Origin of the sequence: Veillonella nakazawae, from assembly GCF_013393365.1 — a bacterium.
In the GTDB taxonomy this organism is placed as follows: domain Bacteria; phylum Bacillota; class Negativicutes; order Veillonellales; family Veillonellaceae; genus Veillonella; species Veillonella nakazawae.
This window is the reverse complement of record NZ_AP022321.1, coordinates 1,733,186-1,963,871: the sequence shown is the minus strand read 5'-3', so window position 1 is coordinate 1,963,871 and position 230,686 is coordinate 1,733,186. Positions and strand designations below refer to the sequence as shown.

The window sequence follows — 230,686 nt, the reverse complement described above, 5'->3', positions numbered from 1 at the left end:
ATTGTAACATGGCAGTGTTAACGGAAAAGCAAATTAAATATGGCTTTGACTACTATCATAAGGATGACGCACGGCCTAAATCTGTGGTAGAGGTCTCTGAATATGATGGTGAAGACAAGCTGATAATCAACTGCACACAGTTAGATGAGTCTTATTCTGCTAAAGATAAGAAGCGAATTTGGATGGAGTGGTGTGATTTTTTAGTTGAACATCCAGATAATTTTACAGAGCTCATGTTTTGTACAAGAATGCCACAGGAGTTATTTGATGCGGTGTGTGCCCAACAGAGACTCAAAAAATTACATATAAAATGGGGCGTTTATCCAGATATTTCAAAATTAGAGAACTTACAAGAACTAGAATACCTACATATTGGGTCCGGAAGAAGTGTATCGAGCTTAGATCCTATTTCCAGATTAGTAAATTTAGTAGCGCTGTCGATTGAAAACTTTCAACAAATTGATGATTATACGCCATTAGCTAATCTAAAACATCTTGAAAGTCTCGCCTTAGAAGGTGATTTTGCATCGCCCAAAATTCTTAAGGTTCAATCATTAGGATTTTTACGCCATATGAAACAGTTGCGTTTTTTTAGCTTTTTAACGGCAAAGGTGATAGATAAAGACTACTCTCCCATTTTAGAACTCAATAATCTAGAACATCTTACGTTAAAATCTTGTAAAGAGGTTAAGCAGTTGTATCCTCAATTCGTTAAACTACCAAAATTAAAATATGGCACAGTTTTAGAACGACCAGAATTATATGAGAAATAAGGCTTGAGATATAAGTCATGAGCTATAACTTATAATACATAAAAGGGAGTAATCATAATGGACAAAGCGCGTAAAAAGGAATTATTGAAAGGCTATAAAGCTAAAGAAAAACAGAATTTTAAAGATAGTTTACCTATGGACGAAGAATTATTTTGGAATCTCTTTGATTATGTAGACGAGAAATTAGAAACAAATGACGGTTGCGATCATAGTCTGACTTTCACAAGAGAGTTTTTAGAAAAACAAAAGGTAGATGTTGAAAGCGTACTAGACTGGATTATCAACGAAGGTGGCGGTTGTGATTGCGAGGTTCTCTACAATGTAGAGGAACGTTTTGAAGAGTACTGTTAATAGTATTTTTTATAGTTAATTCTATGTATTTGCAGGTGTTACCATAAAGGTATATAGTAAAGGCATGTGATGTAATTATTCACATGCCTATTTTCTTTATAAGGAGGACGCTATGCAACACGTTCAAACCCGCAGTACTACGTCCGCGTTAGTACTCACAGCCGTATTGATTGCCCTCGCAACACTGTTTACCATGTACACAAAAATTCCAGTACCTGGCATTCGCGGCTATTTCAATGTTGGAGATGTCGTTATTATGACGTCAGCTCTATTATTAGGTCGAAAATATGGCGCCTATATTGGTGCTATCGGCCCAGCGTTAGCTGATTTATTCCTCGGCTACGCAGTCTTTGTACCAATCACCTTCGTGGTGAAAGGCATTGAAGGCTATCTTGTCGGTACTGTCTATAACAATAAGACAACTACCTCTGCCTTGGTGGCAACCATTGTAGGTGGCATTACCATCGTAGCAGGCTACTTTATCGCCGAATACTTTGTATTCGATCCAGGCGTAGCCATTGCTAGTATTGTGACCAATACCATTCAAGCCGTTATGAGCGTTATTATTAGCATGATTTTATATGCTATCTTGCGTAAACGATTAGGATAGGATTAGTGATTCACAATTCATATACAAATTATGATATAATTTGTATATGAGGAGGTGCTTTTATGGGGCTATTACGTGAAAGTATCCGACCATCGTCGGATTTAAGAAATAAATATAATGAAATCTCTACAGTTTTGAAAACAGGGGACGAAGCTTGTATTATGACGGTAAATGGTCGTGGTGATACGGTATGTATGGGATATGAAACCTATAATAAATTGAAAGCACAGATCGAATTATTAGAGGCTATTGCATTGGCTGAGGAAGACGAACGAAAAGGTAGAATGGGTCCTATTGAGGATACTTTTATCAGCATAGAAGCGTTGTTAGCTGAGGCCGAATAGTTATGGAAGACACTGCTTATCGTATCATTATTATGGCACAGGCCGATCAGGCATTGCATCATATTGTTCTGCATGTAAAGCAATCTTTTTCCAATGAAATTGCCAAGGCTGTTTATCAAGAGATTAAGGATAGAATCCTTTTATTAGCGGATGATCCTTATATGGGCACGATTCCAAGACATACTGTTTTACGTAATAAAAACTATCGTATGTTGATCATTAATAAAAATATTATTTTGTATCGTGTCTTTGATGATGAAAAAGAAGCGCGTATATATAATATATTTAGTCAACGACAAGATTATTTACAACTTCTGCAAGGATTGTAGATGTTTAGTTGATTTGGTATGATTGGTGTTAAAGAATAGCTTGTTATTTATATTCTATTTCATTTTATAATATCCTATAAGGACGATGTAAATTGACAGCCTCTAGAATTCAGACTATACTATAAGTACAAAAGAGCCAGTTAACGTGTTCTAGGCGTTAGGCTCATCAAAGAATTACGAATTTGATAAACCTAACGTGTCTAAGTATTGCAGTACTTAGTCTTAAACGTTAGGTTTATCTTATTTTGTAACTATTTACTAGTTACTTTTTAAGAATTAACACTACGAGGGTAGCGAATAAAATCATTAATGATAATGCTTCGTATACAGTCATAATGTCACCTCCCTCGAAAAGACGGAGATGAACCTAACTCACGTTAATGGCTCTTTCGTTATTAGTATATAGCGGATTTTGAATATTGAAAAATACGAATTAATTTCGTACAACTTTTACACGAATAAAAGGGAGACTTTATCAAGAGTCTCCCTTTGTTAGTTATAAATAGACTAATATTTAGTAATAGATTTTTGTTGCGGTCGTTTCTTAATTACAGTATGTTTCGTTCTTCAAAGACCGCTTTTACCGTAAATAGTGCGTTCAGCACGCGTGGAAATCCCGCATAGGGGATGCAGTGGGTGCAGACCTCTACGATTTGCTCGGGTGCAATACCGACATTGAGTGCCGCATTGGTGTGTACTTTCAGTTGAGCCTCGCAACCGCCCAGCGTTAGCAGGGACGCGAGCGTAATTAGTTCCCGTTCCTTGAAATCCAGGTTGGGGCGCGTGTAGATGTCGCCAAATAGTTCGACCAATAAATCGGCTATGGCCGGTGAAATCTCTTGAATTGTTTTATACACCTCCTCGCCGTGCAGCCCGTCAATTTGTTTCAATGTGTTCATACCGATGTTAAAACGTGTTTCTTTCATAATTATTACCTCCGTCTAGACGTATGATATATGCTCGAGTATACTTGAGGTCAAGGTGGTGAAAGTATGAAAATCGGTGAATTTTCAAAATTGGTGGGACTGTCTATTTCTACATTGCGATATTATGAGGATCAAGGGTTCCTTCACATCGAGCGGCAGAACGGCATTCGCAATTACCATGCGGAGGATGTGGGTTTTGTGCAGTTTATTAAACGCTTGAAAGATATGGGAATGCCGCTTGCGAACATCAAGCGATATGCGGACTTGCGGTATGCCGGATCTCATACGGTCCATGAAAGAATGACATTACTAGAAGACCATTATCGGTTTATTGAGGCCGAAATTAAACGATTGGAAGGCTATAAGAATAATCTAGAAGATAAGTTAGAGTTGTATGAAACTTTTATAAAGAGAAATGAGATTGATTAGGTTTTTTATTGTAGATATTATATAGCCTTTGTATCAATATGAAGCCAATGGTCATCATATCAATATAGAGCTCGACTTCTAAGGTATGGTATAATACTTTCATTATGTAGTGAGAAAAGGAAATCTAAATGGCAAATTTACCTAACTGCCCTAAGTGCGGCGATGAGTACACATACGAAGATGGTCATATGTTTATCTGCCCTATGTGCGGCAATGAATGGACAGCGGCTGACGCGCAAGCTGCAGCTGAAGCAGGTATCATTCGCGATGCTAACGGCAACGAGCTAGCTGATGGCGATACAGTTGTTGTTGTAAAAGACCTCAAAGTAAAAGGTGCGGGCATCTTGAAACAAGGTACGCGCGTTAAAAACATTCGCCTCATTTCTGATGCGAGCGATGGCCACGATATCGATTGCAAAATCGATGGTTTCGGTGCGATGGCATTGAAATCAGAAATGGTTAAGAAAATCTAATTATGAATCAATCCCTACTGATTATGCATCAGTAGGGATTTTTTCGTGGTATAATCAACGTATATTGCGTGTATTGTGAAAGTATTTAGGCGAGAGGAAACTATGTTAAAACGTGTTGTGTTACTAGCCGTATTGGCGTCTACGATGGGAATTGTTAGTTCTTTGGCGGCTGATTTAAAGCCTACAGATAAGCGTACCTATGAATTACAGCAACAAATCTCTTATAATGTCATCATTCCTAGTGAGGCTTTCAAAACAAGTGCTGACGGTACCTTGATTGTTCCAGTGGAGATTAAGACTGATGATAAGGGTAATATTGTGGCTGTTGAAGCGGGGCCTAATAATTGGAAATTAGATCGAGAGGCTTACCCCATCTTTGAAGAGGCTGCAAAAGAGGCCGCTTGGCATACAAAACATGTGGATACTGATGAAGCATTAGTTGTGACAATTCCAGTTAGTATTGTAATCGTATCAGGTGATCATCCTCATAAAAAATAAAGGAGCACTTATGGAATCTACAAAGGATTTAGAAAAATACACTTACAATCTGCTGGCGGAGCGTGGCGTTACGCTAGAGGATATTGCAGAGCTCGTTTTATATGTTCAAAAACCATATATGCCGAATTTAAAGATTGAAGAGTGCCGTGAACATGTGGCATCCGTGCTTTCAAAACGAGAGGTACACAATGCGATTATTACGGGCATTGAGCTAGATAAATTAACGGAACAAAATAAACTGTCTCAACCATTACAAGGGATTGTAGAGAATGATGAAAGCCTGTATGGTATCGATGAAATCTTAGCCTTTTCTATCGTAAATTTATATGGTTCCATAGGGTTTACGAACTATGGCTATTTAGATAAGGTAAAGCCCGGCATCATTAAAAAGTTAGATAGCAAGGCTGGTGGCCATTGTAATACATTCCTTGATGATTTAGTGGGGGCCGTGGCGGCTGCTGCAGCGGGGAAACTTGCACATAATGAACCTCACCGGGTGCGCCATGCGTTGGCTGAGGAAAAAGCATAAATTCTTGCTATTGATGTTATTAAAAATTAAGAGTATAACTAGTAGTGAAATGAATAATTAATGTATTCTATGTAGACTATATACAGGAGGAACTATGCAAAAGGTTCTAGTTGTTATCGATATGCAAAAAGATTTCGTAGATGGTGCCCTTGGTTCAGCGCAAGCACAGATGATTGTAGATAATGTACGCAAAAAAATTGAGAACTTTGACGGGCCTATCATATTTACACGTGATACGCATGATACTAATTATCTTGAAAGCCAAGAGGGCAAGTTTTTACCTGTGACACATTGTGTGAAGAATACAGAAGGTTGGCATATTGTGTCTGGCTTAATCGAGGCAGCAGAAGGGCGTCCTATCATGAGCCCTGTATCCTTTATCGATAAGCCAAATTTCGGATCCCTTGAACTATTATCCCGTTTGGAAGGCATGAATTCGGTGAACCCTATTGAGTCTATCACGCTCGTTGGTTTATGTACCGATATATGCGTTGTTTCTAATGCGATTATACTGAAAGCAGGCTTGCCAGAAATCCCTGTTTATGTAGACTCTAGCTGCTGTGCAGGTGTTACGGAAGAATCCCATCAAGCAGCATTAACAACAATGAAAATGTGCCAATGTATCGTTGAATAATTATCTTGTTATCACTATAGTAGATTGAATTACATCGGTGTATAGTGATTAACATATACTATTGATGCATAGTAAACATATAGCATTGAGTATTAGAATTTTATATTGGTAAACGAACCCAAAGGCTATAGGTTATCCTATAGCCTTTTTCTATGGGTATTTACATTGACGATTTTCTATATAGAGTGCACAATAAATGAAGAATGATAATTCATATTAATTAAATAAAATAAAGATGCAGGTGCATCGAAACGCTTTCACTAGAACGATACGTACTGATACATATCGTTCCATGCCCTAAATTTAAGGAGGACTATTATGAAACCTTTCGAACTCGCACCATTACCGTATGCTTACGATTATCTTGAGCCTGTTATCGACGCAGAAACAATGAAATTGCATCATGATAAGCACCATCAAGCGTATGTTAATAATTTGAATGCTGCTATCGCGAAATACCCTGATCTAGCTTATGGCTGTGTAGACTGCATCCTCGGCGACATCGGGCTTATAGGACAAAAAGTGTGTGTAAAAACCCTTATAACACTAGATATTTACTAGTGTTATAAGGGTTTAATCTTTTTTTGGAGAAGTTTGAGGGTGGACAAAAAGTGTGGGTGAAAACATCAATTAACCCTTGTAATTACTGACTAAAATGAGGTTATATCTTCCTATATATAAACAAATATGGAGGAAGAGTTTATGCGACAAATAAAATGTCCTGATTGTAATGAAACATGTATTAAACACGGTGTTTTAAAATCTGGTTCTCAGCGTTGGTTTTGCAAACATTGTAAGGTGGCATTTACCGTTAAAATTAATAATTTAAGTAAAGAGTTAAGCCTATTCTTGAATTGGTTATTCAGCACCAATATTCAAGCTGATATGCCTGGTAAAGGTCGTACATTCAGGCGTAAAACCGCTAAATTTTGGTCCATATGGCCATTGCCACCAAAAGTGGAAGAAGTACATGATGTGGTATATCTTGATGGAATTTACTTAGCTAGGAATTTATGTGTTTTGATTTGTTGCAATGATACTCATGTTCTAGGATGGTATGTCTGTCGTTATGAGCATGCTAGAGCTTGGCAGTGTTTAATGGAACGGATTGCCGAACCTAAAGTTGTTGTGTCTGATGGTGCTAATGGTTTGCCTAAAGCATTACGTAAAGTTTGGCCTCATAGCAGTCACCAAAGATGCTTGTTTCACATTTTTTGTCAGGTTAGACGATATACGACAAGTAGACCTAAAACGTTAGCAGGAAAGGATCTTTATACTCTGGCTAAAGATTTATTTAATGTGAAAACAATGGATCAAGCTCTTGTATGGATTAATGAACTTTCAGCGTGGCGAATGACATATTCTGATTTTTTACGAGAAATGACGATTGATGAATTCGGGAACAAACGCTCTACACATGAGCGTTTGCTTAAAGCCGAATCATCATTATGGCGTCTGATTAGGCAACAAACTTTATTTACATTTTTGGAATGTATTGATATTACAGTACCTACAACAAATAATCGTATTGAAGGTGGAGTAAATGCTCAACTAAGAAGTATGTTACGATCTCATAGGGGCCTTTCACTTGAAAGAAGACTAAAAGCGGTCTATTGGTGGTGCTATATGCACTCACCAAGACCGCTTTCTATTTCAGATATATTAAATTGTATGCCTACAGATGAATCGATTGCTGCTATCTACAAACGGTTATCTGATTATTGCCAAATAGATCGCTCAATACCTCAATGGGGTGATGCTCCTGTTTGGAATGAGCTACATATGTCTACAGATTTTCCAACTTATTGGGATTAGTCACACACACTTTTTGTCCTATAACCCCGACATCGCTAATGTGCCAGAGGACATCCGCCAAGCGGTTATCAACAATGGTGGCGGTCACAAGAACCACACTATGTTCTGGGAAGTCATGACAAAACCAGATACGTCTAAATTGGAAGGCCCTTTGAAAGAGGCTATCGACGCTGAACTTGGTGGCTATGATGCCTTTGTTGAAAGCTTCTCCGCTGCGGCAGCTACACGCTTTGGTTCTGGCTGGGCTTGGCTTGTGGTAAATAAAGATGGCAAACTAGAAGTAACATCCTCTACGAATCAAGACAATCCTCTATTAGAAGGTAAAAAAGCCATCCTTTGCCTAGATGTTTGGGAACATGCATACTACTTGCACTACCAAAATCGTCGCCTAGACTATATCAAGGAATTCTTCCGCGTTATTAACTGGGATAAGGTTTCTGAAAACTACGAAAAAGCCTTGAAACCTCATCATCAATAAGAGGTAGTTTTTAGTATTGGTATATCTATCAAACTAGTTGATCTCAGAAACATGTAAATCTCTCAAATTTACTATCTCTCAAAATACTAAACCTTTCAAAACTAATAAATCTCTCAGAACTTTCATCTTTCTAAAAACTAGATATATATTTTAATAGATAACGGATAGTTGGTTCAAAGCGCTTTGATTGCTTAGGTGACTTTGAATACTCAGCTATCTGTTATTTTTATATGAAATTTTGATATTTTTAGAAAGAACTTTCAAAAGTATAGCCATGGATACAGATTTTCCAATCGATATCGTTTATCATAGGGGCATAGGTTATTTTAGATAAACCTTTCAAAGTATATATTGCCTTGTATACACAGTAGTACGTATAGAGGGCTACTCACATAAGTAATAAACAATATTTTTGACACGAGGGGATCAAAATGGAAAAGAAATTAGATTTGTCCAAATCCGTATATGATTTGGTAACAGAATATCCTGAAGTAGTAGATATTATGAAAGAATTAGGGTTCAGCGAAATCACTAATAAAGTGATGTTGAACTCTGTTGGTAAAATCATGACCATTCCTAAAGGGGCTAAAATGAAAGGCGTATCCATGATGGATATCGTGAGCGCATTTATGAAAGCTGGCTTTACATTGGAAGGTGAAATGCCAAACCTACATGGTGATGATGCATCTGCTAAGGGTGCTCCTGCAGGGGTAGCTGCTACTCACACAGAGGCATCTAATGCTAATGACAATGCAGAAGCTAATGCTACTAAAAATGTAGAAGCTAATGTAGAGGATACTGTTACAGATAGCGAACGTGTAGAGCAATTGAAAGGCTTCTTGAAACGTTTGGGCACAGGCGAAGAGCTTGGTTCTGTTCGTGAAGATTTTGCGAGCCAATTCAAACATGTTGAGGCTAGTGAAATCATGAAAGCCGAACAAGGTCTTATGTGCGAAGGTACACCTTTAGAAGAGGTACAACAATTATGTGACCTTCACTCTGCATTGTTCCATGGTTCCACCATTCATGAACAAATGGATGCTGAACATGCTAAAGTAGAGGCTGTTCTAGAGGCTCAAGAAAAGAGCAAGAGCGTTGTGGCTTTGGTAGAGACTGCAGGTCATCCGTTAAACCGATTAACCGAAGAAAATAAAGCGCTCGACGAGTTGATTGAGGCTATTCGTCCAAAAGTAGCAGATAAAACTGCCACTTATGATGATGTGAATACAGTGCGTCAACTATCTGTTCACTATGCTAAAAAAGGCGATTTATTATATCCAAAATTGAAAGTGGATTATGCAATCGGTGGTCCATCCATGGTTATGTGGACTGTTGATGGCGATATTCGCGACCAATTAGGTGATCTAGCAAAATCTAGCCAAAGTGTAGATGATTGGTATAGACGTTTTGATGAACTTCTTACACGTGCTCAAGAAATGATCTACAAAGAACAAAATATCTTGTTCCCAATCTGTGCAGAAAACTTTAGCAAAGAAGATTGGTATCAAATTTACAAAGATACAGCGCAGTATGAAGACATCTTTGGTGTAACACGCATTGCTTGGCCAGAAGCTGATGCCGCATTAGCTGCGCAAACTACAAAACTAAGTGGTGATAATAATGCTATCGGTTTAATTGGTGGTGCCTTAACTGTAGACCAACTAGATGCTATGCTCAATACAATGCCAATGGAAGTAACCTTCGTTGACCATGAAGATATTAACCGTTACTTTAACGATGGTGAAAAGGTGTTCAAACGTCCTACTACAGCAATTGGCCGGGACGTGTATTCCTGTCATCCGCCAAAGGTAGAACCAATTGTACGCGGTATTATCGACTCCTTCCGTAAAGGTGACCGCGATAATGTGGCAGTATGGCTTGAAAAACAAGGTCGTCCATTCTATGTAAACTACATGGCTGTACGCGATCAAAATAATAACTATATTGGTACATTAGAACTCGTACAAGATATGCAATTTGCAAAGGAACATTTTGGTAGAATTAAATAAAAACTAGTGTAATACTAGTTATGTGATACAGTGAAACTTTGATACAAAAAGGCTGCTCTAACATTGAATGATGCTAGAGCAGCCTCTTTTATTTGTACGAAATGAATTCTCTAATATGATTAATGTATTTCCTGATGAGAGGTTCCTATTAAGGGAGTACGTACTTGATAATATTATGGGTAGCAGTCTTAATATTTTCAAGGCTAGTAGCCAAGTTTAGGCGTACAAAGGTGGCGTAGTTTTCGCCTCCAAACCATTCGCCAAAGCTTGGTGCAATGCGGCATTTATTTTCGAATAAGTCGTGCATATCTTCAGCCTTAACATAGGCACCAAAATCAATCCATGCTAAATAGGTACCGTCCATAGGGCTGATGCGGATTTGTGGTAATGCTGTACAAAGCTCTCGGCACAGATATTCATAATTTTCACGTATAACAGCTAGTACATCTGTGAGCCATGCCTCCGCCTCTGGATTGGTGTAGGCAACGGTGATGGCCGCTTCGGCAATAACGTCAGAATCAGTATGGTATACAAGCCCTTTAAAGGCATTGTATTGGCTTCGTAGCTTCTCGTTAGGGATGATGACTTCTGCGTGGTGCAAGCTAGCCATATTAAATGATTTTGACAGAGATGACATGGAGAGTATGTTATCTGCGTAGGCGTCGTTAGATACGGATAATGCTGGCATAAAGGTTATCGGTCCCGTAATGAGGTCTTGATGGATTTCGTCGCTGATGATGAGCACCCCGTGACGCTCACAAATGCTAAATAGCTGATTCATCTCGTCTTCTGTCCACACATGCCCTACAGGATTGTGAGGATTGCAGTGAATAAACAAGGTAACATTGTGTTTGATGATGGCCTTTTCAAAGGCATCGTAATCTACGGAATAGCGATTATCTTCGTCGCGACTCATAGGAACGGCGATGATTTGACGCTGTGCATCACTAGCGCTTGTGTCGAATGCACCATATACAGGTGTTAGGATTGCAATGGCATCCTTTGCTTTTGTGAAAGCACCGATACACCACATGAGGCCTGTAATGACATTGGGTGCACTGGTGAGCCAGTCTTTAGAAAGTATACAGTTGTGGCGCCGCTTATACCAATCTATGACTGCTTCAAGATACTTGGGATTTGTCATGGTATAGCCTAAAGGTTGGGCTTTTACATAGGTACAAATAGCCTCTTGTATGCACTGAGGCGGCATAAAGTCCATATCGGCCACCCATAGGGGCAATAAATCGGTGCGACTAAATTTTAAGTGCTCGCCGTCCCATTTACGGGAGTACGACCCACGGCGATCGATATAGTATGTTTCAGTAAAGTCTATTGTGCTCATAGTAAACCTCTATACGTGTATGTTAATGTGGTGGAAATTAATTACTCTATCTATTATCAGTATACATGAATGGATATATATGTAAATATACCCTTAAGAATGGCTGTTACAGTATCTTCTTTTTCTATGCAATCCTTGCATGAATAGGGGCTATATTGGTATACAAAAGGTGCTATATTTGCTTGACTGTTGGGACTTTCACAATTTAGAATATACTATAGAATAGTGTGTGTCTGACCAGTGACCACACGACTATCGAATGGTTACAAAAGATAAATCTTAGCAGCATGTGGCGGCATCCCTATGTGAGAGGGCTCATCGGATTGCTCAGGTACATGCAACGCTGTATAAGTATAGTACTGGATCCTTATTAGGAGGCATGTGCCATGAGTAACGAATTAAAACCACTACATTTTGATGCGGATTATACAATGGAGGAAGCGCTCGCTGAGGCGAAACGTTGTCTGAATTGTCCAAAACCATTGTGCCGTATGGGTTGCCCTATTGAAAACGAAATCCCTCGTTTTATCCAAGCTATTGCACACGGTAACTTCGGTTTAGCTAACGATATCTTGGCAGAACGTACAAACTTGCCATCCATTTGTGGCCGCGTATGTCCACGCGAAAACCAATGCGAAGGTAACTGTATCATGAATAAGGCGAAGAAACCGCCTATCAATATCGGTAAATTGGAACGTTTTGCTGCTGATTTTGAAAGCGTCAATGAACTTCGCAAACCTAAGAAAATTAAACAAGATCTTGGTAAGGTTGCCGTTGTAGGTTCCGGTCCTGCAGGTTTGTCCGTAGCCGGCGATATCGCTAAACTTGGTTATGATGTAACTGTATTTGAAGGCCAATCTGAACCAGGTGGTGTACTTTTATTCGGTATTCCTGAATTCCGTTTGTCTAAATCCGTTGTACGTCGTGAAATCGCACGTCTTGAAGGTTTAGGCGTTAAATTCGTATGTAATACATTTATCGGTCAAGATAAAACATTGGATGAACTCTTCGCTGAAGGTTTTGACTCTATCTTTATCGGTACTGGTACCCATATTCCTCAAGAAGTGCGCATGGAAAATGATGAAGTTCATGGCGTATTCCAAGCTATGTACTTGTTGACTAACGTACAACTCGTAGAAAATGGTGAGCTTGATAAAGCTCAAATTCCTGTTAAAAAAGGCGATCGCGTAATCATCATCGGCGGTGGTAACGTAGCGATGGATGCGGCACGTACATGCGTACGTTTAGGCTGTGAATCCGTAACGGTAGCGTACCGTCGCAGCCAAGAACAAATGCCAGCATTGTTATCTGAATACGAAGAAGCACGTGCCGAAGGCGTTCAATTCCAATGGTTCGCTTCTCCAGTGGGTGTAGAAGGTAAAGACAAGGTAGAAGGCTTCAAATATGAAGTGATGGCTCTTAATGAAGATGGTGCGGGTATCCACGGTACTGGTAATTTCCAAGTTATGCCTGTAGATAAAATCATTATCGCTGCTGGTCACAAACCAAATGCACGTCTTATCGGCGAAGGTAATAACTTGAAAGTAGATGAAAAAGGCTATATCATTACATCTGAAGATCCATATGGTATGACTAATCGCGATGGCGTCTTTGCTGGCGGTGACGTTGTACATAAACCTGCTACAGTAGTACTCGCTATGCGCGAAGCTAAAAAAGCTGTTGATGGCATGGTTAAATACATGGAAATCAAAAAAGCTCAAGAAAGTGCTAATCAATAATCTTATAGAGATAATCAAAGGGGACTATACTTACTATAGCCCCCTTTTTACTACCCTCTTTTTACTATAAGGATTTGATTATTATAGTGTTTTATTATTGTTTTCAGTTTACGGTCAAAGTAGAGAGTCATGTATATATGTACTTATTATGATGTAGGTTAATCCAGTATGATATTAGAATTCAAATTTGTGTTTCCTGCATAGATAATGTATAGAAATCACGATAAATACTTATAAAACCTGAGCTTATCGAGTACAATATCTGTATTTTTAGTCTTAATTATCTCTAGATATACTAAAATTCCACGAATTGATGAAATCGGACATAACTTAATATGCAAAGAAAAAAGCCTCGATAGAACTAATTTATACCTTAGTTTTTATGGAGGCTTTTCTGTTGTCGCATTTCAACTGCTACTAGTCACGGCCTTGGGCTAGACGTATAGTAAAGGCATAACCATGTGTTGAGTGTGAAAGTAGATAGAGGTTGCTATGAATCCTATCCTATGTTGTCGTGATATACAGGTTCGACAAGAAGTTCACAAGCTAGGAGTATTAATTTTACTTTGGCGTAGACAATTGGGCATGACACAGTATCAATTAGCAGATAAATCAGGGCTAGCTCAATCTTATATAAGTGATCTTGAAAGTGGTGCTATTGATCCGCGGTGGTCCACAATTTATAGGGTTGTATCTGGATTAGGGCAAATGAGCGTACAAGATTTTCTAAATGGTCCTCAAACCATTAGAAGCCTAAGGATTCATTGATGATAATAATCTCCATGGTTTGCATGTTACGCATCTTTTTATAGTAAATAGTTAAGGCATTACATATACGATCTGGAGAGCCGCAGTCATAGCATTTTTCGTCCAAGGTAGCACACGGATTGAGAGAGCTCTTTTTGTTTTTCTTACTGTTAAGTGGGGCTGCTACATTTCGTGCTCGATAAATGGCAGATGCTAAGTCAGGCGTTATTTTATTAACTCCTAATACAAAGAATACCTCTTGAGAACCAAATAGAGAGGCCGCCACACGATTGCCTGTGCCGTCGATGTTCACCATTTCTCCTGTTTGTGAAAGGGCGTTTACCGAGGTGAGAAATACATCGCGTCCCATTGTGCGTAACGCCGTATCGCGAAAGCTTTCACCAGGTAGTGGACGCTGAATGTCTGTTATGTCCTCGTTGACCTCAGATAAAGCATCATGAACACCTATTTCTAATAAAGTGCGAGAATCGCCAATGGCTACACATTTGTTTTGAATGCGATTTTTTAGATACGCAACGGCTTCGGCGCCCGTTTCAAAATAATGAACTACGAATTTATTTCTCTCTAAGGCTTTGATTGTCTTTTCAATATTTATGGGCGTTTCGTTAGGCTGTGGATGTATAACTGCGTTGATTGTAGTTTCTGTATTCGCCATGAGTCCTCCTGAATGGGTGTTTGTGATTAGAAGCTAATGTTTCGATTAGTAGTGTTTGCTATTTACTATTGTATCGTTTTATAGGCTTAGCGTTCAATGAAAGCTATATATCTTCCTTGGTATAAGAACAAATAGAGGTGAGGTATTACAATTTATTAGATTAATTATAGGAATAAAATCCAAATTATGTATCTATACAATAAAATTTTGGAATGAAATCCAACTTTGTGGTAATATTAGTATAAAGTTGGAATGGAATCCAAGTTTTGTAGGTGATCGATATGATGACTGACAATAACAGTAATTGGGTTCCATCTATGAGCAAGTACATAGATGAGGAGGCCCTTATGAAGTTGATTCAGCGCCATGGGTATATAGAGTTTTTACGACGGAATCGTGAACGATCTATTATTAAAGTCGTTTCTGGCATACGTCGTTGCGGTAAATCGACATTGTTTCGTCTGTTTAAGGATGAGCTACTAGCAGAGGGAGTAAAACCGGAACAGATTATATCTATAAATTTTGAGGAGTTAGAATACGAACCTTTACGAGAGTATCATGCGCTGTATCAATATATATTAAATCAAATGCAGCCTAATCAAATGAACTATATTTTTCTTGATGAGATTCAACATGTCGATCAATTTCATCGTGTTGTAGATAGCCTATTTGTAAAAGAGAACACGGATATTTATATTACAGGTTCAAATGCATATTTTATGTCTTCTGATATTGCTACACTATTGACTGGTCGATATGTAGAAATTCAGATGTTACCACTGTCCTTTGCTGAATTTTACTATAGCAAATATGAAGAACAGCAGTACTCTTTGATTCCTGCCTATGAGGCGTATCTTCGTGAAAGCTCGTTCCCTTATACACAACAATTGGGTGGCGAAGATTTTGATATTCAAGAATATCTTCGGGGGCTTTTTAATACCTTGTTATTGAATGATGTAGTAGCTCGATTAAAAATTAATGATGTTACGATTTTACAAGATATTGTGCGATATATTATGGCGAATGTGGGAAGCTTGCTTTCACCAAATAAAATAGCTAAATCTCTTGTTAGTGCTGGCCGAAAGATTGATAATAAAACGGTAGAACGATATTTACAAGGGTTACAAGATAGTTTATTACTATACAAGGTGAATCGCTATGATGTACGAGGCAAAGAATTACTACGCATTAATGCGAAATATTATAGTGTTGATGTAACCTTGAGAAATTTGATTGTTGGCAATACAAGCCGCGATACAGGTCATATATTAGAAAATATTGTTTTTCTAGAACTCATACGTCGTGGATATACTGTATATGTAGGTCAACTGGCTAAGGGTGAAATTGATTTTGTCGCAGAAAAAGCTGGCATTACTGAATATTATCAGGTTAGTGAAACTGTGCTCGATCCAAATACGTTAAATCGTGAACTGGCGCCTCTAGAGGCTATCAATGATCAATATCCTAAGTTTTTGCTTACCTTAGATGAACTCAATAAAAATGCAAATTATGACGGAATTAAACAACGAAATGTTTTAGAATGGTTGTTAGAGAGCTGTTAACTTGCTATAATAATAGTATTGATATGGCATAAAGCCAATGTTAAGGAGGCAAAAATCGTGGATTTAATTCAAAAATTAAAAGACCAAGTAAAACCATTAGGTAAAAAAATCGTGTTGCCAGAATACAAAGATGAACGTGTATTGAAAGCAACTGAAATCATTTTGAAAGAAGGTTTCGTAACACCTGTATTGGTAGGTAATCCTGCTGAAATCGCTGAAGCTGCTAAAGCTGTTGGCGTATCCATCGAAGGTGCTGAAATCATCGATCCAGCTAACTACGATCGTTACCAAGAAATGGTTGATACATTCGTAGAATTGCGCGCTAAAAAAGGTATGACTCCTGAAAAAGCTGACGCAACTATGAAAGGTGACTGCTTATTCTTCGGCGCTATGCTTGTTCGTCTTGGCGCAGTAGATGGCATGGTTGCTGGTTCTGCTTGCCCAACTGCAAACGTATTGCGCGCTGCATTACAAGTTGTAGGTACTAAACCAGGCCTTAAAACAGTATCTTCTTCCATGTTCATGTTCACAAGCAAAAAAGAATATGGCGACGACGGTATGCTCGTATTCTCCGACTGCGGCGTATTGCCTAACCCAACTAGCGAACAATTGGCTGATATCGCAGAATCCACTGTAGAAAAAGCTCGCAAAGTTGTTGGCATGGCTGACCCTCGCGTGTCCATGTTATCCTTCTCCACTAAAGGTTCCGCTTCCACTCCAGAAGTAGATAAAGTAGTAGAAGCTGTTAACATCTTGAAAGAACGCAATGTTGACTTCAAATTCGACGGCGAATTACAATTGGACGCTTCTATCGTTCCTTCCGTAGCAGAAAAGAAAGCTCCTGGCTCCAACGTAGCTGGTAAAGCTAACATCTTGATCTTCCCTGATCTTCAAGCTGCTAACATTGGTTACAAATTGGTACAACGCTTCTCCGGTGCTGATGCTCTTGGCCCATTGATTCAAGGTTTGGCTAAACCAGTTCATGACCTTTCCCGTGGCTGCTCTGCTCAAGACGTTGTAGACGTTGCTGCTATCGCTGCTGTTGAAAGCATCTAATTTCAACTAAAACTTCATTTGAAACTTTTCAATGAAATAGAAAAAGCTGATTCTTCGGAATCAGCTTTTTTGTTTGTGTAAATATATATAGAAGGTGTATGATTAAGTTGAGATTATTTGATTAATATATTTAATCAATATATGTTTTTCAGTGGTATGTCCAGTATATGCTGGGGAACTGTGATTGAAGTTGTGAAAAGGAGAGGGCTATGATTTCTGTATTTGACACAAATCCTGTTGTTTTTGAAGGTTCTGATCGTACTTTAACTATTAGTTACAATGGAGTGCTTTGTAAAGATGCAAATAGACAGGTTGTAACTGACATTGATTTTGAAGATGTAAATGAGCTATATCTTACAAGATATCTAAATTCAAATAGTAACTATACGATTATGTTTAGAGATCATAATTGGAAAAATATAGAAGGCCAAGATTTAGATACGGACCGTACAGGATCTAACATTGGTCATAACATTCGTGAAACAAAAGCGATTCTTACAGCCTTTGCTCGAAATAAATTGACCGCAGATTTTCCTGCGAACTTAGATACTCTTCAATTGCCATTAGACTCTTCCTTTATGGGTAAACGAGAAATTATCATTAAAAACGGCGTTATTTCTAATGGTAAGGGAGATATTCCTATTAATGAAATCCGTCGCGTAGTATGTGCATCTAATGGCACGATTAGCAAGCTTTTAGTGTACAAGGAAGAAAAGCCTAGTTCTTTCCTTAAAAAAATCTTTGATTCTCCTGATATGAAAATCACGTTGAATGCTATTACGTTGCCATTATTGGAAGCCATTGTAACACGCAATACAGGTCATGGCATTGACTTCAGTCGTGGTAATGGCTTTGATCAAAAAGATTCCAACTATATCATCATTCGCTATCTTGACTCTGGATTCTTCCTTGAAAAGGATGGTACAGCACCTACAGAATGGCAGAAAACTGCGGCTGAAAGAACGGCTGCTTTCAAATATGATGTAAATCAACTTGTTTAAGTATAAACTCAATATATAAATAAGAGCCTCTATGGATTCCCTATTGATGAAGGAATGCCCGTAGAGGCTCTTTTATAGTTGTTTTTAGCTATAATCTTGCTATTTACTTGTACTAGTTGTTGCCTTCAAAAATAAATCCCGTCATCGACAGGGAACCTGAATTATAACTTTGGTTAAAGGCTGTTAGTTTTGTACCGCAGTAAAACGTTGACGCCCAAACTTGTGGTTGTTGATTTCATCCACTAGAATTTGTGCGAATGTATCATAAGAGATATAAGGCTTGCCTTCTTTGTTCAAGATAACATTTTCATTACCTAATATATAGTCTTTAGATTCAGGACCTTCTGCATCTAAGATTGGTGGTGGGGTAAACATTGTCCAGTCTACATTGCTGAATTTACGCAAGATATCGTCAGATTTACCATGAGTTTTGGAACGAGCTAAAAATTCTTTTGGAAACTCTGGTGTATCATTTAATTGAACTGTGTGATCTTCGTCTACATAGAGACTGCCTGCACCACCTATAGCGATGAGGCGCGTATTTGTGTTAGCTAATGCTTTTACAAGCAATAATGTCAAATCTGCTGGTAAATGATATGTATCTGGTGTGAAAGCGCTTGTAGCATTTACGACTACATCAAATTGAGTTAGTTCTTGTTTTGTTAATTGTAACGCATCTTTTACGATGGTTGGTATTCCTTCGATAGCGCCTTCACGGCGAACAACGCCTGTTACTTGATGACCTGCCTTGAGGGCTTTTTCTACTATACGATGACCTGCTTTACCATTTGCACCGATTACTAAAATATTCATGATGATTCTCCTTTTTGTGAAAGCCTCTTTTATTGAGAGCATGTTTTTTTGGTGATGGAGTAAAGTTATTTTCTAGATATAGGTTAGTAAAGTTTGCTCCGTAGTTGTTATTGTGTTCACCTGATGACCTCATTATATAGGTGTGCCATTATTTTGAATAGTAGAATCATTTTGGAGAGGTACTATCAAAAGTGATAGAATTATGATATTTACTGATTAAAAATTTTTCAAAATAATTTGTACCCTAAAAAAAGATACTGTAAAATGCTTGCAATATGATAAATTTGTGATATGATTTGAACTACATTAGAAAGACATATTTCTAATCTTGAAATGGAAATAGTAGTATAGCTATACATAGTTGAGCTTAGCAATAGAGGTTTAGCCTTGTTATAACGAGCTACTTAAGCTATATAGAGAAGGAGAATTACAATGGCAGAGCAACTCGTAAATGTTCATGATTTAGTGGGCCGTTGTCCTTTTGCAACGAGTCAAAAGTTATTAGCCGGCAAATGGTCTTTATTGATCATGCACGAATTAGCCGAAGGGCCTGTGCGTTTCCGTGAATTAGAGCGCCGCTTATACCCAATTACACAAGCAACACTTACTAGAGCATTACGCCAATTAGAGGATGATGGCCTTGTGCACCGTGAAGTATACGGCACCATTCCACCAAAGGTTGAATATAGCCTTACCGAAGTGGGGGCAGGTTTTAAGACTGTTTTAGCATCCCTTGAACACTGGGGTAACCAATATATCGACTATATGAAAGCCGCTGGCCGCATCTAAGCAATGTCAGCGGCATTTCTGCCCTTATTATGATTATAAACATGGGGCATTATATATTTGATAAGGCTTTAAAAAGGCCTTTATATATGTCATAAATAGCCATTTGTTTATGACATGTATTAAGAAAAATATGATATAATAAACAATACGAATGATATAAATTCTCAATAAAATAGAGGTATTGATAATAATGTTAAATGTTACGTTTTTAGCTCATAGTGGCTTCCTCGTAGATGATGGTAAGCGTTGCTATGTGTTTGATTATTATAAAGATCCTAATAATATAGTTTGGCAATTAGCTAAACGCGGTCGTGAGCTTTGGTTCTTTGTGAGCCACACTCATGGGGACCACTTCAATCCGTCTATTACGGAGTTTGATGGTCCTCAAACTCGTTATATTTGCCATCAAGATGTGCCATTAGAGGGCAAGGTAAAGAAATGTATTACTATGCGCCCTGGCCAAGATGCCACATTAGATGATGTAGGCATCCATATGTATGGTAGCACCGATGAAGGCGGTTCTTTCTACGTAAAGACAAATACGGCTGACATCGACTCTGATTCTATCTTCCATGCAGGTGACCTTAACTGGTGGCATTGGCTTGGTGATACGCCGGAGAATAATGCTGATGCAAAACGCATGGCATGGCGTGAGTTTAAGGAATTAGACGGCTTATCTGTAGACGTGGCGATGTTCCCGGTAGATAATCGTCTAGAAGACGCTATGGAGTGGGGCAGTATTGAGTTCTTGCGCCGTGTAGAGGTAAAAAAAGCCTTTATTCCTATGCATCTAAATGGTCCACTATGGACACCATCCGTGTATTTTAAAGCACTCTTTGGCGATGTTCCTGTATGGGAGCCTCAAAAAGATGGCGATGAATGCACATTCTAAATATACTTTCACAAGTTGTAGTATGTGAAAGTTCGTGGCCTATATGGTCACTACGTTATATGGGGAGAGTCTATATACGTAATTTAGTAAGTTAGGATCAAGTGATGATGAAAACTAAACCAGTGGCAACTACCCTATTAGTTGTCATGGCTATTATATTTTTAATTTCATATCCACAACGGCAAGATATGTTTTGGGCATTTATCATGCACGTATCTGGGGCCGCTATGATCGGTGGCTTGGCGGACTGGTATGCGGTAACGGCACTCTTTACGAAGCCTTTGGGGATTCCCTTTAAGACAGCCATCTTGCCGCGTAGCAAGGAGCGTCTTATTCAAATGGGGCGCACCATGCTCAGTGAAGAGTTGTTGCGCGTGCCGCAGATGTATTATGCCATAAAAAAAGAACGCGTTATGGTCCGTATCATCGAATACGGCATGAGCGATGTAGGGCAAGGCCAAATGCGCGATATTTTATATGGTGTAGGTAATCAGGTTTTGTCTCATATGGACATTGAGCCGATGCGTCAGGAAATCAACAAGGCTATATATAAAGGTGTTACAAATTGGAAGGCGACACCTCTCGTTATCTTATTTGGTCGCTGCATGTTAGAGCGCCAAACAGCAAGTGTTTTCTGGCTCTACTTTAACCGTACATGTCAGCGTGTCATCGCATCTAATCAAGTATATCCGTACTTGTACCGCGTTATGCTAGACATTATGAAAACCTATACGAAGGACTCTTTCTTCCGTGAATTGGCTATTGCCTTTGGCGGCGATGGGCTTTCACCAGAACGATTGGTAGAAACGGTACAGAAAAAGGCCGTTCAATTCTTGAAGGAAAATGAGTCCATTGATTCTGCGCTAGGTCGCTACGTATGGGGCCAAGCCATTCGTTTCTTCAATAATTTGGAAACTAATGCAGAGTGGCAAGCTTTTATCGAAGAGCACAAAGATCAATGGATTAAAATGGTTCTCGAAGAATGGGAAGGCAAGCTCATCGACGGCGATACTGTGGACTGGAAACGCCTCATGGATATCGTTATCGATCGCTTTAATGTGCTCGGTACGGAAATTTTGTTGAACCCAGATAAGCAAGCGCCCTTTGAACGGTTCTTCTTGCTTCGTAGCATTCCGTGGTTACAAAAATTGAACCCTCTTATCGATAAGGTGGTAGGGCAGGAACTATCTCGCTATTCACCTGAGGAAATCACCCAAATCGTACGCGGCAAGATGTACTATGACCTTCAAATGGTTCGTATTAACGGCTCACTCGTAGGGGCTGTTTTAGGTGGTATATTCTACGGTTTATACCTTTTGATAGAGGGGGTGCTCAAATGATTCAGTATTTGAAATCCCTCACCTTGCGGCAGCGCGCAAACGGTATTCTTGGTTTGACTGCTGTATTGTACTGTTTTGTTTTTATAGGTCAATTTTTCTATGGCTATGAAAGCTGGTATCAGCCGCTTTATTGGGCTGTACAGTCTGCGCTCATCGGCAGTGTAGCCGACTGGTTTGCCGTAACTGCTTTGTTCCGTAAGCCGCTCGGGTTCCCGTATCATACAGCGTTAATTCCTCGAAATAAGGATCGCCTTATCAACGGCGTTATCAAGCTCGTTGAGACAAAGATGCTTACCAAGGATCGTTGCAAGGTATTGTTAAATAATGTGGAATTTGTTCCATTGTTTGAAAAATTCTTGCTATCACCGGAAGGGCAACGGGCAGCGCGTCTCGTGATTCATCAAGGGTTGCATCTATTATGGAAATCTCAAACCAGCGAGGAATGGGCTCAATGGGGGGCAAAACGTATTCGCGGTTTACTAGAAAAACATTCCCTCGTACCTGTGTTAAAACACGTATTGCTCGATTTATGTGAACATAATCGCTATGAAAGCATGGTTGTACAGGTATTGAACGTAATTCAAGAACGTATCAACCATCCAGCTATGGTGACATGGCTTACAGCGGTTGTAGCAGAAGAGGCGCATAAGAAAAAGAGAAAAGGCTTTTGGTCCGATTTCCTCATCTCCATGTCTGAAGCGACCGATGTGGTGAACTATCATGAGTTGGCACAGGCCATAGTCCAAGAGGCTTATGCTATGCTTGAAAACTGGAAACGTCCGAATAGTCCTGAACGGACTGCATGGCTTCGCCAATGGGTAGATCCAATTCGCCATATAGAAGAAAACCGCGAGGTTTGTGATGCTCTCGATGAAGCGTGGGAACGTTGGATTCGTGAACAAGATTGGGAATCTGTCATTGAAAACCATTTATGCCCTTATGTAGAGGAACTATTGCTTGTAGGGGATGAAAATGGGGAAACACCAGCACAAGTTCTCGTGAATATTGCGCTTGAATTGTGGACTGTATATGGTCAATCCGAAGATTTGAGAAACCGTATAGAAGATACATTGCACAATATTGGCATATATGTCCTCGAACAGGGCTATGATCTCATTGAAACTATCATACGCCAAGTGCTCGGCGGCCTTAGCACAGAGAAGTTTATTTACTTCATCGAATCTAAGGTGGAGGATGACCTCAGCTGGATTCGTATTAATGGTGCCATCGTTGGTGCTGTAGCGGGTCTTGTTGTATGGACCTTCCTGGAATACGTTTATATGCCGCTATGGCAACAATTCATAGGCTAAACAATTCAAGGTTACATACTATAAACGCTACATAATACAAAAACGCTACATAATACAAAAACGCTAGCAACGAGACGATGTCTCTGTGCTAGCGTTTTGTTATATGTATGTAAGCTTTAGCTTATTCTTCAATTCTATTGTATGGTAATCGAACTGTAAATGTAGTTTTTACTTGAGGTTCACTTGTGGCTGTTACTGTGCCGTGGTGCAAGTTAATAACTTTATTTACAAAGTACAGGCCAAGGCCGATACCGTGGTTGGATTTCTTGTTCCGAGATTGCTCTGTTTGATACATTCGATCCCAAATATGCTCGAGGTTTTCTGGCTCGATACCGATGCCGTTATCTGTTACCGTGATAATCAGTTCACCACCTGCAAGCTTAGCTGAAATGTCGATAGTGGAATTCGTAAACTTGATAGCATTGTCAACTAAGTTTGTAATGGCACGACGTAAGGATACTTCATGAGCGATGATACGGATATTAGGTTGAATGGTGGATGTGATGGAAATCTTTTTTTCTGTATTTTCTGCACAGAGACGTGTATAGTCATGTACCATGTTCGTTAACATTAACGACACATCTACAGGCACTAAGTTAAGGTCATGAGCATTTTCAAGGCGTGCTACATCGAGCAATTGGCTTACGAGGTTTGTCATAAACTTGGCTTGTTCCAAGATATGTGTCAGACCTTCGCGTAAATCATCTTCAGTACGACCGTATTTTAAAGCAAACTCACTTTCCGCTTTAATAACCGCAATCGGTGTGCGCAATTCGTGGGATACGTCAGAACTAAATTGCTTCTCCCGATTGGAGGAGTCTTCAAGGCCTGAAAGCATGCGGTTAAATGTGGTAGTAAGCTCGTATATTTCATCTCGTGCTGTACGGGATGAAATATCTATACGGCGACTTAAGTCGTTATTCTTACCGATAACCTTAGCTGTTTTCGTCAAGGTTCGGACCGGCTTGAGACCTTTCTTGATGAATAGATAACCGCCTAATGATGAAATCAACAAGAATATAACATCACCTAATAATAAACTATATAAAAGGTTTTCTGTTTTTTTAGAGGCCGTTTTTACCTTTGTAACGGCGCGCAAAATACCACGATAATTTGGTTCGTTAACCGGTGTATCGTAGTAGTAGAAGGTATCATCGCCAACAGCGATTTCTCCAACCTGACCCAAGGATAGGACTGTTTGATTAGGGAAACCATCTGGTAGCGCACCTTTAATAATATAGCCGTCCTGGGTTGATACAAAGAAGAATGTGTTATCTTGGTACGGTTTAAATTTACGGATATCCGTAGCCATGATCATTGCTTGCTGCTGTAAGCGCTCGCGAACTTCTTTGTTATCGGATTCGTGCGTATATGCATAAATCCATGCGGATGCAACCATCAAAATGATAAGCAAGAAGATGGTATACCAAGACATGATTTTAAAAGTTAGGGGCAGCCGATTAAATAAATCGGTAGCTGCCCCAGACATGGTATCTAGATCTCGGTGAGGATCATTAGTTTTCTGTTTTGAGGACATACCCTACTCCACGAACTGTTTGAATGAGTTTTACATTCTCATCAGTATCGATCTTTTTACGTAAATCTTTGATGTATACATCGATAAGATTAGAGTAGCTTTCATAATCATATTCCCAAACGTGATCAAGAATTTGTTGACGGGATAATACGATGTTTTCGTTACTTGCTAAATAGTATAAGAGGTCAAATTCTTTTGCAGTCAATGTGATTGTTTCGCCGTCGCGTTTAACAGTACGTTGAGGCACATTGATAGTAAGAGGACCAACATGGATATCATTTTGTGCATGACGTGCGTTACGGCGAGCCAATGCATAAATACGAGCTGTTAACTCTTCAAGATCGAATGGTTTTACAAGGTAATCATCAGCACCGGTGTTGAGACCTGTAACTTTATCTTGTAAGGAATCTTTTGCAGTTAAAAGCAATACAGGTGTTGTATTGCCATCGTTACGCATTTGAGCAAGAGCACTAATACCATCGAGGATCGGCATCATGATATCCATAACGATAACGTCATAGCTGGATGTGTTTACATAATCAATCGCTTGTTGACCGTTGAAGCATGTATCAACCGTCATATTCTCTGCACGTAAATATTTGGCGGTAATGCCATTCAGCATTTCTTCGTCTTCTACAAGTAAAATTTTCATTCTCTGTTCTCCTTATGTATGAGTTAAAAATATAGCTCTCCAACTACATTAATATAGTCATTATATATATAAGCTTTCTTTTTGGTGAAAGCCACAACACCATATAAGGGTGACTATATATATAATATTATATAACTTATTTATCTATTATCATACCTTATACAACAGGAATGAGCAAAAGATGAATGTATATGCGAGTTTATAAGCGTCTTCTTCATGTTTTGAAAGCCAAAAGATGGGAAAAACTTGAAACTTAATGAATTCTGCTAATGAATGAAGATGAACTATATCGAAGATTGCCGTATGCGCATAGATAGACCTGATTTTACCAATTTTGGCGAGTGTGAAAGAAATCACTAAAAAAACTTGTGATAATAATTATCAGAGAAATAAATACCAATAATAGTCGTAGAAATTTAATGATTTTCGATGGTTAAAATCGAGGTAGTTTTGGTAGGAATTTAATGGATATTAATTATTATGAATGATTTCGACGTTGAATAAACACAGTATTTATAAGGCTAGTTGATGTCTTGTAAGAAATAAAAATATACAAAAATTTCGGAACCGAATTACTTTCGTAATATCCTTAACTTCTTGTATGAAATATTCATAAATCTATTTTAAATGTTCATAAGTAAACAAGAAAAATACTAAGTGAAATAAATTATCAGTTAGATTAATCAAAATTAATTATGCATAATAGGGTTTAGACATCACACCAAATGCTCTCTATAATTATATGTAAAGCTATAAGAAAAGTCGCATAAGTATGGGGCTTTTCTTGAAAGAAAAATGATTAGGTTATCAAAAATTTTTATAAGTTTTTGAAATGAGATAGTCTAACAAATTTTCTTATTAATAGGTAGTTATGAGGAGGTCATTATGGAACAGTTTGATGTTCTAGTAGTAGGTAGCGGTGGCGCTGGTCAACGCGCGGCTCTTGAAGTTGGTCGTCGCAAAGGCTTAAATGTAGCTCTTATTACTAAAATTTTCCCAACTCGCTCTGCAACAGCAATGGCGCAAGGCGGTGTAAATGCATGTTTGAATAACGTTGCAGCTGAAGATACAGTTGAAACTCATACTTTCGACACAGTAAAAGGTTCTGACTATCTTGGTGACCAAGATGCGATCGAATTCTTCTGCTCTCGTTGTCCAGAAGGCGTACTTGAAATGGACCACATGGGTGCTCCATTCTCTCGTACAGAGCAAAACAAAATTGCTCAACGTAACTTCGGTGGTCAATCTTATCCACGTACTTGCTACTCTGCGGATAAAACTGGTCACGTAATTTTGCACACTACTTATGAACAATGCTTGAAAGAAGGCGTACACTTCTTACAAGAATGGTACCTTTTAGATCTTGTTAAAGACGCAAACGGTCACGTTGGTGGCGCAGTTGTGTGGAACATGAAAGAAGGTCGCGTAGAACAAATTAAAGCAAAAGCAGTTATCTTGTCTACTGGTGGTGCAGGTCGTATTTTCTGGACTCGTACTACAAACCCATTCCTTTCCACAGGCGATGGTATGGCAGCAGCATTCCGCGCTGGTAATGCATTGAAAGATATGGAAATGATCCAATTCCATCCAACTGGTCTTGGTCGTACTGGTATCTTGATGTCTGAAGCGGTTCGTGGTGAAGGTGGTTACCTTCTTAACGCTGAAGGCGAACGTTTCATGAAAAAATATGCGCCTAATAAAATGGAATTAGCATCCCGTGACGTTGTAGCGAAAGCAATCGAAGATGAAATCGCTGCAGGTCGTGGTTTCGGTTCTGGTCTTAACGCATACGTAGTAGCTGACCTTCGTCACTTAGGTCCTGAAGTTATCATTGAAAAACTTCATGGTATCCGTGACTTGGCTATGACTTTCGAACATTGCGATCCATTAGTACAACCAGTACCTATTCGTCCTACATGTCACTATACAATGGGCGGTATCGACGTAGTTGATTACAAAACTTGTGCATGTGAATTGCCTGGTTTGTTCTCCTCCGGCGAAGCTTCTTGTATCTCCATCCACGGTGCTAACCGTTTAGGTGGTAACTCCTTGGCAGACGGCGTAGTATTCGGTAAAGTATCCGGTGCTGGCGCAGCTGACTATGCTGAAACACATGAACAACCTAACGTAGATGCAGAATTAGCTGCAGCTGCAAAAGCTTGGGAAGCTAAATTCACTGAAGTAACAACTCGTGAAGGCGGTCGTCCTGTAGTTGAAATCCGCGATGCATTGGCTGATGCAATGTGGAACAAAGTAGGTATCTTCCGTAATGAAGACGGTATTACTGAAGCATTAAAAGAAATCGATCAATTGATGGAAGATTATAAAACTTGTTATGTAGGTGACCCTGAACGTACTTACAACATGGCATTCGTTAACTATTGTGAAATCGGTTCCATGTTAACAGTAGCTAAAGCTATTGCTATGGGCGCTTTACACCGTCGTGAATCTCGTGGTGCTCATATCCGTGAAGACCATCCAAAACGTAATGATGAAAGATACTTAAAACACTCTTTGATCAAATTGGGTGCTAACGGCGAGTACGAATTGACTGAACGCGACGTAGTGTTCACTAAATACGAACCACAAGAAAGGAAGTACTAAGATGAGACAAATCACCTACCATATTCACCGTTACCAACAAGGTCGCGCGTTTGTACAGACTTTCAAATTTGACTATGAAGCTGACCGTACAATTCTTTGGGGCCTTCAAAAAATTAAAGATACTCAAGATCCAACTTTAACATTCTTGGCAGCTTGCCGTTCCGCAGTTTGCGGCGCTTGCTCCATTCGCGTAAATGGCGAAGCAATGCTTGGTTGCGAAGCTAAAATCGACGAATTAACAGAACGTTATGGTACTGATGAATTGACAATTGCACCAATCGGCAACTTCCGCGTTATCCGCGACTTAGTTGTTGACTGGGAAGCAAAAGTTGATCGTTTGAAAACAGTTGCTCCTTGGATCTTCCTTAAAGCAGAATTCAACGAAGGTGACAAAATCGTTCGCCAAACTCCAGCTGACTTCAAAAAATTCGTTGCTGGTACAGAATGTATCCTTTGTGGTTGCTGCGCATCTGAATGTAACAAATTGACTGCACGTCAAGATGACTTCTTAGAACCATATGTATTCACAAAAGCTAACCGTTTCGTATTGGATAGCCGTGATGATGCACCTATGGCTCACATTCAACCTGCATTCGACAACGGTCTTTGGAAATGCGTTCACTGCATGAACTGTATCTCCCGTTGTCCTAAACACTTAAAACCTGCTCAAGATATTTCCAACTTGCGTAAAGAAGCTACAAAAGCTGGTCTTACTAACAGCAAAGGCGTTCGCCATGCAGTTGCTTTCAAAGACGATCTCTACAAAACTGGTCGCTTGAAAGAAGTTTCTATGAGCTTGAAATCTGATGGTGTTGTTGATTCCGCTAAACAAGCATTCTATGCTTTACGTTTGTGGAAACACAGCAAAATCAATCCATTCGAACTTGTAGTACCTCAAAAACCTGTAAATGGTATTGATGGTGTTCGCAGACTTATGAAAGCAGCTGAGGAGGTAAGCAAATAATGAAATACGCATTTTTCCCAGGTTGCGTTCTTGAAAGCGCTGCCAAAGAAGACTACTTAGCAACAGTTGCTGTAGCTAAAAAATTAGGCATCGAGTTGGAAGAGCTTGACGGCTGGACTTGCTGCGGCGCGTCCCACGTTCAAGACATCGCTCCAGAAATTACACTTGCTACAAATGCTCGTAACATTGCATTGGCAGAAGAAAAAGGTTTGAACCTTTTAACTGTATGTAACACTTGTACTTTGATGCTTCGTGAAGCTAAAAACGAGCTTGATAAAAACGAAAAAGAAAAGAACGAAGTTAACAAAAAATTAGCTCAAATCGGTAAACAATACCGCGGTACAACTGATATCACTCATTTCTTATGGGTATTGATCCGCGATTACGGTTTGGATAAATTGAAAGCTAAAGTTGTTAAACCTTTAACTGGTTTACGTGTAGCTGAATACTATGGTTGCCATATTCTTCGTCCTCAAACTGAATTGGGCTTCGAAGATTATCAAATGCCTACATCCTTAGCAGATTTGATCTCTGCTATCGGTGCTACACCAATCGACTTCTCCCGTAAACTTGATTGCTGCGGTTTCCATGCTGTATACCCTGCACATGATTCCGTAATGCAAATGACTGGCTCCATCAACAAAGATGCAGCTACAGAAGGCGCAGATTGCGTAGTAACTCCTTGCCCACTTTGCCAAATGCAACTTGATATGTTCCAAAAAGAAGCAAAAGAAGTTGTTGGCGGTGGCAAAGATATGCCAATCTTGCACATGTCCCAATTAGTGGGTCTTGCTCTTGGCATTTCCCCTGAAGAAATGGGCATGCCTAAACGTCACTTAACTGATACTGCAGCAGTGACTAAATTCGTTGGTTAATTCGTTTGATTTAGACATGACCTCAGTTGGTCCTCGTATTGTCTTAAATCTAAACCTATTATCATAATTACCAGAAGAACCCCCTAGCTTAGGCTAGGGGGTTTTTCTTTTGTGGGTTAAAACCAAGGTAGGTTATTTGAGATTAACATGAAGAGTTTGCCGATAATACAGTGTTTATCTATATTGGTGAAGTGAATTCTCTTTGATATGAGATGATAATTGTAGTATAATAAATACATTAATTGTATACACTTAAATGAGTAATAGCTAATATGCTATTACTCATAAATTATTTAATATTATATATTTCGAGGAATATAACAATAGAAGGGTAAATTGTTATATTATATTTTTTTGAAATATATGCCTGAGGGACACTAGTGTTGTAGAGTGTTATACACAGGGAGGCTATAATGAATGATATGTTATTAGAATATATTGATCGCATAATCGATGAAGAGAAAGACCATCGTGTTTTTTCTGTAGAGTTTAATGATAAAACCTATTATGTAAAACAAGATATCAGTAATCACCGCTCTAGTTGGATTAAACCAGCTCCTAGAGCTTCTTTTGATTATGAGTTTTATAAAATTTCCTTCGTAAATACTCAGTTGCCTGTAGCGCCAGTGATTGCTGGTTTTAGAGAGCATTATTTCGTTACAGAAGGGTCTGGTAAAACATTAACCTATTATAGTGAATTGCCAGCGCAACATCCTGATGATGATAGCTTACAAGATATGGTCACTCATATTTTCTATAGCTTTGGTAAAACATTGGGACAACTTCATGACTATGGTTTGTCCCATGGCCGTCCTGCCATGCGAGATATCACCTATGATCCAGATACTGATAAGGTTACTTTATTAGATTGGGAAAATGGTCGTCGTTGGCCTGAATTTACACCACAAGGTTGGGATTTACTCATCTTTGTGCATAGCTATTTGCGTGAAGATAATCTACCGATTTCTTACCTATACGCTATGATGAATGGCTATAGTTCGGCTCGTACGGCGCGCGATACGGTGTTACATGTAAAAGAAATTTTACGTAAACATGAATATCTCTTTAAATTCTGTCGCTTATTAAACCCGCTACACTTTGTAGATACTGAAGCAGCTGTAAAAGCACATGACTTTATGCTAGCCTTGAAAACTGAATAGTATTTATCTATTGAGCATAGACCTTAATAATGGATTATAGTACTTTATAGATTTTCATTGCCTTTTATGGGCTTATGTAGACCTTTACGGTTGTTAGTTATATTTGTATAGCTAATGACTTGTAAGGGTCTTTTTCTGTATTTATGACAAGTTTATAGCGTGTATGCTCCTGTATTGTTTGTTAGATTTATATAAATACTGTAAGAAGTATAGATTTAAAGTTGTTGTTCTCTGACTTTCACAATGATTACCGCAATTACTCTAGAGGGGGTTGTCGAGAGGGACCCTCAGGAATATAAGAGGGTGAAAGGAGGTGATACGATGGCTAACATTAAACGCACTAAATTGGTGTTGCGTTTTAACATCGGCACCGAAGATGCGCCGAAGTACAAAGACGTAACCTATACACGTGTTGCAGAAGAAGCGTCCGACGATAATGTAAAAACCGTTGGTAATGCGCTGGCAGCCTTGTATGACCACAGCTTGTCCGACGTGGTCCGCGTCAATGAAGTATCCTTAGGACATTAATTGAATCTTATCTATTCGTTTTTTAAGTGATCCAAACACATTCTTATTGCTAGTTTTTATATCCTCCCATAGTCGTAACAGGATATAAAGATTGCAAACCCTCACATTCCCATCCTTATTGATATGAATCGTAGATAGATATATTTAATCTAAGTGTAATTTGTGTAATTACAGAATTGCAGAGTTACAGAAATCATCCTATTCTATCTAAATTCAAGAACTTGTTTATGAAACGTGAAAGGAGGCGCCCACATGGCGGAAAAACGCGTTGTATATCTTACATTTTCTACGGTCGGTGGTAAAAGCACATCAGTCACAATTAGTGCTCCTCGTGCTGGAATTACTTTACAAGATGCTAAAACAGCGGCTAATGCGCTAGTAGCTAACAAAGTAATCCTTGGTTCTGGTGATGCAGAACTTGCTGCATTTACTACGGCTCGTGAAGTAACAACTCAAACTACTGAATTGCAATAATCGTATACAGTTAAATGGTAAAAAGGCTTTCACCTGTGGTGAGGGCCTTTTTATTATGGTAAAATATAAGATATACCGAATAGGTATGGTAATGATGAAAATACTATGCCCAAAAATTTGTGCATAATGGACCCGTATGGGAATTAAAAAGGGGTAAAACAGTGGAATATATCATTTCATTTATGGAAACATATGGCTATGGAGCCATGTTTATTGCAATGGTTTTGGAAAATGCTAACATTCCTATTCCTAGTGAAATCGTCTTAGGTTTTGCAGGATATCTGATTGCTCAGGGCATATTTGATTTACATACGACTATGGTTGTAGGTACTTTAGCAGGGATTGTAGGATCTATCTTATCCTACTGGATGGGTGAGTATGGCGGACGTCCACTTCTTTTGAAATACGGTAAATACATATTCTTTAATGAACATAAATTTGAACTCGCAGAAAAGTTGTTTAATAAGTATGGTGGTGCCGCGGTGTTCTTTGGCCGTTTGTTGCCAGGTGTTCGTACATTTATTTCTTTCCCAGCAGGCATGGCTCGTTATCCTATGTGGCATTTTGTTATTTGGACTGTACTAGGCACGGTTCCTTGGACAATCCTTCTTGTTTACTTGGGTAAAGTGCTCGGTGAAAACTGGAAGGATCTTATCCAATATAATCATGAGTTCTTGATTGTTATGATTGTTGTATTCGTTATTATAGCGGCTGTATTGGGCTTTAAATACTATCGCAATCGCCGATAAGGAGGCCCTTATGAAACTTTCACGATTAACGCCAGTCGTATTTATTGTATGGCTCGTTTTTTATCTGTTTGGCAATAATATGTTGCCTGTTACGGATCCTGTGGAATCTAACTATGCGTTAACTGCTAAGGAAATGGTTCTCTCCGGAGATTGGTTGTCACCTCAAATTTACGGCACCTATTGGTACGATAAACCGATTATGATTTATTGGCTCATTGCCCTTGGATTTAAAATCTTTGGTATTGCCGATTGGGTGGTTCGTTTACCAAGTGCTATCTTTGGTGCCTTGTCAGTGGCAACCATGTATCAATCGATGCGTACTATGAGCGGTAAGTGGGCTCTAGGCTTAATTGGGGCTGCTGTACTTGGTACATCCCTCATGTTCTGGACCGTAGCTCATGGCGTTATTACGGACATGGTGCTATTGTATACGACGATCATGGTTATGATCTATTCCTATAAGGGGATGGTGGAACAGAAGCCGTATGCTATGATTGTGGCCTATATCTTTGCAGCCCTCGGGGTGCTCACAAAGGGGCCTGTAGCACTCGTTTTGCCAGGTATGATTTTACTCGTTTTTGCCGGTATCAATCGTTCTTGGTCGATGGTGAAAGCTATCTTTGATTGGCGTGGCATTCTTGCCTTTTGTGTAGTCTGCTTGCCGTGGTATGTGTATATGTACAGCGTTCATGGTCAGGATTTCATCAATGGCTTCTTAGGGCTTCACAATGTAACACGGGCCACTCAATCCGAACATCCTGAAGATAATGTGTGGTGGTATTACATCGCTATCTTCCTAGGTGCATCTATGCCATGGACCGGTGCTGTTATCTACGGTATTATTGATGGCTTTAAACAACGACATACTGGGTTTATTTATAATATGACTTGGGGTGTAGGTATTCTTTTATTCTATACCTTAATGGCTACAAAATATCCTTTATATACATTCGTCAGCTTAGTTCCATTTAGTGCTATTGGTGCTATGGGCGTTATGAAGATTATACGTAAAGGTAAATCGAGAGCTATAAAATGGGTTATTATGGGCCCTACCTTACTCCTATGGATTGCTTACGTTGCGGGCTCATTCTTCGCACCGTGGGGCTTCTATTTCTTGCTCTATGTTGTGGTGGCTGTAGCCGTACTCCTTTTATTCCACGCATGGTATACGAAAAAAGGGTATCGCCTTGTTAGTATTATTGTCCTAGGTACTATGGTTATTTCCTCCATCGTTGTTGTGGAAGGGTTAGAACCATTTGTAAAGCAGCGTAGTAATATTGAGGTAGTGCCTGTTGTAGACTCTTATGATGGTGATATCTATTACTATAACGGTTACAGTACAGCTGCTGTATACTATACAGGCCATAAGATTATTAAAATCAATGGTGATGAAAGTCGCTGGGATGATCGAGATAAAATTAAAAAACGCAGTGCCGAGTGGTCAAAGAAATATCTTATGGAACAAGTTAACGAAGAGGAATTTAACAAGATAATCGCCTCTGGTAAACCTCTAATGCTCATCGTTCCAAAAGGTGAAATCAAGCACTTCCGTCAGTCTACTATCTACCCAAATGTATCTGAGTCTAGCGAAGCTGGTACAGCGGAAGTATATATACTAAATAAAAAGACACTGTTTTAAGTGAATCTTCACATACAATCTAACAATAAGTGAAAAACATTAAAGCTGAAAATAGTAAAGCTAGTAGCAGGTAGTATCCAATGGATACTACCTGCTTTTTTGTTTAGTGATAGAGTACTTATTTATAGTATTGCTAAAGATGGAGTGCTAAATCGTTTTGTAGATATAGTAGTTTATATCCTTAGACTACTATATTTATTTGGATTTATTTGGTCTATATTGATGTATTTCGTACCTAAATAATAATACCTACAATATTACTGTGTTTTATTGACATAATTAATACATATTGATATAGTAGGGTATAAATAAGTTTAGAAGACAAGGTATTCTAGAACCAGACTTCATCTAGGTTTTAGAAAAGTGTGAAAAATGACATGTGTCAAAAACGCCCCTTGTTGTGAGGTAGAAAGAGGGGAAGTTATGAAGAAGACCTGGTATCTAATCATCGGAGTGGTTCTCTTGGTTATTGGCTGCATAGCCTATGGTTATCATGAACACTATAAACCAAAGACGGCACAAGAATTAAAGACTGTACGCGTAGCCTATTTACCAATTACCCATGCATTACCAGTATTTGCTACAAAAGAGCTGGAAACGGCAGATGGTCCTGTTCATGTAGAGCTTGTTAAATATGGGTCTTGGCCAGAGCTTATGGATGCGTTAAATACTGGTAAGGTAGATGCCGCAGCTGTTCTTGTTGAACTTGGTGTAAAGGCTCGTGAACAAGGCATTGATGTCCGTGCTGCTGCACTTGGTCATACAGAGGGTAATATTATTATCGTTAATAAGGATATTAACTCCGTTCAAGACTTAAAAGGCAAATCCTTTGCTATCCCTCATAAACAATCTACTCAAAAAGTTCTCGTGGATTGCATGCTTGAAGAAGCGGGTCTTTCTGAAAAAGATGTACAAATCGTAGAAATGAGCCCTCCAGAAATGCCATCTGCTCTATCGGTAGGTCAAATTGCTGGGTATAGTGTAGCCGAACCATTTGGCTCTCTAGCCCTTGAAATGGGAACTGGGAAGGTCTTCGAAGATCCTGACCATCTCTGGCATGATAATATTTGCTGTGCTCTTGTGTTTAATGGTCAATTCGTCGATGAACATCATGACTTGGCAAAAGCTTTCACAAAAGCCTATCTCGATGCAGGTACATATTTAGACGAGCATCCAAAGGCACAAGAGGAGATTTCCTCAAAGTACATGAAGTTTAATGACCAAGTTATTGAACGTTCCCTCAAAGTGATTGGGTTTAAAGATTTAGCCCTTACAGAGGACCGTTATAATGCGCTTGTGCATCACATGACACATATTGATTTAATCAAAAAAGTGCCGAGTTATTCAGAGTTTGTAGATACATCATTGTTACCATAGGAGGGGGACCATGAAGAAATATACATATGTGCCGGGTTCATTTATCGCAGCTTGGCTAATTTGGGAGTTAATCGTTCGCCTCGGCGGTTTTAACGAAGCGCTATTGCCAACGCCGTATAAGGTGTTGATTGGCTTTGGGGAACTCATTGGAGATGGCGTTCTATTTAAGGATATTGCAGATAGTTTAGTACGCTTCTTTATCGGCTATCTTATTTCTGTTGTAGCCGGCGTATTCTTCGGCCTTATCTTGGGTTGGTACAAGGGAATTTGGAACTACATCAATCCAATCGTTCAAGTCATTCGACCAATTTCTCCTGTGGCATGGTTGCCGTTTATCGTTCTATTCTTCGGTATCGGTCAAGCACCAGCTATCGTTATCATCTTTATCGCAGCATTCTTCCCGGTGCTATTGTCCACCGTGTCTGCTATTCAAAATATTGACCCTGTGTACATCAAGGTAGCGCGCAACTTTGGTATTAAACAGCCAGAATTGTTATTTAAAATCGTATTACCTGCCGTATTCCCTGGTATTGCATCCGGTCTTCACATCGCTCTCGGTACGGCGTGGATCTTCCTTGTAACAGGGGAAATGGTAGGCTCCCAAACAGGCCTTGGCTTCCTCATTATCGATATGAGAAATAACTTGCGTAACGATCTCTTGATGGTAGCCATTTTGACCATCGGTTTCGTTGGGCTTTTACTCGATTGGGGCGTGTCCCTCATCGAAAAATGGATTTACAAACGTTGGGGTATTGAGAAATAGGAGGTGGCCTCATGGGTTACATTTCGGTGCGCAATGCACACAAGGAATTTATGAAAGATGGGGAACCACTCCCCATTCTTGAGGATATTAATCTAGATATTGAAAAGGGCGAGTTTATTTGCCTCTTAGGCCCTTCTGGTTCCGGTAAAAGTACGCTATTAAACGCTATAGCGGGCTTTGAGCTCGTTACATCTGGTTCCATTACTATCGACGGTGAAGAGGTGAAAGCGCCTCAACTCAGATATGTAACGGTATTCCAAAACTATGGCTTGTTGCCGTGGCGTACGGTAGAAAGCAATATTGAGCTAGGTCTTGAAAGTAAAAAGGTTCCTAAAGAAGAGCGTCCCGCTATTATCGATAAATACGTTAAAATGGTAGGCCTTGACCACGCCCGCAATCGTTATCCAGCAGAACTATCTGGGGGCATGCAACAACGTGTATCCATTGCCCGTGCACTAGCAGTGGATCCAGATATTATCTTCATGGACGAACCACTAGGCGCCCTTGATGCGTTGACCCGTATCAACTTGCAAGACGAAATCTCTCGCATCTGTCGCGAAGAAGGTAAAACTGTAGTATTCGTTACGCACGATATTGAAGAAGCCGTAGTCCTTGCGGACCGCGTTGTAGTACTAGCGGCAAATCCAGGTCGTGTACAAACTATCATCCCTGTGAACATCATCGACCGAACAGACCGTACATCGCCGAACTTTGTTAATATACGTAACCACATCTTCGAACAATTCCAATTAGCAAAAGAAGACAAAATCGAGTTCTATATTTAGTTTTATATATCAGTTATATACATCTCAAAAGAAACACCCAAGAACTTTTCTGCTTGGGTGTTTTACAATGGACAAAATTCTAAAATAATGTATACTATAAGTAGCTGAAGGATTGTAAGAATTCACTGTTAGCACAAAAAAAACTCCCTCAAGAACCGCGAAATACTTGAGGGAGTTTTTTATTGCTTATGGTCGTCTAAGCTAACGGGGTTAATCACCATGAAATTTCCTATCTAACCACTTGCAAATGAGATAGCTGGTCACATTTACCACGATAGGAACTAGAAGGATTATAAGAATATCTTTCACTGTTGCACCTCCTTTCTGTACCTGTTTCCCCAGAACGGAGTGGTGACATCTTGATTGTAGTACATATAACTATATATTTCTTATGCAATTCGTGTAATTATCATGTATAGTAGATATATATCGGTAATAACATATGAAATTTAAATTGGAGGCTGTATGTCTTTATTTGAGTTAGAGAAGACCTTGTCTTTTGATGAATATATAGCGTCCTTTGATGCGGAGAGAGTAGAGAAGGTGCGCAGTTTTGTAGATTGGCTTGCTCAGTATCAAGGTAGTCTTGTCCATAATCCTTGGGGTGAGGTTGATCCTGAATTAGAGATTGTCACAAAGGGCTTTGATGCGGCACAGGTGCGCCGAGATAATTTAGTAGCTTATTTATTGCCGCGCTTAGGTCGAGCTAAGGTCTTTGTGGTGGCTGAGGCTGTAGGCTATCAAGGGGGACGTTTTACAGGGATTGCCATTACTTGTGAAAGAATGCTACTAGATAAGCATAAAACCATTCGTGCGAAGGATATCACGACTATTCAGTTGGAACGTACTAGTTCACCTACTAGTTCTTTGTTAAAAGGAACACAGCAAAAGGATGGTTTTAATGAACCTACTGACACTGTAGTATGGAGTGCCATTGTTGAAAAGGGCATCAATCCTTATGACACATTGCTATGGAATATATTCCCATTCCACCCACATAAGGATGGAAATCCATTGACTAACCGTACACCTACGGATAGAGAACAACAACTAGGTTGGGAGTATACAAAACGCTTGTTGGATCTACATATAGAATTAGGCGGTGCAGATCCTCTCGTGCTCGCAGTAGGGCAAAAGTCTGCGGATACAATGGGCAAATTTGGCTTGTCTGCCATTGGTTTGCGCCATCCCGCAAACGGTGGTGCCAATCTATATCGACAAGGATTTTCTGAGGCGGTAGATACCTATTTAAAATAATAGATGATTGAGATTATTAAAATAATAAGTGATTGAGATAATTAAAATAATAAAAGATTGAGAGTTTCGGAGAGAAGTTTATGAAACGGTATATTTCTGTCATTGAAGAGAATGGTGCGTGGCATATCGAGGGCTTTTACAAAACTATGCCAGATGATGACAAATAGAATATGATATATCTAAATAGCGTTAACATGGGGGCTACCCTCTTTTGTTAACGCTATTTTTATGTTACAATAGACATAACGTATGAAAGCGAGGCTTTCATCAAAATCGATCGGATTATATTGCAAAACTCATTAGATTGGAACGAAGAGAACGTACCCGTCGCGGCTGACATGTCTAATGATGGCAATATACTCATTTGCTATGGCAAATGGTCACAACAACACTAGGAACGGCAAAAATTGATAGCGCATTTTTGCGCCCATTTGACGAGACGCTAGTATTTTAGCGCCTTTTTCTTTGTGTGGCCTCCATAGCATAGATCAATTCAAGTGATAGGTGAGAAAAGAAACTATGTTAAATAAAATAATGAACAAAATTTTAGGAGGAACTGTGAATACAACAGATAATCAGGTTACTGCACAAGTGAAAGCAGAACCAACAGTAGCAAAAACTGCTACTCGTACAGTTGCGGCTGAAGGCGAACATAAACAAACTCGCCGCCGCACTAATACACGCCGTCCTGCTGGCGAAGGTCGTACTCGTCAACATGCAGCAGGCGAAGGTGAAGGCGCAACACGCCAACGCCGTACAAATACTCGTACAAATGCAAATGGTGGTCGTACTAATACGACACGCCGTACAAATACTCGTCGCAATGCTGAGCAAGGTGAAGGTCAAGAACGTACAGAACGTAAACCTCGCCAAACTCGTGCACCACGTGGTGAACGTAGTGAAAATACACGCAACACGAGAACTAATAATGGTCGCAATGGTCAAAACCGTAACAACAACCGTCCAAATAATCGTTCCACAAACCGCAACAATCAAGAGGCTCCTGTGGAATTAGTAGGTCGTACACCAAATGGCGCTAACAAGGGTAAATTCCAAATCATCCCGTTAGGTGGCCTTGGCGAAATCGGTAAAAATATGACCATCTTCCAATATGAAGATGAAATTATCGTTCTTGATGCGGGCCTTGCATTCCCTAGCGAAGATATGCTTGGCGTAGATATCGTTATTCCTGATATGAGCTATATCATTGAGAATAAGGACCGCGTAAAAGCAGTCGTTATCACGCATGGTCATGAGGACCATATCGGTTCCTTGGCGTACCTTATGAAGGAAATTAATTGTCCTGTATATGCTACAAATCTTGTTTGTGGTTTGATTGAAGGCAAATTCAAAGAACATAAAGTATCTCCAAAATGTCTTCGCACTATTGCGGCAGGCGATGAAGTACAAATTGGTCAAGTAAAGGTTGGTTTTATCCAAACAAATCACTCCATTCCTGACTCCTGTGCTGTGTACTTCGATACACCAATCGGTACTGTACTTCATACAGGTGACTTTAAAATCGACCAAACGCCAGTTGATGGCCGTTTGATGGATATGCACAAATTTGCTGAGCTCGGTAATAAAGGCGTATTAGCGTTGATGTCCGACTCTACAAACGTAGAAAAACCAGGTACTACAGGCTCTGAAAGCTCCGTAGGTCCTGCTATTAAACAAGCTGTAGGCGAAGCGAAAGGCCGCGTTGTTTTGGCTACATTCGCATCTAACGTATCTCGTATTCAACAAGCTATTGATGCGGCAGTTATGTTCAACCGTAAGGTTGTCGTTATGGGCCGCAGTATGGTAAATGTTACAGAAATCGCTCAAGAACGCGGTTACTTGAACATTCCACCAAATACAATCATCGACGTAGATGTAATGCACAACTACACTGATGATCAAATCATGATCTTAACAACTGGTTCTCAAGGTGAGCCAATGGCAGGCTTGTCCCGTATGGCTACTAGCAACCACCGTACGGTAGAATTGGCGCCGAATGATACTGTTATCATCTCTGCTACACCAATTCCAGGTAATGAAGGTGCTGTAGGTAGAACAATCGATAACTTGCTTCGTCTAGGTTGTCACGTTGTATACGGTAAAGATCGTGGTATCCACGTATCTGGTCATGCGAGCCAAGAAGAGCTTAAAACAATGCTTAACCTTGTTCGTCCAGAATACTTCATCCCAGTTCATGGTGAGTACCGCATGTTGCGCCGCCACGGTGAACTTGGTGTTGCTATGGGCGTAGATCCTAAGAAAGTTCTTATCGGCGACAATGGTCAAATCTTTGAGTTCGATAAAGATGGTGGCCGTAAAGCCGGTCGTGTACAAGCTGGCGCTATCTTCGTAGATGGCCTTGGTGTTGGTGATGTAGGTAACATTGTTATCCGCGACCGTCAACAATTGGCTCAAGAAGGTATGGTTATCGTTGTAATGGCGATGGACAAAGCTTCTGGTACAATCGTAGCTGGTCCAGACCTCGTATCTCGTGGCTTCGTATACGTACGCGATGCAGAAGAACTTATGATTGCGGCAGAACATCGCGTAGATCAAGTCCTTGAAGATTGTGAAGTACAACGCATTAAAGATTGGACTACTATTAAGCAAAACGTACGCGACGCGTTGGGTAAATTCTTCTACGATAAAACTCGCCGTCGTCCTATGATCTTGCCGATTATTCAAGACGTATAATCATATATATTTTTACAAGCAATTGTTATAGATTACTATAACAGTTGCTTGTTTTTTTGTGTTAGATAGTTGTAATATAAAAGTAACATAAAAGTAACATAAAAGTTTTATAAAAGCGGTATAGGTAGATTAACTAATTTATACTAATGTGTTGTGGATAATCTAGTAGGTGAGTTTATAATAAGGGGGTGAAAGTATGGCTAATCGTTTTCCGGTAAGTAGGGAGATTTTAAATTGGTTACCTAAATATAGCGGGAAGGGATATGAAGCGTTTTATACGCGCTTTCCTAAATATGATGAATGGGTTGCAGGGACTTTAAGTCCAACATTTAATCAAATAACAGACTTAGCTGCTTTTTCCAATGTACCTTTGGGGTACATGTATTTACAAGCTCCACCTAATATAGCTGAAAAAGAAATTGCTGATTTTAGAAGAGTAAATGGGGTTGAAGATAGTACTCCTTATAGTTCTGAATTGAGAGATACAATTTATGATATGCAAATTCGACAGGATTGGTTGAGTGAGTATCGTAAGTTTAATTTAGCTATGGATCAAATACCTTATATAGGGGCGTTTTCTCAAGATCTGAATGTTAAGCAATTAGTTAAAAAAGCTTATTCTTTATTAGGTATCAAAAAGGGGTGGCAAATTCGAGAGGCTGATCCTTTCGCATATATACGGAGTCGTCTTGAAGCTATTGGAATTACTGTTTTTGTTAATGGTGTTGTGGGCTCCAATAATAACCGTAAGTTGTTAGTTAGTGAGTTTAGAGGGTTTACATTACTTGACTCTTATGCACCTATTATTTTTATAAATGGCAGAGATTCGAGTAATGGGAAACTATTTACAATAATTCATGAGTTTTGTCATGTTTTATTAGGTGAAGAGGGGGTTAGCGACGGTAACTCTGAACCTTATTGCAATCGATTTGCTGCAGAGTTCCTTGTTCCAGAGTCTTTATTTCATTCTAGATGGAGTGAATCTCCACAAGCGTATGAACAAATTTCGAGATATTTTAAGGTTAGTCAGTATGTTATATATCGAGTTGCATTAACACATAGTTATATAGATCGTGAGCAATATGAAGTTTTGGTGGAAGGGTTTGAGCAACAGCTGCAAAATATGCCTGAACGTAGGACTCAAGGTGGTGGAAATTTCTATGCTACAGCTCATACTCGTTTAGGAGAGTCTTTTAGCCGTACCGTTGTTCAAGCCGCTAGGGCAGGATCTTTAGCGTATAGAGAAGCTTATGAATTATTAGGTTTACGAGGCAATACTTTTTCTAAATATGTAAATGAATATGGCTTTTAGGAGAATAAATCTATGTATGTACTTGATAGTAATACTTTTATTGATGCTAAGAACCGCTATTATGGATTTGATATAGTCCCATCATTTTGGAATAAATTAATAGAGAATAGTCCAGAAAATATTCTAACTATTAAGCCGATTGAAGATGAAATTATGGCTGGACATGATGAATTATCATCATGGTTTCAGGATAATTACACTGTTCATGCATACGCATCGGACTCTGCTGAAATTCAACAGGTTTTTGCTAGGATTTCTAATTATGTTGCAGAGAATACTCAATACAAAGACTCGGAGAAGGCTCATTTTTTATCTAAGGCCGATCCTTGGATTATTGCATACGCATATGTAAATAATTGTGTGGTTGTAACGCATGAGATATTGGCTCCTGGATCCAAAAAAGTCAAAATCCCTGATATTTGCAACTTTTTACATGTGCAATATATAAATGTATTTGAGATGCTTAGGGAGTTACATATTCAAATATAGAAAATAGGAGCCTCTTTTGAGGAGACTCCTATTTTTATTTTATATCTAATGTAAAGGGTTTATTATATACTTGCTTGAATGCAAAATTTGCAACAGATGAGGCGGGACTGCCAATTTTTACTTCTGTAGGAATATTATCATTTTGTTCTTGATTAAGATAATCCCCATTCAATGCCCAATAAGTTGTAGTCCCACCAACTTTTGTGATACCAGAGTTATTAAATAGCTTTTCAGCTAATTTTTTTCTAGATGCAGTTTCAAAATACTCGTAATCTTTAGAAGGTTTTTCATTAAGCACTTCTATAGCAGCTTCACGAATAAGGTTTTCTATACTGTTGTTCCAGTCATAATTATAATAGGTTGTAACCTCGGCAATTGTATTGTATTGATAAGCTACATAATAAGAGGTAGTTTCAATTGTATAGTATGGAGGATTATATTGAATAACCTTAGTTTGGCTTGGTTCATAATATATTGACATGTTTTGTTTTGTTGGAATAGGTGTATATAATTCTGGATGAGATTTTAAAATATTTAATGAGATTGCATTACTTGTAAATGGTAGAAATATAATAGTTAATAGTAACAATATAGCAATTTTTTTCATTTCTATCCTCCTCCTAGTAAGAATGATTTGTTTTTATTATTTTAACATAATAATTAAAGTATTTTTTTGTGATTTTTATTGAAATTGGACTGTTTGAAGTTACCTTTTTAAACTGTTATAATTAAAAGATACCAATTAATCTATCTTCTTATATAGAATGGAGATTTATGAAACAAACAAATACTAGAGCGATGGTAGAGACTGCATTTGTATCGGCCATCGTTGTTATGTTAACCATAGTAGGTTCTACGGTTCCTATCCTCAGTTTGCTAGCAACCTTGGTTGCACCTGCTGGGATTGCACTCATTGGTATCCGGTGGGGCAGCCGATATAGCTGTGCCGCATCAGCAGTGGCATTCGTTCTTGTCTCCTTGTTAGTGGGCCCATTAATGGCAATGGCTACTATCTTGGCATATTCCTTGCCAAGTATTTTCCTCGGTGAAGCTTTTAGATCAAATTGGTCCTTTGGTAAGCTCATCGTTATACCAGCCATTGCACTTACGTTAACGAGCCTTATAGGAATTTTAGTGTCTGCTGGACTTACATCTTTTGATTTATCTCAAGTTAATCATATGATTGATGTAGACCTTAAGAATGCTATTATTGAATCTGTAAAACAGCAACCTATGACACAAGAGCAAATGAACGAGTATATCAATCGTTTAGATTTGGCGTTTGACCAAGCAAAACGTATGCTCTTAGCTTACTGGTTTGCAGCCAATGTAGTCGTAACCTATATTTCAGCGAAGCTTGTATCTTATATTGGTCGTCGTACAAATAGTGTTATGCGTACGTTGCCAACAATGGATACGTGGCGAATGCCGATTTGGGGTGCTGGTACATTAGCAATAGGTATTATCCTTGCTTATGGCGGTCAGTACTTGGGCTATGCCAATGGTATTCTTTCAGATATAGGCCTGAATATTGCCTTATTTGGTGGCATGATATGTGGTCTAAATGGCATTACATGTTTGCTATCCATTATGAAGTCTTATAACTTGGCAGGCATCTTTAAGTTTGCTATTGTAGGCTTCCTGTATGTGATGAGTCCAATGGCACTCGTTATATATGGTATTTTAGATATGTTTTTAGATATGCGAGCACGTTTCCAAAAACGTAGCTTGTAATAGAAAGGAGGCCGTTATGAAATCCTTTCAACGGAAATGGGAAGGTTTAGAAGTTACCATTATTACCGTTATCGTATTATTGTTATTATTGTTGGCCTATCTAAATTGGGCCATTGCAATTCTAGCTTTAATTATCGTGGTAGCGGCGTATTTGGTTAATTATAACACCCTTCATAATCGGCGTCGTTTAGCAAGGGAACAGTTTGGGGCGATGATGAAAAACGTCACACAAGCTTCGAACTTTGCTTTACAAAACTTGCCAATGGGCATTGCTCTTGTTAATAAACAAGGTACCCTCGTATGGAATAATAGTGTCTTTGCAGACTGGGTTAAGGTAGATTGGAATAAACTTCAAAAAATGTCTGCTCTTATGCCTGGCTTCCGTATTGATAAAATCTGGGGAAAATCTGGATTTATGACGGAGCAGTACGAAGACAAGTATTTTCAAATTATTTACAAATTCATTGATCCTCGTGATACACGTCCAGAGCTTCATAGTGAAGATGAACTGGCTGACCATGCAGTGATGGCGCTTTACTTTAAGAATATTACAGACTTAGAAAAGGCGCGTATTAAAGCGGAAGAAGATCAGCCTGTGTGGGGCATGATTCAAATCGATAATCTTGAAGAATTGACAAAGGGTCTTAGTGACCGTGAGTACACTAGCGTTTGGGCAGATATTAATAACATTATTATGGATGAAATTGATAGACAAGAAGGTTTCATTCGTAACTTCCAAGATGATATGTATACCTTTGCTATTTCTCGTGGTGCGCTTCATGCGATGGAGGAAGATGGGTTTAAAATCCTTGAGAAAATCCGTAAATTGCCTTCTCCGCGCCAAGTGCCTGCCACAATTTCTATCGGGATTAGCGAGAACGTAGGCTCTGTAAAAGAGGTTTCTAGTCGTGCTCGTGCTGCTCTAGATATTGCATTAGGTCGCGGTGGTGACCAAGTGTGTATTATGGATGGTGAAAGTACCCGCTTCTTTGGAGGCAATACAGCTGGTGTTGAGAAGAATACCCGTGTTCGTGCTCGTGTTGTATCGCAAGCTTTACATGAGCTTATGCTTGATTCCGATAAAATCCTTGTGATGGGTCATAAGCGTGAAGACTATGATGCGTTAGGTGGCATTGTCGGTGTTGTAGCTATTGCGCGTACCTTGGGTAAAGAATTACGCATCGTACTTTCAAAGGAAACGAGCGCCATTGATAAAATGGTAACTGTTCTGAAAGAAGATGAGTTCTGGACAGAACATATCATCACCCCTGAAGCGGCAAAAGCTTGGGTAGACGCTAATACGCTCACTATTGTATGTGATACACATCGCCAAGAAATGGTAGCAGCTCAAGAGGCTCTTGAAATTTCTGAACGACGCATCGTTATCGATCATCACCGCCGTGCAGCGGACTTTGTAGAAAATCCATTACTTACTTATTTGGAACCTACTGCATCGTCCACATCTGAGCTTGTTACAGAGCTTGTACAATACGCAGGTGGTGGCGTAAAACTTTCAAAGGCAGAAGCTACAGGTATTTATGCTGGTATTGTGCTTGATACGAAGAACTTTGTGCAACAAACTGGGGCACGTACCTTTGAAGCGGCTGCATTCTTGCGCCGTGCAGGGGCAGATATTGAACGGGTTAAACAATTATTTATTGAAACCTTCGATTCTGTTCAATTGCGTGCTAAAATGGTATTTGAAGCCAATCGAACTGAAGGGATTGCTATCTCTGTAGCACCTGAAGGTCTGAAGGATATGATGGCATTAGCTGCACAAAGTGCGGATATGCTCATCAGTAATGAAGATATTGAAGCAGCCTTTGTACTGTATTCCTTGAATGACGGCGGTATCGGCGTTAGTGCTCGATCCAAAGGCAAGGTAAATGTACAGGTTGTAATGGAAGCCTTGGGTGGCGGTGGTCACAGAACCGTGGCTGGTGCCCAATTACAAGGTATGACGATAGAGGAAGCGAAGAAGGCTATTTTAGACCATGCTCTTGAAGCCCTTCATTCCGCAGAGAAAGAGGAGGAAGAACAATGAAAGTAGTATTGTTGGAAGACGTTAAAAAGGTTGGTAAAAAAGGCGAAATCGTTGAAGTTAGCGATGCATATGGCCGTAATGTATTAATCAAAAAAGGTCTTGGCCTTGAAGGTACAGCAACTAACGTAAATAATGCGAAACAAAAGCAAGAATCCATCGCTCACAATAAAGCTGTTGCCAATGATGAGGCTAAAATCTTGGCAGCCCAATTGACTAAGGTTGAAGTAACTGTAAAAGTTCGCATGGGCGAAGAAGGTCGTGTATTCGGTTCCGTTACTGCAAAAGATATTTCTGATGCAGCTAAAGCGCAATACAAAGTAGATATCGATAAAAAGAAAATCGAAATCAAAGAACCATTGAAAACATTAGGCGTACATGATGTACTCGTTCGTGTTCATCCTGAAATTACAAGTACTATCAAGGTTAACGTAGTAGCTGAATAATAGTGTTCACCATGCTCTTTGAGTATGGTGAATTCTTTTATCCATAGTGGTTTTATAAAGGGGATTATCATGGATGTACGCATTCCACCGCATAATTTAGATGCGGAAAAAGCCGTTTTGGGGGCTTTATTAACGAATGGATCCAACTCGGGTGCCGTTGTCGATACAGTGACGAGTATTCTAAAATCTGAAGACTTTTACCGCGATGCGCATCGTATTATTTATGATGCTATCTTAGAAATCGTGCATGCTAACAAGACGGCGGACTTTATCACTGTTGGTGAAGAGCTAGATCGTCGTAAGCGTCTCGATGCGGTAGGCGGTCTTGCATATATTACATCTTTGGCTAATGAATCGGTGTCCTACAATGTAGAGGAACATGCGAAAATCATTAGTGAGAAAGCTCAGTTGCGCCGCCTTATCGATGCAGGGAATAAAATCGTAGGCATGACGTACGCTGGCGAAGATGAGCCAACAGCTATCCTTAACAAGGCGGAACAAATGGTATTGGACGTAAGTGGTCAAACACAGTCTGAATCATCATTTGCTCCTATTGGGGAGGTTGTGTTATCTAACTTAGATAAATTAAATGCATTGCAACAGCATGATGGCGCTATTACAGGTGTTCCAACAGGCTTTAAGGATGTAGACCATGTCTTCAATGGACTGCAGAAATCTGACCTCATCCTCGTAGCCGCTCGTCCTGCGATGGGGAAAACGGCTTTCACCTTGAACATCGCTCAAAACGTAACGATGTTGTACGACAAGACGGTAGCGTTCTTCTCCCTAGAAATGGGCAAGGAACAGCTCGTTGGTCGTATTCTATCCTCCGTGGCAGGTGTGAGTTCTGAAAAATTGCGCCGTGCGAATATGGACCCTACTGACTGGGAAAAGGTTATCGCTGCAGCGGATCGCATGAGCAAGTCTAAGCTCTTTATCGATGATACGCCGGGCCTTACCGTACAAGATATGCGCTCTAAACTGCGCCGTCTTAAGGTAGAACATGGTCTCGATCTCGTTATTGTCGACTATATTCAGTTGATGCAAGGCCGCAACTCCGGTAAGGGCAGCGAGAATCGTCAACAAGAGGTGTCTGAAATCTCTCGTAACCTTAAATTGATTGCTCGTGAGTTTAACGTGCCGCTCATCGCCTTGTCTCAGTTGTCTCGTAGTGTTGAAAGCAGACCAGATAAACGGCCTGTACTGTCTGACCTTCGTGAATCTGGTTCCCTCGAACAAGATGCGGATATCGTTATCTTCTTGTACCGCGATAAATATTACGATGAAAACTCCGAAAAAGGGGACAACGCAGAAGTCCTCATTCGTAAACACCGTAATGGTTCCGTCGGTACCGTGGAACTCCAATTCATTGGGGAATTCACACAATTTAGAGACGTGGAATTCCGAGACATGGGGCCGGAACAATAATGAAAACTATCGTGGGGTGCCTATATTGATGGGGCCCGACTTTATTTCGACAACTTAGTTACAAAAAAGCACCACCTATCTCGTGGCTCCAAACGACGCGTAAGTCGCCCCTCGATAGGTGGTGCTCTTTTTGTATTACGTTAGCCCAAATAAGTCCCATCAATATATTGGCACTAGATAGTTTTCATTGTATTGTTGGAAGAACTAGGAATATACCTTACTAATCTTCGAGCCATAAACCGTGGCGAGTCCGAGGTTTTAAGTGAAGCTCTTGAATTATTTGACTCTTGTGATAACGAGAAGGATTTTTTGAGCAATAAACGACAACAATTGTGGTTAAGAAAGATTTCCATAGATCTTAGAGGTCACTTTTTTAGGCTTAAAGAGTCTAGCATGAAGTATCGTAGTGAGCAGGGATTAGTTTATTATAGAAGGCCTAAAGAAACCATATTGAATTAAGTTATACATGTACTTAAGAGTACCTACTATTAGATTTTATGTCTAATAGTAGGTACTCTTTCATTTTTATGTCCAAAATTTGCCGCCATAATAACAAACATATGTTTGAAAATACTCTGTATTTTTGTTATACTAATCATAGAAATTATTCTTCTTGTAATTCTTATAAACTTCAGGTATTTAGCGGTTTGAGGAGGTGTTTGTATGGGTTCAGCTGATACGGATCGAATGTATATGTGCATTGATTTGAAGAGTTTTTACGCGTCTGTGGAGTGTGCCGATTTGGGGCTGGATCCGTTTACGACGCCTCTGGTGGTGGCCGATGGGTCTCGTGGCAAAGGGGCTATTACATTGGCCATTTCACCGGCCTTAAAAAAGCTAGGTGTTAAGAATCGCAGTCGTCTTTTTGAGATTCCTCCGCACATTGAGTATTTGACGGTGAAGCCTCATATGAAGCGGTACATGCAGGCGTCTGCTGAGATTTACGGGACTTTGCTCAAGTATGTGGCACCTGAGGATGTACATGTATACTCTATCGACGAGTATTTTATCGATATTACGCCTTACTTACCGCTCTACAAGAAAACGCCTCGAGAGCTAGCGCAGATGCTACTTGATGCGGTGTTAGAGGCGACCAAGATTTATGCCACCGTTGGGATTGGAACAAACTTGTTCCTTGCCAAGATTGCTCTCGATATCCTGGCAAAACATGCGCCTGATTTTATAGGATATCTTGATGAAAGCCTCTTTAAAGAGAAAATTTGGTATCATCAGCCCTTGACCGACATTTGGCAGATTGGTAAGGGCATAGCCAACCGCTTACATAAATATGGAGCTTATGATTTGCATGGTATTACCATGGTTCCAGAGGCTAAGCTGTATAAGGAGTTTGGCATTAACGCCGAGCTCATCATCGATCATGCTTGGGGCCGTGAGCCGTGTACGATTGCAGATATCCATGCGTATCGTCCTATTAAGCATTCTATCTCGCATAGCCAGATTTTGTTGCGTAACTATACTTACGAAGAGGCCTACGTGCCTATGCGGGAAATGGTGGAGTCCTTGGTACTAGAGCTTTTACAAATCAAAGGGGTTACGAATCATATTCACGTTCATATCGGCTATGCAGATGAAATGGTGCGCTCTACTGGAGGTTCTAAAAAGCTTAAACAGTACACTGATTCATTGCAAGCATTAACGACGGCAGTAATTAAATTATATGAACAACATTGCCATAAAAATGAACTTATACGGCGTATAGGCGTAAGCTTTGAGGATTTAGTCAATCGCTCTGCTATACCTCAGGAGATAGATTTATTTAGCTCTCTTGCGACGGAGGAAGAGGAAAAGGAGCGGCAAGTACATGAGGCGATGTTATCTATTAAGGAGCAGTTCGGTAAAAATGCTATTTTACGTGCCTCTAGCTTGCAAGATGAAGGGACAATGCGCTTTAGAAATACCTTGGTAGGTGGCCATAATGGGGAATAAATAGTGTAATGGATACCATGGCAATTGAACGAAGAATACAATTGAAAATAGATTAGTCGCATAAGGGGAGGTATATATTAATGAAACATCGTATGTCTCGTTTACAACGGGCGAAACAATTTATGCCCTTTGCGGCATTAAAGGGATTTGAAGTACTACTGGCAGCTATGGCACGGCCTAAAGAGAATCGTGTAGAGCTATCGGAGGATCAAATAGAGGAATTAAACCGTACTATACAATCCTTGGTGGAAGGAGATTTTGTACGAGTGCTTTATTATACAGGTCATTGCTATACGGAATTAGTAGGGACTATCGAGGCGATAGGTAAACCTGCCCATAGTCTATCTATTGAGGGCGTAGCCATTGCTTTTAAAGATATAAAGGAAATTAATCTTTTTGAATAAGAATCCTTTTGAATAAGAACCTTTGAAGAGTTGATAATAATAACACTAATGTAATTGGTAAAGTAATCAAATAAAGAAACTCAGTAAAGTAAATTGTAAAGTGAAGAAAAATAGATTTGGCCTATGCTCATGTATGATGAGTATAGGCTATTTTACTATTGTTTATTATCATAGATATTTTGATAATTCTTCTTGACATACACCATATCTTCTATTAAAATAAACATATGAATGAGTATTCATATAAAAAATATCTGATGAAAAATGTTTAGGAACATATATAACAAGATATGAAACAAGATATGTCTAATAAGTATTAGAAAAATATTACCTATTAACTTACAATACAGGATAGAAGCTTTCACTATTATCAAAGGAGATATCATGGAAGAAACATTATTGCTGAAGGATTTGAACTGTGCGAACTGCGCAGCAAAAATTGAAGATCGTATCCGTAAAATGGATGTTGTAGAGACTGCAAATTTCACAATTGCTACACATCAATTAAAATTAACCGGCTCTTGGGAAGACCGTGAAGCTCTTAAACGTGATATTCAAGAGATTTGTGATGCCATCGAAGAAGGCGTAACCGTAGCTGATTATGAGCGTAAATCTAAAGCGGCTATGGATGATCATGGTCATGATCACGATCACGGTAGTGATGCTGTAACAATTGCAGTCATCGTAGCAGGCTTGTTATTCATGATTTATGAAGTTTTGTCATCCTTCGTCCCATCCATCGGCTTGCCAGAGAGTATTGAAACTCCAATTTACTATGTTGCGTATATTCTTCTTGCGTTCCCAGTATTGCGCACTGCAGGTCGTAATATCCTAAAAGGTGAAGTATTCGATGAAAACTTCTTGATGTCTATCGCTACATTGGGCGCTATTGCTATCGATGCATTACCTGAGGCCGTAGGTGTTATCTTGTTCTACCGTATTGGTGAGTTCTTCGAAGAAAAAGCAACTGATCGTAGTCGTACAGAAATCATGAACGCTGTCGATATGCGTCCTCAAGAGGTGCGGGTTGTAGATACAGACTGCGGTGGTGAAATCGTAGTTATGGCTCCTGAAAAGGTTGAAGTAGGCTGGACTATCGAAGTTCGTCCTGGCGATTTAATTCCTCTAGACGGCACAGTGCTTGAAGGTGAAACACGCGTTAATACAGCACCTGTAACAGGTGAACCTGTACCTGTTCGCGCCGTACCTGGCACTCAACTTATGTCTGGTTGCATCAATGAATCTGGTCGCATTACAATGCGTGTAGATAAGGTTCTTGAAGAATCCATGGTTACTAAAATTCTTGATGCCGTGGAAAATGCAGCATCTTCTAAACCTAAAATCGACCGTTTCATTACGCGTTTTGCTCGCGTATACACACCAATCGTTGTAGCTCTTGCATTGGCTGTAGCTATCATTCCATCCCTTATTACTGGTGAATGGCATAAATGGATCTACACAGCCTTAACATTCCTCGTTATTTCTTGCCCATGTGCATTGGTGCTTAGCGTGCCACTTGCATTCTTCTCCGGTATCGGCAATGCGTCTAAACACGGTATCTTATTAAAAGGTGGTCGCGTTATCGAGGCGTTGGCTAATGTGAAAGCAGTAGCTCTTGATAAAACTGGTACTATCACATCTGGTGAGTTCAAAGTTCACAGCGTAGAAACTGTAGGCTCTCATGTAAGTTCCAGTCAATTGTTATCCATGGCGGCAGCTATCGAAGCCGTTTCTACACATCCAATCGCAACAAGCATCGTGTCTGAAGCAAAAGATCAAGGCCTTACAGTGGAACCTTCTGATTTCGTTCAAGAGTTAGCTGGTGAAGGTATGGTGGGTATGACTGATGGTCAACAAGTACTTATTGGTAACCGTCGTCTTATGGAACGCTATAATGTTCAAGGCTATCCAACAGAGGCTGCTGAATATGGCACAGAAGTTCTTGTGGCAGAAGGTAATACATACTTAGGTCGTATCATCATCGCCGATGAAGCTCGCCCAGACTCTGCTGAAGCGATTGCTAATCTTAATGGTCAAGATATTAAAACTGTTATGCTTACAGGTGATGCTGAAGCAAGTGCAAATTACATCGCTAAAGAAACTGGCGTAAGTGCTGTATGTGCTCAGTTGTTGCCTCAAGATAAATTGTCCGTTGTACAAGATATTCGCTCTGAATATGGTCCAACTATGTTCGTAGGGGATGGCATCAACGATGCTCCAGTACTTGCTGGTGCTGATGTTGGTGGCGCGATGGGTAGCGGTGCTGATGCGGCTATCGAGGCAGCAGATGTTGTGTTCATGCGTCCATCCTTGACTGCTATTGCACATATCCTTGACTTGTCCAAAGCGACATTGCGTGTAGCATGGCAAAACGTTGTATTCGCTATTGCTGTTAAAATCCTTATCATGGCGCTTGGCCTCATGGGCTATGCATCCATGTGGTGGGCAGTATTTGGTGATACTGGCGTATCCATCCTTTGTATCTTGAACTCTGTTCGCATCTTGCGCCGCAATTAGGTGAAAGCAGAGTTTATAGCTCTGTAGAGGAACGAAATAAATTACATTCTCCTAATCTGAATGATTAGGGTTGATATAAATAACCTCTAGGTTAGTAACTGACTAACTTAGAGGTTATTTTATTGTGTGGATTAAACATTTATGATACTTTTACTATATACATCTGTACATCATAAATAGACATAAAACTGTATATGTATGTTCTAGATACACAAAACTTTCACAATTGAATTGAATAATAGCTATAAAATAGTATATAATTTATTAGATGATTACTATAAGTTCGTTGGAAGGAGGGATAGCATGATTACGGTGTATAAACACATAGAAGAAGAGTTAGTTTCCGATAGCACTGTATCAGATGCCACAAAAGGTTCTTGGGTAAATTTGGTGAACCCAGACCCCGATGAGTTATCCCTTATCAATATTTTGACGGAAATCCCAACGGACGTTTTAAAGACCGCTCTCGATATGGAAGAACGTTCTCACGTGGAGTTAGAGGATAACTACATCTTTATCGTTATCAATATTCCGGTTATCCGCGGTAACGATATGTATGATACAGTACCGCTTGGTATTTTCTTGACGCCAGACTTCTTCATTACTATCTGCTTAGAAGAGTCTGAAGTGTTGTATCCATTTATTTCTAATCAGATTTCTACGTTCTATACATACAAAAAGACGCGTTTCTTGTTCCAAATCTTGTATCGCACAGCAACTATGTTCTTGCGTTACTTGCAACAAATCAACCGCCGTACTGACGATATTGAAGTCCAATTGCGTCATACTACAAAAAATAAAGACTTCTTCCAATTGTTGGAATTACAGAAATCCATGACATACTTTACATCTGCATTGCGCACGAATGGTACTGTTATGGAACGTCTATTGCGCTTGCGTGGTCATAGCTCCTATAAACACCTCCTCAAAATATACGAAGAGGATGAGGACTTGCTAGAGGACGTTATCATCGAGAATAAACAGGCCATCGAGATGGTTGAAATGTACTCCAATATATTGATGAACATGATGAACGCCTTCACATCCATTATTTCTAACAACCTTAACTTGGTTATGAAAATGTTGGCTACTCTAACGATTGCCATGGCAGTTCCTACCATCGTATTTAGCTTGTGGGGGACAAACGTGCCATTGCCATTCCAAGATGATCCAGAGGGATTCTATGAGGTTATAGGTGTTGCATTAGTATTCTCTATTATTGCCATTATCGGTATGTGGAAAAAAGATTTATTCTAATTTATGATAATTAGTGAATACTTAATTCAATAGTAAGTAGTTGAAACATTACTTTAACAACAAATACACATGAAAAAGCTGGCTTTGAGCCAGCTTTTTTCTTGTACGATATTACGTTGTTGCTTATTATTGGGCCAATCTGATATAATAATACCGTTATGGAGAGGTGTCCGAGTGGTTTAAGGAGCTGGTCTTGAAAACCAGTGACTCCGCAAGGGGCCGTGGGTTCGAATCCCACCCTCTCCGCCACAACTTAGAAAGCCCTTTAGGTTATGATATCTACCCCCTTTACTGGATAACCAGTAAAGGGGGTATTTTAATGAGATATAGTTATGAATTTAAAAGTAAAGCAATTGAAAAGGAAATTGTTATGATAACTCTGTGATAGAAACCTTTTTTGGTAGATTGAAAACAGAAATATATTATGGTTTTGAAAAAGAATATATATTATTTAATGCTTTTGCAGTAACGATAGAAGAATACATTAATTATTACAACAACAAAAGGATCCAGAAAAAAATAAAATGGATGCCTCCTGTAAAATACAGGGAAGCATCCATGTGTTTAGGCTAGTAAATAATATGTGTCCAGGAAAATGGGTGCAGATCAATATTTTCAGACGACCTTTTTGGTGCCGTACTTAACCGTCACTACGCCTATATCTACATTCAGTAAGCTTTCCACCTGCAAAACCAATATGTCGACCGTAAGACGGGGCTGCATTACAACCTGATGCGTTATTACGAGCCAGAGGCCGGGCGGTTTGTGAATCAGGATCCTATTAAATATTTAGGAGGTACAAATTTTTATACTTATGCATTTAGTATCGTAAATTGGGTAGATTTTCTAGGATTAAATCCCTTTAGAGTGTTTTGCAAAGTTACAATAATTGTTTAACAAAGCAAATAAAAAAATAATAAATCTGATAAACGTGATCGAGAATATCAACTAGCGAAAAGGTTTTGTGATACCCCAGTACCACCTCAAGCGTCTATATGCGCAACTCTAAGTGCGCAAATTAATCATGCCAAAAGATGTATCGAGTTATAACTAATTGGGACAGAAAAATGTAACCCTGGAGACATACAATCAAAATAAATGGTTGTTAAAATAGGCTAGATGCTTTAAAAGAAAAAGCAAAATCTGAATATACTAAATAAATTCTTTATGAGGCTAAATTATGAATAATTCCTTGAAAAATCTTTTTTTTAAATATCAGGATTTCCCTAGTTTTTTGAATCATAGTCCTATAACCTCCGTACATGACTTAGGATCTATGGGAGAAGCATTATTAAATTTAGCAGTTAATTCCCAATCTAAAAAAGATGTTATTCTATTAATAGAAAATGGAGCAAATGTCAATCAACAAGGTGAATTAAATTTCACTCCTATTCAAAATGCTTGTCTTCATGGAAATCTTGATATTATTGAAATTCTTTTAAAAAATGGAGCTAAAACAAATATAAAAAATGAGTTTGGATATGATGCAAAACATTATACATCTGAAGAATATCACGATAAAAAGAAATCTAAAGAAATTAGAAACCTAATGGGATATTACAAACAATAAGTTACATATTTAATAGAAACCTGATAAAACATTAAGGCCGTCTGAAAAACGAAGAAGTTTCAGACGGCTTCGAAGAGGAAACCGGATTTGTTTGGGACGGCAGTTACCTCTTGCAGAAAGTTCAGCCGGATGGTAGATATACCTATATCTACACCGATTCCTATAGCTATAACCCTTGGAACAGGTACACAACCGGACCAACATGGTAATAAATACTCTTTAAAGAATGCACATAAGAAGGATAAATTATGTATTTAGATCAAGTAAATTATGAATTAAACAAAAAAATCAATGATTTTGTATGTAACTCAAATGATGCAACTACGCCGGAGGAAAGCATTGATATTCTGAATCAAGCATGGGAACTTTTACCCAAACCAGCCACTCAATTCGTTGAGCCTACTTCGGCAATCGCCTGTGGTATTTCAGAAAGTTATAAAAAATTAGGTGATTATCAAAAAGCCCTTGAGTGGATGTTAGTTGCACTTGAGGCACGAAAAGATGAACCTGCAGCAGGTGTGTTTATATGGACAGGAATCGTTTATTACGAATTGGGTGATATGGAAAATGCCTATAAATATTTTGACCTAACTTATAATGAGCTACGTTACACACCTTTCTCTATGGAAGACAAAAAATATTGGCAATTTTATAAGCAACGTAAAGAAGAATTAAATCCTAAGAAAAAAACCAAAAAGTAAGATTCGATATTTTCAGATGACCTTTTTGGTACCGTACTTAACCGCCGCTACGCCTACGACCCGTTCGGCATCCCAAGAGAGATGACCGACATCCACGGTAACCTCTTGTGGTTCGGCGAATACACCGCCTGGGGTCGTCTGAAAAAAGATGAGCGGGTTTACAAGAATGCGCACCAGCCGTTTAGATTGCAAAACCAATACTTTGATAAAGAAACAGGGCTGCATTACAACCTGATGAGATATTACGAGCCTGAGGCCGGACGGTTTGTGAATCAGGATCCAATTGGGTTGTGGGCTGAGGAGTTGTAATTACTTTAGCAGTCGTAGCTGATGCAGGAATATGGGTATTATTAATGGAAAAAGAATTATTATGTATTTTAAAAAAATATGAGATGCATCCTGATTTTTTTGGTGACACTATTAAAGATATAAATCAAGTAGGAGGTATGGATGATACAGTTTTACATATTGCAGCTAGAAATAATTCTTTAAATGATGCTCTTGTATTTCTTCAAAATGGAGCATTGATCGATCTTAAAGGGGACTTGGGATATACTCCCCTACATTATGCATGTATGTTTGGAAATATAGAAATGGTGAAATTACTTCTTGATAATGGTTCTGATAAAAATATACAAAATGAATTTGGAGAAAATGCCGTTAGAATTGCAATTAACTCATCCAGCGAAAATAAAGAGAAGATAGTAAAACTATTAATTAAAAATCAAATGTCAGATAAACAAAAAAATGAAAATGCTTTACATTTAAATACACTTTTACTAAGCTCGATAGAAAATCCTAGTATAGATAATGATTGTTTCATAGAATTATTTAGCTATTATTCTAATATATCCCAAGGAGAAGTAAGTGAATTATTTAATTTACTGCAATCTTTAGCCAAAGATGAAATCAATATAATTTATGATTTTTTAGAATATATTTCCACGTTTATCAAAGACTTAGGACTATGTTGTGAATTTGAAAAATTTCTTATGGAGGTAAAATATATACAAGAACGAAATTATCTAGAGGAAAAAATTAAGCCTACTTTTCCAGTTTTCAAAGTTGATAAAAATAACATCATAAGTTTTGATGATAGTGATAACTCTTATATATTTTCTATAACGCAACTATCTACTAAAACTTGGATTGAGATTACATACGATGATTTTCTCTCAATACTTGAATCACTAGAGTGGCAAGCTTTTACTAATAAGGCTTTATTATATTTTACTCCTTGCTGTTTAAAATATATTTTTTCTAATTTATCTAAATTTCATTTATATGGTTACGTTGTTGAATTTTTATATATTGCCCTAAGAAACCAAAGTACGATATTTAACACTACTCAAATCAAATTAATTATTGATTTTTTAAAATTAATCCAAAATTTTAACCAGGAAATTAGTGTTGAAACACAAAAAAAAATAACAAGTACTATCCAACTTTATTTATAACTTCCCGGCCTTCAAAGGTGCGGTGGGCGTCGGTCGGCCGGTGAATCCGATACATGGTTTGTGATTTATGGAGGATACTTTTATGTTCAAATCAAAATTATTTCCCGAGGATTTTTTTAATATATGTATTAAGCGTAAAGTAGAAATTAAAAAGTTAGATAAACTTCCTAAGCTGGATAATAACTATTTGTTATTTATTGCTAAGTATCAGGAAGTAGAAATAATACCTGATATTTCTCTTTTTAATTATGAAGAGGCTTTAAATGAAAATAGATACCTAGAGTGTAATTATCCCGAAATATCAAGGTGTTTTTGGAGTATTGGACAAGCAGGACAGGGAGATGGATGGTTTTTAAATAAAATAGATAATACCATTTTCCATTATAATCATGATGCTGGAGAGTATACCAGATCTGGCTTTACAAATTTAGGGATAGATTTCTCACAATTTATCCAGGTGGCTTTGTTATACAGAGATTTAGAGCACCTATTAGATGAAGGAGAGACACTTACGGATAATATAAAAAGTGAGTTTATATATTCAGTAAATAGTATAAGTAATAATTTGTTTGATGTTTATCCATATAAGTATTTTTAATTGGAATATTCAATAAATTTATTAAGCAAGTCGTAGCCCGCACAAAGCCTTCAGTCCTAATGTAGAGTGTATGTGGTTCGCACACCGTTTCTGTTTTTCAGACGACCTCAATCATTTTTCGAAGTCGTCTGAAATATTGGTTCTTTAACTATCTAGGCCAAAACCGCCTACAAATATGGTCAGGACGGTCGGTCGGTTTGTGAATCAGGATCCGATTGGGCTGTTGGGTGGGGATAATCTTTATGGAAGAGGATAGGATTATGTTGGATAGATTATATTTAATCAAACTGATTGATCAGTTAAGAAATTTTGAAGGTTCAGAAGAGGATGAAGCTGTATTTCTTGAAAAATTAGTAAATTTGGTCACAGATCCAAATATATCAGATTATATATATTGGACAAACATGAGCTCCGAGGAAATAGCTGATAAAGTACTTAGTTACAAACCTATTATCCTTCCTGATTTAAGAAATTCTTAGTCTACATGAAATTTTTAGTTTTAATGTAACGCATATGTGGAATACATACATGTACTATGTGTAATAAACGACCTAATAAGAAATGTTGATTATTTGACAAATTATAACTGAAAGGAGTGATGAAAATGAAAATTAAGAGTTTAGTTGAGAAAATGGGTGGAGTTCAAAGGTTTACATTTGAACCACTGATTCCTACATCTAGAAAATCAATGTCTAAATTTTTAGATATTACTAAAGAAGAATTTTCAGATTATTTGGATTATCTTGAATTATTTGGTGGAGAGACAGGATTTATAAAAGAATTTAAGTTAACACCATATAGTAATTTGCCTGAATATTGTTATCCTGATGACGATATTCCTGTGGGTGGTAATATCGAATGGAATGGTGGTGATTTAGGCTTTTTTTATGGTGAAAATATAAACTACCAAAAAAACTCCCAAATTAGTGAAAGGCTTGAAAAATACAAAAATAGAATACCAGATAATTTTCTACCAATATCAAGTAATGAATTTGGTGATTTAATTTGTCTATGTACTCAAGGAGAAAGAATTGGACAAATTTTCTATTGGGATCATGAAAATGAATGGGATGAAGAAGATTATTTTGATGAATTTGGTGTACAAATGCCTGAAGAAGTAAAATTCCAAAATATCTATTTAATTGGTAAAAATCTATATGATTGCTTTAGTAGAATGATTCCAGTTTAATAATTAAAGCAAGCCGTAGCTCGTATAAAACCTCCAGTCTCGAAGTAGGTTGTGTGCTGTGTTCAACCTCCGCTACATCTACGACGCACTGGGCAACCTGATCTACCGCCAGTTGACTAATGGCGAGAACCAATATTACCAATACGATTTAGAAAACCAGCTCGTCCGTGCTGAAATCAAAAAGTCCGCCGGCAATACCGAAATTTGGATATACGCCTACGCCCCATTCGGATGCCGCCTTTCTAAAGACCGCCACGACAAACTCGCCTGGACGAGCACTGACCCGAAACGCACCTACTTCGTTTGGGACGGCAGCTGCCTATTTCCACAACGACCAAATCGGCATACCGCCTAGAAAGGATTTAATCCATGATTAAAAATTTAAAAATTAATGACGGTAAAGCTACTGCTTTAATATCTTTATCGCCTAGTGGTAGGCAACCGCAAGATATAACCATTTTTATTGATGATGAATCAGGAGATATACAAAGAGAAAGCCAAATTCATCCAATTCTTGATAAGATAGAGAGCTTTTTTAAACAAATAAACATTGATGATTTAATAAGAGAAATCTCAATAGAGATTAATCAAGCCTGTTATGAGCAAAGTGATTATGAATCAATGGAGTCCGATAATAAAGAATTAGCAAATGACTTAAGAATTATGAATATTACAGCATATTTTGATGATTTAGTATTTATATACTATTCTAATTTGTTTCTTCCTGATATGGAAATATCTGCTCAAATAACCTATGAAGGGAAATTAGAAAATTTGGAAATATATGATAAATAGTGCCGATATTTGGTCACCTGGAGGAGCAAATATATCTAAAGAAACGATATTAAAAGGATTAGGAAAATCAGCTGTGACTGTACCTAAAGGATTTTTCTAGAAAAATTACAAAGGAAATAAGGATGAGTTATCAACTAATAAATAATTTTATAAACCTCTTACTAGATTATGGTTGGCATGTTCAAAATGCTGATAGTTCAGATTTATTCTATATTTCTGGATCTGAGATGGTTTGGAATTTGATAAATGATGATTTATATAGAACAAATACATTAGTTTTTTTTGTTATTGGAGATTTGGGCGAATTAAGCAAGAAACTTAAAGATATTATTTATGTTACTGATAATAAAGGAAATAGAATTATCTTTAAGAAAGATAATTTATCTGACCAAATTAATTTTATTAGAAACCTATAATAACAATAACAACGACCTCTATGCGGTTATGGCATCAAATTATTGTTTGACAACACCGAAGAGATATTAAAAATGCAAAACAAATTAAGAGAAGGGGTTAGGACCGGTAAATATACTTGTACTGCACCAATTTCTAAAAGTAATAGTAAGAAAGGAAAAAATGATGACTCTTTATCAAATATACTCTGCTGTTGATAATGAAGAAGCGTATGTGGACTTAAAACAGGATGATAGAAAAATTGTAGAATTTATTAATTACAATAAAGGTAATTATACAGATGAAGCAGTTTTTATAGCTCAGAGTGGATATACCTCCAAAAATATTTCTAATACAGATTTTATTCAAACAATTCCTAAGATGTTATTGTTCTCTGAAACTTTCATTAATAAATTGGCTGATAAATTAAAAAATGAATTAGATTTTTTTCCGGCTAAACTTAGAATCAAGAATGATGAATTTAAATTTTTCCTTGGAAAAATTAAATTAACTGCTGAATTGGTAAATATGGAAAAATCAAATTTTTATGAAATAGATGGAGAGAAATTTATCGATTATCCACCTATATTCTTTGAAAATATATCTGGCTTCGAGTTTTGTGCAAAAGATATAAATGATGATTTAATTTGGGCTTTTTCTGATAAATTCAAAGAATTAGTTGTTAGTAATAATTTGAAGATGGAATTTCTTCCTCTAACATGAAATACTCTGTAAGTAAGTTATAGCAAATCGTAGCCCGTACGAAACCTCCAATCCTGGCTTAGGGCATGAGCAGTACGCACATACGCGGTTTCGCCTGTCTAAACCACATCAACGAAAACGGAGAAAGTGGCCAACAAACCCACTACTTCCACTTCGATCAAATCGGCATCTCGCGTGAGATGACCGATGGCGAAGACAACCTGGTTTGGTTCGGTAACTACACCGGCCGGGATCGTCTGAAAGTAGAAACCAAGGTAACGGATGCCGCATACCAGTCCTTCCGGCTTCAAAACCAGTACGCCGACCGTGAGACGGGACTGCATTACAACTTCTTCAGGTATTACGAGCCTGAAGTGGGGCGGTTTGTGAATCAGAATCCGATTGGGTTAGCAGGAGGAGAAAATTTCTATCAATTTTCTACCAATACAAAAAGTTGGATAGATCCATTAGGATGGATTTATTGGAAGAAAAGTACTCCTAAACCTCCTGGCTGGCGTTAGCCAAAAGATGGAACATGGGTAGGAATTTCAGGACATTCTCCTTTTACCCCAAATAATCCTTCCAAATTACGGTACAAGATACTAAAGCCTATTTACGACAAAATAATCTGATTTTGCATCATTCTAGTAGGAATACGGCTCAATTGATCCCTGAATCTTTACATGATGGTATTCGACATACAGGTCCTGTCAGTGTGATGCATAATAAACAACCTAAGAAGAAATGTTGATTATTTGACAAAATTATAACTGAAAGGCGTAATGAAAATGAAAATTAAGAGTTTAGTTGAGAAAATGGGTGGAGTTGCAAGGGTCGGAGCAAAGCCTTTCGATCCTTTATCACGAAAAATAATGTCAAAATTTCTAGATGTTGATAGAAAAGAATTTTCTGATTATTTAGATTATTTGACGTGTTTTGGAGGAGAGACATATCTAAATGAAGTATTTTATAAATTAACCATGTATAACAATGGACTACCAAGCTATTGTTATCCCTCTGATTCACCAATAGAAAATGTTGTAATAAAGAAAGGGGAATTTGGTTGTTTCTATGGGGAAGGGGAATCGTATCAAACTGGCTATTCATAGAGCAATGCTATAAAAAAAATGGAAAATAGGATTCCTACGAATTTTTTACCTATTGCTGAGAATAACTGCGGAGATAGGATATGTCTTTGTATAAAAGGGGAAAAAATAGGACAAATTTTTTATTGGTACCATGAAAACGAATGGGATGAAGAAGATTATTTTGATGATTTTGGAAAAACTATGCCTGAAGAAGAAAAGATGCAAAATATGTATTTAGTCGGAGAAAATTTGTATGACTGTTTTAATCGTATGGTCTTAGAAGAAGAATAATTGTCTGAAATATTGGTTCTTTAACAACCTCATCAGCAAAAGATCAGCTAAAAAAGGCTCTGACTGATTTTGAAGGTGATTTAAATGACCCAAAAAGTAGCACTAGAAGAAAGGATATAGCTAAAAGAGGAATTGAAAAATTTAGGAAAATGTTAATGAGGTTATTATGGATATCACATCTTTCTTAAAAACAGGCAGATTTGAAGATTTGTCTGTGGGTATGTCATATAGTAGTTTTCAAAAGCGGAAACAATTCAAACATTCGTCTAAATGGTTATACGATGACGATAATATAGAAAGTGGTTTTTCTATTTTTTGGAAGGGATTAGAAATTGGTTTTAGGGATGAAGTTATTTATTTGCTATCAATAGATCCTTATTTCAAAGGTGTAACTATTGCTAAAAAATATAAAATTAATAGGAAATTAACTATTGAAAAATTTGTACAATATTTGGCTTTTGCCGATATTAAATGGAAATTTGTATCAAGGGAGGAGTGGGAACATGAGTGTGAGATAAAAACAGAAGGAGGAGTTTCTATTATTTTCACATTTGAATTAGATGGTTTAAGAATCTCTAAATTTTCGGTCTCATAAAAATAAACGTAATTAGGTCAAGCCTTCCCCACAAGGTCCCCTTTTTTCAAATACAAAAAACTCTAAAATATAAATCTTTCAAATATTTAGACGTTTTATATTGCTCATTAGTTTATGTAAAACTAACACCAAGCGTAGGTTGAGTCTAGCAAGCCGAAGCCCACACAAAACCATCAATCCCAACGTAGGGTGCGTGCGGAACGTAGGCAGTTTCTGCCTTTCAGACAATCTCGAAGATGAAACCCGCTTCGTTTGGGACGGCAAATATACCTATATCTACACCGATCCCGAAAGCTATGAACCCTTGGCGCAAGTCCACGACTGGTCAACCGAAGACGGCGAAAGCTGACAACAAACCCACTACTTCCACTGCTACCAAATCAGCATCCCGAGAGAGATGACCGATAAGGACGGCAATCTCTTATGGTACGGCTAATATACCGCATGGGGGCATCTGAAAGAGGAAACCAAGGTAACGGATAGCGCATACCAACCCTTCCGATTGTAAAACTAGTATGCCGATCGTGAGACGGGGCTGCCCTACGAACACATTTGCCATATAGTACCCCAACAGGAATAATTAACCAGATTGTTCCTAGATAATAGATATAAAAATTGAATAAAGGATATTAATTTATGGATAATTTCAAAAAAATTCTTGTGGATATACAAGATTTAATCAAATCTAGTAATGGAAACTTAATTACTTATGGAAAATCAAATTTTATTTTTAAAAAAAGATATGATGTTTCTATAAATGAGATAAATGATTTTGAGAAAAAATATAAAGTCAAATTCCCTAATATATATAGAGAATTTCTTCTAACAGTAGGATCTTGTACTTTGTTTCAAGATGAGTTACTACCTGGATTCGATTTTTTAGCTCCTAACGAACTTTATGATTGGTCACAACAAGTTTTTGAAGGAACTGATTGTAATTTATTCCCTAATATCTTAATTACAATTTCCATTCCAAGAACTGGCGAGCAAGCTGGTTTCCTTCTTACAAAAGAAAATGAAAATTTTGGTGTTTTTTTTCCCGATATTCCTCCTGAAGAGTGGGAAGAGGATACGGAATTTGAAAAATTTGAAGACTGGCTAGAAAACTTGATGAAAGAAAAACTAGAGGAAATTTAAAAAATTTGGATAACCAATTTTAAAAATATTTATCATTTAGCAAATCTAACAAAAATAACATCATGCCGTCTGAAAACACTATCCTAAACCTTTTCAGACGGCCTTTCTCGTTCTTTAACAATTCAACTTCTCACTACCGTTTACGGACGCGACGGTAAAAAGCTGCGCGGTTTCGCCTACCGAAACCATATTATGTTCGAACACAGTCAGCCCGAGGGACTGGTGTCTTGCTACGAATACGATCGTTACGACCCCTTGGCACAGGTATGCAACTGGACCAGTATGCCGACCGTGAGACGGGGCTGCATTACAACTTCTTCAGGTATTATGAGACTGATGCAGGGGAAGTGTTAATCAGAATCCGATTGGGTTGGCTGGTGGAGGATTCCATGAATGGTTCCCCGTTTCAATGGCTGATAAATTGGAAGGAGCAAAAACTAAACGTGGTGCCATCATGAGGATTAAGAATTTTGCTGAAAAGTTTACTCGTGGTGGTAAAAAATCTGTTGGGGGATGTTGAGGAATATAGATTAATACCCTATTATGTTAAAATATAATTATTATTATTTATGAACAAAGAGAGGATCTTATATGATTGATTCAACAACTAAAGATATGATTTCTGTGTGGATGGGGACATCTTTTAAAACACCTGATGAGTTTAATGAATATACAGATGGAATGGAGGACTCAGATTCTCATTGTCCAGCTTTTGCAGATTTTGGAGTTTCATTTATTGATTCCGATTATTTTGTGGCATTCCAGACAGATAATGGGGAAATTGTGCCAGTTGAAGTGTTAGCAGAAGAAGTTGGGGCACACTCCAATAAAGTTATAAAAGATATTGTGAAAGTAGCAAAAGAGAAAGGAATAAATGAAGGTAATTCTTTATATTACTATTCTAATGCAACATTTTATGAGGAAAATCCAGATAAACTTTACAATGATTTGAAGTTTATAGGAACTTTTAAAGACCCAAGAAAAAAATATCGCTAGTGATAGTGAAATATTAGTCAGGATATCCACCCGTACGGCAGATATCGAAATATAAAAGGTTATTAAACGAGCACTAAGTCAAAGTTACACGTATTTCAGAGAACTAGGAGCACTTTAAAATGAATAGACATGAATTAGAAGCCTTATATACTTTAAATAATCCTGCTACTAGCCAAGCTATAAAAATGTTACCTCCAGAGTGGCATATTTTATATCCTTCATATCTTCAATTTTTAGAACTAAGCAATGGATTATTTGGAGATGAGATAACCCTTTTGGAAGCCGAGGATATCCAACAAAGGAATATTGACTATGAAGTAAAAGAATATTTGCCGAATTTTCTTATGATTGGAGATAATGGTGGAGGGGTTGCCATTCTGATGGATAATAAAAATCAAAATATTTTTGCTGTCGGCATGGGAGTAATGAGTGAAGACTCCTTAGAAAAAATATCATCTTCTTTAGAAGACTTTCTATTAGTAAAAAAAGGAATGTTTAATTATTAGCAAGCCGTAGCCCGCACAAAATCTTCAATCCTGACGTAGGGTGTATGCGGTATGCACGCGGTTTCTGTTTTTCAGACAGTCTCACTCCGTTCTTTGAGACTGTCTGAAATATTGGTTCTTTAATAATCCGATTATTGATCAGCATCAAGGCCGTCTGAAACATTCGTCCTTTAAAAATTTCTCATTCACGCATTGGGCAACCTGATCTACCGCCAGCTGCCTAATGGTGAAAACCAATATTACTAATACGATTTAGAAAACCAACTCGTCTGCGCCGAAATCAAAAAGCCCGCGGGAAATACCGAGATCTGGAGATATGAGTTCAAGTCCCGATTGGAGAAAAGGTAAAAATAAACAGGGACTAACGTGGCATCATCATGAGGATACAAAAAGGTTGGTACTGGTTAATTATAATGACCATAGAAGAAATCATGGTCTATATCACCCACAAAGAAAAGGTGGAAGAAGTATATGGGGAGGTGGTAGACCAGGTCAACGAGGAAAATTAAACGATCGCACTGGTAAACCATTAGCTAAATGTTAATTTAATCATAGAAGGAACAAAAAATGAATTTAGATAAATTTTATAGAAGAAAAATTAGTATATCAGAAGTTATTGATTGTGCTAGATTATTCAATGATGATGATACTGATAAATTTGCCAAATTTCCATACATATATATTTCTTCTGATAAAGATGAGAGTATTCTTGATTTAGAGACGGTTTGTTATTTAGATAACGGCCCAAAAATAATGAATGGATAAGATATTTTATGTAGTGGGGATGTATTTATGGATGTTTACGATGACTTAGATGAACGGTATCAACGGTATCCAAATTTTACAAAAGATCAATTTATTGATGCTCTAAATTATTACATGGATAATGATGATTACATTGAATTTTAAAATTTATATTTAGGTATTATTTTAGATTTCCTCTCTACGATTACGGATATATTAGTGTAAGGAAACTAGGAGACTTATCTACATTACAACTTGATACGTTACTACGAACCTCAAACTTGGCAGTTTGTTTAATCAGGAATCGATTGGGTTGTTGAGTAGAGATAACCTTTTTTCAGACGTCCTCTACCAAATCGCCTGAAGTCAGGTCATGGATGAGAGATTCAAATAACTATAGGCTTGAAAAAGGTAGAAACTGTTCTCGTGGCGCACAAAATCGAAGTAGATACGATATGACTGACCCAATCGGACCAAGACAGAAATCTAATTATGGTCATGATTGACATATAAAATTTACATTTGACATTGTTTCATTTTTATTGAGGAGTTGTATGCTATGAATTTAGATGCAGTTAATCCAGAATTAGAATCAAAGATTAATGATTTAGTCTGTGAGACTTATAATAAACCTTTTTTAGAACAAGAAAAGTTATTAAAAGAAGCATTTGAGCTAATACCCAAGCCAGTAACCCAATGGGCGCATCCAACGACAATGGTTACGATTGCTTTGTTTGAGTTGTATTATAAAAATCAAAAATATGAACAGGCTAAGGAATGGCTGAGTATTGCTTTAAGTGTTGCTGACTTAGGAACCACTAATGCAGGGACGTATCTGTTAGCTGGTATTTTTTATTATGACCTTGAAAAATATGATGAAGCTTATAAATATTTTGATATTGCTTATAATGATGCTGGATATTATCCATTTAGTATTGAGGACAAAAAATATTGGCAGTTTTATAAGCAGCGTAAAGACGAATTAAATCCTAAGAAAAAAAACCAAAAGTAAGATTTGATATTTTCAGACGACCTCTACCAAATCGCCATCAATATCACCGATCCCGCCGGTTACACCACCAGCTACGGCTAAAACGCCCGATGGCTGCCCAAAACCATTACCGACACTTACAATACGACAGCTACGAACCCTTGGCGCAGGTACGCAATTGGACCAACGAAGACGGCGAAAGCCGCCAACAAACCTACTACTTCCACTGCAATCAAATCGGTATTCCACGCGAGATGACCAATAAAGACGGCAACCTCTTATGGTTCGGCAACTATACCGGCTGGGGTCGTCTGAAAGAGGAAACCAAGGTAAAGGATAGCGCATACCAGCCGTTCCGGCTTCAAAACCAGTACGCCGACCGTGAAACGGGTCTGCATTACAATTTTTTCAGGTATTATGAGCCTGATGCGGGTCGGTTTGTGAATCAGGATCCGATTGGTTTGTGGGGAAGAAGCAATTTTTATAACTATTCTCAAAATGTATAAGCTTGGGTAGATTTATATGGATTGTCGTCTGGTTGTAATGACGGAGATACAAAAGATAGTAAACTAATTAACCAAAAAGAATCGCAATGGATTTTAGATCAAATAGGCACAGATCCACATGCGTTTAAAGCTGATTATCTTGGTAAACGAGCCGTATCTCATTATGATGTTTATAAACAAAATAAAACTGGAGAACTTTTATTAAGAAGAAAAAATTCTTCTGAATTTATTAGAACAAGAATTGGTTGCGATGATGCTGAATAATTCAATTGAAGTAACATTTTATATGGAATCAAATGATTATATTAACATGAGAGAAATAGACAAAATACTTAATATTAAAAATGCTGAGTTTTATAGTAAGGGCGATTTATTTACCTCACCAAACAAAAAGGTTCAATTTATAATTCAACACTCTTACTATTCTTTTGGTATAGATAAAGAGGAAAATTCAAATGAAAAAATTAATAAAATTATACAAAAAATAGAAGACATAAAGAAAAATTTAAACTATATATTTAAAAAATATAAGCTAAATAAAGAGCTTATAATTTACAGCTGGGCCAACGATGAGGCTACTCGTGAATATAAAATCTCCTTAAAACAAATTCAATTATTATCTGAGTTAGGAATAGAGTTAAAAATCATTCATTATAATATTTAGTATAAGTGTGGATTAATTTCAAAATCTAACAAACCCCAAAAGCAGTCTGAAATTCTAAACCCTCACTTATCCATCCTTTAGTAAGCCTTCCGCCTGCAAAACCAATATGTTGATCGTGAGACGGGGCTGCATTACAACTTCTTCAGGTATTATAAGCCTGATACGGGTCAGTTTGTGAATCAGGATCCGATTGGGCTTTCAGGCGGAGACAATCGTATCTCCAGTAGGAACATCATACCCTATGAGAGCGTTACCTCTTGGTTTTAATCGAAAGCCTTATACCATATATAGGGTACTGAAACCTATTGATAATGTAGCTGCAAGTAAAATTATGCCGTTGTTCGGAGAGATTGGATTAGGGACACAGTATGAATTACCAAAATCTTTTAAATCATATAGAATCTGGGCATCTGGAAGAGGTGAAAATAGGAAAATGTTAAAAATTAATGAATTGAATTCATATCTTAAAAGTAAAGGAGTACCAGAAGATAGTTACTCAATCAATGAAGTAAATGATGAATCATTATGTATTGTTGAAGAAAATAAAAAATGGCATATATTCTATTCTGAAAGAGGATTGAGAACCGAAGAATATTGTTGCCAAGATGAACATTTGGCAATTCTATATTTTATAAATCGCTTATCAAAAATGTTAAAATTTTCTTTTGAATGAAAAAAAGCAAACTGTAGCCTGTATGAAACTGTTAATTATGGTATGGGGTATGTGCGTAACATACACGCGGCTTCTACTTTTTAAGCGACATCTAAATCTTCTTTGAAGGCGTTTGAGCTATCGATTCTTTAACAGTTTCATTACCATTAGCAATGGCATTCTATCTAGAGGTCGTTTTTCCTGATGGCTGAGAAGCTAATTGACATAGACAAATACAGGAAAGGATATATATTATGTTGAAAATAGAGAATTACCCGCTTTGAAGAACAATCCTAATATAACAAAATAGTAATAATAGCTCCTAAAACAAAGATTTCAACTGTTATATTTCAAAGGTAATTACTATGGATGATTTCGTAATTGAAAAAATTTCAAGAGGTATGTTAATTGTTTCTTTAAATGGACATGAAATTTCATTTGAAGGAGAAATGTTCTTTCCAAATAATGAGTTTCACTTTTCCCTATATGCGAAAACAGCAAAATTTACTAAGACCAACCAAATTTTAAGCAAGGAAGAGTTAGATAATATTTTAGAACATTTAAAAAAAGAATTTATTTTAAAAAATAGAGTATTAGACATAATTTTCTAAATTTAATTATCAACTGTAAAGTAGCCCAAGCAAGCCGTAGCCCACACAAAACCTTCATTCCTGACGTAGGGTACGTGCGGTACGTACGCGGTTTCGCCTATCAAAACCACATCAACGAAGACGGAGAAAACCGACAACAATCTCACTACTTCCACACCGACCAAATCGGTATCCCGCGCGAGATGACAGACAGAGATGGTAATTTGCTGTGGTTCGGCAACTATACCGGCTGGGGTCGTCTGAAAAAGGATGAGCGCGTCTATCGGAATGTACATCAACCGTTCAGATTACAGAGCCAGTACTTCAATGACCAAGTGTTGACAATGCTAGCGGTGTATATGATTAATGAAAGAATGATTTATGAATATAGAATTACATATTGAAAGAGTACAATCTATTTTAGATCAAATGGATCTACAAAAGAAATGTAAATTTGCAGCTTGGTGCTGTAATGCACTGATCATTGAGAAAAAAATAAATGAAAATATGACTAAAATAACTAATTCAAATGTGAACTACCAACTCTGTGATGCTATCATTAAAGCTGGTTGGTATGATTTCTCCCAAATAAATATTGGAATCTCTCAAAAAGCTATAGAAGATATAAATTGGGATGATGATGATCCATTAAATGATATGGTAGAAACACAAGGAACTATAGAATTATTAGCTTCGATTCGAAATATGTTACTAGGTATACAACAAAGATCATCTGATAGTTATTACTTTGCTGCATGTGCTGAAAACGTAATTAACTGGAAAGATGCTTTAGCGAATTTCCCATACTCCGAAGATGGCAAAATAGAGGACGAAAATTTAAAACGTGAATATGAAATTCAATTGTTATTTTTAGATGATTTAAGAAATAGTATAATTACCTTACAGGATATTAAGAAATATAGATAAATGGATGCAAGCTTGAGTAGCCTATTTAGAAAGATAGGAGTTAAATCAATGGAGCCTAAAGAATTAACATCTGGAATTTTACTGGAAAGTGTTTTGGAATGTACAAGTTTTGTAGTAAATGAGGTGCCAAATTTATACAGTGCAGTAATAGAGCGATTAAATCAAGATGATGAAATATTCTTCATGAATTTTGTTGAAGATGAGAATGATCAGGATGATTATTATGGATATGTCTATAATAAAACAAATGGAAAAATCTACGAATATGCGTTCCATGATGACAAATTAGTGAAAAATAGGAAGTTGTCTTTTATCGAAAAGAAAATTGGAGAGTTAACAACGAAAGATATTCTTGAATTACCTATAATAGATTTACTGTAATCTAGATCTACCTATGATTGGTCTCGTACTTTTATGTAAGCAAGTAGTAGAAAGCCTTAGCCTGTATGAGACTTCCATCCTTGACTTAGATTTGTGTGTAGAATTTGCGCGCGGTTTCCGCTATTTAGATGACCTCAAAACCTTCTTTGAGCTCATCTGAAATGTTTGCTCTTTAACAACCTCATCACTAGTCAGCATCAAGGTCGTCTGGAAACTAACTTTTAGACGACCTTTGTTGTACCGTATTCAACCGCCGCTACGCCTACGACAAAGCCGGCAACCTGATTCAAAGTGCCGACCAAAGAGGTGGCGTACTCAATTACGTCTACGACAAAGCCCGCCGTCTGACCGTCCTCACCAATCCTTCCACCAGCAAAACCAGTATGCCGACCATGAAACGGGGCTGCATTACAACTTCTTCAGGTATTACGAGCCTGATGCGGCATTGCCTAAATGGATTGCATATGGGGTGCTTGGAGCTGCTCTATTATCTAAACCAAGAATACCTTTGAAAGATATACAAACAGACCCTATAGATTGGTGGTAATAAAAATGATATCAAATGACATTCAAGAATTACTTAAAAATATTACAAAGTCTTTAATTAAAATCGAAACAAAAGAATTAGATGCTTTAATTTCTAGACAGTTAACCCATATAGATAATATTGATTTTCACAGATACGAAATATCCCATAGGAAAATTGAAAGTCTCAAATTTTCTTTCTGTTCATTTCGTGGTGCTTTCATAAGCTATAGTTCCTTTACTAATTGTAAATTTATTAATTGTTCTTTTATTACGGCAATAGTTTGCAATACAAAATTTACTAATTGTACATTTATTAATTGTGTATTCAGATCAACGCATATACAAGATCATTTAATATCTAACTGCTCTTTTCAAAACTGTCATATAGAAGATAATATATTTTCTACAAATAAAACATAATTTATGACAATGTTGAATAAGGCATTCGGGCCGCCTTTTAGGTTGATCCTCTTGGTTTAAGTAAATGCTCAAGCTAAAGGTCGTTATTTATTTGAAATATTCCCTGCTATCAGAAGTAGCCTCGCAGTCAAACCAAAATGGAACCTCATGACTAATATTGCTCAATTTAAAGTAAAACCAGAAACAACTATTATTGAAGGTAAAGCTGCACCTCATGGTTTGGGGGTGCCTGGTGGACAAACACAAAAATATATTAATGACTTAGAAAGGTCAATAAGACAATGAATCAGGAGCAATTTATAAAAAAGATCAATATAGTTTTAGTCGAAATTGATAAAATGATTAATAATTGTGATGAATATAGTTATACAAATAAACAGCAGTTGATTTCTATAAAAAATGAACTATATGACATGATTAATTATCTAAATTCAGAAAGTATTTTTCAACAAAAAAAAGGAAAAGAATTTTTATTGTCTCGGATAGTAATTGATTCTTGGCCATTTAATAATGAAGTTGGTAAACTCCTTGTAGAATTAGAAGAAGATTTCAATTCTTTGACAAGAAAAAATATAAAAATGTCTAAGTTAAAAATTTTGAATGAAACTCCTTTAGACTTTCAAGAAAAAACTTTTTTTGACGAATGGGAAGTCAGTTACCTTGATTTGATGGAAGTAAATCAAGGTTCTCCCTTAGTTGGAAGTCTATCCATTAATGGTCAAGTTATTATTAAAGAACAGGGGTTTGGAGGGCCGTTGTTGTATTTCAATAGAAAAATATATATTCCAGTTTTCATTAGACGATTTTGCGTTGTGGGATTTAGGCTTGCAATATTAAATTTAGATGATTTATCAATTGAGTATATTGGGGGAATCGAAGACTTGGTTTATCTGAAAGAGATAAAAGATAATAGAATTTATTTCTATACAGATATATATAAAAGCACAGAAAAGAAATTAACTTTATATGAACAAATATAACTCAAAGATATGCTGTAAACATCATAGTCAAAGGCCTTCCATGTTAATTAAATTTAAAGAATTTATTCAAAAGTATTGGATAAGTATAACAAAGCTCAAACAGATAGATACATGAGTAAGCAATTAACTAGAATTGGTGGTAAGGTTTTTGGAAAATACGGATCACGTAGTAAATGTGCATAGAAACTGATTGATAACAAAAACTTATAAAAGGAAAAATAGAATGAGTATTTTAAGTAATTATATAATTCAAGATTTAATCCAGAATGTATCTAAAGGAGTTACAGAGTCATTTAAATTTGTATTAGAAAGATATAATTCTAATGAAGTTTTTGCCTATACATTATATATTGATGACTATTGTTCATATCTGGGGTGGGCTGCTAACACTATTTCTCACTACGAAATAGAAAAAGTAAACTACCCAAAAGAAGATCAGCCTTTTATTAAATGGTATTACCCTCAATTTGCAATAGGACTTGGAGAGGTTCCTGAGAAAATAGATAGTATATTCAATAATGAGATTCAAAATATTCTTAATGATGCAAATACATTAATATCAGAAGATAATTTTGAGCAATATCAGGCGGAAGTATATGATTCAATTATAGAAGGATTTAAAAAAGCGATAGAAAATATAGATAAGAAAAAAACAAATAATGTCATATTTTTTGTTTCTATTGTAGATAGTGATAATTCTGAGATTATGGAAAATTATTCTGCTGAACAACTAAATTCATATGATAAATTTCTTACGTTCAAAAATAGATTTCAAAGCAAGCCGTAGCCCGTATGAAACCTCCAATCCCGACGTAATAACCCCTTTAATATCATGTAAACAACATCCGGAAAGAAATTTAAAATGACTAACTTTATATCAACAGGAAGTACTTATTGGATTCCAGATGAAGAAATTCAAATATTCGAAAAGAACGCCACTAATGGAGATAAAAACTCAGCATTCAAATTATATCAATACCATATGTTTGTATCTTTAGATCAAGATTTGGAATTTAAATGGCTAGAGATAGCGGCAAAAAATGGACATCCAATTGCCCAATCCAATTTAGCCGATTTATTTTTCACACAAGGCAATAAAGAAAAAGCCATATTTTGGGCTAAAAAGGCATATAGAAATGGTGCAAAATTACCAGACGAATTAAAAATTTTGATAAATATCAATTAATTAATAAGATTTAGGGGATTATCGTTATAAACCCAAAACTTCTGGAGGAGGATTAAGAAAAGAAGCCAAGAAATTTCTTAGAAAATTGAAAAAAGTAGGTGAGAAATGCCCTTAAATTTTTAGGAGAATTTAAATGGAAAAAAATGGATACGTTAATTTTAACTTTTTAGATAGCAAACCCAATATAAATAATATATTAGTTGGGCTAGATTTAGACTATTCAAATAAAGTGATAGCGCCAGATGGTCATGAGTTAGCATTAGTTGCTTTTATACCAATTGAAAATCTATTAACTATTGCACCTCAATTTAAAACGGATTTTCAGGATATGGAATATAAAGATAAAGCAATTTACGTTTTTTCTTATTATGATAAAGAAGATTATTTTCTTGACTACATTACTGAAATTGACGATGCTATTCAAGGATACACGAAAGTTATCATCGGAGATAAAAATCAGTTCAAGTTTAACCTAGATAAATTTTATCCAATTAATCCTATTGAGAATTTAGATGAAATGAGTTTTCTAGGAGGACAACCTGAATATTTACAGCAAGAGAGTGATGATTTTCTAGAAAAATATATTTTCATAGGTCAAATCTTAGGAATGGATCTGCCTGAAGAAGTAAATGAAATTTTTTATCTAACTGAGAACATAGGATATATTTTTATAAATCGAGATCTATCTGGTGGATTATTCTTCGTTCAAACAACTTAAACAAAACTAAAAAGGATTTAACCAGACCAAAGAAGACGGAGAAAGCAACCAATGCGAAATAGCTACTATTTCCGCCACGACTTAGAAAGCCCTTTAGGTTATCGCCTAGAGGGTTTTATATATAGCTTTAATCTCGTACTTGTGCTATATTATTCGTATAATATAAATCTTTAAAGACCAGTTGGGCCATTTGTTGCCTGTTGCTCGTTTCTTTTGATTTATTAATATACTTGGTAAGGCAATTGGAGCCCGTTCCTTGTGTAGTACTATAGAGAACCCTTTATCGTTTTGGTAACGGGTTCTTTTTTAGTTTGAAAAACTCTTTCTATTTATAGTATGATAGCTTTATATGTTATTTTTCTGTAGAAAGGAGCTCGTATGAATCGACTTAGTTTCTCACGAACTCAGATTTTAATTCTTGTCAGCGTGTGGCTAACATTTTTGATTAGCTTTGTTATGCGTTTATCTTGGGCATCCTTGATGCCTATTGTTAATGAAGCGTTGAGTTTTACTCCTCAAATGGGTACGGCCTATTTATCCGCCTTTTATATGGGCTATGCTATCATGGTTCTACCAGGTGGTATCTTAGCGGATCGCATTGGTTATCGTTACACCATTTTGGTAAGCTTACTTGCCATGGCAGTTATTACGGCATTGATGAGTACTATAGATAATTACACCTATGGATGGGTATTACGTTTCTTATTAGGTATTGTATCTGGTCCGGTACAAGCATCTTGTTTAAGTGCTATTGGGGATTACTTTGGGCCTAATCAACGTGGTGCAGCCGTGGGTATCTTCATGTCCTGCACATCCCTTGGATTGACCACTGTAAACCTTTATGCACCATATGTGGCAACTAACTATGGTTGGCAAAATGCATTCCTTTTAACAGCAGTATTACCAATCCTTGTTTTCATTCTAAGCTACTTTACGGTTCGTAAGCCAAGTGCTGAGATTTTAGCTCAACGAGAAGCAGAGGTGAGTGCTGCATCTGCTCATATAGGGGAAAAGACTTCTTTAAAGGAAAACTTGTTACATGTTTTGAAGAATCGCAATATTTGTTGTCTTGCCTTTGCAGGCTTCTTTGCTACCGGTGCTACTTGGGCCGTGGCGCAATGGTCAAACTTGTACATGGTTAAACAGCTCGGCGTTAATGCCATCTATGCAGGCCATGTAATGTCTGCCTTTGGTTTAGCCGCGCTTATTGCGAAACCGACTATCGGTATTTTGTCCGATATATTACCGATTAAGAAGAACCATTTGGTGGCGCTTGTTATGTTCTTATTTGCACCAGCATTGATCCTCTTTGCGAGCACCACAAATCCAGATATGCTCTTTATAACAGGTCCAATTCTTGGTATTGGTGCTTTCATGCATAGTGCTTTAACAAATGCTCTCGTAATTCAATCTGCAGCACCTCATTTACGCGGTACAACTGCAGGCTTTGTAAACTTGTTTAATCAGATCGGCGTTATGTTGGCACCTATGATTTTAGGTAGCATGTTAACAGCTACAGGCAGTTATCAATCTGCATTGATGACCCTTGCCATTGCACCAGTTATCGGTGCTATTGCATTGTTCTTTGTACGTCTTAAATAATGTGAAAGCATCATACAATAGGTTCCTCTGATTGTATAGAAACAAACAAAATATGAAACAAAAGAGACTGAATTAGCTCTCCTAATGAACTGCACCCCAAAAATTGGACACAATTTTTGGAGGTGCAATTCAAAATAGGGGACAGTTCAGTCTCTTTTTATACGTTACGAGTAACTATATTTTTTGATTATGGTTTTTGCGGTGCATGATAATCAGGTTGAGGTCTCCAATCACTCATAGGTGTATTTGGATCGGGCATGTCCAGATTTTGAATGTCGAGAATCCAATCACTAGGTCGAGGCCCTAGTGGAGGCGGTGCTGGAACGGGTCCATACATACCTAATTTAGAAGGAAATAGCCGTGGTTGATTAGATGTATAAGGAGATTCTAATTGATTTAGCGGTTTATAGATACCTTCTGGTGGCTGAACTCCAAATAATGGCCTACCTTCTGTTGGAGCCGGTGTACTTAATGGTTTATATGGACGAGGTGGTACGTATGGGTTCTTAGATGTATAGGTAATACGCTCTAATTCCAATGCATTATGTAAAATAAATTGACCTATTTCAGCTACAGGAGAACCCTTTGTAGCGACGTGAGCACCTGTAGATAGAACAGAACGTTGATTGTTAGCAGTTCCTATAGGTGCGCCATTTACTTGGTAGAATTTCGCCGGTGCTACATGCCAATCCATGAGGTAAATATCTTTAGATGTGTTACCACGATGGTATGTATAATTAGTTGAATAATCAGCAATAATATTCTGCTTTTTATAGAGACTAATTGTACGAGCATGAAGCGTACTATATGTAGGACCTGACTGTGCTAGACTAAGTGTACTTAAGTCGATATACACAGTCTCCGAAGGGCTATTATAAGCAACTTGGTATTGAGTAGGCTTGTTCTCTAATTCATATTGTGAAATCGCACTAGCTGATTGTAATGTTGCTAATGCTAGTATTAAAAAGGGATATAGTTTTCTCATCTTTGACCTCTCTTATGTGGAATTAGTATACCATAGTCAAACATGTAATTCTATAAAAAATGCATATAAAAATCCATAGTATGTATATTGTATATAATTGTCATTTTGTTATATGATTAATGCATAGTACAGGAGGTCTAGATATGGAAATTATCTGTTTTGGCGATAGCATCACCCGCGGTTATGATGTGCCTTATGGACAAGGTTGGGTTGAAATTTGTGATGCATCTATAGAGGGTGTACATTTTACAAATTATGGTGAAGACGGCTGCTCCGTTCAGGGCATGATTTATAACATTGAAAAATGGCTACCTACAGCTGTAGCTAATTCAACGCGTCATATCTTCTTAATGTGTGGTACTAATGATATCTTACAAGGTCGAGATAGTACATATGTGTTCAAGACCTTGGTGAAAGCTATTGAACTAGCGAGCACAAAGGGGAAGGTTATTATTGGTTTAGAAACACAAATCGATAGTGATATGGATGGACTCGACATTGTAGTGAGAGAGGTCAATGAACAACTGAAAGCCTATGCTGCAGAGCATGATTTAAAGGTTATAGACTTTTATACAACATTATACGAAGCGGATCAAATCGGCCAAATTGTCTTTGCCGGTGAAGTACATCCTAATGCACGAGGCTATCGTTTGATGGCTTATAAAGCGTTAGAAGTATTTACAAGATTATCGTAAAAAAATAAATCTAAGAATTCAATTGGTAAGATGCATAAAAAGAATTCAATTGGTAAGATGCATAAAAAAGCCCCGAATGAGATATCTCATTCGGGGCTTTGGTGATTTATATAGTCTTCATGTGTGAAGGTTTATAGACTTCACGTTATAGTTAATTCGTAACGAATTATAGTTAGAATTAGCGAGTACGTGCGTTAGATACGCGAGCGGATTGTGCAATTGCGTATGCAGTACCTTTAACTAAATCGTAAGTATCAGCAGTGTTGCCAGATACTGTTACAGCTGCTACAGTGTCGTCAGTTACTGCGAACAATGCAGTTGCGTAAGGGTGTTGTGCACCGTTTGGAACTGTTACAGCACCAGATTTAACAACGATGTAACGGTTGCCGTTGTTGAATACGTCGTAATGAGCAGCTTGTTTTACACCATCATAGCTTTCATTGTAAGCGAACAATGCAGCTACTTCACCGCCTGCTACTTGACCAGTTTGTTGCATGGAACGCAATTTAGCAGCTGCTACAGCTGTTGGTTGAGTCATGTTAACAGTGATACGCAAGGAGTTGTTGTTTACAACTGCTTCAGTGATTACGTTTGTAGAGAATACATTTGCAACGCCGTCGCCAGCACGGTTGTAGGAGCTAGCAGTTTTCACTTGGTAGCCGTTAGTGTATGCAGGCAAGTCGTAAGTGTAAGATTTGCCGTTCAACAACAAGTCGAATGCGTTTAATTGGTTAGTTTTATAACGGGAAACATATGCACTGCCGTTACCATTAGCTGTTACGGAAGTTACAGTTTCTTGGTATACAGGTTGGTAGCTAGGTGCGATAGGATCCATGATTTGAAGACCTACAGCTGTTGTTTGAGGTGCTACGAAAATTGGATCGCCCAATTCTTTAGATACAGGCATTTGTTGAGCCATGTCACCTGCTGTGTAAGGTACCGCTGGTAATGGTTTGTAACCAGGGCGTGGTGCACTTGTTACATAACCAGATTGGTACGCTGGTGTAGCTGCTTGAGGTGCAGCGTAAGTATATTGCTCAGCTGCAGCGCGTTCGTAAGCGCGTGCATTAGCATCAACAGATGCTGCGAAAGCAGAGAAAGACATAGTTGTAGCTGCGAATACTGCGAAAGCAGCTGCTAAATGTTTTTTGTTCATAATAGTTCACTCCTAAATACATGATTTTTACAAATAACACAAATACTAACATGTATTATATATGAAATTCTGTTAATTGTAAATAAAATATAAATTTTTTTCTTAATTATAAACAAATATAATCAAATGAGTCAAATTTTGTACAATTAGCTTAAATTAACCCCAGAATTAAGCACAGAATATCATATTACTATATAATAGTATTTATGTATAATGACATTATTATATCGAAAAAAATAGTTTTAGGCTATACCTAAGAACAAGAAATATATAAATAAGATGAAATTTGTGGATTATATAAATTATATAAATTGAGATGGTGAAAGTTTCACTAGGGAGGTCTCATGAGTATTAGCGTCTATTATGGACGAGCTGGATCTGGTAAGACACGTGCCGTATATGAACGGATACGTCAAGTCATGACCGATTGTCCAGGGGAACCCATAATCTTACTCGTTCCTGAGCCAGCTACATATCGGGTGGAGAGGGAACTTGCTGAATTTATGCCTGAAAAAGGCTTTACTACGGTCCGTGTCGTAGGTTTTGGTCGTTTGGGGTACCAAGTATATCAATCCATAGGCTCCAAAGGGGCCGGTCAATCAAGCTTATCTAGCTTTGGCCGGTCGATGTTGTTGCGCCTTGTTATGAAACGAAAACAAAAGGAGCTAGGTCTCTTAGAACAGGCTACAAAACGTCCTGAGTTTTCTTCTGTATTGCAACAGCTCTTCTCTGAGTTTCGCGCATTCCGAGTCGGTCCTACAGACCTAGAACGTGGAGCGGAGTCTGTAAAAAATAAAGTATTACAAAAGAAATTGCGCGAGCTTGCCATCTGTATGGCTGCCTACGAGGAGGAAATCAGTCGTCATGGAGAGCGCGACATCGATCCAATTATGGAAATCGTTGAGGCTTTGCCTCAATCTCCTCTGATGGAAAATAGCCATGTCTTTATCGATGGCTTCCATTGGTTTACACCTACACACTACGAGTTGATTTATACCTTGTTTGATTTGGCTAAGGAAGCGGTTATTACCATCGACTTGCCAATGGCTCCAAAGGCTTTAAATATTGCACGTCGAGGGGAACATCTCTTTAGCCGTCCTTTAGAGATTTACGATACTTTAGTGGCTCGTTATGGATCTAGAATTAACTGGATTGGATTTGATGGTAAACGGGGGCCTCACATCGTACAAGAATTAGAAGCGAATTACTTTACTAGCCCTAGTAAGCAAAATTCTACTGACACTACTGTTCCACTCATTCGTGGTTACAACCGAGAACGGGAAGCCGATGCGGTGGCTCGTCGTATTTTAGCCTACGTAGAGTCCTCTCCAGAGGCTCGATACCGTGATGTATGCATCATGCTTCGTGAGTCGGAAACGTACGGAGATACCTTAGAGAAGGTCTTCGGTCGTTATGGTATTCCGCATTTTATCGACCGCCAGCGGCCTATGAAAAATCATCCATTAGGCGAATTGTTGACGGCTCTCTTTGATATCGTGCGTCATAGTTACAGTCGAGACAGCATGTTCTTATTGCTTAAAACAGACTTGATGCCCCTTACCCGTGAGGCTGTAGATGAATTAGAAAACTACGTACTCGAGTTTGGTATTGACCATTATAAATGGGAACGTGAAAGCTGGCCGTATTTACGGGGCTTCCATGATGGCCAAGATGAAGAGAGTCATTCAGATGCACCGCGTAGAGCTCGTGTCAACCAAGCGAGACAAACCATTATGGATATCCTATCCCCATGGTTTGACTTTGCCGCTCATAGCGAAGGACATACGGGCGCTGAGTGGGGTGCGCAGCTGTATGGTTTGTTAGAAACCTTGCAAGTGCCACAGCGTCTCTATGAATGGGCACAAGACGCTGAAACGGTGGGGGATCAAGAGTCTAAAGCCAGCCATGAACAGATGTATAATGCTGTTATCTCTTTCATAGATGAAATCTCTATGGTCATGAAGGATGAAGTGTTGACCCTAGATGAGATGATGTTGCTCCTAGAAGAAGGCTTGAGCGATGTCAATTATTCCATGATTCCTCCGTCCTTAGATCATGTGGTAATCACTACCATCGAACGTGGTTATAGTCAATGGTGGCCTAAGGTGTTCGTCATGGGCCTCAATCAAGGCGTATTCCCACAAAGCATGGGCGATGAAGGTCTTATCAAGGATAAGGAACGCCAAGAGTTAGCCGATGCAGGTATTACCCTTGCTGAAGGTGCTTTGCCGAAGGCTTTCAACGAAAATTTCCTATTATACCTAGCCATGACGCGAGCATCCGATTCCTTGACGCTGTCCTATGCAAGCTCTGGCGAAGATGGAACCGGCCTTGAGCCATCCCTCGTGGTGAAACGACTAGAATCCCTTGGTTATGTAGATAAGGCGGTAGATATTCCCCTCTCCATTGCACCTGATACTGAGTCGGATTATGTATGGAGACCTTTACAGAGTTTGTCCCTGTTGTCTGAGCGCTGGGGCGCCCTCTTTAGTGGGCATGAGGTCAATCCATTGTGGTGGGGCCTCTATAACTGGGCTCGTGAAAGTGACACCTACCGTCCTCGTTTAGGGGAGGTGTCTCGTGGTATTCGAGATAATAATGATGTGCCGGTCATTACGAAGGATTTAGTGAATGGATTGTTCCTATCTAAAGGCTATATGTCTGGTTCTGTAACGCGTCTAGAGAGATATCAGCAATGTCCATTCAAGTTCTATGCTCAATATGGTTTAAAACTAGAACCGCGTCGTGTACGCTCCTTTGGTGCTCCTGAAATTGGTACATTCCTCCATGCTAACCTAGAGCGTTTAGGTAATTATCTATTAGATAACAATAAACAATGGCGTGACCTTAACGAAGAGGATCAACATTACTTGTGCCGTACGGTAGCGGAAGAAATTTTACAAGAAAATCAGGGCGGCGAGGAAACGAGCGATGCCTACCAAAAGGCAATCGAGCAGCGTGTACAAAGAACATTACATGTGACGGTAGATCGCCTTGTGGAGTGGTCCAAGCGCAGTGATTTTGATACGAAATACTTAGAGCAAGATTTTGGCCGTCAAGGCAGCTGGGAGCCGATTCGGGTACCCCTTGGGGAAGACCGTTATTTACGCCTCATCGGTCAAATTGACCGTATCGATGAATATACAAGGGATGGTCAAACCTATGGCATGGTTATTGACTACAAATCGGGCGGCGCACATGTGACGGCCCAAGATGTATACTATGGCCTTAAATTGCAGCTTATGACCTATCTATTGGCGTTAGAATCTGCTTACGGTAAAACGCAAGGCGAATCTATAGCTCCCGCGGCTGTGGTGTATTCCTATGTGAAGAACCCTAAAATTCCTGCCGATGCTCCTATATCTTATGAAGATGCAGTATCTTTAGCTAAGGAAAGCGACGCGTGGAGAAATAGTGGGTACTTCTCAGACGATGTTGAGTTGTTGACGCATATTGATAATAAGTTCTTATCCTATGGTCTTAAACAAGGCCCATATGTGCCAATTGCAACGACGAAAGATCAAACCATTTCTAGGAATGATTTGCGCAAGGTTAAGAATCCAGGTGAATTTGATGTGATGTGCCGCTACACCAATCATGTAATGGCTGACATCGGCCGCCATATTGGGGACGGTCAATTCCCAATTCAACCTTACCAGTTACATAAGAATAGATCTTGTACATACTGTGATTACAATACTGTATGCCGTTTTGACTCTAGTCGAAATCGATATAATTATTTGTCTAAACTGTCCGAAGCTGATGCGTTAGAACGGATGAAAGAGGCTCTAAACGACGGAAATAACAGTAGCGATAGAAATAATAGTAACGAAGGAGGTGAAAACCATGGGTGTTAAATGGACGCCAGAGCAGGAGTCTGCCATCATAGCTCCTAAGGACTCGTCCTTAGATAATCAAACCTTACTAGTAGCGGCTGCGGCCGGTTCAGGTAAAACGGCAGTTCTTGTAGAGCGTATTATTACGCGTCTTAAAGACATGGATAACCCGTTATCCGTTCAAGAGCTCATGGTTGTAACCTTTACGAAGGCGGCAGCTCAAGAGATGAGCGCTCGTATTGGTCTTGCTTTGGCGAAAGCCATGGAATCCACCGAGGATGCAGCCATGCAAGAGCGCCTTGAACGACAGCTTAATCTGTTGCCATCTGCTCATATTTCTACATTGCACTCATTCTGCCAATGGGTGATTCGGTCTTACTTTTACAAGCTCGATATTAACCCTACTGCTCGCATCGGTAACGAAGCAGAAATGGCATTGTTACAACAAGAGGTATTAGCTGATTTATTGACTAAATCTTACGAAGAAGGCCTTTATAATATCTATGAATTAGCGGATTTCTTCAGTGATGATAAATCGGATGCAGGCTTAACGGCGAAGATTATGTCTTTATATAACTACGCTATGTCTCTTGCTAATCCTGATGGATGGTTACGAAAAGCCTTAGAGCCTTATAAAGAGGCCATGACTGTAAATCCCAGTGAGACCCTATGGGGCCAATATATGTGGGATCAACATGTAGCTGTTATTGACCGTATTCGCGAGCGCTTAGAACGGATGGAACAAATCTTGCTCGATCCAGTAGGGCCTCATAAATGGCAAAATATTTATGATAACCAACTAGCCGCACTAAGCATGCTTTCAGGGGCTGAAACTTGGGACGATATGGGGGAAGCTTGTAAACATACGGATACCTTTATAAAAGACCGCTTTAATAAACTTGGAGAAGAGGTTGACCCTAGTTTACAAGCAGAGTTTAAATCTTTAGGTTCCCAAAATAAAGATGACCTTAAAGCGATGCAAGCTGCTGTATTCACAGTGCCGGAAGCTACCTTACAAGAGCAGTTCAAGGCTCAATATCCAATCATCGAAGGTTTAGTAGAGCTCACGATTGCGTTCCATAAGGCGTATCGGGATATGAAACAAGAGCAAGGTATCATGGACTTTAGTGACTTGGAGCATCTATGTTTAGCTCTTCTTGTTGAGCCGGGCACAGAGGATGATCCTCAGCCGTCTGATGTAGCGAAGGAACTGCAAGATACTTTCAAGGAAATCATGGTCGACGAATACCAAGATACGAACGGCGTACAAGAGACGATTATCAATTTGATTTCTCGCGTCGATAATCGGTTCTACGTAGGGGATGTGAAACAAGCGATTTATAGCTTCCGTATGGCGGACAGTTCTCTATTTATGGAGAAATACAATACCTACGGCGGTACTGATGCGGTAGAACGCCGTATCGACCTAGCAAAGAACTTCCGGTCTCACGAAAATATTTTGGCCGCTACGAACTTCTTGTTCTACCAAATTATGACAGAAGAGGCAGCGGAGCTCAATTATACGGAGGCGGAATCCCTTATTCCTGGCCGAATCGTTGAGGATGCACCGGAGGATTGGATTGGAGGAGACGTGGAATTGCAGCTCCTCGATGTGAGTAAGGATACCCTCAGTGCTAGTGAAAGCGATGAAGATGAAGGGGATGACCCTGAGAATAACGAGCGCGAGTTAGATTTCATTATTCAAAAGATTAAGGAGATTCACGCTACTAAGAAGAAGGTGCAAAATCCAGATGGTACCTTCCGCCAAATTGAATGGCGTGACTTTGCTATTTTGCGTAGGTCTTTGGCTGGTTGGGGAACTCGTGCCGTAGAGGCCATGCGCCAAGCAGGCATCCCTGCGGTGGTAAACGAACGGGATGGTTACTTTGAAGCCCAAGAAATTCAGCTTTTACTAGCGTTGTTATCCATCATAGATAATCCTGAACAAGACTTGCCGATGGCAGCGGTATTGCACTCGGGATTAGTTGGGCTTGATGCCAATGAACTAGGTGCGTTGCGCCTGTCTGGTGAGGGTTCTCTGTGGTCTCTCATGCCTGCTTATGCAGAAGAGGTACAAGATGAGCGCTTATTATCCTTTATTGGACATATGGAGCGTTGGCGTACCTTGTCACGTCGTCACGGTGTGACCGATTTATTGTGGGATATTTACGAATCCCAAGATTACGTAAACTATGTAGGGGCTATGCCGAATGGCCTTGTACGTCGAGCAAATGTGCTTGCCTTATATGACCGTGCTAAAGGGTATGAAGCCTCTGGATTCCGGGGGCTCTTTAGATTCTTGCGCTTTATTGAAAGCTTGCGCGACAGTAATCAAGATATGCCTCTTGCTAATGTAGTAAGTGAAGCGGACAATGTGGTACGCCTCATGACCATCCATAAGAGTAAGGGCCTTGAGTTCCCTGTTGTATTCCTATCTGGGATGCAAAAGAAATTCAACATGATGGACCTTCGGTCAGAGCTCCTCATCGATAAGAACGCAGGCCTTGGCTTAAAGGGATACTTCCCAGATATTCGAGTATCCTTCCCAACTATGCCGTGGTTCTACGTGAAAGACGTAAAAGAAGCAGCCCTCAAAGCAGAGGAACAGCGTATTCTCTATGTAGCCTTAACACGGGCACGAGATAAGCTGATTATGACAGGTCATTTTAAAGGCTTTAAGAATGCTAAAGGTAAGTTGAGTACCTTAGGTGAACTCATTAAAAATGCAGCGTCAGTAGAAGGTCAACAATTGCCGACGGATATTATCACCCAAGCTAATACGTATCTAGAATGGTTAATTATGGGCTTTACCCGTCATTTAGACGGTGGTAATCCATTGCGCGTAGCCATTGAGTACGAAGGACCGACCTATTTTGATTTACCAGATAAAAAATGTCGCATCAAGGTCGAAATCCACGATGGCTCTCTCTACGGTGACCTCGATTATAAGGCAGATATCGATGAAACTACCATCAATAAGGTACGCGAATTACAAGCTGTTAATTCCGTGGAACTGCCACAGGAAATCGAAGACCGCTTCAACTATAGTTATCCGTACAGCGACGCTACGCGGCGCACGGCTAAGATTTCCGTCAGCGAATTGAAACGACGATTCCAAGAACGGGAACTTGAAGCAGGCACTATTGATACTTTGAACGAACCGATTATAACGGTAGATACAGGGGTTAAACGAGCCATTTCAGATGCAATCTTAGGTCAAGCTATTAAGCTAGATCCAAAATCATCTGTAAATGTTGAGGCGAAGAATATCAATGCTGCTAGTTTACCAATTACGGAGGCTTCAGATGTAACTGTTTCATCCGACGAATTGGCTAATTCCGTATTCGGCCGCAAGCCGCAAGCATTACAGTCCGAAGAGGATGTGTTGACAGGGGCTCAATGGGGTACCTTGATGCATGAGGCCATGCAATGGCTTCCTCTTGCGCAGTATACTCAAGCTTCTTTAACAAAAGAGCTTGATGCACTCGTAACGAAAGGGACTTTCACAGAGGAAGAACGAAATTTATTAAGCGATACAAGTTTGTATAAATTTTTTAGTTCTGATCTTGGGAAACGTCTCATCAACGCTAAGCGTATCGAACGAGAATTGCCGTTTAGTATGCTTTTTGAAGGAAAACGCGTATACGATACCTTAGAGGACGGTGAAAATCTATTCCTCCAAGGTATTATCGATACTGCCTTTGAAGAGGACGGTGAATGGGTTCTTGTAGATTACAAGACGGACCGCGTCAAATCTGGGGAAGACCTCATCAAGCGCTATAAAATACAAATGGACCTCTATAAAGAGGCCTTGCAACGATTGACAGGGATGCCTGTGAAAGCATGTTATATCTATAGTTTCCGTTTGCATGATGCTATCATCATAGACTAGCCTTTGTAAGTCTATGCTTAACTTAGTGCTATGCATGAGAAATATGCAGGGACGTAGGTATTTCCTATAAGGTAATGAACATAAAAAAGCTCTCTATTCTTGAATAGAGAGCTTTTATGTTATAGATTGTTATATAGTTTTGTCCTGTAGATTTCTCTACAATTTATTAGATATGTGGTAGTATAGGCAAATTCAAAGCCTTTTTCTTTTTGTGTTTTGCTGGGGCAAATACTTTTAGAACCCGTGGCAATACTTCGATATCTACTGGCATGGATGGGCCTTGGTCGCCATCCATATTAGTAGGTAAATCACCGATATTAGATAATAGCTCAATATGAGCCTTTTTCACAGTTAGTGTTGTTGTATAACGGGAGTTGTAGATGGCACCACTAATGATAAGTGGCAATACGCTGAGTATATCGAGGATGAAGTATTCCTTGAATATTATGATGCGCATATAACCATCATCTACAGATGCTTCCGGCATGAAGCGTTCAAAGCTAGATACTACATTGGTGAGCAATGCAAGAACGAGTGGGGATTTACAGATAAAATCATCATTCTCTGTTTTGATGCGGTATGTGTAGTCCTTTGTTGTAAATAAGGCTTGCCCTGCGCGTAAGAAGTAGGCTAGAGGGCCCAAGATGCTCTTTTCCTTTGGGGTAACCTCTTCGATTACCTTTGGAATAACACCGGCTGCGATATTATTGCAGAAATATTTGTTGTTACAACGACCGATATCAATGGTACGTGTTTGATTGATATCAATACGTTTGATCGCCTGTGTTGGATTCTGATGAATACCAAGGGCACGAGACATATCGTTTACAGTACCAACAGGAATGAAACCAAAGGTAGATTTAAAGCCACCTTGGGCAATACCATTAACGGTTTCATTTACGGTGCCGTCACCACCCATGCAGAACACAGCATCGAATCCGCGTTCGCAAGCATCCTTTGCGAAACGTGTAGCATCGCCTTCACCAGTAGTAAATTTGACCTCAATCGTTTCAAACAAGGTGCTCAATTTCCATTGTAAATCGAGGGCATAGCGACGTGCCGCACCGCCACCTGATACAGGATTTATGATAACTAAACAACGGCTCATGGTACAACTTCCTTACTTTCAAAAATGAGATATAGCTATTATCTATCGTTAAATTGACAGTCTTAGATGTGAGCTCTATAATTATACTATATGTACTAAATCACATATAACATATTTATTCAAAATACAAAATATATCGTACAATATATATCGTACAATATATATCGTACAATATATTATACTCATTTTAGCCGTTCTTTGAAAGTACGAATGAGTTGACGGGATATAAGATTAGGGGATATTAATGGGACGACAAGATTCTAAAGATAAATACAAATTGTCCGCTGTGGACTCCATTGAAAGATTACCACTTAGTGAACAAGTTTATTTAACATTAAAAACAGCTATCTTAACAGGCGAATTGATGCCACAAGAAAAGCTTAACGAAGTAAAAATTGCAGAACAATTGCAAGTGAGTGCTACACCTGTTCGCGAAGCATTCCGTAAATTGGCTAAAGACAATCTCGTAGTTATTGTTCCTTGGAAGGGTGTTACTGTAAAGGCGGATACTCCTGAAGAGATTATTGCATTGTATCAAGTGCGTGAAGTAATGGAAGGCCTTGGGGCGCGACTTTGTGCCCGTCATGCAACTGATGAACAAATTAAAGAGTTGCGTGAAATTTGTAAAGAAATGCATGAAATTGAAGAGGCTACAGAACGCGTTGAAGTAAACAGTCGTTTCCATACTATGATTGCTCATTATTCTGGTAATGAACGCGTTGTAGAATACTTAGCGAGCTTCCGTGAACGCGTTAACCGCGACATGTACATTAGCTCTTTTAATGCAGTGCGTACCCATGATTGCGACGATGAACATGATCATATCGTAGATGCTATTGAGCGTCATGATGAAGTGGCAGCAGAAACTGCTATGCGTCAGCATATCAACAATGCATTTATCTTCAAAAAAGCAAATGCTGAAGTGCAACACAAAAAACTTAATGAAGTATAATGCCTATTGTTGGCATGCTTTATGAAAGGCTCCGCCGTTGGCGGGGCCTTTTCTGTACGAGCGTTAACACTGTATTTGATTAGCTTAACTTAGCTTTGGCTTAACTTTAGTTAGCGCACTGTTCCTCGTATGACTTAGAAATTCTAATCGTTTATAGTGTGACGTAAGATGAGCATTGCAACTTTTATAATCTATAATACGCAACCTTACAAGCTGAGCTACATCAATTTGGAATGCTTGAGCGATTTTAAATAAAATTTCTAAAGACATGCCGGATATGCCTGTGCCACACTCTAGCTTACTCAGATAACTGCGACTAATCCCAACGTGGCGTGCTAGCTCGTGTTGGGACATATTTAGAGATATGCGAATGTTGGCAATTTTATGACCTAAACACACATATTGATGTTGTAAAAATGGGTCTTCGTAGGTATTTATTCGCAGCTCAGTTAACGGTGTTGTTGCAGGTTTCATAGGGATTCCTTTCTTTTCCCTGCTCTCTAAATATAGTATACTGAGACTGTTGGTCGTTGACTAATATAGAAAACTAGATATTTATCGGTTATTTCAGATAATTACACGGATTGTGAAAATCGTAGGATACTACTGTAAGTATAGGAGGCAATATGGAAAAATACATTGCAGTTGCCATTGGTGGCGCAGTTGGTGCGTTGTGTCGCATGGCTCTTGGCGAATGGGTTATGACAAAGGTGAGTTCCTTTCCATATGGAACGGTTGTAGTAAACCTCATTGGTTGCCTTATTATTGGCCTTGTACTAGGTCTATATATGCAAAAGCCAGATTTATCGCAGTTGGCGAGGTTCTTCCTCGTTGTTGGTGGACTTGGTGCATTTACAACATTTTCTACCTTTGCCTTTGAAATGTTACAACTCATGATGGCTGAGTCTTATGTACAAGCTTTATTCTATGGCTCTGTACAAGTTGTAGGGGGCTTAATCCTTTGCTGGATTGGTGTGCTACTTGCGCGTATACTCGGTGCAATCTGATCTTACTGAATAAGGTGACTTGAGTTACAGCATAAATACATCTATTTTTATATGATTATTTGGTAAGATACATAGAATTGTTAGAACATACATTATATAGAGTTCAGAATTTAAAGTTTGAAGAAAATTTTGAGTATAATACATTACATAGAATTCTAGATTATAAAGGGAGATATTATGAAATCCATTAGAACACAAGATGCCGTAGGGCATGCATTAATACATGATTTAGTACGCATTGTCATAGGAGAGGTGAAAGATACGCCATTCCGTCGTGGCCATGTTATTACGGAAGAGGATATTCCGAAATTACTAGACCTTGGTAAAGAGCATATCTTTGTGATGGAACCTGAGGATGAAGGATTCTTGCACGAAGAGGACGTGGCACGTGCTTTGTACAATATGGCAGGTGGCGAAAATATGCACGCTGGACCTATGGCGCAAGGTAAAATCGAAGCTATTGCGGACGTAGACGGTCTCTTTAAAGTTGATGTGGATCGCTTACATGCTATTAATAGTATTGGCGAGCTTACTATTGTAACGAGATTTAATAATACACCGGTGAAAGTAGGCGATAAATTAGCGGGCATGCGTTGTATTCCATTGTTATTAGAGGAACAACAAGTGGAGGATGCAAAGAAAATTGCTAATGGCAAGCCTTTACTTAATGTAAAACCATTCGTACGCAAAACAATGGGCATTGTTACTACAGGTTCCGAAGTATTTGAAGGCCGCATTAAAGATGCTTTCACCCCAATCATTGAGGAACGTTGTGCAGAGTTTGGTGTAAATAAAGTAGCCCATGAAATCGTAACGGATAATACAGACGATATTGTGGCGGCCATCGACAAGGTAAAAGCAGCTGGTGCTGACATTATTTTTTGTACCGGCGGCATGAGCGTTGACCCTGACGATTTAACACCAGGGGCCATTAAACGTTATGCAGATCGCGTAGTGACATACGGATTACCTGTATTGCCAGGTTCTATGGTTTGTATTGCGTACTGTGCAGATGGTACACCGATTCTTGGCGTTCCGGGTGGCGTATTATTTAGCAAACCAACGGCATTTGATGAAATTTTGCCACGCCTCGTAGCAAATGATGAAATTACTAAAGAAGACTGCATTCGCATGGGGCATGGTGGATTCTTGGGATAATCCTTTTATGGAACATCTAAAAATTGTATAAGTCCATACAAAAAGCTGGTAGATATCTACCAGCTTAATTTGTTAATGCCATTATATTATTAAAATGATTTTTTCCCTAGTGTAGGATGGCTACAACGTTTTAATGTAAGGGTGTCAATCATGTGGACTGCTTCGTCCAACGTAATGTCCTCACGCTTTGTCGGTGTTTCGAGGACAGCCAAAGGATGGTCAGTGCCTACCTCACCAGAGGGCAAGTAAATATATTCTTGGTTGATAGTATCACCAAAGATATATCCCGCTTGTAAATGTTCTTTATGAATGCGACTCATGGTCTCTCCTTACATAATTTCTTTCAGTCTAAAGTCTAGGTAATCTGCAGACACTAGCTCTAATTTAGTAGAACCAAATTCCTTTGGAATGCGCTTAAAGGATATTTGATCGTGTAAATGACCAAAGATACAAGTATCTACATTGTATGTCTCCATGAGTGCTGTAAAGCCTGAAGGAGTGTTGGACTCATTGAGCGGAGGATAGTGCAACAATAACAATTTTGTTACTGGTGTGTTGTGTATGTCTATTATTAATGGCTCTGTCATTTCAGAACCTGTTGTATCCTCTTTAGTTTTAGCTGTGATTTCTTCTATCAGTGATTTCACAGCTGCATCCATTTCTTGCAGCGCTGCTTCGGTACGCATCAGTTCTCTATCGTAAATGGATTGGTCTGTTTCTGGTATGAAATGGGAGTCTCCAGGGCAGAGGTAGGCGCGTGTTCCACCAAAGGCAATAATGCGAGGGCCTTCTTCTGTTTGAATAAGCTGTGCGGTACCATGACCTTGCAAGAAGGTGATAGCATCGCCCATGAGATTTCTCATCTTGTTAGCGGAGGCCCACCAGTAGTCGTGATTGCCTCGAATCATATATTTCTTACCCGGCATGGATGCAATTTCTTGTAAGTCGCAAGCCGCTTCATCTAGGCGAAGAGCCCAACTCATGTCACCTACGAGAAAGACTATATCTTCATCTGTTACATGGTCGATCCAATTTTCTTTGATGCGGCTCCAGTGGTTATCCCAATGGGGACCAAAAATATCCATCGGCTTCGTCGGAGGATTGCCAGATAGATGGAGATCGCCGATGGCAAATACTTTCATAAACATCCTTTCAAATATATCAAAATTATTTAGATACAATATGTATAAGTAAAACTATTTTGAAGCGTGGAAGTACGGCGCAATGTCTTGAATGATTTTTGCAGCTCGTTCTTCGTCGCAAGTTTGAGGAATTTTGTAACCCACGTAAAGTGGTGTTGTGACATAACGGGCTACTACCTTGATGTAGTCGTAGCCGTTCTCAAGATTATATACAAAATAGTTATAGGACTGGCTGTAATTGGCGATGCTGCGCAATACATAACGCAATACCTGTTGTAAACGCAATGCAACGGAGCGAACCGGGGCATCTGGCTTGAAGCGAATATTGTACTCAAAGAAGCCAATGATAGGCTGCGTGGACAAGGTGATGCGCACATCTTGATCTTCATGCAAGAGCCAGCCTTCCATATTTTGAGCTGTAATATCTTCGTGGTAATCGTAATCTTCAAGGCCTATGATTTGGCTGTGAGGATGACGAATGGAACCGCCAGACATGTATCCGTGATTTTTGAAGAACAGTACAGATTTGAACTCTTTCCGATCTCGTGTTTCACGCCATTTATCTAGGCCGAATTGGAGAATACGGGCTGCTTCATCAGCAGGCAAGGTGGAAAATTCGCCTTCGTCCGTTTCCGTTTCAATAATAACCGTCGGCCATGTTTTATCTAGTACAGGATATTTGTTCATGAGCCAAATGATATGACCTGAAGTATCTAGGATATCCGTTAATTTTGAACGATCACAGAAGGGGCAGCGCACTTCTTCGTTCCGAATATTAACAGGCTTTGTGCGCCCTAGTGCGATGTTAAATCGTAGTGGTTTATTCATCATGTGCCTCCTTCCGTATAAGAAAATCTATACTCTTAATCATACCATAATTAGCCCATTCGTACATGAAATAATGGTATAATAATAGGGTATTATTTTAACGATTGAGGAGGCCTTATGAAACCGACGACGCTCGTATTTCCTATTGATGAACAAAATCGCATATTGCTAGGTCGTAAGAAACGTGGTTTCGGGGCTGATAAATATAATGGATTTGGTGGTAAACTCGAGGCTGGTGAAAGCTTCCGAGACTGTGCTATCCGTGAGTTGTTTGAGGAATCTGGCCTTCATGGTCGCTCGGAAGATTTAGAATGTGTGGCTGCTTTTGATTTTCAATTTCCCTTTGATGAAAGTTTAACACATGTTGGTTATGTGTATTTTTTGCGTACTTTCACAGGCAATGTAGAGGAAACCGACGAGATGGAGCCTCATTGGCTAACGGTCGATGAAATTCCCTATGAGCACATGTGGGATGGTGACCGCCAATGGTTGCCAATGCTGCTAGAAGGCAAGAAGTTAAAAGGGCCTATCGTATTTGGCCGAGACAACAGTACGGTAGATAAGATGGAATTGACCACTGTGGATACCGTTCTTGAAAGCGAACACTTGGCGCGCATTGATCTGTATATTAATGGATAATCTGTACCTTATTGGGTGCAACATATATGCAATAGGCTTGTAATATGCCTATAGTCATGAAAGTGGTACTGGAGTCCTAAGTTTATAATATTTTGAGGTAATATGACTGATAAAAAGAACCCTAAGTGGGTGCCACAGCTGTTGGCGTGGTATGATGTGCATAAACGGGAATTGCCGTGGCGCGATTGTGGAGACCCTTATAAGATTTGGGTGTCCGAGGTGATGAGCCAGCAGACGCGCATTGAGGCGATGAAGCCCTATTATGACAATTGGATGCGTTTATTTCCAACCTTGGAGGACCTAGCAAAGGCCTCTGAGGATGAGGTGGTTCACGCTTGGCAGGGGCTTGGTTACTATAGCCGTGCTCGTAACTTGCGCCTTGGTGTAAAGGACGTCGTGGAAAACTACGGTGGTATTGTGCCCCGTGACCGCAAGACGATGGAGTCCTTGAAGGGCGTAGGATCTTATACAGCTGGAGCTGTGCTATCCATGGCGTACAACGAACCAGAGGTAGCTGTAGACGGCAATGTACTGCGCATTTACGCTCGTTTATATCGCATCTTTGATGATATTTTGAGCACTAAAGGTAAGAAGGCTATAACTGCTATTGTAGAGGAAACATTACCTCACGATCGGCCTGGTGATTTTAACCAAGCCTTAATGGATTTTGGCTCTGCCGTGTGCATTCCAAAAACTCCGCGCTGTGGAGAATGCCCTATTGTAAACATGTGCGAAGCATACCAACATAAGGATACGGACAAATTACCTGTGCGTATCAAGAAAACGAAGGTTGTAGAGGTGCCTCTATTTGTAGGCATCTTGCAATACGAAGACTATTATCTATTGCATAAACGCCCGAATCGTGGGTTGTTACGGTCCATGTGGGAATTCCCTTCGGTGGAAATGGTATCTGCCTTTGACGAAGGTGAACGAGGCCTTGAAGAATTAGTTAGGGACCTAGGTTTTGAACTAGCTTTACAACCTGTCTTAGTAAAAGAAATAACACATATTTTCTCTCATAGAAAATGGTTTATGAAAGCATTCCGCGGCGATTTGACGTACGCAGGAGATGCTAAAAATATAACAATCGGAGTCATCCAAAAGCAATTGCCAAAGGACTGGATGCTCATCAAGCGCGACGAGTTCGCCGATTATGCTTGGGCAGGTCCTCATGGTAAATTGACGGAGATGGCAAAATAATTTGTAGGAGCAATGAATGAGAATTCTATTTAATATCATTTTTTCTGCTATCCTTGTAATAGGATTGGTAGGATTTTGGGCGCTTTTCCTCAATTTGTGGAAGCCTAAAAAGAAATGGCCTGCTTGGGTGGGTTATATAATTATTATCGGTGCGTGGTTCGCTGCCATCCGATACTATATACTCAATCAAGTGGATCTATACGGAACGATGTATTATCCGTTGATGAATCTATTCCGTACTGAAAGTTACGGTTTTCTCTTTGGCCTATTCTTGGCTATTCCTGTATTCATCGTCCTAGGTTTACTATACTGGGCGGTTAATAAAATTTGGAGCAAAACGCCAGAGGAAAATAGAACAGGCCGTCGCGCCTTCTTTAGAACGGCAGCCACAGTGGTGCCATTAGCAACCATAGGCGGTTCTAGCTATGCAGCCTATGTAGGTCAACATGAGATTGAGGTTACTCATGAAAGCTTCGGTTATACGAACTTACCGCCTGGGTTAAAGGATTATAAAATCGTTCAACTCAGCGATATTCATGTAGGCCCAAGCATCGACTTAGATGACCTTGATGAAATTTTAAAGCTCGCCCTTGTAGAAAAGCCTAATCGTGTTGTTATCACTGGTGATTTAATCGATAAACTGGCTTGGTTGCCACAGGTTTGTGAAAGACTGACAACCTTTGCAAAACAAATTCCAGACGGCGTCGATTTTATATTAGGTAATCATGAGTACCATCACGATGTGAATAAGGTGCTAGACGAACTGAAACATAATACACCGATGAACATCCTTGTGAATAGCAATATTCAAATTATGGGTGGTAAGCAACCTGTATATATTGCTGGTGTTGCGTACGACAATGATCGGGAAAAAGAAAAGCGTGAAGCTATGATTGATAAGGCTTTATCTGGTATTCCAGACTATGCCTTTGTTATCCTATTAGCGCATCACCCTGAATTCTTTGAAGAAGCCATTGAACGTAAAATTCCATTGACCCTCTCTGGTCACACTCACGGTGGTCAAATCGTCTTTATGGGCATGCCGTTAGTACCAACAGGTACACCATATACAAAAGGTCGATACGTAGAAGAACAAAGCGTGTGCTACGTTAATAACGGTACAGGCCACTGGTTCCCAATCCGTATCAACTGCCCACGAGAAATTACAGTCATTACATTCTTTGATGGCGTGGCTTAGATCATAAGCTATGCTCTTTATAGGGATACAATCATGTATAGTAAATCCTTTATCCATAAATTTCTTATATGTACCATTCTACTTGCGCTATTTGATATCTCTCTACTCTACGATATGACAACGGATATATATAAGGGATATCTCAAAATAGCAGTATTAGTGGCAGTTGGATGCCATTTAGATCTATACCTGGAACTAAGTAAACAAGAAGAACTGATAATACAGGCATTCAAGAATGATACATTTAACGAGACCTATGAACTGTTAACTATGAAAGATATGATTTTCATCCTATCTTTGATCCTGTTAATGACTATAAGCCTTATGAACTATTAGAAAACCATAGGGAACAAACTAAAAGAGGTGTTGTATATGAAAATACAATACCTCTTTTTATTATATGAACTTATATAAAAATTATGATATATTAGAGTTAAAATTTTAATTGTGTTGATTAATAGAGCAGAGTTAATTTGTAGGTGTAGATTAATGTATAGTAAATTTTTTATCTACAGAGTTATTATATGTGCTATTCCAATTATTCTTATGGATATAGCTCTTATTAGCGCAATGATAACTGGTGGATACGAAGGAAATCTAAAAGCAGCAATACTAGCGGGGATAGTATTGCACATAGTTTTATATATGTTAAGTCGTAAACAAGTAAACTTATTAATACAAGCATTTAAGCAAAATGGGTTTAAAGAGATTAATAATCTATTCAATATGACATATGTTTTTCTAATCGTATTTTTTATGATATTAATAGCTATAAAAGTTATGAGATATTAGAGCTAAAGTTTTAAGGTTGGTGTGAGAATATGTTTTTAAAAATCTATAATTATTTTGTGCGAGGCTTAGTACTTTTTTTACTTATATGTATTCCATATAGTCTTGTCACAAACCCAGAGTTGATTGAAGATGAAGTAGACTTTTATTTCTTTGTTATCGCATATGTCATAATACTTTTGTTCTATGTGGTATGGAACTATATTTATAACTACTTAAGACGTAAAAGAGGTTAGCATTTGTGCATATACATTTACCATTAGTTTTAGAGGCCATCCTTTTTTCGTGGATTGCTTTATATTGGCTTATTTATAAAATCTTATTAAGGAAAAAGCTTTCACCATTATTAGTATCTTTAATTGCTAATTCTGATTATGGTTTTATGAAAGTTTTTTCCTGGTCGGCAATTATTACATACCCGTTTATGCTGTTTAGCATGTTTTATTTCTTAGATTACATCGCTGTGCCAATTGTATTGGTGTGGTTCTTGCAGCCTGTTTTTGTGTTAGCTGTATTATTAAAACAGCCACCTCATAGTCGCTATTATGAATGGGCTAGAAAAAAACAGATGTATGTAGTTCTTTTTATGTTTGCTTACATAATGTCTGCGCTAATTTTGTTAAAAGTTAATAAGCTAATATAAGATTAAAGATAGAAAGCCCCGATATGAAAACGTATCGGGGCTTTTCCGTTCATTTGAGGTATGAGAGGATGTTACAGATATGTCATAAAGATAAGAGAGATTTTATTTCATGCGAACTGCTTCAGCAAATTCGTCTTCGGTCATGAGTTTTTCTTCTAAGATGATTTCTTTAATAGAGCAACCGCGTTTGTACGCTTCTTTTACAACCTTAGCACTCTTATCGTAGCCGATGTATGGTGTTAGAGATGTAGCGATCATGAGGGATTGTTCTACAAAGAAGTTGAGTTTTTCAGGTACGAATTCGACACCGTCGATGCAGTGTGTTGTGAAAGAATTCATTGCATCTGCGAGGAGGCGACAGCTTTCAACAAAATCATAAATCATGATAGGCATGTATACGTTCAATTGGAATGCACCGCTGCCTGCACAGAGTGTCATAGTCGTATTGTGACCGAATACTTGAGCGCATACCATGGTCAAGGCTTCACATTGTGTAGGGTTGACCTTGCCTGGCATGATGGAGGAGCCCGGTTCGTTTTCAGGTAGATGCCATTCGCCGTAACCGCAACGAGGGCCAGAACCTAAGAAGCGAACATCGTTAGCGATTTTGAATAGTGTCGTAGCCAATGTGTTAAGTGCACCGTGAGCCATCATGAACGCATCTTTAAGAGCGAGTCCTTGGAATTTATTGTTCTTCACGCGGAATGGAGCACCTGTTACCTCTGGCAATACAGTTTCCATAACGTCTAGATAGCCTTTAGGCGTGTTTACACCTGTGCCGACCGCAGTGCCGCCAAGGGCTACGTCGAGTAGGTAGTCAGCATTTTGAAGGAGCATAGTTTTTGCAGTTTTTAAGCCGTCCACAAAGGCGCTGATTTCTTGGTCCACCATGATGAAAGTCGCGTCTTGCAGATGAGTACGACCAACTTTTTGTAAGCCTTTTCCTTTTTCTTGCAATTTCTCGAAAGATTCGATAAGACCGTCCAATGCAGGGATTACGCGTTTTGTAATTTCAAAGTATGCGCAGATATGCATTGCCGTAGGGAATGTATCGTTTGTACTTTGGCCGCGGTTTACATCGTCGTTAGGATGAAGCGGATTGCTTTCATCTAACTGTTTAGCCCGGTGAGCGATTACCTCGTTCACATTCATATTAGTTTGTGTGCCAGAACCTGTTTGGAATACTGTTAATGGGAATTCATCATTCCATTTGCCTTCCACGATTTCATCTACTACTTGAGCGATGAGTTTCGCTTTTTCCTCAGTTACTGCGCCACACTTAGCATTAGTTAAAGCACATGCTTTTTTGACAAGCGCAAGCGCTTTGATTTGTTCAATAGGGATGCGGTGGTCACCGATCTTAAAGTTATTGAACGAGCGTTGCGTTTGAGGTCCGTAAATTCGTCTAGCGTCGACTTCGACTGGTCCCATTGAATCATATTCAGTTCTTGTTTCCATAATGTTTACAACCTCCTTAAAAGACATGCCGACCTTATCGTCGGTACTTTAATTATATAAAATCCTGTATATTTGTACAGAATGAAAGATAATGATTTCTATTTTCATATAGAAGAGAGTTGTATATGCGATTTGTGCATATACAGCTTTTTTCTTCTCCCCATATATATGCGATGATTTATATTAATTTGTATACATGTTTCATATAAGGTTGATTTGAGAGGGGAAAGGCGATAGTCCAAAAATGACTTAGTGGCCCCGCGTAGCGGGGTAAATGGCTTTGGAGGCTTTTGTAGGGTTACCACGCTTAGTACAGTTTTTAGAGGAAAGAATAGACATTTCAAAGTATTTGTTAGAGGATCTAAATTTTAGAATCTTTTACATGTATACATTATAAATATCGCATATATATTGAAATCATCGCTTTAACACGTTAAAATGGAAGTAGCTTATTATATTGTTTTAAGCTCTAGTTTCACAGAGGAGGTAAGTACTTATGAAACATGACTTTATGAGCCATGACCTTCATCTGCCGGAACTGACACTACGTGGGATGCTACTTGGTGCATTGATTACTGTAATTTTTACAGCATCTAACGTATATCTCGGTTTGAAGGTTGGTTTGACATTCTCGTCATCCATTCCGGCAGCCATTATTTCAATGGCAATTTTACGTTTCTTCAAGGATTCTAACGTTCTTGAAAACAACATGGTACAAACACAGGCTTCCGCAGCTGGTACTTTGTCCGCAATTATCTTTATCTTGCCAGGTCTACTTATGCTTGGCTATTGGAATGGTTTCCCATTCTGGCAAACATTCTTGCTCTGCGCATGCGGTGGTTCTCTTGGCGTGTTATTCACCATTCCATTGCGTCGTGCCATGGTAGTAAATAGTGATCTACCATATCCAGAAGGCCGTGCAGCAGCAGAAATCTTGAAGGTTGGTTCTCACAATGGTGGCCAAGGCCCTCAATCTAGCTCCGGTATGGGCGATATCGTATCCGGTGGTTTGGTAGCTGGTCTTATCAGTCTTTGTGCGAACGGCTTCAAAGTTCTTGGGGACAGCATGAGCTTCTGGCTTCCTGTAGGTAGCAAAGGTATTACGCAAATTCCATTGGGCTTCTCTACAGCGTTGTTAGGTGCTGGTTACCTTATCGGTATCGCTTCTGGTATCGCTATCCTAGTTGGTGTACTCATCGCGTGGGCTGGCTTCGTACCTTATTTCACTAATATCTTTGCTCCAGATGGCGGTGCTACTGCTAAGTTTGCAATGGCTGTTTGGAAGTCTAAAGTTCGTTTCATCGGTGCGGGTGCTATCGGTATCGCAGCGATTTGGACTTTGATTACATTGATCAAACCTATCATCGAAGGTATGAAAATTTCTGTTAAATCCATGAACAGCAGTTCTAGTGAACGCGAATTGCATCGTATGGATACAGATATGAGTACAAAATCCGTTTTAGGCGTGTTCGCAGTTATTCTTATTGGTTTAGTATTCACATTCTGGGAATTCGTTTCTGCAGTACCTATTAGCGCAGGCTTAATGTGGACACTTGTTATCGTAGGTGTTCTCGTAGCATTGCTAATCGGCTTCTTCGTAGCTGCTGCATGTGGTTACATGGCAGGTCTTATCGGTACATCTGCATCTCCAATCTCTGGTATTGGTATCTTGGCGACTATTATTTCTTCCTTAGTGGTGTACTTCATCGCTTCTGAAAATAACTTGTTCGCTACAGAAGCAGGCGTACAATTCGCTACAGCTATGGCTATCTTCATGACATCCGTAGTTATCGCCATTGCATCTATTTCTAACGATAACTTGCAAGACTTGAAAACAGGTCAACTCGTTGGTGCAACACCTTGGCGTCAACAAATTGCGTTGTTACTTGGTTCCGTAGCCGGTGCAGTTGCAATTGCTCCAGTTCTTAACTTGCTTTACCAAGCATACGGCTTCACAGGTGCGTTACCACGTGCTGAAATGGACCCTAATGCTGCATTATCCGCACCTCAAGCAACTTTGATGACTACAATTGCTCAAGGTATCTTCAACTCCAGCATGGAATGGGATTATATCTTGATCGGCGTTGGTGTTGGCGTTGTAGCAATTATCGTTAACTTGATTCTTAAGAGCACAACAGCTTCCTTAACATTGCCTCCATTGGCAGTTGGTATGGGTATCTACTTACCACCAACATTGGAAGTGCCTCTCATTATAGGTTCTTTCATTAGCTACTTCGTAGGCCGTTACCTAGTAGCTCGTGCTAAAATGCGTGCTGGCGAACTCGCTGAGTACGATGTTGAACAATCTAACCGCCGTGGCGTTCTCTTCGCTTCTGGTTTGATTGTTGGTGAAAGCTTGATTGGTGTAATCATAGCTGTTATTATTGTATTGTCTGTTACAACTGGTGGCGGTGAATCTCCACTTGAATTAGTAGGTCCTGATTTTGAAAGCACAGCACAATGGTTAGGATTGCTTGCATTTGCATTCTCTGGTCTCTACCTTGTTCGTCGTGTTGTAACTCACAAATTCAATAAAGAAGAAGCTTTAGCAATGAAAGCTGAGCAAGAACAACAATAAGAGGTAAACAATGAAATTAAAACAGTCTGTACTCATCATGATGGCTGCTGCATTGCCAGTAGTATCCTTCGCAGCAAGCGAAATTCCCGTAACTAAAGACACTGCAACAGTGCAAACAGTTCAAGCTGATACGAATAAAGTAAATCGCAACGATTTAACATACCGTATCTCTAGTACTGCTACACCAGAGCAAAACCGTGCGTTGCGCTCTGTAGCATCTAAGGTTGATCGCGATGCAGTTGAAGTAGTAGCACCAAATGCGGACCGCTATATGGACCGCAAAGAGGTGGCTGTATCTCCAGTGGAATCCACAACAGATCATCTTGATCTAGTGTTCCCAACAGTTAAATCTGTTAGCCCAATTGTAGAAAAAGCAATCAATAATACTATCAAAAAATACGTTGCTAAAGTACAAAACGACGTAGAAAAAATGAATACCAAAGAATCTGATAAAACAAATGTAGTTATGTACTACGATGTTAAAACAGACAAAAATGGTATCTTCAGTGTATTGATTCATACGTACACAATGCGTGATCGTGATGCTAATGGCGTCAACTATGTAAAAGGCTTCACATTCAACACTACAACAGGTCGTCAATTATCCTTGTATGACCTTGGTGGTCTTAACAAAAAAGAATTAGTGAATGCTATTGAGAATAATCAAGATGTGAAGAATCAATTGGGCGGCGAAGTAAACATCGACAAAATGCCTACTGAATTCTACACAACTGATGACTATTCTGTTGTAATGGTAATGCAACAAGACGTGGATACAATCCACAGTGCAGGTACCGTATATGTACCAGTTGGTAATCTACGTGACCGCCAAAATGATGTAACAAAAAAATAATCGAACTGTGTGAATTCGATTATGTGTGTATAGTAACAGCTGTTTAATTGTGAAAGAACCGCTCCTTTAGGGGCGGTTCTTTTTTTTGCATTATAGATTTAATAGTAGTCTTATCATACATTTTGATGGGGATACAACAAAAAGCCGTGTAAGAACACGGCTTTTTGTTATTGAGTTTATTTAATTATTTATTTGTTGTATCGTAGTAGTTTACGCGTGGAGGCAATGGGAATTGGATTGCTGCATCCGCTTTTACTGTCTCTGGTTGTGGTAATTCTACGACTACATTGTTTTTGAATTTCTTTTTGAAAGCTTTCACAGTGTCCTTTTGAACGGAGTCTGCTGTGATGATAAGAGCGCTTGTATCGTCATTAGGACGGATGGAAATGATATTACCTTTTGGCTCTTTAGCTTTGTATAAATCAAGAGCATCGGATTGATAATCTTCAAGTTGCGCTTGATTTAATTTGCCTTGAGATACTACAAGAGCACTTTCAAGTTGTGGATCTTGAGTTTCAGAAATTGCATGCGCAACAGCATCAGCTTTTTTCTTATCTGTTAAAGAAGCATGTAATTTCCCACCATCCCAGAAGAGGGCACCGTCTTGACGGAATTTAGTGAAGTCATTGCCATAGCCTAATGTTTTGTCGATAATAGTAGCTGTTTTGCTTTCTACTTGTTGTTTGAACAATGTATTGTGGAAGGCAAGTGCTTGCTCTGTTTGTGTCATGCGGTATGCAATCTCAGCTGCTTCAGCACGAGTTACATATTTTTCAGGGTTGAATAATGTGCCAGGAGCGTAGTTTGTGAAGCCAAGGTATGCAAGTTCACGCACTGCGTCTTGAGCCCAAGGAGCTACGAATTTTTGGTCTCCATAAGCAATACTATCAAGTGCTGTTGGATCCTCTGTTGTGTATCCTAAGTAGTGAATGTAGTTGTCTGCTACTACAGCGAATTCTTGGCGAGACATATATTTTTCAGGTTTATATGTGTTATCGCCATAGCCGCTGATGATATTTTTGCGCGCTACAGATTCGATAGCAAGGGCAGACCAACGATCAGAGGTAATATCTTTAAATTTGGTAGATAAGAAGGCTGCTGTACCATCATCTGTGATGTTGTTGAAGAGAGCAGCTACTTCTTCACGAGTCATAGGTTGGTTAGGTCGGAATGTACCGTCAGAATAACCTTTCATAAGATTTGCTTTTGTTACAGTACTGATAGAGTTGGCAGCCCAGAAATCACTAGGTACATCAGAGAAGATGTGGGCACGGATTTTTTGAATATCTTGAGGCGTACCAATAGATGTATTTACAACCATAGGTGTGGCAGCTTTAGCAGCATCAAATTTAGGAGACTCTACTTTAGTTGCTTCTACGTTAGAAGCATCTGTTTTTGGTGTAACTGCTTTTGTATTGACTACTGTAGACGCTTCAGCTTTTGTGGAGGCTACTGCAGGAGCATGAGTTGTAGTATTAGCAGACACAAAACTAAGGCCTGTTGTAGCTAATAGTGTGCCTAAAACAAGGGCACGTAATACATAAGGGGTATTCTTGTACATAAAAATCCTTCCTAATTATGGTAAATGGCTAACGTTCTATAGCCGAAGAATATAAACTTTCACCAACAATAAAATCTATATCCATTATATAGCGAATAATAAGGCATGCATAGTGATATAAACAAAGCAGCGTAATACTAAACGTATACGCTGCCTTGGCTAGTTGAGTGAACGCCTATTAGCGTTTAACTGTCATTTTTACTTTGGAACCGAATAATTTAGACATTCCTTGTTGAGTTTCTTTAGATGCAGTTGTTACAACAGCATAAAGTTGGTTGTTTTCTACATCAGGGAATGTAGCTAGGATTGTACCAGCTTTTTCGTTTTTGTTGTAGTAGTTGCGGAAGTTCGCATCGATTGCATCATATTCTGTTTGGCTGTATTGGGATGGTTCAACTACAACATAGTTATTTACAGTAGAATCACCACGTGCAGCAAGGCTAGCTTTTACTGTGGAGATATCGCTATCTGTTTTCAATGCTACGTGCAATTGATTATCGCGCCAGTACATTACACCATAATCTTGGAACGCATCTTCTGTTTTATATGTTTTATTCAATTCATTGAATACTTTATCTTCTAAAGCAGCTTGTTGTTTTTGATCAAGTGCTTTTAAAGTGCTACGACGAACAGGGCGAACTGTGCGAGTAGGTTCAGTTTTTTGAGCTACTGCAGCATTTTTATTGCCTTTTACGTCTTTTTCAACTTTTTTTGCATCAGCTTTTACGGCTTTGTCAGCTTTAGCTACATCTTTTTTAGCATCTTTGCTTACTTTAGATGCATCTTTTTCTGCTGCTGTATCAGCTTTTTTTACATCTTCTTTTACAGCTGTTTCAGCTTTAGCTTCAGTTGTAGTATGTTTTGGTGTTGCAAGGCCAGCACCATTAAGCATGCGGTTCAAGATTGTTGCCGCTTGTGCTCTTGTTACAGGTTGTTTAGGGTTAAAGTTTTCTGTTGCCCCAGATGCTACAATGCCACGTTGTGCCATGTATTGAATATCTGCTAAGTAAGCAGAGGAAATGCTAGCTTCGTCTTTGAAAGTAACCTTTTCTGTTTTTACAGGTGTAGAAAGGTTTAATTTCTTAGCCAAGCTTGCTGCGGATGCTACGAATTGTTCGCGGTCCATAGTTTTGCTAGGTGTGAAAGCTGTTTTAGATGTGCCTTCCATTACGCCTGCAGCACTTACTAATTTGATAGCAGAGCTGGACCAACGATCTGCTTCTACGTCAGAGTAGGATGTAGAAGATTCTTTTGTTACGATATCAGCTAATTCTTGTTCGTTTAAGTTATGTTGTAATACTTTGCCGTAAATAGCAGCTGCTTGTTCACGAGTGATTTGAGCACCAGGTTTGAATGTGTTATCTGCGTAACCAGAAAGGTAACCAGCTTGTGTCATTGCTTGGATAGCATCGCGAGCCCAGTTATCTTTAGTGTCAGGATATACACCAGCAGGTAAGTTTTCTTTAGCTTTTACAGCTTTTTTACCTTCTACTTTAGCAGCATCTTCTTTAACATCATTTTTTACAGATGTATCAACGCGTTTAGCGTCGTTTTTAACGGATGTATCAACGCGTTTAGCATCGCTTTTAACGGATGTATCAACTCGTTTAGCATCATTTTTGGCAGCTGTATCAACATGTTTTACATCGCTTTTAACGGATGCATCAGCATGCTTAGTATGGTGTTTTACAACTGTAGTTGCATGCTTAGCATCGTTTTTAACGGACGTATCAACGCGTTTAGCATCATTTTTTACAGATGTATCTACACGTTTAACATCAGTTTTAACTGCAGTATCAGTTTTTGTAGCAACATTAGATACTTCGGCTTTTGCGTGCGCCGCAGTTGTTTCGGCGTGAGCCATGCCGAATGTGGAACCGAGGGCTAATGTAATTGCCAAGGATAAAGATAATTTATTTAGTTTCATTGAAAAGGCTCCTTTCAAACTATACTTATATAAAATAAATTATAACACTTTTTAAATTTATACACTACTATAAGAAAATGTAATATATAAGGATAAAAATTACATGAATTTGAAATTCAAAGCCTATTTATATAAATATTCAATGAATTATAGATAAATAACAATATGAGAACTATTGAAAAATATAAAATGATAAACATTCCCAAAATCTAGACTTTAAGGGGCTTTTACGAGAATAATTTATAAATAAGTAGGGATATGTGATGAAATGCAATGTTTATTATTACAAAAAGTCATAACGATATAAGAAATAAAAGGGTACATACTAATATAGCAATTCTTTGGACATTTTCTATATGATTAATTTATAATTATATCGATAAAGCTTTTGAATATTTATTTGAAAGCATAAGTAATGTTTCGGGCAGAAAATTATTGAAAAACTTTCACTAGAATTCTTGCCATAACACATACATATCAAAATTTTTTATTAGGTTAAGTACTAGAAAAGACGAGGACGATAATATGAAAATTCATCTTTTCCAACAGTGTTTGATTGACATGTTCTACCCACATGTAGGCATGGCTGGTGTAGAAGTACTTGAAAGATTAGGCTGCGAGCTCGTAGTGCCTAAGAAACAAGTATGTTGTGGCCAAATGTTCACTAACTCTGGTTACAACGAAGCAGCTATGGATGCAATTAAGAATACAATCGAATGCTTCGAAAACGCTGAATATGTAGTCAGCATGTCCGGCTCTTGCGCATTTGCAATCCGTGATGAATATCATCATTTCTTGAAAGATCAACCTGAGTGGTTGGCTCGCGCAGAAAAATTGAGCGGCAAAATTTATGAATTCACTGAATTCATTACTGATGTATTGGGTGTAGAGGACGTTGGCGCACGCTTTAACGAATCCGTTACATACCATACTTCTTGCCACGTTACTCGTTTGATGGGCGTTAAAGAACCTCCATTCAAACTCCTTAAAAATGTTAAAGATATCAACTTGATTGAATTACCACGTGCAGACCGTTGCTGTGGTTTCGGCGGTACATTCTCCGTTAAGAACCCTGAAATTAGTGAAGTTATGACACGCGAAAAAGCATTGGAAATCGCTGGCACAGGTGCTAACGTTATTTCCGGTTCTGACCAAGCGTGCTTGATGAACATCGCAGGTATGCTTGACCGTCTTCACAAAGAAGGCGAAATCGATCGCCGTATCAAAGTAATGCATATTGCTGAAATCTTAAACTGCCGTTAAGGAGGAGACGACATGGCACTTATATATGACAATCGCCCCTATAAAACACGTATAAAAGAATGTTTGGCTGATGATTTCAAAGTAGCAGCTATCAAAAAAGCACAAGACGTGTTTTATGATAAACGTAATACAGTAGTTGCGGACGTTCCTGAATGGTTAGATTTCCGCGCAGAAGCAGCTAAACTTCGTGATCACGTTCTTAACAATTTGGATTACTATGTAAACCAATTCGTTGAAAACGCTGAAAAAGCTGGTTCTAAAGTTCACTTTGCATTCGACGATAAAGAAGCAACTCAAATTGCTTTGGATATCCTACGTGAACGCGAAGCTAAAATGATCGTTAAATCCAAAACTATCTTAACTGAAGAAATTGGTTTGAACGAAGTTCTTGAAGAAGCTGGTATTGAAGTAAACGAAACTGACTTGGCGGAATTCATTTTGCAAACTGCAGTGAGCCCACCATCTCACATCGTAGTACCAGGCCTTCACTTTGAACGTAATAAAATCCGCGAAATCTTTGCTGAAAAATTAGGCTATACAGGTACAGAAAACCCTACTGAAATGACTCACTTCGTACGTGGTTATGTACGTGAACGCTTCTTGAAAGCTGACGTAGGCGTTAATGGTTGTAACTTTGCAGTTGCTGCATCTGGTACTTGCACAATCGTTTCCAACGAAGGTAATGGTCGTATGGCTAGTTCCATTCCTAAGACTCAAGTAATCTTCTTAGGTACAGAACGTATCGTTCCTGACTTCAAAGCTCTTGACGTAATGATGGAAATGTTGAACCGCTCTGCAGTAGGTGCTAAAATTTCCAACTACTTCTCCATGATGACTGGTCCTGGTCGTGCTGGCGAAGCTGATGGTCCTGAAGAAACTCACATCATCATTATCGATAACGGTCGTTCCGGTATCTTAGGTGGTACATTCCAAGAAATGTTACGTTGTATCCGTTGTGGTGCATGTATGAATATCTGTCCTGTATACCGTCACATTTCTGGTCACGGTTATGGCTCCGTATATCCAGGTCCAATGGGTGCTGTATTGACTCCATTGTTCAAAGGTTACGACGTAGCAGGCGATCTTCCATACGCTTCCACATTGTGCGGCGCATGTACAGAAAACTGTCCAGTAGCTATTCCATTGCATGAATTATTGATGGAACACCGTCATATTATGGCTGACATCGAAAAAACTCGTCCAAAAGCAGAAGAAGCAATCTTCACTGCAGCGGCTAAGATGTTTGGTAACTCCACATTATTCGACCTTGGTACAAAAGCTGGCGCTATCGGTATGAACTTGATTAGTAATAAAGAAGGCAATATGCCTACATGGACTCAAGCTATTCCAGTTATGAACGGCTGGACTAAATCTAAAGAAATGGGTACATTGAAGTTCAAGAAATTCCGTGACTTATATGCTGAACATGAAAAGAACAAGAAGAAGGAGAAAAAATAATGGATGAAGCTAAACGTAAACAATTTATTGCACGTTTATCTCGTGCATTAGGCCGTGATCAAGAAATGTGCCCTGCATTTGTAGAGGACTTTGATTACAGCCATGGTCCTCAAGAAACTATGTTCAAAGACTTGAATAAAGATCAAATTTTGACAATGTTTAAGGAACAATGTCAACGTGTTGGTACAAAATTCGTTGAAACTACACCTGATAAATTAGGTGAAACAATTTTGGCAGCTATCGAAGACTGGGGCAATGGTAAGGTTGTATTCCCAAGCACTCCTGAAGTAGACGAATATAAATTAAAAGAATTATTCGAACAAGATGCAGCTAATAATGGTGGCACTCGTACATACTTCCAATGGGACCCAGCTAAAGGCCGTGAAGAATGTATCTCCAACACTGCCAATGCAGATATCGGTATTACATTCCCATACTGCGGTATTGCTGAAACAGCTACTGTAGTACAAGCATCTGGTGAAGAATCTGGCCGTGCTATCAGCTTGTTGCCTACAACACATATTGCTGTATTGTACACTGATACAATCAATCCACGTATGACTCAAACTATGGAAAATTTGGCTGAACGTTATCATAACGATCCATCCAAATTCCCTACAAATATCTGCTTGATTTCTGGTCCATCCCGTACAGCTGATATTGAGTTGGTTACTGTAGATGGTGCTCATGGTCCTATTCAAGTAACTTACGTTTTGGTTAAGCGCTAATACATTAACTAGGTATAGCTATAACTGAATCACTTTAAAGGTGATCTTCCTTAGGAAGGTCACCTTTTTTTATATGTGTCGATTTCTATTATGATGTAGAGCTCTCTTGGAACTGTATAGGCTTCTGTAGAGCGATGGAAATTAACATGTTTATGGAGCTTGCGGATTCTGCATAGATAAACTTGTAAAATTTGAATTGTTTTACTTGCAAAATTTTCGATACATGCTATACTTAGTTCATAACCTATTATTGTGATATGAATTAAAAGAGGTGTATTATGAATATTCCATTCTTTACAGATTACCTCATGTTAAGCAATCCACTAAGTATTGGTATTATCGCAGTGTTTGTACTTGCGTTAATTGGTATTTATGTGTTGCAACGCAAGGGCACATCCTTCGGTAATCTCGTTATTATTGGTACCATTGTTGGTGCCATACTCGGTATTGCAGTTCAAATCATTGCGGGCTTCCCAGATGATCCATCTAAAGTGGTTTACATCAAAGAAAGTACTAAGTGGTTCTCTCTAGTGGGGGGCGGCTTCATCGATTTGATTCGTATGCTTGTTATTCCTATTGTATTTATTTCTATCGTCCATGTTATCTTGCACATGGAGGCGGGTGCTAACCTTAAAAAGTTAGTAGTTGCCATGGTATCTACTAACCTTGGCATGGTAGCTGTTGCTGCTATCGTTGGTCTTATCTTGGGTAATGCCTTTGGTTTAGGTCAAGGTTTTGATGTGGTTGAATCTGGTAAAAAGATTCGCGAAATCAAACCAATGGTTGATACATTCCGTGCTTTGATTCCAAGCAATCCAATTCAAGCAGCTGCTGAAACAAATGTTATTGGCATCGTAGTATTTGCCATTATCTTGGGTAGCGTTGCTCGTTTGTTGAAGAAAACAGGCACAAATAGCATGGAAATCTTCACTAAGTTATTTGATGAACTTCATCAATTAATTTCTTGGGTAGCAGACTTCATTATTGGTCTTATGCCATACGGCGTAGTTGCATTGTTGGCATCTACATTGGCAACACGTGGCCTACAAGCTATCTTAGACATGGGTCTATTCGTAGTATTGCTTTACGTTGGTCTTTTGATTATGTTCGTTGTTCAAGCTATCTTAATTGCTAGCTTTGGTTATAATCCGATTACATACTTCAAAAAAGCAAAAGCTCCGCTTTTGTTAGCTTTTACATCTCGTTCCTCTATGGGCGTATTACCATTGACTGTGGAAACTTTGACAAAACGTCTTGGCGTAAATGCAACAACAGCAAATACAGTAGCATCCTTTGGTACTACTGCAGGCATGCAAGGTTGTGCCGGCGTATTTCCAGCACTTGTCGTTGTATATATCTCCAATGTAGCAAATATTCCGTTCGATTTGACTATGTATATCATGAGTGTTATCGTTATCGCTATCGGTTCCGTTGGTATCGCTGGTGTTCCTGGTACAGCTACAATGGCTGCATCCGTATCCCTTAGTGGTACAGGCCTTGGTGCGTATTTCACATCCATCAGCCCAATCCTTGCTATCGATCCATTGATTGACATGGGCCGTACATGCTTGAACGTATCTGGTTCTTTAACAAATGCTCTCGTAGTAGATAAAATTATGGGAACTATTGATAAAGATGCCTATAACAATCCTAATGAAGGTCGAGTTTAATAGGCAGACTTAGGATTATCTCAACACAATAGAATTTAATAACAATGAAAGAACAGCCTTTGGGCTGTTCTTTTTTTGTACGATTAGGATTTCCATGGCCTTAATTAAAAGTGATTATTATTACAGATTGTAAAGCATGTTATTTGTAATTGATATTAAAATTGTGAGCTTGGCTACTAACATACATATGCATATATGGTATACTTACCATTACAAAGTTTTGTATTATGCTTAATAAATATAAGCCAAGAGGGTAATAATATGATTACACAAGAATTGAAAGATCGATTAATTGCAGACTATCCAAAGTTTGAAGATATGACGCACAAATTCTATAAGAAAGAAATGTCTATTGCGGACTATAAAGGTCAATCTGGTGCTTATGGTAGTTACGCTGAGCGAGGTGCTAACTCCGGTATGAGCCGTTGGCGCTTCAACGGAGGGCGCATGACGCGTGAGCACATGCGGTTCTTAGCGGACTCCATTCGCAAATATAACTTACAACATGTACACTTCACTACCGGTCAATGTTTGCAAATGCATGGTCTTGATGGTGATACAATTTTAAACCTCTATAAAGAATGCTATGACCATGGTATCTATAATCGCGGTGCTGGTGGAGACAATCCAAATGTAGTGGCGAGTATTTTACGGGGTATTGATCCTCGTGAAACCTTAGATATTACACCGTATGCAACGGCTATTAGCGAGTTCCTTCTAGAGCAAATGTTCTATATCAAAATCCCTCGCAAATTTAAAATGGGCATCGACAATGGCTTTGATAGCACGCCTCATGCTACATTTAAGGACCTTGGTTTTAATTTAACGAAATATAATACCTTTGATGTATACGCTTGTGGTGGTATTGGCCCCAATCCTCGAATTGGTATTCCAGTGGCACATGATGTGCAACCTGAAGATGTGTTGTACTATGTGAAAGCTATGCTTATGGTCTTTGCTAACCATGGCAATTTCAAAAACCGTGGTAAGGCTCGTACCCGCTACATGCCTGCAGAAATGGGCGGGGCTGAAGCTTTCATCAAGACCTATGAAGAAACATTGGCGATGGTGAAAGAGGTTGAACAATTAACGATTAATCCAGCTGACTATGCGTATGAAATTACGAAAACGGGTAAGCGTGATAATTCTGTGGAAAACGATCGTATTCACCGTCAAAAACAAGAAGGCTTATACTATGTAGAATACCATCCGGCAGGTGGCGATGCTAATGTAGAACATTTATTGTCTGCTCTTGATTATGCAGTAACACTAGATCAAGTGGAGGCTCGTATTGCGCCAGACCAAGCATTGTTCTTCATCAACCTTACTGCTGATGAGGCTCGTAAAATTGTAGAATTAACAGATGACAGTGCAGAAAATGACTTCCGCCGTTCCGTATCCTGTGTAGGCTCTACGGTTTGTCAAATCGGTATGCAAGACTCCAATGGTCTTTTAAAAGACATCTTCCGGCACCTTGAAGAAAAAGGCGTAGATACAAGAAAATTACCTCGTTTACACATCTCCGGCTGTCCACACTCCTGCGGTACACACCAAATCGGTGAAATTGGTTTCCATGGTGCTGTAAAACTAGTAGATAAGAAACCTACAGTAGCCTTTATCCTCGTAGACGGTGGCTCTGAGCATATGGGATCTGAAAACTTCGGTAAAATGGCAGGTAATATTGTAGCCACAAAAATCCCAGAATTCTTAGAAGCCTTGGCTAACATTCTTAATGAATCTCCAGAACCAGACTTTGGTACCTGGAGAATGACACACAAAGCGGAATACATGGAACTTATAAAAGCATTTGAGTAAATTTCCTTTTTCGCTTGTGATGGGGCCCACTATATAAGCTGTAGTTAAGTCACTTGCTATGGGGCCCCGTTTCATTACGACAACTCAATTAAAAATAAAACTAGGTATCTCCTTGCTCCGTCCTTCGTAAAGTCGCTGCAGAAATACCTAGTTTTATTTTTATAACACCTACTATGAATTAGTCCCATAGCAAGCGACTAATCTCCTTCTATATATTGATGATCCCCATCACAAGCTGCATCTGACATTTACTCAATCTGCTTTTTGTGGAGCGAGAGAAAGAACGCTAAGTAGTTTTGACTAAATTAGGCTTAAAACTAACCTGTGGACTAGCCTCAGGCTAGTCTCTCCCAAATGGAGGGCGTGGCGCCATTGTTATAAAGTTTATTATAGGAATTAATCAGGTTATCTAGGGGTTACGTATTTAATGGTCGATATACCTATTTTGATGGGACGTCTTTATAAATATAGTAATAAAAAAGTACCAATATACTTGTGCAGCGACTTTGCGAAGAACGGAGCAAGCAAGTATATTGGTACTTTTTTTACTAGGTTGTCGAAATGTAACGGGGCCCCATCAAAATAGGTTGGTTGATTTTCAAAAGAGTACGTCGCCTAGATAACCCTCGATTAATTGTGTTATAATAAATTTTATAGTAGTTTTTGGAGGATTTATCAGATGTTATTTACCGTCAATACAGAAGTCTGTACACGATGCGGCCTTTGCGTAGCTGACTGTCCGACAGGCTTGCTAGTGATGTCCGAAAATGGGCCTGTAACTGGCAAAGGAGGTTGTATCTCCTGTGGGCATTGTATTTCTGTATGCCCTACACTTGCTCTTGATAGTGATATGACACCACGTAAAGAGCAAATTGATATCACAAAAGAACAAAAATTAACACCAGAGCAAGCTGAGTTATTCTTACGCAGCCGTCGCTCTATTCGTAATTATCAAAATAAACCAGTTCCTGCTGAGCTTATTCGCAAGGTATTAAACGTTGCGAGAATGGCTCCAACAGCGACAAATACACAAGGTATTTCCTATATTGTTGTTCGGGATAAACAAAAGTTGCGCCGCATTGCAGATCTCGTTCTTGAGTGGATGCATTTAGCTGCAAAAACTGTGCCCATTATGCGTCTTTATGCTCGTGCAGCACAAGCTGAAGTGGATAAAGGTAAGGAATATATCTTGCGCGATGCGCCTGCGTTAGTAGTGGCTATCGGTTCTAAAAAGGATATTCATCGTACTCACGATAGTGGTCATTCTTGCTTGTCTTATGCAGAGTTGTATGCACCAGCATTAGGTTTAGGCACTTGTTGGGCAGGCTTCTTTGAACATGCTGGAGAAGCAGAATATAAACCATTATTGGACCTATTAGGTGTACCTGAGGATAAAATCATTGCTGGTGGTATCTTGATGGGCTATCCAAAGGTTCGTTACCGCAATATTGTGGAACGCCAACCATTGGACGTTACATTCGATACTGAAGAATAAACGTGATTGATACTAAAGAATAAAATAAAAGCGATACTCTAAAAAAAGTTTGATATGTACCCCCTTTACTGGACAACCAGTAAAGGGGGTATTTTCATGAGATATAGTTATGAATTTAAAAGAAAAGCAATTGAATTATTCTATCAAGGTGAATGGCCCAAGACGCCTAACGGTGTGAGGACAGATACATTTCATAAACTAATAAGAGATTGGGTTAAATTAGAACGACTTCATGGTTCAGACATTAATAAATGTCGAGGGACTAATAAGTATTGGTCTCCAAAAGAAAAATTTGAGTTAGTATGCCAAGTTCTTTCAGGTCAAGGTTTAAGATCAGTAGCTATTATAGCGGGTATTAATTCTGGACAACTGTATCAATGGGTTCATAAATACAAAACTTTGGGATACAATGGTCTTATTAATAAACCTAAAGGACGACCACCAAAGGATTGCAAAATGAAAGTACCTAAGACTATCTCACCTCGAGAACTCAAAGAGAGTGAATATGAGGAACTCATTCGCTTACGAGCTGAAAATGCTTATATTAAAGCTGAAAATGAAGTCATAAAAAAAGAGATTGCCTTGAGAGAAGAAAAAGAGGCTGCGCGACTCAAGGCGAAAAAGCAGCGATCATCAAAATGCTCCGCCAACAAGGCTATCAACTAAAGTATCTTTTGAAAGCTATGCCAATGTCCAAATCTACCTATTATTTTGAACTTACTAAAGTAGATCTTGTAGATAAAAGGAATACAGAGCTAAAAGATGAAATTCAAAAGATTTTTACAGAACATAAAGGTCGGTATGGTGTACGCCGTGTATACCAAGAACTTCTTAATCGAGGTTTTGTAGTTAATCATAAACGAGTGCAAAGACTTATGCATAGCATGGGACTCGCAGGAAAGCGACCGAAGGAAAAGTATCACTCTTACAAAGGGAAAGTCGGTAAAGTAGCAGAAAATATCGTCAATAGAGATTTTAGTACAACTGCACCATTACAAAAATGGACTACAGATGTGTCTCAATTTAATTTCTCGTGGGGAAAATGCTATTTGTCGCCTATTTTAGATATGAATACGAATGAGATTATTGCTTATGACTTAGCATTAAGGCCCAACTTAGAACAAATTTCTCGTATGTTAGAGAAGGCATTCAAGAAGTTTACGAATCTTTCAGGATTAATCCTCCATTCTGATCAAGGATGGCAATACCAACATAAGTACTTTAGGAGAACACTCAAAGAACACGGTATTATTCAATCTATGTCTCGAAAAGGAAATTGTTATGATAACTCTGTGATGGAAACCTTTTTTGGTAGATTGAAAACAGAAATATATTATGGTTTTGAAACAGAATATTCATCATTTAATGCTTTTGCAGTAGCGATAGAAGAATACATTAACTATTACAACAACAGAAGGATCCAGAAAAAAACAAAATGGATGCCCCCTGTAAAATACAGGGAAGCATCCATGTGTTTAGGCTAGTAAATAATATGTGTCCAGGAAAATGGGTACATATCAGTTAGGGTATCGCTTTTTGGCATTATAAATAAAAGAACCGGCCTCTAATTTGATAGAGGTCGGTTCTTGTTTATTAGTTTGCAGATGTAATGCTACCTTTGAAAGTATCGTTGATGAATTGTTTGATTGCATCAGATTTGTAAATGTCTGCAATTTTTTTGTAAGTTTCATTATCTTTGTCTTCATTACGTACCGCAAGTACGATGACTGTTAGTGGTTCATCTTTTGATTCGAAGAAGAAGCCTTGCTTTTCTACACTAAGGCCAGCACTTTGTACATAATTCATTGGAATAACTGCAATTGTTACATCATCTAGACTACGAGGTAATTGAGCTGCTTCTAATTCTTGAATCTTTATATTTTTCGGGTTAGATGTGATATCTGCAACAGTTGCTTTGAAGCCGACACCATCTTTTAACGTAATTAATCCAGCTTTAGCTAATAATACTAATGCACGACCACCATTAGTAGGGTCATTTGGAATAGAAACCGTAGCGCCTTCAGGTACATCTTGTACGCTATGTACACTATTACTATACAATCCCATACGCACTAAAAGAGTTTTACCGATTGCTACTAAGTTGGAACCATTTTGTTTGTTAAAGTTTTCCATAAATGGCACGTGTTGGTACGCATTCAATTGAATGTCGCCATCAGCGAGGGCTTTATCTGGTGTTACATAATCGGAGAACTCTACAACTTTAAGGTCGATACCTTGTTTTTTAGCCTCTTTTGCAACGGCTTCAGCAACTTGAGCATGAGGACCAGCAGTAGCACCGATTTTAATTTCCTTTGGTGCCTGACTAGATTGATTTGTATTTGTGCCACAGCCTGCGATGGCGAATGCTAAAACGCCAACGAGAAGAGGGGCAATAAATTTTTTTAATTTCATGTGAACATCCCTTTCTATATACATATAATGGATATATCCTATCATGTAAATGGGGTTTTGTATATAGATAAAAATATAGGGGTTGGCTATAGATTAAAACTATGGCTTTTACGATGATTGTAAAGTAGAGTTATTAAGTAATCGAAAGTAGCGTTATCTAGATATATCTAAAAAAATCGAAATATGATATAATAAAGATAAGTTTTATACAATTAAAATGGTGGAATACAAACATAATACTTAGGAGGTCCCCATGTTTAACTTTGATTTTTATAACCCTACACATATCGTATTTGGTAAAGATCGTTTAGGTGAATTAGATACATTGGTTCCAAAGGATGCAAAGGTGCTTATTACTTACGGCGGTGGATCTGCTGTGCGCAGTGGTCTTATTGACCGCATTGTAAAGGCACTTGGTAATCGTAAGGTAGAGCAATTCGGCGGTATTGAGCCAAACCCATCTCTTGAAACGTGTGAACGTGCGGTAGCTTTCATTAAAGAACATGGAGTAGATTTCGTTCTTGCTGTAGGCGGCGGTTCTGTAGTAGACGCTACAAAACTTATCGTTATGGGCGCTACTTATGATGGTCCTGTTATTGAGGTTATGAAAGCTGGTGTACCAGCGGTTCCAGTGGAAATGGTGCCAAATCCATTACCATTTGGTACAGTTATGACACTTCCTGCTACGGGTTCCGAAATGAACAATGGTGCCGTTATTACTTATGGTGATGGTAAATATCCTGTGTTCAGTAGCTTAGTATTCCCTAAGTTCTCCATGCTCGATCCAACATTGACTTTCACATTGCCTGAAAAACAAGTTAAGAATGGTGTTATTGATACCTTTGTGCATACCACAGAGCAATATTTAACATATCCTGTAGAGGGCCGTATTCAAGACCGTTTTAGTGAAGGTATTTTAAAAACTATGATTGAAATCGGCAAAGAAACGGTAGAAAATCCAGAAAACTACGATATTCGTGCCAACCACGTGTGGGCCTCTACCTTAGCATTAAACGGCTTGATTGGTGCCGGCGTGCCACAAGACTGGGCAACACATCTTATCGGTCATGAGTTAACTGCGGCGTACCATCTCGACCATGGGATTACATTAGCTATCGTATTGCCTGCATTGTTAGAAGTGAAAAAAGCAGACAAGCTTGAAAAATTGGCACAATATGCTACACGTGTATGGCATATCACAGAAGGTACAAACGAAGAAAAAGCAGATGAGGCTATCGCTAAAACGCGTGAATTCTTCGAGTCCCTTGGCGTATCTACACATTTGAAAGACTATGGTCTAGGCGAAGAAGCAGTTGATAAAGTTGTGAAACAATTAGAAGACCATGGCATGACTCGACTTGGTGAAAAAGGCGATGTAACACCAGAAGTAGCTCGTGAAATTTTAACGCGCGCTTTATAATACATTTGGTTAAAGCCATCAAAATTTGACACTAATTATATACAATGTATAATAAAATAGCTTATATAAAAGACACCATATGGTGTCTTTTATTATTGTTCAAATTAGTTTTATCGTCTAGAAGAGGACTAAGATTAGTTTTGACTATCGTTTACATAATATATAATGTATGATTTCGAAAGGAGAAAATCCTTTGAGTGACATAAAGCATCGAAGTGCCTTTTCTTTTGCATTTCCTATCATGGTTCCTATGGGCATAAGTTTCTTTTTCATAGGCTTAGGATTTGGTTTATATGCTACGAGCCAAGGATTCCCTTGGTGGACGGCGCCTGTTTTAGCAGCCACTATTTTCGCAGGTTCCATGGAATTCGTAACTATTGGCATGCTTATGGCGGGCTTTGATCCGTTAAACGCTTTTGTTTTGACCATGTTCGTCAATGGCCGCCACTTCTTCTATGGTCTATCTGCGCTGCAGAAATATGTACATATGGGATGGAAATGGTTCCCTACCGTAGCTTGGATGTGTGATGAAAGCTTTGCTATTAATATGGCTACAAAATTGCCTGATGATGTAGATGAAAAGTGGTTTTATTTCCACGTGTCTTGGCTCAACTATGTATTCTGGGTATTTAGTACCTTTATAGGCGGTTTATTTGGTAATCTATTGGCTGCTGTAGATTTACGAGGCATTGACTTTGTATTACCTGGACTATTCATTGTGGTATTCCTTGAAATGCTACTTAATGCAAAGAATAACAAAATTAGAGCCTTTGGTGTAGCTGGTGCAGCTATGGCGATCGTGATGCTCTTGTTGGTGGGAAAATCACTCTTTATGCTTTTATCTATGAGCTGTATGTTGGTAGCCTGCTATATTGCGTACAAGTGGGGAGGTGTACATCTTGACTAGTACAGAAATGGTCATTACTGTTGCTATTGTTGTGGCAGGTACATTACTTACTCGTTTTGGAGCTTTCCTCGTGTTTCCACCAGGAAAAAAGGCGCCGGATTTTGTGCTCTTTTTAGGCAAGGCTTTGCCGGCTGCCGTTATGGGTATGCTTGTGGTATATACCTTTAAGGAGACCGTTGTTTTATCGTATCCATATGGTATTCCTGAGCTTATTGCCTTACTAGTTACGGTAGGATTACATTTATGGAAACGTAATATGCTCGTATCGATTGCGGCAGGAACAGTTATCTATATGATACTTATACAAGCCGTATTTAATGTACCTAAATAGAATAAAGTATAATAAATTAAATAAACCACTTATATCTATTCCTAAAGGAAGATGATATAAGTGGTTTTATTTTTATATTCTATTTTAATTGTAATAATCTTTCTAAACCTAGTGCAGTGTGGTGGTCTTCCAAGAAGTCTTGTTGATCTAATAATTCCATAACGTCCATGTCGATGTTAGTAAGCTTGAAGTCGAATACATCAAAGTTAGCTTCCATGTGGCTTACATTATTTGCCTTTGGCAATGGAATGATGCCGCGTTGGATGTGCCAACGTAAGATGATTTGGTGTTTGCTAACGCCGTACTTTTCAGCCAAGCTCTTGATGATAGGATGGTCGAAAATTGGTTGGCGATCACGAGTAAATGGAGACCACGCCATGCCTACTACTTGATGTTTACGCATTAATTGTAATAAGGACTGACGTTGGTTAAATGGGTGGCACTCGATTTGGTTCACCACAGGTTTTACATTACAGTGATATAGCAAGTCGATGAGGCGATCTTCGTAAAAGTTAGAGAGACCTAGACCACGCAATACATTTTGGTCGTATAACTCCTCCATAGCGCGCCAAGAACCGTAGTAATCACCCAAAGGTTGATGTACGAGCATAATGTCGATATAATTAGTGTCTAATTTTTTTAAGGAGCTTTCAACAGCACGCATTGTATTATCGTAGCCTGCGTCGGTGTGCCAAATTTTTGTAGTAATAATGATATCTGTACGATTAACGCCAGATGCTTTGATACCTCTACCAACGGCTTCTTCGTTACCGTAGTAAGCGGCTGTATCGAGTAAGCGGTAACCTACGCCAAGTGCATTACAAACGGCTTGCTCCGTTTCTCCTTCTGTGCCTGTTTTATAAGTGCCATAACCGATAGAGGGAATGAAGCTGCCGTTATTTAATATTCTAAAGTCCATCCGTTCTTCCATAAGAACCTCCGTTATATCCATAAATTAAAGGAATTAGCTTTCATACAATTCTAATTGATTTTATGATATACTAAGGTATTGATAAAAATCAATATGACAGGAAGTGACAGAATGAAATTAAATCGATTCTATTCTGTAGTTGCTATGCTTGGTGTTGTAATGATGGCCTTGGCCGTCGCTGGTTGCGGTACGAAAACTGTATCCGTTGCTGATGTAACATACAAGGATATGCCGCTACAGATCCATAATGATGCCAATGTAACAGCCCTTAACAAGGCGACGGTAACACCGACGTTGACAGGGCAGGTCGCGTATGCTGTAAAAGTAGGCGACCAAGTACAACAAGGTCAAACCTTGGCCACTGTAGATACATCGGCTTTACAGCAACAGCTAGCATCCTTACAAGGTCAGTTATCGCAAGCGCAAGCTCAATCCTATGCGACATCTGTGACGACTACGACGGCAGCATCTGTAGATAGTGGTCAATTAGCACAAGCTCAAAAGATGCGCGAAGCGGGTATGATTACTCAAAAAGAATATGATCGCATTGTAGAGCGGTCTCAGCCACAAACTACGACGGTAACAACTGGTGGCGGCGGTGGTGCCAATACGGCAGCCATCCAAGCTCAAATTGCTCAAGTATCTGCACAAATGGCAGCATCTACAATCGTAGCGCCTATAGCTGGTACAGTGACTGCTATTTACAATGAAGACCGTCAAATGGCCATTGCAGATCGTCCGTTCATGATGATTCAGCAATCTACACCAATGGTAGCTTCCCTTAGCATCCCTCGTGATGCGGCGATGAAATTGGGTACACCAGATGCTAAAAAGGGTATTAAGGTACTCCTCAAGGTAGGTGACCAAGAGTTACCAGGTGAATTGACATATGTAGATGTGACTCAGCCAGAAAATGTGCCAAGCGTTCTTGTGAAAGCTACTTTCAACAATGACAAAGGCCTTATCAAGGCTGGCGAGTTCTATACGCTCATCATCGAGTCAGATATAAAAGCGAAGATGCTCACTGTACCAAGCAAAGCGGTTCGCGAAAACCAAGACGGCAAATATGTATATGTATTGACTGAAAATAATACGGTTGACGTACGTGTCGTTGAGGTCGGTATGACAGAAGACGATAATGTAGCAATTATTTCAGGCCTAAACGAAGGCGATAAGGTAATTACAACCGACGGAAACTTTGAATTAGGCGAATCTGTTAAATTATAATGAACGACCATGTGGTTATAGGTACCCATGGTAAATACCTCGACCGAGGAATTTGATAGGAGGGATTATTATTTTAGAATTTAAACGTTTTGAACTAAGAGACAAACCATTAATCGACAAATATTTTGAACAACATCATTATGAAGCATCTGATAATTGCTTTACTACATTATTTATGTGGCAAGATGCGTATGGTATTCGTTGGGCTGAGGAAAACGGTGTATTGTACATCCAAGGTGGCGGTAAACGTGAACCATTCCTATTGCCTCCGTTTGCCGGTAAAGATGCAAAGTTCCTAGATGGTTTGTTACGCGCTAAAGAATGGTTCGTAGAAAATAATTTGCCATTCCGTTTCAAAGGTATTAGCAAAGTTGTAAAAGAGCGTATGGAAGAGTTATGTCCTGGTCGTTATGAATTTACACCTGACCGCGACAACTACGAATACATTTACAAATCTGAAGATCTTATCAACTTATCTGGTAAGAAGTTCCGTCAAAAGAAAAACCATTTGAACCAATTCCGCATGCAATATTCTAACTATGAATATATGCCAATTACAGAAGATATCATTCCATTGTGCCGCGAAACAGCAGCATCTTGGGTAGAAACTCATCATGAAGAAGGTATCGAAGATGAATTGGTTGCTATTAACTTATTATTCGATAATTGGGAAACACTAGGCCTTAAAGGTGGCGCCATCAAATTGTTTGGCCGCGTTGAAGCTTTCAGTATCGGTGAATTATTGAATGATAAAATGGCATTGATTCACATTGAAAAAGCAAATCCAGATATCCGTGGTTTGTATCAAGCAATCAATAATGAATTCATTCGTCATGAATTTAGCGAAGTAGAATTCATCAACCGTGAAGAAGACATGGGCTTACCTGGTCTTCGCCAAGCAAAAGAATCTTATAATCCAGATCATTTTGCTGAAAAATATGACGCAGTATATGCTAATGAAGCAGATAATGCAACAGGCGGTAAATAAAAATCTGAGCTATGAAGCCGATGTGCTTCATAGCTCATTTTTGTTATAATAGAAGTGTTAGCCTATCTATTTGATTATATTTTGTATCATCATGGTGATGCCACAGATAGAGCGTGGTTTTTATACTATAACGAGGATATACTTATGGAATATAGAATTGCAACGGCTCAAGATACGCCACATGTGGAAAATCTATGGGCGTACTGCTTTGAACCAAAGGAAGATCCATTCTTCCAATATTACTTTACAAATTGCTATGAACTAGAAAATACAATGGTTGGTCTTGAACAAGATCAATTATTGAGTACCGTTCATTTGCGTCAATATAATATCAATGTTCGTGGTGCTGTATTGCCTACAAGCTATATGGTTGGTGTAGCCACACATCCAGCGGCTCGTCGTGGTGGCGTAGGTGGTGCGTTGTTAAAGGCTTCTCTTGAAGAACTTCGCAATCGAGGTCAAGCATTGACGATTTTGATGCCTTCCAAGGCTGCATTCTACCAACAATATGGTTGGGAACTCTATGCTCATCAATGGGTGAACGCTATGTCTCTTGAGGACTTGCGCCCTATGACTGATAAATCCTTGAGCTTTGGTTTACTTAACAGCGTTGACCAATGGACATTGCTTGATCCTGTATATAAAACATATACAGCCCGTCTTTCTGGTTATGCAGAGCGCGGTGAAAAGGAATGGAAACGCTTGCTCGGCAGCTTCTTTGCGGAAGGCGTGAATATCGCTGTAGTGCGCAATGATGAAGGGAGTATTGAAGGCTATGCGGTATATCGCTTAGGTCAACCAGAAATTCCCGTATCCGAATTAGTCTATACTACACGTCGTGCACAACGAGCATTGTTGAACTACTTCTATAACCACCGTTCTCAAGGTACTACTATTCGTTGGAATGAGGGCCTTCATGATACATACTATCGCTTCTATCCAGATGGTAAAAGCGGACATTCCACAATGCCGTACATGATGAGCCGTATTGTGGATGTGAAAACTGCTTTCGAAGCCATTCCTGTAAACCCAGAGGCTTTGATGATGCCTATTACAATGACCTTTGGTGTAAAAGATAGCCTTTGTGAGTGGAATGAAGGGTGCTATGAAGTCCAATATGGCGGTGCATTGACACCATCTGTTAAAAAGGTGTCTGACACATTAGATGGGGACGTAGATATTACTGTTGAAGTCGGTGCTTTGAGCCAACTCTTAATGGGCACATTAACCGCTCGTGATCTTGCTTTTGAAGGTAAACTTTCAGCTAATGAGGAATGGCTAGAATTCTTCGATATTCTCTATCCTGAACAAAAAACATATATTAACGAATGGTGGTAATATGAGCTGGAAAACGTATACGGTGAAAGAACCGACAGAATTGACGGTCTCTAAATATGTAAAGGAACGCTTTTCATTATCCTCTCGAGATATTCAAATGATGTTCCGCAAGAAACGGGTGAAAGTAAATAGCCGTGTAGCCCATTCCCAGCGTTCCCTCAAAAAGGGTGATGTATTAACATTGGAACTACCACAGGATAAAGACTATGGTGTCGATGTAGAGAAAGGGCCTATTACCGTGCTCTACGAAGATGCTCATACCTTGGTGGTTAATAAAGCTCCATTCATGCTTGTTCATCCTGCAGGACAAACTAAATATGGTACATTGAGTAACTATGTGGCTGGATACTATGCGAAAAAAGGTGTAGTGCATAAGGTGCGTCCTGTACATCGCCTTGACCGAGATACATCTGGTTGTATTCTCTTTGGTAAAACAAAGGAAGCTCAGCAATATTACACTGATGAATTACAAGCTGGTCGTATCGATCGCATCTATACTGGCCTTGTAGAAGGTCGCATTGACTCAGATGGTGTTGTCGATGCACCTATCGGTGTAGATCCAGTATTTGATAATCGTCGTGTTATCGATGAATTTGGTCAACCAGCTCAAACGGAATATACCGTTCTTGGTCACGAAGGCGAACATACGCTATTGAAGTTCAAGTTATTAACCGGCAGAACACATCAAATCCGCGTGCACATGGAACACATTGGTCATCCTATTGTGGGAGATGCCATGTATGGGACACGCAATAAACCTTTTACACGTCAATGCTTACATGCGTCAGAACTCACCTTTGTACCCTATGGTAAGGACGAGCCTATAACGGTAAACTGTGAAGTAGGGGATGACTTTGGACATGAAAAGTAATAATTGCTTTTCTAATTTTCATCAATTATAATTTATATGATGATGTGGTCATAGAGCATGCCACGTAAAATAAAGAAAGCTCAATCGTTAGATGTGGTCACAGAGCGTGCCACGTAAAACAAAAAAAGCTCAATTGATGATTGTGTATTCGTGTATACAAAAAACAATAGTGATAAAAACGCATAGTCTATGACTTAAAGTCATAGACTATGTTTTTTTTATATTTTCAATTCACAGTGGACAGGAGTATACTATGTATAGACAAAAATTCTATAGAATTTAAAACTTAGATGAGGTTATGGACGGTCACAGCCGATAATATCACTACAGAATGGATTCTTTAGAAGTAGTTTATAGTTTATACTTTCACCAAGACCGAACGGAACGATGCCGCAGAGCTTGGATTGATCAAGTGATATGAAGGAGTGCACGTTATGGATAGGAATCAGAGCACAATCGAGCAACAACGTCTAGATCAAGCTAGACTAGAAGCTAATGGTATGTACAGCAGCCAATTTGAAAAGGATGCGTGCGGCATGGGCTTTGTCGTTAATATTAAAGGTAAAAAATCCCACGATATTATCGATGATGGTTTGCGTATTTTAGAGCGCCTTGAACACCGTGGTGGTGCTGGTGCCGATAAGGACACAGGGGATGGTGCCGGTATTTTAGTACAAATTCCACATGAGTTCTTTAAACGCGAATGCGAAGTGCTTGGTATTAACTTGCCTGCAGCTGGTGAGTACGGCGTAGGTATGATATTTGCCCATAAATATGAAAGCCTCCGTAACGAGCAAAAACGCATTTTCGAAGAGGTTGTACGCGAAGAAGGCCAAGTTGTTCTTGGTTGGCGCGAAGTGCCAGTTGATGGTACAAAGGTTGGTAAAGAAGCAGCTGCTATCCGCCCTTGGATGATTCAAATCCTCATCGGTAAAGGCCCAGACGTAACTAATAATAAAGAATTTGAACGTAAATTATATATTATTCGTAAATTAGCAGAAAAACGCATTGTTCCATTGAGCAAGGAATTATCTAGTGATTTCTATATTGCATCCTTGTCCTCTAAAACAATCGTATATAAAGGTATGTTAACACCTGGTCAATTGCGTGACTTCTATCTTGACTTGAGTGACCTTGACTTTACATCTGCATTGGCTATGGTTCACTCTCGTTTCAGTACGAATACATTCCCAAGCTGGGCTCGGGCGCATCCTAACCGTTTCTTAGTGCATAATGGTGAAATCAACACAATCCGTGGTAACGTAAACTGGATCAATGCTCGTGAAGGTAAAGCGGAATCTCCATTATTCCCAGATATTAAAAAAGTATTCCCTGTAGTAGATGACAGCGGTTCTGACTCCGCTATGTTCGACAACACATTGGAATTCTTGCACATGACAGGTCGTTCCTTGCCTCATGCGATTATGATGATGATTCCTGAACCTTGGGAACGCAATAATCTCATGAGCCAAGAAAAACATGACTTCTATGAGTTCAATAGCTTCATGATGGAACCATGGGATGGTCCTGCCGCTATGGGCTTCACTGATGGTACTGTTATCGGTGGCGTACTTGACCGTAATGGTTTGCGTCCTGCTCGTTACTATGTAACAACTGATGATCGTGTTATTATGGCATCCGAAGTGGGTGTAGTAAACGAAAACGCTGAAAATATTCGCGCTAAAGGTCGCTTGGAACCAGGCAAAATGCTTCTCATCGATACAGAGGAACAACGCATTATTTCTGACGAAGAAATCAAACAACGCGTTGCTACTGAATTGCCATATGATGAATGGGTAAAAGAACATGTTATCCACTTGTCTGAAATTACGCAAGCTGATGAAAGCGATATTCCAAAAGTAGACGATTTGTTCAAAAAGCAACAAGCTTTTGGGTATACTCAAGAAGATCTTGTACGTATGATCGTACCTATGGCAAAAGATGGTAAAGACCCTGTAGGTGCCATGGGTGCCGATGCTCCACTTGCTATCTTGTCTGATAAACCACAATTGTTATACAGCTACTTCAAGCAAATGTTCGCGCAAGTAACAAATCCTCCAATCGACTCTATTCGTGAGGAAATGGTTACATCTACTCGTGTTATGCTTGGTAACTCTGGTAACTTAACAGATCCTAATAAAGCTGGTACCTATGCGTTGTCCATGCGTACACCAATTCTTACAAATCAAGAATTGGCGTCCATTAAGGCTCTAGACTGCCGTCGAATGAAATCTGTTACATTACCAATCCTCTTCGACCCAACTAAGGGTGCAGATGGCTTGCGTGATGCGTTGACTGAATTGTGCGAAAAAGCCGAAGAAGCAGCACGTACAGAGCAAAATGTATTGATTTTATCCGACCGTGGAGTTGATGAAAATCATGCACCAATTCCAGCGTTGTTAGCTGTAGCAGCTGTTCATAATCACTTAATTAGAAAAGTATTGCGCACAGAAATTGGTCTTATCCTCGAATCTGGTGAGCCTCGCGAAGTACATCATTTCTGTACATTGATCGGTTATGGTGTAACAGCTATCAATCCTTACTTGGCTCTTGAAACTGTACGCGATTTACAAGCTCGTAAACGTCTTGGTGATATTACACCTGAACAAGCAGAAAAGAACTACATTAAAGCAGCTGTAGGCGGCATTATGAAGGTTATGTCCAAAATGGGTATCTCCACAGTTCGTTCTTACCATGGTGCACAAATCTTCGAAGCTTTGGGCTTGAACACCAACTTTATTAATAAGTTCTTCGTAAATACACCAACACGTATTGGCGGTATTGGTCTTGTAGGCGTTGCCAATGAAGCATTAGCTCGTTATGACCGTGCTTTCAAATCCGACGAATCTGTGCTTGAACCAGGTGGTTGGTATGGCCCTGTAAAAGATGGGGAAGAGCATTTGTTCAACCCTAAAACAATTGATCTTTTACAAGAATCCCTTATCAACGGTGATTACGCAAAATATAAAGAATACTCTAAAGCGATTCGCAAAGATTACCATGTAACATTGCGTTCTTTGATGGAATTGAACTACCCAGTGGGCGGCGGTATTCCTATCGAAGAGGTTGAACCAGAAGAATCCATCGTAAAACGCTTTAAAGCGGGTGCTATGAGTTATGGTGCCATCAGTAAAGAGGCTCATGAAACGATTGCTATCGCTATGAACCGTCTTGGTTCTACATCTAACTCTGGTGAAGGTGGCGAAGACGTAGCTCGTTTCAAACCATTGCCAAATGGCGACAGCATGAACTCCGAAGTAAAACAAATTGCATCTGGCCGTTTCGGTGTAACTGCAAATTACCTCATTCATGCAAAAGAGTTGCAAATTAAATGCGCACAAGGTGCTAAACCAGGCGAAGGTGGTCAATTGCCAGGTAAGAAAGTATACCCTGAAATCGGGAAAGCTCGTCACTCCACTCCAGGCGTTGAACTCGTATCTCCACCACCACATCATGATATTTACTCCATCGAAGACTTGGCTGAGTTGATTTACGATTTGAAATGCGTTAACAAAGATGCTCGCATTTCCGTTAAATTAACATCTGAAGCTGGCGTAGGTACTATCGCTGCTGGCGTTGCGAAAGCAAAAGCAGACAATATCTTAATCTCGGGTTACGATGGTGGTACAGGTGCGGCAGGCCGTACATCTGTAAAACACGCTGGTGTGCCTTGGGAATTAGGCTTGTCCGAAACACATCAAACATTGATGCTCAACAGATTGCGTGACCGCGTTAAATTGGAAGTAGACTCCAAATTGATGACTGGTTTTGACGTAGCTGTTGCGGCTATGCTTGGCGCTGAGTTATTTGGTTTCGGTACATTACCACTCGTTGCTGTAGGCTGTAAAATGGCTCGTGTATGTAACCTCAACACATGCCCTTATGGCGTAGCGACACAAGATGAAAAATTGCGTGCTCGTTTTACAGGTAAACCTGAGTACGTAGAAAACTTGATGATCTTCATCGCTCGTGAATTGCGTGAAATTATGGCTCGCTTAGGCATACGCTCCGTAGCTGAACTTGTAGGCCGTATCGACCTTGTTCGTCAAAAATCTCAAGACGATAACTTCAAATTGTCTCGCGTTGACCTTAAACGCGTATTGTTCCACCCATACATCGATGCATCTGTAGGTCATATACATATGATTGACCAAGATCACGAATTGGAACGCACATTGGACATGTCCAAGCTCTTGCGTATGTGCCGTCCTGCCATTGAGGATCAAAAACCAATTCGCGCTAAATTGGCTATCAACAACATTAACCGTGTTGTAGGTACCTTGGTTGGTTCTGAGGTGACACGTCGTTATGGTGAAAGCGGTTTGCCAGATAACACAATCAAGTTGAACTTTGAAGGTTCTGCAGGCCAATCCTTTGGTGCTTTCATTCCTAAAGGCATGACATTAGAACTTGAAGGTGATGCGAACGATTACCTCGGTAAAGGCTTGTCCGGTGGTACAATCACTGTATATCCGCCTAAGAAATCCATTTTCGAAGCGGACGAAAACATCCTTATCGGTAACGTTGCCTTCTATGGTGCCACATCTGGTACAGCCTACATTAACGGTGTAGCTGGTGAACGTTTCGCTGTTCGTAACAGTGGTATCACTGCTGTTGTGGAAGGCTTAGGCGACCATGGTTGTGAATACATGACTGGTGGCGAAGTTCTTGTACTCGGTAAAATCGGCCGTAACTTCGCAGCAGGTATGTCCGGTGGCTATGCATACATCCTCGATTGTGATGAACGCTATGTAAATACAGGCCTCGTAGAATTACGTCCTGCTAATAATGATGACCTTAAACGCATTAAAGAATTAGTAGAACAACACGTATTACATACTAACTCCTCTAAAGGCCGTCACATCCTTGAAAACTGGAATAACTTTGTAAACAGATTTACAAAAGTTGTACCTGTAGCATATGAAGAAATGCACGCTGCTATTGAACGCTATAAAGAACAAGGCTTATCCTTGGAAGAAGCACAATTAGCTGCATTCAAAGAAAAATATGCAAAATAATTTCTAATCTAACTGTATCCTTTAGATAAGACATATGAAATGCCTCTATAGCTTTGACTATAGAGGTATTTTCATGTATAATATTTGTATTGCAATATTGGATCATGGCAGTTCTCGGGCCTGTGCAATGGGGGCCTGTGAATCGTGTCAGGACTGAGAGGTAGCAGCACTAAGCGGTAACCTTCATGTGCCACGGGGAACCCGGGGGCTGTCGTGATCGAATATTGCAAGGCGGCCTGTGGGGCCGCTTTTTTTATGTCTAATTTAGGATGAATGATACTTTATTTTGAATTATACGATGTTTTATTGTGAATCATATGATGAAATTTTGACTAGGCAATATCAGCATTATTTATAAGTAAATATATTACTTTCGTATTGGGAAAAGAACTTTATTAAGGAAGTCAGAATTTCATGAATATGGTATAATAAAGTATTGTAATTTTCGGAAAAAGGGGGTGTTCCAATGGCATATATTGCGTTATATCGTAAGTACCGTCCACAGACGTTTACCGATGTGGTTGGTCAGCATCAGGTGTCTGATACATTGATGCGTGCTATCCGCGAAGATAAGGTAGCTCATGCGTATTTGTTCGCTGGTCCGCGAGGGACTGGTAAGACGAGTATGGCTAAGATTTTCGCGCGCGCTATCAATTGCGAGCATGGGCCAACGGATCATCCTTGTAACGAGTGTAGTGCTTGTAAATCGATTTTGAGCGGTCAGTCCATGGACGTTCTTGAAATCGACGCTGCATCCAATCGTGGTATCGATGAGGTGCGTGCTCTTCGTGAAAGCGTCAAATTCATGCCGGTTGAAGGCCGTAAAAAGGTGTTCATCATCGACGAAGCCCACATGCTCACAACTGAGGCGTGGAATGCGCTTTTAAAAACTATCGAAGAGCCCCCGGCTCACGTTATGTTTATCTTTGCTACTACAGAAATTGAAAAATTGCCTGTTACTATCGTTTCTCGTTGTCAGCGCTATACCTTTAGACGCATTACGTCTGATGATATCGCACAGCGTTTATCCTATGTAGCGGAAAAGGAAGGCTTTGGTTTAGATCCTGCAGCAGCACAGCTCATCGCTGTCCATGCAGACGGCGGTTTGCGCGATGCGTTGAGTATCTTAGACCAATGTGCCGGTATGGCAACAGGAACTATTACGCCCCGAGTAGTAGAAGAGCTGATCGGTCTTGTTAGCAAAGAATGGATAATTCACTTCCTAGATGCGTTGCGCAACGGGGATGGTCCCAAATTGTTGTCCTATATTCACGATGCCTTAGCAGAAGGTCGTGATGCGACGCAGATTATGGAAGCCCTCATTCAGCACGTGCGGGCCTTATTAGTTGGTAAGGTCGCTCCTGATGCGGATGAGCTCAAGGTATACGATGCCTTTAAGGCTGAGTTTTTAGCTCAAGCTGAAAGTATCGATTTTAATGAGCTTAACCAGTATGTGCGCAGTGCGCAATCCATCATGAATGATGCAAAACAGGTGGATAATCCACGAACTATCATCGAAATGGGCCTTTTAGTGCTTTGTGCTAAAATAGGCTCTGTTGATGAAAGCTTAGAAGACCGTGTATATGCATTAGAGTCTTCAGAACGATCTGAACGAAATGATTTATTGAACCGCATGGCTCAATTAGAGCAACGCGGCCCAGCTGTCGCAACTGCACCTGCTTACGGTGCTAACTCCTTTGGACCGCCAGGTGGTTATGCCAATAGCTTTGCTCCTGTAGATAATGCTGCTGTACAGAATGCTTCCATGAGTAGTACTCAAAATAGTACTGTTGGTACTGTGCCGCCCCCAAGTGGAGTGGGGATGACCCCACCGCCAGCGAGTGTAGGCATGACACCTCCACCTATGGGTGCGCCTGGTAGTACACCGCCTCCTATGAATGGAGTGGGCATGGCTCCGCCTCCAATGGGCGGCGTTGGGATGGCACTACCAAGTACTGGAGGCGCTCCACAACGACCTGCTAGAAATCAAGCTAAAGGTCGTGGTAAAAAAGGTATTAGTACGCAAGCTATTATTAGTGATCAAATCTTGTCTGCTCAAGAGTATCGCAATGTACAGTCTAATGTCATTAAATACTTGAAGGACAGCAATCGCAATATGACCTCCACCGTCATCGGTCAAGGTCAACTTGTATACGTAGATCAAAGCAAGGCGGTTATGGCCTTCAAAAATACATTGCACCTCAATGTAATGACCAACGAAGTAAACTTGGCAGAAGCGGCAGATGCTTTCACCTATACACTGGGCTATCCGGTACATGTAGAAATCGTTGATGCCCTCACACAGGTCTATAAAGATTATAAAAAGGCCTCTGGCAGTACGACGCAGCACCAAGTAAAAGCGCCGCAACGACCACCAGAGCCAATGGTGGATGTACATACAACATCTGGGGCACAGCCGACACAAATGGATTTAACTAATGATGAGCAACCAAGTAAGCCTGATTCCGCAGCAGTAGATGCAGCAAAGGCTGCAGCGTTAGCATTCTTAGCAAAGAAGACGGGTGGTGCTGCTGTAAGCGCCTCAACTGGTGATGATATTCCAGTTCATTCCTTTGATGATGTGCCTGTAGAGGATATGGAGGAATCTTACGTATCATCCTTAGATGATATACCACCACACCCATTAGATAGCGTCACTGTTATTAGCGATGATGGGGAAGTCTTAGAACGCCCTATGGATAGCGGTGCACATATTGAGGTAGAAGCTGTCCCAAAGTCTGATGGGGGCGAACAACAACAGGGAACCCCTTATCAAAGTGATGATCATACCATGCTTTCACAAGCACCTATTGAAGTAGCGCCCATCGATAGCGTGACGGTAGCTCGTGAATATGCATGGGATCCAGAGCATATGACGGAAGAGGAGCGAAATAATCCTCTTTTGGCAGAAACATTAGAGAAACTATCTGAAGATCACGACATTATCGTCGAGGTCATCGAAGAATAAATTAATTAACATATGAGTATAGGACGCAGGTCCTAAAAGGAGGAATTACAATGTTTGGTAAAGGTATGGGCAATATGGCTGGCATGATGAAAAAAGTTCAAAAAATGCAAGCAGATATGAAGAAAATGCAAGAAGAATTAAAAACTCGTACAGTAGAAGCTTCCGTTGGTGGCGGTGCTGTAACAGTTGTGATGAACGGTGAAAAAATCATCGAGTCTTTGAAATTGAACCCAACTGCAGTTGATCCTGAAGATGTAGAAATGTTAGAAGATTTAGTGATGGCGGCTGTAAACGAAGCTAGCAAAAAAGTAGACGACCTCTTGGCTCAAGAAATGGGCAAAGTAACTGGTGGTCTTAACTTGCCAACAGGTTTATTCTAAATGACAAATGCTTTAGAACGGCTCGTAGAGCAGCTGCGCCGCTTGCCAGGTATCGGCTCCAAGTCGGCTAGACGCTTGGCCTATCATTTGGTAGAAATGCCGAAGGAAGAGGTAGACCGTCTCGTGGAAACCATCGTAGAAGCGAAGGGGGCTACGCGTCACTGTTCTATTTGCTTTAACTTATCAGCTCAAGACCCTTGTGAATTCTGTAGCAATCCAAACCGCGATCAAACGACGATTATGGTCGTTGAAACATCTCGCGATGTGATTGCTATCGAGCGCAGTGGTGATTATAAGGGCTTATATCACGTATTGGAAGGCGCTTTGTCCCCTATGGAGGGCATCGGTGCTGACGATATTCGCGTAAAAGAATTGATTGCCCGACTTCGTGATGGTGTCGTACAAGAGGTTATTCTCGCTACTGACCCAGATGTAGAAGGGGAGGCGACAGCTCTCTATTTGGCGCGTTTATTAAGCCCAAGTGGCATTAAGGTAACGCGCATTGCCCGCGGTGTTCCTGTAGGTGGCGATATCGAATATGCCGATGAATTAACGTTAGGCGGTGCTGTAGTGAACCGCCAAGAGATGAAAGGATAATATGGGAGCTTTATTAGCATCACCGATTATTTCGGCGGTTGTATCCGTTGCTGTAGCCTACATTGCTTTCAAAGTAGCATTTTTCACCATTAAACGAGTGGCTATGAATGCAGTAACTGGTATTTTGACGTATTTAGTATGCGTTCATATTCTCAATATTCCTATGGATATTGGTTTGGGCGTATGGGCTTTAACAGCAATTCTAGGCCCTATTCCAATGCTCATTGCAGCCGGATGGTACGGCTTTTTAAAATAGGAGGACCTCATGCTTATCAATCGTGAACAACAACGCGTTATTGATGAAGTTGAACAGAATATCCTCTTGTTAGCGTCCGCTGGGACGGGAAAAACGAATACACTTGCTTATCGAGTGGCTCACCTCATCGAGGGCGGCTATGCGAAGGCGGAGAACATCTTGTGCTTGACCTTTACGAATAAGGCGGCAAACGAGATGAAAGACCGCATTCAATCGCTCGTAGGCAGTCCTGCAAAGGCTGTGGAGGTTAGTACATTCCACAGCTTTTGCTTTTTCGTGCTCCAACAAGAGGGGAAGCGCAATGAAACCTTGTATACGGATGTAACTATCTTTGATGAAGAGGATTGCAAAGAATTGTCTGAACCGTATCGTCCAGGTAAATTGCGAGAAATGTCCTTTGCCAACATCATCGGCATGGTAAAAGAATATCGCTCCTTATATGGCTTTTATTCTGATGATCTCGTAGGCGATTATAAACGAACTATTGAGCGTTTACAAAAGGAACAACGTCCTGCTATTGAGCAACAGTTCTCTAGCTTTGGCAATGTTCTTTATAGTGAACTTCATGACTTCTTGAACCATGGTCACGAATGGATTGCTGCCTATGATGAAAGCTTAGCCTCCGTACATGGTCTAGATTTTACGGACCTTATCTGTGGTGTTCATCGTCTATTCCAAGACCCTGTAGTTCGGGAGCGTTGGCGTAGCCGTTATAGCTATATCTCTGTTGATGAAATGCAAGACACAGGTGTACTAGAGTACAAGGTACTTGAAATGCTGTGGGAAGGTAATCACGTCCTATTATGTGGTGACTATTTTCAAACCATTTACGAATGGCGTGGGTCTGATCCATTCCGTTTGCTCAAGCAGTTTGATGCGGACTTTAAGCCGTTAAAAATCATTTTCTACGAAAACTACCGCTCTAACTGGACGCTCTTTACGATGGCTTTCAAAACATTGCAGAATATGTTCCCTGATCTGGTAGGCTCTATCTATACGGAATTGCCCCGCGCCAATAGTGAAAGAAAGGGTAAGCCTGTTCTCATAAAAGGCTGTAAAAATAGCTATCTTGAGGGCAGATATATCTATGAAGCTATCTGCGCCTTGCCAAAGGATGCTAATATTGGCGTTTTAGTGCGGGATAATAAAAAGGCGCAACGGCTGAGCGACTCCTTTGAACGCCTCAACAATGAAAAGCCTGAAGACGAACGCCGTCACTTTATGATCATTGATGAGTTTAAATTCTTTAGACGCCAAGAAATCAAAGACGTTATGGCTTACTTTAAATTGCTTATGAACCCGAATGACTCCGTCAGCGCTAAGCGTATTATAAAACGCTATGTTGCCGGCATAGGTGACGCGCGTATCGCCGCTATTGAAAGCCCTGAAACACGTCAAGTAGGCTTAAAATTGACGGATTTTATGGATATGCCTATCTTTGAGGCAGAGCCTTATGCGAAGCTCGTCAGTGGGTTAGAAAATCATGAGGTTGTGGTGTATGACGTTGAAAGTACCGGTACTGATACGTCACAGGATCGTATTATTCAAATTGCGGCCATCCGCATCGATGAAAATGGACAGGTCCTAGAAACATTTGAACGCTTTATCAACCCCGGCGTACCTGTGGGACAATCCGAAGAGGTACACGGCTTCTCTGATGCGTATTTACAAGAACACGGCGAAGAGCCAGCTATAGTGCTACAAGCCTTTAAGGAATTCTCCAAGAATGCCATTATTGTAGGACATAATGTAAACTACGATGTGACTATCTTTACTAATGAATTGGCACGCCATAATTTAGGTAATCCAGAATTCAAGGCTATCTACGATACACTCGATATTTACCGTCGTTTCTATCCTAATTTGCCAAATCATAAACTGGGCTTCCTAGCATCAGAGTTTCCTATCAATCATGAGCCTACGCACAATGCGATGGACGATATCTTGGCTACAGCACAGCTTTTAATTTATGCAGTAAAAGAAAATATCGTGCCTACAACGACTGGTCGTATGGTGGCAATCAATAAGTATAAGGCTGCTTTCACCAATATTGCGTCCCAAATGGCAACGTTACGTAGAAAGGCCTATACGGAATTGCCAACGAAGTTATTGGCGTACATAATGAATCAAATGGGGGTTCTAGAATACTATAAATCCCATGGGGAAGCGGCAAAGGTAGAGCATATACGGGATCTATATCGCATCATGGAAAAACTAGATGCAGCCTATGAAGGGCCGGCTGGGTTAGCTCGATTAAATCAAATCTTGCAGATGGCGGCCCTTACCGCAGGTGAGCCCGCTCAACAGGTACGAAATGAAGATCGGATTCCTATCATTACCATCCACCAAGCAAAGGGGAGCGAGTTTGACCATGTATTCCTAGCAGGCCTTAACGAAGGTACCTTCCCAAGCCCGTTTGCCATTGCAGAAGGCCGTGAAGACGAAGAAAAGCGCTTGTTCTATGTGGCCATAACGCGCCCTAAGCAAGAGCTGACCATTACCTTTGAACAAACGAATATACGTGGTCGAGCGGTTCAACCAAGCTCGCTACTGAACTATATGCCACGAGACAATGAGCTCGTAGAAAGGAGATACTAATGGCGAGAAAAACACACCGTCCCGATGATATTTTGTGGACCGTAACTGCCGCAGATATAGACGCTGCAGGTAGTGAAAAACAGGATATTACATTAGGTGAAGTATTAAATACAAAATATCCTCGTAAATCCTTAGTAAAGTTATTTGAGGAAAAACTAATCCACATCAACGGCCATAAAGCGACGCCAAAGGATATTATCTCCGAAGGTGACGAGATTTGGATTGCCATGGCGAAGGAAAAAATAGATCACGAACCAATTGAAATGAATCTACATATCTTATATGAAGATGATGATCTCCTCATTGTGGATAAGCCTGCTGGTATGACAGTAAACTCCAAAGACCAAGTATCCCTTGCCAATGGTGTGGCTTACTACTTTAAAGAACATGGCATTAAGCGAAAGGTACGTTTCTTGAATCGCTTAGATAGAGATACAACGGGCTGTATTGTAATTGCTAAAAGTGGCTTAGCTCAAAGTCTTTATCAACAGCAAATGGATGATAATACCTTTGAAAAGTGGTATATGGCTACTGTGGAAGGCATCGTAGAAGCTGATGAGGATTCCTTGGTATTATCTATGGAACGCAGTGCTGATGGGATTCATTACGAAGTAAATCCTAAAGGAAAAGAGACTCGTACAGATTATTCCGTCCTATGTAGACATCAATCACAGCCTGTGGATAAGTCTGTGAATAAGTCCAAAAATTCTGTGGATATAGCATCAAAAAATGTGGATATAGAATTACAAAATGTGGATAAAAGTGGTCGAAATGTGGACAAATCTGTGCATAACTCCCCAGAATGTGGATATACAGAGGTTTTAGTCCGTTTGTACACAGGAAAAACACATCAAATTCGTGTGGCTTTCAGCCATATAGGTCACCCTCTCGTAGGGGATACATTATATGGGGCACAACCAACGGGGCAGCCGTTCCAATTACGTGCTCAAAAGGTTGTATTTACACACATGCGTACAGGCGAGCGTATTACGGTTACCGCATAATTTCCTCTAATTACTTTCATACTTATCACTAGGTAAGTATGAAAAAGTGCGTAATATGTATTACGTCTTAATAAATAGATCGTAATTTGTTAACAATAAATCTATACTATAGATTGTGAAGTCACAATACACCAAACACTCTAATTGAGAAATGAGAATTATTGATAATTCAGTAAAATCAATGGTTTTATAAAAGTTTTTCAAAAAATATAATGACAAATGATAATCGATAAGCTATAATAGGAATGTAAATAAATTGATAGGCTTCGATTTATAGCTTAGTGAATTGAATGTAAGAGGTGTAGTTTAATATGATTTTGCAAGATAATAGTGCAGCACGTAATCGGGGGATTACGCTTGCTAGTATAAAAGGTATTATAGGTAACGTCGTTCTCGTTATCTTTAAAATGATTGTAGGCCTTGCGTCTAACTCCATCGCCATCATCCTTGATGCGGTAAACAATTTAACAGACGTTTTGTCCTCTGTATTGACCATCGTTGGTACAAAATTAGCAGCTAAGGGGGCCGATAAGGAGCATCCATTTGGTCATGGTCGTATCGAATATATGACTACCATGGCCATTGCTTTCATCATCCTTGGTGCAGGCATTGGATCCCTCAAGGAATCTATTGAAAAAATTCTTCACCCTGAGGTATCTACCTTTGATGTTCCAAGCTTGGCTATTATCGCTGTTGCTATTGTGGTGAAAGTTGTAATGGGCCGTTATATTAAGGCGCAAGGTGAAAAGTATAAATCCGATGCCCTTGTAGCATCTGGTATCGATGCCCTCTTTGATGCGGTGATTACCTTTGCTACATTAGTATCTGCAGCTTTAGTATTCTTCTTTGACTTTGATATTCAAGGTTATGTAGGTGCCGCTATCTCTGTTTTAATTTTGAAAGCTGCTTATGACATTTTAAAAGAAATGTATAATCACTTGCTTGGTGTTCGTGCAGATGATAACTTAATTCGTGATATTAAAGAAACCATCGCTCAACATCCAAATGTAGGTGGTGTGTATGATTTAGTTTTGAATAGCTACGGTCCTGGTGAAACAATTGGCTCCGTACATATTACAGTGCCTGATACGATGACTATGGCTGATATTCATCCTTTGACAAAAGGTATCGCCGTTCATCTTTATAAAAAATTTGGTATTGCTATGACTGTTGGTGTATATGCTGAAAACCAACCAAGTGTGGAAGTACTTGAAATTAGACAAGCTCTTGATCAAGTTGTAAGTTTATATACTCATGTAGTACAAGTACATGCCTTTTACGTACACGAAGAAAAGAAAGTTATCTACTACGATATTATCTTTGACTTTGACGAAGAAGATCCGCATGGTACATTAGAAAAAATTAAAGCAGAAATGCAAAAACGCTGCCCTGAATATACACAATTTGCTATTGTGGATACTGACTTTAGTAACTAATAGAATAAAAAGGCTTCAACCAATAATCGACGAAAATGTTTTGACGAGAAGCGGTTGAAGCCTTTTCTTTTATAAGGTTAGAGATTTAGTTATACTATAGCTAAGAGCGAGGTGGTACTATGTTGCGATGGAATCAAATAATTAAGAATAATGGTCCTGAAAAATAAGATAGGCTTGATATTAAATAGCCTAATGCGTATAATGTGTTGTATAAAATATAATTTGTTTAAGGAATCCTATCTGAGGAGAGATATAATGAAGAAATTTGCTCTTACAACGTTAGCTGTAATGGCGGCCGTTGGTGTGTTGGCGGTTCAGCCTGCAGATGCGAAAAAGGTACAACAAGATCCTAGTATGGCAATTATTGATATGCCTATGAATGATGAAATTCAGCAAGTCAATGGTGTATCTAAATCTGCAAATAAAGAAACACAACGTTTATCTAATAAGTTAGCAGATGCTACAAGAGTGATGGTTAAGAAAAATTGGAAAACCATCTATATTAAAGCTGTACCTACAGGAGATAAATCAGCTGTACGATTCTATTACACAGATAAAAATGGTCAAGTATATAATGGCCAAGTCATTAGAAATACAGGCCTATCCAAAGGTAAATATATGACTGGTTCGTTGCGACAAGTTGAAGCTCTACAAGAATTAGTAAATCATTTACAACAAAATGGTCAAGAGGTACCATCCTCCATTGATCTTATCATTACCCAAGGTGGATATCGTACTAAGACGATCTTTAATTATGGCGAAGATACAAGTAATTTACCTGCTTATCAACAACAGTATGAACAACAAAACTTCCCTACTATGAAGTAAGAGAAAGGCCCGTGCATAGCACGGGCTTTTTGTGTTAGATTATGTAATCGTCAGAATCTTCTTTTTTAGGTTTTTTGTAAATTTCTTTTACACCAGCCATCTCGATAAGTTCCTCACTGAGAGCATCTTCATCATCTGTATTAAGCATGGAGTAGAAGGCCCAGAGAATAACGAACCAAATTGGTGTAAACAAGAGGGCAATTCGAGTGTCTTCGTTTAAGGCGAGAATACCTAGAATGAAAACAAAGAATGCAAGGATGATGTAATTCATCACTGGGAATAGAGGCATTCTAAATTTAGATTGTGCCGCTAATTCAGGATTTTTCTTGCGATATTTAAGGTGACAAATAACCATCATTGCCCAAATAAATATGAAGCAGAATGTAGAGATAGATGTAATCATAACGAATACTGCTTCTGGCATTACATAGTTGAGTACAACTGTAATTAATAGTACTGCAGCGGAGAAAATAGTTGCTTGGTATGGTACACTGCTGTGTGTTAAGCGACGCATAGAGCTTGGCGCATGACCGCGTTTTGCAAGGGCATAAATCATACGGCCTGTACTAAAGATACCAGAGTTTGTAGCAGATGCAGCAGATGTAAGAACTACGAAGTTTACGATGCCTGCAGCTGCTGCAATACCAACTGCTGTAAATACGGCCACAAATGGGCTAGCAGATGGGTTGACGGCTGTCCAAGGATAAATGCTCATGATGATAGCCAAAGAGCCCACATAGAACAAAATAATGCGTAATGGAATATTGTTAATCGCCATAGGGATAACCTTTTCAGGATCCTCTGTTTCACCAGCTGTTAAACCTACGAGCTCGATACCTGTGAAAGCGAAAACAACCATTTGGAATGATAAGATAAAGCCCATCGTTCCGTTCGGGAACCAGCCCCCATAATTCCACATATTACTAAAGGCGGCAACGCCTGCATCTGTAGTAAAACCTGTGACAATCATGATGATACCGATGATAATGAGGGAGATGATGGCAATTACCTTAATCAAGGCAAACCAGAACTCCATTTCACCGAAGTATTTTACGGCTGTTAAGTTCATTAATAGCAATGCCACTAAGACGACAAGGGCGGGTATCCATTGAGGTAGCCACGGTATCCAAAACTGCATATAGAGGCCTACGGCTGTTAAATCGGCCATGGCTAGTGAAAGCCAACAGAACCAGTATGTCCACCCTGTAATAAATGCTGCTCGATCACCTAAATAATCCTCGACGAAATCGATAAAGGAGTGGTGATTCAAGTTGGATAATAACAATTCGCCTAATGCTCTCATGATGAAGAAGCAGATAATACCTGTAATAAGGTAGGCGAAAATAATGGATGGACCTGCCAAGTGAATGGCACGACCGGAGCCTAAGAACAAGCCTGTACCGATGGCACCGCCGATGGCGAGCAACTGTACGTGCCGGTTCTTAAGGCCCCGTTTTAACTGATGCGTATCAGACATAGTAAAGACCTCTTTTCTACAAACCATCTACAAATATAAAAAGCCATGGATGACCATAGCTTTTATAATCTATAGAATCAATAAAACTATTTTCTTATAATACAGTATCTATTGTAAAAAGTCAAATGTATTTATACAGTGGACACATAGGAGAAATAGTATTATTAATATACGAATAAAAGAGAAATTATTCATTTAAGAGAATACTTAGCCTTAAAAGATTTCTAAAATTTGCTATAATGATACATAGATTATTTTTTACGTAAAACTGTGGAGACTATTATGAGACGACAAGATCGCAAGGTTACAGATATAGATGAAATTAAGGGCATTTTAAATAGCACTCGTATCATTCACCTAGGCATGATGGATGGTGATTACCCTTACGCAGTACCCCTACATTTTGGATATGAATTTATAGATGAGGTACTTTATATCTATGTACATGGCCATTATGAGGGGAAAAAGTTTAGTTTGATTCAAGCGAATCCACATGTATTTATTGAAATTGATGGTAGCGATGAAGCCCTCGTTTCAGGTGGAGATATACCATGTAAATATAGCTCGGTTTACTCTAGTGTGATGGGGCGTGGAGAGGCTACCTATTTAGAGGCTATTGATGAAAAGTCTCATGGCTTACAAGTATTGATGAAACATCAGACAGGTCGTGAGTTTACTTTTACGGAAGCCATGGTAAACTCTGTGGGCGTAGTTCAAATTAAAATTGTCGACTATACGGCCAAAAGACGAAGACAACTTGAACAAGATGTTATTATGCCTCCATTAATTAAATAATGATACAACAATCCTATTGAACTCTATTATGATATAGCGTTCAGTAGGATTTTTTATATCGAACCTAAGCATTAGATACATTATTTGGTTATGACGATGCTTTCACAAAAGGAAAGATAAAAGTTTTATGAAGTAGCTGGAGCTACAGAATAGGTTTCTTGATTCTGATATAAATAAGAAAATATATCATTATATGTGTGAAGTATATTATAAAATTTTATAAGGCAGAGAGAGAATATGAGAAAATTAATATGTAACTCCATTTTGGCTGCTATAGCTGTTGGTTTAGTATCTATAAGCTATGTATCCGCAGATACTGTTGATCAGTCTGTATCGATTAATAATTCTGAGGTCACATCTAAGTCTAAAAATGTTACGCCAAACATGAATAATGCTTCTCCAATTAAACAAATACCAAGAATGCAATTAGTAGGCTGGCCTTTTATGACTCAAGACAGTGCTCGTAACTTTAAGGGGATAGCAGAGGTTACTCAGAAATTACCGTATGAGGCTGAGGCACCTAGTTATATACCTTATGGATATTAGCTTTATACAGCACGTCTTGATCGAAATGATGTGCTAGAGGTTGTATATTACAAAAAAGATGCACCTATCTATCAGGCTGGGAAAAAATTTATTACTAATGCTATGGCCTATCGAATGGGATACTCCTTGGATACCGTAAGAGATACAGCGTATATTCCTGCAGAGTATAAGGACTATGAATGGTCTGAGCAAGGTGAATCTGGCAAGGTGTATTATACAGGTAAGCCAGGAGTACAATTGATCCGTAGCATTACGTGGACGGAAGGTGGCATGGCGTACTCCTTATTCTTCTTAGAACCTGTGAAAGCAGTTGATGCTGAATTCTATAAGGAACATGTGGTACCTGTAAAAAATATAGATAGCTCACGTTATGAATTATTAGGAAACTATCCGGTTACGAAGATTTCAAACAAAACAATTGATGAATATAATAAAGAACGAATGATTCCTTAGCAGATAAACTGATGTTATACAAATTGTATCTAGAACAATATATTGTGTAATAGCGGTAGAATTTGTAATTGCTTATAAAGAGGAAAAAATATGAGAAAAACAATGTATAAGTCCGTTTTAGCTGTTATTGCTGCTGGGTTATTATCTGTAGGAATGGCCACAGCAGAAACGGTAGATACTCCTGATACTATAGATCAGGCTGGATCCACTAAAACACTTAAGCTAGGACATAATTTTAAAAATGTAGAGCCTAGAACTGATAGCTTACAGTGGCACTTTCATGATTGGCCTATAGAGAATACACAAGAGGCTCATACTTTTAAGGGAAATCTAATAGAGGCAGCGAAGAAGCTTCCATATGAGGCTGAGGCACCTAGCTATATCCCTTATGGTTATGAAATCTATACAGTGCGGCAAGACAAAAATGATGTATTAGAGGTTGTATATTTTATAAAAAATTCCCCAATATATCGAGTTGGGAAGAGAAACTCTGGTAGTATTTTCGTTTATAGAATGGGCTATTCAGTGGAAGATGTAAAAGATGTACCGTATGTTCCTGCTGAGTATAAGGACTTTGAATGGTCTGAACAAGGTGAATCTGGCGAAGTCTTTTACACCGGGGATCCAGCAGCGCAACTAATTCGCAGCATTACGTGGACAAAAGACGGTATGGCATATTCCTTATTATTCTTAGAATCTGTGAAATCAGTTGATGCTGAATTCTATAAGGAGCATGTGGAGCCTGTAAATTATACGGCTATATAAATATACGATATTGGAAAAGCGGAAACCTGTGTAACCGCTCGAAGAGGAGAGAATATGAAGAAAATAATAACATCTGCTGTTTTATGTGCCGCGATGGCTACGGCAGTAAGTACCTTTGGGGTGCAGCCAGTTAGTGCTACATACCCGTTAATAGATAAAAATGGCAATACCGTTCCTGTTGAACGAGATGTAGATATAGATAATAAAAAGCTCATCGATGATAATAAAAAACTCGCTGATCGTTATCGTTGGTATGATCAAGTTGATGATTATGATTTAGTTAAAACTAATATTGAGAGTACCGCGCAGGAATTTGGCTATCCTATACAAGTTCCGTCTTATATGCCTAAAGATTATGCAGTACGTGATGTAAAGGCCAAGGACCATGACGTATTAGAAATCGTTTATACAGAAACGGGCCGTGATGGAGAATTTGGTCCGAAGCTAACCTTCTCTAATACAGATATTGTATATCGTATGGGTTGGGCTATCGATACAGTGGTAACGCCTATATTAGAAAAGACAAATTACAACGCTAAGGATGCAGTTAGCTTTACTACCCCTAATGGAATCGCTGTACATACGTTAGGTTATAGTAAAGACGCTATTCAAATTGCTTACTGGGAAAAAGATAATAAAGTGTATATGCTCTACTTTGCTTCTTTAAGAAATCAAAACTTTGTAAGCAAAATTGTAGACTCTGTAGGTCCTGTGAGTAACGTAGCCGTTGATGATACTCGACTACGTGGTGACCGCAATGATGAGCAACATATTGAAGAACCTGTTAAACAAAAGGTTGAAATAGATTGGCCTCCTTATGAAACGATTGGGTTGCCATTGCGTACACATACGAATTCTGTGTGGCCTATACTTACCAGCAAAACCATCGGTCTACCTAGCGGTGTAATCAATGCATCTCATAAGGTGTCCTATGACGTATCTGTACCAAGTTATTTACCGCTTGGCTATACATACTATGCTACACATTTTTATGACAATGATGTATTAGAAACTGTATATTGGAAGCAAGGTAAAGAGTATCAAGAACGCAGTGGCCGTTGGGTAACTCATACGATGGTCTTCCGCATGAGCTACTCTATGGACACCGTATGGCCTGAAGAATATATCCCATGGGAGTACTATGACGTACAGTGGAGCGACTCCACTCCAATAGGGGAGGTTCAATATACAGGGGATGTAGATAAGGGCTTAGTACGCAGTGTTACGTGGTACAAGGATAATATGGCGTATTTCTTGTTCTTCCAAGTGCCTGTGAAAGCATCTGAAGCAGACTTTTATAGAAATCATGTAGTGCCATTAAAAGATATCGATCCAAGTCGTACAGACTTAATTGGTGTAAAAACAATTCGTTAATACTAAATAGTAATAAAAAAAGAACCTATCTCCTAGATATTTTACTAATATCTTTAGAGATAGGTTCTTTTAGTATATGTAATTTACATACAATTAGTTCTTAGCGTATTAGTGATTATAGCAATCAAATATTAGCTTTCATTAATAGCTTGATTATGAGCATACGTTAATTAGAAGAATACGTAACGGATGATAACGAGTACCGCCAATACGTACATAATCCAGTTAACCTCTTTTGCACGACCTGCAATAATTTTGAGTAGAGGGTATGCAATAAGACCTGCAGAGATACCGTTAGCGATGCTGTATGTGAACGGCATCAAAACGATAACGAGGAATGCAGGGAAGCCTTCTGTCCAATCATCGAAGTCGATATTTCTGATAGCACCTAACATGAGGGCACCAACGATGATAAGAACAGGAGATGTTGCTGCGTTTGGCACCAAGGATACGATTGGAGCCAAGAACAAGCAGATTAAGAATAATACGCCTGTTGTGACAGCCGTTAAGCCTGTACGGCCACCAGCACCTACACCTGCTGCACTTTCAACAAAGGCAGTAATCGTAGAAGTACCGAGCAACGCACCAGCACTAACGCCAATAGCATCGACAGTCATAGCTTTACCAAGACCTGGGAATTTACCAGATTTAGGATCTGCAATTTTCGCTTCCGTAGCCGTACCGATCAATGTACCCATGGAGTCGAATAATTCTACAAAGGTGAAGGAGAAGATAATCGTGATTAAGCCCATGTGGAGCGCACCAGGAATATCTAGTTGAAGGAATGCTGCTTTAGAGAAATCTGGTACTGCTAATACCGTGAAGTTCTCAGGCATTGTGGAAAGGCCAGTAGCATAGGAAAGAATTGTTGTTACTGCCACACCAATCAAGAGAGAACCTTGAATTTTACGAGCCATCAATAAAGCTGTAAAGATGAGGGAGAATAGAGCCAACAATGTTTCGCCACTGTGCAAATTACCAAGCGTTAAGAGCGCTTCGGACGCAGGGGGTACTAAGTTGCCGTGTGTTTGCACAACTTGACCTAAGGAGTTTGGAGACAAACTAATGGAGATAGCCATTAAGCCGGATAATTTCAAACCGATGATAGCGATGAAGAGACCGATACCAACGGTAATGGCAACCTTCATAGAGGCTGGGATGCCTTCAACGATCATTTGGCGTATCGACGTAAGTGTTAATACGAGGAATACGAGACCGGAAATGAACACCGCACCTAATGCTGTTTGCCAGGATACGCCCATACCGAGAACTACGGTAAAGGAGTAAAAGGCTAAGAGGCCAACCCCAGGAGCGAGGGCAATCGGATAGTTTACGAATAAACCCATAGCAATCGTTACAAGGCCACCACCTAAGGCAGTAGCGATGAGGACTGCATCTTTATCCATCCCTCCGAGACTAAGAATGTTAGGCGCCAAGAATAGGATGTACGCCATCGTGATAAACGTAGTAATACCAGCTAAAATTTCGGTTTTAACAGTTGTACCGCGTTCACTGAGTTGAAATAGTTTATCTAACATTAGATAACATCCTCCCATATGAAATTAAAAAATACCCAAATAAAATATTTCGATATATGTATAGTGTATCATATTTCCCACCATTTTTTGTATGAATTTGTGATATACTATAAATATATTATGAATGACTTAGAGGTTAACTTATGAAAATATCTACTAAAGGGCGCTATGCCTTACGGATATTGGCGGATATTGCAGAGCACGGGGTAGAAAAAAATGTACCAATTCGTGAGATTGCAGAACGCCAAGGATTTTCCGATAAATACTTAGAGGGGATTGTATCTCGCTTATCCTCCGCTGGCCTCGTTAAAAGTGGACGTGGTAAATACGGTGGTTATCGCTTGGTGAAATTACCTGCTGAATACAATGTATATGAAATTTTATATGCTGCAGAGGACTCCATTGCTCTCGTATCTTGCTTAGAAGATGATGTAGAGCCATGTCCGATGTTTAACGATTGCTTGACTGCTCCGTTGTGGCAGTACTTGCAAGATGAATTCCGTCATGTTATGGAACGCGTATCCTTACAGGATGTAATGGATCACAAGTTTCCAACGGAATAAATGAGAGAGTCGCGTATCATATGCGACTCTTATTTATATAGAATATAAAAGTATTTTCTATATACTTTTATATATGAAAGGAGGCAACGAATGAGTACCACTACATATGACGCTCGCGGTGGCATGCGCAATGTATGGATTATTACGGCGGCCATGACAGTGCTAGCCATATGTTACACTATGATCATTCCGTTTTTGCCTATCTATCTTTTAGAATTAGGCGTTCCAAAGGCTGACGTAGCTCTTTGGTCGGGTCTCGTTTTCGGTATTACCTTTCTCATTGCAGGCATTATGGCTCCTATATGGGGCAAGATTGCCGATAATAAAGGGAAAAAACGGATGGCCTTGCGTGCTGGCTTTGCCATCGCCATCTGTTATGTATTAATTGGCTTAGTTACAGACCAATATCAATTACTCATGGGGCGTGCCCTCGTTGGTTTTGCTAATGGATTCTATCCAGCGGCAATGACTATGGTGTCCCTTAGTGTTGATGAAAAACAGGTTGGTAGAGCATTAGGTATATTTCAAACCGGTCTTATCTTAGGCAATGTCATTGGCCCGTTTTTAGGTGGCGCCGTTGAGAGTGTTGTAGGGATGCGACCTGTGTTTTACGTATCTGGTATTGCTGTATTTATTGCGACTTTGGCCGTATTATTTTTTGTGAAAGAACCCAAATTACATGCTGTGGGTGCTGATGGAAAAGAACAAGCTGCTCACCATACCAAATCTACATCCTTACGTGAAGACTTTAAAGCAGTTCAACAACAGCCTGTATTAGTACGATTACTCTGGATATTCTTCTTCATGCAATGCGCTATTATGATGTTGCAACCTATTTTGGCCCTCTATGTAGGAGATATGCAAGGCACTATGGAAGGGGCGGCTATGATCTCTGGCACCATCCTTAGTATCGGCGGCTTAGCAGGATCCTTAACGACGAACCTATGGGTCCGTTTGGGTGAACGCCGTGGTTATTTTAAAACCATTTCCTACTGTATGATGGGAAGTGGTATTGTCCTTTTACTTCAAAGCTTGCCAGTAGGTATTTGGTGGTTTGGTGTGTTACAAGTCTTAATTGGTTCTTGTATTGTAGGTATTAACCCATCCTTAAGTGCAGCGGTAACCCTCAATACAGACCCCAGTTTTAGAGGCCGCATGTTTGGTATGACTACGACGGCTCAACAATTTGGGTCTATGGTAGGTCCTGTATTTGCAAGTATAGTATCCACCTATATAGGTATATCCTATGTATTTAGCATTACAGGCTTGTTATTGTTATATATGGCATTCCAATCTAGAAAACTATCTGCCAAGCACGAATAATACCATAAATGATTACTCCACACGATTATGTGTGGAGTTTTTATTTAGAGAGAGTAGATATACTTAACGGGATTGAATAATATGACCAATTTTAATAAGACCGAGAAAATGAGATATAACAAAAAATTATGTTAATCGTTAATCTAAGAATACATTTTTAGTGCATAATAACGGGCTTTCATACGCTTTTTGTGAATAGCAATCCAATATAGCCGGATTGATTGCTTTTACCAAAATATTGGTATATAGTTAGTTTAAGGTAAGTCATTTGTCTCACCCTGTGGGACGGAAAGGAGTTATTATGGTCCGTATCGGTCATGCTGTACTCGGCGAAAAGGGTACAAAGATATGTGTGCCTATCGTAGGCACAACAATGAAAGAAATTTTAGATGCCACTGCGGTTGCATGTAATACACCGTGTCAGGTAGTGGAGCTACGCATTGACTATTACGAGCGGGCCTACTCCATTGACGCTATTATTGAATTATTAATGCTCATCAAGCCTCAATTAAAAGGTCGTGCCTTGTTATTTACATGGCGCACGAAAGGTGAAGGTGGGGAGAAATCCATTTCTTCACAAGACTACTTCACTATGTTAGAGCGCATCATTCCTACTGGATTGGTAGATGCTATTGATATTGAACTCTTCTTTGATCAAGATAGAATGCTCAAGACCATTGAGTTTGCTAAGGTACATGGCATTACAATTATCATGAGTAATCATGATTTTAATGGAACACCAAGTCATGAAGTTATTGTAAATCGTCTTCTTCAAATGAAAGAATTCTTAGCCGACGTGCCAAAGATGGCTGTTATGCCTAATACAACAGGGGATGTATTAACCCTCCTTGAAGCAACGGCTGAAGTTAAAGCCTTGTATCCATCTGACCCAATCATTACGATGGCTATGGGTCCACTAGGTGCTGTTACACGTACTGCAGGCGCTCTATTTGGTAATGCTATGACATTTGCCTCTGCTGGCAAAGCATCAGCACCAGGTCAAATTGATGTGCATGAACTAAAACGAATTCTTGATACTATCGACGTAGATGGTGTCTTCGATGAACAACAACATAAACGGGTAAAAGTGCATTAAAAAAAGTCGGCGAAAGCCGACTTTTTTATATGTTTTGTATTTCCTGTAATGTATTCATTTTTGAAGGTCGAATATAGAACACATATATATAATTATTTATAACCTTATATAGGATGAGATATTTTCTATGTGATAATTTTCTGTATTTTGTATCACTATTAATAATGGGATATCGTTCAGGAAAAATAGTTAATGAAGATATTTTTTCATAGATTAACCTTAATTCTTTTCTGATAATGCTTTGATCTATAAGCTGTTGTGCTAATGAAATTTTGAGATTTACTATATCAGATTTAGCTGTAGGGGTCAAAATTATTACATATCTCATTTTAATCTCCACACTTATAAATCTTTAAGGAGTTCATTAAAGACTTTTTCTACAGGTTCACCAATTCCATTTTCAGCCTGATTAAGACCTATTTCTATTCTTTTGTTGAACTCTTCTTTTGTCCATAAATCATCATTTATAGCATCAATCCATTCAGGGCGATGAATAGTCGGAGGAATATCTTTAGCGAATTGTATTTGTTTAGAAACTAGTGTAACAGTTTGTGATATGGTTAATCCCATTTCTTTTAAGATAGCTGTTGTTAGTGTCTTAACTTTAGGGTTTATACGGATATTGAGTATGCCTGTTTTATCAATTTTATCAAAGGATATTTCTATTTCGTTTTCTGTTGATGTTCCGTACGTATTTATAGTATCTGAGGCCTTTAATGTTCTTCGAGGTTGTTCGTAGGTGCTGTCATTCTTGAGTGTACTTGGCGTTGGTGTTTTTTCGGTAGGAGTTGTTGGTAAAGCAATGGCAAATGGGATACGACGTTCTTTTATAATTTGACGAAATAGTGCGTCTAGCATAGAGGTGTAGGATAGGCCCTGTGCCTTTAATATGCTAGATACTTCCTGTTTTAGATCTTCGTTGATGCGGACTTGTAGGTTTACTGTTTTCATAGTATCTCTCCTAGTATTCTTTTGGCTTGTGACTGTAATTCGTTGGTCATATTATTGATTTTATATTAAAAGTTTGTTAAGCTAATTAATTCCGTTTGTAATTACATTGTAATTGCACATGTGGATTTTTACAAATACATATAAAACATAGGGGAAATAAAAAAGCAGTAGTAATCCTAAGGATAGCTACTGCTTTTCAGTTTATATCATTGATGTCATGATATGAGTTTTAGTTTTATCTAGAAATACAGATGTAAAGTATTTTACAAATTTGATATATAAGCTCTTACAATAAATTTGCCTCAAAGTCTTCTAGGATAGTCGCCACTGTTTCTGGTGCATTGCGATTATGTTTTACGATGCATTGAGCGAAGCTTTCATACATTGGTGTACGCGTTGCTTCTAGTTCGCGTAAGCGTTCGATGCCACCACTAGAGAGAACACGACCAGAGGTAGATAGGTTTTCTACTGGTTGTGTTAATTGGTAGATACGACCGTTTTGGCGTAAGTGTGCGAAGTTTTTAGGAACTGTTACACAGCCGCCGCCAGTGGAAATAATAAGACCTGTTTGGGTACCGAATTTTGCAATCATTTCCGCTTCTTTTTCACGGAAGGCTGGTTCCCCTTGTTCTGTAATGTATGTGGAAATGTTTCCAATTTCTTTTTCTAACTCATGATCCACATCAACGCAGGTACGGCCCATTTCTTCACCGAGCGCTTTACCAACTGTAGTTTTTCCTACGCCAGGCATGCCGATGAGGATAATGTTTTCCTTTTCACGGCGCATATCTCGCAAGATTTGCTCGATTTCCTTTGTGCCAAAGCTTTCACCTTGGAAATGGTTAGCAGCTTCAACGCCTTGAGCCACGAGGAATGGCAAGCCATCACAATGAGGAATTTCCATCATTTCTGCTTGTAACAACAAAATCGTACGGCGTGGATTATAGATGAGGTCTACAACGCCTTCTAATTTGGAGAATTGTGTAATATCGATAAGATTAGCTGGATTATGAGGGTACATACCGATAGGTGTGCAGTTAATAATAATCTGTGCTGTTTCGTAGTAATTAGGCGCATCACCATAGAATGGTGCGGTCTTACGAGAGAGATGAACTATGTTCTTAGCTCCTAAGTCTTCAAGAGCTACGTGAACGGTAGCGGAGGAAGCGCCATCGCCAAGGATAATACATTCCTTGCCAGATACATCAATGCCAGCATGTTGTAGAGTAAACACGAAACCATCGTAGTCAGTATTATAGCCGTGCCATTTACCATCTTTGCGAACCATCGTATTCACACAACCGATGCGTTCTGCACGAGGGTCTACTACATCACAAGCTTCAAGGGCATTTACCTTGTAAGGAATAGTGATATTGATACCTTGTAATTCCTGATCCGCGAAGAACTCTTGTAGTTGGCTCGGTTCGCGTTCAAATAATTCGTAATTTGTATTCCCTAGTGCACTGTGAATGCGAGGGGAGAAGCTATGGCCTAACGTACGGCCAAGTAAACCAAATTTCATAGGACCTCCTAGGTCAATATACATAGAATGGCTAATAGGCTGGTACCTATTAGCCATTGAAGTTTTATAACTATATGTATTGTACTATATATGTTCTTATAGAGACTAGTACATATAAGTATATTAGTTTTCAGGGTAATTGCCTAGTAAGCGGAATTTATCTTGTGATGTGTGTAGCTCTGCTAGAACAGACAATACCTTAGGATCTGCTAGGGATGCTTCTAAGTCGAGGTAGAATAAGAACTCAAAGTTATGGCCTACAATCGGGCGAGACTCGAGTTTGGTAAGATTTACGCCGATATTTGCAAACTTGGTAAGTAATGTACCAAGGCCACCTGGAGCGTGGCTTGCTGTAGTTACCACGGAGATTTTATTAGCCCCTGGGTATACATGGAAGTCCTTGCTGATGCAGATAAAGCGCGTATAGTTGTTATCGCTATTTTGGATATTGCGCATCAATGGAGATAAATTATATAAATCGGCACATTGAGGAGCTGCAATAGCTGCCACACCTGGATCGTCACTAGCTGCTACGAGCTGTGCTGCACGAGCCGTGTTATCGAAGGAGCGCAATTCTACGCCTTCTAATTTTTCTAGGAAGTGGCTGCATTGGCCCAATGCTTGAGGATGGGAGATGATAGTGTGAATATCTTCTAGTTTTGTGCCTTTTTTCACGAGTAAATCGTGAGAAATCCATAGGCGAGTACCGCGTACGATATAGCATTTACGATCTTCTAGAAGGTCATATACTTCTTTTACAGAACCATTGGAGCTGTTTTCGATAGGTAATACGCCGAATTGACATTCTCCAGACTCAACAGCGTCGAATACAGCACGGAAGCCTGTTACATAGTGAATTTGGCTGAGTGGTAATAATTTATCGCACGCCACTTGCGCATTACTACCGAAGACGCCCGCACAAGCTACGCTGCCACGTTGTGGAGGTAGTGTAGGGGACTGCTCAATAGCCTTTTTCATTTTAACAGTGAACTCATTATCTTGGAATAATTGTTCAGACTGATATGTACGGCTCAAGCTGAATAATGCTTCGAAGAAACGGCGTGCGTATAGGTCGAGGTCTGGGCCTGCATCTCGAGTTACTTTGTCGAGGATATCTCGTTCTCGTTTGGCATCGTAAATAGCCTTGTTCATTTCTTTTTTCGCTGCCGCAACATCCTTGGAGAGTTCCATGCGCTCTTTGAAGAGGGCGAGCATTTGGTCGTTTATATCGTTAATCTTAACGCGTACTTCATCTAAGTTCATGGTCAATATCTCCTAAGAAATCAAGAATAACAAGGGCTGTAACAGCTTCGATTACAGGTACTGCACGAAGCGCTACACATGGGTCGTGACGACCTTGGATTGTGAGCAATGTGTCCTCTTTTTGTGAAAGTGACACAGAATGTTGTTCTTTATAAATAGATGGTGTTGGCTTGATGCCCACTTGCATAACGAGTGGTAAGCCATTGGTAATACCACCTTGAATACCACCGCTATTATTCGTTGTCGTTGTAATCTTGTCGCCGTCCATGGTGAAAGCGTCATTCACTTCGGAACCAAGCTTAGCACACATGTCAAAGCCTCCACCGAAGGATACGCCTTTAATGGCAGGGATTCCAAAGATAACACGAGCTAAGCGGTTTTCGATGCCATCAAAGTTTGGATTGCCAAGGCCAATTGGTAGTCCTGTAGCAACGACTTCAACGATACCACCGGTAGAGTCGCCGTCTTTTTTGAGGTTCATAACAAGGGTTTCTACTTCGTTACGTTTTTGTGGATTAACCATAGCAATTGGCTCTGTAGCGATGCTAGCTAATGCTTTCATATCTGGGTGAACCATGTTGATAGGAGTATCTTGAATCGTTCCCACTTGTTTTAAATGGCCGTGGATTTCAATGCCTTTTTCACGTAATAGTTGGATAGCGATGCCACCAGCTACGCAAAGCGGAGCTGTAAGGCGCGCTGAAAAATGGCCACCTCCGCGCATATCTACCTTGTCACCGTAGCGCATGCGAGCTGTGAAGTCCGCATGAGATGGGCGAGGGATATCACGTAAGTTATTATAATCGCTAGAGTGTTGAGATGTGTTGCGGATCATAAATGCCAATGGAGAACCACTGAGCATGCCGTCTACCATACCTGCTAAAAATTCAGGTGTATCGGCTTCCTTACGTTGTGTTGTTAATTGATTTTGCCCTGGCGTACGGCGCTTTAAAAAAGCTTTTAACTCATCGATATCGATGGTATGTCCACAAGGCAGACCCTCTACAATACCGCCAATGGCATACCCATGAGAGGCGCCAAAGGTAGATACCTGTATGGTTTTACCGAAATTAGATGCCATTATATTAACTCCTACTATATAGTATGTACTATTTCTATTATCTATTAGATTAAACCAGATACGATTAGAAATCTAAACTGGTTGTGCATTACCGCCCAGTAAGTTCCAGTCCTCAAAGAAGTCTGGATAGGATTTTGTGATAGCTTCGCTATCTTGTAACGTAACAGGGTTTTCACTGATGAGGGCCATCAATGTGCCTGCCATAACGAGGCGATGGTCATTTACGCAATCGCCATGTCCACCTTTAAGTATACCACTACCGATGATGTATAGGTCATCACCTTCTTCGCACACTGTACCGCCTAAATCTCTTATGAGATTAGCAACAGCTACAAGGCGATCAGATTCTTTTAAACGTAGGCGAGCACCTTTAACAAAGGAACTTTCACCAGAAATAGAGCAAGCAAGGGCGGCCATAACAGGCAACATATCCGGCATTTGCTCTAGATCTGCATGGATTGGCTTGGAAGCGCGACCTGTGACCGTCACATTCATACCATCCCATACTACATCACAACCAGCATTAATCATAACTTGCATGATGCGGCGGTCAGCTTGTACAGAGTTTTTGTTCATGCCTGTAATCGTAATTGGTTTGCCCGTCATACCAGCGGCTACCATCCAGATTGCTGCATTAGACCAGTCGCCTTCGATTTGGTAATTATCACGACCTATGAAGGACGAACCAAATGGTACTGTGAAAGCCTCATTGATGTTTGTGTCTGGTAAAGTGTGTTCTACTTCGACACCAAAATCTCGCATTGTTTCAGTAGTTAGTGTTACATAATCGCTAGATTGTAGTGGCGTAGTAGAGGTAATAGTAGATAAGCCGATTTGAGGGGCTGCCAACAATAAACCAGAGAAGAATTGACTACTTACATCACCTACCATGGAGAAATTGCCCCCTTGAAGACGCCCCATCATAGTGAATGGTGGTTTATCTTGGGAGAATGTTACGCCGTGCGCTTTCATTTCGCTTAGCATAGGTTCTAGAGGACGATCTGGTAAACGACCTTTCGCATCTACATCTACATCATTACAGATGGATGCTGCTACAGGCAATAAAAGGCGTAATGTAGTGCCTGATTCGTGAGGTACTACATTGCCCTTTGCAGGAGCGGGGCCAGGAGTAACGGTAACAATTTTATTTTCATATACTACGTGAGCACCTAAGCCTCGCAAGGAGTCCATAGTAGCATCGATGTCTTTAGAGGTACGGCTTAGTAGTATAGTAGATGGAGAGTTAGCAAGGGCTGCACAAATTAATGCGCGGTGTGCATGTGCCTTTGCTGGGATGGACGCAATCGTTCCTGTAGGAATGGCGTTCGTTACGGAATGCATATAAATCTCCTTTAAATATTAGGTAAACCTTATATTACAAATAACAATTATACAGGTTGTAGGTGCTAGAAACCTTAGATAACTTAATCGTAATAGATAAGTTATCTTAATCAAGATAGGTTGCTAACTCCTCGTGGGTGACAACCTTGAGTTCGCTATGGCCGTAGCTTGTAGGAACTACGATTTTTATAGTTGATCCTTCACTTTTTTTATCGTGCTTAGCAGCTGCAAGAATTTCTTCTTTTGTTATGGTCGTAGTAGTTGGCAAATCGTGTGTTTCGATGAGGGCTTTTAATTTTTCTAATGCTTCTACATCTAATTCTCCATGTTTTACAGCACCTTGTGCCATGAGGACCATACCGATGGCTACAGCATAGCCATGGTGGACTTCAAAGTGGCTCGCTTTTTCAATACCATGACCAAAGGTATGACCGAGGTTTAAGAGGGCACGAACACCAGATTCACGTTCGTCTTGCTCCACGATATCCGCCTTTGCTTGAACGCAACGAGCGATAACGGTACTCACGCTATCACGATGCTTTATTAATGGCTTATGTTCGAGTTGGGTTAATAAACCTGGTACATCAAGGAAACCATATTTAATAATTTCTCCACATCCATTTTTCCATTCCATGTCTGGTAAGGTATTAAGCGTTGTTGGATCACAGAGAACGAGAATGGGTTGTTTGAAAGCACCCCACAAGTTTTTACCTGCTTCTAGATTGACTGCTGTTTTACCACCTACAGAGGAGTCTACTGCGGCTAATAGGGATGTAGGAACCTGTACATAGTCGATACCACGTAAGTAGGTAGCTGCTGCAAAACCTGCCATATCGCCTACAACGCCGCCCCCAAGGGCAATGAGCAAGTCTTTACGAGTTAATGATTGGGCTGCCATGTATTCTACTAAATCGATGAGTTGATGAGCGTTTTTGGAGCTTTCACCAGCAGGGAATACATAATCACAAACAGTATAACCCGCATGTTCCATATTAGCTTTCACAGAATCCAAATAATGAGGTGCCACATTGCTGTCGCTGACGATGATAACACGGCAATTTGGTTTTAATAACGGCTTAATATAATCGGTGATGCGTTGTAAAGCGCCTTCCTCGATGACAACGTCATACGGTGTGGACGCGTTAATATGAATGCGAGTCATAACAGTTCCTTTCATAAAAGAATAAGCTAGTACCTATTATAACGGATACTAGCTTATTTGTGTGCTATTTAAGATTATTTAGTGCATTCTACCAATGCTTGGCGCAATGCGATAATTTCTTTCATAAGGCTAGTGAATTGGTCTGGACGTAATGCTTGAGGGCCGTCGCATAATGCTTTGGATGGATCATTGTGAACTTCGATCATAAGGCCATCTGCACCGCCGCCTACGGATGCAAGGGAGAGTGGGCGAACCATACGACTCATACCAGCAGCGTGGCTAGGGTCCATGATGATTGGCAAGTGGGATAATTCATGCATCATAGGAATTGCTGTTACGTCTAATGTATTACGAGTTTTAGTTTCGAATGTGCGAATACCACGTTCGCATAATACAACTTGTTCATTGCCTTCGGACATGATGTATTCAGCAGCCATTAACCATTCTTCGTATGTAGCAGATAAACCACGTTTTAAAAGAACTGGTTTGTTTAATTTACCTACTTCTTTTAAAAGTGTGAAGTTTTGCATGTTACGAGCGCCGATTTGAAGCATATCTACATTATCGAAGTATTGTAATTGAGAGATATCCATAACTTCGGAAACGATAGGTAGACCTGTTTCTTTTTTAGCTAGCTCTAACAATTCCAAACCTTCTGGACCCATACCTTGGAAGGAGTATGGAGAAGTACGTGGTTTGAAAGCTCCGCCGCGAAGGATTGTGGCACCAGCTGCTTTACAAGCTTTTGCTGTTTCTAATACTTGTTCAGGTGTTTCAACGGAGCAAGGACCAGCCATTACTGCGAAGTGACCACCACCGATAAGTGCACCACCTACGTTGATTACAGAATCATCTGGATGGAATTTACGGTTTGCTTTTTTGTATGGTTCTTGAATACGAGTTACTTTATCTACGAAATCTAGGGACTCGATTTGGCGAGCATCGAGGGATGCAGTGTCGCCGATAAGACCTAAGATGTTGTAGCGAGCGCCTTCTACAGGATGGATAATGAAGCCTTTTTCCTCTAATTCACTGCGTAAACGAGATACCTCTGTTTCTGCTGCGTTTTGTTTCAATGTGATAATCATGATAAATCCTCCTTGTAAACTACAGTGAATAGTAGGGCTCACCATACGGGATAGCAAACAAAAAAGGGCTACCCGTAGTCTAATACGGGTAGCCCTTTTACTATTCTAAGCAACTAATAATGACTAAATCTTAATTAGCGTACCACAAATAGTTCCTTACCCGTACATTGGATAAAGAACCAATAAAAGTATTGTTTTGTAGCTAAGCTAATTTGGTTAGTCATCTTTGGTTGCTCCTTTCTAAAAATTATGGGTATAGTATAAACCCAAATGATAAAATTATGCAATACCTAAAAATGAATTTCATAGAAGTTTTAAAAACAATGTGCTTAATAAATTATTTGAAATGCAGATATAATAAGACTTTTTGTATAAAAATGATTTTTGCTATTCATGACTAAATTGTAGTATAATGAGTTTATAAAGAGAGCCAATCAACGTGTCGGTAGCGTTAGGCTCATCTAAAATTTGGGTAAAAATGATGCGCCTAACGTGTTAGAGGTCTAGCCACCTCATTACGTTAGGCGTTTTCATTACCTTACTTAACTAAGGCAATGATAGTAACTATGGATAACAAAAATAATTTTACACAAATAGCGATATATGAGTAGCAGTGGAGGCGATATGGTGATTCAAATTTTAGATCATATTACTGATGAAATAAAACAAATTCGTATCGATGTGTTTATGAAGGAACAAGGTTTTGAAGACGAGTTTGATGCAATCGATGAGACTGCAAAGTTTGTACTTTTATCCATAGATGGTAAGCCAGCTGGTACGTGCCGATATTTTCCCAGCGACGTAGCTGGAGATGCGCATATTGGTCGCATGGCGGTACGCAAGCTATATCGTGGACAACATTTAGGAACTAAAATTATGATGGCCGCAGAAAACGGCATTCGCCGCGATGGATTTAAGACCTGCTCCTTATCAGCGCAAGTACAGGCAAAACCATTCTACGAATCCCTTGGCTATAAGGCAGAAGGCGAGGAATACCTTGATGAAAGCTGTCCCCATGTGATGATGCGGAAAGTATTATAAGAAACTAGATACTAAATATAATAGTTTGTATTAGTTCAGTCAGTATATTAATATCCATATATTTCAAAATATGAGGTGAGAGTTTATGAAACTAGCGGAAGCATTACAAGAGCGATCTGATTTGAATTATAAAATTAGCGATTTAGAGCTTCGTTTGACTCAAAATAGTTTAGTGCAAGAAGGGGAAGCACCGAATGAGAATCCTGAAGAGCTTTTAAAAACATTAGATCAATGTGTAACTAGACTACAAAAGTTAATTGCAGATATTAATTTAACAAATTGCAAAACTATTGTAGAAGGTCGCTCTATTACTGAAATTATTGCGGAAAAAGATAGTGCTGCATTGCGTCTAAGTGCTTATCGGACATTGGCGTCTAGCGCAGGTAGTATCAATTTCCGTGCGAGAGGGTCTGAAATCAAATTAATCCCGACCGTCAATGTCAAAGATATCCAAAAAGAAGCTGATTACATCGCAAAACAAGTTCGTTTATTAGACAATCTATTACAGTCTGCTAACTGGACCACCGAATTGATTGAAAGCTAATATCTATATAGTTGGTAGTTTGATACAGGGTGGACACAAAACTTTTGCTTTTACCAAGCGTTTTATGAATACATTCATGGGGCGAATGCGAATCTACAGTGTAGGCCTATTTGCGCACAAATGTATTGATACAATTTACAATGTATTACCACGTGTTGACTGTAAAAACGAGGGTGGCGTTGGGGACTATTTCTAAATATAAACGATAAAAAGATACCCAATTCAAAGATTTGGATTGGGTATCTTTTTTCTTAGTATTCTAATTTATCGAAATCAAATACCGCTATCTTTGATTATAGGTACGTTAGTACTACAGTATATTTAATTTTTTGATAAGTATATAAATTTTACTTTTTACTTAGTGAACTATGGTATAATATAATTAAATAATAATCATTATTTAAATATATAGATTTTCTTAAGTAAGGAGATTTCATTATGACAGCAGAACAAAAAGCAGCTACGGCAGCAACAAGTTCTACCGCAGCTAAATCAACACCTGAACAAGGTACCGAATGGATAATTTGCCGTGTATGCGGATATATTGAGGATGCTAAGTACAGGGATCAACCTTGTCCAACATGTGGTTTTCCTCCAACCGTTTGGATGGATTACAAGCCACGTCGCATTAATCCAAAACGTGAAAAATTGCTAGATCTTCATTTACATCCAATTGCGGTACATTTCCCAATCGCAGCAACAGCAGCTTCTTTCTTAGTACCTGTTATTGCATTGTTGATTCCATCTATTGCAAATGTATTATTTCCTGCCATTACATTAGTAGTGATGATTTTACCACTTCTCGTTATTATTGGTGGTATTTCTGGTTATATTGGTAGTAAATTACGTTACAAAAAAGGAACATCTAAAATTCCTAAAGCAAAGATTTACTTAACAGTTATCTACTTTATTCTTTCCTGTGCACAAGCCTACATCGCTATTGCTAACGGTGTAAATGCTGATAACGCATGGATTATGATTATTTTAGGTATCGTAGCTTCTATCTTTGCTGCCAAACTTGGTAAAATGGGGTCCTATCTATTTGCAGGTCGATTCGGCCCATATACAGCTGGCTAACCATTATTAACTGAATAACCTTTATAATGAAAAAAGTGATTCTCCCACCGTGAGAATCACTTTTTCTTTTATCTTTTTTGTTATTATTCTAAATCATCGAAATCAAATGCTGCTGCTTTTGTATAGTTTGTAACTTTTGCTTCGAAGAAGTCAGTTTTTGTACTATTCAAGTTGGAGAAGCTTTCAATCCATTCCATAGGGTTTTCTTTGATTTCAGGGTATAGATGAGGTAAGCCGATTGCTTCTAAGCGGATATTGGCAAGGTATTTGATGTAGCGTTCAATAAGAACGTTGTTAAGGCCGAGGATTTTATCATCAGTGATGTATTGACCCCAAGCGATTTCGTTTTCTGCACCTTGGCGAATCATGTCAGTGATTTTCGCTTCCAGTTCAGGAGTGAACAAGTCAGGGCGTTCACGACGTAACTCGCGGATGATGTTTTGGAATAATACAAGATGAGTTACTTCGTCGCGGTTGATGTATTTGAAGATTGTGGATGTAGCTGTCATTTTACCTTGGCGTGCCAATGTGTAGAAGAAGCTAAAACCAGAGTAGAAGTAAATACCTTCTAAGATATAGTTGGCGATGATTGTATGAATAAGGTTTGCTTCGCTAGGATCGTCGCTGAAACGTTGGTATGCATCAGCGATGAAGCGGTTACGAGCAAGCAATGTCTTATCTGTACGCCATTCGTCATAGATTTTGTCACGTGTAATAGGATTTGTTACAGTGTCCAAAATGTAGGAATAACTTTGAGCGTGAATTTCTTCTTGGAATGCTTGGATATTCAATAAAGATGCCACTTCAGATGCTGTAATATAACGGCTCAAGTTAGGCAAGTTTTCAGATTGAATAGAATCAAGGAAGTTCAAGAATGCAATAATTTTGTCAAATGCACGGCGTTCGTAATCTGTTAAGTATGGGAATTGCTTAACGTCTTCGTTCAAGGAAATCTCTTCAGGAATCCAGAAGTTGTTGAGCATTGTACGGTACATTTGGTTCGCCCAGTCGTACTTGATACGGTTCCATTCGCGAAGGTTTGTTGTGTTGCCGCCAATCATAGATTGCGTGCCACGTTCACCATGTTCGTTGAAAATCAGTTTTTTATCCATAGTAGGACTCCTTTATACAACGATGCGACCTATACTGCTATAGGTCGTCATCAGACTTATATACACATCTCGTATTAGGAGGAGCAGCTAGTGCATTCATCCATTTCAAGGGATTGGTTACGGATGTAGTAGATTGTTTTGATACCTTGTTTATAGGCCTCAACATAAAGATCTAGGATTTCTTTCGCTTTCATTTGAGGTGTGATATACAAGTTGAAAGATTGTGCTTGGTCAATATGACGTTGACGTACGCCACAAGCTTTGATGGACCATTGTTGGTCGATTGTATGCGCCTCTTTGTAGAGCCAGAATGTTTTGTTGTTCAAATCTGGTGCAGTTTTTGGTGTGAAAGAACCTTTCTTCTCTTCGATGAAGAATTTTTTGAAGATAGGGTCGATACCAGCTGTAGTATTTGCAATGTTGGAAGTAGAACCTGTAGGAGCTACGGCCATCAAATAACCATTGCGAATGCCGTATTTTGCAACGTCTGCAGCCAATTGTTTCCAACGATCGGATGTGTAGCCACGACGTGTGAAGTATTCACCAGTTTCCCATTCGGAACCTTTGAATGCAGGGTATGCACCTTTTTCTTTCGCCAATTCCATGGAAGCTTTGATGGAATAGTACGCGATGTTTTCGAACAATTTATCTGCTACTTCAATGTGCTCATCAGATTCCCATTGGATATCGTGGTTTACAAGGTAATGGTGGTAACCAGAAGTACCAAGACCAATAGCACGGTATTTATCAGAAGTCATGCGAGATTCTGGAACTGGTGCTTGGTTGATAGAAATAACATTGTCTAACATGCGGATTTGAAGAGCGATATTTTCTTCCAATTCTTCGTCAGAAATACGGCCAAGGCTGATGGAGTTCAAGTTACATGTAACCATGTCGCCTGTATTTGTTTTTGTAGTGATAGTGCCGTCTTCGTTGATGATTTCTTCAGCAAGGTTTGTGAAGCCAACGTTTTGTGCAATTTCGTGGCACAAGTTGGACGCGTAAATCATACCTGCATGTTTGTTAGGGTTTGCAGCGTTTACAGTGTCGCGGAAGAAGATGAATGGTGTACCAGTTTCAACAGCAGAGCGCATGATTTTTTTCATCATGTCTAGTGCTGGCACTTCGATGCCGTGTAAGTTCGGATCTTGTTCACATTCAAGGTAACGTTTTGTGAACTCTTTGTTATCGTCTGTGTCGTAGAAGTCCTCTAGAGCATAGCCTTTTACAGCCAAGATTTCATGAGGGTCGAAGAGGGTGAAGTTTTCACGGCCGATCATGCGTTCCATGAAGATGTTTGGAACAGAGATAGCAGGGAAGATATCGTGTGCTTTACGACGGTCGTCACCATTATTTGTACGAAGCTCTACGAATTCGTAGAAGTCTTTGTGCCAAATATCGAGTGTTACTGTAGCACCGCCTTTGCGTTTACCCAATTGGTCTACGGCAACCGCTGTATCGTTGTATAAACGGATCCAAGGAATAACGCCACCAGAGGAGTTTTTGAAACCGCGGATATCGGAGTTCAATGCACGAACTTTACCAAGGTAGATACCAAGAGCACCACCGTGTTTAGATACGCGGGAGAACTTGCTGTTTACGTCGTAAATGGACCATAAGTTATCATCTACACCAGAGATAAAGCAAGAGGACAACTGATGGAATGGTGTACCTGCATTTGCCAATGTAGGTGTAGCTGTTGTCATTTTTAACTGGCTCATCAAATCGTAGAATTTCTTAGCGTATTCTACTTTGTTTTCGCCCTCTACCAATGCCAAGTGCATTGCTATAGCCATGAAGCGTTCTTGTGGCAATTCAAAGATTTCTTTGTTGAAGCCTTTTACCAAGTAACGGTCAGCCAATAATTTAAGACCTTCATAGTTGAAGAGGTAGTCGCGCTTAGGTTTGATGTAATCGCCTAATTCTTGCAATTCATCAGGTGTATATTCTGTAACGAAGAAGTCAGCGTATTTTTTCTCTTCTACAAGCATGTGTACAAGATTTGGGAAGTTGCCATAACCGAATGCTTTATAACGACGAGTGATAGCGGCTTCTTTATAGAGATCGAACAAGAAGAGGCGAGCTGCTACAAACTGCCAATCTTGGTTCATTTTATTAACTTGGTTGCCGAAACCGTCGTCTTTTTTAGAGATAACCTTTTCGATAGCAGTTTGTACTAAAGTTTTTTGAATCTCTTTAGTAGTCATGCCATCAACGAATTGTAACTTCGCATCTAACTCCAATTCTAGTGGATCACAAGAATCTAACCCCAAACATGCGAAGGCAATCATACGTTTCGTTTTTTCAACGGATAAAGGCTCGAAATGGCCATCCCGTTTCTTGATCATAATCTCCATTACTGTTCCCCTTGAGTCTTAAAAGTAATAAAACTGTTAATCTAAGCATATATAAGATTAGACTGAAAAGTATAAAATATCTTTAAGTTAAATCTAATCAGAAAAATAAGAAAACTACTATATGTTGTAGTTTTCCTATTAAGCTTATACATTATGTTACGATTATAGCGAAAAAAATCTATACATTCAATATTGACATTTAGAAATTTATAAATATAGTATGCTTAAATTTATCGATATAGTTATAAATACTAGAAAATACTATATGGGATGCATATATGATGATTTTGAATGCTATATCTCTTTTGAGAATAGTAAAATAGTACGTGGCACTATATAAAATTCCGTTCTATATCGTTCTATATACTATTGTGATTTATTTTATTAAAAGCATGTCATATATGTCCTATAATAGATATATAGTAAATAGGAGGTAAGACATGAAGTCTATTGTTATATATTCATCCCTTACGGGAAATACTAAACAAGTGGCAGAGGCTATTACTAGCGTATTGCCTGCAGGTACACCATGTGTATCTATGAAAGAAGTGCCGTCCGATATATCATCCTATGATCTTGTATTTGCAGGATTTTGGGTGGATAAAGGGACAGCTAATAAAGAGGCCCGTGATGTACTAGGCACATTGCATAATCCTCACATTGCTCTGTTTGCAACAGCTGGCGTACCACCGCAAATGGCACATGCTAAGGAGAGCTTAATTAATGCAGCAAATTGTTTACCTGATGGCGTAGAGCCTGTAGGAACCTTCATCTGCCAAGGTAAGGTAGATCCTAAGGTTATCGAAATGATGTACAAGATGTTCCCGAAAGGGCATAGCCATGGTCAATCTGCTGATCGCGATGCACGTCATAAACAAGCTGCAGTACATCCAAATGAAGACGATTTTAAAGCGGCCCAAGACTTTGCTGAAGATATCCTTACAAAGCTTGGATAATAATAAGAGCAGTACCCCTGTGGGGTACTGCTTTTGTCATATTATATATGATGTTGTAATTATTACTATATTGTATTATATGCTTAATTATAAAGTACATTAAATTTAAGTTTACGTGTATCGAATTGGTTTATGAAGTACGACGTAATTAATAACTTATATCCATTGCCTTCTATAATGACCGGATCGATAGCTGTTTTATCGACTGTAAGGAACTTATCATAAATATGATGAACCTCTGTTACTCCATTTGGTAGAGATACCTCTAAATCAAGGCCGTTGTTGAGGAACTTGAAGGAGATGGAGTCGAAGTTGGCAGACTCTACTTGGTATTCTTTAAGATCTTGTTCGTATACAATTAACTCGATGTTTTCAATGTATTTATCGTATCCTGCAATAGAGATAACCTTTGGTGCAGACAAAGCATCAAAATTGATATACTCGACGCGTCTGCCGTTTGTTGGGTTTGTATCTGGCAGTTTTAAATCATCTACAGGGACATATGGTGTGCCATAGTCCGTGAAGTTAGGGTCAAAGGTAGCAGCTATTGGTAGGCTTGCATGCCATTCGCCATCAACTTTAGTATAGGTCACAAATTCACGATACGTTGTATATCCTATGAATGGCGTCAAGAGAACAGTACCTAAGGCAAGAGCCAAAACTGTTGTGTGTACAGATGGTTTTAAACCCTTCACAAGAGAGTATACATTGTGTACTAAGAAGATTAAATTGAATGCACTCACGTAAATCGTATTGAGCCAGAGAACTGGTTCATTAATCACACGTTTACCGATAAGAGCTAAGCACAGTGTAGTTAACGTAATGAATAAGAAACATAGGATTTGCTGTGTTCTGCTACTTTCACTAGATCTAAAGCTAGCCAAGTAGAATAGGTAGAAAATGGCTACATACGGATAATAGGTATAGAAGAAACGCGTATCCTCTCGAAGCCCTAACAGGATCAAGACTAAATAGATATTAGCTAGAATGCCTGTAATAATGGACGCCTTAGGCAAGATGATGCCGAATACAACAGTAAAAAATGAGTTTGGTGCTGGAGGACCTGCGGGATCCTCTTTGTAAGAACATACCATAGATAGACAAATGAACATATTAATGGATGCGAGTACCTTAAAAATGGTTTCTTCAAAGCTGAATGGTTGGTCCACGATGATGAAGAAGAACCATAAACTCATGATGATAACAATGTTATATATCGTAGACGTAACAAGGGTGATGCCAATCCGTTTGATGCGGTTAATGATTTCACCGATGTAGTGTTCACTAGGCGATGTGAAATACAAGGCAATCATGGAGTACAGCCATAGGTACGATATATTTTCCGTAGCCAGTTCAATACCCCGCACATAGCCGTAGCTTTCGTGAATCATATAAAGGCCAACGCTGATTCCGATACTTACTAAGGTATATAAAATGGAAAACTTTCGAGCCCTTGTTATATAGCTTTGTAATATAACGATAAAGAAATACAGTGAGTATAGCTTAATGTCGACTTCGGCAAACCAATCTTGTTCAATATACAACGGTGTACATGAAAATACGGCAATTAATGCCAGCAATATAGGTGACTGCGTTGCAAGGTCCCGCAGCGAAGACCATAAATGTTTAATAGCAAATTTCATAGATGTTCTCTCCCTCTATAAATATAAATACCCCCTCTTATTATTAGTATACCTGTTTTCTGGTGAAAGCCCTATGAGGTTTTACATGCTTTTAAATATCCTTTACAATAACACTAAGAACTAGTTTTCAAAGAAAAGAGGTTATCACATGGAATTCTCTTATTTTTTACCTGTAAATATCCAATTTGGTTGGAATAAAGTAGATAATGTTGCTGAGTTTGTTGCACCGTACGGCAAGAAAGCACTTATTGTAACTGGTCGTACTAGTGCTAAAAAATCTGGTTTATATGACCGGGTGGTAGCAAAGCTTGATGCAGCTCATATCGGTCATGTATTGTTTGATCAAGTGGATGCCAATCCATTGACCACGACAGCCTTAGACGGCGCTGCGTTAGCTAAATCTGAAAGCTGTGATATGGTTATTGCTATCGGCGGTGGTTCCATCATGGACTGTGCTAAAGGGATTGCCTTTATGGCGGTGAATGAAGGCGATATTAACGACTATATTTTCAACCGTAAAGTTAGTGATAATGCATTGCCTCTTATTGTTATTCCAACGACTTGTGGTACCGGCTCTGAAGGTAACGGTTTTGGGGTGCTTACCAATCCTGAAACAGGTGATAAGAAATCCTTACGCTGCAATGCTATTGTGCCAAAGGTTTCTATTGTAGATCCTGCTGTAATGGGTACAATGCCACCTCATGTATTGGCATCTGTAGGCTTTGATGCACTATGCCACAACATCGAGGCCTATACCTCTAAAACAGCACAACCTTTCACCGATGCATTGGCTCATTATGCGGTGACATTATTAGCACAATATCTTGTACCTCTATATAAACATGTGAAAGCAACGGCGGAAGGCAAATCAGCTGTTCTCAACGAAATTCAGCTTACAAAAGCTTGGGAGTCCGTTACATTAGCTAGCACAATTGGGGGCATGGTTATTAACACAGCTGGTGTAACATTAGCACATGGTATGGAACATCCAGCCAGTGGCCTTAAAGATATTACCCATGGTGTAGGCCTTGCTGTTATTGAACCTGTTGCAGTGGAATATACATGGAGTGCAAACCCTGATAAATTTAGTGCCTTAGCTCGGATATTTAACCACGGAGATGGTTCCGAACTAGGCGAAGCATTACGCCTAATCGTACATGACCTAGACCTTACTACAAACCTTACAGAATTGGGCTTTACGAAAAAAGATATTCCATGGCTCGTAGATAATGTATACGTTGTAGCTACAGGCAATATAGCTAATACAGTAGCTGAAATAAGCCGTGAAGATATTGAAGCGTTGTATAAAAAGATGTTTTAAGTGCTGAAGATGTTTTAAGTGTTGTCATAATAGGAGAGAGTTTTGTTCGAAGGATTTTATGGCCTATTAACGGTTATGCTATGCGTGTTGTTTGCAATTGTGGTAGTGCTATTTAATATAGCGCCTATTACATATATTGTTTTTAGTATAGCCATATTGTTGAGTGTATTTTTACAATATAGGCGCTTTAAGAAACAGTCCATATCTGAAAAAAGGCACACTCAGTTGGCTTGGTGTTTGTATATTGCCTTTACCCTCAGCTTTTCTTGGTTAGTAAGCGATTGGTTTAGGTACGACTTAAAAACAAGCATTGAGGAATTTGATTCCTTCGAGTATAGTACCATGGATTGGACTCAAGGGTGGCCTAATAGTGGAGAGCTACCAGAGGGGTTAAAACGACCAGGAAAACTTCCCGACGGTATTTATAGAGCGTCTGCTTTTCGTAGTAGTTTAGCTTGGGCTAATGCATATCCAGAGAGATATACTGTACTTGAGGGGGACCCTGAAGTAATTGCACAATATGAGGCAATAGCAAAGCAAAATGCAGCCTATACAGCGCAAATTGATGCGGATGGTGTATTACGTGATTTAGATACTGGGGAGAAAAAGCGTTTTATATCTCACCCTAATAGCTATAATATTGTAGAGAGTATAGAAGAAGAATCCCTCAATTTGCCAGAACGGACTTTTATTGAGTGGCTACGCTTTGCACCTCGAAAAGAAACAAAAACAGTAGTCAAGGATACATATAATTCTACTCGAAATCATAGACTATATGTCTTTGTAGACGATGGGAATACTAAAAGACCTCATTTTGTGGAACTTTTGATCAGTAATGATGGGACACGAGCTGTGTTTTATCAATCTAAGTAATTTGAGTAGGTATTGTTGTGGAGAGCGTAAATGCAACAGTGTTTAATTTACTTAAAGAAATTGTTTTTTTCTGATCCTTATAGAAAGAGTATATGGTTTTTTATAATTCTTTGGGTATTAACATTTTTCTTCTCAGATTATATCTCGTATTCTGGGGTGTACTATCTGATTTTATTAATCGCCACGATTGTATTATTGCTTGAAAAATGTAGAGTTATTGATAGTGAGAAAACTGTACGTAAAAGATTTTTATCATATTTTTATGTTATCTTTTTTCTGTGTATGCTTCCTACATTAGCTGTTACCTTAGTGTTTTCTGCTGTAGGATTATCCCATTATGATACTCAACGGTGGCACTCTACATGGCCATCATCTAAAGCAGGTTATATTCCATCTCAATTGCAAGCGCCTAAGTCTTTACCAGAGAGTTTGAAAGTGGTTTCTTCTGCTGAGATAATAGGATTGGGTGGAAATTATAGTTGCTTAGTATTAGATGGTGATAAAGTAACGATTTCAAGGTATGAGGAAACTGTTAAATCTAATGCTTGGTATTCGTTTGTAAATGGCAGGGACAAGGATACTACAGTTGAAGCACTTAATTCGTTTACATATCCAAAAGATAAAAATGTATTGGTTAGTGACATAGATAATTATTATGAGATTATCACTATTCAACGACAAAACTGGAAATTATTTCCCTGGTTAATTGATGGCAGGCAGAGTGTCGGTGATGATCCTAATGAAGATTATTATTATAGTACTCGAGTATCAGCTGAGAAATATATAGTATATGTTGTTTACTATAACTTTGATCATGACCAGCCAAGAGTGATTTACTTTATGTTTAATCCGGAACGAACGCGAATGATTACTGTAGATATAGATATGTATCATTAGAGTTGGGCAGAGTTTGTATATAAAATTTGGAACAAAGGGGCTGTTTTGTTACAGCCCCTTTGATGATTCTACAAGTATTAAAAGGTACAATACTAGTAGAGATTGAAGTTTATTGTAGTGGTTGTTATAAAGCTAAGGAGTTGTATTGTGAAAAGAATATATTCATACCTTGCTGCACTGTTAATGATAAGTCTTATGGCTTCACAAGTACATGCAAAAGAGCAGATTACTCAAAGTGATATTTCTGGTAGTGCTAAAGAGAAGTGCGTTAGTAGTGAACAAACTAATGATAAGATTGAAGCTGATTTACAAAGACATTTAGAACGAATGAGGACCGAGGACATAGCAAAGGGGTATTTACGTGAAGAAGAAACGTATGCTCAAGAATTAAGTTTAATTCGGGGGAGATTGTATCATTCAACGGATAAGTTGATTCATGATGAGAAAAAGACTACTCTTTTATCGTATCCAGTGGGAAGCAAGGTTCCTTGTAAGAAGAATTTAAATGATATAGATTCATATACAGACATTATTACTCGTAAAGGCATGACATTCCGCATTCCCAAAGGTGCAGAGTTGAAGATGTTCTATATGTTAGATAACAATATTTTTATAGAGTATGAGATAGGAGATATTTGGTATTCTATTCAGATTATTCCTTTAGATGTAGATCATCCTGATAGTACAGATATAGAAAATAAAGTGCTTGTAGATAAAGAGTATAATTTTTATCATTCTTTACAAACATATTGGCGCATTTGGGGACCGTACTATGAACCAAATGATACTACTTATTCAGCGGTATGGAATAATGGCTTACCTGGAATATTAGTGGATTCATACCATCCAGATAAAAAATCTAGGTTACAATTTGTTACATACGATGGACGTTATGCTGTGTTTAATCAGCTTGAATATAAACCAAGCACTAGTCCTTTTACTCATGAGCAGTTAAGAAATACGATTGAATATTTTGATTCTAATAATAATCCAGAGTTTAAGGCTAAAAAGCATAGATTATTCCCTGATGAGAGGATAATTCGTATATATGAGTACTAGTACAAACCTTATATTACTAATTATATAATTTGTGTTATACTTTTATATAGAAAAATATCGAATTAATAGAAGGCTAGTTGGCATATTCTTTGCAGACTAGAGATTAGAATGAAAGATAAGTCAGTATTACCAATTGAGGAACAATTAAATAGATTTCTTCAACCAAAATGCCTAATCCCTGGCGGTCTAGGCTTGTGGGAGGAGTATTTCCGAAAGATTTGTACTGCTTGGGGCGAGATTAGTGGTGAAATTCGACCTCAGCATATCATATTTTCTGCTGATAATGGTTGTAATATGGAAGGCTATGTAGGTTATAACTATGAGGTGACACAAAAGCAGTCGCGTAATATGCTCTTGGGTCGTTCGTCGGCTACACAGTTTTGTAACTTTAACAACATTCCTTATGAAGTTGTGGATGTAGGAATTGCCTCAGATGATGGTATCGGAGTGGATCGCAAGGTCGCAAAGGGGACAAAGAATATATTAAACCACCCTGCTATGACTGAGGATGAATTTAATAGTGCCTTTCAAGCTGGCTATGAACGAGTTGAACATTATGTAAAGCAAGGGATAAATCTTTTTTCCTTTGGTGAAATGGGACTTGGTAATACGACGACTTCTGCCTGTGTGTTGTCTGCCTTAACTGGAGCTGATCCCACTGAAACAGTAGGACCTGGTTCTTGGCCGAATAAACCAGATTTGATGAAACGAAAAATTGATTTTGTGCGCGCTGTATTAGATAAGCATAAGGCTAGTATTGTTTCTGATAGTGAAGTTGAAAGAGTTCGTAAAATTGTAGCCCATGTAGGGGGCTTTGATATTGCTGCTATTCTTGGGGCTATGCTGGCTTGTGTTGAGTTTAAAAAGCCTTTTGTCATTGATGGCTTTATTACAGCTGTAGCGGCAGCTTGTGCGGTACATATGAACGAGCGCATTACAGACTATGCATTGCCGTCACATCATTCCCGCGAAAAAGGCACAGAGCTAGCTTTAGCAGAGGTAGATATTACACAAGACATGGTTCCTATTCAAGCCCACATGTCGATGGGGGAAGGGACAGGAGCTATCTTAATGGTTCAAATGTTGAAAACGACACAGCATATGTTTGTAAATGTAGGGACCTTTGCAGATTTGATGAAATTATAAGGAGAAAGAATGAAAATAAATAAATACTTTGATATACATTTTGAGCGCGCTGATGATGCAACTATCTCTAAAAGGTTGATAGGTGGGGCTAAGATTAAGGGACCTGCGTTGGTTACCCTGATTCTCTCCATATTTATCGCCTCTATTGGGTTGAATATGAATAGTACGGCAGTTGTTATTGGTGCTATGCTTATATCACCGTTGATGGGACCTATTTTAGCAACTGGTTTTGGCTTTGCTACGCTTAATTTTACAGTTGTAAAAAGCGGTATTTTAAGATTGTCCTTACAGGTTACGATTGCTGTTTTGGCATCTGCTTTATATTTTTATATTTCTCCCGTTCAGGCGGCTACATCTGAACTATTAGCACGTACAGAACCGAATATTTTTGATGTATTCATTGCTATATTTGGTGGGTTAGCTGGGATTATTGGGCAAACGCGTAAGACCTTAGATAATGTTATACCAGGTGTTGCGATTGCGACTGCACTTATGCCACCACTATGTACGGCAGGATATGGACTGGCTAATGGAAATTGGCAATATTTCATTGGGGCTGGCTATCTATTCTTTATAAATGCATTTTTCATCTTCTTTGCAGCTTTTATTGTTTTAAAGGGTGTATATAGTTTGCCATTCCATAAACAAGCAGAAGAGGTTAATCGTCGTAACCAGCTAATATTTCTCGTGATTGGTCTTATTATGGCTATACCAAGTATTTATGCAGGCTATGATATGACCATCAAGTATTCTGAGTCAAATCATATGGAGCAGTTTATTAAGAATGATATTAATCAAGAGGGACGTCGACAAGTAATTGATTATTCATTGGATCAAACGAATAAGCTAGTAGACATAGTAGTTATAGGAGCTCCTGTGACTTCAGAGGAGCAAGCCAAGTTGGATGACAAGTTACAGAAAGATGAGTACTTGCAGCCTTATACATTACGATTTGTTAATAGCGTAGATGAGAAAAAATCTACTATGGATAAGACGAACTTGAATAAATCTTCAGAGAATCTTGAAACATATAAAAACTTGAATAATCTATACCAGCCGACTTATCAATTAGTAAGTGAAACTATAAATACTATGAAAACGACAGAAGCTGAAGCAAAGGCGTTATTCCCGTTTGTAAGCAAAGTGGAAGGCATGCCTTTAATAGATAATCTAGAACAGCCTAAAGCGAGTCGCTATATGGTGATTATCCATACTACATCCACTATATCTGATGCAGATTTGGAACGAATAAAAGCTTGGTTAGAGGCTAAATTATCAGCGCCTGTAACTATTTCTGTGGAGCAAACAACGTCAACTCTATAAGTTGATTTTTGGATTTTGATTAGATTGTTTATTATATAGAGCGATATTTATAACGGTACTAAGTTTGATTGTACCCATTAGGTATATTACCTAGTAGTACGGGGAATCATCTTAGTACCGTTTTTATGTACTTGGCATAGCTAAATGTAATTACTCTTATCTTGCTATAGATTAAAGTTATATTATCTACGAATATTGTATACGTATGAGTCTTCGTCCGAGATGTAGGTTTTCATCGTAGATAGGAGGATTACATGAAAAAATGGTTAGCATTAGCAGCGACGGCCGTACTAGGTGCGTCCTTATTGATTAGTGGTTGTGGCTCTTCCACAAATAACGCGAGCTCTAGTGGCTCTAAAGAGGTATTAAAGGTAGCAGCAAATCCTGTACCTCATGCTGAAATTTTAGAACAAGTTAAACCTATTTTGGCTAAGGAAGGTGTAGACTTACAAATCGTTGAATTTACAGACTACATCCAACCAAATATGGCTCTATCTAGCCATGAAGTAGATGCAAACTTCTTTGCAAACGTACCTTACCAAAATAACTACAATAAAGATCATGGCACAAACTTTGTAAGCTTCGCACCAGTTCACATTGAACCATTGGCTATCTACTCTCAAAAAATTAAAGATTTGAAAGACTTGCCAAATGGCGCAAAAGTAGCAATTCCATCTGATCCAACAAACAGTGCTCGTGCACTTCTCTTGTTGCAAAGTGCAGGTTTAGTAACATTGAAAGATCCAACTGGTTTGACTAACACACCATTTGATATAACTAGCAATCCTAAAAATATTCAAATTACTGAGTTAGAAGCCGCTCAAATTCCTCGTTCCATCCAAGATTTAGATGCAGCAGTAATCAATGCTAACTATGCGTTGCCAGCTGGTCTTAATCCTACAAAAGATGGCTTATTCGTAGAAAAAGCTGACTCTCCATATGCAAATCTTCTTTCTGTTAACCTTGGTGATGAAAATAAACCAGCTATCCAAAAATTAGCTAAAGCATTACAATCTCCAGAAGTTAAGAAGTTTATCGAAGAACACTACAAGGGGGCTATCATCCCAGCGTTCTAATTGATCGTTAATAATATATGTATCTGAAATACCTTCTCATGACAAACTCTATAGATACGAAAAAGGCGTAACACCAATGGTGTTACGCCTTTTTTATTATATTATGGATGAATTGGTTTTGCATATTTTTTTCTATATGAATGAGGTGTTTCAGTGGTAGCCATTTTGAAAATTTTACAGAAATAACTAGTTCTGTTATAGCCCAATGTTTTACTGATCTGATTAACTGTTAGTTGGGAATATACTAATAGTTTTTTTGCTTCTTGTATGCGCAATAGTGTTATATATTGCACTACTGAAAGTCCTGTATCATCTTTAAAAATCTTAGAGAAGTAGGACTCACTTAAATGAATATGTTCCGAAATCCTTCTGAGCGACACGCGTTTGCCCAGATTTTTTTCTATATATAACATAGCCTTTCGAATTTCTGGACGATTAATAGGTCGTTCAGACTCCACAAAGTCTGGCAATTGTTCATAAGGCATCTCTTCTGCTATGGCATCGTTAAATGGGAAGTAGTGCTCTACCAAAATCCGTAAAACCTTTGTAGCACTGTAGATTTGTTCTGCTGTAAGAACTGGTAATGCCTGATATAGTGCACGAAGTTTGGTGTCATCATGCCAATCGGTTTGGGTAGGCAAAATAGGTTTGATTGTTGTATCTTCTGTTTTTGTTTGTCCTGCCATGATGAAGCCTAAGATGGCGCCATCTTTCATGATGGGCACGGAGAAATCTATAAGGCCCATATGACAGCGGTACGGACAGGAGGATAGTTCTTTTGTAGCATCTAGTCCACCATATAAGTCGCATTGATTGCAGCGTTTGGCGTAAGCTGGATTGCGTCTTACAACCTTGCAAAAAGGAGAAAAGTTATATTCTTGAGATAACACTTTTCCACGATTATTAACAAAAATAGCCGCAATCTTTGTTATGTTTGTAAAATCGCGCATGATTTCATTAATAAGCTTAGTATCTTCATTCGTACAAATCATGGTAAAACCTCCAATCACAAATGTGTTAAGAGGTCTAGTAAGCACACCGTTAAATAGCTCTACTTGCTCTCTATCTAATGGGACGGCTCTAAACCTGAGAAAAGAGAAAAGTGACATACCACCTAAAATTCATATACCTATAAAATTAAGTTATTTCTTGCTTTTATATGTATAAGTATAACAGGATTGTCGTATTTTAGTAATAGAAAAATCGCATTTTACGAATATACATAAAAAAGTTACATTTAATAATTTTTATAATAAAGGTAGATATAAGCCTTATAGTACATGTATTTAGAAAGGATTGAGTCCGATGGGTTGTGACTGAATAGCAAGGCATGCTCTATAGCAATATATGGTGTACAGAATCTAGGGTTGTATACATATGAATGGTTAAAGAAATGATAAAAAATATAAAATGGTATACCGCAACATAGTTTTCTGTACATAGATACTTTGATACTTTCATTATACGTATGGAGGGTATTATGGCGACAACATGTGGATTAACTGAATTTGTAGGGACTAGTAAAACTGGTGATACTATTGGTCTTGTAATTGCTAACGTAGATCAACAAGTATTAGATGCGATGAAACTAAAGAAAAAATATCGTTCCATCGGTATTTTAGGTGCTCGTACTGGTGCAGGCCCACACATTATGGCTGCTGATGAAGCAGTAAAAGCAACCAATACTGAAATTGTTAGTATTGAATTACCTCGTGATACTAAAGGTGGCGCAGGCCATGGGTCGTTAATCATTTTTGGTGGTGATGATGTATCCGATGTAAAACGAGCTATTGAAGTAGCATTAGCTGAAGTGGAACGTACTTTTGGCGATGTATACGCAAACGATGCTGGTCATATTGAACTTCAATATACAGCACGCGCTAGTCATGCAGTAAATGCAGCATTTGGCGCTCCTGAAGGTAAAGCTTTTGGCCTTATCGTAGGTGCTCCAGCAGCTATTGGCGTAGTTATGGCCGATGTAGCTGTTAAATCTGCAAACGTTGATGTAATCGGTTATGCATCTCCTTCTGCAGGTACAAGTAATTCTAACGAAGTAATTTTACAGATTTCTGGCGATTCTGGGGCTGTACGACAAGCGGTTATTTCTGCTCGTGAAGTAGGTAAACAATTGCTCGGTACTATGGGTGACGAACCAGTGAACGGAGCCCCTTCCTATATCTAATCTGAAAGGATGGTATGCCCTATGAAATCAAAACGTTTCGAAGTCTTAAGTCAACGTCCTGTCAATCAGGATGGTTATGTAAAGGAATGGGTAGAGGAAGGTTTTATAGCCATGGAATCTCCTCAAGATCCAAAGCCTAGCCTCAAAATCGAAGGTGGTCGCATCGTTGAACTCGATGGTAAACGCCGCGAAGATTTTGATCTTATCGATACATTTATTGCAAATTACGGTATCGTTCTCGATGGTGCTGAACAAGCAATGGCAAAGGATTCAAAAGAGATTGCTAATATGATGCTTACACCATCAGTACCTCGTGAAGAAATCGTTAAGATTTGTAAATCTATTACTCCAGCGAAAATGTTGGAAGTTGTTTCTTCTATGAACGTTGTTGAGATGATGCAATGTATGCAAAAAATGCGTGCTCGTCGTACAATGGCTAACCAAGCCCATGTAACGAACGTAAACGACAATCCAGTGCAAATCGCAGCCGATGCTGCGGAAGGTGCACTTCGTGGGTTCGCAGAAGAAGAAACAACAGTAGCCGTTGCTCGTTACGCACCACTCAATGCGATTAGCTTACTCGTAGGCTCTCAATGTGGTCGTCCAGGTGTATTGACACAATGCTCCTTGGAAGAAGCGACAGAATTGGAACTTGGCATGCGTGGCTTCACAGCATATGCAGAAACAATTTCCGTATATGGTACAGAAGACGTATTTACCGATGGTGATGATACACCTTGGTCTAAAGGATTCCTCGCATCTGCTTATGCCTCTCGTGGTCTTAAAATGCGCTTCACCTCTGGTACAGGTTCTGAAGTACAAATGGGCCAAGCAGAAGGTAAATCTATGTTGTACCTTGAAATCCGCTGCCTATATATTACAAAAGGCGCTGGCGTACAAGGTATCCAAAATGGTTCTGTAAGCTGTATCGGTATTCCAGCAGCTGTACCTTCTGGTATCCGCGCTGTATTAGCAGAAAACCTTGTAGCAGCTATGCTCGACCTAGAATGTGCATCTAGTAATGACCAAACATTCAGTCATTCTGATTTGCGTAGAACAGCTCGTACATTGATGCAATTTGCACCAGGTACTGACTTTATCTGTTCTGGTTATAGCTCTACACCAAACTATGACAACATGTTTGCTGGTTCGAACTGGGATGCAGAGGACTATGATGACTGGACAGTTATCCAACGTGACCTTAAGGTAAATGGCGGTCTTATCCCTGCTCGTGAAGAAGAAGTAGTAGCAGTTCGTAATAAAGCGGCTCGTGCACTACAAGCTTTATTCAAAGCATTAGGTTTGCCTCCGATTACAGATCAAGAGGTAGAGGCTGCTACTTATGCGAATGGCTCTAAAGATATGCCTCCTCGCGACAAGGTTGCAGATATTAAAGCGGCTCAAGACTTGTTGAACCGCGGTGTTACAGGTGTTGACTTTGTAAAAGGCTTAGCTAAAGAAGGTCATCCTGATGTAGCACAAAGTATTTTGAATCTATTAAAACAAAAAATCTCCGGCGATTACTTACAAACATCGGCCATCTTTGACCGTGATTTCAATGTTATCTCCGCGATTAACAATAGAAATGACTATCAAGGTGTTGGCACAGGTTATCGTGTGGAAGGTGAAGATTGGGAACGCATTAAAGATATTCCAAACGCCATTGATCCACGGGATATATAAGGAGGTGTCATGATGGCTGAAATTAACAGAGATGTATTACGTTCTATTATCCTAGACGTTTTACAAGAAATGGGTGGTGTTCATGAAGCACCACAATTCAAGGCTAGTGCTGGTAAAAGCACAACACCAAGTGCTACTCCTAGACATGAAGATCCAACTGGTGACGATAGCTGGCTCCAAACTGGTGGCCCTGCACAACCTGGTACAAGCGCAGATGAAGTGGTTATTGCTGTTGGCCCTGCCTTTGGCCGTAGTCAACGACAAACCATCGTTGGTGTACCGCATCAAGAGGTAATTCGCCAATTAGTAGCTGGTATCGAAGAAGAAGGTTTAAAAGCTCGTGTAATTCGCGTATACCGTTCCTCTGACGTAGCGGCCGTAGCCGTTGAAGGCGATTCTATTTCTGGATCTGGTGTATGCATCGGTATTCAATCTAAAGGTACTACTTTGATTCACCAACGGGACTTACAACCACTTTCAAACTTGGAATTATTCCCTCAAGCACCTCTATTAACAGCTGAAACATACCGCGCTATCGGTAAAAATGCTGCTAAATATGCTAAGGGCGAATCCCCAACACCAGTACCAACATTGAACGATCAAATGGCTCGTCCAAAATATCAAGCATTATCTGCATTGCTTCATATCAAGGAAACTAAGCATGTAGTAAAAGGTAAGCCAGCTGATGAAGTTCGTGTCACTGTATAAGGAGGTTTACTATGGCTAACGAATTAGAAGCCTTAATTCGGCAGATCGTATCTGAAATAGACGGGGCAAAGGGAAATACCACACAATACTCTGCGCCTCATACATCCTCTACACCTAATACAACAGTTGTAGATAGAGTGGTTACCATCGAGGATTATCCGATTGCTAAAAAACATCCAGAATGGATTGATCTTGGTCAAGGCCGAGATTTAAGCCATATTACGATGGATAACGTAATGGCCGGACATATTACAATGGACGATTTAAAAATTTCTCCATCTATTTTGAAAGCTCAAGGTCAAATTGCTAAGGCTGGGGGCCGAGATCAAATTGAACTCAACTTCTCCCGCGCCGCAGAAATGACGAAGGTAAGTGATAAACGTTTACTTGAAATGTATAATGCACTTCGTCCATATCGTTCTTCTAAACAAGAACTGTTAGATATTGCTAGCGAACTTGATGGTTTAGGGGCTCCAATTTGTGCAAACTTTGTACGAGAAGCTGCAGAAAATTACGAACGTCGTAAAAAACTTAAAGGTGATAATTAACCTATAGGAGATGTCATTATGAAACGAATTGTTGGCATCGATATCGGAAACTCTACAACAGAAGCGGCCTTGGCCGAAATTCATAGTAATGGAGAGGTAAAGTTCTTATCTTCTGCCATCGCTAGTACCACTGGTATTAAAGGAACACGCGAAAATATCGTAGGTCTCATGGATGCCCTCAAGTCGCTAATTAGGTCTGCTAATCTTACACTACGAGACATTGACTTAGTTCGCATTAATGAGGCTACACCAGTTATCGGCGATGTGGCCATGGAAACGATTACAGAAACCATAATTACGGAATCTACCATGATAGGGCACAACCCTAAAACACCAGGTGGCTTAGGTCTTGGTGTAGGGTATACCGTTCCCATTGAGCAACTAATTGATAAGCCACAAGGTCAGCCATACATCGTGGTAGCTTCAAAGATTATCGATTTTGAATTGATAGCACAGCTGATTAATGCATATTGCAAACGAGGTTATGATATTCGAGCTGCTATCCTTCAAGCCGATGACGGCGTACTCGTTAACAATCGATTGGATCATAAAATTCCTATCGTAGATGAGGTTGCGTATATCGATAAAATCCCAATGGGCATGCTTTCTGCCGTAGAGGTTGTAGAACCGGGGCAAGTGGTATCACAATTATCAAATCCTTATGGGATTGCCACTGTATTTGAGCTTTCACCAGAGGAAACAAAGAATATTGTACCTATCGCTAGAGCTCTTATCGGAAATCGCTCAGCTGTAGTCATCAAAACACCGGCAGGGGACGTTAAGGAGCGGGTAATACCGGCAGGATCCATCATTGTTATGGGGAATGATCGAACTGTATCCGTCGATGTATCTGCTGGGGCAGAGAGAATTATGGAAACCCTCGAATCTGTTCATCCTATCGATGATATCAGTGGTGAAGCAGGTACGAACGTAGGTGGCATGCTTGAAAAGGTTCGCCTTACAATGGCTCAATTGACGAATAAATCCCCGCAAGATGTATTCATCCAAGACTTGCTAGCCGTAGATGTAGCTGTTCCTATCAATGTAAAGGGTGGCCTTGCAGGTGAGTTCTCTATGGAACAAGCCGTAGGCATTGCCTCCATGGTTAAGTCAGATCATCTACAAATGGAAATCATTGCAAAGCAGGTAGAAAAAGAGCTAGGCGTACCAGTTGAAATCGGTGGTGAAGAGGCTGAATCAGCTATCTTAGGCGCTTTGACTACACCGGGGACAGCAAAACCAATGGCCATACTCGATCTAGGGGCAGGCTCAACTGATGCATCCATCATTAACCAAGAAGGAAAAATTAAAGCCATTCATCTTGCAGGAGCAGGAAATATGGTAACTATGCTCATCAATTCTGAACTTGGTTTAGAGGATATGCATATTGCAGAAGCCATCAAACGAGATCCATTGGCTCAAGTACTCAGTGTATATCACATTCGTCACGAAGATGGAACGGTGCAGTTCTTTAATGAACCACTTTCGGCAGCATTGTTTGGACGCGTTGTTATCGTAACGCCAGATGGGCTCGTTCCTGTAGAGCGAGATATCCCTCTAGAAAAGATTAAGCGTGTTCGTCAAACCGCAAAGAAACGGGTATTTGTCACAAACTCACTCCGCGCTTTGGCATCTGTTAGTCCTACTCATAATGTGCGAGATATACCATTTGTAGTTATCGTAGGTGGTTCTGCATTAGACTTTGAAATTCCTCAACTCGTAACTGATGCACTTTCACAATATGCATTAGTAGCGGGGCGAGGCAATATTCGAGGCGTTGAAGGGGCACGAAATGCGGTAGCAACAGGATTGGTATTATCCTATGTACAGAAGGGAGGCCTATGATGGATCAAAGTATCGTCAGTAAGCCAACCATATTGCTGTATGCTACAGAGCATATCAGTGAGGATATACTAAAACCCGTTCTATATGGAATTGAAGAGGAAGGTCTACCTGTTGTCATTGAGTCCCATAGTGGTACGCATATGACATTGGCTGACCTAGCATCTCGTAATTCCGCTTTATCTGTTGGGATAGGCGTTGATGATGAGGCGATTGTGTTGACCTATAAAAACATACCAATGCATCAATTTATTTATCGACTTACGGGTTATGCTCAATATCCAGATAGCTTACGCACCTTAGGTGTCAATGCAGCCCGCCTTGTAAAAGGTAATCCTTTCGTTTCCGATGAACGATTGGAAGTAGCTTTTTAAATCTAACTAACTTTAGAGGTGGTGCATATGGCTATTTATACGAAAACCGGTGATGCAGGTACAACGGCCTTATTTGATGGCACTAGAGTACCTAAAAATTCACTTCGTGTGGACACATATGGAACCTTTGATGAATTAAATGCACAGGTTAGTGTATGTGAGAAATTAGTCGTCTCACCAGACAATAAACATGTGCTTCACACATTACAACATCAGCTATTCCGCTTATGTGCGGAGGTAGCCACGCCTCATGTGGAAAATCTAAGTGAAAGTAGTAATCTAATTTCACAACAAGATATAAGCGAATTGGAATACATGATCGATGACTATACTAATCGATTGCCACAGCAACATAGCTTTATATTAAGCGGAAATTATCTATCTGCTGCAGAGCTACACGTGGCGCGTACTATTTGTCGTCGTGGTGAACGATTGCTTATAAGTTTAGGTTCTGTAGAACCTATTCGCGATGAGGTTCGTAAATTTATTAATCGACTATCTGATGCTCTATATATCATGGCTCGCATGGAAGACTATATACAATTTGTAGAAACAATTGTAGAACGCGTTTCAGAACGTGTAGCAACTAGTCGTAAGGAAATACTGACAGAAAGCAATCAATGCGTAAGTAATATAGAGCATACTGCTGAAAGTGGAGTTATTGATATGTCAACTGGAACAGAGTTAGAACATATTATGACGAAGCTTTCACAAGCGGCATTGGACTACGCTCAGTCCATAGGCGTACCTATCGTTGTATCTATAGTAGATGCAAACGGTGTATTAATGTATTTCCAACGTATGTCAGATGCATTGCTCATCAGTAACGACATCGCACAGGCAAAGGCGTATACTGCAGTAGCTCTCAAAGCGGCAACTCATGAAGTACATCAAAGTGCACAGCCTGATGGCGATCTATTCAACATTGAATCCATGGTAAATCGTAAAATCTGTACCTTTGGTGGAGGTTATCCGATTATCATCGACGGCGAAATTGTCGGTGGTTTCGGCATTAGCGGTGGCACTGTGGCAGAAGATATGGACATTGCATCTCATGCATTACAATCTCTGTTAACTCAATGAGGTGAAAACAATGGACGTAACGCAAATGTATATTAGTGAGTTTGTTGGTACTGCCGTTTTAATTGCATTTGGTAATACTACCAATGCATCTATCTTGTTAAAGAAAACCATTGTTAGTATTTTTGGTACTAACTGGCTACACATTATCTTCGGATGGGCATTTGCCGTAGCCTTTGGTGTATATGTAGGGATTACACTTGGTGGCCCTGGGCATTTGAATCCTGCCGTTACCTTTGCTCTTGCTGTAGCAGGTATATTCCCTTGGGATCAAGTCATTCCAATGTCCATAGCTCAAATTGCAGGTGGTTTTACAGGTGCTGCCATTGCTGCATTGTTCTATTATCCACACTTTAAAGTAACCGGTCCTGACGAAGGAAACTGTGTAGGGATTTTTGCAACAGGTCCAGCAATCGATAATAAACCTTTCAATTTGATATCTGAGATTATAGCAACATTTATGTTTATGCTAGCGATTCTCTGCTTAGGAAAAATGGCCGATGGTTTAGCACCTATGGTCATCGGTATTTTGGTAGCATCCATTGGTATGTCCTTTGGTGCAACTACTGGATATGCATTAAATCCAGCCCGTGACTTTGGTCCACGGTTAGCATATTTCTTATTACCGATTCCTAATAAGGGAACTGCGAACTGGCAATATGCATGGGTACCATTTATTGGTCCATTGATTGGGGCAGGTTTAGCTGTGTTGTTCTTCCAATTAGTGGCACCTTAACTATAGCTAGAGTATATAAAACAACGACAAACTATAACATGTCAGTATAGTTTAAAGAATACATATTACATTAGGAGGAGATTATATGGCCTTTCAAGAGGTAATTGATGCAAAACAGCGCATCATTCAAGAGTTTGTACCCGGAAAGCAGGTTACGATAGCTCATGTTATTGCCAATCCTAAGCCAGATCTATTTAGAAAAATGGGGCTTGAGGAAAAAGGACGCAATGCTATTGGAATTCTTACCATAACACCTGGCGAAGGGACCATTATTGCAGCCGATATTGCAAGTAAATCTGGTGATATCGAAATCGGTTTCATCGATAGATTTTCGGGGGCACTTCTCATAACTGGTGATGTATCTGCTGTTGAATCTGCTTTGCGCAGCGTAATTGAAGGTCTGCAACGCATATTAGGATTCTTTCCAACGGATTTAACAAGATCCTAATGAAAGGGTAATTATGAGCACCGAAAAGAAAGAAAAACGTATCCTTCTAGTAGGTCGTAGCGGTTGTGGTAAGACTACATTAGCAGATACGATTACTCATGGCTCGGCTACGTATCATAAGACACAAGCCATAACGAGAGTGGGAAACTTCATCGATACCCCTGGAGAATATATGGAGAATCCTAATTACTATCGAGGCATTATCTTGCACGCCTATGATGCGGACGTAGTGATTTTCATGATTCCTGCAGGTGATGAAACAACCATATTCCCACCAAACTTTGGAAACTCCTTAAATCGCGAGGTTATAGGGGTTGTATCAAAGGTGGACACGGGTAAAGATGTTGAGGCGCCTCGGCGCAATCTTAAACTAGCGGGAGCCACTAATATTTTTGAAATATCAGTTCACGACGAAGAGTCGTTAAAACAATTATGTAACTACATATACGGTTAGTTGAAAGAAGGTTTTTCCATGGACAAAGTGTTTGAAGAACAACTTAATCAATTTATTTTAAATAAGGCGATCATTCCAAAAAGCTTGGGTCTATGGGAACGATATTTCAAAAAAATGTGTCTCGCTTGGCAAGATATGAAACCTGAGATTCAGGCTCAGCATATTATCTTTTCTGCAGATAATGGTATTTCCGTAGATGGTCTAATCGGTTATAACTATGAGATTACTCGTAAACAGTCTCAGAATATGATTGATGGTAAAAGTGCAGTTGCTAATTACTGTATCTTTAACCATATTCCTTATGAAGTGGTAGATGTAGGCATTGCGTGCCCACAAGGTATTGGGATAAATCGAAAGGTAGCTCAAGGCACAAAGAATATATTAGATGGTGCTGCTATGAGTGATGAAGAGTTTGACCTAGCATACCAAGCTGGATATAACCGAGTTGTTTACTATGCAGAATCGGGTATCAATCTATTTTCCTTTGGCGAAATGGGTGTTGGTAATACAACTACTTCAGCAGCTGTTCTGAGTGGCCTTACAAAACTAGACCCACGGATAACTGTAGGTCCTGGATCTGGCCCTGATGAAGAGGCCTACATGAATCAAAAAAGAGAGTTTGTACGTACTGCACTATCTCATCATAAGGGACACTTAAATAGTCCTAAAGAGGTAATTAGCCGCGTAGGAGGCTTTGATATAGCCGCTATTACAGGTGCTATGGTGGCTTGTACAGACTTACATATCCCATTTGTAATCGATGGATATATTACAGCCGTTGCCATGGCTTGTGCTACTCAAATGAATGGAGACGCTCCATTATACGGTATTCCATCTCATTATTCTCGCGAGGTAGGGATGGCCGCAGCATTGGCTTATGCAAATATTCGTCTTGATGAAGTTCCAATCCATGGACAAATGGCGTTAGGTGAAGGTACTGGTGCTGTACTCATGGTACAACTACTTAAAACAGCGCACTTTGCCTTTATGAATATAGGTACTATGGTGGAACTATTAGAAAAATAAATTTGTAATCTTTATTCTATGTTTTGTAAAAGGAGAGAAAACAGATGACACAAGAAGCATTAGGTATGGTGGAAACTAAGGGTCTAGTAGGCGCTATTGAAGCAGCTGATGCAATGCTTAAAGCAGCTAATGTGGAACTCGTAGGCAATGAAAAAATTGGCTCTGGTCTCGTTACTGTTATGGTTCGTGGTGATGTAGGTGCTGTAAAAGCTGCTGTAGACGCAGGTGCAGCTGCTGCAGAACGGGTAGGTGTTGTTATCTCTACTCATGTAATTCCAAGACCACATAAAGATGTAGAAGGTATTTTACCAACAAAGGGTGAATAATTATGGCCGATACTAAAAGTATGGTAGATGAGATTTTAAAGCGCGTATTGATGCGTATCGATAGTGCTGATTTAAGCACAACTTCAGGCGCGACTAGTAATGCATCATGTGCTTCGGCACCTGTAAGTTCACCTGCTGTAAGTCAACTACAAACTTCTATGATTACTGAACACGTAGGTAGCACTACAACAGGCGATACGATTGGTCTCGTAATTGCCAATGTTGATAGTCAAGTATTGGAAGCTATGAAGCTCACTAAGTCATATCGATCCATCGGTATCTTAGGTTCACGTACAGGTGCAGGGCCGCAAATTATGGCCGCTGATGAAGCTGTAAAAGCAACGAATACAGAGATTGTTAGCATTGAACTGGCCCGTGATATGAAAGGTGGCGCTGGTTCTGGTTCCCTTATCATATTTGGTGGCGATGACGTATCCGATGTAAGACGTTCTGTGGAAGTAGCATTACGTGAATTAGAACGCACCTTTGGCGAAGTATATATGAATGACGCAGGCCATGTGGAGGTCCAATATACAGCGCGTGCAGGAGAAGCCTTAGTCACTGCTTTTGGGACACCAGAAGGTAAAGCCTTTGGGTTATTAGTAGGTGCCCCAGCAGCAATAGGTGTAGTTATGGCAGATACAGCAGTTAAATCAGCTAATGTAGATGTGGTAGATTATCAGTCTCCATCGAGCTCAGATATGTCAAATGAAGTTGTTTTACTAATTTCTGGTGACTCTGGCGCTGTTAAACAAGCTGTAAAAGCAGCACGTGATGTGGGGTTAGCGTTACTAGAAACTATGGGAGAAAGACCTAAAAACAAAGGTAATGCTTACATTATCTAATGAATAAACGTCGGGAGGTGGCATGGTGAAAGATTCACTAGGGTTACTAGAAGTAGCTGGTTTGCTGGGGGCTATCACCGCATCAGATGCAATGGTTAAAGCTGCAAATGTACGGCTCATAGGAATAGAAAAGGCGAGAGGACTTGGCTGGATGACCGTAAAGGTAACTGGTGATGTGGCAGCTGTTGAAGCAGCTGTTCAAACAGGTGTGGCGATTACAAAAGGTATGAACTTGTATGTAGCTCACAAAGTAATTCCTCGACCTGCAGAAGGCTTAGTCGAATCCTTTAATGATGATTTTACAGATAAGCCGGCTAAGGTAGCTGATGAAACAGAGAAACCCCAATTAGATAAAAAGGTTGTTGAGGTGTTAGATGAGATAGTATCTACGATCATGGAACCGAAAAGTTCTAAATCAACAGGTACAAAGAAAATAACACCAAAGAAAAACACTAAAAAGAAATAAAGTAGTAAATAATAAAGGAGATTATCATGAATAACGCATTAGGCATGGTAGAAACAAAAGGTTTAGTAGGCGCAATTGAAGCGGCTGACGCAATGGTAAAAGCAGCTAACGTTACATTAGAAGGTACTGAAAAAATCGGTTCCGGTCTTGTAACAGTAATGGTTCGCGGTGATGTAGGCGCTGTAAAAGCAGCTGTTGATGCAGGCTGTGCAGCAGCACAAAAAGTAGGTGAAGTAGTATCTACTCATGTAATTCCACGCCCTCATAGCGATGTAGAATTGATCTTACCTAAGAAAGGATAATAGCTTATGGATCGGGAACAGATTCGTGCTATCGTACGAGAAGTGATCGAAGCCATGTTCGAATCGTCCATTCCCGTAGGTGTGAGCAATAGACATGTCCATCTATGTCAGGAGGACTGGGATATATTATTCCCTGACCAGGCTATTACTAAAAAAAGTGACTTAAAACAAACTGGAGAATTTGCTTCAGAACAAACAGTTACTTTAGTGGGGCCTAAAGGGGTCATTCAAAATGTCCGCGTATTAGGTCCCCTTAGAAAACAGTCACAAGTAGAGGTATCTTTGACCGATGCTCGTGCATTGGGTATAAAACCTCCTATTGTGCTATCTGGTCATTTAGAATCAGCCGTAGAGATTACTTTATGTACGGAAAACGGGGAAATTACAAAACCTATTTGCATCGTTGCAAAACGACATATTCATATGTCACCTGATGATGCAAAACGGCTTAATGTAAACGATGGCGATAGCGTTAATGTTGAACTTCAAACGCCAGAACGCACTACTGTATTTGGTGATGTCATCGTTCGGGCTGTACCTGGTTTTGTCCTAGAATTCCATATTGATACAGATGAGGCAAACGCTGCCAATGTACAAGGTACAGTGATGGCGAGAATTGTACAGTAAAGTAGGTGATATGATGAAAGGTTTGAAAAAGGCAAATAATACCTTGCAAGAGTTCTCTGATCTTGTAGAGTCCAAACAAGTGAGCTCTCATAATCAAAAGAATTTACGCGTAGGCATTGACCTTGGTACATCATCTATTGTCCTATCCGTAGTAAACGATAAAGGTAAACCTATATATGGTGCTTTTGAATACAACGAATCTATTCGAGATGGCCTTGTAGTTGACTATGTGGGAGCTGTTACAATTACGAGAGCTTTAAAGGCTAAGGCGGAAGCCGCCTTAGGCACAGAGCTTGTATATGCCGCAGCAGCTGTTCCACCTGGAACGATAGGCAAGAATAAAGAGGTAGTAGGTCATGTTCTTGAAAGTGCCGGTTTTGAAGTAACCTGCATTTTAGACGAGCCTACCGCTGCTGCTAATGTGCTCGGAATCACCGATGGCGCTGTTATCGACGTCGGTGGTGGTACTACGGGCATAAGCATTTTAAAAGATGGCCGAGTTGTATATACCGTAGATGAGCCTACAGGAGGCACCCATATGAACCTTGTAATTAGCGGGGCCTATGGCATCTCTATTCCTGAAGCGGAGGCCTATAAGCGCAATGAAGCAAATAAACGCGATGTATATGCAACCATACGGCCTGTGGTTGAAAAAATGGCAGCTATTTCTAAGCGTGCGTTACAAGAGGGTGGCTATGAAAAGGGGACTCCCATTGTTGTTGTAGGTGGTGCTTCTAATTTTGAGGAGTTTACAAAAACTTTCAGTCAATATATAGGATTACCCGTAGATAAGCCATTATACCCAGAGTTTGTAACGCCCTTAGGGATTGCCATGGGAAGTGAGCATTAATATGGATGCATTAGTTAAACTGGTGCTAGAACGCCTAGAAAAGCGCATGACATCCACTGCTACTTTTATGGTCACAGAGTGCAATAGCTATGATGAGCATATATTGTTGCAGAACCAACTCATTTCTTTCGCTGGTATAGATTATGGTCATTTACGAGAGTTAATGTGCGATACATTGGTGCCTTGGGTTGCCTATTTACATCGTGCATTAGCGTATGACTGTGAGGTGACGATACACCTAGCAGTTCCTGTAACCTCGTTGATGAATCCATCAGTCATTCTAGATTGGCCTATCAAATTTCTAGATAAATTTGGTCGTCCTATATATGCCAGTCATCAAGCGTGGATAACGACCTCTTTTGTTAGATCTTGTGAAAGTCAGTCTATTATCGTCATATATAGGGGACAACGGTTCACCATGGCTGCTCGAGATGAAATCGAGCGCTTAGGTATCACAATAATTGAAGGGAACGAGAAGTATGCAAGTCGGTAAAGTTGTGGGTAGTATCGTATCTACTCAAAAGCATGAATCTCTAAAGGGAATGAAACTGATGATGGTAGATATTCTCGATGGAGAACAAGAGTTGACGGGGCGCATAGAAATCGCCGTCGATACAGTATGTGCTGGTGAAGGTGAATATGTGCTTCTAACTCGAGGCTCATCGGCACGGCATATTTTCGAAGATGATAAAGGCACCGCAGTAGATTGCGCTATTGTGGGTATTATTGATAGTTTTGAAAAATAATTGTATAGGAAATAGCTGGTGCCAGAGTTAAACCTAGTTATTGTGTCACATCATGAATGTATCCTTGATTGTGGACACCGTTAGTTGACATGGTCATTGCATCAGCAATGCAACCTATATGGAGGTTCATGATGGAAAACAATACACAGTTGAAAGAAATGATCCGCTCCATGGTTATAGATATATTACAGGGGCAAAAGCAAGAAATGGCCTCATCACAACCTATTAAACAAGCGCCTAGAGGTCAAGTTGAGCCAGGTGTATTTGATACGGTTGATGAAGCAATTCAAGCTGCAAAAGCAGCGCAAGCACGCTTTGAAGATTGTACCTTGGCAACCCGTGAAAAGGTAATAGCAGACATCCGTGCTGCTATGCGTCCACGAGTGCAAGAGTTGGCTCAGAAAACCGTTGACGAAACGGGGATGGGTCGCGTTGCGGATAAAGTACTAAAATTAAACCTTACACTAAATAAAACACCGGGCGTAGAAGACCTTGTTACAGAGTGTGAAACTGGTGATAATGGTATGACATTATATGAATTATCAGCCTATGGTGTCATCGGTGCTATAACGCCAAGTACGAATCCGGCAGAAACATTAATATGTAATTCCATCGGTATGCTGGCGGCCGGAAATGCTATATTCTTTAGCGTTCATCCAGGCGCCAAGAATTTGAGTCGAGAGCTTGTTAGTGAGCTCAATCAAGTTATTGCTAAATCGATTGGCATTGAAAACCTTATTGTTACACTTCGAGAGCCATCTATTGAGTCTGCTCAAGAGATGATGCTACATCCAGATGTGAGCCTATTAGTTGTTACTGGAGGTCCTGGCGTAGTAAAACAAGCGCTTCAAAGTGGTAAAAAGGTTATCGGTGCTGGTGCAGGCAATCCACCGGCCTTTGTAGATGAAACGGCAGATATTAAAAAGGCCGCTCAAGATATTGTTCTCGGCGCTAGTCTAGATAATAATATTCTATGTATCGCTGAAAAGAGCGTTGTAGCCATGCGTCAAATTGAGCCACAGCTAGTTCAAGAAATGGTAAAAGCAGGTTGTATTCTCCTTGAAAATCAACAGGATATTCAACGCCTAGTCGATTTAACAGTGTTGCCAAATGGGACACCAAATAAAAAATTTGTCGGTAAAAATGCAAGCGTTATTCTTGATGCAGCACATATTCCGTACAATGGTGATCCACGGTTAATTATCATGCGGGCTCCAAAAAATCATCCCTTTGCAGTAATTGAGATGTTAATGCCTATTTTACCTGTTGTTACAGTAGATAGCTTTGACGAAGGTCTTGATGTATGCTTGATGTTAGAAGCAGGCTTACATCATACGGCCACAATGCATTCCTTGAATATGGAACGCCTCAACCGGATGGCTCGTAAAATGAAAACTTCCATTTTTGTTAAGAATGGTCCGTCCTATGCAGGGCTTGGATTTAGTGGTGAGGGTACGACAACCTTTACAATTGCTACACCTACTGGGGAATCTACTACATCGGCTCGTTGCTTTGCACGACGTCGTAGATGTTGCTTAACAACAGGATTTAATATTCGATAGGTGGTGAGCATATGAATAAATGGACTTTTCCAACCCAGATTTATGCAGGGCCAGATTCGTTAAATCGTCTTACAGCATTTTCTAATGAATCTATCCTTATCATATGCGATCCATTTTTAAAAGATTCTCCAAGCCTTACGTATGTGATGGGGTTAATGGACAGTAAAAATAAGGTAACCATCTACACTGATGTGGTACCTGATCCACCGATTACGCATGTAGTAAAGGGTATTGAGTTTATGGAAGGCATTAAACCAACTGTAATCATTGCCATAGGTGGGGGCTCCTGTATCGATATGAGTAAGGGCATTGCTTACTTTGGTCGTAAGTTAAAGCATATGGATATCAAATCCTTTATTGCTGTTCCTACTACTAGTGGAACTGGATCAGAAGTGACCTCTTTTGCTGTTCTTACAGATAGCGAAACACAAATTAAATATCCTCTTATGGATGATGCGGTATCACCAGATGAAGCATTATTAACGCCATTATTTGTAAAAACATCGCCTCCAAATGTTACTGCTTTTAGCGGTATGGATGTTCTTGTTCATGCGCTTGAAGCCTATGTAGCAACGTCTGCAAATAATTTTACTGATGCGTTGGCACAGCAAGCAATTGAGCTTGTCTTTGAATACCTACCAAAATGTTATAAGTCAACAGCCACAGACCAAGATCGCATGTCAATGCACGAAGCATCATGCCTTGCAGGACTTTCCTTTAACAAGGCTGGCGTGGGTCTCGTTCATGCCATGGCACATCAGTTGGGTGGGCAATTTCATGTACCTCATGGACTAGCTAACAGTATGCTTTTGCTTTATGTGATTGGATTTAATTGCTCTCGTAACCAAGAGGTGGCCAAGAAATATGCCCATCTATCTGCTAAGTTGGGCTTTGCATCGCATAAAGCATCCGATGGAGATAAAATAGGTGCATTACTAGAGGCGATTGTAAAACTACAACGAACTTTAGAATGTCCAATGACACTGACTGAATTTGGTGTAGATAAGGCTACATCTGAACCAAAACTTAACCTCATGGCAGATAGAGCACTAGAGGATATGTGTTATAGATTTAATCCATACCCAGCTAACCATGATGATCTTATCGGATTATATAAAAAGATTTTGTAACCTATATAGAGTGAATAATAAAACTCAAAAGTATATAATAAACAATACAAATACAAGAGGCTTTAATGATTTCATGGAAGCCTCTTTTTGTATGCCCTTATTCTTGTTAATTGAAATAGAAATAGAAATAATATTTACCTATTTATTGCTTAAGTTATGTGCTATTAGGTACACCTTTTTTCACCTTAGAATGATATAATTAATTTTACATCCTATCTCAATGTAGAGGTGTTATTCAAGTTTAGTCATATTCCATATAACTCATTGGAATATAGAAAAACATAGATTTTATCTACATTTGTTGTATAATATGTATAGGATATTTAAAAAATTAGATGTTTTTGTGAAAGCTTATCCTTATCTAAGTTTAATTAGATGTTTGGTGCATTATATTTTAGATTCATGCTCAATGTACTACTTTCACAATATGAGTATGATCTTGTGTGGTCATACGTTTTTTGAAAAGAGAGGTATTTATGCAACACATGCTACGCATGGGTATTGACGTGGGCTCTACAACGGTTAAAGTTGTACTATTAGACGAACACGATAATTATTTGTATAAAAAGTACATACGCCATTATGCAAACATTTTGGACACCGTATATACCTTGCTCCAAGAGGCTCAAGTGGGCCATGAAAATGATCAAGTTCATGTATGTATTACCGGTTCTGGTGGTATGGCGATGGCTGAAAAGGTACGCATTCCATTCGTGCAAGAGGTTATTGCTGAAACACGTGCTGTAAAAGCGTTGTATCCAGAAACTGATGTTATCATCGAACTTGGTGGTGAAGATGCGAAGGTAACCTATTTAGGTCAAACGGCAGAACACCGTATGAATGGTTCTTGTGCAGGTGGTACAGGTGCTTTCATCGACCAAATGGCGACTTTATTACAAACTGATGCATCTGGTCTTAACCAATTGGCCATGAATGCCGATACGATTTATCCAATTGCAGCACGCTGTGGCGTATTTGCTAAAACAGACGTACAAGCATTGTTAAACCAAGGCGCATCTCATGAAAATATTGCAAAATCCGTATTCCAAGCGATTGTAAATCAAACAATTGCGGGCCTTGCATGCGGTCATAAAATCGAAGGTAATGTAGCATTCCTTGGGGGGCCGTTAACATTCTTGTCCGAACTTCGTCAATGTTTCTGCGATACCTTAGAACTAGATGAAGCGCATCGCATTATCCCTGAAAATGGTGAATTATTCATCGCTTTAGGGGCGGCTTTGATGAAAGAAGACTGTCGTGAGATTACGGTTGGTCAATTAACAAAGGAAATTGGTGCCCTCATCGGTATTCCTATGGAGGCTACAGATCGTGTAGAGCCTCTATTTAAAAATGAACAAGAATTAGAAGAATTCCGCGCTCGTCACGCTAAGGCCGTAACGCCAAAAGCGAATATTGAAGATGCGCAAGGTCCTTGTTACCTTGGTATTGATGCTGGTTCTACCACTCTTAAGGTAGTTCTCATCAATAGCAATAAGGAAATCATATTCTCTCACTATGGTCCAAATCATGGTAAACCATTAGAAAAATCTCGTGAAATGATCGAGAAGATTTATGAACTGTTACCAAAAGGCGCGTATATTGCGCATTCTGGTGTAACGGGTTACGGCGAAGCGTTCCTTAAACGCGCCCTTGGTATCGATATTGGCGAAGTAGAAACAATGGCTCACTATCGTGCAGCTCGTTACTTCTGCCCTGATGTATCCTTTATCTTGGACATCGGCGGTCAAGATATGAAATGCTGTAAGGTTCGCGATGGCTATATCGAAGATATCGTATTGAACGAAGCATGCTCCTCTGGTTGCGGCTCCTTCATCGATACATTCGCATCCGGTCTACGCATTCCAATCGATCAATTCGCGAAGGAAGGTTTATTGGCATCCTTGCCAATCGACTTGGGTTCTCGTTGTACTGTATTTATGAACTCTAAGGTTAAGCAGGCTCAAAAAGAAGGTGCTACGGTACAAGATATTGCGGCAGGTCTTGCTTACTCTGTTATTAAAAATGCCCTTTATAAGGTTCTTAAGGTAAAAGATCCTAAAGAATTGGGTGATCATATCGTTGTACAAGGCGGTACATTCTACAATGAATCCGTATTGCGTGCCTTCGAGAAATTGATGGGCGTAGAAGTAATTCGTCCTGACGTATCTGGCTTGATGGGTGCTTATGGTATGGCCCTTCTTGCAGCTGAAACGGCAGAAGAGTTACAAAAGGAAAAAAGCACTTTGCTCGATAGTGATGGTCTTAACTCCTTACAAGTATCTACGACAATGCGTAATTGCGGACTTTGCTCCAATAACTGTATGCTTACCATCAATGCTTTCTCTGATGGTCGTACTTACGTAACGGGTAACCGTTGTGACCGCGGTGCGGGCGGTATGATTCAAGAAGAACGCAAAGCAGTTCCTAACTTAGTAGACGTTAAATTACGTCGTTACTTCGACTATTATTTGAAGAAAAATATTCCAGAGTTCGAAGGTAAAATGCGCGTAGGTATTCCTCGCGTCCTCAACATGTATGAGGATTTCCCATTCTGGTTTACATTCTTTAATACACTTGGCTATGAAGTAATCCTTTCCGATTACACTACAAAGGAACAATACAACAAGGCTATTGATACGATTCCATCCGATACAGCTTGCTACCCAGCAAAAGCGGTACATGGTCATATTCGTGATCTTGCGAATGCACAAGTAGACTTTGTTTGGTACCCTTGTATTCAACATGGCCCTAAGGAATTTAGCCGTGACAATAATTACCATTGTCCAATGGTTATTTCCTATCCGGAACTTATCAAAAACAACATGCAAGAGGTTCTAGGGGATACTCCATTCCACGCACCATTCTTGCCATTAGCTGATAAGAAATCTCTTGTTCCTGCTCTTGTGAAAGCATTGGACTTCTTGAATCTCAAGAAGAAAGATATTGCTAACGCTGTTGAAAAAGCGTGGGAAGAACAAGAAAATTGTAAGGCTTCTTACCGTGAAGCGACAAAGAAAACAGTATCTCGCCTCGTAGCAGAACAAATTCCTACCATCGTATTAGCTGGTCGTCCATATCATTTGGACTCCGGTATTAACCACGGTATTCCAGAGCTTATTACATCTCTTGGTATGGCTGTTCTTACAGAAGATGGCGTTGCGCCACTGGGGAATGAAATCAAGCATTTACGTGTTGTAGACCAATGGTCTTACCATAGCCGTCTATATCGCGCTGCTGAATTCGTAAGTAGAACAGAAGGCTTCCAAATTGTTGAGCTCAACTCCTTCGGTTGTGGCCTCGACTCTATCGTAGCGGATCAAGTAAAAGATATACTTTCAGCAAACCATAAGATTCATACCTTACTCAAAATTGACGAAGGTACAAACCTTGGGGCTGTAACGATCCGTTTGCGTTCCTTGCAATCTGTAATGGAACGTAGCTTGCGTCGTCATCACAACCCAGAGGCACCAGAAGTGGTGGAAGAACAATTGCCAACCTACGATTATAATCGCGTGGTGTTCACAGAGGAAATGCGTAAGACCTATAAAATCTTGGTGCCACAAATGTCACCATTGCATTTTAGCCTCTTAGATCCAGTCCTCAAAAATGAAGGCTATAACTTTGAAATGTTGCCAGCACCAACGCGTGACGATATTGAAGTGGGCTTGAAATATATCAATAATGATGCATGTTACCCAGCGATTATCGTTGTTGGTCAGCTCATGTCTGCACTATTATCTGGTAAATACGACATCAATAAAACAGCTGTTATCATCTCTCAAACAGGTGGTGGTTGCCGTGCTACAAACTACATTGGCTATTTGCGTAAAGCATTGATTGACGCTGGTATGAAACAAGTGCCAATCCTATCTCTTAATGCAAGCGATATGGAACGTCAACCAGGCTTCAAATTGACAAAAGGTTTCTTGCATCGTATGATCCAAGCCGTTGTTTACGGTGATGCCCTCATGCAATGCGTATTGGCTACACGTCCTTACGAAACTAACCCGGGCTCTACAGATGCATTATGTGATTACTGGATTAAAAAATTACGTGAAAACATTACATCTGCCAGCCTTCGTCAGTATAATAAGTACATCAAAGAAATCATTCATGACTTTGATAACTTACCGGTCAATAAAGATGTACAAAAACCTCGCGTTGGCGTCGTAGGGGAAATTTACGTTAAATTCCACCCAAGTGCTAACAACCATATCAATGAACTCATTGAAAAAGAAGGTGGCGAAGTCGTTACATCTGGTTTATTAGACTTCTTCTTGTACTGCGCAATGGACAGTACATATCGTGCTAAGCACCTTGATGGTACATGGCTATCTGGCTTCTTTGGTACATTGGCTCGTGAAGCCCTTGAACTCTACCGCTTGCCATACGCTAAAGCAGTAGCAGCGTCTAAAAACTTTGACCCTCTACAACGTATGACAGAAGTAGCAAAAGAAGCGGCTCACTACATTGGTCTTGGTAACCAATGCGGTGAAGGTTGGTTCCTCACAGGCGATATGATTGACCTCATTGAAAAAGGGGCTAAACAAATCGTATGCTTGCAACCATTCGGCTGTTTACCAAACCACGTTACAGGTAAAGGCATGGTTAAAACACTATCCGCTGCCTACCCAGACGTGCGCATTGCTGCTATCGACTACGATCCAGGCTCCAGTGCAGTAAACCAAGCAAATCGACTAAAACTATTACTATCGACAATGTTTGAATAAAAGCGTGCTCCGTTATATTTTCAATGGGGCCCCGTGACAATTACATATTACTAGTATAGAAAAAACACAGCCCTCTCTTGGCTCAGTACGTCACTACGTTCCGTAAAATCGCTGCAGAGAGGACTTTGTTCTTTTCTATATAGACCTGTTATGAGGACGTCCCATTGAAAATATAACTAGTGCAGATATGGATAGATGTAAGGAGATGTGGCTATGCCACATCTCTTTTTCCTACAATCAGTTGGACAGGTGCTTTCCTTTATTGTGCATAGTGTATTTGTAAAAAAGAATTAGCAGATTTTAATTTAAGCTGTATAGCCCCACAATGGGACGCCTCTACAGGTAGTGTTAATATAAATAAGATACCCCTTTCCGAAGCGATTTTACGAAGCGTAGCGCCGTACTGAGCAAGGAAAGGGGTATCTTATTTATATACTAATATTATTCTGTTGTAGTTGGGCCCCATTGTGGGGCTTACAGAAACGTATAAAATAAATTATTCTTTTTCTACTAAACCATACAAGCACAATAAGGAAAGCACTGCACATACTAGCATTGTAATCCCCATTGGTATGCCCGTATGATCCCCACCTATACCAACTAATGGTGATACAATACCTGCTGCAAACATGCTTGCAAAGCCTAGTATGGCAGAGGCACTGCCTGCCATTTTTCCATAGTTAGTCATAGCCATAGAGAAGGAGGCGGAACCGAATAAGGAAACTGTGCACACCGTAAAGAATAGAATTGTTGTTACAGGAATGAGAGACCATTCAAAAATCATGGCTACTAAGAATAGTAAGGAGCCGATAGTCAGTTCCCATAGACTGAATGTAAGTATTTGACGAGATGTTACGACATTACTTACTCGTCCGCTAATGGCACTGGCCAAGATAATGCCGCAACTATTGATACCAAAAAGATAACTAAATTTCTGGGCTGAAAGTTGGAAAATATTTTGGTATACAAAGGATGAACCTGAGATATAGGCAAAGAAAGCGCCGAAAGCAAAGAATTGAATTAAAGATTGTCCCAGGAAACGTTTATCTTTGATCAGTGTAAAGTAGTTATTTATAGCCGTAGCAAGGCCGCCAGTAACGCGTTTTTCCTTTGGTAAGCTTTCACGGAAAAGAAGAGAACCTAGCAATAGAATAGCAGAGAATACGGCTAAGATTATAAAGATAACGCGCCATGTGGTAAGAAGTAGTAGTTGACCGCCTACTAAAGGTGCAAGGACTGGTGCGAGTCCGTTAACCATCATGAGCATAGCAAAAAGTTTAGTCAGTTCTTGACCAGATGCAAAGTCTCGAGCGATGGCTTTGGCAATTACAACGCCTACAGATCCGGTTAAACCTTGTAGAAATCTTCCTAGTAAAAGTATTTCGATACTCGGTGCATAGGCACATATAAGGCCAGAAATAACACATAGTAAATTGCCTATAATAAGTGGTACCTTACGCCCCATTGTGTCACTAATAGGACCACCAAATAATTGGCCTAATGCAACGCCAAAGGTCATAATACCAATGGTCATTTGAATATTTGATGCTGTTGTATTTAATTCACCAGGCATAATCGGTAATGCCGGTAAATACAGATCTGTTGCGAGCGGTGTAATAGCTGTTAACATGCCAAGGAATACTACCAAGATAAAGGAAACCTTAGCAGAATTTTCTTGAGTCATACAATCCTCCTATCTTAAAATGGGAAAAATAAAAGCCTGCGAATCGCACTTCGCAGACTGCATTTAATTTTTTCTATTTGATACGATGTATTTTATCATGATTAAGAAAAAATATCTATATGAAATATTGAGTTTGCTATATCTCTATTTATAGATTACAATTAGTATATTAATTATATCTAAAAAAATCAATGTACTTATTGGCGATGGGAGAATTATATGAAATATTTAATAAAAGGTTTTGTGTTAGCTGCAATTGTAGTAATCGGGACTGCTACGGTTTCTTCTGTAGAAGCTATTAGTTCTGATGAGGCTGTACAGAGTGCCTTAGCGCGTGTACCGGGTGCAACAGTTGCAAATGTAACTGAATTCAATCGTGATTATGAGAATGGCCGTTTAGAGTATGAAGGTGAAATACATTATAACGGTTATGAATATGATTTTGAAATTGATGCAGATACTGGAACCTTTACTAAATGGGAAGTAGAGCAAGAGGCTTATTAATAGATTGTTACAATTATATGTAGCAAATTAGTGAAATCTAAACTGTAGTATCATTAAGCTATGTTATATATAGTATTCTCATATGTGGCAACAAAAAAGAACAGCTCGTGAAGAGCTGTTCTTTTTTGTATTGTTACCAGTTCTTAGAAGAAGAAGTGGTGAATTTCATGGATGAAATGTTGACCGAAGAAGGAGATACAACCATGCATAACGATGAAGATCAAGAAGTATTTGAATGCGCTGTTCATGATAACGCTTGCTTCGATTTCATGTTCTAAGTTGTGAGCTTCTTCAGAATTAATTTCTTTATGGTTTTCTAGGTATGCTTTCAAAGCAGGACCTACGGCACCAATAGAAATCGCGATGGATTGTGGGGATAACATTTTGCCGATACCAGCTGCACCGGAGTTAACTGCTGCCAACCAGAAGCCAAGGTCTTCGAAGTTTGTAGGATCTAAACCTTGAGCTGCAGCGATTTGAAGTGGGCCAAACAATACGTTGGAGTTTGTACCGGAACCAGTCAAGAAGGCACCCAACGCACCTACGATAGGAGCGAATAGAGGGTACAAGGAACCTGTACCAGCAACCATTGCTTTCGCAATATCTGCAGTCATACCAGAGTAAGTCATCAATTTAGCTGTCATAACAACTGTGATGATTGTAAGGTATGTGAATTTCAAGTTTTTAACTGTGGAACCCAATGTACCGAAGATTTCGCCAGCTTTTGCTTTTTGGATGAAACCACCAACAATACCAGCGATGAAGATCATGATACCAGGAGTTGCAATCCATACGAATGTGTAAGGTTTTGCACCAGGACCTTGGTAGATAGGTACAGATGTTTTAATGGACGCAAGAGGACCATTAATTGCAGGGAACAATTTGGAAGTTAATAACAATAATACGAAGATTAAGATGAATGGCATTGCAGCTACAAGGCCTTCACCACCAGAAACTTTTGGAACTTCGCCAGTTTGTTTAACTGCGTATGCAGGATCATTAGGAGGCATAATTTTTGCACAGATAATGATAACTGCCATGATAACGATGGATGCAGAGATTACGGATAATTCTGGACCCATTACTGCGTTGATTATAGTTTCAGGAATAGCTAAAGCTAAACCGGAAAGCAATGTAACAAGGAATACGCCTTTTAACGCTTTGACACCGCCACCAATGATCATAACAACGAAGAATGGAGCGATAAGGTTAAGTAAGAATAATTGTACGGAAATGAATGTACCTAAATGGCTTGGATCAAGGCTTGTTAAGGATGCCAATGTAGTTGTTGGAATACCGATAGAGCCGAATGTTGTTGGTACGGAGTTCGCAACGAGACATGCGATGATAGATTTTAGTGGGTCGAAACCTACGGCAACCATCATAGCAGCTGGAATTGCAACGGCAGTACCAAAGCCAGCCATACCTTCCATGAAGGCACCGAAGCCCCATGCAAGTAACAATGCAAGTACACGAGTATCAGATGTTACAGAAGAAAGCATTGTTTTAATAGTTTCCATTGCTTTCGTATGTACTACCAAGTTATAAACGAAGATAGCAGCTGTAATAACTAATAGGATTGGCCAGATTGCCAAAGCGGCACCTTCAAGGGCACCAGTGACCATAATAAATGGATCAGATTGGAATGCTGTAATAGCGATGATGAAAGAACCGATTGCAGCAACACTTGTTGCTTGCCATGCTGGTAATTTCAAGATGGATAACGCTACGATCAACCAAATGATTGGAGATAGCGCTAATAGAACGGTGATAGCACTCATTTCTAAAATCATCCTTTCAAGAAAAATAAAAATATATGCTTAACAGGACGATGTAGCTTAATCAATTTAATTGATGAGTAAATCGCTATTGTATTAAGTTGTAAAAGTTCAGTTAAAATAAAGGATTACAATAAAATAACAGATATACTTATCATAAAAAGTGATATGTCTCTTAAAAATTTTTAACCTCATTACACATGAGGTTAAGAATATAAGAGAGGGGACATAAACAGTGTTTATGTCCCCTTCTTTACTGACTACATGTCCGTGTTAGGGCCTTTGTAAGGTCTTAGGTATTAGTAGTTACCTTTGAACATTGTAGCAGGAGCTTCTGGTACATAATCGCCGAAGTAGGATTTGAAGTCTAAACCTAATTCATTGCAAAGATCTTGAACTTCTAGCATTGTACCGTTAAGTACAGGGATGCCTTCAGCTTTAACTTTTTCAACGGATTCATGTTCTTTTTCACCATGAGTGTAAATGCGGTCTTGACCAGCAGCTTTAGGAGCTTCACGTAATTCTTGTAAGAATTGGGAGAAGTGTTTTTTGATTTCAGCTGGGTCACCGAAGAATTCAGGGTTGATAGCCATGAAGCCGTGGCAGATATTGGATTTACCGCCAACCATACATTTGTTGGAAGTACCGCCTTGGGACAAGATGGAGGAGAATAATTCAGCAATCATGCCGTTACCATAACCTTTGTGGCCGCCAAGAACTTCTGTAGCACCACCTAAAGGAAGGATACCGCCGCCTTCATGACGGGAGATGTTGCCCAATACTTCAGCTGCATCAGTGGAAGGAACGCCGTCTTTGTTAACAGCCCAACCATCTGGAGTAGCTTTGCCCATTTTGTTGTACATTTCAAGTTTACCACGAGTTACTACTGTAGTGGAGCAATCGAAGAAGAAGTCAACAGGATCAGCAGGTACAGTCCAAGCGATAGGGTTAGAACCAAGCATAGCTTTACGAGCATATACAGGAACCATGATTGCTTCGGAGTTTGTACAAGAGAAACCGATTAAGCCTTGGTCGGATGCCATTTTAGCATAGTAACCAGCGATACCATAGTGGTTGGAGTTACGTACGGATACGATACCAACACCGGATTTTTTAGCTTTTTCGATAGCCATTTCCATAGCCATGTGGCCCAAGATTTGGCCCATGCCGTCATGACCGTCGATAACTGCGGAAATTGGAGTTTCTTTTACGATTTCAGGTTTTGCGTCGATTTTGATCAAGCCATTAGTGATACCTTTGTGGTAACGAACCATACGTTGCATACCATGGCTTTGAATACCGAACAAGTCGGAAGTCAAAAGTACGTCTTGGATGATGTCAGCTTCTTTTTCGGAGAAACCGAATTTTTGGAAAGCGTCCATGCTTAATTTTTTCAATGTTTCATAAGGGAATAACACAGTGTTTTTTGCGTCTGCCATCGTTAAAACCTCTTTTCAGAAAATATGTACCTGATATAGTAACGTCACTCTAAAATATCATGAAGTTTAAATGATATCTGGTGAGCTCTATATCCTCTCAAATGACAATGTCAGTATAGCACAGAAAGAAGTGAGATTGAATAGTCTTACAGTCTGAAACACATTACTAAATACGCATACGTACCGGTGATGTTTGTCACATATTCCGAGGTCGATTGCTGAAACATCCGATTATACCTAAAACTATATGGTTATGACTTTTAGTTATGATTGCATGATTTTTTTTTAGATTTTCAGTATTTTTATAGAGCTTATTAGTATATCTGTATAGGCTTTGAGCAAGAATGAGAATGGATAAACATCGATAAAACTTGAAATGTTCAATAACATATATAAAAATTTTTGATATGTATGGCAACGTATTGTGATAACTGAATGTATTGATATGCATGATATGCAATGATTTTAATCTTTGTGAAGATAGAAAATGTGTTAAAGGTTACACTTATACAGACAATGCTGTAATATAATATAAATATACATCCTATAGTTTATATAATTTATAAGCGAGGTGCTTATTTTGAAAGAATACAAATCAGTATGTCCTTATGATTGCCCAGATGCATGTGGTCTAATCGTATCGGTAGAGAACAATAGAGTAGTATCTGTTCGTGGTAATAGAGATCATGCTTTTACAAGAGGTACATTGTGCCCTAAAATGGCGCATTACGAACAAGTGGTTCATTCTCCATTGCGTTTACAGTACCCAATGAAACGGATTGGTAAAAAAGGAATCGGTGAAGACCAATATATACGTATCAGTTGGGATGAGGCATTAGATACCATTGTTAATAATTTTAAAGAAACTATTAGTACTCATGGCAGTGAAAGTATTTTGCGCTACTCCTATGCAGGTACGATGGGTGTGATTCAAAGCCCAGCAGCGGATTACTTTTTCCGCCGTATTGGTGCTACAGACCAGGACCGTGGTATTTGCTCCCCTGCAAAACAGGCAGGATTCCGCTCTGTTTATGGCGATACACTAGCCATTAAACCTCAAGAGGCACAACATAGTGATTTAATTGTTCTATGGGGCATTAATGCCACTGCTACTGATGTTCATATCTTACATGATGTAAACATAGCAAAAAAGAATGGCGCTCGAGTTTGGATTATTGATACTCATAAAACCTATACTTTTAATCAAGCTCATGAACATATTTACGTAAAACCTGGTAGTGATGGCGCCTTAGCGTTAGGTATGCTTCATATTATTCATCGAGACGGTTTAGCAGATATAGATTTTATTAAGGAACATGTACAAGGCTATGATCAGCTCGTAAACGATGTGTTGCTTGATTTTACACCGGAAAAAGCATCTGAACTTTGTGGCGTTTCCGTAGAACGTATGATTGAGTTTGCCCATGCCTATGCTAAAGCTAAGGCTCCATTTATACGTCTTGGCAGTGGGTTATCACGCTATGGGAATGGTGCTATGAACTGTCGTGCTATTAATGCATTACCTGCTGTAGTTGGAGCTTGGCAATATTTAGGCGGTGGCTTATTATCGAGTGCTAGTGGTAGTAAGTTTGTGGGCAAAGAAGTGATGCAACAGGCTCATGTGGATGCACCAGCAAAGCGATTGATGCCTATGATTAAACTAGGTGAAATGCTTACAAACCCATCAGGTACAGCTGTGCATAGTCTTTATGTATTCTCTAGTAATCCGGCTATAACAGCACCTGATCAAAATGTAGTGCGAAAAGGCTTGATGAGAGATGATTTATTTACGGTTGTTCACGAACGTTTCTTTACCGACACATGTAAATACGCCGATATTGTATTGCCCGCCACAACATCAGTAGAACATGACGATATATATAACTCCTATGGGCACTATACAATTGGAACGGGTTATAAATTAATCAATCCTATTGGCGAATCCCGCTCTAACTGGCAAGTGATTTCTGAATTAGCTAAACGTATGGGACTTACAGATGAATTCTTTAAGCATAGTGAACGAGATTTAATAGACCAAATTGTAAGTGCGTCGCACCGTATTTCTAAGGATGATCAAAATTTAATTCTCCAAGGTGAACCAGTAGAGATGACGTTGCCTGAAAATTATAAATTAGATTTTAAAACGCCATCTGGAAAGATTGAGTTATATAATCCACATGATGTGGAGCCACTAATTCGTTATTTACCGCCTTATGGAGATAGTGCACCATTCTGGCTTATTATCGGTAATGATATTCGCATTTTAGATTCTAGCTTCTGTGAGTTAGAGTTTGATGATCCTGAATTGATGAAACTACGCATCAATCCTAAAGATGCAAAAGTATATAACATTAATGATGGTGATGAAGTTGAAATCTACAATAATCGTGGTAGTGTAAAAATTAAAGCATACTACGATGAAGAGGTACAACGAGGTACATTGGTAACCCTTGGCGTATGGTGGCAATCACAATCTAGTGATCCTAATGTAGGTATTAATGTACTTACAGCAGACAGACCTACGGATCAAGGTTGGGGTAGTACATTCTATGATGTGCAAGTTCACATCAAAAAGGCGGATATTTAATTCCCTTTACTTATAGGAATAACGTTATGCTAATATGTCATAACAAGAATATTTTTATTGCATACATATCCTCATTAGGATTATAATAGTAATATTATTTCTATATATAACCTGAAGGGGGTTACGTTTATGAATGGTAATGATAAATTATCTGCCCGTGCCTATTGGGCTATAGGCATGATGTTATTCGCCCTATTCTTTGGGGCAGGGAACTTGATCTTCCCAGCGGCCTTAGGTCAACATTCTGGTGATAACGTAGGTTGGGCTTTGCTCGGCTTCATATTAACAGGTGTAGGCCTTCCACTATTAGGTGTTGCAGCGATGGGGTACTCCTCCTGTAAAGATGTTGAAGAACTTGCGAGCCGTGTTCATCCGATTTATGGCTTGTTGTACACAATTTCTCTTTACTTGAGTATCGGTCCAATGTTTGCGACGCCACGTACTGGTACTGTAGCTTATGAAATTGCAATTAAACCTTTCACAGAAGGTTTAAGCATGAATATGGAACCAATTTTCTTGGCATTATTCTTTGGTGTTTCTTTGTGGTTATCCATTAGTCCACAAAAGCTTGTTAATCGTATCGGTAATATTTTGACACCAGCATTACTACTTGTAATTCTGTTGTTAATTATTAAATCCTTTATGACTCCGCTAGGCGGCTATGCAGTGCCACAACCAGCTTATGGTGATGCACCTACAGCTGTGTTGCAAGGATTCTTGGACGGCTATAATACGATGGATGCGTTGGCTTCCGTAGTATTTGCTATTCTTGTAATCGACTTTGTTCGTCTTAGCGGCGCTACATCTCGTGCGGTTATTACAAAAACAGTAATGGAAGTAGGCGCTATTGCTGTAGGTCTTCTCGGTATTGTTTATGTATTTATCGCTAACATTGGTGCTACTAGTGTTGAACGTTTTGGTTTGTTTGATACAGGTGCTCCTGTGTTGTCCGTAAGTGCTAACTACTTGTTCGGTGAATTCGGTCAAATTATCTTGGCTATCATCGTTCTTCTAGCTTGCTTGTCTACAAGTATCGGTCTTATCACTTCTTGTGGTACGTACTTCCACAAGTTGACACCGAAGATTAGCTATAAATTATATGTAGTAATCTTCTCCGTAGCAGCATTTGGTCTTAGCATGTTCGGTTTGAAAACAATCATCAGTGCAGCGATTCCAGTGTTGATGCTCTTGTATCCGTTAACGATTGTAATCATCTTGTTGGCACTTCTTCACAATGTGTTCGGTGGTCGTCGTTGCGTATACGCATGGACAATGGCTTTCACAATGATCTCTGCACTTATGACTGGTCTTGAAACGGCAGGTATTGCACCTGCTGCATTGGAACAGCTCTTTACTCAATACATTCCATTCCAGGCTGCTGGGATGGGCTGGGTGAGCTTTGCGGTATTAGGCTTCGTTGTAGGTCTTATCCATAAAGGTCTTGTGTCCGAAAATAAATAATAGTATTAAAGGTTCTATACTTTCGTTTTTGGTGAAAGTATAGAACCTTTTTGTGTCTTAAGGGTTGTCATATAAAATTGATTTTGTGAGTAGAAGTTTCTATAATAAGAATATAGATAATGAAAGAAGGAAGGAAGATTTTATGCGTAGTACTCATTGTTTACCTAGTTATAGTTTTGGCGGTCATGAGGTGTTTGACGCTATTCCCAAATTTACAAAATTATATGGTAAGTCTGTAGCTATCATCGGTGGTGAGACAGCTCTTTCTAAAGCTTTGCCACACATTCGTCCAGTGCTTGATAAAGCAGGGATTAAAGTGCTAGATATTATTCACTTTGGTGGAGAGTGTACTTTCTCTCGAGGTAAGGAAATTGCACAAATGGCTTCTGTAAAAGATGCGGACTTTATGTTTGCTGTTGGTGGCGGTAAGGCCATGGATACGGTAAAAGTAGTAGCTCTAGAGTTAGATGATAAACCATTCTTTACAATTCCGACCATTGCCTCTACTTGTGCTGCAACGTCAGAAGTCGCAGCTGTATACACTGCAGAGCATACTTTTGATGACGTAGCCTTTGTAAATCATCCTCCTGTGCACTGCTTTATTGATGCTGATATTCTCGTAGAAGCACCAAGCCGTTACTTGTGGGCGGGAATGGGAGATACTATTGCAAAACACTATGAAACTCATCTTTCTGCTCGCAATCGTGAGCAAGATTATAATACTCAGTTAGGCCTTACTCTAGCTTCTATGTGTAGTGAACCAATTTTAGCACATGGTATACAAGCCTATAAAGACAGTCAAGCTAAAAAACGTAGTGATGCATTTGATACCATTGCTATGACTGTTATCTTTACTACCGGTATTGTATCGGGTTGTGTTCCTATGGCATATAATAGTAATATGGCTCATGCTGTATGTTATGGCTGTGTTACTAATAAAGAAACAGAAGAAAACCATTTACATGGTGAAATGGTAGCATATGGCTTACTTATTTTGTTAACCGTTGACCAACAAATGGATGAATTACAACGGTGGTTGCCAATATACCGCGAATTAGGTTGGCCTACTAAACTTTCACAGTTAGGTCTTACTGCATCGCATATTCCTCAAATTGTTGAAAAGGCTACATCTGTTCATGATATTGACGTATCTCCGTACAAAATTACAGCAGATATGTTGACTAAGGCTATTCAATACATGGAATCTCTTGATTAATATAATTTGTAACCGTTTGTGTATGTTATGTGATGAGGTTATAAATGCGAAAAATTGTAAAGGGTGGCTTATATCGTCATTTTAAAGGCATGTACTATTATGTGTTAGATGTTGCAACTCATTCGGAAACGAGTGAACAGTTCGTAGTGTATCAAAAATTATATGATCAACGTGACTTATATGTACGACCACTAGATATGTTTTTGAGTTATGTGGATCAAGAAAAATATCCTGATGTAGAGCAGAAAGAGCGATTTAAGTTAATGAGCGGACGTGATTAGGAGGGCCTGTGGAACAGAAATTTTTCTTTTTCGATATAGACAATACCTTAGCTGTGTGGCCGGAAGGTAAAATTCCTGACAGTGCTCAATATAGCTTAGATGAATTAAAGCGCCGTGGTCATAGGGTGGCACTAGCGACAGGCCGTATCCAAGTAGATGCAAAGCGTTTTGCTGAGCAAGCAGGTCTTACAGATTTTGTAGCAGATGGCGGACATAGTGTTACTGTTAATAATGAACTAGTGTCCATGATTGGCATGGATCGTGATGCATGCATTAACTATTTGGAATATTTAGAGTCCCATAATATTCCTTGGGCTGTAACAGATCGGAATAAATTAGGCCGAATTACGCCGTATAAGGAGATATTAGATTGGCATCCGAATTGGGATGTTTTTAAAACGACAGTAGATCCTAATTTTGACTTTCATAATGTAGAAGAGTTTTATAAGATTTATGTGTTCTTTAAAGAAGGGGAAGAAGAGGAAAAAGAAATTGAGCATATGACGCATAAGCTCATTCGTTATGGCGATGGCTGTGTTTTATATGAACCAATGGAAAAAGCTTTGGGTATTCGCAATATGCTTGATCATTTTGGTATGAAACCTAATCAAGCCGTAGTGTTTGGTGACGGATATAATGATTTGTCTATGTTTAGACCAGAATGGCTTAATATTGCCATGGGGAATGCACGTGCTGAATTAAAAGAAAAAGCCGATTATATCACTACCGACTGTGATAAGGATGGTATTTATAATGCGTGTAAGCATTTCAAGTGGATTGATTAGTTTGAGTTAATTCCTGTAAGTTATGTGAATTATAATGTTTGGTAACCGTAGCTACAGATTTGTGGTAGATTAATTAGTATAATGCGCTTAGATTCATACTTGTGTATTTATAGGAGAAGAGAAGTCATGAATAACAAACGCAAATTTTTTACCACTTTACTATGTGTAGCAACCCTGACGACAGGTCTATTGATTTCTGGTTGTAGTGTTAATAAGGTAAGTAATCTTGGCTCTGCTGTATCCTCTGTAGTCGGTGATAATGATGAGAAGGCGGCTGCAAAGCTTAATACTCTCATCGATGCAACTAACCAGTTCAATAGCAATAATGCGGCATTTGCTCAATTCCAAGCAGACGGTTTGGCGCAATTAAAAGGTGGCTTCCAAGAAGGTGCTATTACTAATCAACCTCACTATGACAGATTACAAGACGCTTTGGAAAAATCTAAAAAAGAAGGTTCTACATTCAAAGATCTTGATGCAGAACGGGACAATCTATTGAACGTTCTTAATGAATTAGTGCCAGTATATAAAGAGTTGACTTCTTATAATGACTCTAAAGCCTATATGAACGATGGTGGTGCTAAAGGTAAAGAGTTAGCTGCTAAATATGTAGCTTCTGTAGAAAAATTTGATGCAGCGTATACTAAATTTAGTGATGTTCTTACAAAAACTAACAATGAACAAACTCAAAAACAAGTTGAAAAATTGAAAAAAGAAGGCAAGAAAGGTTATGCGGCAGCAATGGAATCTACGCTTCGCTTGACTAACCTTGTAGAAAACCTTGAAAAAGCTCCTCAAAAAGCTGATAAAGCAGCTGTAGAAAAAGAGCTTTCAGAAATCGAAGCATTGCTCAAGAGTGTGAATAATGATCGTGGCCAAGTTCTGGCTGATCGTTACAATTCCGTAGTCGGTTCCGTACGTCAAGTCCTTGCAGACTCAAACGAAAATAATCTTGACGAAATGATTCAATCCTTCAATGCTTATATTGATACCTATAACAGTACGAACCCAGAACAATTTGATGGTAAATAATAGCTAATATATAACTGAAAGTATAAGGTTATATAAATTGGTAAATTTAATAATTATTTAAACCAAATTTTCTCTAAAACATGATATACTAAAAAAGAGCCGCTCACGGGTTGAGCGGCTTTTCTATGTGAATTTTACATACATGTTAGTATATACGATACATTTTTGGGGGAACTATGAACTGGAAACGCTTGGCTTTATGCGCAATGTTAGGGATTACAATGCTTGGGACAGCGGCATGTGGTACAAAAAGTGGGGAACAACCACAAGGGAATACTGTAAAAGCAGAAACGGTAGCTATGCCTAATTTCTCTAATGCACCAATTGCTGATGAATACGCTATTTTTGATACAAATTATGGTCAATTCAAAGTTCGATTGTTAGGCTCTAAAGCACCTATTACAGTAAAAAACTTTGATTACCTAGTGAAAAAAGGTTTCTATAATGGTGTTACATTCCACCGCGTTATCGAAGGCTTTATGATTCAAGGCGGGGATCCAGATGGTACAGGTGCTGGCGGTCCAGGCTATACAATTCCTGATGAGTTCTCCAATGATTTACACTTCAATAAAATGGGCGTTCTTGCCATGGCAAACCGAGGCCCTAATACAGGTGGCTCTCAGTTCTTTATTACATTGGGACCTACAGATTGGTTAGATAACAAACACACTATCTTTGGCACTGTAGTACAAGGCATGGATGTAGTTGAAAAAATTGGCAAAGTAAAAACAGGCCGTAATGATAAACCAGTAGAGCCAGTAATCATCAATACTATTACGTTGGAACCGATTACTGATGATGCAAAAAATGGCAAATAAGGAGGTTAAGTCTGAAGAGCGGCACTATGTGTACTTGGTGCGTTGCGCAGACGATTCCTTGTATTGCGGGTGGACCACCGATATTGAACGCCGTATAGAGGCTCATAATGGGCTTATTCCAGGCGGTGCTAAGTATACGAGAGGGCGACGTCCTGTTGAATTGGTGTATTCTGAAAGCTTTCACAATAAACAAGATGCACAACGTAGAGAATATGCCATAAAACAGATGACAAAGACTAAGAAATTGCGACTCATTGAGGGTGCAAAATAGTCTTTGATTATGGTATAATATGATGATTAATTACTGCCATGGAGGTTGAAAAATGAAGCGGGTTCTAGTGTCCGTAAAAAGTGTACAACGAGATATGGACGGCAAGGATACCGTAGTGGAACTGATTTCCCCTGGTACATCACATGAAAAGGGTAATGCCCAGTATGTGCGTTACGAAGAATCTAGTGTGACTGGCTTAGATGGGGTAAAGACGACCATTAAAATCCATGATGACTCTATTGTATTGCTTCGAACAGGGGCTGTTAATATGCGTCATCAATATGTCCGTGGTGAAGAGCGCGAATCCGTGTATGAAACACCGTATGGTGATTTGCACATGGCCGTGAATACTCATGAATTAACAGCAGACTTTCACGACGGCGTAGGTCATGTTCATTTAGGATATGACATTTCCGTCGAAGGTGAATGGCAATTTTATAATCAGTTAGATATAGACGTGCGGGAGGATACAGAGCATGGACATGAAGGAAATCCTGAAATCGGGGATTGAACAGGCATTACAAGATACGATTAACAGCGGTGGTTTACCAGCTGGGGAATATCCAGAAATCGTTCTCGAAGTGCCACCTCAAAAAGAATTCGGTGATTTTTCTACAAATATCGCTATGCAATCCGCTCGTGTAGCTCGTCAAAACCCTCGTGCTATTGCAGAGGCTTTGATTAGCCATATGAATTTTGATTGGCTCGAACGCGCTGAGGTTGCTGGTGCAGGTTTCATCAATTTCTTCTTGAAATCTGATATGGTATACGATACGTTGAAAGCTATTTTAAATGCTGGCGATCAATATGGTGTTCAACCATTGCGTGCACGCGATACGATTCAAGTAGAGTACGTAAGTGCGAACCCAACAGGTCCGTTACATGTCGGCCATGGTCGTGGTGCTGCGTATGGTAGTGCACTTGTAAACTTGTTGCGTGCAGCAGGTTACAATGTACAATCCGAGTACTACATCAATGATGCGGGTAACCAAATCGATAATATGGCTATCTCCATTGAATACCGTTTCCAAGAGTTGCAAGGTGCTACATTAGTATTCCCACCTAAGCGCAACGAAGACGGCTCCATGCCTGAATTTGATATTCCAGAAGGAGCTCTCGTGTTCCCTGAAAATGGCTACCGTGGTCCTGATATTATCGAGACTGCAAAAGCTATTGCAGAACGAGAAGGCTTCGATAAATTAAATGCTATGAACGAAGCTGATCGTGTAGCATTGTTTAAAGAAGAGGGTTTAAAAGAAAAATTAGCTCGCTTAGAGGAAACATTAAGCAATTTCCGTGTTACTTTCGATAATTGGTTCTCTGAACGTACTGTCCATGAAGCTGATGAAATTCATCACTCCGTAGAGGCGTTAAAGGCTCTTGGCAAAGTGTATGAAAAAGACGGTGCATTGTGGTTGAAATCTACTGACTATGGCGATGATAAAGACCGTGTAGTTATTCGTGATAATGGAGTTCCTACATATTTAGCGGCAGATATTGCATACCACCGCAATAAATATGATCGTGGCTTCAAAGAAATGATTGATATTTGGGGCGCTGACCATCATGGTTATGTATGCCGTGTAAAAGCTGCTATGGCTGCTTTTGGTTATGACCCAGATAAACTAACAGTATTATTGTTACAAATGGTAGCATTGTTCCGCGATGGGCAACTCGTTAAATTATCTAAACGTAGCGGCGATAGCGTTACATTAGATGAATTGATTGAAGAGGTTGGCGTAGATGCATCTCGTTACTTCTTCTTGATGCGTTCTCTAGATAGCCAACTTGATTTTGATATTAACTTGGCTAAATCTCGTAGCAATGATAACCCAGTATATTATATCCAATATGCTCATGCCCGTATTCACAGCATTTACAACCAAGTGCGTGAAGCAGGCATTGCATTTGGTGATTATAGTGAAACTGATTTCACAACGCTTACAAGCGAAATGGAATTAGAATTGATTAAAAAATTAGCTGAATATCCAGAAGAGGTCGTTCAATCTGCCGAACATCGTGCACCACATCGTATTGCTCGTTACTTATTCGATTTGGCAAGCATGTTCCATTCCTTCTATCGTCAAGGTCGTATCATTGGCGTAGATCCAGCGTTGCAACAGGCTCGTCTAGGATTAATCACAGCGATTGCCCTCGTACTTCGTCAAGGCTTGGGTATTTTAGGTATTTCTGCTCCGGAAAAAATGTAATAGGTGGGAGGCATCATGGCAACTAAGTATATTTTCGTAACTGGCGGCGTTGTTTCTTCTCTTGGTAAAGGGATTACAGCAGCATCCTTGGGTCGCTTGCTTAAAAACCGCGGTTTCAATGTAACGATTCAAAAATTTGACCCATACATTAATATTGACCCTGGTACGATGAGCCCTTACCAACACGGTGAAGTATTCGTAACAGATGACGGTGCTGAAACTGACCTTGATTTGGGTCACTATGAACGCTTTATCGATATTAACCTTAGTAAACGTTCCAACATTACAGCAGGTAAAGTGTACTGGTCTGTAATCAATAAAGAACGTAAAGGTGATTACTTGGGCAGCACTGTACAAGTTATTCCACACATTACAAATGAAATCAAACAAAACGTATACCGCGTAGGTAAAGAGGATAACGCTGATGTAGTTATCACTGAAATCGGTGGTACTGTAGGTGATATTGAAAGCTTGCCATTCATGGAAGCTATCCGCCAAGTGAAAAAAGAAGTAGGTCGTAATGATGTACTTTACATTCACGTAACATTGGTGCCTTACATCAATGCAGCAGGCGAGTTGAAAACTAAACCTACACAACACAGCGTAAAAGAATTGCGCAGCATTGGTATTCAACCAGATATTTTGGTATGCCGCAGCGAAAAACACATTTCTGATGAAATGAAAGAAAAACTTGCTTTGTTCTGTGACGTAGAACCAGAAGCAGTTATTGAAAACCAAACTTGCAGCTCCATCTATGAAGTGCCATTGATGATGCAAGATCAAGGTCTTGATGATATTGTTATCAAAAAATTAGGCCTTGAAGAACGCCCTTGCGATATGGCTGAATGGAAAGAAATGGTTCATAAAATCTTGAACCCTAGTAAAGATATTACAGTTGCTATCGTTGGTAAATATGTAGCATTACATGATGCGTATTTATCCGTAGTTGAAGCTCTAGATCATGCTGGTATTGCTACGGGTACTAAAGTAAATATTCGTTGGATTGACTCCGAAGAACTTGATGATACATCTGTAGATCCTAAAGAGGTATTTGATGGTGTTGAAGGTATCATCGTACCTGGTGGATTTGGTTCCCGTGGTGTAGAAGGTAAAATCCGCACAATTCAATATGCTCGTGAAAACAATATTCCATATCTTGGTCTATGCCTTGGCATGCAATCTGCAGTAATGGAATTTGCTCGTAACGTATGTGGTATGGAAGGTGCTACATCTAGCGAATTTGACGAAAATGCTAAGTACAAAGTAATCGACTTGATGAGTGATCAAGTGGATGTAGATAAAAAAGGCGGTACAATGCGCCTAGGTATCTATCCATGCAAAGTAGAAGCAGGTACAAAAACTCATGAAGCCTATGGTGAAGATTTGATTTATGAACGTCATCGTCACCGTTATGAGTTCAATAATGAATATCGTCAACAATTGACTGATGCTGGCCTTGTTATCTCTGGTACATCTCCAGATGGTCGTTTAGTTGAAAGTATTGAAGTGAAGAATCATCCATTCTTCATTGGTACACAAGCTCATCCAGAGCTTAAATCCCGTCCAAATAATGCACATCCATTATTCCACGGCTTCGTAGATGCGATTTTGGAACTTAAAAAATAGAGAATAGAAATGGGATCTATTTTATCTATTATAGGTATATTTATATTAGCTGCACTCAAACTAGAGCAGTTTGTATATGGTAAATCGGGAAAAGAACAATCTACAACAGGCCATATAGCACGACGTGGTATTGCTAACATAGCAGGACTAATAGCCTTTGATCATGCTATAAGTAGTAAGTCTGTTGTAGTAAAGAAAAAGAAGAAAGATGCTCAGAAATGAGCATCTTTCTTCTTTTTTATTCATATCGATAAATGTTGGAAAAATATATCGATAAATTTAAAAATAACACTTGCAATCTTGAATGATATTTGTTATTATATAGACAAAGATAGATATAGATATAGATATAGATTTGGTGATAAGTACACCGATAATAATATAACTGTTACATTGGAACTCAATTAAGGAGGACATAACATGTCTATTATTGGTAAACAACTTCCTGAATTTACTCTAGATGCTTTCAAAAAACCTGAATTAGTAAAAGTTAGTACTGCCGATGTGTTGGGCAAATGGTCCATCTTCGTATTCTATCCAGCAGACTTCACATTTGTTTGCCCTACAGAATTAGAAGACGTACAAAACTCTTATGCAGAATTGAAAGAACTAGGTTGCGAAGTTTACTCCGTATCTTGTGACTCTGAATTCGTTCACAAAGCATGGTCTGATGCTTCTCCAAGCATTAATAAAATCGAGTACTACATGTTAGCTGATAAAAAACATGAATTAGCTGATTTCTTCGACGTATTCCAAGAAGAATCTGCTATGGCTTACCGTGGTACATTCGTAGTAGATCCAGAAGGTTTCGTTCGTACAGCTGAAATCCATGATATGGGTATCGGCCGTTCTGCTGAAGAATTGGTTCGTAAAGTACAAGCGGCTCAATTCGTAGCAAAACATGGTGACCAAGTGTGTCCTGCACGTTGGAAACCAGGTAAAGACACATTGAAACCAGGTCTTGATTTAGTAGGTAAAATCTAATTTAGAAATAACTTAGACGCTAGAATAATCTAGACAGCTCCTCAAATGACAAAACGGGCGCGCATCGTTTTCCTGACGATACGGTAAGTCCCAATACCAGATGAACCCTCTCCAATTCATCATGGTAAACCTCATATAACAAACTACAAACTATACGCAAAAGGACTGGCCTTCGGGCTAGTCCTTTTGTGTTATGTAAAATAGTTAATGTATCGATATGTGTGATTGCTAGTCTAATAATAGAATAAAATAAATCAATAATATAGGCTTAGGCCAATAAATATAAGGGTTTTTAAATACCCCTTTATAAAAGTAGGAAATAAGTTCTTGCATTTTTAGATTTAGTGGTCTATAATGAAATTAATTCCTAGTGATACACAAGGTTTTATAAATGAAGTAGGATAAGTGCTTTATAACATGGGGTGTGTTAGCACTAACTTTTACAAAGAGAGGCAAGATATATGAGGATTTCCACAAAAGGTCGCTATGCATTGATGGTTCTCATCGATTTAGCAGAGGAAGGTCAGGATAAACCGGTTTCCTTGCGATCCGTTGCAGAACGACAAGGTATATCTGAGAAATACCTTGAGGGTATTGTGGCTCGTTTGGGTGCCGCTAACCTAGTGGATAGTATTCGTGGTAAATACGGAGGCTATCGCTTATCTAAAAGCCCTAAAGAGTACACTATTATTGAAATTTTGCTTGCCACGGAAGAATCCATGGCTATCATCTCCACTCTTGATGAAGGGGTGAGTACTGATACAGTAATCAATGAAAGAACTGTTGGTTTCTGGGCAGGATTACAAAACTATATTCATGATTATCTAGAAAACGTAACTCTTCAAGATGTAATTGATGGAACTTACGCTAAACTTGATACAAAATATGATAATTGGGATGGTTCTATTTAATAAGGAGTAACTATTATGTCTAATATTGCAAAATCTTTCGTTGAATTAATTGGTAAAACACCTTTGTTGGCAGCTACACGTTTTGGTAAAAAATATGGCGCAGATGCAAATATTTTTGCTAAATTGGAATACTTTAATCCAGGTGGCTCTGTTAAAGATCGTATTGCTGCAGCAATTATTCAAGCAGCTGTTGAATCTGGTGAATTACAACCAGGTGGTACAATCGTAGAAGCTACATCTGGTAATACTGGTATCGGTTTATCCGCTGTTGGTGCTGCTCTTGGCTATAAAGTTGTAATCGTAATGCCAGAAACAATGTCCATCGAACGCCGTAAATTGATGCTTGGCTATGGTGCTCAACTCGTGTTGACTGATGGATCTCTTGGCATGAAAGGTGCTATTGCAAAAGCTAAAGAAATCGTAACAGCTACAGCTGGTGCCATCGAGGCGGGTCAATTCGTAAATCAAGCAAACCCAGCAATTCACTATAAAACAACTGGTCCTGAAATCTGGCAAGATACAGATGGTGCAGTAGATATCTACGTAGCTGGTGTTGGTACAGGCGGTACTTTGACTGGTGCAGGTCGTTATTTAAAAGAACAAAACCCTGACGTAAAAATTGTGGCTGTTGAACCAACTGATTCCCCAGTATTGTCCAATGGCAAACCTGGTCCTCACAAAATCCAAGGCTTAGGCGCTGGCTTCATTCCGGATACTTTGGATACTAATATTTACGATGAAGTAATCCAAGTAACTAACGATGATGCATTCGCTACATCTCAAGCATTTGGACATACAGAAGGTATCTTAGTTGGTATTTCCTCTGGTGCTGCTCTTTGGGCTGCTCAAGAATTGGCTAAACGTCCTGAAAATAAAGGCAAAAACATCGTAGTAATTCTTCCTGATACAGGTGAACGCTACTTGTCCACTGCATTATTCCCAGAAGTATAATAGAATATGATTGGTGAAAGCTGTGAATATGCTTTCCTAATAGAGCAAAGCCCCTCGGTAGAGGGGCTTTTTTGTGCTTAACATACTGGAGCTTTATTTTAGAGATATTTAATTTGGCATAAAGAAAAAGGAGCTACTAGGTAGCTCCTTTTATATTATGGTATGTATTTAGTTGTTATTATCTACCGTTTTTAACGATATTGTCCATCCAGTTGAATAATTCGTCTAAATCGTAGTCACCAGAATGGTCTACATCAAATGGTGTTGCCATATCTACGTTGTACCCAAGGTTTTGAGCACGTGTACCTACGATCAATGGGATAGCTACGGATGTATTGCTATCAGCTGTACCATAGCGGATACGATAGTAGCGTGCATTTGTCGCTGCTGGAGAACCGAGATAGTTCATTGGGTTCATCATAGTAACGATTTTAGCATTTTCTACGTATACATCTTGGTTAGGTGTTGTATCGTGTAGTGCAGCAGTAATTGTAAAGTGATTATTATCTGTTGAACTTGTACCGAATAAGTTGTTCTCGCCAGAGTCATTAGAACGGGAATCGAATGCACCTGGTGCTTTAGAACGACTTACAAACTGATTGTAAGCTTCCCAGTTAATATCTTTTATAGCGCCTGTTTTATTATCTCGTACAAAGTATGTATGTTTAGATAAATCAGTACCTTTAGCTTGTGCTTTATTAGCTGCATCAATGATGAATGCTTTCACATAATTTTTGAAAGTACCATTGCCATTCTTATCTAGTTTCAATACACGCCCCATAGAGTCATGCAATTGTAAATTATTTACGTATTCTGGGAAGTGTTCGCTTAGTAAGTTAGAGTATGCTACATCATCAGCATTCAAGTTTACACGTTGCATTGTACGTTGCGGAGGAGCTGTATTGCCACCTGCGCTGGCTTGAGGCAATTCACCTTGGCCCATCGTTACTTTATTGAAAGATGTAATACCTTTATAGCTCCATTCATAGGCCATATCAGCCGCATCAAGGTTTGTAATAGGTGCATAGGCAGAAACTGCATATACATTGGTTGCCGCTGTAGCAGCACCTAATGCTTGTAAATATGGTTGGAAGTCAGAGTTGTTACCAGTGGCACCTTGCAATAAGGATACAGCACCACCAGCACTTGTACCATTAGTGATGATACGATTTGCATTACCTGGCATTGTGGAATCGTTAGCATGTAAGTATGCTGTGGCAGCTTGTAAGTCAACAATAACTGCAGGCGCTTTACCGATAAAGTTGCCATCGGATGCTTTATTTGTACGACCGCGTGTAGCCGGGGAAGCTACTACATAGCCACGGGATAATGCGTAAAGAACACTATTAGGTTTGCCATTTTCTACTTTTGGAGTCATAGCTTGGCTTGGCATATAACCACCTACCGCATTTGGCATGAAGATAGGGGCTGTTTGCGTATTGTAACCATTTATAGTGCCATTGTTGAAGTATTCTTCTGGTACATAAATGTTCATGTACTGTTGATCGATATCGATTGGATTAGCCACGTAAGGGATATATTCGAAGGCGCGATATTTGATTTCCTTATTATCTACAGTAGTAGACATGGATTCATAATTCTTCACGTCGAAAGCAAGGCTAATCTTCGCAGATGTATCGGCCTGCAATGGTGGTTCTATTGGTTGAGAAAGAATATTTTTTTCTTCCGTTACACCAGCACCTTTTGTGGAAGCTTCATTACGAGCATCTACATAAGATTGAGGTAATTTATTTTCTTGAGCTTTAGCTTGTGCCTCAGCTTCGGCTTTAGCTTTTGCCTCAGCTTCGGCTTGTGCTTTAGCTTCAGCTTCAGCTTGTGCTTTAGCTTTTGCTTCTGCCTCAGCCTGAGCTTTAGCGGCGGCTTCAGCTTGTGCTTTAGCTTTTGCTTCTGCCTCAGCCTGAGCTTTAGCGGCAGCTTCAGCTTGAGCTTTAGCTTTTGCTTCTGCCTCAGCTTGAGCTTTAGCGGCGGCTTCCGCTTCAGCTTTAGCTTTTGCCTCTGCTTCAGATTGAGCCTTAGCAGCAGCTTCAGCTTGTGCTTTAGCAGCAGCCTCTGCTTCTTCTTTTGCTAATTGCTCGGCAGCTAAACGTTCTTGCTCTTCTTTGATGGCAACTTGTCTTGCCATTTCTGCTTGTTGTGCTGCAATGCGATCTTGTTCAGCTTTGAGTGCCGCTTCACGTTCAGCTTTAGCTTGTTCGGCAGCAATACGTTGTTGTTCAGCTTTCAAAGCTGCTTGACGTTCTGCCTCAGCTTGCTCCGCTGCGATACGCTCTTGATCAGCTTTTATAGCCGCTTGACGTTCTGCCTCAGCTTTAGCAGCAGCTTCTGCACGTTGGCGAGCAGCTTGTTCAGCAGCGATACGTTGTTGTTCAGCTTTTAAGGCGGCTTGGCGTTGAGCTTCAGCTTGTTCAGCAGCGATACGTTCTTGTTCAGCTTTCAAAGCCGCTTGACGTTGAGCTTCAGCTTGCTCTGCAGCCATACGTTGTTGTTCCGCTTGTATAGCCGCTTGACGTTGAGCCTCGGCCTGTTGTTGTGCAATGCGACGTTGTTCCTCTTGGATACGAAGACGTTCTTGCTCTGCAGCTTGACGTTGTGCTTCAGCGATACGAGCTTGTTCAGCTTGCTGTGCAGCGATACGCTCTTGCTCGGCTCTTAGAGCTGCTTGACGTTGAGCTTCAGCTTGCTCGGCAGCGATACGTTGTTGTTCCGCTTGTTGAGCTGCAATACGAACTTGTTCTGCTTTTAAAGCCGCTTGACGTTGAGCCTCAGCTTGTTGCTGTGCAATCCGTTGCTGTTCCGCTTGCATAGCCATTTGACGTTGTTGTTCTGCTAGAATTGCAGCTTGACGCTGAGCTTCAGCTTGTTTCTGAGCAACCATTTGCTGATCAACTTGGTTTGTACCTGCTTGTTGCGCCGCTTCTTCTGCTGCTAATTGAGCTAATCTTTCACGTTCTGCACGTTGAATATCTCGAATAGTTAATTTTTGTTTTGCTACAACGGCTTTAGTTTGAGTTGTATTAGCAATAACTAAAGGAGTTGTAGATTCTTGTTGAACCATTACAGGAGTACGTTGTACCTGTGTCGTTTGTACTTGCTGTTTGCCATCAACTTGTTTTTGTACTGTAACAGGTTCAGTTTTACGTTGTACGTTCATCAAGCTATGCATGGCCAATGTTGGTTCCATGACAGCATTAGTTTGTTTGTTAACAACATATTGTGGTTGTGAAACAGCCCGTTGTTGATCTGATAAAGCTTTCGCAATATCGTTTACAGGTACTGGACGTACACGCGGTATTAAAGGTGTTACCTTTGGAACTGATTGTGTAGTTACAGGGGTAGGCTGAGTTGCCATAGGTCGTACGACTGGAGTAGCAATATTATTATTGCCTTGAGCCGTTGATTCAGTGGTAGTGTTCGAACCTACTAAATCATTCATGTTGAGGGTAGGGGCTGCGTGGGCAACACCACCCAACGCTGCTGCTGCAAAAAATGCGGCAGTGACCTTACGTTTCCTAGATGATTTCATGAATTACTCTCCGAACTAGAATTGAAAAAAATAATTTATAATTTTAAAATTTATTTATATTTATATAGTTTAACATAAATCGATATATTTGTACAATTTATAGAAGAATAGATGAATACTGGATGAGTACGAAGAAGATAGACTTAGAAAAATATAAATAAATTTAAAGTACGTAGAATAGTGATCATTACTTTTATATTATCTATAATGATTTGAAATGGCATTTTTCGTATGTGTACATCTTTCTATAAAATATGATATGCTTTTTGTAATTTAACGGAATTTCAATTATAAAGGAGAGAATATGTTTAGAAAATTCTTGCTAGCCTGTATGGTACTAGCTACTTTTACCATACAGACACAAGCGATATCGATTAATGAGTTAAATAGTTCACCACAGTTTAAAAATGTATATGAGAAAACATATTCTTATGATGATAATTCAAGTAATAGGGATGTATTCTTTTTAAATACCTATTCTGTGGAAAGTTTAGAGTATGCAGCTCCACATTATAAGCTGAAAGGTACTATTTATTCTGTTAGCGAACGGGCTCATGGTGAGGCTATTACGGAATATGAATTGACTGCCACCTATAATACGAATTACTCGTTAGCTAGTTTAATACAAGCTCAGCAGAGTGTAAAACCATCACCAGCTATGTATGCAGTGATTAAGGCTGCACAAGATGAGTCTGGTATACAAATTGAATTACAAGCGGTCAAACGATACACTTGGGATGGCACTGCGGTTAATAGCCCAGCTAGATTGCTACATCAATCACGACCACTTGATCGTAGTCGCTCCGATCAAGATCTCTTTGCTATAGCAGATGCCATGTTTGTCGTTGCATATCAGCAGCATTTCGATGATATTGTGGTGAAATGAGGTGCCATATGAAACGTTTCTTAATTTTAATGGCTATCTTATGCGTATGCGGTGTTTCCGTTAATTCTGTGAAAGCAGTTTCTAATGCTGAATTACAAGATACTAGCCGTTTCGAACACATTATATCTAAAGGTGACACTGGTGGTGGAGATGGTAAATATATTGAGTTGAGCACACTTCGAGATATATCTACCGATGCACGTATAAAAAGCATAGAAACTAAGATATACGTTGTATTGCCTTCGTCAGATTTGATTCGAGAATATACAATTCATTATGACTATAATCTAAATTATTCCTTTGCTCATTTAGTGGCAAAAGTTCCAGAATTTAAACAACAATTTCCTGATTTCCATTTAGGTGAAATATGGAATATAAAAATGGATAATTCTGGTATTGTAGGGACTGTTAAGGCTCAACAGGACTATACTCTTAATGGTGAAAGCAAACCAACAAAACCTGGTTATAAAGGGTATGAGCATGTTACTTTCCTAACGCCTACAGACTTTGATTTTGAAAGCTATCATGTAGCAAATCAAGTATTCAAAAAAGTTTTCGGTGTATTTTATGATGATGTAATTCGATAGTTTGTATAAGAAAAGGACTAGAACATTTTGTTCTAGTCCTTTTACCGTATATAGTATTTTTCTATAAGTGTGGTTTTTAGCTATAGGTAGTAGTATAACCTAGCTTTCACAATTATTTTTTTAGGCTTGGTTTTACAAGTGCCAAGATGAAGCAAGCCACAACGGAACCGATTGCGATGGATGCAAGGTATAGAAGTGGGTTACCGATTGTAGGTACTACGAAGATACCGCCATGTGGAGCGCGTAATGTACACTCGAAGAACATGGACAACGCACCAGCTGTACCAGCACCGATGATGCAAGCTGGTAATACGCGAACTGGATCAGCCGCTGCAAATGGGATAGCACCTTCAGTGATGAAGGAGAGGCCCATGATGTAGTTTGTAATACCAGATTTACGTTCTGCTTCTGTAAAGCGGCTAGGGAAGAATGTAGTACAAAGCGCGATTGCCAATGGCGGAACCATACCACCTGCCATAACAGCTGCCATGATACCGTATTCACCAGTAGCAAGGGCGCCAGTACCGATAACGTAAGCAGCCTTGTTTACAGGGCCGCCCATATCAACGGACATCATGGCACCAAAGATAAGACCTAACAATACGCGGCTAGTAGTGCCCATAGATTGTAAGGAGTCCATTAACCAGTGGTTAAGTGCAGATACAGGAGGGTTGATTACGAAGGTAATAGCGAGGCCGATGAACAATACACCGAGTACAGGATAGAAGAGAACTGGTTTTGTACCTTCTAATGCTTGAGGCAAACCAGATACTAATTTCTTAACTAATAATACTAAATAACCTGCTGCAAAGCCGGCAATCAATGCACCAAGGAAACCAGAGCCGCCTTGGTTAGCCAATAAGCCACCAACGAAACCAGCCACAAGACCTGGGCGATCAGCAATACTCATAGCAATGTAACCAGCTAATACTGGCAACATGAATCCAAAGGATGCACCACCGATTTGCATTAAGAAGCCAGATAAAGGTGTGCCAGAACCAAAGTTTTTAGGATTCGCAGGATCGAATGTATCGAATAAGAATGCAAGGGCAATCAAGATACCGCCACCAATAACGAATGGCAACATGTGAGATACGCCGTTCATCAAGTGTTTGTAGATTTGACGACCTACGCTGTCAGATGCGCTAGCAGCAATTTCAGCAGCTTCGCGGTCTGCCGCGGATGCTTGGTATACAGGTGCTGTGCCAGCCATGGCTTCGGTTAAAAGCTCTTCTGCTTTATTGATACCGTTCGCAACCTTCGTTTGAATCATAGGTTTGCCGTTAAAGCGCGCCATTTCTACTTGACGGTCAGAAGCGACGATGATGCATTTAGCATGAGCAATTTCTTCTGCTGTAAGAGCATCTTTAACACCAGAAGCACCATTTTTCTCAACCTTTAAGGAAATGCCCATTTCTTTGGCTTTTCGTTCTAAAGATTCTGCAGCCATGTAGGTATGAGCAATACCAGTAGGGCAACCAGTTACAGCCAATACATCGTAGTGCGGGTTATCTACAGAAATCTTAGGAGCCACTTTTTCGATAGCTTCCGTAGCTTTAGCTTCGATAGCATCGGTAATACTTGGAGTCTCTTGAGATTCTGGCTGTTTGATATATCCTTCAACGGATGGGTCAAAGTTACCTTGCTCTTTAGCTGTTACGAGTTCCAAGAAACGTTCTACAGTTGGTGCAGCGATGAGGGCTTCTTTGAAATCCGGGTCGATAACCATCATAGCTAATTGGCTCAATACCTCTACATGAGTATCAGCAGCGCCTTCAGGGGCAGCGATCATGAAGAATAAACGAGAAGGTTGGCCGTCGAGTGCTTCAAAGTCTACGCCGTGAGGTACAACCATTGCTGCCAGGCCAGCTTCTTTTACACCTGCGGATTTAGCATGTGGTGTAGCGATACCGTCGCCAAGGCCAGTAGAGCCAGATTCTTCACGAGCGAAAACGGCTGCTAAGTATTCAGCTTTGTCGATGAGGTTGCCGCCTTTTTCCATTAATTCCCCTAAGGTATAAATAGCGTCAGCCTTCGTAACAGGGTCTGCATTTAGCAAGACGGATTGAGGTTTTAATAAATCAGTGATTTGCATATATGTACTCCTTGATGCAAATAAAATATAAAACTAGTTAGCTCGTACTTGTGAAAGTAGTGCTTCTACTTCTGCAAGTGTAGCGAGATTTTCAGAGTAAGCGGAGGCTGAGCCACTGGAGATGCCCCAGTATAGAGCCTCTTGTAGGTCGTCTGTTTTCTCAAAGCCTGTAATAAATCCGGCTACCATGGAATCGCCAGCACCTACAGAATTTACGAGGATTCCTTTAGGAGCAGGGCTCGTATATACTGTTCCGTCAGCAGCGACTAGGATTGCTCCATCACCAGCCATGGAGATAAGCACGTGTTGTGCGCCTTTCTCTTGCAAAGCCTTAGCCGCTTCTACCAGGTCATCTTTAGTAGAGAGGGTGCGGCCAAAGATTTCACTAAGCTCGTGATTATTTGGTTTAATCAAGAACGGTTTATATGGCAATACTCGTGTAAGTAAATCCTTTGTAGCATCTACGACGATGCGAATATTTTTATGTTGTAAGCGCTCCATAATGAGTTCGTACATATCGCTTGGTAAGCTAGAAGGAATACTACCTGCAAGGATTAATGTATCCTTTTCTGTCAATGCATCGAGCTGCTTGTATAGGGCCTCTAATTCGTCATCCGAGATAATTGGGCCACGACCGTTAATCTCTGTTTCTTCATCAGAGGCTTTCACCTTAACATTGATGCGGGTCAAACCTTCGCGAAGGCGAATAAAATCTTCTTTAACGCCGAAGTTATTGAGCTGCGTTACGATTTCTTCACCTGTAAAGCCGGCGATGAAACCGAGTGCCGTTGTATCCATGCCTAAGTTGTTAAGAACGATAGATACGTTGATACCCTTGCCACCACCAAGTATGTATTCTTGGGTGGTGCGATTAATGGTACCAGTCTTGAGTTGCTCAAGTCGTACGATATAATCTAGGGCTGGGTTAAAGGTAATGGTGTAAATCATACAAATTCCCCTTTAAGATTAATTAATTAGCCTATGATTTGTTGATTTTGTAATTGACGTATGATTGATTTTGTAATTAGCGTATCATTGATTGATCTTGATTCCGTAGTCGTAACCAGTAAAGGAGTGGTACGAGATATAGGAAGAAGGCGAATGGTACATAGCCGGCTGTGCTAGTACCCATCATAACTACAGGTACATAAGCAGCGATGTTCCATGGTAATAGTGAAGCAATGAGAATGCCACTGTTTTCAAAGTCGAGCATCACATCTTCATCTTGAATGCCGCGCTGTGCGTAGGTAATACGCATAATAGAATGTGTCATTACAACCGCAATAGCTTGGCTACAGCCTACAGCGCCTGTTAAGAGTGCGAGACCTACATTGGCAGCAAATACATCGCTCCGCGTTTTAGCTCGCTCTAATAGTTGTCTAATATCATTCCAGAAGCCAACCCCTTCGAGCATGCCAGAAATGGCAGTGGCCATAAAGATGGATAGGGTAGGGATAAACATCGTTTGTAATCCGCCGCCATGAATGATATTGGCCAGTGGATTATAATGTGGTAGCTCAAAGCCCGTTAAGGTATACCAGCCTAAATCGGAAAGGGTAGCCCCTTGATTAGTATAAGCCAGAATGGCTGCGGCTAATGCGCTGAGGCCGATAGGCCAACGGATAGATACTTTCAAAGGCAATAAAGCGATGACGATAATCACTGGAATCCACAATGTCCAATCAATATTGAAGATAAAATGGATTGTATCGGATAACAAACTATTTTCATAGTTTAGCGGGAACCACTGGGACAGTATTAGGTAGAGCACTGTAGAAATAACAAGTGCAGGTAGTCCCGCTCTAAACATAATTGGTATATTACTAGAAACCTTAGTATGTGTTAAGGCTGCTACCAGTGATGCGCTAGATGACAATGGGCCGTTGCGATCACCAAAGTACGCACCGGCTATAATGGCACCTGCTACGATATCCTCTGGAATATTACCGGCTCTTGCCATCGTGATGAATACAATGCCTATGGTGCCTACAGTACCGAAAGCTGTACCTAATAGCATGCTAACAATCGCTGTTATTAAGAAGGCACAAGCAATAAAGAGGGACGGATCAATCAAGTCGATGCCGGTGGCGATAATCATAGGGATGATGCCTGCTGCTTGCCACATAGCAATGAGCCAACCGATAAGCAAGAATATTTGCATTACTACAATCGATGTTTTAGCACCTGTCCATGATAGGTTTAGTAGTTCTTTTGGTTGGTATCCTTTGCGATAGAATACATAGGCCATGATGCACCATACCACTATCAAGGCGTAACCAATAGCAATACCGTTAGCCACAGCGATGATAATGACGAGGATAGATATGAGTAAACCTATGAGCGACTCCGTATTTTTCGGCATTAGAGAACGGCCTTGTTGATACTTTAGAAACGCATTTAATATAAGTTGTAACCACTTCATTTTAATCGATAGGAAGTTCTGTTTCGAAGACTTCCTCAGCAGGGCCAGTCATGAGCACCGTGCCATCCTCCAAGTATGAAATATGTAATGTTCCTAAATAAAGCTCTACATCTACTTCGCGACCAGTTAAGCCTTTTTCAAAGGACATAACAGCAGAGGCACAAGAGCCTGTACCACATGCTAAGGTAGCGCCGGCACCGCGTTCCCATGTGCGAACCTTGATGTGCTTATCATTTACTACCTCAATGTAGTTAACATTTGTATTGGATGGGAATGCATCGTGTTTTTCAATGATAGGACCTTGTGTCGTTACAGGTGCCGTTGTAATGTCATTGATATACACCTCTGTATGAGGCACGCCGAGTAATACGGAGCTTACCGTTACTGTTTCGCCGTTTACATCGAGGTCTACATCGATAACCTTATCCATATTTACATCCATCGGAATGTCTTGGGCTGCAAAGAATGGCTTGCCCATGTCTACAGTAACTTGTGTGACTATACCATTTTCGATAGTTAAGGTAGGTTTCATTACACCGGCCAAGGTTTCGATGGTAAAAGTTTCTTTAGTAATTTCTCCGTGTTCATAGGCATATTTGGCAAAGCAACGGATTGCATTACCGCACATTTCTGCTTCACTACCATCAGAGTTAATAATGCGCATGCGCACATCACAGGTTTTTGAAGGAACTAGAATGGCAAGACCGTCGGCACCGATACCAGTACGACGATCGCAAAGGCGAATCGCCAAATCAGTATAGTCCTTGTTAGCACCTTGAGGGTCGGCAAAGAGGATGAAATCATTGCCAAGACCATGCATTTTAGTTAATTTCATAAAGTCTCCTATCAATAAGTAAGACTTTCACCATGAAGCCCGTGAAAGTCTCATATGTATATTATTATATATTCTATATTATATCATAAATGACCCTTAATTATGTGGTGGAACTTTATAAAATTATAGCGAAAGTAAGCGAAAAATAACCCACGTGGGACGATTAAATGGGCGGATATAAAGGGCTCTATTACTTTATTGTTTGTCAGAGAAATGATAAAATATAGAGTAATGTAGTTTATCGTAATAGAAAGAGGAACACATATGCGAATTCAAGGGATTTCTGGATCTCGTGGCGTTGCAGTAGGCAATGTATATAGATATATTCAAGAGGAAATTGTCATTCCTGATTACACTGTAGCAGAGGATAAGGTAGAAGCGGAAATTGGTAAGTTCGCTTCTGCTATGGCAGCTACCTTAAAGCAATTAGATACAATTCGTCAAAAGGCGTTGAAAGACATGGGTCCTGAAGAGGCGGCTATTTTTGAAGCGCATATGCAAATCGCGCAAGACCCATCCTTGTCTGATGGTATTAAATCCCTTGTTGAGACTAGCCATACAAATGTGGTAGCGGCTACAGCTCAAACTATTGAAACCTTTGCGAATATCTTCCTCGGTATGGAAGATCCATATATGCGTGAACGCGGTGCAGATATCAAAGATATTGGTGATCGTTTGATGCGCAATATGTTAGGCATGAACCCTCGTGGTTTATCCCATATTTCTGGGGAGGTTATCTTGGTGGCTCATGATTTGGCACCATCTGATACAGCTTCTCTTGATAAAAATGTGGTAAAAGGCA

The 230,686-nt window shown here is 39.5% G+C and carries 220 protein-coding genes, 1 tRNA gene, 1 other RNA gene and 3 pseudogenes (1 of these 225 only partly in view); 183 read left to right on the top strand and 42 right to left on the bottom strand.

The window, feature by feature from the left end; translation table 11 throughout:
• Positions 1-8: 8 nt before the first annotated feature.
• The 5 genes from VEIT17_RS09180 to VEIT17_RS09160 all read left to right on the top strand — a co-directional run bounded on the left by VEIT17_RS09180 (position 9) and on the right by VEIT17_RS09160 (position 2,407).
• Positions 9-773, top strand: coding sequence for a leucine-rich repeat domain-containing protein (locus tag VEIT17_RS09180; protein WP_178885814.1), 765 nt, complete (start codon positions 9-11; stop codon positions 771-773).
• Positions 774-830: 57 nt separating this feature from the next.
• The gene (locus VEIT17_RS09175) at positions 831-1,124 is read left to right on the top strand and encodes a DUF2695 domain-containing protein (protein ID WP_178885812.1); all 294 of its coding nucleotides are present in this window, start codon (positions 831-833) and stop codon (positions 1,122-1,124) included.
• A gap of 112 nt (positions 1,125-1,236) precedes the next feature.
• Positions 1,237-1,734: an ECF transporter S component gene (locus tag VEIT17_RS09170; RefSeq protein ID WP_178885810.1), complete on the top strand. Its 498-nt coding sequence runs from the start codon at positions 1,237-1,239 to the stop codon at positions 1,732-1,734.
• Between the two features lie 62 nt (positions 1,735-1,796).
• Positions 1,797-2,078, top strand: coding sequence for a type II toxin-antitoxin system Phd/YefM family antitoxin (locus tag VEIT17_RS09165; protein WP_105093715.1), 282 nt, complete (start codon positions 1,797-1,799; stop codon positions 2,076-2,078).
• A gap of 2 nt (positions 2,079-2,080) precedes the next feature.
• On the top strand, positions 2,081-2,407 hold the full coding sequence (locus VEIT17_RS09160) for a type II toxin-antitoxin system RelE/ParE family toxin (RefSeq protein ID WP_178885808.1): 327 nt from the start codon (positions 2,081-2,083) through the stop codon (positions 2,405-2,407).
• Positions 2,408-2,669: 262 nt separating this feature from the next.
• On the opposite strand, the gene VEIT17_RS09955 is transcribed toward VEIT17_RS09160, so the two are convergent.
• Both VEIT17_RS09955 and VEIT17_RS09155 read right to left on the bottom strand, forming a co-directional pair.
• Positions 2,670-2,741, bottom strand: a complete 72-nt coding sequence (locus tag VEIT17_RS09955; protein WP_219565824.1) for a putative holin-like toxin — start codon at positions 2,739-2,741, stop codon at positions 2,670-2,672.
• Between the two features lie 214 nt (positions 2,742-2,955).
• Positions 2,956-3,333: a carboxymuconolactone decarboxylase family protein gene (locus VEIT17_RS09155; RefSeq protein ID WP_178885806.1), complete on the bottom strand. Its 378-nt coding sequence runs from the start codon at positions 3,331-3,333 to the stop codon at positions 2,956-2,958.
• A 66-nt stretch (positions 3,334-3,399) separates the two neighbouring features.
• On the opposite strand from VEIT17_RS09155, the gene VEIT17_RS09150 reads away from it, so the two are divergent.
• From VEIT17_RS09150 to VEIT17_RS09110, 9 genes and pseudogenes are all read left to right on the top strand, one after another.
• Positions 3,400-3,762: a MerR family transcriptional regulator gene (locus VEIT17_RS09150; RefSeq protein ID WP_178885804.1), complete on the top strand. Its 363-nt coding sequence runs from the start codon at positions 3,400-3,402 to the stop codon at positions 3,760-3,762.
• A 128-nt stretch (positions 3,763-3,890) separates the two neighbouring features.
• Positions 3,891-4,235, top strand: a complete 345-nt coding sequence (locus tag VEIT17_RS09145; RefSeq protein WP_118353892.1) for a zinc ribbon domain-containing protein YjdM — start codon at positions 3,891-3,893, stop codon at positions 4,233-4,235.
• A gap of 102 nt (positions 4,236-4,337) precedes the next feature.
• Positions 4,338-4,733 carry a hypothetical protein gene (locus VEIT17_RS09140; RefSeq protein ID WP_178885802.1) on the top strand — a complete coding sequence of 132 codons (396 nt, stop codon included), beginning with the start codon at positions 4,338-4,340 and terminating at the stop codon, positions 4,731-4,733.
• A gap of 10 nt (positions 4,734-4,743) precedes the next feature.
• Entirely contained in the window at positions 4,744-5,262 is a 519-nt protein-coding gene (locus VEIT17_RS09135) for a phosphatidylglycerophosphatase A family protein (protein WP_178885799.1), read from the top strand.
• 94 nt (positions 5,263-5,356) lie between these two features.
• On the top strand, positions 5,357-5,896 hold the full coding sequence (locus VEIT17_RS09130; protein WP_178885797.1) for a cysteine hydrolase family protein: 540 nt from the start codon (positions 5,357-5,359) through the stop codon (positions 5,894-5,896).
• A gap of 318 nt (positions 5,897-6,214) precedes the next feature.
• Positions 6,215-6,457 (top strand): hypothetical protein, encoded by a 243-nt coding sequence (locus VEIT17_RS09125; protein ID WP_420031272.1) that lies wholly within the window; start codon positions 6,215-6,217, stop codon positions 6,455-6,457.
• A gap of 141 nt (positions 6,458-6,598) precedes the next feature.
• The gene (locus tag VEIT17_RS09120; RefSeq protein ID WP_105085552.1) at positions 6,599-7,711 is read left to right on the top strand and encodes an IS1249 family transposase; all 1,113 of its coding nucleotides are present in this window, start codon (positions 6,599-6,601) and stop codon (positions 7,709-7,711) included.
• Positions 7,712-7,739: 28 nt separating this feature from the next.
• Positions 7,740-8,189, top strand: a pseudogene (locus tag VEIT17_RS09115) (superoxide dismutase); the annotation flags it as partial.
• Positions 8,190-8,620: 431 nt separating this feature from the next.
• Complete coding sequence (locus tag VEIT17_RS09110) at positions 8,621-10,198, top strand: DUF438 domain-containing protein (protein WP_178885795.1); 1,578 nt, start codon at positions 8,621-8,623, stop codon at positions 10,196-10,198.
• 148 nt (positions 10,199-10,346) lie between these two features.
• Here VEIT17_RS09110 and VEIT17_RS09105 read toward each other — a convergent pair whose 3' ends face one another.
• Positions 10,347-11,540 (bottom strand): MalY/PatB family protein, encoded by a 1,194-nt coding sequence (locus VEIT17_RS09105; RefSeq protein WP_178885793.1) that lies wholly within the window; start codon positions 11,538-11,540, stop codon positions 10,347-10,349.
• A gap of 386 nt (positions 11,541-11,926) precedes the next feature.
• Here VEIT17_RS09105 and VEIT17_RS09100 point away from each other — a divergent pair, with 386 nt between their 5' ends.
• Positions 11,927-13,279, top strand: coding sequence for an NAD(P)-dependent oxidoreductase (locus VEIT17_RS09100; RefSeq protein WP_178885791.1), 1,353 nt, complete (start codon positions 11,927-11,929; stop codon positions 13,277-13,279).
• A 492-nt stretch (positions 13,280-13,771) separates the two neighbouring features.
• Complete coding sequence (locus tag VEIT17_RS09095) at positions 13,772-14,047, top strand: helix-turn-helix domain-containing protein (protein WP_060923759.1); 276 nt, start codon at positions 13,772-13,774, stop codon at positions 14,045-14,047.
• Here the strand turns inward: VEIT17_RS09095 and VEIT17_RS09090 are convergent.
• A complete protein-coding gene (locus VEIT17_RS09090; RefSeq protein ID WP_178885789.1) occupies positions 14,025-14,702 on the bottom strand; it encodes a lactate utilization protein in 678 nt (225 codons plus the stop codon). The genes VEIT17_RS09095 and VEIT17_RS09090 overlap by 23 nt on opposite strands.
• A gap of 347 nt (positions 14,703-15,049) precedes the next feature.
• Between VEIT17_RS09090 and VEIT17_RS09085 the strand changes: the two genes are divergently transcribed.
• From VEIT17_RS09085 to VEIT17_RS09075, 3 genes are all read left to right on the top strand, one after another.
• Positions 15,050-16,264 carry an ATP-binding protein gene (locus VEIT17_RS09085; RefSeq protein WP_178885787.1) on the top strand — a complete coding sequence of 405 codons (1,215 nt, stop codon included), beginning with the start codon at positions 15,050-15,052 and terminating at the stop codon, positions 16,262-16,264.
• Positions 16,265-16,321: 57 nt separating this feature from the next.
• Entirely contained in the window at positions 16,322-17,320 is a 999-nt protein-coding gene (gene pta, locus VEIT17_RS09080; RefSeq protein WP_008602113.1) for a phosphate acetyltransferase, read from the top strand.
• A gap of 209 nt (positions 17,321-17,529) precedes the next feature.
• Complete coding sequence (locus VEIT17_RS09075; protein WP_178885785.1) at positions 17,530-18,321, top strand: hypothetical protein; 792 nt, start codon at positions 17,530-17,532, stop codon at positions 18,319-18,321.
• 183 nt (positions 18,322-18,504) lie between these two features.
• Here the strand turns inward: VEIT17_RS09075 and VEIT17_RS09070 are convergent, their stop codons facing one another.
• A complete protein-coding gene (locus tag VEIT17_RS09070) occupies positions 18,505-19,134 on the bottom strand; it encodes an NAD(P)-dependent oxidoreductase (protein ID WP_178885783.1) in 630 nt (209 codons plus the stop codon).
• 432 nt (positions 19,135-19,566) lie between these two features.
• Here VEIT17_RS09070 and VEIT17_RS09065 point away from each other — a divergent pair, with 432 nt between their 5' ends.
• The 4 genes from VEIT17_RS09065 to VEIT17_RS09050 all read left to right on the top strand — a co-directional run bounded on the left by VEIT17_RS09065 (position 19,567) and on the right by VEIT17_RS09050 (position 23,465).
• Positions 19,567-19,923: a winged helix-turn-helix transcriptional regulator gene (locus VEIT17_RS09065; RefSeq protein ID WP_178885780.1), complete on the top strand. Its 357-nt coding sequence runs from the start codon at positions 19,567-19,569 to the stop codon at positions 19,921-19,923.
• A gap of 190 nt (positions 19,924-20,113) precedes the next feature.
• Complete coding sequence (locus VEIT17_RS09060) at positions 20,114-20,815, top strand: MBL fold metallo-hydrolase (protein WP_060923764.1); 702 nt, start codon at positions 20,114-20,116, stop codon at positions 20,813-20,815.
• 104 nt (positions 20,816-20,919) lie between these two features.
• Positions 20,920-22,155, top strand: a complete 1,236-nt coding sequence (locus VEIT17_RS09055; RefSeq protein WP_178885778.1) for a DUF445 family protein — start codon at positions 20,920-20,922, stop codon at positions 22,153-22,155.
• Entirely contained in the window at positions 22,152-23,465 is a 1,314-nt protein-coding gene (locus VEIT17_RS09050; RefSeq protein WP_178885776.1) for a DUF445 domain-containing protein, read from the top strand. The genes VEIT17_RS09055 and VEIT17_RS09050 overlap by 4 nt, the downstream gene beginning before the upstream one ends.
• Positions 23,466-23,586: 121 nt before the next feature.
• Here the strand turns inward: VEIT17_RS09050 and VEIT17_RS09045 are convergent, their stop codons facing one another.
• Both VEIT17_RS09045 and VEIT17_RS09040 read right to left on the bottom strand, forming a co-directional pair.
• Positions 23,587-25,002: a sensor histidine kinase gene (locus VEIT17_RS09045; RefSeq protein ID WP_178885775.1), complete on the bottom strand. Its 1,416-nt coding sequence runs from the start codon at positions 25,000-25,002 to the stop codon at positions 23,587-23,589.
• Complete coding sequence (locus VEIT17_RS09040) at positions 24,980-25,654, bottom strand: response regulator transcription factor (protein ID WP_024066445.1); 675 nt, start codon at positions 25,652-25,654, stop codon at positions 24,980-24,982. Before VEIT17_RS09040 ends, VEIT17_RS09045 begins: the two co-directional genes overlap by 23 nt.
• Positions 25,655-26,539: 885 nt before the next feature.
• On the opposite strand from VEIT17_RS09040, the gene VEIT17_RS09035 reads away from it, so the two are divergent.
• The 15 genes from VEIT17_RS09035 (at position 26,540) to VEIT17_RS08965 (ending at position 43,324) form a co-directional block, all read left to right on the top strand.
• Positions 26,540-28,258, top strand: a complete 1,719-nt coding sequence (locus VEIT17_RS09035) for an FAD-binding protein (RefSeq protein WP_156719811.1) — start codon at positions 26,540-26,542, stop codon at positions 28,256-28,258.
• 1 nt (position 28,259) lies between these two features.
• Positions 28,260-29,222, top strand: coding sequence for a succinate dehydrogenase/fumarate reductase iron-sulfur subunit (locus VEIT17_RS09030; protein ID WP_005385096.1), 963 nt, complete (start codon positions 28,260-28,262; stop codon positions 29,220-29,222).
• Positions 29,222-30,097 carry a CoB--CoM heterodisulfide reductase iron-sulfur subunit B family protein gene (locus tag VEIT17_RS09025; RefSeq protein WP_060923769.1) on the top strand — a complete coding sequence of 292 codons (876 nt, stop codon included), beginning with the start codon at positions 29,222-29,224 and terminating at the stop codon, positions 30,095-30,097. Before VEIT17_RS09030 ends, VEIT17_RS09025 begins: the two co-directional genes overlap by 1 nt.
• A gap of 413 nt (positions 30,098-30,510) precedes the next feature.
• Positions 30,511-31,257 carry a BUD32 family EKC/KEOPS complex subunit gene (locus VEIT17_RS09020; protein WP_156719812.1) on the top strand — a complete coding sequence of 249 codons (747 nt, stop codon included), beginning with the start codon at positions 30,511-30,513 and terminating at the stop codon, positions 31,255-31,257.
• 321 nt (positions 31,258-31,578) lie between these two features.
• Entirely contained in the window at positions 31,579-31,785 is a 207-nt protein-coding gene (locus VEIT17_RS09015) for a DUF1659 domain-containing protein (protein ID WP_009352393.1), read from the top strand.
• A gap of 252 nt (positions 31,786-32,037) precedes the next feature.
• A complete protein-coding gene (locus VEIT17_RS09010; protein WP_009352278.1) occupies positions 32,038-32,259 on the top strand; it encodes a DUF2922 domain-containing protein in 222 nt (73 codons plus the stop codon).
• A 161-nt stretch (positions 32,260-32,420) separates the two neighbouring features.
• The gene (locus VEIT17_RS09005) at positions 32,421-33,008 is read left to right on the top strand and encodes a DedA family protein (RefSeq protein ID WP_119208921.1); all 588 of its coding nucleotides are present in this window, start codon (positions 32,421-32,423) and stop codon (positions 33,006-33,008) included.
• A 10-nt stretch (positions 33,009-33,018) separates the two neighbouring features.
• A complete protein-coding gene (locus VEIT17_RS09000; protein WP_178885773.1) occupies positions 33,019-34,647 on the top strand; it encodes an ArnT family glycosyltransferase in 1,629 nt (542 codons plus the stop codon).
• Between the two features lie 423 nt (positions 34,648-35,070).
• A complete protein-coding gene (locus VEIT17_RS08995) occupies positions 35,071-36,024 on the top strand; it encodes an ABC transporter substrate-binding protein (protein WP_178885770.1) in 954 nt (317 codons plus the stop codon).
• Positions 36,025-36,034: 10 nt separating this feature from the next.
• The gene (locus VEIT17_RS08990; protein ID WP_024043692.1) at positions 36,035-36,787 is read left to right on the top strand and encodes an ABC transporter permease; all 753 of its coding nucleotides are present in this window, start codon (positions 36,035-36,037) and stop codon (positions 36,785-36,787) included.
• An 11-nt stretch (positions 36,788-36,798) separates the two neighbouring features.
• Positions 36,799-37,572 (top strand): ABC transporter ATP-binding protein, encoded by a 774-nt coding sequence (locus VEIT17_RS08985; protein ID WP_178885769.1) that lies wholly within the window; start codon positions 36,799-36,801, stop codon positions 37,570-37,572.
• A 465-nt stretch (positions 37,573-38,037) separates the two neighbouring features.
• Complete coding sequence (locus tag VEIT17_RS08980; protein ID WP_178885766.1) at positions 38,038-38,829, top strand: uracil-DNA glycosylase; 792 nt, start codon at positions 38,038-38,040, stop codon at positions 38,827-38,829.
• A gap of 519 nt (positions 38,830-39,348) precedes the next feature.
• Positions 39,349-41,523 carry an RNase J family beta-CASP ribonuclease gene (locus VEIT17_RS08975; protein WP_178885764.1) on the top strand — a complete coding sequence of 725 codons (2,175 nt, stop codon included), beginning with the start codon at positions 39,349-39,351 and terminating at the stop codon, positions 41,521-41,523.
• A gap of 196 nt (positions 41,524-41,719) precedes the next feature.
• A complete protein-coding gene (locus tag VEIT17_RS08970) occupies positions 41,720-42,835 on the top strand; it encodes an ImmA/IrrE family metallo-endopeptidase (RefSeq protein WP_178885761.1) in 1,116 nt (371 codons plus the stop codon).
• Positions 42,836-42,847: 12 nt separating this feature from the next.
• Positions 42,848-43,324 carry a DUF4411 family protein gene (locus tag VEIT17_RS08965; RefSeq protein WP_178885758.1) on the top strand — a complete coding sequence of 159 codons (477 nt, stop codon included), beginning with the start codon at positions 42,848-42,850 and terminating at the stop codon, positions 43,322-43,324.
• Positions 43,325-43,358: 34 nt separating this feature from the next.
• Here the strand turns inward: VEIT17_RS08965 and VEIT17_RS08960 are convergent, their stop codons facing one another.
• A complete protein-coding gene (locus VEIT17_RS08960; protein ID WP_178885756.1) occupies positions 43,359-43,931 on the bottom strand; it encodes a hypothetical protein in 573 nt (190 codons plus the stop codon).
• Positions 43,932-44,098: 167 nt separating this feature from the next.
• On the opposite strand from VEIT17_RS08960, the gene VEIT17_RS08955 reads away from it, so the two are divergent.
• The 49 genes and pseudogenes from VEIT17_RS08955 (at position 44,099) to VEIT17_RS08705 (ending at position 78,005) form a co-directional block, all read left to right on the top strand.
• A complete protein-coding gene (locus VEIT17_RS08955) occupies positions 44,099-45,058 on the top strand; it encodes a DUF2232 domain-containing protein (protein ID WP_178885754.1) in 960 nt (319 codons plus the stop codon).
• 16 nt (positions 45,059-45,074) lie between these two features.
• A complete protein-coding gene (locus VEIT17_RS08950; RefSeq protein WP_178885752.1) occupies positions 45,075-47,102 on the top strand; it encodes a DHH family phosphoesterase in 2,028 nt (675 codons plus the stop codon).
• Complete coding sequence (gene rplI / locus VEIT17_RS08945) at positions 47,099-47,545, top strand: 50S ribosomal protein L9 (RefSeq protein ID WP_004694699.1); 447 nt, start codon at positions 47,099-47,101, stop codon at positions 47,543-47,545. The genes VEIT17_RS08950 and rplI overlap by 4 nt, the downstream gene beginning before the upstream one ends.
• Before the next feature lie 69 nt (positions 47,546-47,614).
• Complete coding sequence (gene dnaB, locus VEIT17_RS08940) at positions 47,615-48,973, top strand: replicative DNA helicase (protein ID WP_178885750.1); 1,359 nt, start codon at positions 47,615-47,617, stop codon at positions 48,971-48,973.
• Between the two features lie 663 nt (positions 48,974-49,636).
• Positions 49,637-50,920, top strand: a complete 1,284-nt coding sequence (locus tag VEIT17_RS08935; protein ID WP_178885748.1) for a Y-family DNA polymerase — start codon at positions 49,637-49,639, stop codon at positions 50,918-50,920.
• 80 nt (positions 50,921-51,000) lie between these two features.
• Entirely contained in the window at positions 51,001-51,324 is a 324-nt protein-coding gene (locus VEIT17_RS08930; RefSeq protein WP_178885746.1) for a YolD-like family protein, read from the top strand.
• A 384-nt stretch (positions 51,325-51,708) separates the two neighbouring features.
• Positions 51,709-53,841, top strand: coding sequence for a heavy metal translocating P-type ATPase (locus tag VEIT17_RS08925; protein ID WP_178885744.1), 2,133 nt, complete (start codon positions 51,709-51,711; stop codon positions 53,839-53,841).
• A 303-nt stretch (positions 53,842-54,144) separates the two neighbouring features.
• Positions 54,145-55,098, top strand: coding sequence for a magnesium transporter CorA family protein (locus VEIT17_RS08920; protein ID WP_178885742.1), 954 nt, complete (start codon positions 54,145-54,147; stop codon positions 55,096-55,098).
• 160 nt (positions 55,099-55,258) lie between these two features.
• Positions 55,259-55,347: transfer RNA gene (locus VEIT17_RS08915), tRNA-Ser, on the top strand.
• 123 nt (positions 55,348-55,470) lie between these two features.
• Positions 55,471-55,671, top strand: a pseudogene (locus VEIT17_RS09950) (IS3 family transposase); the annotation flags it as partial.
• Between the two features lie 111 nt (positions 55,672-55,782).
• On the top strand, positions 55,783-55,995 hold the full coding sequence (locus VEIT17_RS09945; RefSeq protein ID WP_105093678.1) for an RHS repeat-associated core domain-containing protein: 213 nt from the start codon (positions 55,783-55,785) through the stop codon (positions 55,993-55,995).
• Positions 55,996-56,374: 379 nt separating this feature from the next.
• The gene (locus VEIT17_RS08900) at positions 56,375-56,668 is read left to right on the top strand and encodes an ankyrin repeat domain-containing protein (protein WP_178886052.1); all 294 of its coding nucleotides are present in this window, start codon (positions 56,375-56,377) and stop codon (positions 56,666-56,668) included.
• Positions 56,669-56,916: 248 nt separating this feature from the next.
• On the top strand, positions 56,917-57,369 hold the full coding sequence (locus VEIT17_RS08895; RefSeq protein WP_178885740.1) for a tetratricopeptide repeat protein: 453 nt from the start codon (positions 56,917-56,919) through the stop codon (positions 57,367-57,369).
• 81 nt (positions 57,370-57,450) lie between these two features.
• Positions 57,451-57,678: an RHS repeat domain-containing protein gene (locus tag VEIT17_RS09895; protein ID WP_197923040.1), complete on the top strand. Its 228-nt coding sequence runs from the start codon at positions 57,451-57,453 to the stop codon at positions 57,676-57,678.
• Between the two features lie 44 nt (positions 57,679-57,722).
• A complete protein-coding gene (locus VEIT17_RS08880) occupies positions 57,723-58,826 on the top strand; it encodes an ankyrin repeat domain-containing protein (protein WP_242013257.1) in 1,104 nt (367 codons plus the stop codon).
• 82 nt (positions 58,827-58,908) lie between these two features.
• Positions 58,909-59,424 carry an SMI1/KNR4 family protein gene (locus tag VEIT17_RS08875; protein ID WP_178885738.1) on the top strand — a complete coding sequence of 172 codons (516 nt, stop codon included), beginning with the start codon at positions 58,909-58,911 and terminating at the stop codon, positions 59,422-59,424.
• A gap of 260 nt (positions 59,425-59,684) precedes the next feature.
• Positions 59,685-59,903, top strand: coding sequence for a hypothetical protein (locus VEIT17_RS08870; RefSeq protein ID WP_178885736.1), 219 nt, complete (start codon positions 59,685-59,687; stop codon positions 59,901-59,903).
• A 125-nt stretch (positions 59,904-60,028) separates the two neighbouring features.
• A complete protein-coding gene (locus tag VEIT17_RS08865) occupies positions 60,029-60,613 on the top strand; it encodes an SMI1/KNR4 family protein (RefSeq protein WP_178885734.1) in 585 nt (194 codons plus the stop codon).
• 58 nt (positions 60,614-60,671) lie between these two features.
• Positions 60,672-60,968: a hypothetical protein gene (locus tag VEIT17_RS08860; protein ID WP_197923039.1), complete on the top strand. Its 297-nt coding sequence runs from the start codon at positions 60,672-60,674 to the stop codon at positions 60,966-60,968.
• A 14-nt stretch (positions 60,969-60,982) separates the two neighbouring features.
• Positions 60,983-61,408 carry a hypothetical protein gene (locus tag VEIT17_RS08855; protein WP_178885733.1) on the top strand — a complete coding sequence of 142 codons (426 nt, stop codon included), beginning with the start codon at positions 60,983-60,985 and terminating at the stop codon, positions 61,406-61,408.
• 122 nt (positions 61,409-61,530) lie between these two features.
• Complete coding sequence (locus VEIT17_RS08850) at positions 61,531-61,824, top strand: hypothetical protein (RefSeq protein WP_178885731.1); 294 nt, start codon at positions 61,531-61,533, stop codon at positions 61,822-61,824.
• Positions 61,825-61,984: 160 nt separating this feature from the next.
• Positions 61,985-62,524, top strand: a complete 540-nt coding sequence (locus VEIT17_RS08845; protein WP_242013256.1) for a hypothetical protein — start codon at positions 61,985-61,987, stop codon at positions 62,522-62,524.
• A 65-nt stretch (positions 62,525-62,589) separates the two neighbouring features.
• Positions 62,590-63,024 carry an RHS repeat-associated core domain-containing protein gene (locus VEIT17_RS09890; RefSeq protein WP_178885729.1) on the top strand — a complete coding sequence of 145 codons (435 nt, stop codon included), beginning with the start codon at positions 62,590-62,592 and terminating at the stop codon, positions 63,022-63,024.
• Between the two features lie 261 nt (positions 63,025-63,285).
• Positions 63,286-63,612, top strand: coding sequence for a hypothetical protein (locus VEIT17_RS08835; RefSeq protein WP_197923038.1), 327 nt, complete (start codon positions 63,286-63,288; stop codon positions 63,610-63,612).
• An 18-nt stretch (positions 63,613-63,630) separates the two neighbouring features.
• The gene (locus VEIT17_RS08830) at positions 63,631-63,882 is read left to right on the top strand and encodes an SMI1/KNR4 family protein (protein WP_197923037.1); all 252 of its coding nucleotides are present in this window, start codon (positions 63,631-63,633) and stop codon (positions 63,880-63,882) included.
• Between the two features lie 166 nt (positions 63,883-64,048).
• On the top strand, positions 64,049-64,477 hold the full coding sequence (locus VEIT17_RS08825) for a hypothetical protein (RefSeq protein WP_178885727.1): 429 nt from the start codon (positions 64,049-64,051) through the stop codon (positions 64,475-64,477).
• A 367-nt stretch (positions 64,478-64,844) separates the two neighbouring features.
• Positions 64,845-64,913: pseudogene (locus VEIT17_RS09940) on the top strand (hypothetical protein); the annotation flags it as partial.
• Positions 64,914-65,113: 200 nt separating this feature from the next.
• On the top strand, positions 65,114-65,614 hold the full coding sequence (locus VEIT17_RS08815; protein WP_178885725.1) for an SMI1/KNR4 family protein: 501 nt from the start codon (positions 65,114-65,116) through the stop codon (positions 65,612-65,614).
• Positions 65,615-66,205: 591 nt separating this feature from the next.
• Positions 66,206-66,610, top strand: a complete 405-nt coding sequence (locus VEIT17_RS08810; RefSeq protein WP_156719297.1) for an immunity 22 family protein — start codon at positions 66,206-66,208, stop codon at positions 66,608-66,610.
• 119 nt (positions 66,611-66,729) lie between these two features.
• Entirely contained in the window at positions 66,730-67,116 is a 387-nt protein-coding gene (locus tag VEIT17_RS08805; RefSeq protein ID WP_070541031.1) for an SMI1/KNR4 family protein, read from the top strand.
• Between the two features lie 316 nt (positions 67,117-67,432).
• Positions 67,433-67,660, top strand: a complete 228-nt coding sequence (locus VEIT17_RS09935) for an HNH endonuclease (RefSeq protein ID WP_178885723.1) — start codon at positions 67,433-67,435, stop codon at positions 67,658-67,660.
• A gap of 23 nt (positions 67,661-67,683) precedes the next feature.
• On the top strand, positions 67,684-67,881 hold the full coding sequence (locus VEIT17_RS09855) for a hypothetical protein (protein WP_242013255.1): 198 nt from the start codon (positions 67,684-67,686) through the stop codon (positions 67,879-67,881).
• A 538-nt stretch (positions 67,882-68,419) separates the two neighbouring features.
• On the top strand, positions 68,420-68,872 hold the full coding sequence (locus tag VEIT17_RS08790) for a tetratricopeptide repeat protein (protein ID WP_178885721.1): 453 nt from the start codon (positions 68,420-68,422) through the stop codon (positions 68,870-68,872).
• Between the two features lie 89 nt (positions 68,873-68,961).
• Entirely contained in the window at positions 68,962-69,357 is a 396-nt protein-coding gene (locus tag VEIT17_RS09885; RefSeq protein ID WP_178885719.1) for an RHS repeat-associated core domain-containing protein, read from the top strand.
• 21 nt (positions 69,358-69,378) lie between these two features.
• A complete protein-coding gene (locus VEIT17_RS08780; RefSeq protein ID WP_178885717.1) occupies positions 69,379-69,621 on the top strand; it encodes a polymorphic toxin type 33 domain-containing protein in 243 nt (80 codons plus the stop codon).
• A gap of 22 nt (positions 69,622-69,643) precedes the next feature.
• Complete coding sequence (locus VEIT17_RS08775; RefSeq protein ID WP_178885715.1) at positions 69,644-70,021, top strand: DUF4279 domain-containing protein; 378 nt, start codon at positions 69,644-69,646, stop codon at positions 70,019-70,021.
• A gap of 93 nt (positions 70,022-70,114) precedes the next feature.
• On the top strand, positions 70,115-70,288 hold the full coding sequence (locus tag VEIT17_RS09930; protein WP_197923051.1) for an RHS repeat-associated core domain-containing protein: 174 nt from the start codon (positions 70,115-70,117) through the stop codon (positions 70,286-70,288).
• Positions 70,212-70,694 carry a TNT domain-containing protein gene (locus VEIT17_RS08765; RefSeq protein ID WP_197923036.1) on the top strand — a complete coding sequence of 161 codons (483 nt, stop codon included), beginning with the start codon at positions 70,212-70,214 and terminating at the stop codon, positions 70,692-70,694. Before VEIT17_RS09930 ends, VEIT17_RS08765 begins: the two co-directional genes overlap by 77 nt.
• A 344-nt stretch (positions 70,695-71,038) precedes the next feature.
• Positions 71,039-71,284 carry a hypothetical protein gene (locus tag VEIT17_RS08760; protein WP_004694811.1) on the top strand — a complete coding sequence of 82 codons (246 nt, stop codon included), beginning with the start codon at positions 71,039-71,041 and terminating at the stop codon, positions 71,282-71,284.
• Between the two features lie 74 nt (positions 71,285-71,358).
• The gene (locus tag VEIT17_RS08755) at positions 71,359-71,667 is read left to right on the top strand and encodes an RHS domain-containing protein (protein WP_197923035.1); all 309 of its coding nucleotides are present in this window, start codon (positions 71,359-71,361) and stop codon (positions 71,665-71,667) included.
• Entirely contained in the window at positions 71,645-72,190 is a 546-nt protein-coding gene (locus tag VEIT17_RS08750; protein WP_156719308.1) for a cation:proton antiporter, read from the top strand. The genes VEIT17_RS08755 and VEIT17_RS08750 overlap by 23 nt, the downstream gene beginning before the upstream one ends.
• 48 nt (positions 72,191-72,238) lie before the next feature.
• Positions 72,239-72,571: a hypothetical protein gene (locus tag VEIT17_RS08745; RefSeq protein WP_042986510.1), complete on the top strand. Its 333-nt coding sequence runs from the start codon at positions 72,239-72,241 to the stop codon at positions 72,569-72,571.
• A 552-nt stretch (positions 72,572-73,123) separates the two neighbouring features.
• Complete coding sequence (locus VEIT17_RS09925) at positions 73,124-73,519, top strand: pentapeptide repeat-containing protein (protein WP_178885713.1); 396 nt, start codon at positions 73,124-73,126, stop codon at positions 73,517-73,519.
• A gap of 147 nt (positions 73,520-73,666) precedes the next feature.
• Entirely contained in the window at positions 73,667-73,804 is a 138-nt protein-coding gene (locus VEIT17_RS08730) for a hypothetical protein (RefSeq protein ID WP_178885711.1), read from the top strand.
• Positions 73,801-74,499 carry a hypothetical protein gene (locus VEIT17_RS09840; protein WP_178885709.1) on the top strand — a complete coding sequence of 233 codons (699 nt, stop codon included), beginning with the start codon at positions 73,801-73,803 and terminating at the stop codon, positions 74,497-74,499. The genes VEIT17_RS08730 and VEIT17_RS09840 overlap by 4 nt, the downstream gene beginning before the upstream one ends.
• 223 nt (positions 74,500-74,722) lie before the next feature.
• Complete coding sequence (locus tag VEIT17_RS08720; RefSeq protein ID WP_178885707.1) at positions 74,723-75,286, top strand: DUF4303 domain-containing protein; 564 nt, start codon at positions 74,723-74,725, stop codon at positions 75,284-75,286.
• Positions 75,287-75,361: 75 nt separating this feature from the next.
• Positions 75,362-75,685, top strand: coding sequence for a tetratricopeptide repeat protein (locus tag VEIT17_RS08715; RefSeq protein ID WP_178885705.1), 324 nt, complete (start codon positions 75,362-75,364; stop codon positions 75,683-75,685).
• Between the two features lie 133 nt (positions 75,686-75,818).
• Positions 75,819-76,403 (top strand): hypothetical protein, encoded by a 585-nt coding sequence (locus VEIT17_RS08710; protein WP_178885703.1) that lies wholly within the window; start codon positions 75,819-75,821, stop codon positions 76,401-76,403.
• Positions 76,404-76,781: 378 nt separating this feature from the next.
• Positions 76,782-78,005, top strand: coding sequence for an MFS transporter (locus tag VEIT17_RS08705; protein ID WP_060924489.1), 1,224 nt, complete (start codon positions 76,782-76,784; stop codon positions 78,003-78,005).
• Between the two features lie 187 nt (positions 78,006-78,192).
• Here the strand turns inward: VEIT17_RS08705 and VEIT17_RS08700 are convergent, their stop codons facing one another.
• Positions 78,193-78,990, bottom strand: coding sequence for a hypothetical protein (locus tag VEIT17_RS08700; RefSeq protein WP_178885701.1), 798 nt, complete (start codon positions 78,988-78,990; stop codon positions 78,193-78,195).
• Between the two features lie 143 nt (positions 78,991-79,133).
• On the opposite strand from VEIT17_RS08700, the gene VEIT17_RS08695 reads away from it, so the two are divergent.
• Positions 79,134-79,685 (top strand): SGNH/GDSL hydrolase family protein, encoded by a 552-nt coding sequence (locus VEIT17_RS08695; RefSeq protein WP_178885699.1) that lies wholly within the window; start codon positions 79,134-79,136, stop codon positions 79,683-79,685.
• 178 nt (positions 79,686-79,863) lie between these two features.
• On the opposite strand, the gene VEIT17_RS08690 is transcribed toward VEIT17_RS08695, so the two are convergent.
• On the bottom strand, positions 79,864-80,841 hold the full coding sequence (locus tag VEIT17_RS08690; protein WP_178885697.1) for a hypothetical protein: 978 nt from the start codon (positions 80,839-80,841) through the stop codon (positions 79,864-79,866).
• Positions 80,842-81,185: 344 nt separating this feature from the next.
• Here VEIT17_RS08690 and VEIT17_RS08685 point away from each other — a divergent pair, with 344 nt between their 5' ends.
• Both VEIT17_RS08685 and addA read left to right on the top strand, forming a co-directional pair.
• The gene (locus VEIT17_RS08685; protein WP_178885695.1) at positions 81,186-84,698 is read left to right on the top strand and encodes a PD-(D/E)XK nuclease family protein; all 3,513 of its coding nucleotides are present in this window, start codon (positions 81,186-81,188) and stop codon (positions 84,696-84,698) included.
• Positions 84,688-88,569, top strand: a complete 3,882-nt coding sequence (gene addA / locus VEIT17_RS08680) for a helicase-exonuclease AddAB subunit AddA (protein ID WP_178885692.1) — start codon at positions 84,688-84,690, stop codon at positions 88,567-88,569. The genes VEIT17_RS08685 and addA overlap by 11 nt, the downstream gene beginning before the upstream one ends.
• Before the next feature lie 166 nt (positions 88,570-88,735).
• Here addA and VEIT17_RS08675 read toward each other — a convergent pair whose 3' ends face one another.
• Positions 88,736-89,677, bottom strand: coding sequence for a diacylglycerol/lipid kinase family protein (locus VEIT17_RS08675; RefSeq protein WP_024064501.1), 942 nt, complete (start codon positions 89,675-89,677; stop codon positions 88,736-88,738).
• A 244-nt stretch (positions 89,678-89,921) separates the two neighbouring features.
• Here VEIT17_RS08675 and VEIT17_RS08670 point away from each other — a divergent pair, with 244 nt between their 5' ends.
• Positions 89,922-90,629 (top strand): GntR family transcriptional regulator, encoded by a 708-nt coding sequence (locus tag VEIT17_RS08670; RefSeq protein WP_024064500.1) that lies wholly within the window; start codon positions 89,922-89,924, stop codon positions 90,627-90,629.
• 84 nt (positions 90,630-90,713) lie between these two features.
• On the opposite strand, the gene VEIT17_RS08665 is transcribed toward VEIT17_RS08670, so the two are convergent.
• Entirely contained in the window at positions 90,714-91,103 is a 390-nt protein-coding gene (locus tag VEIT17_RS08665) for a helix-turn-helix domain-containing protein (protein WP_060924483.1), read from the bottom strand.
• Positions 91,104-91,255: 152 nt separating this feature from the next.
• On the opposite strand from VEIT17_RS08665, the gene crcB reads away from it, so the two are divergent.
• The gene (gene crcB, locus VEIT17_RS08660; RefSeq protein WP_178885690.1) at positions 91,256-91,636 is read left to right on the top strand and encodes a fluoride efflux transporter CrcB; all 381 of its coding nucleotides are present in this window, start codon (positions 91,256-91,258) and stop codon (positions 91,634-91,636) included.
• A 177-nt stretch (positions 91,637-91,813) separates the two neighbouring features.
• A complete protein-coding gene (locus VEIT17_RS08655) occupies positions 91,814-92,794 on the top strand; it encodes a molybdopterin-binding protein (protein WP_178885688.1) in 981 nt (326 codons plus the stop codon).
• Positions 92,795-92,883: 89 nt separating this feature from the next.
• Here VEIT17_RS08655 and VEIT17_RS08650 read toward each other — a convergent pair whose 3' ends face one another.
• From VEIT17_RS08650 to VEIT17_RS08640, 3 genes are read right to left on the bottom strand one after another with little or no spacing between them, the layout of a single operon-like run.
• A complete protein-coding gene (locus VEIT17_RS08650) occupies positions 92,884-93,114 on the bottom strand; it encodes a hypothetical protein (RefSeq protein WP_005385164.1) in 231 nt (76 codons plus the stop codon).
• A 9-nt stretch (positions 93,115-93,123) separates the two neighbouring features.
• The gene (locus VEIT17_RS08645; protein WP_178885686.1) at positions 93,124-93,936 is read right to left on the bottom strand and encodes a metallophosphoesterase; all 813 of its coding nucleotides are present in this window, start codon (positions 93,934-93,936) and stop codon (positions 93,124-93,126) included.
• 54 nt (positions 93,937-93,990) lie between these two features.
• Positions 93,991-94,764, bottom strand: a complete 774-nt coding sequence (locus VEIT17_RS08640) for a DUF4931 domain-containing protein (protein ID WP_178886044.1) — start codon at positions 94,762-94,764, stop codon at positions 93,991-93,993.
• A 117-nt stretch (positions 94,765-94,881) separates the two neighbouring features.
• Here VEIT17_RS08640 and VEIT17_RS08635 point away from each other — a divergent pair, with 117 nt between their 5' ends.
• From VEIT17_RS08635 to VEIT17_RS08625, 3 genes are all read left to right on the top strand, one after another.
• Positions 94,882-95,403: an 8-oxo-dGTP diphosphatase gene (locus VEIT17_RS08635; protein WP_178885684.1), complete on the top strand. Its 522-nt coding sequence runs from the start codon at positions 94,882-94,884 to the stop codon at positions 95,401-95,403.
• 102 nt (positions 95,404-95,505) lie between these two features.
• Positions 95,506-96,603, top strand: coding sequence for an A/G-specific adenine glycosylase (mutY, locus tag VEIT17_RS08630; protein WP_178885682.1), 1,098 nt, complete (start codon positions 95,506-95,508; stop codon positions 96,601-96,603).
• 16 nt (positions 96,604-96,619) lie between these two features.
• Positions 96,620-97,801, top strand: coding sequence for a metallophosphoesterase (locus VEIT17_RS08625; RefSeq protein WP_178885680.1), 1,182 nt, complete (start codon positions 96,620-96,622; stop codon positions 97,799-97,801).
• Positions 97,802-99,335: 1,534 nt separating this feature from the next.
• Here the strand turns inward: VEIT17_RS08625 and VEIT17_RS08620 are convergent.
• The gene (locus VEIT17_RS08620) at positions 99,336-100,691 is read right to left on the bottom strand and encodes a class II fumarate hydratase (protein ID WP_178885678.1); all 1,356 of its coding nucleotides are present in this window, start codon (positions 100,689-100,691) and stop codon (positions 99,336-99,338) included.
• A 496-nt stretch (positions 100,692-101,187) separates the two neighbouring features.
• Between VEIT17_RS08620 and VEIT17_RS08615 the strand changes: the two genes are divergently transcribed.
• Both VEIT17_RS08615 and VEIT17_RS08610 read left to right on the top strand, forming a co-directional pair.
• Positions 101,188-103,269, top strand: coding sequence for an OPT family oligopeptide transporter (locus VEIT17_RS08615; RefSeq protein WP_178885676.1), 2,082 nt, complete (start codon positions 101,188-101,190; stop codon positions 103,267-103,269).
• Between the two features lie 10 nt (positions 103,270-103,279).
• The gene (locus VEIT17_RS08610; RefSeq protein WP_178885674.1) at positions 103,280-104,122 is read left to right on the top strand and encodes a polysaccharide deacetylase family protein; all 843 of its coding nucleotides are present in this window, start codon (positions 103,280-103,282) and stop codon (positions 104,120-104,122) included.
• 184 nt (positions 104,123-104,306) lie between these two features.
• Here the strand turns inward: VEIT17_RS08610 and VEIT17_RS08605 are convergent, their stop codons facing one another.
• Together VEIT17_RS08605 and VEIT17_RS08600 are read right to left on the bottom strand one after the other, a co-directional pair.
• Positions 104,307-105,683, bottom strand: coding sequence for an S-layer homology domain-containing protein (locus tag VEIT17_RS08605; protein ID WP_178885673.1), 1,377 nt, complete (start codon positions 105,681-105,683; stop codon positions 104,307-104,309).
• Between the two features lie 178 nt (positions 105,684-105,861).
• Entirely contained in the window at positions 105,862-107,610 is a 1,749-nt protein-coding gene (locus VEIT17_RS08600; protein ID WP_178885670.1) for an S-layer homology domain-containing protein, read from the bottom strand.
• Between the two features lie 525 nt (positions 107,611-108,135).
• On the opposite strand from VEIT17_RS08600, the gene VEIT17_RS08595 reads away from it, so the two are divergent.
• The 8 genes from VEIT17_RS08595 (at position 108,136) to VEIT17_RS08560 (ending at position 117,523) form a co-directional block, all read left to right on the top strand.
• Positions 108,136-108,873: a (Fe-S)-binding protein gene (locus tag VEIT17_RS08595; RefSeq protein ID WP_060924469.1), complete on the top strand. Its 738-nt coding sequence runs from the start codon at positions 108,136-108,138 to the stop codon at positions 108,871-108,873.
• Between the two features lie 12 nt (positions 108,874-108,885).
• On the top strand, positions 108,886-110,331 hold the full coding sequence (locus tag VEIT17_RS08590; protein ID WP_005379682.1) for a LutB/LldF family L-lactate oxidation iron-sulfur protein: 1,446 nt from the start codon (positions 108,886-108,888) through the stop codon (positions 110,329-110,331).
• Positions 110,331-111,059: a LutC/YkgG family protein gene (locus VEIT17_RS08585; protein ID WP_178885668.1), complete on the top strand. Its 729-nt coding sequence runs from the start codon at positions 110,331-110,333 to the stop codon at positions 111,057-111,059. The genes VEIT17_RS08590 and VEIT17_RS08585 overlap by 1 nt, the downstream gene beginning before the upstream one ends.
• 278 nt (positions 111,060-111,337) lie before the next feature.
• On the top strand, positions 111,338-112,729 hold the full coding sequence (locus VEIT17_RS08580) for a cation:dicarboxylate symporter family transporter (protein WP_119209305.1): 1,392 nt from the start codon (positions 111,338-111,340) through the stop codon (positions 112,727-112,729).
• A 261-nt stretch (positions 112,730-112,990) separates the two neighbouring features.
• The gene (locus VEIT17_RS08575) at positions 112,991-114,544 is read left to right on the top strand and encodes a nitrite/sulfite reductase (RefSeq protein WP_178885666.1); all 1,554 of its coding nucleotides are present in this window, start codon (positions 112,991-112,993) and stop codon (positions 114,542-114,544) included.
• A 679-nt stretch (positions 114,545-115,223) separates the two neighbouring features.
• Positions 115,224-116,039 (top strand): nitroreductase family protein, encoded by an 816-nt coding sequence (locus tag VEIT17_RS08570; RefSeq protein WP_178885664.1) that lies wholly within the window; start codon positions 115,224-115,226, stop codon positions 116,037-116,039.
• Positions 116,040-116,135: 96 nt separating this feature from the next.
• Positions 116,136-116,705 carry a helix-turn-helix domain-containing protein gene (locus VEIT17_RS08565; RefSeq protein ID WP_242013241.1) on the top strand — a complete coding sequence of 190 codons (570 nt, stop codon included), beginning with the start codon at positions 116,136-116,138 and terminating at the stop codon, positions 116,703-116,705.
• Positions 116,669-117,523 (top strand): IS3 family transposase, encoded by an 855-nt coding sequence (locus tag VEIT17_RS08560; protein WP_242013293.1) that lies wholly within the window; start codon positions 116,669-116,671, stop codon positions 117,521-117,523. The genes VEIT17_RS08565 and VEIT17_RS08560 overlap by 37 nt, the downstream gene beginning before the upstream one ends.
• A 109-nt stretch (positions 117,524-117,632) precedes the next feature.
• Here the strand turns inward: VEIT17_RS08560 and VEIT17_RS08555 are convergent, their stop codons facing one another.
• Positions 117,633-118,451, bottom strand: coding sequence for a MetQ/NlpA family ABC transporter substrate-binding protein (locus VEIT17_RS08555; protein ID WP_178885662.1), 819 nt, complete (start codon positions 118,449-118,451; stop codon positions 117,633-117,635).
• Between the two features lie 253 nt (positions 118,452-118,704).
• Here VEIT17_RS08555 and VEIT17_RS08550 point away from each other — a divergent pair, with 253 nt between their 5' ends.
• The 3 genes from VEIT17_RS08550 (at position 118,705) to VEIT17_RS08540 (ending at position 121,109) form a co-directional block, all read left to right on the top strand.
• A complete protein-coding gene (locus VEIT17_RS08550) occupies positions 118,705-119,871 on the top strand; it encodes an iron-containing alcohol dehydrogenase (RefSeq protein ID WP_178885660.1) in 1,167 nt (388 codons plus the stop codon).
• Positions 119,872-120,112: 241 nt separating this feature from the next.
• Positions 120,113-120,778 carry an AzlC family ABC transporter permease gene (locus VEIT17_RS08545; RefSeq protein ID WP_178886042.1) on the top strand — a complete coding sequence of 222 codons (666 nt, stop codon included), beginning with the start codon at positions 120,113-120,115 and terminating at the stop codon, positions 120,776-120,778.
• Positions 120,771-121,109 carry a branched-chain amino acid transporter permease gene (locus VEIT17_RS08540; protein WP_105085048.1) on the top strand — a complete coding sequence of 113 codons (339 nt, stop codon included), beginning with the start codon at positions 120,771-120,773 and terminating at the stop codon, positions 121,107-121,109. Before VEIT17_RS08545 ends, VEIT17_RS08540 begins: the two co-directional genes overlap by 8 nt.
• A gap of 79 nt (positions 121,110-121,188) precedes the next feature.
• On the opposite strand, the gene VEIT17_RS08535 is transcribed toward VEIT17_RS08540, so the two are convergent.
• Positions 121,189-122,040: an aldo/keto reductase gene (locus VEIT17_RS08535; protein WP_178885658.1), complete on the bottom strand. Its 852-nt coding sequence runs from the start codon at positions 122,038-122,040 to the stop codon at positions 121,189-121,191.
• Between the two features lie 111 nt (positions 122,041-122,151).
• Between VEIT17_RS08535 and VEIT17_RS08530 the strand changes: the two genes are divergently transcribed.
• From VEIT17_RS08530 to VEIT17_RS08465, 14 genes are all read left to right on the top strand, one after another.
• Positions 122,152-123,267, top strand: a complete 1,116-nt coding sequence (locus VEIT17_RS08530) for an efflux RND transporter periplasmic adaptor subunit (RefSeq protein WP_178885656.1) — start codon at positions 122,152-122,154, stop codon at positions 123,265-123,267.
• 52 nt (positions 123,268-123,319) lie between these two features.
• Positions 123,320-124,255 carry a DUF2156 domain-containing protein gene (locus VEIT17_RS08525; protein WP_178885654.1) on the top strand — a complete coding sequence of 312 codons (936 nt, stop codon included), beginning with the start codon at positions 123,320-123,322 and terminating at the stop codon, positions 124,253-124,255.
• 144 nt (positions 124,256-124,399) lie between these two features.
• Entirely contained in the window at positions 124,400-125,593 is a 1,194-nt protein-coding gene (locus tag VEIT17_RS08520) for a GNAT family N-acetyltransferase (RefSeq protein WP_178885652.1), read from the top strand.
• A gap of 1 nt (position 125,594) precedes the next feature.
• On the top strand, positions 125,595-126,464 hold the full coding sequence (locus VEIT17_RS08515) for an RluA family pseudouridine synthase (RefSeq protein ID WP_178885649.1): 870 nt from the start codon (positions 125,595-125,597) through the stop codon (positions 126,462-126,464).
• Positions 126,465-126,898: 434 nt separating this feature from the next.
• Entirely contained in the window at positions 126,899-131,482 is a 4,584-nt protein-coding gene (gene gltB / locus VEIT17_RS08510) for a glutamate synthase large subunit (RefSeq protein ID WP_178885647.1), read from the top strand.
• A 111-nt stretch (positions 131,483-131,593) separates the two neighbouring features.
• Positions 131,594-131,693: signal recognition particle sRNA small type (ffs, locus tag VEIT17_RS08505), an RNA gene on the top strand.
• 255 nt (positions 131,694-131,948) lie between these two features.
• Positions 131,949-134,450, top strand: a complete 2,502-nt coding sequence (gene dnaX / locus VEIT17_RS08500) for a DNA polymerase III subunit gamma/tau (protein ID WP_178885645.1) — start codon at positions 131,949-131,951, stop codon at positions 134,448-134,450.
• 50 nt (positions 134,451-134,500) lie between these two features.
• Positions 134,501-134,830, top strand: a complete 330-nt coding sequence (locus tag VEIT17_RS08495; protein WP_008602262.1) for a YbaB/EbfC family nucleoid-associated protein — start codon at positions 134,501-134,503, stop codon at positions 134,828-134,830.
• Positions 134,831-135,427 carry a recombination mediator RecR gene (gene recR / locus VEIT17_RS08490; RefSeq protein WP_004694915.1) on the top strand — a complete coding sequence of 199 codons (597 nt, stop codon included), beginning with the start codon at positions 134,831-134,833 and terminating at the stop codon, positions 135,425-135,427.
• Position 135,428: 1 nt separating this feature from the next.
• Positions 135,429-135,683 carry a hypothetical protein gene (locus VEIT17_RS08485; RefSeq protein ID WP_005385224.1) on the top strand — a complete coding sequence of 85 codons (255 nt, stop codon included), beginning with the start codon at positions 135,429-135,431 and terminating at the stop codon, positions 135,681-135,683.
• A 9-nt stretch (positions 135,684-135,692) separates the two neighbouring features.
• The gene (locus VEIT17_RS08480) at positions 135,693-138,281 is read left to right on the top strand and encodes a 3'-5' exonuclease (RefSeq protein WP_178885644.1); all 2,589 of its coding nucleotides are present in this window, start codon (positions 135,693-135,695) and stop codon (positions 138,279-138,281) included.
• Positions 138,281-139,285 (top strand): RluA family pseudouridine synthase, encoded by a 1,005-nt coding sequence (locus tag VEIT17_RS08475; RefSeq protein WP_129823379.1) that lies wholly within the window; start codon positions 138,281-138,283, stop codon positions 139,283-139,285. Before VEIT17_RS08480 ends, VEIT17_RS08475 begins: the two co-directional genes overlap by 1 nt.
• 311 nt (positions 139,286-139,596) lie before the next feature.
• A complete protein-coding gene (locus tag VEIT17_RS08470) occupies positions 139,597-140,721 on the top strand; it encodes a cation diffusion facilitator family transporter (RefSeq protein ID WP_129823380.1) in 1,125 nt (374 codons plus the stop codon).
• Between the two features lie 255 nt (positions 140,722-140,976).
• Entirely contained in the window at positions 140,977-141,549 is a 573-nt protein-coding gene (locus VEIT17_RS08465) for an immunity protein YezG family protein (RefSeq protein WP_060924450.1), read from the top strand.
• Between the two features lie 34 nt (positions 141,550-141,583).
• On the opposite strand, the gene VEIT17_RS08460 is transcribed toward VEIT17_RS08465, so the two are convergent.
• Positions 141,584-143,026, bottom strand: coding sequence for an amino acid permease (locus VEIT17_RS08460; RefSeq protein ID WP_129823381.1), 1,443 nt, complete (start codon positions 143,024-143,026; stop codon positions 141,584-141,586).
• A gap of 282 nt (positions 143,027-143,308) precedes the next feature.
• On the opposite strand from VEIT17_RS08460, the gene VEIT17_RS08455 reads away from it, so the two are divergent.
• The 5 genes from VEIT17_RS08455 to VEIT17_RS08440 all read left to right on the top strand — a co-directional run bounded on the left by VEIT17_RS08455 (position 143,309) and on the right by VEIT17_RS08440 (position 146,959).
• Positions 143,309-143,821 (top strand): pyridoxamine 5'-phosphate oxidase family protein, encoded by a 513-nt coding sequence (locus tag VEIT17_RS08455; protein WP_178885642.1) that lies wholly within the window; start codon positions 143,309-143,311, stop codon positions 143,819-143,821.
• A 237-nt stretch (positions 143,822-144,058) separates the two neighbouring features.
• Positions 144,059-144,367: a hypothetical protein gene (locus VEIT17_RS09835; protein WP_242013252.1), complete on the top strand. Its 309-nt coding sequence runs from the start codon at positions 144,059-144,061 to the stop codon at positions 144,365-144,367.
• A 30-nt stretch (positions 144,368-144,397) separates the two neighbouring features.
• Positions 144,398-144,820: a hypothetical protein gene (locus tag VEIT17_RS09830; RefSeq protein ID WP_242013251.1), complete on the top strand. Its 423-nt coding sequence runs from the start codon at positions 144,398-144,400 to the stop codon at positions 144,818-144,820.
• Positions 144,821-144,910: 90 nt separating this feature from the next.
• Positions 144,911-145,585 (top strand): hypothetical protein, encoded by a 675-nt coding sequence (locus VEIT17_RS08445; protein WP_178885640.1) that lies wholly within the window; start codon positions 144,911-144,913, stop codon positions 145,583-145,585.
• Positions 145,586-145,639: 54 nt separating this feature from the next.
• Positions 145,640-146,959, top strand: a complete 1,320-nt coding sequence (locus VEIT17_RS08440; protein WP_178885638.1) for a hypothetical protein — start codon at positions 145,640-145,642, stop codon at positions 146,957-146,959.
• A gap of 170 nt (positions 146,960-147,129) precedes the next feature.
• Here the strand turns inward: VEIT17_RS08440 and VEIT17_RS08435 are convergent, their stop codons facing one another.
• Positions 147,130-148,497: an NCS2 family permease gene (locus tag VEIT17_RS08435; protein WP_024066768.1), complete on the bottom strand. Its 1,368-nt coding sequence runs from the start codon at positions 148,495-148,497 to the stop codon at positions 147,130-147,132.
• 143 nt (positions 148,498-148,640) lie between these two features.
• On the opposite strand from VEIT17_RS08435, the gene VEIT17_RS08430 reads away from it, so the two are divergent.
• The 3 genes from VEIT17_RS08430 to aroD all read left to right on the top strand — a co-directional run bounded on the left by VEIT17_RS08430 (position 148,641) and on the right by aroD (position 151,479).
• Positions 148,641-149,060 (top strand): RrF2 family transcriptional regulator, encoded by a 420-nt coding sequence (locus VEIT17_RS08430; protein ID WP_024066769.1) that lies wholly within the window; start codon positions 148,641-148,643, stop codon positions 149,058-149,060.
• Positions 149,061-149,150: 90 nt separating this feature from the next.
• A complete protein-coding gene (locus VEIT17_RS08425; RefSeq protein ID WP_024066770.1) occupies positions 149,151-150,383 on the top strand; it encodes an MFS transporter in 1,233 nt (410 codons plus the stop codon).
• Positions 150,384-150,684: 301 nt separating this feature from the next.
• Entirely contained in the window at positions 150,685-151,479 is a 795-nt protein-coding gene (gene aroD, locus VEIT17_RS08420) for a type I 3-dehydroquinate dehydratase (RefSeq protein WP_060924443.1), read from the top strand.
• A gap of 25 nt (positions 151,480-151,504) precedes the next feature.
• Here the strand turns inward: aroD and VEIT17_RS08415 are convergent, their stop codons facing one another.
• The 8 genes from VEIT17_RS08415 to aroF all read right to left on the bottom strand — a co-directional run bounded on the left by VEIT17_RS08415 (position 151,505) and on the right by aroF (position 159,887).
• The gene (locus tag VEIT17_RS08415; protein ID WP_178885636.1) at positions 151,505-151,807 is read right to left on the bottom strand and encodes a type II toxin-antitoxin system RelE/ParE family toxin; all 303 of its coding nucleotides are present in this window, start codon (positions 151,805-151,807) and stop codon (positions 151,505-151,507) included.
• A gap of 14 nt (positions 151,808-151,821) precedes the next feature.
• A complete protein-coding gene (locus tag VEIT17_RS08410; RefSeq protein ID WP_119209228.1) occupies positions 151,822-152,430 on the bottom strand; it encodes a type II toxin-antitoxin system RelB/DinJ family antitoxin in 609 nt (202 codons plus the stop codon).
• Positions 152,431-152,716: 286 nt separating this feature from the next.
• The gene (locus VEIT17_RS08405) at positions 152,717-153,952 is read right to left on the bottom strand and encodes a shikimate kinase (RefSeq protein ID WP_178885634.1); all 1,236 of its coding nucleotides are present in this window, start codon (positions 153,950-153,952) and stop codon (positions 152,717-152,719) included.
• Between the two features lie 123 nt (positions 153,953-154,075).
• The gene (locus VEIT17_RS08400; protein ID WP_005379588.1) at positions 154,076-155,215 is read right to left on the bottom strand and encodes a bifunctional chorismate mutase/prephenate dehydratase; all 1,140 of its coding nucleotides are present in this window, start codon (positions 155,213-155,215) and stop codon (positions 154,076-154,078) included.
• Positions 155,202-156,296 carry a chorismate synthase gene (gene aroC, locus VEIT17_RS08395; RefSeq protein ID WP_178885631.1) on the bottom strand — a complete coding sequence of 365 codons (1,095 nt, stop codon included), beginning with the start codon at positions 156,294-156,296 and terminating at the stop codon, positions 155,202-155,204. The genes VEIT17_RS08400 and aroC overlap by 14 nt, the downstream gene beginning before the upstream one ends.
• Before the next feature lie 72 nt (positions 156,297-156,368).
• Positions 156,369-157,637 (bottom strand): 3-phosphoshikimate 1-carboxyvinyltransferase, encoded by a 1,269-nt coding sequence (gene aroA / locus VEIT17_RS08390; protein ID WP_178885630.1) that lies wholly within the window; start codon positions 157,635-157,637, stop codon positions 156,369-156,371.
• Between the two features lie 106 nt (positions 157,638-157,743).
• A complete protein-coding gene (gene aroB, locus VEIT17_RS08385) occupies positions 157,744-158,799 on the bottom strand; it encodes a 3-dehydroquinate synthase (protein ID WP_178886040.1) in 1,056 nt (351 codons plus the stop codon).
• A 74-nt stretch (positions 158,800-158,873) separates the two neighbouring features.
• Complete coding sequence (aroF, locus tag VEIT17_RS08380) at positions 158,874-159,887, bottom strand: 3-deoxy-7-phosphoheptulonate synthase (RefSeq protein ID WP_119209223.1); 1,014 nt, start codon at positions 159,885-159,887, stop codon at positions 158,874-158,876.
• Positions 159,888-160,511: 624 nt separating this feature from the next.
• On the opposite strand from aroF, the gene VEIT17_RS08375 reads away from it, so the two are divergent.
• The 3 genes from VEIT17_RS08375 to VEIT17_RS08365 all read left to right on the top strand — a co-directional run bounded on the left by VEIT17_RS08375 (position 160,512) and on the right by VEIT17_RS08365 (position 162,549).
• Positions 160,512-160,928: a GNAT family N-acetyltransferase gene (locus VEIT17_RS08375; protein WP_060924437.1), complete on the top strand. Its 417-nt coding sequence runs from the start codon at positions 160,512-160,514 to the stop codon at positions 160,926-160,928.
• An 85-nt stretch (positions 160,929-161,013) separates the two neighbouring features.
• Complete coding sequence (locus tag VEIT17_RS08370) at positions 161,014-161,472, top strand: DIP1984 family protein (protein ID WP_060924436.1); 459 nt, start codon at positions 161,014-161,016, stop codon at positions 161,470-161,472.
• 438 nt (positions 161,473-161,910) lie between these two features.
• Positions 161,911-162,549, top strand: a complete 639-nt coding sequence (locus tag VEIT17_RS08365; protein WP_178885628.1) for a hypothetical protein — start codon at positions 161,911-161,913, stop codon at positions 162,547-162,549.
• A gap of 83 nt (positions 162,550-162,632) precedes the next feature.
• On the opposite strand, the gene VEIT17_RS08360 is transcribed toward VEIT17_RS08365, so the two are convergent.
• Together VEIT17_RS08360 and VEIT17_RS08355 are read right to left on the bottom strand one after the other, a co-directional pair.
• Entirely contained in the window at positions 162,633-163,661 is a 1,029-nt protein-coding gene (locus VEIT17_RS08360; protein WP_129823396.1) for a ribonucleotide-diphosphate reductase subunit beta, read from the bottom strand.
• 74 nt (positions 163,662-163,735) lie between these two features.
• Positions 163,736-166,018 (bottom strand): ribonucleoside-diphosphate reductase subunit alpha, encoded by a 2,283-nt coding sequence (locus tag VEIT17_RS08355; protein WP_178885625.1) that lies wholly within the window; start codon positions 166,016-166,018, stop codon positions 163,736-163,738.
• Positions 166,019-166,458: 440 nt separating this feature from the next.
• On the opposite strand from VEIT17_RS08355, the gene VEIT17_RS08350 reads away from it, so the two are divergent.
• Positions 166,459-166,974 carry a flavodoxin family protein gene (locus VEIT17_RS08350; RefSeq protein WP_178885623.1) on the top strand — a complete coding sequence of 172 codons (516 nt, stop codon included), beginning with the start codon at positions 166,459-166,461 and terminating at the stop codon, positions 166,972-166,974.
• An 83-nt stretch (positions 166,975-167,057) separates the two neighbouring features.
• Here the strand turns inward: VEIT17_RS08350 and VEIT17_RS08345 are convergent, their stop codons facing one another.
• The gene (locus tag VEIT17_RS08345; RefSeq protein ID WP_178885621.1) at positions 167,058-168,617 is read right to left on the bottom strand and encodes a hypothetical protein; all 1,560 of its coding nucleotides are present in this window, start codon (positions 168,615-168,617) and stop codon (positions 167,058-167,060) included.
• Positions 168,618-168,765: 148 nt separating this feature from the next.
• Between VEIT17_RS08345 and VEIT17_RS08340 the strand changes: the two genes are divergently transcribed.
• From VEIT17_RS08340 to VEIT17_RS08310, 7 genes are all read left to right on the top strand, one after another.
• A complete protein-coding gene (locus VEIT17_RS08340; protein ID WP_178885619.1) occupies positions 168,766-169,938 on the top strand; it encodes an iron-containing alcohol dehydrogenase in 1,173 nt (390 codons plus the stop codon).
• Between the two features lie 75 nt (positions 169,939-170,013).
• Positions 170,014-170,811, top strand: a complete 798-nt coding sequence (locus tag VEIT17_RS08335; RefSeq protein WP_420031278.1) for a hypothetical protein — start codon at positions 170,014-170,016, stop codon at positions 170,809-170,811.
• Positions 170,812-170,841: 30 nt separating this feature from the next.
• Positions 170,842-171,708 (top strand): hypothetical protein, encoded by an 867-nt coding sequence (locus tag VEIT17_RS08330; protein WP_178885616.1) that lies wholly within the window; start codon positions 170,842-170,844, stop codon positions 171,706-171,708.
• Positions 171,709-171,855: 147 nt separating this feature from the next.
• Entirely contained in the window at positions 171,856-172,767 is a 912-nt protein-coding gene (locus VEIT17_RS08325) for a hypothetical protein (protein ID WP_178885614.1), read from the top strand.
• Between the two features lie 108 nt (positions 172,768-172,875).
• A complete protein-coding gene (locus tag VEIT17_RS08320; protein ID WP_178885612.1) occupies positions 172,876-173,913 on the top strand; it encodes a nicotinate-nucleotide--dimethylbenzimidazole phosphoribosyltransferase in 1,038 nt (345 codons plus the stop codon).
• A 9-nt stretch (positions 173,914-173,922) separates the two neighbouring features.
• Positions 173,923-175,236, top strand: coding sequence for a DUF389 domain-containing protein (locus tag VEIT17_RS08315; protein ID WP_178885610.1), 1,314 nt, complete (start codon positions 173,923-173,925; stop codon positions 175,234-175,236).
• A gap of 254 nt (positions 175,237-175,490) precedes the next feature.
• Positions 175,491-176,312 carry a MetQ/NlpA family ABC transporter substrate-binding protein gene (locus VEIT17_RS08310; protein WP_178885608.1) on the top strand — a complete coding sequence of 274 codons (822 nt, stop codon included), beginning with the start codon at positions 175,491-175,493 and terminating at the stop codon, positions 176,310-176,312.
• A 101-nt stretch (positions 176,313-176,413) separates the two neighbouring features.
• On the opposite strand, the gene VEIT17_RS08305 is transcribed toward VEIT17_RS08310, so the two are convergent.
• Positions 176,414-177,304 (bottom strand): PocR ligand-binding domain-containing protein, encoded by an 891-nt coding sequence (locus VEIT17_RS08305; RefSeq protein WP_178885606.1) that lies wholly within the window; start codon positions 177,302-177,304, stop codon positions 176,414-176,416.
• Positions 177,305-177,792: 488 nt separating this feature from the next.
• On the opposite strand from VEIT17_RS08305, the gene pduB (VEIT17_RS08300) reads away from it, so the two are divergent.
• The 22 genes from pduB (VEIT17_RS08300) to VEIT17_RS08195 all read left to right on the top strand — a co-directional run bounded on the left by pduB (VEIT17_RS08300) (position 177,793) and on the right by VEIT17_RS08195 (position 198,977).
• Positions 177,793-178,494, top strand: a complete 702-nt coding sequence (gene pduB, locus VEIT17_RS08300; RefSeq protein ID WP_038124004.1) for a propanediol utilization microcompartment protein PduB — start codon at positions 177,793-177,795, stop codon at positions 178,492-178,494.
• Between the two features lie 21 nt (positions 178,495-178,515).
• The gene (locus tag VEIT17_RS08295) at positions 178,516-180,177 is read left to right on the top strand and encodes a propanediol/glycerol family dehydratase large subunit (protein WP_178885604.1); all 1,662 of its coding nucleotides are present in this window, start codon (positions 178,516-178,518) and stop codon (positions 180,175-180,177) included.
• Positions 180,178-180,186: 9 nt separating this feature from the next.
• Positions 180,187-180,885, top strand: a complete 699-nt coding sequence (locus VEIT17_RS08290; RefSeq protein ID WP_119206723.1) for a propanediol/glycerol family dehydratase medium subunit — start codon at positions 180,187-180,189, stop codon at positions 180,883-180,885.
• Positions 180,886-180,896: 11 nt separating this feature from the next.
• Positions 180,897-181,433, top strand: coding sequence for a diol dehydratase small subunit (locus tag VEIT17_RS08285; protein WP_060924424.1), 537 nt, complete (start codon positions 180,897-180,899; stop codon positions 181,431-181,433).
• Positions 181,434-181,451: 18 nt separating this feature from the next.
• Positions 181,452-183,278: a diol dehydratase reactivase subunit alpha gene (locus VEIT17_RS08280; protein ID WP_178885602.1), complete on the top strand. Its 1,827-nt coding sequence runs from the start codon at positions 181,452-181,454 to the stop codon at positions 183,276-183,278.
• Positions 183,275-183,649 carry a glycerol dehydratase reactivase beta/small subunit family protein gene (locus tag VEIT17_RS08275; protein WP_119206722.1) on the top strand — a complete coding sequence of 125 codons (375 nt, stop codon included), beginning with the start codon at positions 183,275-183,277 and terminating at the stop codon, positions 183,647-183,649. The genes VEIT17_RS08280 and VEIT17_RS08275 overlap by 4 nt, the downstream gene beginning before the upstream one ends.
• 27 nt (positions 183,650-183,676) lie before the next feature.
• A complete protein-coding gene (locus tag VEIT17_RS08270; RefSeq protein WP_178885600.1) occupies positions 183,677-184,732 on the top strand; it encodes a cob(I)yrinic acid a,c-diamide adenosyltransferase in 1,056 nt (351 codons plus the stop codon).
• 10 nt (positions 184,733-184,742) lie between these two features.
• A complete protein-coding gene (locus VEIT17_RS08265; RefSeq protein WP_105089788.1) occupies positions 184,743-185,465 on the top strand; it encodes an MIP/aquaporin family protein in 723 nt (240 codons plus the stop codon).
• An 85-nt stretch (positions 185,466-185,550) separates the two neighbouring features.
• The gene (gene eutS, locus VEIT17_RS08260) at positions 185,551-185,913 is read left to right on the top strand and encodes an ethanolamine utilization microcompartment protein EutS (protein WP_038117203.1); all 363 of its coding nucleotides are present in this window, start codon (positions 185,551-185,553) and stop codon (positions 185,911-185,913) included.
• A gap of 13 nt (positions 185,914-185,926) precedes the next feature.
• Positions 185,927-186,367: a EutP/PduV family microcompartment system protein gene (locus tag VEIT17_RS08255; protein ID WP_129823408.1), complete on the top strand. Its 441-nt coding sequence runs from the start codon at positions 185,927-185,929 to the stop codon at positions 186,365-186,367.
• An 18-nt stretch (positions 186,368-186,385) separates the two neighbouring features.
• Positions 186,386-187,393 (top strand): nicotinate-nucleotide--dimethylbenzimidazole phosphoribosyltransferase, encoded by a 1,008-nt coding sequence (locus VEIT17_RS08250; RefSeq protein ID WP_178885597.1) that lies wholly within the window; start codon positions 186,386-186,388, stop codon positions 187,391-187,393.
• A 44-nt stretch (positions 187,394-187,437) separates the two neighbouring features.
• A complete protein-coding gene (gene pduA / locus VEIT17_RS08245; RefSeq protein WP_008602344.1) occupies positions 187,438-187,719 on the top strand; it encodes a propanediol utilization microcompartment protein PduA in 282 nt (93 codons plus the stop codon).
• A gap of 2 nt (positions 187,720-187,721) precedes the next feature.
• A complete protein-coding gene (gene pduB / locus VEIT17_RS08240) occupies positions 187,722-188,564 on the top strand; it encodes a propanediol utilization microcompartment protein PduB (RefSeq protein ID WP_178885595.1) in 843 nt (280 codons plus the stop codon).
• A gap of 22 nt (positions 188,565-188,586) precedes the next feature.
• Positions 188,587-189,030, top strand: coding sequence for a BMC domain-containing protein (locus VEIT17_RS09880; RefSeq protein WP_178885593.1), 444 nt, complete (start codon positions 188,587-188,589; stop codon positions 189,028-189,030).
• A 26-nt stretch (positions 189,031-189,056) separates the two neighbouring features.
• The gene (gene pduA / locus VEIT17_RS08230) at positions 189,057-189,332 is read left to right on the top strand and encodes a propanediol utilization microcompartment protein PduA (RefSeq protein WP_005385294.1); all 276 of its coding nucleotides are present in this window, start codon (positions 189,057-189,059) and stop codon (positions 189,330-189,332) included.
• 6 nt (positions 189,333-189,338) lie between these two features.
• Positions 189,339-189,959, top strand: coding sequence for a phosphate propanoyltransferase (pduL, locus tag VEIT17_RS08225; protein ID WP_178885590.1), 621 nt, complete (start codon positions 189,339-189,341; stop codon positions 189,957-189,959).
• 10 nt (positions 189,960-189,969) lie between these two features.
• Positions 189,970-190,809: an ethanolamine utilization protein EutJ gene (gene eutJ / locus VEIT17_RS08220; protein ID WP_129823482.1), complete on the top strand. Its 840-nt coding sequence runs from the start codon at positions 189,970-189,972 to the stop codon at positions 190,807-190,809.
• Between the two features lies 1 nt (position 190,810).
• Positions 190,811-191,302, top strand: coding sequence for a PduM family microcompartment protein (pduM, locus tag VEIT17_RS08215; protein ID WP_024066334.1), 492 nt, complete (start codon positions 190,811-190,813; stop codon positions 191,300-191,302).
• Positions 191,271-191,555, top strand: a complete 285-nt coding sequence (locus tag VEIT17_RS08210) for a EutN/CcmL family microcompartment protein (protein WP_008602356.1) — start codon at positions 191,271-191,273, stop codon at positions 191,553-191,555. The genes pduM and VEIT17_RS08210 overlap by 32 nt, the downstream gene beginning before the upstream one ends.
• Positions 191,556-191,683: 128 nt before the next feature.
• Positions 191,684-193,117, top strand: coding sequence for an aldehyde dehydrogenase family protein (locus VEIT17_RS08205; protein WP_277872755.1), 1,434 nt, complete (start codon positions 191,684-191,686; stop codon positions 193,115-193,117).
• Between the two features lie 11 nt (positions 193,118-193,128).
• Positions 193,129-194,247, top strand: coding sequence for a 1-propanol dehydrogenase PduQ (locus VEIT17_RS08200; protein ID WP_178885589.1), 1,119 nt, complete (start codon positions 193,129-193,131; stop codon positions 194,245-194,247).
• 476 nt (positions 194,248-194,723) lie between these two features.
• Entirely contained in the window at positions 194,724-198,977 is a 4,254-nt protein-coding gene (locus tag VEIT17_RS08195; RefSeq protein ID WP_178885587.1) for a 2-hydroxyacyl-CoA dehydratase, read from the top strand.
• A gap of 496 nt (positions 198,978-199,473) precedes the next feature.
• Here the strand turns inward: VEIT17_RS08195 and VEIT17_RS08190 are convergent, their stop codons facing one another.
• On the bottom strand, positions 199,474-200,661 hold the full coding sequence (locus VEIT17_RS08190) for a multidrug effflux MFS transporter (protein ID WP_178885585.1): 1,188 nt from the start codon (positions 200,659-200,661) through the stop codon (positions 199,474-199,476).
• A gap of 219 nt (positions 200,662-200,880) precedes the next feature.
• On the opposite strand from VEIT17_RS08190, the gene VEIT17_RS08185 reads away from it, so the two are divergent.
• Positions 200,881-201,165, top strand: coding sequence for a PepSY domain-containing protein (locus VEIT17_RS08185; protein ID WP_178885583.1), 285 nt, complete (start codon positions 200,881-200,883; stop codon positions 201,163-201,165).
• A 143-nt stretch (positions 201,166-201,308) separates the two neighbouring features.
• Here the strand turns inward: VEIT17_RS08185 and VEIT17_RS08180 are convergent, their stop codons facing one another.
• Both VEIT17_RS08180 and VEIT17_RS08175 read right to left on the bottom strand, forming a co-directional pair.
• Positions 201,309-202,946 (bottom strand): L-lactate permease, encoded by a 1,638-nt coding sequence (locus VEIT17_RS08180; RefSeq protein WP_178885580.1) that lies wholly within the window; start codon positions 202,944-202,946, stop codon positions 201,309-201,311.
• Between the two features lie 296 nt (positions 202,947-203,242).
• Positions 203,243-204,382 carry an Ldh family oxidoreductase gene (locus VEIT17_RS08175; RefSeq protein WP_105084988.1) on the bottom strand — a complete coding sequence of 380 codons (1,140 nt, stop codon included), beginning with the start codon at positions 204,380-204,382 and terminating at the stop codon, positions 203,243-203,245.
• A 580-nt stretch (positions 204,383-204,962) separates the two neighbouring features.
• Here VEIT17_RS08175 and VEIT17_RS08170 point away from each other — a divergent pair.
• The 15 genes from VEIT17_RS08170 to cysK all read left to right on the top strand — a co-directional run bounded on the left by VEIT17_RS08170 (position 204,963) and on the right by cysK (position 219,515).
• Positions 204,963-206,969, top strand: a complete 2,007-nt coding sequence (locus VEIT17_RS08170) for a molybdopterin-containing oxidoreductase family protein (RefSeq protein WP_178885578.1) — start codon at positions 204,963-204,965, stop codon at positions 206,967-206,969.
• A gap of 129 nt (positions 206,970-207,098) precedes the next feature.
• Entirely contained in the window at positions 207,099-208,430 is a 1,332-nt protein-coding gene (gene brnQ, locus VEIT17_RS08165) for a branched-chain amino acid transport system II carrier protein (protein WP_156719226.1), read from the top strand.
• Positions 208,431-208,572: 142 nt separating this feature from the next.
• Positions 208,573-209,646, top strand: coding sequence for an iron-containing alcohol dehydrogenase family protein (locus VEIT17_RS08160; protein WP_129823417.1), 1,074 nt, complete (start codon positions 208,573-208,575; stop codon positions 209,644-209,646).
• 44 nt (positions 209,647-209,690) lie between these two features.
• Complete coding sequence (locus VEIT17_RS08155; RefSeq protein WP_178885576.1) at positions 209,691-209,927, top strand: DUF1653 domain-containing protein; 237 nt, start codon at positions 209,691-209,693, stop codon at positions 209,925-209,927.
• An 8-nt stretch (positions 209,928-209,935) separates the two neighbouring features.
• Positions 209,936-210,712, top strand: a complete 777-nt coding sequence (locus VEIT17_RS08150; protein ID WP_005385327.1) for an HAD family hydrolase — start codon at positions 209,936-209,938, stop codon at positions 210,710-210,712.
• Between the two features lie 126 nt (positions 210,713-210,838).
• On the top strand, positions 210,839-211,744 hold the full coding sequence (locus tag VEIT17_RS08145) for a DUF3829 domain-containing protein (protein WP_178885574.1): 906 nt from the start codon (positions 210,839-210,841) through the stop codon (positions 211,742-211,744).
• Between the two features lie 176 nt (positions 211,745-211,920).
• Positions 211,921-212,562, top strand: a complete 642-nt coding sequence (locus VEIT17_RS08140) for a peptidylprolyl isomerase (RefSeq protein ID WP_105084982.1) — start codon at positions 211,921-211,923, stop codon at positions 212,560-212,562.
• The gene (locus tag VEIT17_RS08135; RefSeq protein WP_227283576.1) at positions 212,552-212,833 is read left to right on the top strand and encodes a GIY-YIG nuclease family protein; all 282 of its coding nucleotides are present in this window, start codon (positions 212,552-212,554) and stop codon (positions 212,831-212,833) included. Before VEIT17_RS08140 ends, VEIT17_RS08135 begins: the two co-directional genes overlap by 11 nt.
• 52 nt (positions 212,834-212,885) lie before the next feature.
• On the top strand, positions 212,886-213,344 hold the full coding sequence (locus VEIT17_RS08130) for a YwiB family protein (protein ID WP_119207060.1): 459 nt from the start codon (positions 212,886-212,888) through the stop codon (positions 213,342-213,344).
• Positions 213,310-215,043 carry an arginine--tRNA ligase gene (argS, locus tag VEIT17_RS08125; RefSeq protein ID WP_119207061.1) on the top strand — a complete coding sequence of 578 codons (1,734 nt, stop codon included), beginning with the start codon at positions 213,310-213,312 and terminating at the stop codon, positions 215,041-215,043. The genes VEIT17_RS08130 and argS overlap by 35 nt, the downstream gene beginning before the upstream one ends.
• Before the next feature lie 15 nt (positions 215,044-215,058).
• Positions 215,059-216,669 carry a CTP synthase gene (locus VEIT17_RS08120; protein ID WP_178885572.1) on the top strand — a complete coding sequence of 537 codons (1,611 nt, stop codon included), beginning with the start codon at positions 215,059-215,061 and terminating at the stop codon, positions 216,667-216,669.
• A gap of 9 nt (positions 216,670-216,678) precedes the next feature.
• The gene (locus VEIT17_RS08115; protein WP_178885570.1) at positions 216,679-216,891 is read left to right on the top strand and encodes a hypothetical protein; all 213 of its coding nucleotides are present in this window, start codon (positions 216,679-216,681) and stop codon (positions 216,889-216,891) included.
• Positions 216,892-217,089: 198 nt separating this feature from the next.
• On the top strand, positions 217,090-217,653 hold the full coding sequence (ahpC, locus tag VEIT17_RS08110) for an alkyl hydroperoxide reductase subunit C (protein WP_004698190.1): 564 nt from the start codon (positions 217,090-217,092) through the stop codon (positions 217,651-217,653).
• A gap of 461 nt (positions 217,654-218,114) precedes the next feature.
• Entirely contained in the window at positions 218,115-218,564 is a 450-nt protein-coding gene (locus tag VEIT17_RS08105; RefSeq protein WP_156719234.1) for an RrF2 family transcriptional regulator, read from the top strand.
• A gap of 15 nt (positions 218,565-218,579) precedes the next feature.
• A complete protein-coding gene (gene cysK / locus VEIT17_RS08100; RefSeq protein WP_178885568.1) occupies positions 218,580-219,515 on the top strand; it encodes a cysteine synthase A in 936 nt (311 codons plus the stop codon).
• Between the two features lie 178 nt (positions 219,516-219,693).
• On the opposite strand, the gene VEIT17_RS08095 is transcribed toward cysK, so the two are convergent.
• Positions 219,694-223,059: a subtype B tannase gene (locus VEIT17_RS08095; RefSeq protein ID WP_178885566.1), complete on the bottom strand. Its 3,366-nt coding sequence runs from the start codon at positions 223,057-223,059 to the stop codon at positions 219,694-219,696.
• A gap of 304 nt (positions 223,060-223,363) precedes the next feature.
• Here VEIT17_RS08095 and VEIT17_RS08090 point away from each other — a divergent pair, with 304 nt between their 5' ends.
• A complete protein-coding gene (locus VEIT17_RS08090; RefSeq protein ID WP_178885564.1) occupies positions 223,364-223,945 on the top strand; it encodes a hypothetical protein in 582 nt (193 codons plus the stop codon).
• 8 nt (positions 223,946-223,953) lie between these two features.
• On the top strand, positions 223,954-224,532 hold the full coding sequence (locus VEIT17_RS08085; protein ID WP_178885562.1) for a hypothetical protein: 579 nt from the start codon (positions 223,954-223,956) through the stop codon (positions 224,530-224,532).
• A gap of 112 nt (positions 224,533-224,644) precedes the next feature.
• Here the strand turns inward: VEIT17_RS08085 and VEIT17_RS08080 are convergent, their stop codons facing one another.
• The 4 genes from VEIT17_RS08080 to dapF all read right to left on the bottom strand — a co-directional run bounded on the left by VEIT17_RS08080 (position 224,645) and on the right by dapF (position 229,884).
• Positions 224,645-226,627: a PTS fructose transporter subunit IIABC gene (locus VEIT17_RS08080; protein ID WP_178885560.1), complete on the bottom strand. Its 1,983-nt coding sequence runs from the start codon at positions 226,625-226,627 to the stop codon at positions 224,645-224,647.
• Between the two features lie 33 nt (positions 226,628-226,660).
• The gene (gene pfkB / locus VEIT17_RS08075) at positions 226,661-227,575 is read right to left on the bottom strand and encodes a 1-phosphofructokinase (RefSeq protein WP_178885558.1); all 915 of its coding nucleotides are present in this window, start codon (positions 227,573-227,575) and stop codon (positions 226,661-226,663) included.
• 76 nt (positions 227,576-227,651) lie between these two features.
• Positions 227,652-229,049: a Na+/H+ antiporter NhaC family protein gene (locus VEIT17_RS08070; RefSeq protein WP_178885556.1), complete on the bottom strand. Its 1,398-nt coding sequence runs from the start codon at positions 229,047-229,049 to the stop codon at positions 227,652-227,654.
• A 1-nt stretch (position 229,050) separates the two neighbouring features.
• A complete protein-coding gene (gene dapF / locus VEIT17_RS08065; protein ID WP_178885554.1) occupies positions 229,051-229,884 on the bottom strand; it encodes a diaminopimelate epimerase in 834 nt (277 codons plus the stop codon).
• 264 nt (positions 229,885-230,148) lie between these two features.
• On the opposite strand from dapF, the gene ptsP reads away from it, so the two are divergent.
• Positions 230,149-230,686, top strand: partial view of a phosphoenolpyruvate--protein phosphotransferase gene (gene ptsP / locus VEIT17_RS08060; protein ID WP_178885553.1) — the 5' end (the start) only. Its footprint extends 1,190 nt past the window's final position; only the first 538 of its 1,728 coding nucleotides appear in the window; its start codon is at positions 230,149-230,151; its stop codon lies beyond the right edge, outside the window.

Bases quoted from the DNA above. Each gene is read 5' to 3' on its own strand.
- VEIT17_RS09180 (WP_178885814.1), top strand. From the start codon at position 9: ATGGCAGTGTTAACGGAAAAGCAAATTAAATATGGCTTTGACTACTAT.
- VEIT17_RS09175 (WP_178885812.1), top strand. From the start codon at position 831: ATGGACAAAGCGCGTAAAAAGGAATTATTGAAAGGCTATAAAGCTAAA.
- VEIT17_RS09170 (WP_178885810.1), top strand. From the start codon at position 1,237: ATGCAACACGTTCAAACCCGCAGTACTACGTCCGCGTTAGTACTCACA.
- VEIT17_RS09165 (WP_105093715.1), top strand. From the start codon at position 1,797: ATGGGGCTATTACGTGAAAGTATCCGACCATCGTCGGATTTAAGAAAT.
- VEIT17_RS09160 (WP_178885808.1), top strand. From the start codon at position 2,081: ATGGAAGACACTGCTTATCGTATCATTATTATGGCACAGGCCGATCAG.
- VEIT17_RS09155 (WP_178885806.1), bottom strand. From the start codon at position 3,333: ATGAAAGAAACACGTTTTAACATCGGTATGAACACATTGAAACAAATT.
- VEIT17_RS09150 (WP_178885804.1), top strand. From the start codon at position 3,400: ATGAAAATCGGTGAATTTTCAAAATTGGTGGGACTGTCTATTTCTACA.
- VEIT17_RS09145 (WP_118353892.1), top strand. From the start codon at position 3,891: ATGGCAAATTTACCTAACTGCCCTAAGTGCGGCGATGAGTACACATAC.
- VEIT17_RS09140 (WP_178885802.1), top strand. From the start codon at position 4,338: ATGTTAAAACGTGTTGTGTTACTAGCCGTATTGGCGTCTACGATGGGA.
- VEIT17_RS09135 (WP_178885799.1), top strand. From the start codon at position 4,744: ATGGAATCTACAAAGGATTTAGAAAAATACACTTACAATCTGCTGGCG.
- VEIT17_RS09130 (WP_178885797.1), top strand. From the start codon at position 5,357: ATGCAAAAGGTTCTAGTTGTTATCGATATGCAAAAAGATTTCGTAGAT.
- VEIT17_RS09125 (WP_420031272.1), top strand. From the start codon at position 6,215: ATGAAACCTTTCGAACTCGCACCATTACCGTATGCTTACGATTATCTT.
- VEIT17_RS09120 (WP_105085552.1), top strand. From the start codon at position 6,599: ATGCGACAAATAAAATGTCCTGATTGTAATGAAACATGTATTAAACAC.
- VEIT17_RS09110 (WP_178885795.1), top strand. From the start codon at position 8,621: ATGGAAAAGAAATTAGATTTGTCCAAATCCGTATATGATTTGGTAACA.
- VEIT17_RS09105 (WP_178885793.1), bottom strand. From the start codon at position 11,540: ATGAGCACAATAGACTTTACTGAAACATACTATATCGATCGCCGTGGG.
- VEIT17_RS09100 (WP_178885791.1), top strand. From the start codon at position 11,927: ATGAGTAACGAATTAAAACCACTACATTTTGATGCGGATTATACAATG.
- VEIT17_RS09095 (WP_060923759.1), top strand. From the start codon at position 13,772: ATGAATCCTATCCTATGTTGTCGTGATATACAGGTTCGACAAGAAGTT.
- VEIT17_RS09090 (WP_178885789.1), bottom strand. From the start codon at position 14,702: ATGGCGAATACAGAAACTACAATCAACGCAGTTATACATCCACAGCCT.
- VEIT17_RS09085 (WP_178885787.1), top strand. From the start codon at position 15,050: ATGAAGTTGATTCAGCGCCATGGGTATATAGAGTTTTTACGACGGAAT.
- VEIT17_RS09075 (WP_178885785.1), top strand. From the start codon at position 17,530: ATGATTTCTGTATTTGACACAAATCCTGTTGTTTTTGAAGGTTCTGAT.
- VEIT17_RS09070 (WP_178885783.1), bottom strand. From the start codon at position 19,134: ATGAATATTTTAGTAATCGGTGCAAATGGTAAAGCAGGTCATCGTATA.
- VEIT17_RS09065 (WP_178885780.1), top strand. From the start codon at position 19,567: ATGGCAGAGCAACTCGTAAATGTTCATGATTTAGTGGGCCGTTGTCCT.
- VEIT17_RS09060 (WP_060923764.1), top strand. From the start codon at position 20,114: ATGTTAAATGTTACGTTTTTAGCTCATAGTGGCTTCCTCGTAGATGAT.
- VEIT17_RS09055 (WP_178885778.1), top strand. From the start codon at position 20,920: ATGATGAAAACTAAACCAGTGGCAACTACCCTATTAGTTGTCATGGCT.
- VEIT17_RS09050 (WP_178885776.1), top strand. From the start codon at position 22,152: ATGATTCAGTATTTGAAATCCCTCACCTTGCGGCAGCGCGCAAACGGT.
- VEIT17_RS09045 (WP_178885775.1), bottom strand. From the start codon at position 25,002: ATGTCCTCAAAACAGAAAACTAATGATCCTCACCGAGATCTAGATACC.
- VEIT17_RS09040 (WP_024066445.1), bottom strand. From the start codon at position 25,654: ATGAAAATTTTACTTGTAGAAGACGAAGAAATGCTGAATGGCATTACC.
- VEIT17_RS09035 (WP_156719811.1), top strand. From the start codon at position 26,540: ATGGAACAGTTTGATGTTCTAGTAGTAGGTAGCGGTGGCGCTGGTCAA.
- VEIT17_RS09030 (WP_005385096.1), top strand. From the start codon at position 28,260: ATGAGACAAATCACCTACCATATTCACCGTTACCAACAAGGTCGCGCG.
- VEIT17_RS09025 (WP_060923769.1), top strand. From the start codon at position 29,222: ATGAAATACGCATTTTTCCCAGGTTGCGTTCTTGAAAGCGCTGCCAAA.
- VEIT17_RS09020 (WP_156719812.1), top strand. From the start codon at position 30,511: ATGAATGATATGTTATTAGAATATATTGATCGCATAATCGATGAAGAG.
- VEIT17_RS09015 (WP_009352393.1), top strand. From the start codon at position 31,579: ATGGCTAACATTAAACGCACTAAATTGGTGTTGCGTTTTAACATCGGC.
- VEIT17_RS09010 (WP_009352278.1), top strand. From the start codon at position 32,038: ATGGCGGAAAAACGCGTTGTATATCTTACATTTTCTACGGTCGGTGGT.
- VEIT17_RS09000 (WP_178885773.1), top strand. From the start codon at position 33,019: ATGAAACTTTCACGATTAACGCCAGTCGTATTTATTGTATGGCTCGTT.
- VEIT17_RS08995 (WP_178885770.1), top strand. From the start codon at position 35,071: ATGAAGAAGACCTGGTATCTAATCATCGGAGTGGTTCTCTTGGTTATT.
- VEIT17_RS08990 (WP_024043692.1), top strand. From the start codon at position 36,035: ATGAAGAAATATACATATGTGCCGGGTTCATTTATCGCAGCTTGGCTA.
- VEIT17_RS08985 (WP_178885769.1), top strand. From the start codon at position 36,799: ATGGGTTACATTTCGGTGCGCAATGCACACAAGGAATTTATGAAAGAT.
- VEIT17_RS08980 (WP_178885766.1), top strand. From the start codon at position 38,038: ATGTCTTTATTTGAGTTAGAGAAGACCTTGTCTTTTGATGAATATATA.
- VEIT17_RS08975 (WP_178885764.1), top strand. From the start codon at position 39,349: ATGTTAAATAAAATAATGAACAAAATTTTAGGAGGAACTGTGAATACA.
- VEIT17_RS08970 (WP_178885761.1), top strand. From the start codon at position 41,720: ATGGCTAATCGTTTTCCGGTAAGTAGGGAGATTTTAAATTGGTTACCT.
- VEIT17_RS08965 (WP_178885758.1), top strand. From the start codon at position 42,848: ATGTATGTACTTGATAGTAATACTTTTATTGATGCTAAGAACCGCTAT.
- VEIT17_RS08960 (WP_178885756.1), bottom strand. From the start codon at position 43,931: ATGAAAAAAATTGCTATATTGTTACTATTAACTATTATATTTCTACCA.
- VEIT17_RS08955 (WP_178885754.1), top strand. From the start codon at position 44,099: ATGAAACAAACAAATACTAGAGCGATGGTAGAGACTGCATTTGTATCG.
- VEIT17_RS08950 (WP_178885752.1), top strand. From the start codon at position 45,075: ATGAAATCCTTTCAACGGAAATGGGAAGGTTTAGAAGTTACCATTATT.
- rplI (WP_004694699.1), top strand. From the start codon at position 47,099: ATGAAAGTAGTATTGTTGGAAGACGTTAAAAAGGTTGGTAAAAAAGGC.
- dnaB (WP_178885750.1), top strand. From the start codon at position 47,615: ATGGATGTACGCATTCCACCGCATAATTTAGATGCGGAAAAAGCCGTT.
- VEIT17_RS08935 (WP_178885748.1), top strand. From the start codon at position 49,637: ATGGGTTCAGCTGATACGGATCGAATGTATATGTGCATTGATTTGAAG.
- VEIT17_RS08930 (WP_178885746.1), top strand. From the start codon at position 51,001: ATGAAACATCGTATGTCTCGTTTACAACGGGCGAAACAATTTATGCCC.
- VEIT17_RS08925 (WP_178885744.1), top strand. From the start codon at position 51,709: ATGGAAGAAACATTATTGCTGAAGGATTTGAACTGTGCGAACTGCGCA.
- VEIT17_RS08920 (WP_178885742.1), top strand. From the start codon at position 54,145: ATGATTACGGTGTATAAACACATAGAAGAAGAGTTAGTTTCCGATAGC.
- VEIT17_RS08900 (WP_178886052.1), top strand. From the start codon at position 56,375: ATGGGAGAAGCATTATTAAATTTAGCAGTTAATTCCCAATCTAAAAAA.
- VEIT17_RS08895 (WP_178885740.1), top strand. From the start codon at position 56,917: ATGTATTTAGATCAAGTAAATTATGAATTAAACAAAAAAATCAATGAT.
- VEIT17_RS09895 (WP_197923040.1), top strand. From the start codon at position 57,451: ATGACCGACATCCACGGTAACCTCTTGTGGTTCGGCGAATACACCGCC.
- VEIT17_RS08880 (WP_242013257.1), top strand. From the start codon at position 57,723: ATGGAAAAAGAATTATTATGTATTTTAAAAAAATATGAGATGCATCCT.
- VEIT17_RS08875 (WP_178885738.1), top strand. From the start codon at position 58,909: ATGTTCAAATCAAAATTATTTCCCGAGGATTTTTTTAATATATGTATT.
- VEIT17_RS08870 (WP_178885736.1), top strand. From the start codon at position 59,685: ATGTTGGATAGATTATATTTAATCAAACTGATTGATCAGTTAAGAAAT.
- VEIT17_RS08865 (WP_178885734.1), top strand. From the start codon at position 60,029: ATGAAAATTAAGAGTTTAGTTGAGAAAATGGGTGGAGTTCAAAGGTTT.
- VEIT17_RS08855 (WP_178885733.1), top strand. From the start codon at position 60,983: ATGATTAAAAATTTAAAAATTAATGACGGTAAAGCTACTGCTTTAATA.
- VEIT17_RS08850 (WP_178885731.1), top strand. From the start codon at position 61,531: ATGAGTTATCAACTAATAAATAATTTTATAAACCTCTTACTAGATTAT.
- VEIT17_RS08845 (WP_242013256.1), top strand. From the start codon at position 61,985: ATGATGACTCTTTATCAAATATACTCTGCTGTTGATAATGAAGAAGCG.
- VEIT17_RS09890 (WP_178885729.1), top strand. From the start codon at position 62,590: ATGAGCAGTACGCACATACGCGGTTTCGCCTGTCTAAACCACATCAAC.
- VEIT17_RS08835 (WP_197923038.1), top strand. From the start codon at position 63,286: ATGAAAATGAAAATTAAGAGTTTAGTTGAGAAAATGGGTGGAGTTGCA.
- VEIT17_RS08830 (WP_197923037.1), top strand. From the start codon at position 63,631: ATGGAAAATAGGATTCCTACGAATTTTTTACCTATTGCTGAGAATAAC.
- VEIT17_RS08825 (WP_178885727.1), top strand. From the start codon at position 64,049: ATGGATATCACATCTTTCTTAAAAACAGGCAGATTTGAAGATTTGTCT.
- VEIT17_RS08815 (WP_178885725.1), top strand. From the start codon at position 65,114: ATGGATAATTTCAAAAAAATTCTTGTGGATATACAAGATTTAATCAAA.
- VEIT17_RS08810 (WP_156719297.1), top strand. From the start codon at position 66,206: ATGATTGATTCAACAACTAAAGATATGATTTCTGTGTGGATGGGGACA.
- VEIT17_RS08805 (WP_070541031.1), top strand. From the start codon at position 66,730: ATGAATAGACATGAATTAGAAGCCTTATATACTTTAAATAATCCTGCT.
- VEIT17_RS09935 (WP_178885723.1), top strand. From the start codon at position 67,433: ATGAGTTCAAGTCCCGATTGGAGAAAAGGTAAAAATAAACAGGGACTA.
- VEIT17_RS09855 (WP_242013255.1), top strand. From the start codon at position 67,684: ATGAATTTAGATAAATTTTATAGAAGAAAAATTAGTATATCAGAAGTT.
- VEIT17_RS08790 (WP_178885721.1), top strand. From the start codon at position 68,420: ATGAATTTAGATGCAGTTAATCCAGAATTAGAATCAAAGATTAATGAT.
- VEIT17_RS09885 (WP_178885719.1), top strand. From the start codon at position 68,962: ATGGCTGCCCAAAACCATTACCGACACTTACAATACGACAGCTACGAA.
- VEIT17_RS08775 (WP_178885715.1), top strand. From the start codon at position 69,644: ATGGAATCAAATGATTATATTAACATGAGAGAAATAGACAAAATACTT.
- VEIT17_RS08760 (WP_004694811.1), top strand. From the start codon at position 71,039: ATGGATGATTTCGTAATTGAAAAAATTTCAAGAGGTATGTTAATTGTT.
- VEIT17_RS08750 (WP_156719308.1), top strand. From the start codon at position 71,645: ATGAATATAGAATTACATATTGAAAGAGTACAATCTATTTTAGATCAA.
- VEIT17_RS08745 (WP_042986510.1), top strand. From the start codon at position 72,239: ATGGAGCCTAAAGAATTAACATCTGGAATTTTACTGGAAAGTGTTTTG.
- VEIT17_RS09925 (WP_178885713.1), top strand. From the start codon at position 73,124: ATGATATCAAATGACATTCAAGAATTACTTAAAAATATTACAAAGTCT.
- VEIT17_RS08730 (WP_178885711.1), top strand. From the start codon at position 73,667: ATGACTAATATTGCTCAATTTAAAGTAAAACCAGAAACAACTATTATT.
- VEIT17_RS09840 (WP_178885709.1), top strand. From the start codon at position 73,801: ATGAATCAGGAGCAATTTATAAAAAAGATCAATATAGTTTTAGTCGAA.
- VEIT17_RS08720 (WP_178885707.1), top strand. From the start codon at position 74,723: ATGAGTATTTTAAGTAATTATATAATTCAAGATTTAATCCAGAATGTA.
- VEIT17_RS08715 (WP_178885705.1), top strand. From the start codon at position 75,362: ATGACTAACTTTATATCAACAGGAAGTACTTATTGGATTCCAGATGAA.
- VEIT17_RS08710 (WP_178885703.1), top strand. From the start codon at position 75,819: ATGGAAAAAAATGGATACGTTAATTTTAACTTTTTAGATAGCAAACCC.
- VEIT17_RS08705 (WP_060924489.1), top strand. From the start codon at position 76,782: ATGAATCGACTTAGTTTCTCACGAACTCAGATTTTAATTCTTGTCAGC.
- VEIT17_RS08700 (WP_178885701.1), bottom strand. From the start codon at position 78,990: ATGAGAAAACTATATCCCTTTTTAATACTAGCATTAGCAACATTACAA.
- VEIT17_RS08695 (WP_178885699.1), top strand. From the start codon at position 79,134: ATGGAAATTATCTGTTTTGGCGATAGCATCACCCGCGGTTATGATGTG.
- VEIT17_RS08690 (WP_178885697.1), bottom strand. From the start codon at position 80,841: ATGAACAAAAAACATTTAGCAGCTGCTTTCGCAGTATTCGCAGCTACA.
- VEIT17_RS08685 (WP_178885695.1), top strand. From the start codon at position 81,186: ATGAGTATTAGCGTCTATTATGGACGAGCTGGATCTGGTAAGACACGT.
- addA (WP_178885692.1), top strand. From the start codon at position 84,688: ATGGGTGTTAAATGGACGCCAGAGCAGGAGTCTGCCATCATAGCTCCT.
- VEIT17_RS08675 (WP_024064501.1), bottom strand. From the start codon at position 89,677: ATGAGCCGTTGTTTAGTTATCATAAATCCTGTATCAGGTGGCGGTGCG.
- VEIT17_RS08670 (WP_024064500.1), top strand. From the start codon at position 89,922: ATGGGACGACAAGATTCTAAAGATAAATACAAATTGTCCGCTGTGGAC.
- VEIT17_RS08665 (WP_060924483.1), bottom strand. From the start codon at position 91,103: ATGAAACCTGCAACAACACCGTTAACTGAGCTGCGAATAAATACCTAC.
- crcB (WP_178885690.1), top strand. From the start codon at position 91,256: ATGGAAAAATACATTGCAGTTGCCATTGGTGGCGCAGTTGGTGCGTTG.
- VEIT17_RS08655 (WP_178885688.1), top strand. From the start codon at position 91,814: ATGAAATCCATTAGAACACAAGATGCCGTAGGGCATGCATTAATACAT.
- VEIT17_RS08650 (WP_005385164.1), bottom strand. From the start codon at position 93,114: ATGAGTCGCATTCATAAAGAACATTTACAAGCGGGATATATCTTTGGT.
- VEIT17_RS08645 (WP_178885686.1), bottom strand. From the start codon at position 93,936: ATGAAAGTATTTGCCATCGGCGATCTCCATCTATCTGGCAATCCTCCG.
- VEIT17_RS08640 (WP_178886044.1), bottom strand. From the start codon at position 94,764: ATGAATAAACCACTACGATTTAACATCGCACTAGGGCGCACAAAGCCT.
- VEIT17_RS08635 (WP_178885684.1), top strand. From the start codon at position 94,882: ATGAAACCGACGACGCTCGTATTTCCTATTGATGAACAAAATCGCATA.
- mutY (WP_178885682.1), top strand. From the start codon at position 95,506: ATGACTGATAAAAAGAACCCTAAGTGGGTGCCACAGCTGTTGGCGTGG.
- VEIT17_RS08625 (WP_178885680.1), top strand. From the start codon at position 96,620: ATGAGAATTCTATTTAATATCATTTTTTCTGCTATCCTTGTAATAGGA.
- VEIT17_RS08620 (WP_178885678.1), bottom strand. From the start codon at position 100,691: ATGGAAACAAGAACTGAATATGATTCAATGGGACCAGTCGAAGTCGAC.
- VEIT17_RS08615 (WP_178885676.1), top strand. From the start codon at position 101,188: ATGAAACATGACTTTATGAGCCATGACCTTCATCTGCCGGAACTGACA.
- VEIT17_RS08610 (WP_178885674.1), top strand. From the start codon at position 103,280: ATGAAATTAAAACAGTCTGTACTCATCATGATGGCTGCTGCATTGCCA.
- VEIT17_RS08605 (WP_178885673.1), bottom strand. From the start codon at position 105,683: ATGTACAAGAATACCCCTTATGTATTACGTGCCCTTGTTTTAGGCACA.
- VEIT17_RS08600 (WP_178885670.1), bottom strand. From the start codon at position 107,610: ATGAAACTAAATAAATTATCTTTATCCTTGGCAATTACATTAGCCCTC.
- VEIT17_RS08595 (WP_060924469.1), top strand. From the start codon at position 108,136: ATGAAAATTCATCTTTTCCAACAGTGTTTGATTGACATGTTCTACCCA.
- VEIT17_RS08590 (WP_005379682.1), top strand. From the start codon at position 108,886: ATGGCACTTATATATGACAATCGCCCCTATAAAACACGTATAAAAGAA.
- VEIT17_RS08585 (WP_178885668.1), top strand. From the start codon at position 110,331: ATGGATGAAGCTAAACGTAAACAATTTATTGCACGTTTATCTCGTGCA.
- VEIT17_RS08580 (WP_119209305.1), top strand. From the start codon at position 111,338: ATGAATATTCCATTCTTTACAGATTACCTCATGTTAAGCAATCCACTA.
- VEIT17_RS08575 (WP_178885666.1), top strand. From the start codon at position 112,991: ATGATTACACAAGAATTGAAAGATCGATTAATTGCAGACTATCCAAAG.
- VEIT17_RS08570 (WP_178885664.1), top strand. From the start codon at position 115,224: ATGTTATTTACCGTCAATACAGAAGTCTGTACACGATGCGGCCTTTGC.
- VEIT17_RS08565 (WP_242013241.1), top strand. From the start codon at position 116,136: ATGAGATATAGTTATGAATTTAAAAGAAAAGCAATTGAATTATTCTAT.
- VEIT17_RS08555 (WP_178885662.1), bottom strand. From the start codon at position 118,451: ATGAAATTAAAAAAATTTATTGCCCCTCTTCTCGTTGGCGTTTTAGCA.
- VEIT17_RS08550 (WP_178885660.1), top strand. From the start codon at position 118,705: ATGTTTAACTTTGATTTTTATAACCCTACACATATCGTATTTGGTAAA.
- VEIT17_RS08545 (WP_178886042.1), top strand. From the start codon at position 120,113: ATGGTTCCTATGGGCATAAGTTTCTTTTTCATAGGCTTAGGATTTGGT.
- VEIT17_RS08535 (WP_178885658.1), bottom strand. From the start codon at position 122,040: ATGGAAGAACGGATGGACTTTAGAATATTAAATAACGGCAGCTTCATT.
- VEIT17_RS08530 (WP_178885656.1), top strand. From the start codon at position 122,152: ATGAAATTAAATCGATTCTATTCTGTAGTTGCTATGCTTGGTGTTGTA.
- VEIT17_RS08520 (WP_178885652.1), top strand. From the start codon at position 124,400: ATGGAATATAGAATTGCAACGGCTCAAGATACGCCACATGTGGAAAAT.
- VEIT17_RS08515 (WP_178885649.1), top strand. From the start codon at position 125,595: ATGAGCTGGAAAACGTATACGGTGAAAGAACCGACAGAATTGACGGTC.
- gltB (WP_178885647.1), top strand. From the start codon at position 126,899: ATGGATAGGAATCAGAGCACAATCGAGCAACAACGTCTAGATCAAGCT.
- dnaX (WP_178885645.1), top strand. From the start codon at position 131,949: ATGGCATATATTGCGTTATATCGTAAGTACCGTCCACAGACGTTTACC.
- VEIT17_RS08495 (WP_008602262.1), top strand. From the start codon at position 134,501: ATGTTTGGTAAAGGTATGGGCAATATGGCTGGCATGATGAAAAAAGTT.
- recR (WP_004694915.1), top strand. From the start codon at position 134,831: ATGACAAATGCTTTAGAACGGCTCGTAGAGCAGCTGCGCCGCTTGCCA.
- VEIT17_RS08485 (WP_005385224.1), top strand. From the start codon at position 135,429: ATGGGAGCTTTATTAGCATCACCGATTATTTCGGCGGTTGTATCCGTT.
- VEIT17_RS08480 (WP_178885644.1), top strand. From the start codon at position 135,693: ATGCTTATCAATCGTGAACAACAACGCGTTATTGATGAAGTTGAACAG.
- VEIT17_RS08475 (WP_129823379.1), top strand. From the start codon at position 138,281: ATGGCGAGAAAAACACACCGTCCCGATGATATTTTGTGGACCGTAACT.
- VEIT17_RS08470 (WP_129823380.1), top strand. From the start codon at position 139,597: ATGATTTTGCAAGATAATAGTGCAGCACGTAATCGGGGGATTACGCTT.
- VEIT17_RS08465 (WP_060924450.1), top strand. From the start codon at position 140,977: ATGAAGAAATTTGCTCTTACAACGTTAGCTGTAATGGCGGCCGTTGGT.
- VEIT17_RS08460 (WP_129823381.1), bottom strand. From the start codon at position 143,026: ATGTCTGATACGCATCAGTTAAAACGGGGCCTTAAGAACCGGCACGTA.
- VEIT17_RS08455 (WP_178885642.1), top strand. From the start codon at position 143,309: ATGAGACGACAAGATCGCAAGGTTACAGATATAGATGAAATTAAGGGC.
- VEIT17_RS09835 (WP_242013252.1), top strand. From the start codon at position 144,059: ATGAGAAAATTAATATGTAACTCCATTTTGGCTGCTATAGCTGTTGGT.
- VEIT17_RS08445 (WP_178885640.1), top strand. From the start codon at position 144,911: ATGAGAAAAACAATGTATAAGTCCGTTTTAGCTGTTATTGCTGCTGGG.
- VEIT17_RS08440 (WP_178885638.1), top strand. From the start codon at position 145,640: ATGAAGAAAATAATAACATCTGCTGTTTTATGTGCCGCGATGGCTACG.
- VEIT17_RS08435 (WP_024066768.1), bottom strand. From the start codon at position 148,497: ATGTTAGATAAACTATTTCAACTCAGTGAACGCGGTACAACTGTTAAA.
- VEIT17_RS08430 (WP_024066769.1), top strand. From the start codon at position 148,641: ATGAAAATATCTACTAAAGGGCGCTATGCCTTACGGATATTGGCGGAT.
- VEIT17_RS08425 (WP_024066770.1), top strand. From the start codon at position 149,151: ATGAGTACCACTACATATGACGCTCGCGGTGGCATGCGCAATGTATGG.
- aroD (WP_060924443.1), top strand. From the start codon at position 150,685: ATGGTCCGTATCGGTCATGCTGTACTCGGCGAAAAGGGTACAAAGATA.
- VEIT17_RS08415 (WP_178885636.1), bottom strand. From the start codon at position 151,807: ATGAGATATGTAATAATTTTGACCCCTACAGCTAAATCTGATATAGTA.
- VEIT17_RS08410 (WP_119209228.1), bottom strand. From the start codon at position 152,430: ATGAAAACAGTAAACCTACAAGTCCGCATCAACGAAGATCTAAAACAG.
- VEIT17_RS08405 (WP_178885634.1), bottom strand. From the start codon at position 153,952: ATGAAATTTGGTTTACTTGGCCGTACGTTAGGCCATAGCTTCTCCCCT.
- VEIT17_RS08400 (WP_005379588.1), bottom strand. From the start codon at position 155,215: ATGAACTTAGATGAAGTACGCGTTAAGATTAACGATATAAACGACCAA.
- aroC (WP_178885631.1), bottom strand. From the start codon at position 156,296: ATGGCATCTAATTTCGGTAAAACCATACAGGTATCTACCTTTGGCGCC.
- aroA (WP_178885630.1), bottom strand. From the start codon at position 157,637: ATGCATTCCGTAACGAACGCCATTCCTACAGGAACGATTGCGTCCATC.
- aroB (WP_178886040.1), bottom strand. From the start codon at position 158,799: ATGACTCGCATTCATATTAACGCGTCCACACCGTATGACGTTGTCATC.
- aroF (WP_119209223.1), bottom strand. From the start codon at position 159,887: ATGATTATCACATTGAAACAAAACGCAGCAGAAACAGAGGTATCTCGT.
- VEIT17_RS08375 (WP_060924437.1), top strand. From the start codon at position 160,512: ATGGTGATTCAAATTTTAGATCATATTACTGATGAAATAAAACAAATT.
- VEIT17_RS08370 (WP_060924436.1), top strand. From the start codon at position 161,014: ATGAAACTAGCGGAAGCATTACAAGAGCGATCTGATTTGAATTATAAA.
- VEIT17_RS08365 (WP_178885628.1), top strand. From the start codon at position 161,911: ATGACAGCAGAACAAAAAGCAGCTACGGCAGCAACAAGTTCTACCGCA.
- VEIT17_RS08360 (WP_129823396.1), bottom strand. From the start codon at position 163,661: ATGGATAAAAAACTGATTTTCAACGAACATGGTGAACGTGGCACGCAA.
- VEIT17_RS08355 (WP_178885625.1), bottom strand. From the start codon at position 166,018: ATGGAGATTATGATCAAGAAACGGGATGGCCATTTCGAGCCTTTATCC.
- VEIT17_RS08350 (WP_178885623.1), top strand. From the start codon at position 166,459: ATGAAGTCTATTGTTATATATTCATCCCTTACGGGAAATACTAAACAA.
- VEIT17_RS08345 (WP_178885621.1), bottom strand. From the start codon at position 168,617: ATGAAATTTGCTATTAAACATTTATGGTCTTCGCTGCGGGACCTTGCA.
- VEIT17_RS08340 (WP_178885619.1), top strand. From the start codon at position 168,766: ATGGAATTCTCTTATTTTTTACCTGTAAATATCCAATTTGGTTGGAAT.
- VEIT17_RS08335 (WP_420031278.1), top strand. From the start codon at position 170,014: ATGCTATGCGTGTTGTTTGCAATTGTGGTAGTGCTATTTAATATAGCG.
- VEIT17_RS08330 (WP_178885616.1), top strand. From the start codon at position 170,842: ATGCAACAGTGTTTAATTTACTTAAAGAAATTGTTTTTTTCTGATCCT.
- VEIT17_RS08320 (WP_178885612.1), top strand. From the start codon at position 172,876: ATGAAAGATAAGTCAGTATTACCAATTGAGGAACAATTAAATAGATTT.
- VEIT17_RS08315 (WP_178885610.1), top strand. From the start codon at position 173,923: ATGAAAATAAATAAATACTTTGATATACATTTTGAGCGCGCTGATGAT.
- VEIT17_RS08310 (WP_178885608.1), top strand. From the start codon at position 175,491: ATGAAAAAATGGTTAGCATTAGCAGCGACGGCCGTACTAGGTGCGTCC.
- VEIT17_RS08305 (WP_178885606.1), bottom strand. From the start codon at position 177,304: ATGATTTGTACGAATGAAGATACTAAGCTTATTAATGAAATCATGCGC.
- pduB (WP_038124004.1), top strand. From the start codon at position 177,793: ATGGCGACAACATGTGGATTAACTGAATTTGTAGGGACTAGTAAAACT.
- VEIT17_RS08295 (WP_178885604.1), top strand. From the start codon at position 178,516: ATGAAATCAAAACGTTTCGAAGTCTTAAGTCAACGTCCTGTCAATCAG.
- VEIT17_RS08290 (WP_119206723.1), top strand. From the start codon at position 180,187: ATGATGGCTGAAATTAACAGAGATGTATTACGTTCTATTATCCTAGAC.
- VEIT17_RS08285 (WP_060924424.1), top strand. From the start codon at position 180,897: ATGGCTAACGAATTAGAAGCCTTAATTCGGCAGATCGTATCTGAAATA.
- VEIT17_RS08280 (WP_178885602.1), top strand. From the start codon at position 181,452: ATGAAACGAATTGTTGGCATCGATATCGGAAACTCTACAACAGAAGCG.
- VEIT17_RS08275 (WP_119206722.1), top strand. From the start codon at position 183,275: ATGATGGATCAAAGTATCGTCAGTAAGCCAACCATATTGCTGTATGCT.
- VEIT17_RS08270 (WP_178885600.1), top strand. From the start codon at position 183,677: ATGGCTATTTATACGAAAACCGGTGATGCAGGTACAACGGCCTTATTT.
- VEIT17_RS08265 (WP_105089788.1), top strand. From the start codon at position 184,743: ATGGACGTAACGCAAATGTATATTAGTGAGTTTGTTGGTACTGCCGTT.
- eutS (WP_038117203.1), top strand. From the start codon at position 185,551: ATGGCCTTTCAAGAGGTAATTGATGCAAAACAGCGCATCATTCAAGAG.
- VEIT17_RS08255 (WP_129823408.1), top strand. From the start codon at position 185,927: ATGAGCACCGAAAAGAAAGAAAAACGTATCCTTCTAGTAGGTCGTAGC.
- VEIT17_RS08250 (WP_178885597.1), top strand. From the start codon at position 186,386: ATGGACAAAGTGTTTGAAGAACAACTTAATCAATTTATTTTAAATAAG.
- pduA (WP_008602344.1), top strand. From the start codon at position 187,438: ATGACACAAGAAGCATTAGGTATGGTGGAAACTAAGGGTCTAGTAGGC.
- pduB (WP_178885595.1), top strand. From the start codon at position 187,722: ATGGCCGATACTAAAAGTATGGTAGATGAGATTTTAAAGCGCGTATTG.
- VEIT17_RS09880 (WP_178885593.1), top strand. From the start codon at position 188,587: ATGGTGAAAGATTCACTAGGGTTACTAGAAGTAGCTGGTTTGCTGGGG.
- pduA (WP_005385294.1), top strand. From the start codon at position 189,057: ATGAATAACGCATTAGGCATGGTAGAAACAAAAGGTTTAGTAGGCGCA.
- pduL (WP_178885590.1), top strand. From the start codon at position 189,339: ATGGATCGGGAACAGATTCGTGCTATCGTACGAGAAGTGATCGAAGCC.
- eutJ (WP_129823482.1), top strand. From the start codon at position 189,970: ATGATGAAAGGTTTGAAAAAGGCAAATAATACCTTGCAAGAGTTCTCT.
- pduM (WP_024066334.1), top strand. From the start codon at position 190,811: ATGGATGCATTAGTTAAACTGGTGCTAGAACGCCTAGAAAAGCGCATG.
- VEIT17_RS08205 (WP_277872755.1), top strand. From the start codon at position 191,684: ATGATGGAAAACAATACACAGTTGAAAGAAATGATCCGCTCCATGGTT.
- VEIT17_RS08200 (WP_178885589.1), top strand. From the start codon at position 193,129: ATGAATAAATGGACTTTTCCAACCCAGATTTATGCAGGGCCAGATTCG.
- VEIT17_RS08195 (WP_178885587.1), top strand. From the start codon at position 194,724: ATGCAACACATGCTACGCATGGGTATTGACGTGGGCTCTACAACGGTT.
- VEIT17_RS08190 (WP_178885585.1), bottom strand. From the start codon at position 200,661: ATGACTCAAGAAAATTCTGCTAAGGTTTCCTTTATCTTGGTAGTATTC.
- VEIT17_RS08185 (WP_178885583.1), top strand. From the start codon at position 200,881: ATGAAATATTTAATAAAAGGTTTTGTGTTAGCTGCAATTGTAGTAATC.
- VEIT17_RS08180 (WP_178885580.1), bottom strand. From the start codon at position 202,946: ATGAGTGCTATCACCGTTCTATTAGCGCTATCTCCAATCATTTGGTTG.
- VEIT17_RS08175 (WP_105084988.1), bottom strand. From the start codon at position 204,382: ATGGCAGACGCAAAAAACACTGTGTTATTCCCTTATGAAACATTGAAA.
- brnQ (WP_156719226.1), top strand. From the start codon at position 207,099: ATGAATGGTAATGATAAATTATCTGCCCGTGCCTATTGGGCTATAGGC.
- VEIT17_RS08160 (WP_129823417.1), top strand. From the start codon at position 208,573: ATGCGTAGTACTCATTGTTTACCTAGTTATAGTTTTGGCGGTCATGAG.
- VEIT17_RS08155 (WP_178885576.1), top strand. From the start codon at position 209,691: ATGCGAAAAATTGTAAAGGGTGGCTTATATCGTCATTTTAAAGGCATG.
- VEIT17_RS08145 (WP_178885574.1), top strand. From the start codon at position 210,839: ATGAATAACAAACGCAAATTTTTTACCACTTTACTATGTGTAGCAACC.
- VEIT17_RS08140 (WP_105084982.1), top strand. From the start codon at position 211,921: ATGAACTGGAAACGCTTGGCTTTATGCGCAATGTTAGGGATTACAATG.
- VEIT17_RS08135 (WP_227283576.1), top strand. From the start codon at position 212,552: ATGGCAAATAAGGAGGTTAAGTCTGAAGAGCGGCACTATGTGTACTTG.
- VEIT17_RS08130 (WP_119207060.1), top strand. From the start codon at position 212,886: ATGAAGCGGGTTCTAGTGTCCGTAAAAAGTGTACAACGAGATATGGAC.
- argS (WP_119207061.1), top strand. From the start codon at position 213,310: ATGGACATGAAGGAAATCCTGAAATCGGGGATTGAACAGGCATTACAA.
- VEIT17_RS08120 (WP_178885572.1), top strand. From the start codon at position 215,059: ATGGCAACTAAGTATATTTTCGTAACTGGCGGCGTTGTTTCTTCTCTT.
- VEIT17_RS08115 (WP_178885570.1), top strand. From the start codon at position 216,679: ATGGGATCTATTTTATCTATTATAGGTATATTTATATTAGCTGCACTC.
- ahpC (WP_004698190.1), top strand. From the start codon at position 217,090: ATGTCTATTATTGGTAAACAACTTCCTGAATTTACTCTAGATGCTTTC.
- VEIT17_RS08105 (WP_156719234.1), top strand. From the start codon at position 218,115: ATGAGGATTTCCACAAAAGGTCGCTATGCATTGATGGTTCTCATCGAT.
- cysK (WP_178885568.1), top strand. From the start codon at position 218,580: ATGTCTAATATTGCAAAATCTTTCGTTGAATTAATTGGTAAAACACCT.
- VEIT17_RS08095 (WP_178885566.1), bottom strand. From the start codon at position 223,059: ATGAAATCATCTAGGAAACGTAAGGTCACTGCCGCATTTTTTGCAGCA.
- VEIT17_RS08090 (WP_178885564.1), top strand. From the start codon at position 223,364: ATGTTTAGAAAATTCTTGCTAGCCTGTATGGTACTAGCTACTTTTACC.
- VEIT17_RS08085 (WP_178885562.1), top strand. From the start codon at position 223,954: ATGAAACGTTTCTTAATTTTAATGGCTATCTTATGCGTATGCGGTGTT.
- VEIT17_RS08080 (WP_178885560.1), bottom strand. From the start codon at position 226,627: ATGCAAATCACTGATTTATTAAAACCTCAATCCGTCTTGCTAAATGCA.
- pfkB (WP_178885558.1), bottom strand. From the start codon at position 227,575: ATGATTTACACCATTACCTTTAACCCAGCCCTAGATTATATCGTACGA.
- VEIT17_RS08070 (WP_178885556.1), bottom strand. From the start codon at position 229,049: ATGAAGTGGTTACAACTTATATTAAATGCGTTTCTAAAGTATCAACAA.
- dapF (WP_178885554.1), bottom strand. From the start codon at position 229,884: ATGAAATTAACTAAAATGCATGGTCTTGGCAATGATTTCATCCTCTTT.